193 protein-coding genes, 8 tRNA genes and 1 other RNA gene (2 of these 202 only partly in view) are annotated in these 230,686 nt (G+C 45.0%); 139 read left to right on the plus strand and 63 right to left on the minus strand.

The window, feature by feature from the left end:
* The 5 genes from GWR21_RS23370 to GWR21_RS23390 all read left to right on the plus strand — a co-directional run.
* A protein-coding gene (locus GWR21_RS23370; protein WP_162334063.1) for a TonB-dependent receptor crosses the window boundary here: on the plus strand, window positions 1-2,698 show its 3' portion. Its footprint begins 797 nt before the window's first position; only the last 2,698 of its 3,495 coding nucleotides appear in the window; the start codon falls outside the window, past its left edge; the stop codon is at window positions 2,696-2,698.
* Window positions 2,699-2,723: 25 nt separating this feature from the next.
* Entirely contained in the window at window positions 2,724-4,340 is a 1,617-nt protein-coding gene (locus GWR21_RS23375; RefSeq protein WP_162334064.1) for a RagB/SusD family nutrient uptake outer membrane protein, read from the plus strand.
* Window positions 4,341-4,388: 48 nt separating this feature from the next.
* Window positions 4,389-5,534, plus strand: a complete 1,146-nt coding sequence (locus GWR21_RS23380; RefSeq protein WP_162334065.1) for a SusE domain-containing protein — start codon at window positions 4,389-4,391, stop codon at window positions 5,532-5,534.
* Window positions 5,535-5,579: 45 nt separating this feature from the next.
* Window positions 5,580-6,722, plus strand: coding sequence for a glycoside hydrolase family 76 protein (locus GWR21_RS23385; protein ID WP_162334066.1), 1,143 nt, complete (start codon window positions 5,580-5,582; stop codon window positions 6,720-6,722).
* 201 nt (window positions 6,723-6,923) lie between these two features.
* Window positions 6,924-7,211 (plus strand): GIY-YIG nuclease family protein, encoded by a 288-nt coding sequence (locus GWR21_RS23390; RefSeq protein WP_162334067.1) that lies wholly within the window; start codon window positions 6,924-6,926, stop codon window positions 7,209-7,211.
* 112 nt (window positions 7,212-7,323) lie between these two features.
* On the opposite strand, the gene GWR21_RS23395 is transcribed toward GWR21_RS23390, so the two are convergent.
* The 11 genes from GWR21_RS23395 to GWR21_RS23445 all read right to left on the minus strand — a co-directional run bounded on the left by GWR21_RS23395 (window position 7,324) and on the right by GWR21_RS23445 (window position 15,805).
* Window positions 7,324-7,641, minus strand: a complete 318-nt coding sequence (locus GWR21_RS23395) for an AAA family ATPase (RefSeq protein WP_162334068.1) — start codon at window positions 7,639-7,641, stop codon at window positions 7,324-7,326.
* Between the two features lie 103 nt (window positions 7,642-7,744).
* Window positions 7,745-7,906 carry a phosphatidate cytidylyltransferase gene (locus GWR21_RS23400; protein ID WP_162334069.1) on the minus strand — a complete coding sequence of 54 codons (162 nt, stop codon included), beginning with the start codon at window positions 7,904-7,906 and terminating at the stop codon, window positions 7,745-7,747.
* A 46-nt stretch (window positions 7,907-7,952) separates the two neighbouring features.
* Window positions 7,953-9,167, minus strand: a complete 1,215-nt coding sequence (locus GWR21_RS23405) for a DUF3570 domain-containing protein (protein WP_162334070.1) — start codon at window positions 9,165-9,167, stop codon at window positions 7,953-7,955.
* Window positions 9,168-9,173: 6 nt separating this feature from the next.
* On the minus strand, window positions 9,174-9,410 hold the full coding sequence (locus GWR21_RS23410; protein WP_162334071.1) for a DUF4266 domain-containing protein: 237 nt from the start codon (window positions 9,408-9,410) through the stop codon (window positions 9,174-9,176).
* Window positions 9,397-10,323 carry an FAD:protein FMN transferase gene (locus GWR21_RS23415; RefSeq protein WP_162334072.1) on the minus strand — a complete coding sequence of 309 codons (927 nt, stop codon included), beginning with the start codon at window positions 10,321-10,323 and terminating at the stop codon, window positions 9,397-9,399. The genes GWR21_RS23410 and GWR21_RS23415 overlap by 14 nt, the downstream gene beginning before the upstream one ends.
* 6 nt (window positions 10,324-10,329) lie before the next feature.
* Window positions 10,330-10,758 carry a thioredoxin family protein gene (locus GWR21_RS23420; protein ID WP_162334073.1) on the minus strand — a complete coding sequence of 143 codons (429 nt, stop codon included), beginning with the start codon at window positions 10,756-10,758 and terminating at the stop codon, window positions 10,330-10,332.
* A gap of 61 nt (window positions 10,759-10,819) precedes the next feature.
* A complete protein-coding gene (locus GWR21_RS23425) occupies window positions 10,820-13,384 on the minus strand; it encodes a mechanosensitive ion channel family protein (protein WP_162334074.1) in 2,565 nt (854 codons plus the stop codon).
* A 186-nt stretch (window positions 13,385-13,570) separates the two neighbouring features.
* On the minus strand, window positions 13,571-14,149 hold the full coding sequence (locus GWR21_RS23430) for a nitroreductase family protein (RefSeq protein WP_162334075.1): 579 nt from the start codon (window positions 14,147-14,149) through the stop codon (window positions 13,571-13,573).
* A gap of 45 nt (window positions 14,150-14,194) precedes the next feature.
* Window positions 14,195-14,623, minus strand: a complete 429-nt coding sequence (locus GWR21_RS23435; protein WP_162334076.1) for a thioesterase family protein — start codon at window positions 14,621-14,623, stop codon at window positions 14,195-14,197.
* A gap of 52 nt (window positions 14,624-14,675) precedes the next feature.
* Window positions 14,676-15,272 carry an RdgB/HAM1 family non-canonical purine NTP pyrophosphatase gene (gene rdgB / locus GWR21_RS23440; protein WP_162334077.1) on the minus strand — a complete coding sequence of 199 codons (597 nt, stop codon included), beginning with the start codon at window positions 15,270-15,272 and terminating at the stop codon, window positions 14,676-14,678.
* Window positions 15,273-15,307: 35 nt separating this feature from the next.
* On the minus strand, window positions 15,308-15,805 hold the full coding sequence (locus GWR21_RS23445) for a hypothetical protein (RefSeq protein ID WP_162334078.1): 498 nt from the start codon (window positions 15,803-15,805) through the stop codon (window positions 15,308-15,310).
* A gap of 192 nt (window positions 15,806-15,997) precedes the next feature.
* Here GWR21_RS23445 and GWR21_RS23450 point away from each other — a divergent pair, with 192 nt between their 5' ends.
* The 4 genes from GWR21_RS23450 (at window position 15,998) to rpsG (ending at window position 18,986) form a co-directional block, all read left to right on the plus strand.
* Window positions 15,998-17,110, plus strand: coding sequence for a branched-chain amino acid aminotransferase (locus tag GWR21_RS23450; RefSeq protein ID WP_238429967.1), 1,113 nt, complete (start codon window positions 15,998-16,000; stop codon window positions 17,108-17,110).
* A 572-nt stretch (window positions 17,111-17,682) separates the two neighbouring features.
* Window positions 17,683-17,973, plus strand: a complete 291-nt coding sequence (locus tag GWR21_RS23455) for a hypothetical protein (protein ID WP_162334079.1) — start codon at window positions 17,683-17,685, stop codon at window positions 17,971-17,973.
* A gap of 131 nt (window positions 17,974-18,104) precedes the next feature.
* Complete coding sequence (gene rpsL, locus GWR21_RS23460; RefSeq protein WP_012789278.1) at window positions 18,105-18,485, plus strand: 30S ribosomal protein S12; 381 nt, start codon at window positions 18,105-18,107, stop codon at window positions 18,483-18,485.
* A gap of 33 nt (window positions 18,486-18,518) precedes the next feature.
* On the plus strand, window positions 18,519-18,986 hold the full coding sequence (rpsG, locus tag GWR21_RS23465; RefSeq protein ID WP_162334080.1) for a 30S ribosomal protein S7: 468 nt from the start codon (window positions 18,519-18,521) through the stop codon (window positions 18,984-18,986).
* 472 nt (window positions 18,987-19,458) lie between these two features.
* On the opposite strand, the gene GWR21_RS31725 is transcribed toward rpsG, so the two are convergent.
* From GWR21_RS31725 to GWR21_RS23485, 4 genes are read right to left on the minus strand one after another with little or no spacing between them, the layout of a single operon-like run.
* Complete coding sequence (locus GWR21_RS31725; protein WP_162334081.1) at window positions 19,459-22,674, minus strand: collagen-like domain-containing protein; 3,216 nt, start codon at window positions 22,672-22,674, stop codon at window positions 19,459-19,461.
* Window positions 22,675-22,705: 31 nt separating this feature from the next.
* Complete coding sequence (locus tag GWR21_RS23475; RefSeq protein WP_162334082.1) at window positions 22,706-23,206, minus strand: hypothetical protein; 501 nt, start codon at window positions 23,204-23,206, stop codon at window positions 22,706-22,708.
* A 33-nt stretch (window positions 23,207-23,239) separates the two neighbouring features.
* Window positions 23,240-24,412: a type IX secretion system outer membrane channel protein PorV gene (porV, locus tag GWR21_RS23480; RefSeq protein WP_162334083.1), complete on the minus strand. Its 1,173-nt coding sequence runs from the start codon at window positions 24,410-24,412 to the stop codon at window positions 23,240-23,242.
* A 16-nt stretch (window positions 24,413-24,428) separates the two neighbouring features.
* Window positions 24,429-24,932, minus strand: coding sequence for a T9SS type A sorting domain-containing protein (locus GWR21_RS23485; protein ID WP_162334084.1), 504 nt, complete (start codon window positions 24,930-24,932; stop codon window positions 24,429-24,431).
* A gap of 390 nt (window positions 24,933-25,322) precedes the next feature.
* Here GWR21_RS23485 and fusA point away from each other — a divergent pair, with 390 nt between their 5' ends.
* The 34 genes from fusA to carA all read left to right on the plus strand — a co-directional run bounded on the left by fusA (window position 25,323) and on the right by carA (window position 49,522).
* Window positions 25,323-27,470 carry an elongation factor G gene (gene fusA / locus GWR21_RS23490; protein WP_202928986.1) on the plus strand — a complete coding sequence of 716 codons (2,148 nt, stop codon included), beginning with the start codon at window positions 25,323-25,325 and terminating at the stop codon, window positions 27,468-27,470.
* A 499-nt stretch (window positions 27,471-27,969) separates the two neighbouring features.
* Window positions 27,970-28,569, plus strand: coding sequence for an outer membrane beta-barrel protein (locus tag GWR21_RS23495; protein ID WP_162334085.1), 600 nt, complete (start codon window positions 27,970-27,972; stop codon window positions 28,567-28,569).
* A 1,738-nt stretch (window positions 28,570-30,307) separates the two neighbouring features.
* A complete protein-coding gene (gene rpsJ, locus GWR21_RS23500) occupies window positions 30,308-30,613 on the plus strand; it encodes a 30S ribosomal protein S10 (RefSeq protein WP_012789286.1) in 306 nt (101 codons plus the stop codon).
* 215 nt (window positions 30,614-30,828) lie between these two features.
* Entirely contained in the window at window positions 30,829-31,446 is a 618-nt protein-coding gene (gene rplC / locus GWR21_RS23505) for a 50S ribosomal protein L3 (protein ID WP_162334086.1), read from the plus strand.
* 1 nt (window position 31,447) lies between these two features.
* Window positions 31,448-32,083: a 50S ribosomal protein L4 gene (gene rplD / locus GWR21_RS23510; RefSeq protein WP_162334087.1), complete on the plus strand. Its 636-nt coding sequence runs from the start codon at window positions 31,448-31,450 to the stop codon at window positions 32,081-32,083.
* A gap of 57 nt (window positions 32,084-32,140) precedes the next feature.
* Window positions 32,141-32,440, plus strand: a complete 300-nt coding sequence (rplW, locus tag GWR21_RS23515; protein ID WP_089809394.1) for a 50S ribosomal protein L23 — start codon at window positions 32,141-32,143, stop codon at window positions 32,438-32,440.
* An 83-nt stretch (window positions 32,441-32,523) separates the two neighbouring features.
* Window positions 32,524-33,357, plus strand: coding sequence for a 50S ribosomal protein L2 (gene rplB / locus GWR21_RS23520; protein ID WP_162334088.1), 834 nt, complete (start codon window positions 32,524-32,526; stop codon window positions 33,355-33,357).
* Window positions 33,358-33,440: 83 nt separating this feature from the next.
* The gene (gene rpsS, locus GWR21_RS23525) at window positions 33,441-33,707 is read left to right on the plus strand and encodes a 30S ribosomal protein S19 (protein WP_012789291.1); all 267 of its coding nucleotides are present in this window, start codon (window positions 33,441-33,443) and stop codon (window positions 33,705-33,707) included.
* An 86-nt stretch (window positions 33,708-33,793) separates the two neighbouring features.
* Window positions 33,794-34,153, plus strand: a complete 360-nt coding sequence (gene rplV, locus GWR21_RS23530) for a 50S ribosomal protein L22 (RefSeq protein WP_162334089.1) — start codon at window positions 33,794-33,796, stop codon at window positions 34,151-34,153.
* Window positions 34,154-34,196: 43 nt separating this feature from the next.
* Window positions 34,197-34,997, plus strand: coding sequence for a 30S ribosomal protein S3 (rpsC, locus tag GWR21_RS23535; RefSeq protein ID WP_162334090.1), 801 nt, complete (start codon window positions 34,197-34,199; stop codon window positions 34,995-34,997).
* A 44-nt stretch (window positions 34,998-35,041) separates the two neighbouring features.
* On the plus strand, window positions 35,042-35,461 hold the full coding sequence (gene rplP, locus GWR21_RS23540; protein ID WP_012789294.1) for a 50S ribosomal protein L16: 420 nt from the start codon (window positions 35,042-35,044) through the stop codon (window positions 35,459-35,461).
* A 69-nt stretch (window positions 35,462-35,530) separates the two neighbouring features.
* A complete protein-coding gene (gene rpmC / locus GWR21_RS23545; RefSeq protein WP_162334091.1) occupies window positions 35,531-35,737 on the plus strand; it encodes a 50S ribosomal protein L29 in 207 nt (68 codons plus the stop codon).
* Between the two features lie 61 nt (window positions 35,738-35,798).
* Complete coding sequence (rpsQ, locus tag GWR21_RS23550; protein WP_176842403.1) at window positions 35,799-36,056, plus strand: 30S ribosomal protein S17; 258 nt, start codon at window positions 35,799-35,801, stop codon at window positions 36,054-36,056.
* 72 nt (window positions 36,057-36,128) lie between these two features.
* Window positions 36,129-36,497 carry a 50S ribosomal protein L14 gene (rplN, locus tag GWR21_RS23555; RefSeq protein ID WP_012789297.1) on the plus strand — a complete coding sequence of 123 codons (369 nt, stop codon included), beginning with the start codon at window positions 36,129-36,131 and terminating at the stop codon, window positions 36,495-36,497.
* A 157-nt stretch (window positions 36,498-36,654) separates the two neighbouring features.
* Window positions 36,655-36,993: a 50S ribosomal protein L24 gene (gene rplX, locus GWR21_RS23560; RefSeq protein ID WP_162334092.1), complete on the plus strand. Its 339-nt coding sequence runs from the start codon at window positions 36,655-36,657 to the stop codon at window positions 36,991-36,993.
* On the plus strand, window positions 36,993-37,568 hold the full coding sequence (rplE, locus tag GWR21_RS23565; protein ID WP_162334093.1) for a 50S ribosomal protein L5: 576 nt from the start codon (window positions 36,993-36,995) through the stop codon (window positions 37,566-37,568). The genes rplX and rplE overlap by 1 nt, the downstream gene beginning before the upstream one ends.
* A 70-nt stretch (window positions 37,569-37,638) precedes the next feature.
* Window positions 37,639-37,908: a 30S ribosomal protein S14 gene (gene rpsN / locus GWR21_RS23570; RefSeq protein WP_012789300.1), complete on the plus strand. Its 270-nt coding sequence runs from the start codon at window positions 37,639-37,641 to the stop codon at window positions 37,906-37,908.
* A 123-nt stretch (window positions 37,909-38,031) separates the two neighbouring features.
* On the plus strand, window positions 38,032-38,430 hold the full coding sequence (rpsH, locus tag GWR21_RS23575) for a 30S ribosomal protein S8 (protein WP_162334094.1): 399 nt from the start codon (window positions 38,032-38,034) through the stop codon (window positions 38,428-38,430).
* Window positions 38,431-38,583: 153 nt separating this feature from the next.
* Complete coding sequence (gene rplF / locus GWR21_RS23580) at window positions 38,584-39,138, plus strand: 50S ribosomal protein L6 (protein WP_162334095.1); 555 nt, start codon at window positions 38,584-38,586, stop codon at window positions 39,136-39,138.
* Between the two features lie 86 nt (window positions 39,139-39,224).
* Window positions 39,225-39,578 carry a 50S ribosomal protein L18 gene (rplR, locus tag GWR21_RS23585; RefSeq protein ID WP_162334096.1) on the plus strand — a complete coding sequence of 118 codons (354 nt, stop codon included), beginning with the start codon at window positions 39,225-39,227 and terminating at the stop codon, window positions 39,576-39,578.
* A 37-nt stretch (window positions 39,579-39,615) separates the two neighbouring features.
* Window positions 39,616-40,134, plus strand: coding sequence for a 30S ribosomal protein S5 (rpsE, locus tag GWR21_RS23590; protein WP_072360615.1), 519 nt, complete (start codon window positions 39,616-39,618; stop codon window positions 40,132-40,134).
* A 69-nt stretch (window positions 40,135-40,203) separates the two neighbouring features.
* Window positions 40,204-40,380 (plus strand): 50S ribosomal protein L30, encoded by a 177-nt coding sequence (gene rpmD / locus GWR21_RS23595; protein ID WP_162334097.1) that lies wholly within the window; start codon window positions 40,204-40,206, stop codon window positions 40,378-40,380.
* A 120-nt stretch (window positions 40,381-40,500) separates the two neighbouring features.
* Window positions 40,501-40,947 (plus strand): 50S ribosomal protein L15, encoded by a 447-nt coding sequence (rplO, locus tag GWR21_RS23600; RefSeq protein WP_162334098.1) that lies wholly within the window; start codon window positions 40,501-40,503, stop codon window positions 40,945-40,947.
* Between the two features lie 174 nt (window positions 40,948-41,121).
* On the plus strand, window positions 41,122-42,465 hold the full coding sequence (secY, locus tag GWR21_RS23605; RefSeq protein ID WP_162334099.1) for a preprotein translocase subunit SecY: 1,344 nt from the start codon (window positions 41,122-41,124) through the stop codon (window positions 42,463-42,465).
* 221 nt (window positions 42,466-42,686) lie between these two features.
* Window positions 42,687-43,487 (plus strand): type I methionyl aminopeptidase, encoded by an 801-nt coding sequence (gene map, locus GWR21_RS23610; protein ID WP_162334100.1) that lies wholly within the window; start codon window positions 42,687-42,689, stop codon window positions 43,485-43,487.
* 115 nt (window positions 43,488-43,602) lie between these two features.
* Window positions 43,603-43,821 (plus strand): translation initiation factor IF-1, encoded by a 219-nt coding sequence (gene infA / locus GWR21_RS23615; protein WP_012789309.1) that lies wholly within the window; start codon window positions 43,603-43,605, stop codon window positions 43,819-43,821.
* 26 nt (window positions 43,822-43,847) lie between these two features.
* The gene (gene rpmJ / locus GWR21_RS23620) at window positions 43,848-43,964 is read left to right on the plus strand and encodes a 50S ribosomal protein L36 (RefSeq protein WP_012789310.1); all 117 of its coding nucleotides are present in this window, start codon (window positions 43,848-43,850) and stop codon (window positions 43,962-43,964) included.
* A 35-nt stretch (window positions 43,965-43,999) separates the two neighbouring features.
* A complete protein-coding gene (gene rpsM, locus GWR21_RS23625; protein ID WP_162334101.1) occupies window positions 44,000-44,380 on the plus strand; it encodes a 30S ribosomal protein S13 in 381 nt (126 codons plus the stop codon).
* Between the two features lie 92 nt (window positions 44,381-44,472).
* On the plus strand, window positions 44,473-44,874 hold the full coding sequence (rpsK, locus tag GWR21_RS23630; protein WP_012789312.1) for a 30S ribosomal protein S11: 402 nt from the start codon (window positions 44,473-44,475) through the stop codon (window positions 44,872-44,874).
* 161 nt (window positions 44,875-45,035) lie between these two features.
* Window positions 45,036-45,641, plus strand: coding sequence for a 30S ribosomal protein S4 (gene rpsD / locus GWR21_RS23635; RefSeq protein ID WP_089809379.1), 606 nt, complete (start codon window positions 45,036-45,038; stop codon window positions 45,639-45,641).
* 126 nt (window positions 45,642-45,767) lie between these two features.
* Window positions 45,768-46,763 carry a DNA-directed RNA polymerase subunit alpha gene (locus GWR21_RS23640; protein ID WP_089835240.1) on the plus strand — a complete coding sequence of 332 codons (996 nt, stop codon included), beginning with the start codon at window positions 45,768-45,770 and terminating at the stop codon, window positions 46,761-46,763.
* 70 nt (window positions 46,764-46,833) lie between these two features.
* Window positions 46,834-47,316: a 50S ribosomal protein L17 gene (gene rplQ, locus GWR21_RS23645; RefSeq protein WP_162334102.1), complete on the plus strand. Its 483-nt coding sequence runs from the start codon at window positions 46,834-46,836 to the stop codon at window positions 47,314-47,316.
* A 173-nt stretch (window positions 47,317-47,489) separates the two neighbouring features.
* Window positions 47,490-48,317 carry a hypothetical protein gene (locus GWR21_RS23650; RefSeq protein ID WP_162334103.1) on the plus strand — a complete coding sequence of 276 codons (828 nt, stop codon included), beginning with the start codon at window positions 47,490-47,492 and terminating at the stop codon, window positions 48,315-48,317.
* Between the two features lie 95 nt (window positions 48,318-48,412).
* Entirely contained in the window at window positions 48,413-49,522 is a 1,110-nt protein-coding gene (gene carA, locus GWR21_RS23655) for a glutamine-hydrolyzing carbamoyl-phosphate synthase small subunit (protein WP_162334104.1), read from the plus strand.
* Window positions 49,523-50,137: 615 nt separating this feature from the next.
* Here the strand turns inward: carA and GWR21_RS23660 are convergent.
* Together GWR21_RS23660 and GWR21_RS23665 are read right to left on the minus strand one after the other, a co-directional pair.
* Window positions 50,138-51,364 (minus strand): pyridoxal phosphate-dependent aminotransferase, encoded by a 1,227-nt coding sequence (locus GWR21_RS23660; protein ID WP_162334105.1) that lies wholly within the window; start codon window positions 51,362-51,364, stop codon window positions 50,138-50,140.
* A gap of 159 nt (window positions 51,365-51,523) precedes the next feature.
* Complete coding sequence (locus tag GWR21_RS23665; protein ID WP_162334106.1) at window positions 51,524-51,913, minus strand: DUF1573 domain-containing protein; 390 nt, start codon at window positions 51,911-51,913, stop codon at window positions 51,524-51,526.
* A gap of 207 nt (window positions 51,914-52,120) precedes the next feature.
* Here GWR21_RS23665 and GWR21_RS23670 point away from each other — a divergent pair, with 207 nt between their 5' ends.
* The gene (locus GWR21_RS23670; protein ID WP_162334107.1) at window positions 52,121-54,520 is read left to right on the plus strand and encodes an alpha-ketoacid dehydrogenase subunit alpha/beta; all 2,400 of its coding nucleotides are present in this window, start codon (window positions 52,121-52,123) and stop codon (window positions 54,518-54,520) included.
* Window positions 54,521-54,941: 421 nt separating this feature from the next.
* Window positions 54,942-55,652 carry a response regulator transcription factor gene (locus GWR21_RS23675; RefSeq protein WP_162334108.1) on the plus strand — a complete coding sequence of 237 codons (711 nt, stop codon included), beginning with the start codon at window positions 54,942-54,944 and terminating at the stop codon, window positions 55,650-55,652.
* Window positions 55,653-55,735: 83 nt separating this feature from the next.
* Here GWR21_RS23675 and GWR21_RS23680 read toward each other — a convergent pair whose 3' ends face one another.
* A complete protein-coding gene (locus GWR21_RS23680; RefSeq protein ID WP_162334109.1) occupies window positions 55,736-56,446 on the minus strand; it encodes a YebC/PmpR family DNA-binding transcriptional regulator in 711 nt (236 codons plus the stop codon).
* 158 nt (window positions 56,447-56,604) lie between these two features.
* A complete protein-coding gene (locus tag GWR21_RS23685) occupies window positions 56,605-58,104 on the minus strand; it encodes an amino acid permease (RefSeq protein WP_162334110.1) in 1,500 nt (499 codons plus the stop codon).
* A gap of 199 nt (window positions 58,105-58,303) precedes the next feature.
* On the opposite strand from GWR21_RS23685, the gene GWR21_RS23690 reads away from it, so the two are divergent.
* The 3 genes from GWR21_RS23690 to GWR21_RS23700 all read left to right on the plus strand — a co-directional run bounded on the left by GWR21_RS23690 (window position 58,304) and on the right by GWR21_RS23700 (window position 61,718).
* Window positions 58,304-59,665, plus strand: coding sequence for a dicarboxylate/amino acid:cation symporter (locus tag GWR21_RS23690; RefSeq protein WP_162334111.1), 1,362 nt, complete (start codon window positions 58,304-58,306; stop codon window positions 59,663-59,665).
* 131 nt (window positions 59,666-59,796) lie between these two features.
* Window positions 59,797-60,441, plus strand: a complete 645-nt coding sequence (locus GWR21_RS23695; RefSeq protein ID WP_162334112.1) for a DedA family protein — start codon at window positions 59,797-59,799, stop codon at window positions 60,439-60,441.
* Between the two features lie 38 nt (window positions 60,442-60,479).
* Window positions 60,480-61,718, plus strand: a complete 1,239-nt coding sequence (locus GWR21_RS23700) for an MFS transporter (protein WP_162334113.1) — start codon at window positions 60,480-60,482, stop codon at window positions 61,716-61,718.
* A gap of 55 nt (window positions 61,719-61,773) precedes the next feature.
* Here the strand turns inward: GWR21_RS23700 and GWR21_RS23705 are convergent, their stop codons facing one another.
* The 3 genes from GWR21_RS23705 to GWR21_RS23715 all read right to left on the minus strand — a co-directional run bounded on the left by GWR21_RS23705 (window position 61,774) and on the right by GWR21_RS23715 (window position 64,021).
* Window positions 61,774-62,235: a MarR family winged helix-turn-helix transcriptional regulator gene (locus GWR21_RS23705; RefSeq protein WP_162334114.1), complete on the minus strand. Its 462-nt coding sequence runs from the start codon at window positions 62,233-62,235 to the stop codon at window positions 61,774-61,776.
* 252 nt (window positions 62,236-62,487) lie between these two features.
* Window positions 62,488-63,429, minus strand: coding sequence for a malate dehydrogenase (gene mdh / locus GWR21_RS23710; RefSeq protein WP_162334115.1), 942 nt, complete (start codon window positions 63,427-63,429; stop codon window positions 62,488-62,490).
* An 82-nt stretch (window positions 63,430-63,511) separates the two neighbouring features.
* Window positions 63,512-64,021 carry a peroxiredoxin family protein gene (locus GWR21_RS23715; protein WP_162334116.1) on the minus strand — a complete coding sequence of 170 codons (510 nt, stop codon included), beginning with the start codon at window positions 64,019-64,021 and terminating at the stop codon, window positions 63,512-63,514.
* A 364-nt stretch (window positions 64,022-64,385) separates the two neighbouring features.
* On the opposite strand from GWR21_RS23715, the gene efp reads away from it, so the two are divergent.
* From efp to accC, 3 genes are all read left to right on the plus strand, one after another.
* Window positions 64,386-64,952 carry an elongation factor P gene (efp, locus tag GWR21_RS23720; protein WP_162334117.1) on the plus strand — a complete coding sequence of 189 codons (567 nt, stop codon included), beginning with the start codon at window positions 64,386-64,388 and terminating at the stop codon, window positions 64,950-64,952.
* A 54-nt stretch (window positions 64,953-65,006) separates the two neighbouring features.
* A complete protein-coding gene (gene accB / locus GWR21_RS23725; RefSeq protein WP_162334118.1) occupies window positions 65,007-65,486 on the plus strand; it encodes an acetyl-CoA carboxylase biotin carboxyl carrier protein in 480 nt (159 codons plus the stop codon).
* A gap of 110 nt (window positions 65,487-65,596) precedes the next feature.
* A complete protein-coding gene (accC, locus tag GWR21_RS23730) occupies window positions 65,597-66,934 on the plus strand; it encodes an acetyl-CoA carboxylase biotin carboxylase subunit (protein WP_162334119.1) in 1,338 nt (445 codons plus the stop codon).
* A 74-nt stretch (window positions 66,935-67,008) separates the two neighbouring features.
* Here the strand turns inward: accC and GWR21_RS23735 are convergent, their stop codons facing one another.
* Window positions 67,009-67,824, minus strand: a complete 816-nt coding sequence (locus GWR21_RS23735; protein WP_162334120.1) for a hypothetical protein — start codon at window positions 67,822-67,824, stop codon at window positions 67,009-67,011.
* A 175-nt stretch (window positions 67,825-67,999) separates the two neighbouring features.
* Window positions 68,000-70,198, minus strand: a complete 2,199-nt coding sequence (locus GWR21_RS23740; protein WP_162334121.1) for a glutamine synthetase III family protein — start codon at window positions 70,196-70,198, stop codon at window positions 68,000-68,002.
* 362 nt (window positions 70,199-70,560) lie between these two features.
* Here GWR21_RS23740 and purL point away from each other — a divergent pair, with 362 nt between their 5' ends.
* A complete protein-coding gene (gene purL / locus GWR21_RS23745; RefSeq protein ID WP_162334122.1) occupies window positions 70,561-72,813 on the plus strand; it encodes a phosphoribosylformylglycinamidine synthase subunit PurL in 2,253 nt (750 codons plus the stop codon).
* 1,364 nt (window positions 72,814-74,177) lie between these two features.
* On the opposite strand, the gene GWR21_RS23750 is transcribed toward purL, so the two are convergent.
* On the minus strand, window positions 74,178-75,419 hold the full coding sequence (locus GWR21_RS23750; RefSeq protein ID WP_162334123.1) for an aminotransferase class I/II-fold pyridoxal phosphate-dependent enzyme: 1,242 nt from the start codon (window positions 75,417-75,419) through the stop codon (window positions 74,178-74,180).
* 120 nt (window positions 75,420-75,539) lie between these two features.
* On the opposite strand from GWR21_RS23750, the gene pafA reads away from it, so the two are divergent.
* From pafA to GWR21_RS23765, 3 genes are all read left to right on the plus strand, one after another.
* Window positions 75,540-77,231 carry an alkaline phosphatase PafA gene (gene pafA, locus GWR21_RS23755; protein WP_238429970.1) on the plus strand — a complete coding sequence of 564 codons (1,692 nt, stop codon included), beginning with the start codon at window positions 75,540-75,542 and terminating at the stop codon, window positions 77,229-77,231.
* 96 nt (window positions 77,232-77,327) lie between these two features.
* The gene (locus GWR21_RS23760; protein WP_162334125.1) at window positions 77,328-78,107 is read left to right on the plus strand and encodes an enoyl-CoA hydratase/isomerase family protein; all 780 of its coding nucleotides are present in this window, start codon (window positions 77,328-77,330) and stop codon (window positions 78,105-78,107) included.
* A gap of 111 nt (window positions 78,108-78,218) precedes the next feature.
* Window positions 78,219-78,881, plus strand: a complete 663-nt coding sequence (locus GWR21_RS23765; RefSeq protein ID WP_162334126.1) for a hypothetical protein — start codon at window positions 78,219-78,221, stop codon at window positions 78,879-78,881.
* Between the two features lie 91 nt (window positions 78,882-78,972).
* On the opposite strand, the gene GWR21_RS23770 is transcribed toward GWR21_RS23765, so the two are convergent.
* Entirely contained in the window at window positions 78,973-79,356 is a 384-nt protein-coding gene (locus GWR21_RS23770) for a hypothetical protein (protein WP_162334127.1), read from the minus strand.
* 152 nt (window positions 79,357-79,508) lie between these two features.
* Here GWR21_RS23770 and GWR21_RS23775 point away from each other — a divergent pair, with 152 nt between their 5' ends.
* The 3 genes from GWR21_RS23775 (at window position 79,509) to GWR21_RS23785 (ending at window position 82,728) form a co-directional block, all read left to right on the plus strand.
* Window positions 79,509-80,939, plus strand: a complete 1,431-nt coding sequence (locus GWR21_RS23775) for a tetratricopeptide repeat protein (RefSeq protein ID WP_162334128.1) — start codon at window positions 79,509-79,511, stop codon at window positions 80,937-80,939.
* Between the two features lie 279 nt (window positions 80,940-81,218).
* Window positions 81,219-81,983: a phosphosulfolactate synthase gene (locus GWR21_RS23780; protein WP_162334129.1), complete on the plus strand. Its 765-nt coding sequence runs from the start codon at window positions 81,219-81,221 to the stop codon at window positions 81,981-81,983.
* A gap of 10 nt (window positions 81,984-81,993) precedes the next feature.
* A complete protein-coding gene (locus GWR21_RS23785) occupies window positions 81,994-82,728 on the plus strand; it encodes a shikimate dehydrogenase family protein (protein ID WP_162334130.1) in 735 nt (244 codons plus the stop codon).
* A 334-nt stretch (window positions 82,729-83,062) separates the two neighbouring features.
* Here GWR21_RS23785 and GWR21_RS23790 read toward each other — a convergent pair whose 3' ends face one another.
* Window positions 83,063-83,860 carry a class I SAM-dependent methyltransferase gene (locus GWR21_RS23790; protein ID WP_162334131.1) on the minus strand — a complete coding sequence of 266 codons (798 nt, stop codon included), beginning with the start codon at window positions 83,858-83,860 and terminating at the stop codon, window positions 83,063-83,065.
* A gap of 102 nt (window positions 83,861-83,962) precedes the next feature.
* Here GWR21_RS23790 and truB point away from each other — a divergent pair, with 102 nt between their 5' ends.
* Complete coding sequence (gene truB / locus GWR21_RS23795) at window positions 83,963-84,664, plus strand: tRNA pseudouridine(55) synthase TruB (protein WP_162334132.1); 702 nt, start codon at window positions 83,963-83,965, stop codon at window positions 84,662-84,664.
* Window positions 84,665-84,748: 84 nt separating this feature from the next.
* On the opposite strand, the gene tamL is transcribed toward truB, so the two are convergent.
* Window positions 84,749-87,181, minus strand: a complete 2,433-nt coding sequence (tamL, locus tag GWR21_RS23800; protein WP_162334133.1) for a translocation and assembly module lipoprotein TamL — start codon at window positions 87,179-87,181, stop codon at window positions 84,749-84,751.
* Window positions 87,182-87,289: 108 nt separating this feature from the next.
* On the opposite strand from tamL, the gene GWR21_RS23805 reads away from it, so the two are divergent.
* Window positions 87,290-88,036, plus strand: coding sequence for a TrmH family RNA methyltransferase (locus GWR21_RS23805; protein ID WP_394367219.1), 747 nt, complete (start codon window positions 87,290-87,292; stop codon window positions 88,034-88,036).
* 127 nt (window positions 88,037-88,163) lie between these two features.
* Here GWR21_RS23805 and GWR21_RS23810 read toward each other — a convergent pair whose 3' ends face one another.
* On the minus strand, window positions 88,164-89,396 hold the full coding sequence (locus tag GWR21_RS23810) for an ABC transporter permease (RefSeq protein ID WP_162334135.1): 1,233 nt from the start codon (window positions 89,394-89,396) through the stop codon (window positions 88,164-88,166).
* A 148-nt stretch (window positions 89,397-89,544) separates the two neighbouring features.
* On the opposite strand from GWR21_RS23810, the gene GWR21_RS23815 reads away from it, so the two are divergent.
* The gene (locus tag GWR21_RS23815) at window positions 89,545-90,837 is read left to right on the plus strand and encodes a type IX secretion system plug protein (protein WP_162334136.1); all 1,293 of its coding nucleotides are present in this window, start codon (window positions 89,545-89,547) and stop codon (window positions 90,835-90,837) included.
* A gap of 162 nt (window positions 90,838-90,999) precedes the next feature.
* On the opposite strand, the gene GWR21_RS23820 is transcribed toward GWR21_RS23815, so the two are convergent.
* The 3 genes from GWR21_RS23820 to ffs all read right to left on the minus strand — a co-directional run bounded on the left by GWR21_RS23820 (window position 91,000) and on the right by ffs (window position 93,554).
* A complete protein-coding gene (locus GWR21_RS23820; protein ID WP_162334137.1) occupies window positions 91,000-92,316 on the minus strand; it encodes an NAD(P)/FAD-dependent oxidoreductase in 1,317 nt (438 codons plus the stop codon).
* Between the two features lie 248 nt (window positions 92,317-92,564).
* Window positions 92,565-93,215: a fructose-6-phosphate aldolase gene (fsa, locus tag GWR21_RS23825; protein ID WP_162334138.1), complete on the minus strand. Its 651-nt coding sequence runs from the start codon at window positions 93,213-93,215 to the stop codon at window positions 92,565-92,567.
* Window positions 93,216-93,454: 239 nt separating this feature from the next.
* An RNA gene (gene ffs, locus GWR21_RS23830) (signal recognition particle sRNA small type) lies at window positions 93,455-93,554 on the minus strand.
* Between the two features lie 249 nt (window positions 93,555-93,803).
* On the opposite strand from ffs, the gene GWR21_RS23835 reads away from it, so the two are divergent.
* On the plus strand, window positions 93,804-94,259 hold the full coding sequence (locus GWR21_RS23835) for a DUF5684 domain-containing protein (protein ID WP_162334139.1): 456 nt from the start codon (window positions 93,804-93,806) through the stop codon (window positions 94,257-94,259).
* A gap of 97 nt (window positions 94,260-94,356) precedes the next feature.
* Entirely contained in the window at window positions 94,357-94,830 is a 474-nt protein-coding gene (locus GWR21_RS23840) for an RDD family protein (protein WP_162334140.1), read from the plus strand.
* Here the strand turns inward: GWR21_RS23840 and GWR21_RS23845 are convergent, their stop codons facing one another.
* On the minus strand, window positions 94,831-95,556 hold the full coding sequence (locus GWR21_RS23845; protein WP_162334141.1) for an RDD family protein: 726 nt from the start codon (window positions 95,554-95,556) through the stop codon (window positions 94,831-94,833).
* A gap of 240 nt (window positions 95,557-95,796) precedes the next feature.
* Here GWR21_RS23845 and GWR21_RS23850 point away from each other — a divergent pair, with 240 nt between their 5' ends.
* The 5 genes from GWR21_RS23850 to GWR21_RS23870 are packed head-to-tail and all read left to right on the plus strand — an operon-like array spanning window position 95,797 to window position 101,213.
* Entirely contained in the window at window positions 95,797-96,780 is a 984-nt protein-coding gene (locus GWR21_RS23850; protein WP_162334142.1) for a stage II sporulation protein M, read from the plus strand.
* A 5-nt stretch (window positions 96,781-96,785) separates the two neighbouring features.
* Complete coding sequence (locus tag GWR21_RS23855; protein ID WP_162334143.1) at window positions 96,786-97,646, plus strand: hypothetical protein; 861 nt, start codon at window positions 96,786-96,788, stop codon at window positions 97,644-97,646.
* Window positions 97,643-98,881: a DUF4350 domain-containing protein gene (locus tag GWR21_RS23860; protein WP_162334144.1), complete on the plus strand. Its 1,239-nt coding sequence runs from the start codon at window positions 97,643-97,645 to the stop codon at window positions 98,879-98,881. Before GWR21_RS23855 ends, GWR21_RS23860 begins: the two co-directional genes overlap by 4 nt.
* The gene (locus GWR21_RS23865) at window positions 98,881-99,861 is read left to right on the plus strand and encodes an AAA family ATPase (protein ID WP_162334145.1); all 981 of its coding nucleotides are present in this window, start codon (window positions 98,881-98,883) and stop codon (window positions 99,859-99,861) included. The genes GWR21_RS23860 and GWR21_RS23865 overlap by 1 nt, the downstream gene beginning before the upstream one ends.
* An 11-nt stretch (window positions 99,862-99,872) precedes the next feature.
* Complete coding sequence (locus GWR21_RS23870; protein ID WP_162334146.1) at window positions 99,873-101,213, plus strand: DUF58 domain-containing protein; 1,341 nt, start codon at window positions 99,873-99,875, stop codon at window positions 101,211-101,213.
* Here GWR21_RS23870 and GWR21_RS23875 read toward each other — a convergent pair.
* Window positions 101,202-101,837, minus strand: coding sequence for a hypothetical protein (locus GWR21_RS23875; RefSeq protein WP_162334147.1), 636 nt, complete (start codon window positions 101,835-101,837; stop codon window positions 101,202-101,204). The genes GWR21_RS23870 and GWR21_RS23875 overlap by 12 nt on opposite strands.
* Window positions 101,838-102,141: 304 nt before the next feature.
* Between GWR21_RS23875 and GWR21_RS23880 the strand changes: the two genes are divergently transcribed.
* The gene (locus GWR21_RS23880) at window positions 102,142-102,558 is read left to right on the plus strand and encodes a hypothetical protein (RefSeq protein ID WP_162334148.1); all 417 of its coding nucleotides are present in this window, start codon (window positions 102,142-102,144) and stop codon (window positions 102,556-102,558) included.
* Window positions 102,559-102,598: 40 nt separating this feature from the next.
* On the opposite strand, the gene GWR21_RS23885 is transcribed toward GWR21_RS23880, so the two are convergent.
* Window positions 102,599-102,994: a winged helix-turn-helix transcriptional regulator gene (locus GWR21_RS23885; protein ID WP_162334149.1), complete on the minus strand. Its 396-nt coding sequence runs from the start codon at window positions 102,992-102,994 to the stop codon at window positions 102,599-102,601.
* Between the two features lie 115 nt (window positions 102,995-103,109).
* Between GWR21_RS23885 and GWR21_RS23890 the strand changes: the two genes are divergently transcribed.
* Together GWR21_RS23890 and GWR21_RS23895 are read left to right on the plus strand one after the other, a co-directional pair.
* On the plus strand, window positions 103,110-103,472 hold the full coding sequence (locus GWR21_RS23890) for a DoxX family protein (RefSeq protein ID WP_162334150.1): 363 nt from the start codon (window positions 103,110-103,112) through the stop codon (window positions 103,470-103,472).
* 9 nt (window positions 103,473-103,481) lie between these two features.
* Complete coding sequence (locus GWR21_RS23895; protein ID WP_162334151.1) at window positions 103,482-104,087, plus strand: FMN-dependent NADH-azoreductase; 606 nt, start codon at window positions 103,482-103,484, stop codon at window positions 104,085-104,087.
* 170 nt (window positions 104,088-104,257) lie between these two features.
* Here the strand turns inward: GWR21_RS23895 and GWR21_RS23900 are convergent, their stop codons facing one another.
* From GWR21_RS23900 to GWR21_RS23910, 3 genes are all read right to left on the minus strand, one after another.
* A complete protein-coding gene (locus GWR21_RS23900) occupies window positions 104,258-104,752 on the minus strand; it encodes a DinB family protein (protein ID WP_162334152.1) in 495 nt (164 codons plus the stop codon).
* Window positions 104,753-105,008: 256 nt separating this feature from the next.
* Entirely contained in the window at window positions 105,009-106,010 is a 1,002-nt protein-coding gene (locus GWR21_RS23905; protein WP_162334153.1) for an NAD(P)H-dependent flavin oxidoreductase, read from the minus strand.
* A gap of 15 nt (window positions 106,011-106,025) precedes the next feature.
* Window positions 106,026-106,616: a riboflavin synthase gene (locus GWR21_RS23910; protein WP_162334154.1), complete on the minus strand. Its 591-nt coding sequence runs from the start codon at window positions 106,614-106,616 to the stop codon at window positions 106,026-106,028.
* Window positions 106,617-106,692: 76 nt separating this feature from the next.
* On the opposite strand from GWR21_RS23910, the gene rpsU reads away from it, so the two are divergent.
* The 12 genes from rpsU (at window position 106,693) to nusG (ending at window position 111,667) form a co-directional block, all read left to right on the plus strand.
* Window positions 106,693-106,932, plus strand: coding sequence for a 30S ribosomal protein S21 (gene rpsU / locus GWR21_RS23915; protein ID WP_238429972.1), 240 nt, complete (start codon window positions 106,693-106,695; stop codon window positions 106,930-106,932).
* A gap of 82 nt (window positions 106,933-107,014) precedes the next feature.
* Window positions 107,015-107,959: a tyrosine-type recombinase/integrase gene (locus GWR21_RS23920; RefSeq protein ID WP_162334155.1), complete on the plus strand. Its 945-nt coding sequence runs from the start codon at window positions 107,015-107,017 to the stop codon at window positions 107,957-107,959.
* Window positions 107,960-108,145: 186 nt separating this feature from the next.
* Window positions 108,146-108,445 (plus strand): HPF/RaiA family ribosome-associated protein, encoded by a 300-nt coding sequence (locus GWR21_RS23925; protein ID WP_162334156.1) that lies wholly within the window; start codon window positions 108,146-108,148, stop codon window positions 108,443-108,445.
* A gap of 251 nt (window positions 108,446-108,696) precedes the next feature.
* Window positions 108,697-108,770: transfer RNA gene (locus GWR21_RS23930), tRNA-Thr, on the plus strand.
* Between the two features lie 68 nt (window positions 108,771-108,838).
* Window positions 108,839-108,920, plus strand: a tRNA-Tyr gene (locus tag GWR21_RS23935).
* A 128-nt stretch (window positions 108,921-109,048) separates the two neighbouring features.
* Window positions 109,049-109,124, plus strand: a tRNA-Gly gene (locus GWR21_RS23940).
* A 65-nt stretch (window positions 109,125-109,189) separates the two neighbouring features.
* Window positions 109,190-109,261: transfer RNA gene (locus GWR21_RS23945), tRNA-Thr, on the plus strand.
* A gap of 29 nt (window positions 109,262-109,290) precedes the next feature.
* Window positions 109,291-109,365 (plus strand) — tRNA-OTHER (locus tag GWR21_RS23950).
* 71 nt (window positions 109,366-109,436) lie between these two features.
* A complete protein-coding gene (tuf, locus tag GWR21_RS23955) occupies window positions 109,437-110,624 on the plus strand; it encodes an elongation factor Tu (protein ID WP_162334157.1) in 1,188 nt (395 codons plus the stop codon).
* 118 nt (window positions 110,625-110,742) lie between these two features.
* Window positions 110,743-110,813: transfer RNA gene (locus tag GWR21_RS23960), tRNA-Trp, on the plus strand.
* Window positions 110,814-110,879: 66 nt separating this feature from the next.
* Entirely contained in the window at window positions 110,880-111,074 is a 195-nt protein-coding gene (gene secE / locus GWR21_RS23965) for a preprotein translocase subunit SecE (protein WP_162334158.1), read from the plus strand.
* On the plus strand, window positions 111,074-111,667 hold the full coding sequence (gene nusG / locus GWR21_RS23970; RefSeq protein ID WP_089835184.1) for a transcription termination/antitermination protein NusG: 594 nt from the start codon (window positions 111,074-111,076) through the stop codon (window positions 111,665-111,667). Before secE ends, nusG begins: the two co-directional genes overlap by 1 nt.
* A 56-nt stretch (window positions 111,668-111,723) precedes the next feature.
* Here the strand turns inward: nusG and GWR21_RS23975 are convergent, their stop codons facing one another.
* Entirely contained in the window at window positions 111,724-112,296 is a 573-nt protein-coding gene (locus GWR21_RS23975; RefSeq protein ID WP_162334159.1) for a DUF1579 domain-containing protein, read from the minus strand.
* 107 nt (window positions 112,297-112,403) lie between these two features.
* Between GWR21_RS23975 and GWR21_RS23980 the strand changes: the two genes are divergently transcribed.
* The 14 genes from GWR21_RS23980 (at window position 112,404) to GWR21_RS24045 (ending at window position 134,947) form a co-directional block, all read left to right on the plus strand.
* Window positions 112,404-113,612, plus strand: coding sequence for a transglutaminase domain-containing protein (locus GWR21_RS23980; RefSeq protein WP_162334160.1), 1,209 nt, complete (start codon window positions 112,404-112,406; stop codon window positions 113,610-113,612).
* 268 nt (window positions 113,613-113,880) lie between these two features.
* The gene (gene rplK / locus GWR21_RS23985) at window positions 113,881-114,324 is read left to right on the plus strand and encodes a 50S ribosomal protein L11 (protein WP_162334161.1); all 444 of its coding nucleotides are present in this window, start codon (window positions 113,881-113,883) and stop codon (window positions 114,322-114,324) included.
* Window positions 114,325-114,371: 47 nt separating this feature from the next.
* Window positions 114,372-115,061 carry a 50S ribosomal protein L1 gene (gene rplA, locus GWR21_RS23990; protein ID WP_162334162.1) on the plus strand — a complete coding sequence of 230 codons (690 nt, stop codon included), beginning with the start codon at window positions 114,372-114,374 and terminating at the stop codon, window positions 115,059-115,061.
* 39 nt (window positions 115,062-115,100) lie between these two features.
* Window positions 115,101-115,634, plus strand: coding sequence for a 50S ribosomal protein L10 (rplJ, locus tag GWR21_RS23995; RefSeq protein ID WP_162334163.1), 534 nt, complete (start codon window positions 115,101-115,103; stop codon window positions 115,632-115,634).
* Window positions 115,635-115,727: 93 nt separating this feature from the next.
* Window positions 115,728-116,099, plus strand: a complete 372-nt coding sequence (gene rplL / locus GWR21_RS24000; protein WP_162334164.1) for a 50S ribosomal protein L7/L12 — start codon at window positions 115,728-115,730, stop codon at window positions 116,097-116,099.
* 243 nt (window positions 116,100-116,342) lie between these two features.
* Window positions 116,343-120,152 (plus strand): DNA-directed RNA polymerase subunit beta, encoded by a 3,810-nt coding sequence (gene rpoB / locus GWR21_RS24005; protein ID WP_162334165.1) that lies wholly within the window; start codon window positions 116,343-116,345, stop codon window positions 120,150-120,152.
* A 144-nt stretch (window positions 120,153-120,296) separates the two neighbouring features.
* On the plus strand, window positions 120,297-124,592 hold the full coding sequence (gene rpoC / locus GWR21_RS24010; protein WP_162334166.1) for a DNA-directed RNA polymerase subunit beta': 4,296 nt from the start codon (window positions 120,297-120,299) through the stop codon (window positions 124,590-124,592).
* A gap of 99 nt (window positions 124,593-124,691) precedes the next feature.
* Window positions 124,692-125,408 (plus strand): DUF4397 domain-containing protein, encoded by a 717-nt coding sequence (locus GWR21_RS24015; RefSeq protein WP_162334167.1) that lies wholly within the window; start codon window positions 124,692-124,694, stop codon window positions 125,406-125,408.
* A gap of 144 nt (window positions 125,409-125,552) precedes the next feature.
* Window positions 125,553-126,176 (plus strand): OmpH family outer membrane protein, encoded by a 624-nt coding sequence (locus tag GWR21_RS24020; RefSeq protein ID WP_162334168.1) that lies wholly within the window; start codon window positions 125,553-125,555, stop codon window positions 126,174-126,176.
* A 90-nt stretch (window positions 126,177-126,266) separates the two neighbouring features.
* Complete coding sequence (locus tag GWR21_RS24025) at window positions 126,267-127,706, plus strand: APC family permease (protein ID WP_162334169.1); 1,440 nt, start codon at window positions 126,267-126,269, stop codon at window positions 127,704-127,706.
* A 729-nt stretch (window positions 127,707-128,435) separates the two neighbouring features.
* Window positions 128,436-129,392, plus strand: coding sequence for a FecR family protein (locus GWR21_RS24030; RefSeq protein ID WP_162334170.1), 957 nt, complete (start codon window positions 128,436-128,438; stop codon window positions 129,390-129,392).
* A gap of 115 nt (window positions 129,393-129,507) precedes the next feature.
* Entirely contained in the window at window positions 129,508-132,660 is a 3,153-nt protein-coding gene (locus GWR21_RS24035) for a TonB-dependent receptor domain-containing protein (protein WP_162334171.1), read from the plus strand.
* Between the two features lie 93 nt (window positions 132,661-132,753).
* Window positions 132,754-134,124 carry a hypothetical protein gene (locus GWR21_RS24040; protein WP_162334172.1) on the plus strand — a complete coding sequence of 457 codons (1,371 nt, stop codon included), beginning with the start codon at window positions 132,754-132,756 and terminating at the stop codon, window positions 134,122-134,124.
* 67 nt (window positions 134,125-134,191) lie between these two features.
* On the plus strand, window positions 134,192-134,947 hold the full coding sequence (locus GWR21_RS24045) for a hypothetical protein (protein ID WP_162334173.1): 756 nt from the start codon (window positions 134,192-134,194) through the stop codon (window positions 134,945-134,947).
* Between the two features lie 166 nt (window positions 134,948-135,113).
* On the opposite strand, the gene GWR21_RS24050 is transcribed toward GWR21_RS24045, so the two are convergent.
* Window positions 135,114-136,496 carry a S41 family peptidase gene (locus GWR21_RS24050; RefSeq protein WP_162334174.1) on the minus strand — a complete coding sequence of 461 codons (1,383 nt, stop codon included), beginning with the start codon at window positions 136,494-136,496 and terminating at the stop codon, window positions 135,114-135,116.
* Between the two features lie 24 nt (window positions 136,497-136,520).
* On the minus strand, window positions 136,521-137,039 hold the full coding sequence (locus tag GWR21_RS24055) for an RNA polymerase sigma factor (RefSeq protein WP_162334175.1): 519 nt from the start codon (window positions 137,037-137,039) through the stop codon (window positions 136,521-136,523).
* Window positions 137,040-137,194: 155 nt separating this feature from the next.
* On the opposite strand from GWR21_RS24055, the gene GWR21_RS24060 reads away from it, so the two are divergent.
* The 6 genes from GWR21_RS24060 to GWR21_RS24085 all read left to right on the plus strand — a co-directional run bounded on the left by GWR21_RS24060 (window position 137,195) and on the right by GWR21_RS24085 (window position 140,763).
* Window positions 137,195-137,797 carry a DUF4254 domain-containing protein gene (locus tag GWR21_RS24060; protein WP_162334176.1) on the plus strand — a complete coding sequence of 201 codons (603 nt, stop codon included), beginning with the start codon at window positions 137,195-137,197 and terminating at the stop codon, window positions 137,795-137,797.
* Window positions 137,798-137,800: 3 nt separating this feature from the next.
* A complete protein-coding gene (locus tag GWR21_RS24065) occupies window positions 137,801-138,847 on the plus strand; it encodes a glycosyltransferase family 9 protein (RefSeq protein WP_162334177.1) in 1,047 nt (348 codons plus the stop codon).
* Window positions 138,848-138,997: 150 nt separating this feature from the next.
* Window positions 138,998-139,068 (plus strand) — tRNA-Gln (locus tag GWR21_RS24070).
* A gap of 114 nt (window positions 139,069-139,182) precedes the next feature.
* Complete coding sequence (locus GWR21_RS24075) at window positions 139,183-139,527, plus strand: dihydrofolate reductase family protein (RefSeq protein WP_162334178.1); 345 nt, start codon at window positions 139,183-139,185, stop codon at window positions 139,525-139,527.
* A 79-nt stretch (window positions 139,528-139,606) separates the two neighbouring features.
* Window positions 139,607-140,002, plus strand: coding sequence for an acyl-CoA thioesterase (locus GWR21_RS24080; protein ID WP_162334179.1), 396 nt, complete (start codon window positions 139,607-139,609; stop codon window positions 140,000-140,002).
* A 35-nt stretch (window positions 140,003-140,037) separates the two neighbouring features.
* Entirely contained in the window at window positions 140,038-140,763 is a 726-nt protein-coding gene (locus tag GWR21_RS24085) for a hypothetical protein (protein ID WP_162334180.1), read from the plus strand.
* 57 nt (window positions 140,764-140,820) lie between these two features.
* Here GWR21_RS24085 and GWR21_RS24090 read toward each other — a convergent pair whose 3' ends face one another.
* From GWR21_RS24090 to GWR21_RS24105, 4 genes are all read right to left on the minus strand, one after another.
* Window positions 140,821-141,831, minus strand: a complete 1,011-nt coding sequence (locus GWR21_RS24090; protein ID WP_162334181.1) for an acyltransferase family protein — start codon at window positions 141,829-141,831, stop codon at window positions 140,821-140,823.
* Between the two features lie 103 nt (window positions 141,832-141,934).
* A complete protein-coding gene (locus GWR21_RS24095) occupies window positions 141,935-142,600 on the minus strand; it encodes a class I SAM-dependent methyltransferase (protein WP_162334182.1) in 666 nt (221 codons plus the stop codon).
* A gap of 175 nt (window positions 142,601-142,775) precedes the next feature.
* The gene (locus GWR21_RS24100) at window positions 142,776-143,585 is read right to left on the minus strand and encodes a TerC family protein (RefSeq protein WP_162334183.1); all 810 of its coding nucleotides are present in this window, start codon (window positions 143,583-143,585) and stop codon (window positions 142,776-142,778) included.
* Between the two features lie 32 nt (window positions 143,586-143,617).
* Complete coding sequence (locus GWR21_RS24105) at window positions 143,618-145,075, minus strand: SDR family oxidoreductase (protein WP_162334184.1); 1,458 nt, start codon at window positions 145,073-145,075, stop codon at window positions 143,618-143,620.
* Window positions 145,076-145,210: 135 nt separating this feature from the next.
* Between GWR21_RS24105 and GWR21_RS24110 the strand changes: the two genes are divergently transcribed.
* From GWR21_RS24110 to GWR21_RS24120, 3 genes are all read left to right on the plus strand, one after another.
* The gene (locus GWR21_RS24110) at window positions 145,211-145,909 is read left to right on the plus strand and encodes an HAD family hydrolase (RefSeq protein WP_162334185.1); all 699 of its coding nucleotides are present in this window, start codon (window positions 145,211-145,213) and stop codon (window positions 145,907-145,909) included.
* A gap of 156 nt (window positions 145,910-146,065) precedes the next feature.
* Window positions 146,066-148,108, plus strand: a complete 2,043-nt coding sequence (locus GWR21_RS24115) for a beta-L-arabinofuranosidase domain-containing protein (protein WP_238429976.1) — start codon at window positions 146,066-146,068, stop codon at window positions 148,106-148,108.
* A 16-nt stretch (window positions 148,109-148,124) separates the two neighbouring features.
* Entirely contained in the window at window positions 148,125-150,449 is a 2,325-nt protein-coding gene (locus tag GWR21_RS24120; protein WP_162334186.1) for a family 78 glycoside hydrolase catalytic domain, read from the plus strand.
* A gap of 249 nt (window positions 150,450-150,698) precedes the next feature.
* Here GWR21_RS24120 and GWR21_RS24125 read toward each other — a convergent pair whose 3' ends face one another.
* From GWR21_RS24125 to GWR21_RS24140, 4 genes are all read right to left on the minus strand, one after another.
* A complete protein-coding gene (locus GWR21_RS24125) occupies window positions 150,699-151,034 on the minus strand; it encodes a S24 family peptidase (RefSeq protein ID WP_162334187.1) in 336 nt (111 codons plus the stop codon).
* A gap of 1,122 nt (window positions 151,035-152,156) precedes the next feature.
* Window positions 152,157-153,089, minus strand: coding sequence for a hypothetical protein (locus GWR21_RS24130; protein WP_162334188.1), 933 nt, complete (start codon window positions 153,087-153,089; stop codon window positions 152,157-152,159).
* Window positions 153,090-153,126: 37 nt separating this feature from the next.
* Window positions 153,127-153,762: a response regulator gene (locus tag GWR21_RS24135; protein WP_162334189.1), complete on the minus strand. Its 636-nt coding sequence runs from the start codon at window positions 153,760-153,762 to the stop codon at window positions 153,127-153,129.
* Window positions 153,737-155,803, minus strand: a complete 2,067-nt coding sequence (locus tag GWR21_RS24140; RefSeq protein WP_238429979.1) for a sensor histidine kinase — start codon at window positions 155,801-155,803, stop codon at window positions 153,737-153,739. Before GWR21_RS24140 ends, GWR21_RS24135 begins: the two co-directional genes overlap by 26 nt.
* A gap of 437 nt (window positions 155,804-156,240) precedes the next feature.
* On the opposite strand from GWR21_RS24140, the gene GWR21_RS24145 reads away from it, so the two are divergent.
* The 11 genes from GWR21_RS24145 (at window position 156,241) to GWR21_RS24195 (ending at window position 183,372) form a co-directional block, all read left to right on the plus strand.
* The gene (locus GWR21_RS24145) at window positions 156,241-159,651 is read left to right on the plus strand and encodes a SusC/RagA family TonB-linked outer membrane protein (RefSeq protein WP_162334190.1); all 3,411 of its coding nucleotides are present in this window, start codon (window positions 156,241-156,243) and stop codon (window positions 159,649-159,651) included.
* Window positions 159,652-159,662: 11 nt separating this feature from the next.
* On the plus strand, window positions 159,663-161,111 hold the full coding sequence (locus tag GWR21_RS24150) for a RagB/SusD family nutrient uptake outer membrane protein (protein ID WP_162334191.1): 1,449 nt from the start codon (window positions 159,663-159,665) through the stop codon (window positions 161,109-161,111).
* A gap of 30 nt (window positions 161,112-161,141) precedes the next feature.
* Window positions 161,142-162,053 carry a zinc-binding metallopeptidase gene (locus GWR21_RS24155; protein ID WP_162334192.1) on the plus strand — a complete coding sequence of 304 codons (912 nt, stop codon included), beginning with the start codon at window positions 161,142-161,144 and terminating at the stop codon, window positions 162,051-162,053.
* A gap of 47 nt (window positions 162,054-162,100) precedes the next feature.
* The gene (locus tag GWR21_RS24160) at window positions 162,101-163,405 is read left to right on the plus strand and encodes a DUF4302 domain-containing protein (protein WP_162334193.1); all 1,305 of its coding nucleotides are present in this window, start codon (window positions 162,101-162,103) and stop codon (window positions 163,403-163,405) included.
* 24 nt (window positions 163,406-163,429) lie between these two features.
* Window positions 163,430-172,351: an Ig-like domain-containing protein gene (locus GWR21_RS24165; RefSeq protein ID WP_162334194.1), complete on the plus strand. Its 8,922-nt coding sequence runs from the start codon at window positions 163,430-163,432 to the stop codon at window positions 172,349-172,351.
* Between the two features lie 2 nt (window positions 172,352-172,353).
* On the plus strand, window positions 172,354-176,481 hold the full coding sequence (locus GWR21_RS24170) for a PKD domain-containing protein (protein WP_162334195.1): 4,128 nt from the start codon (window positions 172,354-172,356) through the stop codon (window positions 176,479-176,481).
* A gap of 49 nt (window positions 176,482-176,530) precedes the next feature.
* Window positions 176,531-177,538 (plus strand): PorP/SprF family type IX secretion system membrane protein, encoded by a 1,008-nt coding sequence (locus GWR21_RS24175; protein WP_162334196.1) that lies wholly within the window; start codon window positions 176,531-176,533, stop codon window positions 177,536-177,538.
* A gap of 18 nt (window positions 177,539-177,556) precedes the next feature.
* Entirely contained in the window at window positions 177,557-179,314 is a 1,758-nt protein-coding gene (locus GWR21_RS24180) for an OmpA family protein (RefSeq protein ID WP_162334197.1), read from the plus strand.
* 3 nt (window positions 179,315-179,317) lie between these two features.
* On the plus strand, window positions 179,318-180,355 hold the full coding sequence (locus tag GWR21_RS24185; protein WP_162334198.1) for a PorP/SprF family type IX secretion system membrane protein: 1,038 nt from the start codon (window positions 179,318-179,320) through the stop codon (window positions 180,353-180,355).
* 101 nt (window positions 180,356-180,456) lie between these two features.
* Window positions 180,457-181,035: a collagen-like triple helix repeat-containing protein gene (locus GWR21_RS24190; RefSeq protein ID WP_162334199.1), complete on the plus strand. Its 579-nt coding sequence runs from the start codon at window positions 180,457-180,459 to the stop codon at window positions 181,033-181,035.
* A 93-nt stretch (window positions 181,036-181,128) separates the two neighbouring features.
* On the plus strand, window positions 181,129-183,372 hold the full coding sequence (locus GWR21_RS24195) for a GH92 family glycosyl hydrolase (RefSeq protein WP_162334200.1): 2,244 nt from the start codon (window positions 181,129-181,131) through the stop codon (window positions 183,370-183,372).
* A 126-nt stretch (window positions 183,373-183,498) separates the two neighbouring features.
* Here the strand turns inward: GWR21_RS24195 and GWR21_RS24200 are convergent, their stop codons facing one another.
* A complete protein-coding gene (locus GWR21_RS24200) occupies window positions 183,499-183,801 on the minus strand; it encodes an ArsR/SmtB family transcription factor (protein ID WP_162334201.1) in 303 nt (100 codons plus the stop codon).
* A 103-nt stretch (window positions 183,802-183,904) separates the two neighbouring features.
* On the opposite strand from GWR21_RS24200, the gene lysA reads away from it, so the two are divergent.
* From lysA to GWR21_RS24220, 4 genes are all read left to right on the plus strand, one after another.
* Complete coding sequence (gene lysA / locus GWR21_RS24205; RefSeq protein ID WP_162334202.1) at window positions 183,905-185,212, plus strand: diaminopimelate decarboxylase; 1,308 nt, start codon at window positions 183,905-183,907, stop codon at window positions 185,210-185,212.
* Window positions 185,213-185,224: 12 nt separating this feature from the next.
* Complete coding sequence (locus tag GWR21_RS24210) at window positions 185,225-185,881, plus strand: suppressor of fused domain protein (RefSeq protein ID WP_162334203.1); 657 nt, start codon at window positions 185,225-185,227, stop codon at window positions 185,879-185,881.
* Between the two features lie 213 nt (window positions 185,882-186,094).
* A complete protein-coding gene (locus GWR21_RS24215; protein ID WP_202928987.1) occupies window positions 186,095-186,835 on the plus strand; it encodes a DUF4846 domain-containing protein in 741 nt (246 codons plus the stop codon).
* 225 nt (window positions 186,836-187,060) lie between these two features.
* Window positions 187,061-187,603, plus strand: coding sequence for a DUF1349 domain-containing protein (locus tag GWR21_RS24220; protein ID WP_162334205.1), 543 nt, complete (start codon window positions 187,061-187,063; stop codon window positions 187,601-187,603).
* A gap of 145 nt (window positions 187,604-187,748) precedes the next feature.
* Here GWR21_RS24220 and GWR21_RS24225 read toward each other — a convergent pair whose 3' ends face one another.
* Together GWR21_RS24225 and GWR21_RS24230 are read right to left on the minus strand one after the other, a co-directional pair.
* Window positions 187,749-190,148, minus strand: coding sequence for a glycoside hydrolase family 2 protein (locus GWR21_RS24225; protein WP_162334206.1), 2,400 nt, complete (start codon window positions 190,146-190,148; stop codon window positions 187,749-187,751).
* A 434-nt stretch (window positions 190,149-190,582) separates the two neighbouring features.
* The gene (locus GWR21_RS24230; RefSeq protein ID WP_162334207.1) at window positions 190,583-191,452 is read right to left on the minus strand and encodes a TIGR02452 family protein; all 870 of its coding nucleotides are present in this window, start codon (window positions 191,450-191,452) and stop codon (window positions 190,583-190,585) included.
* Between the two features lie 675 nt (window positions 191,453-192,127).
* Here GWR21_RS24230 and GWR21_RS24235 point away from each other — a divergent pair.
* Together GWR21_RS24235 and GWR21_RS24240 are read left to right on the plus strand one after the other, a co-directional pair.
* Window positions 192,128-193,846, plus strand: coding sequence for an alpha-keto acid decarboxylase family protein (locus tag GWR21_RS24235; RefSeq protein ID WP_162334208.1), 1,719 nt, complete (start codon window positions 192,128-192,130; stop codon window positions 193,844-193,846).
* 39 nt (window positions 193,847-193,885) lie between these two features.
* Complete coding sequence (locus tag GWR21_RS24240) at window positions 193,886-195,895, plus strand: flavin monoamine oxidase family protein (protein WP_162334209.1); 2,010 nt, start codon at window positions 193,886-193,888, stop codon at window positions 195,893-195,895.
* Between the two features lie 65 nt (window positions 195,896-195,960).
* Here the strand turns inward: GWR21_RS24240 and GWR21_RS24245 are convergent, their stop codons facing one another.
* The 3 genes from GWR21_RS24245 to GWR21_RS24255 all read right to left on the minus strand — a co-directional run bounded on the left by GWR21_RS24245 (window position 195,961) and on the right by GWR21_RS24255 (window position 199,327).
* Window positions 195,961-196,560, minus strand: coding sequence for a hypothetical protein (locus GWR21_RS24245; RefSeq protein WP_162334210.1), 600 nt, complete (start codon window positions 196,558-196,560; stop codon window positions 195,961-195,963).
* Window positions 196,561-196,694: 134 nt separating this feature from the next.
* Window positions 196,695-198,047, minus strand: a complete 1,353-nt coding sequence (locus GWR21_RS24250) for a cytochrome c family protein (RefSeq protein WP_162334211.1) — start codon at window positions 198,045-198,047, stop codon at window positions 196,695-196,697.
* Between the two features lie 749 nt (window positions 198,048-198,796).
* The gene (locus GWR21_RS24255; protein ID WP_162334212.1) at window positions 198,797-199,327 is read right to left on the minus strand and encodes a DinB family protein; all 531 of its coding nucleotides are present in this window, start codon (window positions 199,325-199,327) and stop codon (window positions 198,797-198,799) included.
* A gap of 206 nt (window positions 199,328-199,533) precedes the next feature.
* On the opposite strand from GWR21_RS24255, the gene GWR21_RS24260 reads away from it, so the two are divergent.
* Window positions 199,534-200,196, plus strand: a complete 663-nt coding sequence (locus tag GWR21_RS24260; RefSeq protein WP_162334213.1) for a hypothetical protein — start codon at window positions 199,534-199,536, stop codon at window positions 200,194-200,196.
* 93 nt (window positions 200,197-200,289) lie between these two features.
* Window positions 200,290-200,643, plus strand: coding sequence for a hypothetical protein (locus GWR21_RS24265; protein WP_162334214.1), 354 nt, complete (start codon window positions 200,290-200,292; stop codon window positions 200,641-200,643).
* 86 nt (window positions 200,644-200,729) lie between these two features.
* Here the strand turns inward: GWR21_RS24265 and GWR21_RS24270 are convergent, their stop codons facing one another.
* The 4 genes from GWR21_RS24270 to GWR21_RS24285 all read right to left on the minus strand — a co-directional run bounded on the left by GWR21_RS24270 (window position 200,730) and on the right by GWR21_RS24285 (window position 203,516).
* A complete protein-coding gene (locus GWR21_RS24270; protein WP_162334215.1) occupies window positions 200,730-201,326 on the minus strand; it encodes a hypothetical protein in 597 nt (198 codons plus the stop codon).
* Window positions 201,316-201,786 carry an RNA polymerase sigma factor gene (locus tag GWR21_RS24275; RefSeq protein ID WP_162334216.1) on the minus strand — a complete coding sequence of 157 codons (471 nt, stop codon included), beginning with the start codon at window positions 201,784-201,786 and terminating at the stop codon, window positions 201,316-201,318. Before GWR21_RS24275 ends, GWR21_RS24270 begins: the two co-directional genes overlap by 11 nt.
* The gene (locus GWR21_RS24280; RefSeq protein WP_162334217.1) at window positions 201,786-202,637 is read right to left on the minus strand and encodes an alpha/beta fold hydrolase; all 852 of its coding nucleotides are present in this window, start codon (window positions 202,635-202,637) and stop codon (window positions 201,786-201,788) included. Before GWR21_RS24280 ends, GWR21_RS24275 begins: the two co-directional genes overlap by 1 nt.
* A 276-nt stretch (window positions 202,638-202,913) precedes the next feature.
* On the minus strand, window positions 202,914-203,516 hold the full coding sequence (locus GWR21_RS24285) for a class I SAM-dependent DNA methyltransferase (protein WP_162334218.1): 603 nt from the start codon (window positions 203,514-203,516) through the stop codon (window positions 202,914-202,916).
* 554 nt (window positions 203,517-204,070) lie between these two features.
* On the opposite strand from GWR21_RS24285, the gene GWR21_RS24290 reads away from it, so the two are divergent.
* The 3 genes from GWR21_RS24290 to GWR21_RS24300 all read left to right on the plus strand — a co-directional run bounded on the left by GWR21_RS24290 (window position 204,071) and on the right by GWR21_RS24300 (window position 207,486).
* A complete protein-coding gene (locus GWR21_RS24290; protein ID WP_162334219.1) occupies window positions 204,071-204,976 on the plus strand; it encodes an NmrA family NAD(P)-binding protein in 906 nt (301 codons plus the stop codon).
* Window positions 204,977-205,070: 94 nt separating this feature from the next.
* Window positions 205,071-205,997 (plus strand): helix-turn-helix domain-containing protein, encoded by a 927-nt coding sequence (locus GWR21_RS24295; protein ID WP_162334220.1) that lies wholly within the window; start codon window positions 205,071-205,073, stop codon window positions 205,995-205,997.
* Window positions 205,998-206,445: 448 nt separating this feature from the next.
* A complete protein-coding gene (locus tag GWR21_RS24300) occupies window positions 206,446-207,486 on the plus strand; it encodes an alpha/beta fold hydrolase (protein WP_202928988.1) in 1,041 nt (346 codons plus the stop codon).
* A 116-nt stretch (window positions 207,487-207,602) separates the two neighbouring features.
* Here the strand turns inward: GWR21_RS24300 and GWR21_RS24305 are convergent.
* From GWR21_RS24305 to GWR21_RS24315, 3 genes are all read right to left on the minus strand, one after another.
* Window positions 207,603-207,673: transfer RNA gene (locus tag GWR21_RS24305), tRNA-Gln, on the minus strand.
* A gap of 166 nt (window positions 207,674-207,839) precedes the next feature.
* Complete coding sequence (locus tag GWR21_RS24310; RefSeq protein WP_162334221.1) at window positions 207,840-209,408, minus strand: S8 family peptidase; 1,569 nt, start codon at window positions 209,406-209,408, stop codon at window positions 207,840-207,842.
* 288 nt (window positions 209,409-209,696) lie between these two features.
* Complete coding sequence (locus tag GWR21_RS24315) at window positions 209,697-210,515, minus strand: AraC family transcriptional regulator (protein WP_238429980.1); 819 nt, start codon at window positions 210,513-210,515, stop codon at window positions 209,697-209,699.
* Window positions 210,516-210,636: 121 nt separating this feature from the next.
* Here GWR21_RS24315 and GWR21_RS24320 point away from each other — a divergent pair, with 121 nt between their 5' ends.
* From GWR21_RS24320 to GWR21_RS24330, 3 genes are read left to right on the plus strand one after another with little or no spacing between them, the layout of a single operon-like run.
* A complete protein-coding gene (locus GWR21_RS24320) occupies window positions 210,637-211,920 on the plus strand; it encodes a TolC family protein (protein WP_262888506.1) in 1,284 nt (427 codons plus the stop codon).
* 5 nt (window positions 211,921-211,925) lie between these two features.
* A complete protein-coding gene (locus GWR21_RS24325) occupies window positions 211,926-212,993 on the plus strand; it encodes an HlyD family secretion protein (RefSeq protein WP_162334222.1) in 1,068 nt (355 codons plus the stop codon).
* Entirely contained in the window at window positions 212,986-214,581 is a 1,596-nt protein-coding gene (locus GWR21_RS24330; protein ID WP_162334223.1) for an MFS transporter, read from the plus strand. The genes GWR21_RS24325 and GWR21_RS24330 overlap by 8 nt, the downstream gene beginning before the upstream one ends.
* A 144-nt stretch (window positions 214,582-214,725) precedes the next feature.
* On the opposite strand, the gene GWR21_RS24335 is transcribed toward GWR21_RS24330, so the two are convergent.
* Window positions 214,726-216,243: a hypothetical protein gene (locus tag GWR21_RS24335; RefSeq protein WP_162334224.1), complete on the minus strand. Its 1,518-nt coding sequence runs from the start codon at window positions 216,241-216,243 to the stop codon at window positions 214,726-214,728.
* A gap of 848 nt (window positions 216,244-217,091) precedes the next feature.
* On the opposite strand from GWR21_RS24335, the gene GWR21_RS24340 reads away from it, so the two are divergent.
* The 8 genes in view from GWR21_RS24340 to GWR21_RS24375 are tightly spaced (at most 34 nt apart) and all read left to right on the plus strand, a layout consistent with a single transcriptional unit that may run on beyond the window.
* On the plus strand, window positions 217,092-219,995 hold the full coding sequence (locus GWR21_RS24340; protein WP_162334225.1) for a SusC/RagA family TonB-linked outer membrane protein: 2,904 nt from the start codon (window positions 217,092-217,094) through the stop codon (window positions 219,993-219,995).
* A complete protein-coding gene (locus tag GWR21_RS24345; protein WP_162334226.1) occupies window positions 219,995-221,506 on the plus strand; it encodes a RagB/SusD family nutrient uptake outer membrane protein in 1,512 nt (503 codons plus the stop codon). Before GWR21_RS24340 ends, GWR21_RS24345 begins: the two co-directional genes overlap by 1 nt.
* Entirely contained in the window at window positions 221,503-223,104 is a 1,602-nt protein-coding gene (locus tag GWR21_RS24350; RefSeq protein ID WP_162334227.1) for a carbohydrate-binding protein, read from the plus strand. Before GWR21_RS24345 ends, GWR21_RS24350 begins: the two co-directional genes overlap by 4 nt.
* Before the next feature lie 12 nt (window positions 223,105-223,116).
* Window positions 223,117-224,157, plus strand: a complete 1,041-nt coding sequence (locus GWR21_RS24355) for a DUF5007 domain-containing protein (RefSeq protein ID WP_162334228.1) — start codon at window positions 223,117-223,119, stop codon at window positions 224,155-224,157.
* 34 nt (window positions 224,158-224,191) lie between these two features.
* Window positions 224,192-227,314, plus strand: a complete 3,123-nt coding sequence (locus GWR21_RS24360) for a SusC/RagA family TonB-linked outer membrane protein (protein ID WP_202928989.1) — start codon at window positions 224,192-224,194, stop codon at window positions 227,312-227,314.
* Between the two features lie 18 nt (window positions 227,315-227,332).
* Window positions 227,333-228,859, plus strand: coding sequence for a RagB/SusD family nutrient uptake outer membrane protein (locus GWR21_RS24365; RefSeq protein WP_162334229.1), 1,527 nt, complete (start codon window positions 227,333-227,335; stop codon window positions 228,857-228,859).
* A gap of 10 nt (window positions 228,860-228,869) precedes the next feature.
* Window positions 228,870-229,571: a hypothetical protein gene (locus GWR21_RS24370; RefSeq protein WP_162334230.1), complete on the plus strand. Its 702-nt coding sequence runs from the start codon at window positions 228,870-228,872 to the stop codon at window positions 229,569-229,571.
* Between the two features lie 17 nt (window positions 229,572-229,588).
* On the plus strand, window positions 229,589-230,686 hold the 5' portion of the coding sequence (locus tag GWR21_RS24375; RefSeq protein WP_162334231.1) for a DUF5008 domain-containing protein. The gene runs 474 nt beyond the window's last position; 1,098 of the gene's 1,572 nt are visible here — the first part of the coding sequence; its start codon is at window positions 229,589-229,591; the stop codon falls past the right edge of the window.

Here is a 230,686-nt window from a genome sequence, read left to right on the forward strand (position 1 = left end):
GTTCCAGGCACTCCAGGGTACCGCGCCCAACCTGATCCTGCAGCAGAACAATGCTGAGCCAGGTGCACAGATGAACCTCAATATCCGTGGTGTAGGTAGTCTTACCGGTAATGCACCACTGATCATCATTGATGGTGTACAGGCTGGAAGAGACGGTTTACAGAACCTGAACCCTTATGATGTGGAGAGCATCTCCGTATTGAAAGATGCCGCATCCTCCGCGATCTATGGTTCCCAGGCGGCAAATGGTGTCATCTACATTACCACTAAAAGAGGTAAGAAAGATGAAAAACCAAGTGTCAGCTATAACGGTATGTATGGCTTCCAGACGCCTACCACGCTGCCTCGTAACGTGGAAGCATGGGAATACATGACGCTGAAAAATGAGGCACTGGTTAACTCTGGTAAAACACCTCAGTACTCTCCGGAAGATATCAGCTTCTGGCATACCCGTGGTTCAGAACCTGCCTATCTGAAGGAAATGCTGCGCAGCAGTACGCCCATGCAGAACCACAGTCTGAGTATGACTGGTGGCGGCAAAAGCAGCAGCTACCTCGTTTCACTGGGTTATGTTGATCAGGGTAACATGCTGCAGAACTCTTACGTTACTGAAGACTTCTACTACAAGCGTTACAACGCCAGGGCTAACCTCGCTGTGGATGTAAGTAAGTATGTAAAGGTAAATGTGAACCTCGCCTATACGAAAGGTATCAAACGTAGACAGCAGGCTGATATCGGTTTCCTGATCCGTGATGCGATCCGTACACCACGTATCTATCCGGTACAGGATTCTCTGGGTAACTTTGTGGTGCCTTCTCTGAATAGTAACAACGTACTGGCTCAGCTGAAATATGGTGGTTTCGATAAAGAAGAGAAAGACAACCTCCTGGGTGGTCTGGACATTACCATTACGCCGGTAAATCACTTTAAACTGAACTTCAACGCTTCAGGTACGTACACGATCACCAACCAGCAGAACCGCCAGAATAAATATTCCTACGCACCTTATTATACGACAGCCAATCCGCCACTGTTTAACAGAATGTATGAGTATGAATTCAAAGATCTCGCTTCCAACGTATACGCTACTGCGGAGTATGAGAACACATTCAATAAACATTATGTAAAGGCACAGGTAGGCGGACGTAGCGATGCGATCAATGAAGAGTATGGCGTGAAAGCTACCCGTTATGGTACAACCAACCTGGATGACGACTGGACGATCGGTGGTGGATACATTCCTAAACCGGACGGTACTTTCGATTATGCAAACATTGGTACCTACAACGACATTATCAATCCGAACCTATATGCGCTGAACTCTCTGTTCGGAAGAGTGAACTACGTATTCAACGATAAATATCTTGCAGAATTTACCTGGAGATATGACGGTTCCTCAAAACTCGCTCCTGGTCACCAATGGCAGTTCTTCCCGGCTTTCTCTCTGGGCTGGAGGATCACTGACGAAGAATTCTTTGGTGATTTTAAGAGACGCTTTGGTAATGTGAAATTCCGTTATTCCTGGGGACAGGTGGGTAACTCTAACATAGGTGGCTTCAACTACCTGGCAAGGGTAACACTGAACAGTGGTAAGTATCCTTTCAACAACACACCTAATGCCGGCGCCGATTTCTCTGCCTACAATGAAACATTGCAGTGGGAGATCTCTACCATGAGCAACTATGGTGTGGATGTAGACCTGTTCAATAACAAGATCTCCGCTTCCTTCGACTACTTCAATAAAAACACAGATGGCATCTACCTGTTCCAGGTAGTACCAGGCACGGCCGGTATAGGTTCCTCCCTGCAGAACGTTGGTAAAGTGCAGAACAAAGGCTGGGAGTTAACAGTTTCTTATCATGCAAAAACAGGTGCTGTAAATCATACGATTTCCGCTAACCTGTCCGACAACCTCAACAAAGTGGTGAAATATGGAGAGCAGTCCGTACAGGGGTCTGACTTCTCCTTTATCATCAAGGAAGGGTTCCCGATCGCTTCCTACTTCGGCTACAGATCCAATGGTCTGTACCAGAACCTGGATGATATCAAGAACGCACCAAGAGTACCTTTTGCCTACAATCAGCAGGTAATGCCCGGTGATGTACGCTACATTGACCGTAATGGCGATGGCGTGATCGATGCGGATGACCGTTATGTATTTGGTAATCCGTTCCCACGTTACACCTTCGGATTCACCTATGCGGCTAACTGGAAAAACTGGGATTTCTCTATGTTCTGGCAGGGTGTAGGTAAAAGAAGCCAGTTCCTGCGTGGTGACATTGTGGAAGCTTTCCACAACAATGAAGACCATGCATTCGAACAGCATCTTGATCGCTGGACGCCTACCAATCCGGATGCATCTTATCCGCGTCTGACCATTGGTAATGCTGATGCAAACAACTTTGCATACTCCGACTACTGGTTGTTCGACACCAAATACCTGCGTCTAAAGAACCTGCAGTTTGGTTATACACTGCCACGTGGTGTAGCACAGACATTGCATATCCAGAGCGCAAGAGTGTATTTCACCGGACAGAACATCCTGACATTCACTCCCCGTCGTTTCCGCGAACTGGGTGTTGATCCGGAGTTCACACAGTTTGACGACAAGCTGTCCTTTACCAATTACAACGCTATTGCAGGACGTAGCTATCCAAATGCGGCTACCTTCTCATTTGGCCTGGACCTGAAATTCTGATGATAGTGTTTTAATGCTCAACCGTATGAAGAAATTAATATTACCCATACTCTGCGCTACCCTGCTGTTTTCCTGCCGCAAGCTGGATCAGCCTATCACGCGCGACTATACAGATGCTGCCTACTGGCGTACCGCAGATGATGCGCTCGCGGCACTGGCAAGCTGTTACGAGAACCTGTCCGACGACGTCTATTATTTTGGTAATGAAGCGCTCAGTGACAACGGTTATGTAAGTGGTACCGGCTTCAGGGCTGTCTCCCTTATCGCATCCGGATCTTATGATCCTTCCAATGCACGTCTTACAGAGGAATGGAAATACCGCTACACCTGCATCCGTAAGTGTAACATCGTAACCACCAATATTGACAGAGTACCCGGACTGGATTCCACGCTGAAACGCCGTATTCTGGGGGAAGCGAGGTTCATCCGTGCGTATTCCTACTTCCAGCTGGCCAGCTGGTTTGGTGATGTGCCTTTCTACACTAATCTGATCACTATTGAAGAAGCCCGTGCCATTACCCGTACCAAACGGGATCAGGTGCTTGACTTTGTGGAATCAGAACTGACAGATATCCGTAGTGCACTGCCGGTGAATAACTATACGGGCAATGGATACTCGGAAAAAGATAAAGGCCGTATCACCCGTGGTGCCGCCATTGCGCTGGCTGCACGTGTGCATATGTTCAGAAGTGAGTGGCAGAAAGCGATCGATGACTGCGAACTGCTGATCAACAATGCTACTAACGGTAACTATGCATTACAGAACAACTATACGAATATCTTCACTGCTGCGAATGAATTTAATAACGAGGTGATCTTCGATATTCAGTATGGTGGTGGTCGTACCCACTCTGCACAACGTAGTTTCCTGCCACAGACAGTCGCTTTGCTGAGAAGCACGCTGGTACCTACGCAGGACCTGGTAGATGATTATATCATGCTCAACGGTAAAGGCATCAGAGATGCCAGTTCAGGTTATAATGAGAATGATCCTTATACCAACAGAGATCCCCGTCTGAACGCTACCATTTTACATGATGGTTCTACGGTTACTGATTTCGATGGTAAGGTACAGACCATTCTCACAAAGCCAGGTTCTGTTCCTGCTACCAATAGTGTAGATGATCAGGGTGCTTCTCCGACCGGATATTATTTCTATAAATATTATGATCGTACTGCGACCAATTATAACTCTGGCCTGAACCTGATCGTCTTAAGATATGCCGATGTATTGCTGATGTATGCTGAAGCTAAGAATGAACTGGGCCAGCTGGATGCAGGTGTATGGAACCAGACCATCCGTGCATTACGTGTACGTGCCGGATTTAATGATGCGGGCGCTACAGAGTTCCCTGGTGCCGGGCAGGATGCACTGCGTACCATTGTACGCCGCGAAAGAAGAGCTGAGCTGGCCTTTGAAGGCGTACGTGCATTAGATATCCGTCGCTGGAAAATTGCAGATCAGGTAATGAACAGGCCTGTAAGAGGTATTAAAGTAGCTGGTGGTGCTTTCAGAAGAGATGCCAATGGTTACATCATTGTGGAAGATAGGGTATTTACGAATCCTAAACACTACCTGTGGCCTGTCCCTACCTTCGAACGCGACCAGAACACAAACCTTGGCCAGAACCAGGACTGGTAATCAATTAGGAATACGAATTACGAATTAGAATTCTTTCAAACTGACGATATGAAAAAATTGCTCAAAAATATAATGCTCGCATTACCGGTTGCACTGGGTGTTATCCTGACTGGTTGCGGCAAAGATGATAACGAACTGAATGTAAATATTCAACCGGTAAGCAGACTGAATGCACCGGTGAATGACAAATACATCAAACTGCAACCCACTACCAGCGCAAGCGTGGTCTTTGAATGGGACCAGGCACGTGCGGAAGATGGCTCTCTCGTGGTATACGAAGTAGTGATCGATAAAGAGAGCGGTGATTTTTCTGACCCTGTTGCCAAACTTACTTCAGATGGTGGCGGTGTACAGAACAAACTGACCCTTTCTCACAAAGACCTGAACAGTATAGCAGGTAAAGCAGGTATTGCCTCACTCGCTACCGGTAAGCTGAAATGGACAGTTAACGCTTCTAAAGGCTATAATACACAGCCAGCTACTGAGTCCCGGACAATAGAAGTAGAAAGGCCGAACGGATTCGCAGAGATCCCTGTGGATGTATTCCTGACGGGTGATGCTACTGAAAAAGGAGCAGAGCTGGCACAGGCGGTAAAACTGAAATCTACAGCCCCGGGTGTATTTGAAATTTATACCTCCCTGAAAGATGGTAAGTACAAATTTGTAGACAGAAATTCCGGTACGCCTGCTACTTATTCAATTGATGGTGGCGCGCTGAAGGAAGGTGGAGAATCCACTCAGTCAGGTGGTACAAAGGTATACCGTCTGCGTCTTGACTTCAACAATGCTGCTGCAACTATTACTGAGATCACTGCTATCGGACTGTGGTTTGCTCCGGAGAACAGTATCATGTATGACCTGAGCTACACCACCAATGGCGTATGGAGCTTTGAAAATAAACTGATCAACTTCCACCAGGAATCATGGGGTCGTGATGAACGTTATAAATTCCGCGTAAGCGTAAAAGCTGCTGACGGTACGGCAGGTACCGAATGGTATGGTAGTTCCAATGCGGACAACAACCGTCCTACTTCCACTACGCCGCTTTCCTTCTGGGAACTGCGTGCTATTGCCAACAGCGATCAGTATAACTATTGCTACAAATTCGCTTCTGAAGTAGATACTAAAAACTGCGATGTGAAACTGTATTTCTCTCCCGACAAGACTTATACACACGAAGTGATCGTGCGTTAATCCGGGACTGATATCTACATCATGCAAACGATCAATTAAATGCTTATGCGTCGAATCTTTCTGCTATTTGCAATAACAGCGGCTATGGCCACCACCTTCACCTCATGCCTGAAAGAGCCTGTGGATGATGGCCCCGGACCTGGAGCCGGTAAAACGACCTATAAATACAACTGGCCGGCAATTGCTGACTCTTCTGCCTCATCACTGATCAGCAGTTTCTACAATCAGAGCGGCAAGTATTTCAATAAGAACAATGCCGGTGATCAGACTTTCAACTATTGGCCCAATGCGCATGCACTGGATGTACTGGTAGATATTTATCTCCGTACTGGTAATGAAAATACCAAAGCCCGTATGGATGAATTACTGGATGGTATGAAAGTGAAGAATGGTAATACCTACCTTAACCATTTCTATGATGACATGGAATGGATGACACTGGCCTGCCTTCGTGCCTATGAAGCTACCAGCGATACCCGTTATAAGACCACAGCTGAATTGCTATGGAATGATATCAAAGGTGGATGGGATGAAACATGGGGTGGAGGTATCTACTGGACTAAAGACCGTCAGAATAAGAATACACCTGCCAATGCGCCTGCAGGCATCATTGCAGCCCGTATGTATCAGCTGAACAGGAACGGTGAAGATCTGGCCTGGGCAAAGAAGATCTATGACTGGCAGAAAGCCAACCTCGTCGATCCGGTAACAGGCCTGGTATGGGATGGTCTGGATGCTACCGGAACCAATAAGGCATGGAAGTTCACCTACAACCAGGGTGTATTCATTGGCGCTGGCGTGGAACTTTATAAGATCACCGGTGAGCAGGTATATCTCAGTGACGCACTTAGAACAGCCAACAACTCCCTGACTGGCGATTTCAGCAGTGGTAACATCATGAAAGATGAAGGCGGCGGAGATGGTGGATTATTCAAGGGTATCCTTGTTCGCTATATGATGTTACTGATTACCGATGGTAGCATCAGCAGCACTGACGCTTCTAAATTCATCAACTTCCTGCAGCTGAATGCACAAACAATGTGGTTGCAGGGTACTGCCCGTCCGCAGGTATTGTTTAACACCAGCTGGACAAAGACAGCTACGACCACAGACCTGACCACACAACTGAGCGGCGCCATGCTGATCGAAGCTGCGGCAAGGCTGAAAGCGCTGGAACTGATAGACTAACTCCTTTCGCCATAAAGGAAAACAGGGATCAGGCATTTGCACGGTTGAACCTACACTGAACGGACCTGTCTGTGTGGGTGACACTGGTACAGATGCCCGATTCCTGTTTTTTATGAGTATATTCGTTTACCTATGAATCAAGGCTATGTAAAGGCTACCTCGATGGGGTAGCCTTTACTTGTTAAAGGAATAACTCTGTTTATGTATACCGTCTACGTCCTATTTTCCCGTCAGTTCGAGAAAGTTTATACTGGCCATACCTCCGATCTGGTTAAGCGTTTTCACTTTCATAATAAACATGGCCGTCAGAAAGGAACATTACCATACCGTCCCTGGGAGGTAGTGTATACTGAGTGTTTTGACGATAAGCAACAGGCGCTGAGGCGTGAATGGCTGCTCAAGTCAGGAAAAGGCCGCGCCTGGATATGGGGGCGGATAAAGGAAGAGTATTACCGGGATGGGTATATTAGCGGGGAGCTGCCCGCATAACATTATCCCCGCATTATAGATGTTTTAGTATTTCTTCAACAAGATGAGAGACGCTCTGTTAGCTCGGGCAATGGTATTGTTAAGGAGGGTGGTTTGCTGCGCTGTCTTTTAGCTAATGGTATTTCTCATTGTGTGGTCTGCCTGATGCAGTGCCTTCATGTAGTTGTGTTTTTTCGTCTCCTTTCTGGCTATCCGTTGAAGAACGCATGACAAATGTCTTCATAAAGTTGAGGGCATTGACAAATGTGCTTTTACCTTTTGCATTCGCACCATCGATAACCGCTCCCTTTAAAATTCTTATGCCGAATGCTGGAAGCGGGATTACACTTTCAGACCCGCGGGTATCCTTATCGCAATTGGAAGCGACAAGACCGATAGTAGCCTTCTCCTTAAAAGTCTTAAAATTAGACGCCGAAAACTGGATTATCATAATAATAAAACCGTTTTTTGTGGTATTTGTACAAAAAATCGGTTTTATTATTCAAAAAATGGAACAATAGTGTTCTTATTCGAAGAATTATCAGCTTGAGAATCTATCTCCTACCTCTCCCTATCAGCCACAAAATAATCCCCACCACAAACGCAACCGCCAGCACTCCTACCCATACACCCGCTTTAAATATTCCTCCCACCACTTCACAGCTGCTCAGTAACATAACGGCAAAGGCCAGCAGGCCCAGTTGTAAGTTTCTCATATACTCTTTTTGAGAAAGTATATCATACTCTATGCCAATGACCGGTCTAAGCCTTACTATGCTTAAAGTCCAGGAACAATGAGATCGTATGCGCCGACAACCTGTCCGAACGCTTGTAATAAGCGTACCGCATACCTATTTCCCGGAAGGAATAATGCCGGAACATCGGCTGGAACAACGCATATCGCGCAGTGATACCGGCTTTGTAACTGTTGAAGCGGCTGAGGTCATAGTCCGAGGTGTAGTATAGTTCCTGCAGACTATGCTCCTTGTAAGGCTTAAAGTACTTCGCGCCTGTTTGTGTATAAAAGCGGAAGAGCGGTGCGATCGTCAGTTGTGGATCCGCTTTGACCGGCACTTCCAGCTGGAAGGTGTGTCCTGTAATACCGAAATTGTCGTGGTAGAAACGATAGTAGGAACGGATAATCATATTCCTGCCTGCAAATAGGTTTAATTGCAGCCCAATGGGGAACTTCCACCGCTCGCGGGGCAGGTTTTCCACTCTTGGGGACTTTTGCGTTGTAAAGTAGACCCGGTGAAATGGCGTAGAGAGTAGCCCCTTCTGATAGACGACTTCCGGGAATACAGCAAACTGTATGCGTTGGTTAACAACCTGGTACAGTGCCATATTCACATTGTAGGATTGTCGCCGGTAGATGTCGAACCAGGCAGTATCCCGCAGTTCAGAAGGGTAGACCAGTGTTTCCGGATGGTAATAGTCCGGGTCAAAACGGCCCCATCGCAGGTCATCAAAGTAACATTGCAGACCAACAGACCATTGCCGGGTATGATCAGCATTGTCATGCTCCGCGGAAACACCCAATGGTACAGATAGATAGTCTGATTCCAGTGAGATACCACTGTTAATGCGTACACGGATATCCGGTTTGTTCAGCTGACGACTATACCCTCCATTAAGATGAAAACGGTTGTCCTCACGGGATGCGGAAGAGCGTACGAAGTCAATATTATCAGTAGAAGCCGATGTGATCATGTCTATTCCGGCACCCACGGTAAAGGTGTTCCGGGCGTCACGCTGATGGGTGATAGAGACGTCGGTAGCAAATACCTGCAGGTTTTCCGTACCAGTACCACCAGTGACAGCCGAGTGATTGCCATCCTGTGTATAAAAGGAGAATAATACCTGTATGTCCGTCTGTGATACCTGTTGTTTCTTATATGCCGAGCTGTCGGTGCCTTGTTGCGCGGACGCTGTAAACCATGCTGTCAGTAATCCCGCCGCAATAAATAATCTTTTCATGCCTGATCAGTTACAACCACATCCACCGCTGCTTTTCCCACTACCACCTCCACTGCTTCCTTCACGGTAGGTATGTACGTTTTCATCAAATTTGTCTATCTGTGTTTTGCCCAGTTGCATTGCTTCATCATTCAGGTACACACGCTGATAAGGCTTTACCGCTACACATGATTGCAGCAGCAGTACAGTCAGTATACCAGCCGCACCGAATAAGAAGAGGCTCCCGCTATTACGCTTTCGCATGTATTTGAATATTATCCGATTGTAAAACTTTATTCTTGCCGTCTATAATGATACAATGTACATCTGGTAACTGATTGACCAGATGGATGCCCACCGCCGGACCCATAACTGTGATCGCGGTGGCTAGTGCATCAGATAACTCCGCACCGGGACTAACAACTGTTACGCTTTTGATGAAAGGCACCGGCCATCCCTTCCTCGGGTCTATGTTATGAGAATACCTGACCCCATTTCGTTCTACATACTGTTCGTAATTGCCGGAAGTAGCAACTGATGCATTATTCACCGGTAACCAGAAGCGTATTTGTGTTGGTGCATCCGGATCAGCAATACCTATTTTCCACGGACTTCCATCCGGTTGATGCCCCCAGGCCGTGAGGTCACCACTGGCATTGATCACGCCACTGGTAGCACCGGCTGCCAGCCAAAGGGCTTTTACCCTGTCAGCCGCATACCCTTTACCAATAGCGCCAAAGTCAATCCGCATACCTGCTCGTTTCAGCTGCACCTGGTGATTGTCCAGTAATGCAATATGTTCAAAACTGGTCGCGAGCATTGCCTGGTCAATGGCTGCTTTTTCCGGCCATGTAAAATGATCGTATTTGAAATTGAACAGCTTTTTCAGCACGCCTGCTGTAATATCAAAAGCCCCCTGTGTGATCATACTGATCTTATTACAACGAAGTAGTAGCTGGTAAACTTCCGCGGGTACGGTAACAGGAGGTCCTCCTGCCTGCGCATTGAGTTGCGCAATAACGGATGTCTCGTTAAATACCGTTAGTAAAGACTCGATCCGTTTGATCTCAGCCACTCCCTGTTCCAGTCTTCCGGCAGTAATAACTTCATCTGCGCCGGTGGCAATCAGTTCAAAGTCTGAACCCATCAGCCGCGTATGTAGCTTACTGCTTAGCATATCATTTTACTGGAGCAGCTGTTTAAGTGTGGTGATGAAACCGTCCGGTGTTTCCGCTTTACAGGGGACGTAGGCAAGCAGTTTTTTTTGCGGACTTAACAGCACTATCTGTGGAAAAGTGCCTTGTGGATTAAACGCCGCAGCCAGTGAATCATATTGTAAACGAAGCGGCGCCGCGATCTTTTTTCTCTGTGGGAAATCAGCCTCCAGTAATACCAGCTTATCTCCTGCATACCGCAGGAACGTACTGTCTGAAAGGATCTGTTTATTAAAACGGATGCAGGGGATGCACCAATCGGAACCTGAAAATACCAGCAGTACCTTTTTTCCCGATGCCAGTGCCAACGCAAAGGCTTTATCAGGAGATTGCTGAACCTGTGCGCTCACAGATCCGCTAAAGGCTACAATCAGAAACAGGAATAAGATACAACGCATATTGCGGTGGTTTATGCTGGCATGGTTACCTGTTACAAAGGTAGGGGAAATTTATATGTGTTTATTCCGCCGGCGGAGCAGTTGACTGCCCTTCACGCGGTGCGTCAGGTGCTGCCGGTGTAGGCGTTACCGCGGCTATCGGGTCAGCAGGTGCTGCTGGTGTGGGCGCAGTGGGTTGTTTCCAGTCTCCCGGTTCCATATTGATCTGCAATTGTTGCGGTCTCGGATGGGCAATACTGATACCTGCTTCCTGTAATTTAACATAAATATCAGTTAGCACCTCACTCTTCATGACCCCTGCCTTACCCAGGTCACTGATCCAGAACATCACCTGTATATCAATCCCGGTATCCCGGAAATTCTGTAAGAGTACTACTGGTTCCGGTGACTTAAGAATATCTTCCAGGTTGATCAGGTAGTCCTTAATAAGGGTCAGTGCTTTCTTCAGGTCGGTACCGTAGGTTACACTTACGATAATGTCTACACGGCGTGTCCTGCTGGTTAATGTCCAGTTGACCAGTTGCTGCGCTATCAGGTCTCCGTTAGGAACGATCACTTCTGAACCATCGCCTGCGGAGATCTTACTAGAGCGAATGCCGATTTCTTTCACCACGCCCGACCTGGTACCCAGTTCTATGACGTCGCCTACTTCAATGGGCTTTTCAAAAGCAAGGATGACACCTGACACGAGGTTGTTCACAATATTCTGTAAGCCGAAACCAATACCCACACCTAACGCGCCTATTACAATCGCCAGCTTGTCCATAGGTATACCCGATGCCGCAAATGCCAGCAGGGTGCCTGCACCCAGGATCGCGAGGCGTATCAACAGCATGGCTGAACCCAGTTTTTTCTGTGGTTGTGATGACTGTCCGGTATAGCCCAGCAGGTAGGAAATGATCTGTGTAACGACACTGGACAGCCAGATTATCAGTAGAAATATAATTACACTGCTGAAGGTAAAAGTAAAGTTGCCGATCTTTCTTTCCGCTACCAGCATATTACTGATGATCTCGTATAGTCCGTCATACATATAGAGATTGCGCGCCAGCAATGCCAGCCAGCCTATGGATGCAGCGATATAGAAGATCGTTTTCAAACGTGACTTGATGTTCTGATAGTCGATCATGGAAATGAACGTGCTGGAGTCCTTCTTGGCTTCTACCTGTATGTAGATAGCTTCCATCAGTATTTCCACCATCAGAACAATGCCCAGTGCCATTGTAATACTGACCACACTGGCTGCACCCATGATCTTCGCTGCAGCGACACGCGCCATTGCTACCAGTAACACGGAAAGACCGCTCAGGATGATGAATATCCAGATAGCCGAACGGGAATATTTGGGCAGCGGGAGTGTGGTTTCCCGAAGGGTGCGTAGTAAATACAATCCCAGTATGATGGATAAAATACCGCCTATAAAGATACCCCATTGTTCAAAGAACGTCACCTGTATCAATAGGTTATTTACGCAGTATAACAATAACAGCAGAACAAGTAACAGCCATCTTTTTAACAGGTTAGGAGGTATATTGTTCCGTATGATGATGGTCGTGGTCACAGCTGTAATGATCCAGCAGATACCTGAATAGAATATAGGATATTGAATGGAGATCAGGAACGAGACCGTAGCCGCCAGTAGTATAGCACTGGCGACAGGGTAACGATACAGGTAACGGGCGTGTTGTAAGATCGTTTCGGCCTCCCTTTCTTCATGTTTCCGTTTGATCTTTTTGGCATTGAACTTCACCCACCATAGAAAGAGTCCTGCGCCCATTAAAAACAGGAGATATATCGGTCCATCCACCGCAAAAAAGACCCTGAGTATCCGGATGTTCTTACGCATGGAACGGTCAAATACCTCAATAAAACTGGGACCCTTTTTACCGGGTAGCGGCGGTTCCCAGAGGTAACTAAAGTCTTTATTGAACATCCGCTGACTGAAACGGGTCAGCTGGTAGTCCATATCTTCCAGCAGATTGGTCACATCTATATATCGTTTGGCTACTTTGTTCTGTAATAATCCGAGGTGTAGCAGATTAACCTTATTGGCACTGTCTACCTGCCGCCATTTCTGAATAAGAGCCGCCATTTGTCCGACATAGATATCCCGCAGCTCGTCTTCTGCCGGAATGTTACGCATGGAAGTATCTTTTCTGAGTAACTGAAGGGTATCAGTCACATTTACCAGCCTGTCATGGAATTTGAATAACACGTCCTGCCAGCTGTCCAGCTTTCTTTCCAGCTGTACAAGCAGTACGCGGTTGGTATAAAGGTCGTGTACGTTATTGGTGCTGCCGATGGCGGTCATGTCTTGTTTTACGACTCTCATAGCAGAATCGATCAGCGGAATACTTTCACTGATCTCTACGGTGTCGAGTCCGCGGCGTAGTGTACTCATCACCTGATTCAGCATGAGTGTATAAGTTTCCAGCCTGGTGATGATGATCGCAACAGAGGTGTCAGAGAGTCTGATGGTTGATTTGCCGGAAGTGTCTTTGACCTGTTGGGATATGATCTTGCTGAGTGTTGCGCTGTCAATTGGCTTGGGTGGAGCCGTCTGGTGCTGTGCAAAAAGATGTGTGCAGCAGAGGAAGGAGAGGAGAAGGAGTGAGATATGGCGCATAATAGACAATTGGGAATTAGGAAATTAGGAATTAGGAATCGGGTATGAAGAGACAGTCTTGTTTCTTCAGTCAGCAATATTATAAGCGCTATTGATATAGAACGACATAAAATCAGATCTTATGTTTTTCACGTAAATGGCACTCACCAATTCCTGATTCCTGATTTCCTGATTCCTAATTCAATACTACATCCATTTGAATTTTTCTTCAGCTGGTTTCAGCCTTCTTCCTTCAGGGATCTGTTCATCGGTATAACCGAGATAAAAGAAGCCGAGAACTTTATCAGCTTCACCCAAGGACAGATATTCCTTCATCGCAGGATGGAAGGTCATTCCACCTGAACCCCAGTAACCAGCGAAACCTTTTTCAGTGGCACCCAGCCAGAGGTTCTGCGTAGCGCAGGCTACAGACACAATTTCTTCCACTTCAGGAATGGCCGGTTTGTTGCCTCTCTTCATACAGATAGCGATCACATGTGACGCCAGGTCTCCCTGCTGTTGCAGTTTTTCGTAGGTGCCTGGTGCGAATTTCTCCGCAGGGGTATTCGCCTTATAAATGTCTGCGTGTGCCTGACAGAAGGTCTTTACACCTTCTCCGCTGAATACAACGAAATACCATGGTTCAGTGTAGCCGTGGGTGGGAGCCCAGTCAGCCAGTTCCAGTAATTCACGTACCTGTTCATCAGGAATTCTCTTCCCGTTCATGCTCGCCGGTTTAATGTTGCGGCGCTGTTTAATAATACTAGTCAGATTTCCGTTTCCCATGCTTATGCTTGATTGTTTATATACGGGAGATAAACTCTCCGGATGTTATGCAGATAATTTTTCTTTCCAGTCTTCCGGAAGTCTGGCCACTTTACGATTGATGTAGTCAAAGAAGATCATACCTGATTTTGCTTCTGCAATGATGATCGTCTTACTGTCACGTACGGTGGTGATCCGGTAATAGATGTCGAAACCGAACGGCGAGATGTCGGCCGCACCAATAGCGATGTCGAAGATGTCGCCTTTAAAACCTTCGCCCTTATAGACGAGCGCAGCGTCGGCCATGATAAGTCCTGTTTCTGGACCACGTTCTTCAAACCCCAGGAACTCCAGGTAGTTAACCCTTGCCTGATGAATGATGGATAGGAGTGAGTCGTTGCCGACATGTCCGCCGTAATTGATGTCTGTTATCCTTACCGGTATCTGCGTGGTGAAGCCCAGCTTTTCCGGCATGTCTATTTTAACTCTTGCCATTCTTTATATGCATATTATCGGTGACTGATGACAGTACCTGTGTTCATATTGTTTAGAGACTAAGGCTTTGTTTACCTTCTTCCTTCAGGAAGGTGATCAGCTGTTGGAGGGCTTTGCTGCGATGACTGAATTTGTTTTTATCTGCCATACTCATTTCTGCGAATGCGAGATGTGAGCCATCAGGCATAAAGATGGGATCATACCCGAATCCTTTACCACCACGGGTGGAGGTGAGGATGGTACCTGGGCATACGCCGGTGAACTGAAATTCCTTTCCGCCCATAATAAGGGAGATGACAGTCCGGAAATGGGCTTTACGGTTTGTTTTGCCTTCCATTTCCTGCAGCACTTTGGCGATGTTATCTTCGGAAAGTTTCTGTTCGCCGGCATAGCGGGCAGACAGTACGCCAGGAGCACCGTCGAGTGCGTCTATTTCAAGACCAGTATCTTCGGAGAAGCAGTCTTTGCCGGTCATTTCATAAATGACAGATGATTTCTCCCTGGCGTTATCTTCCAGTGTATCGTGTGGTTCGGGAATATCTATATCGATACCGGCTTCTTTAAGTGTAATGATAGAAAAACTATCACCCAGCATAGAGCGGATTTCCTTTACCTTGTTTTCGTTATTGGTAGCAAATACAAGTGTCATCAGAAAAGAGGTATTAAGTGTCGTAAAGTAAATATCTATATACCCAGTAATTGTTTCAGGGCCATCCACAGTTTACCTTTCAGCATCTTATCCTGTGCGATGATCTGCAGATCGTCTGAACAAAGCAGCTGGCAACCATTGACTTGTAGTAGCTGGTAATTGGAGATAGCTTCCAGTCCCATAGAGGCAGGAGAGATACCAAAAAGAACGGCCTGCTTTATAGGGACGGCAGCCTGCCAGGTTGTAAAGGGCAGATCGCCGTACTGGGCAGTATTGATCAATGCAATATCGTGCATACCCAGTTTACAGGCATTTAATATATTAGTTAACAGGTTAAATAATTCTTCATTTAAGTATGCTTCGCCCGCATTTTGTATGAATAGCGCGATGTTTTTTTGATTTTCACCTAAAAATTTGACTTTAGGAGGCGCCTCCGTTACGACTGCAACAGGTTCCTTTTTCCCTGGAATGATAGGCTGGGAGTATATCCTGGCCAATATGTAAGGATCAAGCTGCAATTTATCCAAAGACATGTTTATATGTATTTAACGTAATATATCGTTCCCCTTTGGGGAAAAAATCAGTTTATTTGCATCTGACAGTGAGCAAATGTAAGAGTATTCAATTTTAGATTCAGGATTTCCGACTTTAGATTTTAAACGGGAACAGGGCCAGGAATTGAAATTCAGACACCAAAACATCTATAACATTTTTTAAAGGTCCTTATGATGGTAGACAATCCAACGACAAACGCTGTACTAGAAGAGGCAGTTAGGAAAATTAAGGTGACCCGGACGGCTCAGAGCCGGATCAATGAGATTGACTTTAACAACCTGGTATTTGGTAAAAAGTATGCCGACCACATGCTGGTGGCAGATTTTGATGGCAAAGAATGGTCAAATGCAGAGATCTTACCGTTTCAGCATATTTCTGTGAGCCCTTCCAATGCCGCCTGGCACTATGGTCAGGCCATCTTCGAAGGAATCAAGGCGTACAAGGATCAGGATGGTAATCCTATGATCTTCCGTCCGTATGACAACTATGCCCGCTTTAACACGTCCGCGGAAAGAATGGGCATGCCCGATGTTCCGGAATGGTTATTCATTGGTGGTATGGAGATGCTGATCGACCTGGACCGTAACTGGGTTCCTGCGAATGAAGGTTGCTCACTGTACCTGCGTCCATTTATGATCGCAGCAGATGAGTTTATTGGTGTAAGACCTTCTGACACCTATAAGTTCGTGATCATTAATTCTCCTTCCGGTCCATATTTTAATAAGCCTATTAAACTGCTGGTACAGGATAAATATATACGTGCTTTTCCTGGTGGTGTAGGGTATGCGAAGGCTGCCGGTAACTACGGTGGTGCTATGTATCCGACTATGCAGGCCCGTAAACAGGGTTTTGACCAGATCCTCTGGGTAGACGGTGCGGAGCATAAATACCTGCAGGAATGCGGTACGATGAACGTATTTGCTATTATTGGTAACAAAGCGATCACGCCGGACCTGACGCAGGGTACTATCCTGGCAGGGGTGACCAGGGCCAGCGTGATGGACGTACTTACTGACATGGGACTGACCGTGGAAGAACGTCCGGTATCTATAGATGAGGTGGTAGCAGCCTGGAAAGACGGTTCGCTGCGTGAAATCTTTGGTACAGGTACTGCTTCCAGCGTAGCTTATGTGGAGGAACTGCAATATAAAGAACACCAGATCCGGCTGGATACTACCAGGTATGCAGTAGGGGCTGAGTTACTGGAACGTCTGGATGCGATCCGCACAGGAAAGGCAGCCGATGTCCGTAACTGGAACTATAAAGTATCAAAACATTTATAAAGACAGTCTTAGTTGTGTTAGTTAGGGGCCATTTGCGGAAGCAGATGGCCCCTTCGCTTTTTGGTGTGTTCATAGTGGCAGGTATTCTTGTTTTTATTGCTGTCTGATCTTCATACTAACAGGGTACTTAAAGGTCACCTCAAGGGCACCAAAAGGGCACTTCAATATCCCCGGGATATTGAAGTGCCCTTTTGGTGCCCTTGAGGTGACCTTAAGAATAGCCGATCTGACACTATTTTAAAGCATAAAAAGACGACCTTTTACAGGGTAGTTTGAAAGTGTTTCATGGACAAACAGGAAATCCCAAAGCAGGTGAACCCATATAACGCTTCCAGGCATAGCTGAAGCTGGCAGCTTTACAGTATATGCTCAGCGTCCCACTTTATCATATAAGAAATGTAGATATTTACATATATGTCAGGGGAGTAAGTATATTTGTGAGCAGCCATATTTGATTGTTTCACCAGATGAAGTGCTGGAAATCAGTAGGGCACCGGCTCTGCCGACAAGTGTCAGATAGTTTCTCTGCCTAAACATTATGCATTACCACTGAAAAAGTGCATCTTTGCAGGATGACACTTTCTGCTTTTCTGGATTCCCTCAGCCAGGCAACGCCTCCCGCAGGCACTTCCCCCTACCTGGCCTCCCTGTGGTGGGATGGCAAAGGAAACTGGCAAAAGGCTCATGATATTATAGAAAACCTGGAAAGCGACACCGCTGCCTGGGTACATGCTTATCTGCACAGAAAGGAAGGCGACCGCGGCAATGCCCGTTATTGGTATTCACGCGCAGGCCGGACTATGCCGGAGGTGTCACTGGAACAGGAATGGAAAGACATCGTGACCGATCTGTCAAGTCACTAGCAGGGCAATTCCAAAAAAATGTTGAAAACATTTTGTTATTAATAGGGATAAATGTACCTTTGCCCTCCCAAATTCCCATTCTGGGTGATTTGGATGTCATTGTAAACCGACAGAAAAAAAACTTAGGTAGAATGCCTACTATACAACAATTAGTAAGAAAAGGAAGAGAAATTATCCGGGCTAAATCCAAGTCCAGGGCTTTAGATAGCTGTCCACAGCGTCGTGGTGTATGTACCCGTGTGTACACAACCACTCCTAAAAAGCCTAACTCTGCGCTGCGCAAGGTTGCTAAGGTGCGTTTGACAAACAAAGTAGAGGTGATCGCTTATATCCCAGGTGAAGGTCACAACCTTCAGGAGCACTCCATCGTGCTGATCCGTGGTGGTAGGGTGAAAGATCTGCCAGGTGTTCGTTACCACATCGTTCGTGGTTCTCTGGATACTGCAGGTGTGAAAGATAGAAAGCAGAGCCGTTCCAAGTATGGTACCAAAAAGGAAAAGGCTAAGAAATAATACATTTACAAATAGTTGAAATTTTTCAAATAAATGAGAAAGCAAGCTGCAAAGAAGATGCCTCTGGCTCCGGATCCGCGCTTTAACGACAAACAGGTTACCCGGTTTGTAAACAACGTGATGGAACAGGGCAAAAAGAGCATTGCCTTTAAAATATTCTATGACTCTATCGACAGAGTTAGCCAGATAACTGGTGAAAACGGTTACGATGTTTGGAAAAAAGCACTGGTAAACGTTACTCCTGCTGTAGAAGTTAGAAGCCGTCGTATTGGTGGTGCTACCTTCCAGATTCCTTCTGAGGTTCGTCCTGACAGAAAGATTTCTCTGTGCATGAAATGGTTGATCCGTTACGCTACTGAGAGAAATGGTAAGAGCATGGCTGAGAAACTGGCGAACGAAATCGTAGCAGCAAGTAAAGGTGAAGGTGGAGCTTTCAAAAAGAAAGAAGATACTCACCGTATGGCTGAAGCGAACAAGGCATTCTCCCACTTCAGAATCTAAATCTACTGCCGCAAGGTAGATGGTTTATAAAGATATAGGAGAAACATCCTCCGGGCTATACCGGGGGATGTTCTCTTTTTTTGTGCCCGCAACGCACCGATACCTGTTGTCGTATGCCTGCCGGACACAGATAGCCTGCTGTTCAATGTCGTTTGAACGGATAGAACAAACCATACCGGGTGTACGCTTCCATGTGTAGCCTGCCGTTGTTGAATATACCACGCTGTAAAACCTGTCTGGTGTCATCCCATCTGGTCAGTTGTGCTGGTATTTGTTCTTTTACAGATCGCTTTTACGGCGGCTGTTTCCCAATATGATGATATAGGACTTTAGTGTGTATTCGCCTGTGTACAACATTGGCGAACAGAATATCTCATGCCTGCTGATCGAAATAACTAATTCAACTCTAATAAAAAACGGCCGGACAACATGACGTCATCCAGCCGTATACGGGTGTTAGTATTACCGATGTTTATCTCACATTTACCAGTACTCTGATCGTACCGGTACCATTTCCATCAAAAGTCTCTAATGCTTTACCAATAACCTGGCCAGGTTTCACCTTGTCCAGGTCAGCTTTCATGGCATGACCAGCCTTACTGGACGTTACCAGCAGATCTCCTCTTCGAATAGCGCCGCCTTCTCCACATACCTTTGTAGGGATCACCCCGATAACGCCCATTGGCACTTTATCTGCCAGATCACTGTCGACATCTTCTTCCGTTAACAGTACACCTGGTTTGGTCGCATATACGCCTGCGACCAGGGTAGAGTAAGGTTTGGAAGACAGCTCAACAGTTCTGTCGGCATTCTCAGCGATCACCAGTACATCCCCCGGGGCGTAATGACTCACATTCCCTGTTACATCAAAAGCTTCCGCCACGTCAGCACCGCTGCTCTGTGTACCGCCGTTGAAGAATCCGCGACCAGCTTTATTGATGCGGGCTACGTTGGAGCTGCCACTCTGGAAAACAGCCACATTGCCGGAAGGGCCCTGATGGTTGATCAACATGCCGTTGCCAGTACCATTGGTGGTAATGTGTACCACCGGTTGGGCGTTAGCACTGTTAAAATTAGCGAAGCGTCCCGCTTTACCTGTACCAAAGTTGGGAACAAAGCCGGAAACCGCATTACCAGTTCCGTCACAACTGGCTTCTATACCATCGCCACTACCACCGGCGTTCGCAGTGATACCGTTACCGTTACCATCGGCCAGTGCGAGAACAGCCGGGCCATTGCCAGCAGGATTGGATGCGTAGAACAGGCCCGCATAACCACCAGTACCGGATGATTGTCCGAAAATACCAGCGGTACCGAAGTTGGCGAACTGGGAGTTTACTTCGCCTTTTACTGCGGGAGATGTACCTGTCGTCCTGTCTACAATGAAATTACCTGCAGTACCGTTACCTACTGTTTTCACTGTAATAACCGGATTTTCATTATCCTCATTAAAAATCTCAAACCGGCCTGCACGACCCTCACTGAAAGTGGGTACCCAGGCATATAATGCGGTACCTGCACCATCAATATTCGTTTCTACGCCATTACCATTTTTACCTGCATTGGCAGTGATCGCGTTACCGTTACCATCGGTCAGGGCAATCAGGGAAGCACCGTTACCGGAAGGGTTTGACGCATAGAACAGACCTGCACGACCTCCTGTACCGGAAGAGATACCGAATACACCAGCTGCACCGAAGTTGCCAAAAATGGTATTTACTTCTGCTCTCACAGCAGCACCTACGCTGTTATTGTTATCCAGCAGGAAGGAGGAGGCATTACCCAGTGTATTATCAGGAATGTTGCCATTACTGTTGCTGACAACCTCCAGGATATTCGCTTCCGTATTGTTCTGGTTGAAGTTTTCAAATTTACCAGCCATACCCGTGCTGTTATTAATACCCACCTGTCCATACACGCCTACACCTGTATTGGAGGTACTGGTAGCAATAAAACCTCTCACACCATAACCGCCACCATCATTACGGCCAACCACAGCACCAGCAATGTCGGAAGTGGTACGACCAACGATCGCTTCACCAGCGCCATTGTTATCACCAACTATGCCTGCAGAAGTCTGCTGACTTGTAATACCATGTACACCAAAGCCAGCAACCGTACTACTCAAAACACCAGTACCATTCCCGGTTGTGCTGACATTGACCACAGTACCCTGTCCTACAGTATTGACGGTCAATACATTGTTATTATTTGAATTATTATTGATAGCGATGTTGGCGGCAACACCGTTGTTAGAGGTGGCATTCAGTCCCGTACCAGTGTTACTATTGGCGTATACACCGTAGCCATTGGCACTGGCGTTACCATATACGCCCAGACCATTCGGAGTAGAGCCATACACCCCCCATCCGGAGCCGGCCTGTGAACCCCAAACGCCGATACCTAATCCACCTGAACCATTGTTGATACCGCGTACGGCACTTGAGAATCCACCAGGTGCAGTACTGTTTACAATACCACGTACGGCAGCAATGTTGGAGGTAGTGGTGTTATTGATACCTTCTACGGAAGTACCGTCGCCGTCATTGGTGATGGAAAACAGTGTAGCAGCATTGTTTTCTACAGTAGTGAAAGGCAATGTAAACCCGCCACCAGCTGCGGATGGGGCCCAGTTGGTACCATCAAACCGGAGTATCTGACCTGCCAGTGGCGCCGTATTGGAAACGCCGGTGTTCTGCAGCTTCACTACGTTGGGATTAGGATATGTACCACCCAGGTCTCCGCCTGCTGCCACACCATTGATGTCGCCAGCTGGTCCTACCGGTCCTTGCGGTCCTGCAGGTCCTACCGGGCCAATTGGTCCGATTGGCCCTACGGGCCCAGCGGGGCCTGCTACACCGGGGTCACCCTGTACACCTTGTGGGCCCACAGCACCAGCGGGACCCACCGGCCCAACAGGACCAGCGGGACCTGCTACACCGGGATCACCCTGTGCGCCCTGTGGCCCTACGGGCCCAGCGGGACCCACCGGCCCAACAGGACCAGCAGGACCAGGATCGCCTTGTGCGCCTGCAGGGCCTACGGGTCCCATTGGACCTACCGGACCAACAGCACCCTGTGGGCCTGGTGCACCTGGATCACCCTTTGCACCAGCAGGGCCAACTGGTCCTACGGGACCTGCCACACCCTGTGGGCCTGGTACACCTGCATCTCCTTTAGCACCCGCAGGTCCTGTAGCTCCAGCAGGGCCAGCAGCGCCCTGTGGGCCTTGTGCACCTGCAGGGCCGGCCGGACCTTGCGGACCAGCGGGACCCTGTGGTCCTGCGTTACCATTCGCAGCATATAAAGCATATGGTACACTGAGTAATTCGGTCGTACCGAGAGAGACGAAGCCGCTGCCTGTATTGACTTCTACTTTTACATACTGATTAGCATTCGCCCAGGGAACACCTGCAAATGTGCCGGTATTGGCGTTCCCCTTACCGATCTGTAAATTGAACAGGCCGAGAGCGCTGGTCCTTACTTCATGGGTCTCTTCGTATTGTACCGGGCCAGCAGCAGAGCCACCGAGAATGGAGATACGAACGGAGATGTCTTTATTGGCGATGACAGTGCCATTTGTGTTGCGGACAACCGCCTGGTAATTGGTACCTGCCAGCCCGTTCTGAGCGAAGGTACCTGCACAGGTAGTGACCAGCAGTATGATGAGGATATATAATTTCTTCATGATGGATGTGTTTTGTATGCTGTGACAGGGGTTATTGTTTTACAGACCTGGGTTTAACAACAGGAGCTGTATTAACAGGAGCCGTGTTAACGGGTTTGGTTTGTTTGATACTGGCAGGTGATCCGGAGAGAGCGCTGGACTTAACGGGCACGTTGATATTTTCCGATGCAGCGCCCTGAGTGGGTACAGCGATGGGAGCCGGTAGTGCAGGCTGATTGGCCCGGATATTTTTTGTTGCTTCAGTACTGCTGACCTCAGACGGATTTTTGCCTGTCACCCGGTTGGTCTTTAAAGCCTTGCCGGTGCGGGTGGTGGTATTTTGCGGACGGTAATCAGTAAACAGTTGTTCCTTCGTGGAGCGGGTTGCACGGGCCTGAGGAGCAGCTGTTGTTTTAACGTCCTTGTTCTTTTCCTGCATTCTGGCAACGTCTTCTTTAAAATGGGGGAAAAGCTTGTCACGGGTACGTTCCTGGGCCATGGTCATAGCAAGACCGGAAAAGAATAACGCAATTAGTAGCGCGTACGGTTTCATATGTCGGAATTATGTGTGATTAAGGATGGTTGATTATCGGGCGCCACCACCTACGTGATATGCGAGGGTGAACTTCAGGGTTTTCCGCTGGTACAGACTATTAGCGGTCGGCATGATATAAGCCATATCAAGGGATACCCCTTTAATACGTGTACCTATACCCGCAGCGAAGTGCTGGCGATAGCCCTTTTGCGGATGCTCGTAGAAATAACCTGTGCGGATAAACAGCTGGTGTTGGTAAGTGTATTCCAGTCCACCGGCTACGGTAAACTCTCTGATCTCTTCCTGAAAGCCACCGGGAGCATCCCAGAAGGAGGTAAAGATGGCTTCGGGCATGCTGCGGTTCGGATCTTTACCGTCGAGTATCTGGCCGGTTGGTTGCCCGTCGGCATCCAGTTCATATACAGGCGGTGAGGGAATGAGCAGTTTATTAACATCAGCGAGTATGGTGAACTGATGGTCTACAGTGTTCACGAAGGAGTAGCCGCCGCCTATACGGAGATTGGCAGGCAGGAATGCTCTACGGTCGTTGTCGTCTGTATAATTCAGTTTGGAGCCGATATTGGTGAAGGCGATACCCCAGGAGTAGCGGTTACCAGCAGGATCGCTTTTACCATAGTTCTGTGAATAGAAGCCGATATCACCGGCTACAGCGCTGGCTGGCTTTTGCTGGAGGCCATTAAAGCTGCCTTGTCCTAGGTCACTGCGGATGTAACGTAGCGTAATGGCGAGTGAATACCGCGTACCGAGTTTACGGGCGTACGAGGCGTCAATGGCGTACTCGCGTGGTTTGTAGCGTTGTAGTTCTGTACCGTTATTGTCTCGGAAGATGATGGTACCGTTAGAGAAATAGCGCATGGAGAGGCCGATACCTTCGCTATTGTCCTTGAAGTTTTTGAAGGCGGAGATATAACCCATGTTCGTGCGCTGATCACTGTTATTCAGGTCCCACATCCAGGGTGCGTAGGAGGCACTGACACCCCAGTCATCGGCAAAGACGATTTTGGCGGCATTCCCGAACAGGGAGTTCGCGTCGGGTTCCAGGCCAGTCATTGCATCACCGGTACCACTGCTGCGGGCGTCTGGGTTGACGAGCAGGAAGGCTGCACCGGTGTTGATGGTTTTAATGCCTTTCACCTGGGCCTGCAGCATGCCTGGGGCAAGCAGGCTGGCTGCGCAAAGCCAGATGGTAAAATTCTTTCTCATGATCTTTTTTTTGAGGTTATTGGATCACCAGTTTCTCTTCATACATATGTCCACCGGCTTTGAGGACCACGGTGTAGATGCCGGCGGCAAATTTGGTAACCGGTAGTGTGATCAGCACTTTACCGGCGGCGAAGGTTCTGCTTTCCTGGTGAACGACCTGTCCGCTGCTATTGACAATAAAGAACATAACAGGATTGTTGGACAGCATGTCAAACTGGAGTTTCAGTACGGACGAAGCGGGGTTAGGGTAAATGATCATGTTTACGACCACTTCGATACCCGGGGCTACGGGTGGGAGTTCTTCCGGCTGATGGAATCCCTGCGTGAGGAGCAGGGACGATTTCTGCAGGGAACTGACGGTAATTTCGCCGATTGTGTACTGGAAGAGATAGTCACCTGCGGGACCGCCACCTCCTGTACTGGCATTCACCTGCCTGTTGAGTATCAGTTGCGCCCTGGCGGCCGGGGCAGCGGCAGCGGACAGACACAACAGCAGGAGCTGTTTGTAAATAATCTTCATTTAAAGATATGTTAGGGGTGATAAATGACACGGGATAAAGCATGCCCTGAGACACACGATATACATTAAATGGGTATGGGGGTCAGGACATTAACAAGCACATATACAAATATGTTTTAAAGAAGAAAAAAATGCAATAGCAAGTTCCTGGCTGGCGGTATTAGGAGGAAAACCGGTGGGGGAAAATGGACAATTGGTTTCCAGGCAGATAAGGATGGTGGTAACGTGGTAAAATTGGTTTACCTTTGCGCCGTGAAGAGCGGGGGCTAAGCCCGTTCTGTAAAGGAATTCTTAAATATTGTTTTGGTAAATCGACCTGTTTTATTTATTGGTAAAAATCCTTTACCTTTGCCCCCCAAATTGCATTAGTAATACAGTCATTTTAATATTATGGCAGACTTAAAATTTCAAAGAAACTTTGGTATTGCGGCGCACATCGATGCCGGTAAAACCACTACCACAGAGCGTATCCTGTACTACACAGGTAAATCCCACAAAATAGGGGAAGTGCACGAAGGTGCTGCCACCATGGACTGGATGGCACAGGAGCAGGAGAGAGGTATTACCATCACATCTGCTGCTACTACCTGTTTCTGGAAATTCCCAACTACACAGGGAAAGCTCCAGCCAGATACGAAAGAATACAAATTCAACATCATTGACACTCCGGGTCACGTGGACTTTACTGTAGAGGTAGAGCGTTCCCTGCGTGTACTGGATGGTCTGGTAGCATTGTTCTGCGCTGTATCTGGTGTAGAACCACAGTCTGAGACCGTTTGGCGCCAGGCTAACCGTTACCGCGTACCACGTATCGGTTTCGTTAACAAAATGGACCGTGCTGGTGCAGACTTCCTGAACGTGGTAAAACAGGTGAAGGAAATGCTGGGTGCTAACCCTGTTCCATTGATGCTGCCTATCGGTGCAGAAGATACTTTCAAAGGCGTGGTTGACCTGATCACCATGAAAGGTATCATCTGGGACGAAGAAGGTAAAGGTGCTACTTACCAGGAGATCGAAATTCCTGCTGACATGAAAGATGAGGCAGAAGAGTGGAGAGCTAAACTGGTAGAAGCAGTTGCTGAGTACGACGACACCCTGATGGAGAAATTCTTCGAAGATCCAAATTCAATCTCTGAAGCTGAGATCCACGAAGCTATCCGTAAGGCTACTATCGATATCGCTATCATCCCGATGCTGTGTGGTTCTTCCTTCAAGAACAAAGGTGTTCAGAAGATGCTGGATGCGGTTTGCCGTTACCTGCCTTCTCCACTGGACATCGAAGCAGTAAAAGGTACTAACCCTGACACAGGTGCTGAGATCGAGCGTAAACCAGATGCGAAAGAACCATTCTCTGCACTGGCGTTCAAGATCATGACCGATCCATTCGTAGGTCGTCTGGCGTTCTTCAGGGCTTACTCTGGTCACCTGGATGCGGGTTCTTACGTACTGAACACCCGTACCGGTAAAAACGAGCGTATCAGCCGTATCATGCAGATGCACGCTAACAAGCAGAACCCTATCGATTTCATCGAAGCTGGTGACATCGGAGCTGCTGTTGGTTTTAAAGATATCAAAACAGGTGATACCCTGTGTAACGAAGACCATCCGATCGTTCTGGAGTCTATGACATTCCCAGAGCCGGTGATCCACATCGCTATCGAGCCTAAAACTCAGGCGGACATGGATAAAATGGGTCTTGCGATTGCGAAACTGGTAGAAGAAGATCCTACCCTGAAAGCAAAAACTGATGAGGAAACCGGCCAGACCGTATTGAGCGGTATGGGTGAGCTTCACCTGGAGATCATCGTAGACCGTATGCGTCGCGAGTTCAAGGTAGAAGTTAACCAGGGTGCACCTCAGGTTGCGTTCAAAGAAGCGTTCACTGGCGTAGTAACTCACCGTGAAGTGTACAAGAAACAGACTGGTGGTCGTGGTAAATTCGCTGACATCCAGGTTGAGATTGGTCCTGCTGATCCAGAATGGCTGAAAGAGAACGACGGTAAGACATTCCAGTTCGTTAACGATATCTTCGGTGGTTCCATTCCAAAAGAGTTCGTTCCTCCGGTACAGAAAGGTTTCGAGTCTGCAATGAACCAGGGTGTACTGGCTGGCTATCCGCTGGACAACCTGAAAGTTCGTCTGTTTGATGGTTCCTTCCACCAGGTTGACTCTGATGCAGTATCATTCGAGCTTTGTGCAAGAGCAGCTTTCCGTGAGGCTGGCCGTAAGGCTAAACCAGTTCTGCTGGAGCCGATCATGAAGGTTGAAGTACAGACTCCTGACCAGTACATGGGTGACGTAACGGGTGACCTGAACCGTCGTCGTGGTATGCTGGAAGGTATGGAAATGAGAAATGGTGTACAGGTGATCAAGGCTAAAGTTCCGTTGAAAGAAATGTTCGGATACGTAACTCAGCTGCGTTCAATGTCATCAGGTCGTGCGACTTCCATCATGGAGTTCTCTCACTACTCTGCAGCTCCAAACAGCATCGCTGAAGAGGAAATTGCAAAAACAAAAGGTAAAGTGAACGCTGACTGATTTCAGTAACACTTATCAGACTTATAGCAAAAAGGGATGCCGTTTGGCGTCCCTTTTTGCGTTTGTATCAGGATTGTGCAGGGAAGGATGATGCCTCGCCTGATAAGGGGAGATCAGGGCTGTATGGGGCTTTATTGTAGCACGTAGAGGGGCGTTGGCAGCCAGGCACTAAGTGAAGGACATGAATAAACATTGTTTGTAGGAGATCAACCCCGGTTTATTGGCTGGCGGGGAAGGGAATGGCGAGGTAGTGGGTATTTTATTCACGGTGGATGGAGGTTGCCAGTGGCCTGTGTTTCTAGGTTGTTTGTTGATGTGTTTTGTTCATTTTCAATAGGTTTTATTGCACGAATGTGTCAGATGGCATCAAATTTGGTTGCATATGTTAACCCACTTTAACATATTAAGAGTCATAGTGTAATGTTTTCCGGCAGCTCCTTGTAGCGGGTAATGATAATCTTAGATGGCAAGTATTTTATACAATTAAACTTCACAGAACATGAAAAAAATTCGTCTCTTAACCCTGGCGCTGGCAGCGGCATCCTTTGGCAGCACCGCAACAGCGCAGACGCAGAAAGGAAACCTGATGGTAGGTTCGGACATTACTAATTTTGGATTTAATTTTCAGAAAGAGAGCACTATTTTTCATTTTGACCTGAATCCCAAGCTGGCTTATTTTATCAAAGACGATCTGGCATTAGGAGCGTATGTAAGGTTTGGCCTTGAAACGACGGGCGGTAACGGTACGAATGTTAATTATGGAGTAGGTGCACTGGCGCGGTATTACGTGCATGATGAGAATGTGCGTAAGCTGGAGTTCTCTAAGCGTGTACGTTTCTTTGGAGAGGCGAATGCTGGTTTTGGGGGAAGTAATCCGGCGAACGGGGCGTCTACAAATGGGGTAGAACTGGGAGTTGGCCCAGGTTTATCGTATTTTATCACACCGAATGTGGCGTTGGATGCGTTATTAAAATATAATGTGATCATTGGTGGAGGTAATTCCACCACGTCGCACAACCTGGGTTTCGGGTTAGGTTTCCAGATTTTCCTGCCTACGGCGAAGGCGCGTGCTATCATGCGTGAGGAGACAGGAAAGTAAGGGCGTACGATGAGGGAATGGGCTACAATACGTTTGAACATGCTGAATGAACTGCTTGATAATGAATAGTAATGAACAGCAGTTGAATGATGATCGCAGTTTATCTTTAGTGGGTTAGCAGGGAAGGATATTCGCTGTAAACTGGGATTTGCCGAAAACCAATAAAAGAGTAGGCTCGACACCATTAACAAAGCGTATTGTTATGACATCCTCAATTCTCACCGCACTTATTGGATTTTTAAGAACAGTATTAAGGAGTTTGTAATTCCACCGACATTGTCAAAGCGTTAGGCCCCGGCGAATTGCCGGGGCTTTTTCATTACGGTACGGGAGTGAATGAGTTGTTCATTTTACGGCAGACCCTGATTTGAACAAAATGGTATAAATGACTGAAAGTGAATGAAAGTGAATATGGTGTTTAACAGCAAGCCAGTTAATTTTATGGCAGGATTAGATGATCATCTCCATTGGGATTACCGAAAACCAAGAAAAGAGTAGGTACAAACCACCAAAAAATCTAAAGTAATGGATCTGTTAAATCAATTACTGGCAACGCTCATCGCGCTGTTGAATTCTCTGCTGGGAGGTCTCTAATGATATGTCCCCAAGTTCCCGAAGGATAAGTTAACCTGCCACGAGGTTAGCTGTTCCAAATTATTGAAGAGCCTCTTTGAGTCGGGGGCTCTTCGCTTTTGTATAACCCTGTGAAATCGGCCAACGGAGTACCTGCACGATAATCAGCAGAATAGATCTGCCGGAATTTACAAAAGTTATCACTGCTATTGATCTGTTTGGATCAGTTTGTTTCAAAGCGCATCCTGGTGCTATAGTACTTAGCAATTAGGTGAGCAGGCCGGACTGGTTCCAGGTATCTGCCGTCAGGGAGTGGAGGCATTCCCTGACACCTTATATCTATGCTTTCCTCCCTGTTGGGTGCAACTGGTTTTTACCTCAGCCGTTCATTTTGAAACTCTCTGTTCATTTTTATTCACTCCATTTATTCGCCCGAACCTATTGGTAATGAATGAAATGAATGGCATGAAATTCCGGACTTGCTGGTAACTTAGAGCATGCACCTGTAAGCAGGTTGTATTTGGGATTGCCGAAAACCAAGCAACAGAGTAGGCTTAACCTTATGGAAAACCTCAACAACTATGGATTTATTGAACCAGTTATTGGCTTTAGTTCTGAACTTGCTGAATTCCTTATTGGGAAATTTGCCCATCTGAGTTTTGACAGGTTGAGAAATATTGCTTATTGCATTCCCAGACAGGACAGGCCACCGGTTCCCCGGAGGCCTGTTTCATTTTAGGGAAGTGAAATGGTGGGATAATTATCCGGCAGGAGGGGCAGGTAGGTAGCAGGTGGGGTAACACATAGCTTAACTGTTCCCGCTGCTGTATTTACCGGGGAAAAGGGCAAAACGCGGGGGCGGATGATGGCAGTCTGTACCATGAGAAACCAGTTGGTGCGGGTAGGAGGAGTTGTTAATATCTTATTCAGACCCTTTGTGGGTGTGGGGATGACAATGTGGACAAAGCATTTTTGGTATTTTATTGAAAAACAGTATTTTGCCAGCCCTCATTATAAAACTTCTTTGTGTACGATGGCGGTCTCCCAGGCTGCGCACGCACTATTCCTTATTATTTTTCCACAAAATTATTTGTGAAGTAAAAAAAACGGGTTACCTTTGCCCTCCCAAATTGTAAGGGTAAAAACAAGAAGAAGTTCATTGCATATGTCTCAGAGAATTAGAATCAAGCTGAAGTCCTACGATCACAATCTGGTAGATAAATCTGCTGAGAAGATCGTTAAAACCGTGCGTAACACGGGTGCCGTGGTAACAGGTCCAATTCCTTTACCAACTGAAAAGAAAATTTTTACGGTGCTGCGTTCACCGCACGTTAACAAGAAGGCTCGTGAGCAGTTCCAGCTTTGCACGCACAAGCGTTTGCTGGACATTTACACTTCTTCTTCCAGAACAGTAGATGCGTTGAGCAAGCTCGACCTGCCATCTGGTGTTGAAGTTGAAATCAAAGCGTAGGACATCGGCCAGGTGGGCAAAAGGTCTGCCTGATTTGATTTAATATGTCTGGTTGTTTCCTGGTATGGGTACTGTATCACCTTACCGGGGTAGAAGACAACATTTTAACAAATATAGGTCACGCCTTCTGGGTGGCCGCCCAATAAAGCATTTAAACCGCCCATCCTGGGGATAGCTAGATCCACCCCCAGGCGCTGGGTAAAATATATATAATAATGAAAGGTATTATTGGTAAAAAGATCGGCATGACCAGCATCTTCGACCAAAGTGGTAAGCAGATTGCTGTGACCATCATCGAAGCCGGTCCTTGCGTTGTAACTCAGGTAAAGACAGTAGACACTGATGGGTACAACGCTATTCAAGTTTCATTTGGTGAGAAGAAAGAAAAGAACACTCCCAAAGCTGAACTTAATCACTTCGCGAAAGCAAGCACCTCCCCTAAAAGATTTGTAAAAGAGTTCCGCAACCCGGATGTACAAAAAGCTCTTGGTGAGACCATTACCACCGAAATATTTGCAGAAGGAGAAAAAATCGAGATCGTCGGTACCTCTAAAGGTAAAGGTTTCCAGGGTGTTGTTAAACGCCATGGATTCTCTGGTGTAGGTGAAGCTACACACGGCCAGCACGATAGAAGCAGAGCACCTGGTTCTGTGGGTGGATCATCTTATCCTTCCCGCGTTTTCAAGGGCATGCGTATGGCTGGTCAGACCGGTAACGAGCAAGTGAAAGTTAAAGGTCTGAAGATCGTTAAGATTTTCCCTGAGAAAAATTATATCCTGGTAAGTGGTTCAGTTCCTGGCCACAATGGTTCAATCGTTTTAATCCAGAAGTAACATGCAAGTTGATATTTTAAATAAAGAAGGTAAGAAAACCGGAAGGACCATTGAGCTTCCTGAAGAGATTTTCGGTGTGGAACCTAACAACCACGTTATTTACCTGGCTGTAAAACAGTATCTGGCCGCTCAGCGTCAGGGTACCCATAAGGTAAAGACCAGAGCTGAAGTGAAAGGTGCTTCCCGCAAACTGCACAAACAAAAAGGTACAGGTGGTTCCCGTAAAGGTAACATCCGTAACCCGCTGTATAAAGGTGGTGGTACCATCTTCGGTCCAAAACCACACAAATATGACATTAAGCTGAACAGAAAAGTGAAAGATCTGGCGAAGATCTCTGCACTGTCTACTAAAGCGAAAGAGAACAGCATCATCGTAGTTGAAGATCTGAACTTCGATGCGCCAAAGACTAAAACCTTTGCTGGCATCCTGAACAGTCTGAACGTAAATGTTGGCCGTAAGACTTTGTTCGTACTGCCTGAGTACAACGATAATGTTTACCTGTCTCTGAGAAACATTCCAACTGTGGATAGCGTAATGCTGAGCGACATCAACACTTACGAGATCATGAACAGCAATGTTCTGGTATTCACAGAGAGTGCAGCTAAGATCCTTACCGAGGTTCCGGCAGAAGCTTAATTGTCAATATTACAAAAACACAGCTTGCGGTTAGTCCGCAACTCAAAGCTATAAAAGATGAGACTTTCAGACGTTTTAATCAAACCGGTGGTTAGTGAAAAAGTGAACAAAGCCACTGATAAATTCAACCGCTACTACTTCATCGTGGATAAAAAATCCAACAAACTGGAGATCAAAAAAGCAGTGGAAGAATTCTACGGTGTAACTGTAGCTGAAGTGAATACTGCCGTAATGCCAGGTAAGGCTAAACAGCGCTTTACTAAAGCAGGCTTCATCGCTGGTAAAAAACCTTCTTACAAAAAGGCGGTTGTTACACTGGCACAAGGAGAAACTATAGATCTGTATGCTAACATATAGTGCTCATTCCTGTTAACGCAGGATGATGGATGTATATGCAGATCACTTTTATAAACAGAACCTAGTTAAACGAACACTAGATCATGGCACTGAAGAAATACAAACCGATGACAGCCGGTACCCGTTGGAAAATAGGCAACGCGTTCGCTGAGCTGACCACGGATACCCCTGAAAAAAGCCTGCTGGAGCCTATCAAGAAATCCGGCGGTAGAAACGTACAGGGTAGAAGATCTATGCGCTACATTGGTGGCGGTCACAAACAACACTACCGTATCATAGATTTCAAACGTGATAAATACGATATTCCAGCTACTGTTAAGACTATCGAATATGATCCGAACCGTAGCGCATTCATCGCACTGCTGAACTATGCAGATGGTGAAAAACGTTACATCCTGGCTCCTCAGGGTCTGCAGGTTGGTGCTACCGTGTTAAGCGGTCCTAACGCTGCTCCTGAAGTTGGTAATGCGCTGGTGCTGAAAAACATGCCGCTGGGTACTGTTGTTCACAACATCGAATTACAGCCTGGTAGAGGTGGTGCTATCGCAAGAAGCGCTGGTACTTACGCTCAGCTGTCCAACAAGGAAGAAAAATATGCCGTACTGAAAATGCCTTCTGGCGAGCTGCGTAAAGTGTTGATCACTTGTGCTGCTACTGTAGGTACAGTTTCTAACTCTGATCACGCGCTGCAGTCAATCGGTAAAGCAGGTGCTAACCGTTGGAGAGGTATCAAGCCTCGCAACCGTGGTGTGGCGATGAACCCAGTGGATCACCCGATGGGTGGTGGTGAAGGTAAATCTTCAGGTGGTCACCCAAGATCCAGAACAGGTAAATATGCGAAAGGTCTGAAAACCAGAAAATCGCATAAGAGCTCTGATAAACTGATCATCAGCAGGAAAAACGGTAAGAAATTATAACACTTAACGCCTTAACAGTTCCGCTGATGCAGCAACGCAAAAGCGGGACTGTATAAAGCGATCTGGAATAAAAACAACAAGACATGGGTCGTTCCATAAAAAAAGGTCCTTACGTTGACCAGAAATTAGAGCAGAAAGTTGTGAAAATGAATGAAGGCACCAAGCGTACTGTAATCAAGACCTGGAGCCGTCGTTCTACAATCACGCCTGATTTTGTAGGCCACACATTTGCGGTACACAATGGTAACAAATTCATCCCTGTTTACGTGACTGAGTTCATGGTAGGTCACAAACTGGGTGAATTCGCGCCAACCCGCAACTTTAAAGGACACGCTAACAAGAAAATGTAGTAAATCGTTTGAAGTTTAAAGTTTGAGGTTTTGACTTACCTCAAAATCCCAAACTTCGAACCTCAAATATCAAATTATAATAGAAAATGGAAGCAGTAGCTAAGCTTAATAATAATCCGACATCTACCCGCAAAATGCGTTTGCTGGCGGACCTGATCCGTGGTCTGGATGTGGAAAAAGCTCTGAATATTTTGAAGTTCCATCCAAAGCATCCCAGCGTTCCGTTGGAGAAACTGCTGTTGTCTGCTATCGCTAACTGGAAAGTGAAGAACGAAGGCGCAAGAGTAGAAGATGCTAACCTGCAGGTAAAAACCATCTTCGTTGATGGCGGCCGTATCCTGAAAAGAATGCGTCCTGCACCACAGGGTAGAGGTTATCGCGTTCGTAAAAGAAGCAACCATGTAACCATCGTTGTTGATAGCCGTCCTGTAGTGGAAGCAAAATAAAAGAAACTAAAACTATTTATCTAATAGACAAATAAACCAGAACATGGGTCAGAAAACAAATCCTATTGGTAACAGGTTAGGTATCATCAGAGGATGGGACTCCAATTGGTATGGTGGCAAGAAAGATTACGCTACCAAACTGATCGAGGATAACAAGATCAGAACTTACCTGAATGCCCGTATCAACAAAGGTGGCATTTCCAGGATAGTGATTGAAAGAACTTTAGGTAAACTGATCATCACCATTCATACATCTAAACCTGGTATCATCATAGGTAAAGGTGGTGGAGAGGTTGACCGCATCAAGGAAGAGCTGAAGAAACTGACAGATAAAGATGACGTACAGATCAACATTCTGGAAATCCGTCGTCCTGAGATTGATGCGAACATCGTAGCTGAAACCATCGCTAAGCAGATCGAAAGCCGTATCAACTATAAACGTGCGATCAAAATGGCTATCGCTACTGCACTGAGAATGGGAGCTGAAGGTATTAAGATAAAAGTAGGTGGTCGTCTGGGTGGTGCTGAGATCGCTCGTTCAGAAGAAATGAAACAGGGCCGTGTTCCTTTGCATACTTACCGTATGGATATCGACTACGCTTCTCTGTTTGCGCTGACAGTATATGGTAAAATCGGTATCAAGGTATGGATCTGTAAAGGTGAAGTACTGGGTGAACGTGATCTGAACCCTAACGCAATTTCTGCGAAAGATGGTGAAGGTGCTGGACGCTCAGGTGGTGGCGACAGAAGAGGCGGTGACAACCGTGGCGGCGACAGAAGAGGTGGTGACAGAAGAGGCGGTGATAACCGTGGTGGCGAGAGAAGAGGTGGTGACCGCAGATAAGAGCTTACTTAACAATTAACATTAACAATTAACAACATACCAAGATGTTACAGCCAAAGAGAACGAAACACAGGAAGATGCATAAAGGCCGCATCAAAGGTAACGCTAAGCGTGGCGCGGCAATCTCCTTTGGTAGTTTCGGTCTGAAAGCATTAGAACCTAAGTGGATCACCGACAGGCAGATTGAAGCTGCCCGTGTTGCTCTGACCAGGCATATGAAACGTGAAGGTAACGTGTGGATCCGTATATTCCCTGATAAATCAATTACTGCCAAACCACTGGAAGTGAGGATGGGTAAAGGTAAAGGTGCTCCTGACCATTGGGCTGCTGTAGTGAAACCAGGCCGTATCTTATTTGAAGCGGATGGTGTTCCTTTACAGGTAGCAAAAGAGGCAATGGAACTGGCTGCACAGAAACTGCCTATTAAAGTGAAATTTGTAGTGCGTCCCGATTACGTTGCATAATGCTGCAACAGCAGGAATGCAAACGCAAAGTGATAAACTATAAACGATAAACCAGAAATTTTATAAACAATGGCAAAAGATAAGCTGGATCTTAAAGGCTTAAGCGACCAGGAACTGAAAGAGAAAATCTCTGAAGAGCAATTACGCCTGAAGAAAGTAACCTTCAGTCACGCAATCACGCCAATTGAGAATCCAATGAGCATCCGCTCTCTCAGGCGTCAGATCGCACAGCTGAAAACCGAGCTGCGTAAAAGAGAACTGGGCGCACAAGCCTAAAATAATAAAATTCATTAGCGCTCCGGGATACGGCAGTGTTAAAGAGTAAATACTTTCAACAATGATCGAAAGAAAATTAAGAAAAACCAGAACTGGCGTGGTATCCAGCAATAAGATGGATAAAACTATCACCGTAAGCGTTGAGCGTAAGGTGAAGCACCCTATCTATGGTAAGTTCGTTAAGAAAACTACTAAGTTCATGGCGCACGACGAGAAAAACGAGTGCAGCATTGGTGACACCGTAAGAATTATGGAAGTTCGCCCTCTGAGCAAAAACAAATGCTGGAGACTGGTAGAAGTTATCGAAAAGGTAAAATAATTATCTGTTTCAAGCTCCATCCGGCATTCCCGGTTGTAGCCGCTGATTAAACAACTTTACAAATCTCATAAGATGATACAACAAGAATCAAGGCTGAATGTAGCTGATAACAGTGGTGCCAAAGAGGTGCTGTGTATTAGAGTATTAGGCAACTCCGGCCAGGATTACGCTAAAGTGGGCGATAAAATCGTAGTAACTGTGAAGGATGCAATCCCAGGCGGTGGCGTAAAGAAAGGTATGGTAACCAAAGCTGTTATCGTTAGAACTAAAAACAAGCTGCGCCGTAAAGACGGATCTTATATCCGTTTTGACGATAATGCCGTTGTATTGCTGAACAACTCTGACGAGCCACGCGGTACCCGTATTTTCGGTCCGGTTGCCCGTGAGCTGCGCGATAAGGGATACATGAAGATTATCTCTCTGGCTCCCGAGGTGCTGTAAATCACAGCTTTATAAAGCTGAAAGCATAAAGCCAAAAGTTAAAAAACTTTAGGCTTTGTGCTTTCAGCTTGAATGCATATCTTTGCAGCCCGTTTCAAAAACGAAATTTTAATCAAGCGAAACTAGTGTTTCGCTTGGCGTTTTAAATAAACAAATAATGAAAACGAGATTCAAGCCTAAGTTCAACATTAAGAAAGGCGACACGGTAGTGGTGATTGCCGGTGATGACAAGGACAGGACCAAGCCACGTAAGGTATTGGAAGTGATCCCTGACAAGGCACGCGTTCTGGTTGAGGGTGTGAACATCATCACCAAACATACCAAACCAACTGCACAGAACACCAAAGGTGGTATTGTTAAGCAGGAGGCTCCAATCGCTATTTCCAACATAATGTTGTGGGATGCTAAGGCTGGTAAACCTACCAAAGTTAACAGGCAGCGCGAAAATGGTAAATTAGTTCGTATAGCTAAAAAATCAGGGGAGGTAATTAAATAATGGCAAACACTACATATACACCCAGACTGCAGACTAAATACCGCGAAGAAGTAGTTAGCACACTGCATAAGAAATTTAATTACAAGAGCGTAATGCAGGTACCAAGACTGGTGAAGATCTGTCTGAACCAGGGTATCAACGGCGCTGTTGGAGATAAAAAACTGGTAGATATTGCTGTTGATGAGATGACCCGTATTTCTGGTCAGAAAGCGATCGCTACTTTATCTAAAAAAGATATCTCTAACTTCAAACTGAGAAAGCACATGCCTATCGGTGCTCGCGTTACACTGCGTGGTACTAATATGTATGACTTCCTGGATCGTCTGATCGCAGTATCCCTGCCTCGTGTACGTGACTTCAAAGGTGTAAATGATAAAGCTTTCGATGGCCGTGGTAACTATACCCTGGGTATCACCGAGCAGATCATCTTCCCTGAGATCGATATCGATAAAGTAACTAAGATCTCCGGTATGGACATCACTTTCGTTACTACCGCGCAGACCAACGAAGAAGCTTACGAGCTCCTGAAGGAACTGGGTATGCCGTTCAAGAATATCAAGAAGGATAATCAATAATCTGATATCAAATTCCAAACCCTTCCCGGATTTGGAATTTGGAATTTATAACTGGAATTATTAACTCATCATGGCAAGAGAATCCGTAAAAGCTCGCGAAAGAAAGAGACAAGCACTGGTAGCTAAGTTCGCAGAAAAGCGTGCCGCTCTGAAAGCAGAAGGTAACTACGCTGAACTGGACCAGCTCCCAAGAAATGCTTCTCCTGTTCGCCTGCACAACAGATGTCAGCTTTCCGGTCGTCCAAAAGGTTACATGCGTCACTTCGGTATGTGTCGTAACATGTTCCGCGACCTGGCACTCGCAGGTAAAATACCTGGCGTTAGAAAAGCTAGCTGGTAAGCCGATACCATACTGTACCGCCTGCTTCGCAGTCCGTCAGTTTAAACAGGCATAGTTATTTGATTTTCCTATCTATTACTGATTGGATATCGCATTGTAAATAGTTTTTAAATTTTAAGAACAATGGTTACTGATCCAATAGCAGACTTCCTGACCAGAATCCGGAACGCGCAAATGGCCAACCACAGGATTGTGGAAATTCCTGCCTCAAAACTGAAAAAACGTATCACTGAGATACTGTACGACAAAGGTTATATCCTGAAGTACAAATTCGAAGAAGATAACAAACAAGGTGTTATCAAGATAGCGCTGAAGTATGATCTGCAGACTAAAGTACCTGCTATCACTGATATGCAGCGTATCAGCCGTCCTGGTTTACGCCAGTACGCTAAGCCTGCTGACTTCAAACGTGTGAAGAACGGTCTGGGTATCGCTATCGTTTCTACTTCTAAAGGTGTAATGACCGATAAAGAAGCTAAAGCTCAAAATGTAGGCGGCGAGCTCGTTTGCTACGTCTATTAATATATATGGTCCGTTACTGCTCCTGACAGGTATCACTTGTGCAGTTATCAGTAACAGGCCTTTCTACCGAAAAGATCTTTTGATAATTAAGCTTTCTATACGGCGCTGAACACTGAAGATCTGGTAATCAACATAACAGTAAAAACTGCAATTATGTCTCGTATAGGTAAAAGTCCTATCAAATTAGCAAGCGGTGTTACAGCTACTGTATCTGCTGCTAATGAACTGACTGTAAAAGGCCCTAAAGGTGAACTGAAAAGGACCATCGACAGGGATATCAAAATAGAAGTGAAGGATGGCGTGCTTACAGTAGTTCGTCCGACCGATCAGATCCGTCACCGCGCACTGCACGGTCTGTACCGTGCGCTGATCAACAACATGGTGATCGGTGTAACTGAAGGTTTCAAGAAACAGCTTGAACTGGTGGGTGTGGGTTACAAAGCCGCTAACCAGGGTCAGTTACTGGACCTGGCTTTAGGCTACTCTCACAACATCGTGATCGAGATTCCTTCAGAGCTGAAAGTAACTACACTGACTGAAAAGGGTGCTAACCCTAAAATCATGCTGGAAGGTATTGACAACCAGCTGTTAGGTCAGGTAGCTGCGAAAATCCGTAGCCTGCGTAAACCAGAGCCGTACAAAGGTAAAGGTGTTCGCTACAGTGATGAAGTGGTTCGTAAGAAAGCAGGTAAGTCTGCAGGTAAATAATTTTAATTAGCTAATCGGCGGTTCCGCTGGTTAGCTAATTTCAACAACATTCCGGCAGTATCGGGGTGATAAAAATAAAATCAGAAATGAGCACAAAAGTTAATAGGAGACAGAAGATCCGCTACCGCATTCGTAAAAAGGCTGTAGGTAGTGCACAGAAGCCTAGATTATCTGTATTTCGCAGCAATAGCGATATTTACGTGCAATTGATAGATGATGCTTCCGGTGTTACTCTGGCTGCTGCTTCTTCCCGCGATAAGGATATCAAAGCACAGAAAGGTACCAAATCCGAGAAATCTAAACTCGTAGGTGCTGCACTGGCTACAAAGGCAAAAAACCTTGGTATTACTACCTGCATTTTTGACCGCGGTGGTTATCTGTATCATGGTCGCGTAAAGAGCGTGGCAGATGGCGCCAGAGAAGCTGGTCTGCAATTCTAATATCAAATTGATTAAATCGTAATTCGCAAATAACAAAATGGCAAAGAATACATTTAATAAAGTAAAGGCCGGTGACCTGGAGCTGAAAGAGAAGGTAGTGGCTATCAACCGTGTTACTAAAACCACCAAAGGCGGACGTACTTTCAGTTTTTCTGCCCTGGTAGTAGTAGGTAACGAACACGGTGTAGTAGGACATGGTCTTGGTAAGGCTAAAGAGGTGCAGGAAGCTATCACCAAAGGAATCGACGATGCTAAGAAAAATCTTATCAAGGTTCCTGTGATGCATGGTACTATTCCTCACGATCAGTTAGCTAAAGAAGGTGCTGCGAAGGTGCTGATAAAACCAGCTGCTCATGGTACTGGTGTTATCGCGGGAGGTTCTATGCGTGCCGTACTGGAGAGCGCAGGTATCACCGACGTTCTGGCTAAATCACTGGGTTCTGCTAATCCTCACAACGTGGTTAAGGCTACATTCAAAGCTTTAGGTCTGCTGCGTGAACCAATTCAGATAGCAAAAACCAGAAGCGTATCACTGAAGAAAGTATTTAACGGATAATAACACTATCCAGTTAACGGGGTGGATAGGTCCTTTCCCGGCAATTGTAAAGTGCTAATACAAATAACAATGGCAAAGATCAAGATCACCCAGGTTAAAAGTGGTATCGACCGTCCAGAGCGTCAGAAGCTTACGCTGAAGGCACTGGGACTGAAGAAACTGAACGCCACTGTAGAAGTGGAAGCTACCCCCCAGATCCTGGGTATGGTACGTAAAGTAAATCATCTGGTAAAAGTAGAGGCATAGTCTGAAGGCTAATAAATTTTATTAGCCGGAAAATTATCCTACATTTATATCGGATATTTACGAATAAATGGTATATTTTAGAGCGAGCGGTCAATTTCCGCGTAAGTAAAAAAAATTAAAATGAATCTGAATACGTTACAACCTGCGAAAGGTTCCGTACATAAAGAGAAGCGCCTTGGTCGTGGTGAAGCATCCGGTAAAGGTGGTACTTCCACAAAAGGTAACAAAGGTGGTCAGTCTCGTGCTGGTTATCAGAGCAAAAGAGGTCACGAAGGTGGTCAGATGCCAATCCAGCGTCGTATGCCAAAACGTGGTTTCAAGAGCTTAAACCCAACTGATTATCAGGTGTTCAACATCGGTCAGATCGACCACCTGGTTGAAAAATATGGTCTCCAGGAATTCTCTCTGGAAAACCTGTACATCAACGGGCTGATCAACAGGACCGCGAAAGTGAAGATCCTGGGTCAGGGAGAACTGAAGGCTAAAGTAACCGCAAAAGTGAATGCGATCAGCGAAAAAGCCAAGCAGCTGATAGAAGCAGCGGGTGGAACGGTAGAGCTGGTATAAAGATTTCACGACTGAGGAGACGCCTACGCAGTAGTGCGTCTTTTCACATTTTATCAAGCCAGAGAAAACAACACAAATCCCGGCCAGAGTTACTGGATAGCAGCTAATGCAGGTTCGGAATTTGGTCCCGCTTAAACCGGGATGAAATTTTGAATATTAAACATTCATCTTCCTGTGAAGAAATTTATCGAAACGATTAAGAATATCTGGAGCATCGAGGATTTGCGTAGCCGAATTCTCACTACATTGCTTCTTGTCCTCATCTATCGTGTAGGATCCTATATCGCGTTACCCGGTATCGATGCCAACAGTTTGGGATTGGGAGAGTTTGCCAACAAGTCTGAAAAAGGTATCCTTGGACTGTTTAACATGTTCGCAGGTGGTTCCTTCTCCAGGGCTTCTATATTTGCTCTCGGCATTATGCCCTATATCTCTGCGTCTATAGCCATACAACTGCTTACAATTGCCGTGCCTTATTTTCAGAAACTCCAGAAAGAAGGTGAAAGCGGTAGAAAAAAGATTAATCAGTATACCCGTATACTGACAGTGATCGTGACTGGTTTCCAGGCAAGCGCGTATGTTGCGTTCCTGAAACAGCAGTCAGCAGGTTCCATTATCCCCGAGTATGGCGCAGCCTTCTTCTGGCTGACTACTACTATCGTACTTACAGCAGGTACCCTGTTTGTAATGTGGCTGGGTGAAAAGATCACAGACAAAGGTATTGGTAACGGTACTTCTATCATCATCATGGTGGGCATCCTTGCCCGTCTGCCACAGGCGATCATTCAGGAGTTCTCCTCCAGGAATGCGCAGAGCAATGGTGGTGCAATGCTGTTCCTGATCGAACTGGCTGTATTTGTGCTGATCACTATCGGTCTGATCCTGCTGGTACAAGGTACCCGTAAGATCCCGGTAAACTATGCAAAACGTATTGTTGGTAACAAACAGTTCGGCGGTGTACGTCAGTTCATTCCACTGAAGGTGAACGCTGCTGGTGTAATGCCAATCATCTTTGCACAGGCGATCATGTTTATCCCGGCAACAGCTATCGGTTTTGCTACAGACAGCAACTCTGGTTTTATCCGTATTTTCAGTGATCATACAAATGGCTGGTACAACGTGATCTATGCGGTACTGGTTATTGTATTCACTTATTTCTATACCGCGTTGATATTCAATCCGACCCAAATGGCGGATGAAATGAAACGTAACAACGGTTTTGTACCTGGTGTTAAACCTGGTCAGGCTACCGCTGATTACATTGGTGCTGTAATGGATCGTATCACCCTGCCTGGTGCATTCTTCCTGGCAATGGTTGGTATCCTTCCTGGTATTGCAGCAGCTGTGAATATCAATAGCAACTTTGCTACCTTCTTTGGAGGTACATCCCTGCTGATCATGGTGGGCGTTATCCTGGATACGCTCCAGCAAATAGAAAGCCAGCTGCTGATGCGCCACTACGATGGTCTCATGAGCACAGGTCGGATTAAAGGAAGAACAGCTCCGGCTAACGTCTAAGCTTAATCCCGGCTACCTGGTATAAAAGGCCACAGAAGCATAAAACCAACAGTGAGTTCGCTTATCTGCCGGTTTTATGCTTGCGTGGCTTAATAATTTAAGTAAAGAGCAATTTAGAATCTACGGCAAGTACAGCCCGGTCTTTTATGTCATTACGATCATTACTGACACAATGTGCTACCGCACTTTCAAAACTGAACTTTCCGAACCCGTTTTTTAGTATGGTGCATTATAAAACTAAAGAAGAAATTGAGCTAATGCGCAAGAGCGCATTATTTGTGAGTGCTACATTGGAAGAAGTGGCTAAGCATCTGAAACCAGGTATGTCTACCCTCGATATCGATGCGATCGTAGAGAAGTTTATTGTGGATAATGGTGCAGTACCTTCTTTTAAAAACTACAAAGGATTTCCTAAAAGCTGTTGTATTTCTGTAAACGCAGAGGTCGTGCACGGTATACCGAACGCATATGTTTTGCAGGATGGTGATATTGTGAGCGTAGACGTTGGAGTACTGTTGAACGGATATCACGGTGATAGCGCTTATACGTTCGCTATCGGGAATGTGAAGCCGGAAGTACTGGCGTTGATGAAAACAACCAAGGAGGCCCTTTATAGAGGCATAGAGAAGGCAGTGGCAGGAAACCGTATTGGTGATATCGCTCATGCCATACAGGATTATACCGAAAAACGGCGTGGTTACGGCGTTGTACGTGAGCTGGTAGGACATGGCCTTGGAAAGAACCTCCATGAGGATCCACAGGTCCCTAACTATGGTAAACGTGGCAGCGGTCCGATCATGAAGGAAGGTTTGGTCATTGCAATTGAACCGATGGTAAACCTGGGTGTCAAAGAAGTGGAGTATATGGAGGATGGCTGGACCGTTATTACACGGGATGAGAAACCTTCCGTCCATTTTGAACACAACGTGGCAGTAATGAAGGGAAAACCGGATATACTATCTTCTTTTGAAGGCATCGAAAGAGCGGAAAAAAACAACCCTGCTCTCAACTCAAACTATTGATTATTAATGAGTAACGCTGAATTTCAGGAGTTGGTAACAATTTATTGTTCGCGTTTATTTTATTAATTTTTCTTTTTCTTACAATTTCACTATCTTTGCAGTCCTAAAAATTTTTATGGCAAAACAGGCACTCATTAAACAGGATGGAATAATACTAGAAGCCTTGTCTAACGCTATGTTTAGAGTTAAGTTAGAGAATGGGCATGAGATTTTAGCGACCATTTCTGGTAAGATGAGAATGCACTATATCCGCATCCTGCCTGGTGACAAAGTGGGGGTGGAAATGAGTCCATACGATTTGAGCAGAGGCAGAATCATATTCAGATATAAATAACAATACAGACTTATAATTTATAACTTATGAGGGTAAGAGCTTCCATAAAAAAAAGAAGCGCAGATTGTAAAATCGTGCGCAGGAAGGGTAAATTGTTGGTGATCAACAAAAAGAATCCCCGTTTTAAACAACGTCAGGGATAATCTATTATAATAACAAAGTAAACTAAAATACAAATATGGCACGTATAGCCGGTATCGATCTTCCTAAAAATAAAAGAGGAGAAATTGGCCTGACCTACATTTTTGGTATTGGTCGTTCTACCGCTCAATACATTCTGGAGAAGTCTGGTATTGACTTAAACAAGAAAGTTAAAGACTGGAACGATGATGAGCAGGCTGCTATCCGTAACATCATTAACGGTGAGTTTAAGGTAGAAGGTCAGCTGCGTTCAGAAGTGCAGATGAACATCAAACGTCTGCTGGATATAGCTTGCTATCGTGGTCTTCGTCATAGAAAGGGCTTACCTTTAAGAGGGCAGCGTACACGTACCAATAGCCGTACCCGTAAAGGTAAGCGTAAGACGGTTGCAGGTAAGAAGAAAGCGCCTAAGAAATAAACTTGATAATACAAATAACAAGTTCCGGTTTCCAGTAGTCGTATATATGGCAAGGGGAATCTGGAACCTGGAACCTGGAATTTTTTATAATTATGGCAAAAGCACAAAATACAAAAACTGCTGCTAACAAAAAGAGAGTAGTTAAAGTTGACAATTACGGTGATGTACACATCTCTGCTAGTTTCAACAATATCATCATCAGCATTACCAACAAACAGGGACAGGTGATTTCCTGGTCTACTGCAGGTAAAATGGGCTTCAAAGGTTCTAAAAAGAACACTCCATATGCAGCTCAGCTGGCTGCTTCTGACGCTGCAAAAACAGCAATGGAAGCAGGTCTGAAAAGAGCAGATGTTTTTGTAAAAGGCCCAGGTGCTGGTCGTGAGAGCGCAATCCGTGCTATCGCGAACTCCGGTATCGAGGTTAACATGATCAAAGACGTTACTCCTTTACCTCACAACGGTTGTCGTCCTCCTAAGAAGAGAAGGGTTTAGGATTCAAGATATTCTGCGGTATTTCGAAAGTGGAAGGCTAGAATATATTCGGGCTTCCTGCTTTCGAGTTTCCGTTTGAGACTTTATTAACAAATGGGTATATGATCAGGTTTAAGATTTTTTAAAGATCATATGCCGGAACTAAAAAATCTATAACAGAAATGGCAAGGTATACAGGACCAAAGACCAAGATCTCCAGAATTTTCGGAGAACCAATTTTAGGAAACGGTAAGTACTTAGGTAAGAATAGTAACCCTCCGGGTCAGCACGGTGTAAGCCGCAAACGTAAACAGCTGGGCGAATACGCACTGCAGCTGCGTGAAAAACAGAAAGCGAAATACACTTATGGTGTACTGGAGCGTCAGTTCGCTAACCTGTTCGTTGAAGCTAACCGTCGTAAAGGTGTTACCGGTGAAGTATTGATTAAACTGCTGGAAGCTCGTCTGGATAACGCAGTATTCCGTCTGGGTATTGCTCCTTCCCGTCCTGCTGCACGTCAGCTGGTTTCTCACAAACATATCACTGTTAACGGCCAGGTAATGAACGTGCCTTCTTACCAGCTGAAACCAGGCGATATCATCGGTCTGAAGCCATCTGCAGCAAGCAACACAGCTATTACCAGCAACATTCGTGGTAAAAACCCTAAGTTCAGCTGGTTGGATTGGAATGAAAAAGAACAAAAAGGTACTTTCATTGCATATCCTGAGAGGGAGAGCGTTCCTGAGAACATTAAGGAGCAGCTGATAGTAGAATTGTACTCTAAATAATAATATGTCTTTAGCCGTTAAGCATGGGTCATTAGTTGCCCGCGTACTCAATATACGCGGGTTGCTAAGGACTGCATGTTAATGGCTAAAGTCAGTTTTACATAAACAATTAAACTTAACATATCAATGGCAATTCTGAATTTCCAAAAGCCTGATAAAATCGTTTTGCAGAAGTCAACTGACTTTGAAGCTCAATTCGAATTCCGGCCGTTAGAACCGGGTTACGGTGTGACTGTGGGTAACGCGCTGCGTCGTGTGCTGCTGTCATCTCTGGAGGGGTATGCCATTGTGGGAATAAAGATTGAAGGTGCAGATCACGAGTTTGCTACTTTAAAAGGAATCACTGAAGACGTTACTGAAATCATCCTGAATCTGAAACAGGTACGTTTCAAACGCATCGTTGAGAACGAAGTTAGCAACGAGAAAATTCAGATTTCTATTAAAGGTAAAACTGAGTTCCGTGCTGACATGATCGAAAAAGCAACCAGTGCTTTCCAGATCATGAATCCTGAATTGCTTATCTGTACGCTGGATCCATCTGCAAAGCTGGATATCGAACTGACTATCGGTAAAGGCCGTGGTTATGTGCCAGCTGAAGAGAATAAACCAAAAGATGCCGTTTTCGGTTACATCGCTATCGACTCTATCTTTACGCCAATCAAAAACGTAAAATATAGCATCGAGAACACCCGTGTGGAACAAAAGACTGACTATGAGAAGCTGATCATGGAAGTGATCACCGATGGTACCATCCACCCGGAAGAAGCTGTAAAACAAGCATCCCGTATATTGATCCAGCACTTAATGATCATCACTGATGAAAACATCAGCTTTGATACTAAGGACACTGAAAAAGAAGATGTTGTTGACGAACAGACACTGCAGTTGCGTAAGATCCTGAAGACGCCGCTGGAGGATCTGGATCTGAGTGTACGTGCATTCAACTGCCTGAAAGCTGCTAAGATCAATTCCCTGAGCGAACTGGTGCAGTACGAACAGGAAGAACTGATGAAGTTCAGAAACTTTGGTCAGAAATCTCTCAGTGAAATTGAGCAGGTGCTGAACGAAAGAGGTCTGCATTTCGGTATGGACTTGTCCAAGCTGAAATTAGACGAAGAATAATCAAATCATACTTTAAATAAGTACCCTGTAATTCCTGACACGGTATAGGGGAATCTAAAAACAAAGCGTCATGCGTCACGGAGTAAAATTAAATCCACTCGGCAGAACTGCCTCACATCGTAAGAGCCTGTTATCTAACCTGGCAATTGAACTGATCAAGCACAAGCGTATTACTACCACCTTAGCAAAGGCTAAGTCATTGCGTGTTTACGTTGAGCCTTTGCTGACAAGAGCAAAGAACGATTCTACCCACAACCGTAGAATTGTGTTCAGTTATCTGCAGGATAAAGAAACTATCAAGGAACTGTTCGGTGCAATCAGTGAGAAAATCGCTAACCGCCCAGGTGGTTATACCCGTATCATCAAATTAGGTAAACGTTTTGGTGATAACGCAGAAACTGCGCTGATCGAGCTGGTAGACTTTAACGAAATCTATGGCGGTAAAGTTGAGAAAGAAGCAGCTCCTGCTAAGAAAACTCGTCGTGCTGGTGGTAGCAAGAAAAAGGCTACTGAAGAAGGTACTACATCAACTGAAGAAAAAGCAGCTGAGTAATTATTTAGCACTCGCTTCAATTCATAAAAAGGTCCCGGAGGTTACTCCGGGATTTTTTTTGCCCATAATCAGGATTCTGTGTAAGCTGATACGTATTAATTACTTTTTTTTGTAATATCGTATTTTGAATGACAATCAGACGGGAGGATCCGTCATAAACGCCTCTATATCTTATGACTTACCTGAAATGTAAAAGTTGTGGGCATTACAACGAACTGAAATCGGAGTTTCTCACCTTTTGCGCCGAATGCGGCAAAAAATTGCCCGTTACCTACGCTGAATGGAAGCTTAAAAATCCCGAAAGGAGCTTCGAACAATACCAACAGGAAATAGGAGTAAAACCTAAAAAACCGAGAACCAACCATATCGGTCTGTTGCAACAGAAATATCTCGCCTGGGCCGGCAGACGTGGGGTTATCATCACGATCATACTGGTGATCGGATTAGCAGCCGTTGCAGGTGGTTATATAGGTAAACGGGTTGTATTCAATATCATATACCCAAAGATCAATAAAGCGTGGTTGTATTCGTCCTGGGAGACGGTGAGAATTGGCAGGCAGACTATAGAGATAAGTACACCCATGCATTTGGGTGTCAACGACAAGCCGCTAATGCCGGAAATAGCTCAGTTCGTAGAATATGCGAAAAGTTATAAGAACAGGGTAGAGGAAGGCATGCAGGTAGAGGTAAATATGTATAGCTACCGCCCAAATGTTTCCAATGATCTCGAGGTCGCAGGTGCCGCATCTGCAGCTGAAATGAAAAAGAATAGGGAAATCTCTGATCTGAAATACGATACAGATACTTTAACGCAGAATGGAATGCCTGCGCTCTTACAGGAAGGTACATTTAATTATAAAAGCGGTATCCGTCTGGCTTTTTCTAATCTGCTAATGGTGAGTGGACAGCACCGGTGGGAAGTGGTAATCCGTTACCGGGAGGACGATACAACGGCACAGGCAGCAGCTAATCGTATTATAAAATCGATTCATGTCAAATAAATGAGTAGAAGATTAACAATTAATCGGGTGGAAATCTTAATTGTTAACCATTTATTCAATAACTTTGCACGATTTTTTAAAACGAAAAAATAAGCATGCCTCAGACTAGATCGATCCAGCCGGCCGTACTGTTATTAGATGACGGAACGGTATATCACGGAAAAGCTTTTGGTAAAATAGGCACCGCCGCCGGTGAATTGTGTTTTAACACTGGAATGACAGGATACCAGGAAGTATTTACGGATCCTTCATATAAAGGGCAGGTACTGATCATGAACAACTGTTACGTGGGTAACTATGGCGTTAAAAAAGACGACGTAGAAAGCGACAGCGTTAAGATCAGTGGATTGATATGTAAGAACATTTCTTACAACTATTCTCGTCAGATGGCTGACGGTTCCCTGGAGAAGTTCCTGGATGAGAATAATCTGGTTGCTATTCATGATGTGGATACCAGAGCGCTTGTAGCTCATATCCGCAGTAAAGGAGCAATGAACTGTATTATCTCTTCAGAAATACTGGATGTAGAGCAACTGAAAGGTAAACTGAAACAGGTTCCTTCTATGGAAGGCCTTGCATTATGTGCCGAAGTATCTACTAAAGAAGCGTATAACGTGGGAAATCCGGATGCTGAAATCCGTATTGCGGTATTGGACAATGGCGTTAAGCGTAACATGCTGAAATGCCTTTCCGAAAAAGGCGCTTATCTGCAGGTATTCCCCACAGATACTCCTTTTGAAGAGTGCGAGAAATTCAAACCACACGCATATTTTGTCTCCAACGGACCCGGTGACCCGGCTCCATTGAAATATGCTGTTGATACTGTTAAGCAGATCCTGAACGCAAACAAACCTATGTTCGGTATATGTCTGGGACATCAGTTGCTGGCTCTTGCCAATGACATTCCTACATATAAAATGCACCATGGCCATCGCGGTCTGAACCATCCGGTGAAGAACCTGGCGACTGGCCGTTGTGAGATTACTACCCAGAACCATGGATTTGCAGTAGATCCGAAGGCAATTGCAGCCAGCGAGACAGTAGAAGTTACGCACGTGAACCTAAATGATGCTTCTATCGAGGGTATCCGTATTAAAAACAAACCGGCATTTTCAGTACAATACCACCCGGAGTCTACTCCTGGTCCATACGATAGCCGTTATTTGTTCGATGACTTCTTCAACATGATTAAAGCGAACATGTAAGTTTTGCACGATAAAGAACAAAAGAGGCGATCCTTAGGAAGGATCGCCTCTTTTGTTTGGTGATATTATGTCTCAGAGAACGCTTGCTCTGTTAGTCTTCTTATAATGTATTGATTATCAATTTATTTTCAGGAAATAGAGCAAAAAAATACGGCTCCGTGATCGGAGCCGTTTGCCTTTATAAATTCCACGTTATGAAAAACTGATACAAAAATACGGTATTTAGCTAAAACGTTTTAGTTTCTTTCCAACTTTTTTACAGAATTTTGATAAATCATACTTCCGTGTTATTCTCAACCTCCTCTCTCAGAATTCTGAATCAAAGTTCAGCATTCTAAAACGCTTCCTGAAATTCTTAAGGTTAAATTTATGCTAAACCAGTATCGTCTACTTTGCCTACTACCTCAGTTCACTCGTTTAGTGTGCCTTTTGCAATTCAAATATACGAAGAATATTGAAGTAAAAAATATTTAACGGAATAAAATTGGACTTTGTTTAAAAATATACTACATATAATTTTTAATAATGTAAAAAAAGGGCCTTTTTGGCCCTTTTTTTTTTCTAGTCTATATAATGCTATTATATAGAATTATATTTAATGTATTGTGGGGGTTTCTAGTTCTCAGCAACCGAAGCTCCTTCTTTTATCTCAATACGACCAGGATAACTTTCCAGTGCCTTGCCAAGGCAGATCATCGCTTTTCTAATATCTTCCTTATTCAGTACATAGGCCAACCTTACTTCATTTGTACCTAATCCCTTTGTAGCATAGAATCCCGTAGCAGGAGAAAGCATGACTGTTTGCTGCTCATAGGAGAAAGATTCCAGCAGCCACTGACAGAATCTATCGGCATTATCAATTGGCAGTCTGGCAATGGCATAAAATGCGCCACCAGGATTAGGACAGAAAACACCTGGTATATCATTCAGCATACTTACCAGCACATCACGACGGCTTTGATATTCTGCTTTTATTTCGTCAAAATAATCCAGTGGGAGGTCCACAGCTGCTTCTCCTGCTATCTGTGCAAAGGAAGGCGGGCTGAGGCGGGCTTGGGCAAACTTCATCACTGCATCCAGTACTGTCTGGTTTTTAGTTACCAACGCTCCGATTCTTCCGCCACAGGCGCTGTAACGCTTGGAGATCGTATCCATCAGGATAACGTTGTCCTCCAGGCCATCCAGGTTCATTGCAGAAAAATGTTCACCAGTGTAGCAAAACTCACGATAGGCTTCGTCAGAGAAAAGGTAGAGGTTATGGCGCAGACATAGTTCTGTTAATACTGAAAGTTCTTCTTTGCTATATAAATAACCAGTAGGGTTATTTGGATTACAGATCATGATTGCTTTGGTGCGGGGCGTGATCGCTTTTTCAAAAGCCTCCATGGCTGGCAATGCGAAGCCGTTTTCGATGCTCGCCGTAATGGTGCGTACATTGATGCCTGCTTCAATAGCAAAGCCGTTATAGTTAGCATAAAATGGCTCTGGCACCAATACTTCATCTCCTGCATCCAGGCAGGCCATAAAGGCAAAGAGAATTGCTTCAGAGCCACCAGTGGTGACGATTATCTGCTGAGGTGTCAGGTTGATACCGAATCTTTCATAATAGGTAACCAGCTTACGACGATAGCTTTCATTACCTGCACTGTGACTGTATTCAAGTACTTTGAAATCTGAATGCCTAACCGCATCCAGTACTGGTTTTGGTGTTTCAATATCTGGTTGGCCGATATTGAGATGATATACTTTGGTCCCGTTTTTCTTAGCGTTTTCTGCATAAGGAACCAGCTTCCTGATAGGAGAAGGTGGCATCAGCTCGCCTCTCTTACTAATGGTAGGCATAAATTGTTTTGATTTTTGAGTATACAAAGTTAGTGGATAATGAGGGGATATATGGATAAGTTAACGGGTAACGTGGCAGAAACTCATTTTAATAAAGAACGCCTTACAGTGATTCTGTAAGGCGTTCTTTACGTTTTATAAGGTAGTCTGTATTCTCAATTATTCTACTGTACCAGTCAGATGCAGTTCTTTGTCCTGATCGATACCTTTTAACCTTACCCAAACAGTTTTGTTCTGCGCACCCATGCTGTTTGCACTGTAGCTGGCAGTAATTTTACCTTTTTTACCTGGCAGAACTGGTTCTTTAGTCCAGGTAGGAGTGGTACAACCACAACTTGCACGAGCAGTTTCGATAATTACCGGCTCTTTGGTAGTGTTAGTGAATTCGAAATCAACTGAAACTGGTTTGTTCAGTTTGGTTTTGCCGAAATCGATAGTTTCCTGTTTGAATTTTACTTTAGCATCAACAGGGTTTCCGGTCTGTGTCTGTGCCCAGAGCGCTGTAGTTAACAGCATGCTCGCAAATAGGGATAAGATGAATTTTTTCATGTATAATGTGGTTTTAAAACGACTGGTTAAAAAAAAGATCATCGTTTACTTACTAACAAATTTACAGCCAAAAATAATGTCTAAGCGAAGAATTTATTAAAATCTTATTAAAAAAAATCAAATTATTTTACGCATTACATTTTCAGACGTTTCGCAACTGTATAATTAACTATAATAAAACTTACTTTTGTACTTTAACAAAGAGGCATGATAGAAAACAATGAACTGACTATGAATACGGAAAGCCGGTTGTCATTCAATGAATTTCGGAAGGAAGTACTGGATGATTACCGCCTGGCTTGCGAAAGCAGGGAAGTTAGTCTGCTGGCCCGTAAGGAAGTACTTACCGGTAAGGCCAAGTTCGGTATTTTCGGAGATGGTAAGGAAGTGGCACAAATTGCCATGGCCAAATATTTCCAGCCTGGAGATTTTCGCTCAGGTTATTATCGTGATCAGACCTTCGCGTTTGCCACTGGTATTGCCACGCCAGAACAATTCTTTTCACAGATGTATGCCGATCCTGATCTGGCCAACGAGCCATTTTCAGGAGGCCGTCAGATGAATTCCCATTTTGCCACACCAAATCTTGGAAAGGATGGTAATTGGTTAGACCTTACAAGTATTAAGAACACCGCTACCGATATGTCACCAACAGCCGCGCAGATGCCGCGTGCATTGGGACTTGCTTTCGCGTCTAAGTTATTCAGAGACGTAGAAGTGCTGAAAGAGTTCTCAAAACTGTCTAACAACGGTAACGAAGTCTGTTTCGCTACTATTGGTGATGCATCTACATCAGAAGGGCATTTCTGGGAGACTATGAACGCTGCTGGTGTGCTACAGGTACCATTGGCCGTTTTTGTATGGGATGATGGTTATGGTATTTCTGTACAGCGTAAGCATCAGACTACTAAAGATTCAATTAGTGCCGCATTGGAAGGATTCCGTAAAACGGAAGATTCTAACGGATTTGATATCTATACAGTCAAGGGCTGGGATTATGCAGCAATGTGTGAAACCTTTGAGGCCGGTATCCGGAAAATGAGGGAGACGCATATACCTGCGTTATTCCATGTTGAAGAAATGACTCAGCCGCAAGGGCATTCAACCAGCGGATCGCATGAGCGCTATAAAAGTAAAGAGCGTCTGGCGTGGGAGAAAGAGTTCGACTGTAATCACCAGATGAGGCAGTGGATCCTTGAAAATGCACTAGCTGATGAGTCTACATTGCTGGCGATAGAAGCTGAAGCCAAAACGGTGGCCCAGGATGCACGTAAAAATGCATGGGAGAAATACATCAATCCTATCCGTCAGCAGGTACAACAGATGCTCAGCCATGGCGAAGCGGTAGTAGGGCTGCCAGATGTTAAAAGTACGCTGGTGACTGACTTACTGCAGCAACTCAGAACTAACCGGGAGCCACTGAGAAGAGATATTCTAAAAACGGCCGCCACAATACTATTTGCACACAGGCGGGTGAAAGCACCGGCCATGGTTGCATTGAAGGAATATTACGAGAATCTGCTGGCTTACGAAAAAAGCAATTATAATTCACTCCTGCATGCGGAAGGTGTTAACTCAGTATCGAATGTTCCGGTAATTCCTGCTGTATATGCCGAAGATGCTGTTAGTATAAACGGTTTTGAAGTATTGAATAAATACTTTGATCAATTGATTGAAAATAATCCGAAGGTGTTCGCATTTGGAGAAGATGTGGGTAAAATCGGAGATGTGAATCAGGGATTTGCCGGATTGCAGCAGAAACATGGGGCGGAAAGAATATTTGATACAGGTATTCGTGAGCTAACGATCATGGGGCAGGGTATAGGTATGGCGCTGCGTGGACTTCGTCCGATAGCCGAAATACAATACCTCGATTATCTGATTTACGGTCTTCAGCCACTTAGTGATGATGTAGCCAGTTTGCAATATCGTACGAAGGGTATTCAATACTGTCCAATTATAGTACGTACGAGAGGTCATCGTCTCGAGGGGATCTGGCATTCCGGTTCTCCAATGAGCATGATCCTGGGATCCTTAAGAGGTATGAATGTATGTGTTCCGCGCAACATGGTACAGGCTGCTGGTATGTACAATACTCTATTGGCCGCTAATGAGCCGGCACTTGTGATCGAATCGCTGAATGGGTACCGTCTGAAAGAGAAATTGCCGCAAAACCTGGGTAGTTTCACTGTTCCGCTTGGCACACCTGAGGTGGTTCGTGAGGGTACTGATATTACCATCGTTTCATATGGTTCAACGTTGCGTATAATAGAAGAGGCAAGTCAGTCACTTGAGAAACTTGGTATATCCTGCGAAGTGGTAGACGTACAGACCTTATTACCATTTGATATTAATCATAAGATCCTGGAATCTCTGAAAAAGACCAACCGTATCTTGTTTGTGGATGAGGATGTGCCAGGTGGTGGTACTGCGTATATGTTCCAGCAGGTAATGGAACTGCAGGGCGGATATAAATGGTTAGATGCCGCGCCTAGAACTCTTAGTGCACAGGCGCACCGTCCGGCTTATGGTTCTGACGGAGATTATTTCTCTAAGCCAAATGTCGAAGATGTGATGCGGACAGTGATAGAAATAGTGGAAGAATAATACATGAAATAAAGAGAACGCAAGGCTAAAGCCTTGCGTTTTTAATTTGTAGCCTAGGGTATAGGTTTATGATGATGTTAACGGGATGTTACAGACATTAAAAAATACTTTTATAGTAAAGGCATTAAGGAATAGTTGAATAGTTATCCGACATACAGCAGTCTCCATTGTTGCGGTCATGATTAATGAAATGTTATTTCCTGTTATGGATGATAATTAATATCTTAGACATGCTTATTTTTCGTTAGGTTGCGAATGAACGAAATGAATAGTAGATATTGAACGTTGTGCCGCCATAATTTAAGAGAATAAAACTAAATTGGATAAACATTTAGTCCACGTTAAGAGTTAATAAATCGTCATTTTGTAACATTTTTTGTCAGGAATGACTTCTAAATTAACCATCAACCCAAATCGAGTTATGAAAGCAGGAGTTCTGTTAGTAGAAGACGATCATTTTTTTGCTAAAGTTATCAAAAGCCATCTTGAAAAAGCCGGTTACCTGGTAGTGCATTGCTCCGATGGAGAGGAGGGCTGGAATACTTTTCAGGAACGGCCATTTGATATATGTCTGCTGGATGTAGTCATGCCGGGAATGGATGGATTTGCGCTGGCCCGGGAGATTAGGGATCGAAATGAAAATATACCTATTATATTCACTACCTCAAGGTATATGGAGCAGGATAAGCTTAATGGCTTTGAATGTGGTGGCGATGATTATCTGGTAAAGCCTTTCAATATGGAAGAATTACTTTGCCGTATGGATGTATTTATGAAAAGGAGTCGCCTTCTGCAAAATGATAAGCAGATCATATTCAGACTTGGCTCACTTATATTCAATTACAGCGAATTTAAAATTTATCATCCTCCTACCTCCCAGGCAATTAATCTTCCTCCAAAGGAAGCCGAACTGCTGAAATTTCTCTGTGATAATCCCAATAAGCGCTTAAAACGTGAGGGCATTTTGTTAAGTGTCTGGGGTAATGATGACTTCTTTACGGGGCGTAGTATGGATGTTTACCTGACTCGCATCCGAAAACATTTCAAACTAGATAATACGATTAAACTGGAAACCATTCATGGCAAGGGATTACGCCTTGTTATCGAAAGCGAAGTTTGCCGTGTTCTTTAACATTCGTCTCTGGTCAACTGATTATAAAAATGAAGGCCCCGTCAATTGACGGGGCCTTCATTTTTATAATTTTTCGTCAGAAATTAACGGAGGTTGTGGAAAACCTGCTGTACGTCATCATCCTGTTCCAGGCGATCGATCAGTGCTAACACTTCTTTAGCCTGCTCTTCATTCAGTTCAACAGTTGTGGTAGGAATACGCTGTAACTCTGCACTGATAGGATCTATATTCTTTTCTTCGAGTGCTTTTGACATATTCCCAAACTCTGTGAAAGCAACGTGCAATACGATATTACCTTCACTATCTTCACCAATTTCTTCCAGACCGGCATCAATCAGCTCCAGCTCCAGTTCTTCCAGGTTCTGGCCTTCGTTTTTGATCTTGAATACACCAGTACGGTTGAACAGGAAACCAACGGAACCACTGTTTCCTAGGCTGCCGTCCATTTTATTAAAGTGCATACGCACATTTGCAACTGTACGGGTAGTGTTATCTGTAGCAGTTTCAACCATGACAGCTACACCATGCGGAGCATAGCCTTCATATACAACTTCTTCATAATCAGTCTTGTCTTTGCCCATTGCCCTTTTGATAGCCGCTTCTACACGGTCTTTAGGCATATTGACACCTTTAGCGTTCGCAATACATCTGCGGAGTGCGGGGTTATTGTCAGGATCAGGGCCACCTTGCTTCACTGCTATTGCTATTTCCTTGCCTATCCTGGTAAACTGTTTGGCCATTCTGTCCCATCTGGCGAACATGGTGGCCTTTCTTACTTCAAATATTCTTCCCATAGTGGGTATAATTAATTTTTAAGAAAATCGAGATGCAAAAATAGTCACTTTTATAGTAATAATAAGCGTTTCGACAGTCTTCAAACAACAAGGCCGGAAAATCATATGCTGTTTTAGCCCTGATTTTCCGACCCTGAGATCTGTATTATGATACTAAATTATTTCTGATCAAGTTTTCTGGCTTTGCTGTGCTTAACACTGTATCCAAAATAGATAGCGAAACCAAGCAGCAACCATACAATCAGACGAGCCCAGTTCTCAACACCCAGGCTGACGATCATGGTCAGACAGAAGAGAGCTCCCAGTACCGGAATGAACGGCACCGCAGGTGTTTTGAAAGCACGTGGTAAGTCAGGATTAGTTTTTCTCATTACGATCACACCAAGGCAAACCAGTACAAACGCAAACAGGGTACCAATGCTGGTCATATCACCCACTACGCTGTCAGGAACAAAAGCTGCGAACAGAGATACGAATACAAAGAACAGCATCTGAGATCTGTACGGAGTACGGAATTTAGGATGCAGATTTGAGAATACTTTTGGAACCAGACCATCGTTGGACATAGAGTAGAATACTCTTGTCTGGCCTAACAACATTACCAGGATCACAGAGGAGAAACCCGCAAGGATCGCAATAGTAACAAATGTAGATAGCCACTGATAGCCATGCATATAGGTATCGATCGCATAGGCCACAGATGCCTCACCACCCTCTCTCAGGAAGTCTTTATAAGGAGCAATACCTGTCAGTACAAAAGAGAACAGGATATATAATATCGTACATATAGCCAGTGACGCTAGTATACCAATTGGCATGTTCCTCTTAGGATTTTTGGTCTCCTGCGCAGCGGTAGATACTGCATCAAAGCCAATGAATGCAAAGAATACCACGCCTGCACCTCTCAATACCCCTGGCCATCCATGGAACCAGAAGTCACTGTAGTTGATCACTTTACCATTGTGCATGGTAACAGAACCAGCATCAGCGGGGATAGTGAATGGCGTATGGTTTGCCGGATTGATGAACTGCCATCCTAAGATGATCAGTAAAATAACGATTGCCACTTTTGTAATAACAATGATGTTATTAACAATAGCAGAACCCTCAATGCCACGGATCAGCAACAGCGTCAGCAGCAATAATATGAATACCGCAGGTAAGTTCATGATACCGTGAACGCCTGCATCAGAAGTTTCAAACGGACTGTGTGACCACTGATAGGGTATCGTAAACCCGAAGACCGAACCAAGTAGTTTATTCAGATACTGTGACCAGCCGATAGCTACTGTTGCTGCACCAAGTGCATATTCCAGTACCAGGTCCCACCCGATGATCCAGGCTACAAATTCACCCATAGTAGCATAAGAATAGGTGTAAGCACTTCCGGCAATAGGGATCATTGAGGCAAACTCAGCATAACAAAGACCTGCCAGGGCACAACCTACAGCAGCAATAATGAAAGAGATCGTAACAGCCGGACCCGCATGTTGTCCCGCAGCGGCCGCTGTTCTTACAAAAAGCCCGGCACCGATAATAGCGCCTATACCCAGAGCTATAAGTGATCCTGCACCTAACGTACGTTTAAGACCTTTTTCAGATTCGGATGCTTCAGCTAATAACAGGGAGATTGGCTTTTTTACAAAAAGTTTGCCCATACTAATTGAGATATTGTGGTTGACGTTTAAGTGGTTTAGTTTGTTGTTTCGTTTTATTACAGATCGTCAAATATAAATATCAAAAATCAAACGCTCAGCTTTTATTTTATAAATGAACCTCCAACTTTACAGTACTAACCTTATTTTTGGGGAATTTTAGCGTTTAGCATAAATATTAATTGTAATTAAAAGGCAAGGAATGAAGAAATCCAATCGGCTTACCTTATTTATATTCATAGCCATGGTATTGGGTATCCTGACAGGATACATTGTGAACGTGAGCTACTCCGAAACATATGGTGGTGGCACTCAGCAGATGATAACCGATAACAGTACCCATGGCGGACTGACCGGATATATCGCCGGACTGAATACAGGTAGAGGAAAGACAGGGGATGCAACAATTCAGAAATTCGCCGATAATATTTCGATTCTCACGGATATATTTTTACGACTTGTAAAAATGATCATCGCTCCACTGGTGTTTTCCACATTGGTAGTGGGTGTGGCTAAACTGGGGGATATTAAGGCGGTAGGTCGTATAGGCGGAAAAACTATGTTATGGTTTATTTCAGCTACTTTCATTTCCCTGTTCCTCGGACTTATACTTGTTAATATTATGCAGCCAGGTCACTCCCTGAACCTGCCATTGCCCGATTCTCACGCCAGTAGTGGGGTTACCGCAGCCAGTATGACCCTGAAAGGATTCTTTCAGCACGTATTCCCTGACAGCGTTGTAAGCGCTATGGCACATAACGAAATATTACAGATCGTGGTTTTCGCATTATTTTTTGGGGTGGCCACCGCCGCTATTGGTAGTGCTGGTGATGTCGTAGTTAAGTTCATGGACAGCGTAGCACACATCATGCTCAAAGTGACCGGCTACGTAATGAACTTCGCTCCGTTTGCTGTATTCGGTGCTATGGCGGCCATTATCTCCCAGAAAGGACTAGGCATACTCCTGACCTATGGCAAATTCATCGGACAGTTCTATGTTGGTCTGGCTGCTTTATGGATCGTACTCGCTCTGGCCGGATTTATTGTCTTAGGATCAAGGGTATTCACACTACTGGGACTTGTTAAAGATCCACTTTTGCTCGCATTCAGTACCGCAAGTAGTGAGGCTGCCTATCCACGCACGATGGAGGAACTGGAAAAGTTCGGTTGTGACAAACGTATCGTAAGTTTCGTGTTGCCATTAGGGTATTCTTTTAATTTGGATGGCTCCATGATGTATATGACCTTCGCCAGTTTGTTTATTGCCCAGGCTTATAATATGCATCTTGGTATTGAACAACAGATCTCTATGCTACTTGTCCTGATGATCACCAGTAAAGGGATCGCGGGAGTGCCTAGAGCTTCACTCGTTGTAATCGCCGGTACCTTGTCTATGTTTGATATTCCGGAAGCCGGTTTATTACTGTTGCTTGGAGTAGACCACCTGTTAGATATGGGACGCTCCGCTACCAATGTAATTGGCAATGCAATGGCTACTGCGGTGGTTTCAAAATGGGAAAATTCACTGACCCCTGTACCGGAAGCACAGTTAAAGGAAGTATAACAAATCTGTAACAGTTTTATGCTTATTTTGCCATAATCTGCTGTGTACGATGCTGAAATATATATCGTATGCGACGGAGAGGCAGTAGAAGCACCTATATTAGTACCTGATTTTGAGATTATAAAGAACATATGGACCAGTTTATAGAGTTATTCAAGCACCTTATTAACCCCCAGTGGATCATTGATCATGGAGGATTATATTTATTATTACTGATCATTTTTGCTGAAACCGGACTCTTTGTAGGCTTCTTTCTTCCTGGAGATTCCCTGCTGTTTATAGCCGGTATATATGTAGAAGCATTGAGCAAAAGCTTTTATAATATCCCTTTTGTTGTGATCATGGTGATGATCGCACTTGCCGGAGTATTAGGAAACTATGTAGGTTTTTGGTTTGGACGAAAATCAGGTCCTTTACTTTTTAATAAGAAAGATACCTTCTTCTTTAAACAGAAACATCTCTATCAGGCAAGAGATTTTTATGAGAAATATGGCGGTGGCGCTATCTTCCTGGCCCGCTTCCTGCCTATTATCCGTACGTTCGCTCCAATCATAGCGGGTGTGGTACAGATGGAGAGGAAACGTTTCATGTTCTTTAATATTGTCAGCTCTTTCTGCTGGGTATTCTCTATGATGCTGGCAGGGCACTATCTCGATAAAGCCTTCCCGACCTTAAAAGAACATCTGGAGCTTATCGTTATTATATTAATAGTTATTACTACATTACCTGTCCTGATTAAATTATTCTTTGGAAAAAGAAAACCATCCACATCCTGACACATTGATGTGAATGTATAAATAATGATTTCACTGTTATGAAACCGGGTAAAAGCACCTCAACGATTTTCAATGTCGCTGTATTAGTAGCCTCATTGGGGTATTTCGTGGATATCTATGATCTTTTATTGTTTACAATCGTCCGGGTGCCTAGTTTGAAGGACCTTGGCGTGCCTCAGAATGAAATAGATTCAGGGGTAGGCATGTTACTGATAAATGTTCAGATGCTGGGATTATTGGCAGGCGGCATTTTCTGGGGGATCATAGGTGACAAGAAAGGTCGGCTGAAAGTACTGTTCGGTTCTATTCTGATCTATTCTGTTGCTAACATTGCAAACGGTTTTGTGACAGGGACCAACGGCTACCTGTTCTGGCGCTTTGTGGCCGGACTTGGATTAGCAGGAGAGCTGGGGGCAGGTATTACCTTGGTAGCAGAGATCCTTCCTAAAGAAAAAAGGGGATGGGGTACCATGATTGTTGCTACTGTTGGTGTATCCGGAGCGGTGGCTGCCAATCTGATAGCCAAACTGGTGCCGGACTGGCGCTACTGTTACTTTATTGGGGGTGGACTGGGGTTGTTACTGTTATTTCTCCGGATTAGTGTGGCTGAGTCACATATGTTTAACCAAACGGCGGAAAAGGGCACAGCTGGAAGAGGAGAGTTTCTTGCCTTATTTAATAATAAAGAACGATTCCTCAGATACCTCAAGTGTGTATTGCTAGGTACTCCAACCTGGTTTGTTGTGGGAATACTGGTCGCATTTTCCAATAAGTTTGCGGTTGAAATGGGCGTAAGATCACCCATTAACCCTGGTGATGCAGTCGCATTTTGCTATGCTGGACTGGTCTTGGGTGACTTTACCAGCGGTTTTCTCAGTCAGATATTAAAAAGCCGCAGAAAGGTAATGATGATTTTCCTGCTGCTAACCGCATTATGTGTGGCGCTTTACCTGAATCTTTATGGTGCTGAGAAATGGTTTTTCTACACTGTCTGTACAATACTTGGATTTAGTGTTGGTTTCTGGGCAATCTTTGTGACAATCGCTGCCGAAAGCTTTGGCACTAATCTGCGTGCAACGGTTGCTATCACAGTACCAAACTTTGCAAGAGGAATGTTACCGTTAATTACTATGCTTTTTTCGGGTCTTCAGCATTATTTAAGTTACCTGCAAAGTGGGGCTGTAGTGGGCATAATATGTATAGTGGTAGCAATAATTGCATCCTATACGGTAGAAGAGACATTTGGGAAAGACCTGAATTATGTCGAAAAACTATAAAAAAAATCGGCCTGAATGAGTATTATTACTCATTCAGGCCGAAAATACACAGCTGTTAATAGCGTGTCAATATCTTATCCAGTAGTAGATTTAGCTGTAGAGCCTCGTCTTCTGTAAGTGATAATTTCAGAGAATCTTCCAAATCTGGAAGCTCTTCGTCCATCACTGCCAACAGTGCCAGGCCTTTCTCTGTGATCTGCACATCAACCGCCCGGCGGTCCACTTCACTGCTTTTTCTTTCTATTAATCCGGCTTTGCGTAACCGCTCAACAAGGCGGGAAACATCACTCATTCTGTCCAGCATCCTTTCTTTTAAAGTATTGATATTGGCCGCCTTCGGATGCTGACCACGCAGAATGCGCAGAATATTATATTGCTGCATGGTGATGTCAAACTTCTTAAAGAATTGTTGATGACGTGACACGATCCAGTTGCCGACGAAGATGAGACCAATTAACCCTTTATTATACTCGCTGGTAAAATTTTTCTGCGAGATCAGTTTTTCTATGTTTGACATAAGTGAGAATGTAGTCGGGTTAAAAATACGAATAATCAATCATGCATTTGGCAAACAAAACAGCAGGTTTTGTATAATAGCCGTTGAAACGAATGTAATAAAACTTTTTAGTCACCAGAAAGTATTTATTCCGGGTTACAGCTGTAGCGTAGAGGAAAGAGAGGGTATATACTCAAAAGGGCATAGTAAAGGCTGACTGATAGCCGTATCATTTTTGGCTACTAGTCAGCCTTTTATATTAGGATAAATATATTACTGGGCGACTGTCTTCATATTGTCCAGTACATCCATTACTTCTTTTACGTGTGTGGCGGAGTTTTCCAGCAATGTTTTTTCGCTGTCGTTCAGCTGTAGTTCGAGGATCTTTTCAATACCGTTTTTGCCCAATACAACCGGAACACCCAGATAAATGTCCTTCAGGCCATATTCACCAGTCAGCCATGCACAACAAGGGAATATTCTCTTTTCATCTTTGAGAATAGCTTCTACCATCTGAGCGGCAGCGGCGCCAGGGGCGTACCATGCAGAAGTGCCCAGCAGGTTTACGATCTCTCCCCCGCCTACTTTGGTGCGTTGAATAATAGCCTCCAGCTTGTCGGAAGCAATAAGTTCTGTGACCGGTATACCAGATACGGTCGTATAACGCGGAAGTGGCACCATTGTATCTCCATGACCACCCATCAGGATGGCCTGGATATCTTTAGGCGAGCAGCCGATCTCCTCTGCCAGGAATGCACGATAGCGGGCCGTGTCAAGAATACCTGCCATGCCAAATACCTTGTTGCTGTCTTTGCCGGCAGTCAGGTAGGCGCAATATGTCATTACATCCAATGGATTACTCACCACAATGATGATCGCGTCCGGAGAATGTTTGCTGATATTTTCAGTAACTGACTTTACAATATTGGCATTGGTAGAGATCAGGTCATCTCTGCTCATCCCTGGTTTACGGGGCAAACCTGAAGTAATAACAACGACGTCGCTGCCGGCAGTTTTCTGATAGTCATTCGTGACGCCGGTCACTTTGGTGCTGTAATAATCAATCGGGGCCTGTTGCCAGGTATCCAACGCTTTTCCTTCTGCTGTACCTTCCTTAATATCCAATAACACAACTTCCTGCAAGAAATCTCTGTGGGCCAGCACATTAGCACAGGTTGCGCCTACATTACCAGCTCCTACGACAGTAACTTTCATCGTTTGTATAAAATTTAAGAGGTGAAGAATATGAGGATAAAACAAATGTAACCCATGGTCACTGAAACAGGCCCGCAATGCATTAATTAAGATGTGACAGTATTTCTTCCAGTTTTACCGTGCCTTCATAGCCCTTCACGAATTTTTGTTTTTTATCGTAAATGAAAAGTCCCGGGAAGTAATGGAGGTTATAGAAATACATGATCTGGCGGGTTGGCTCACTGGCCATTACAATATTTGGGTAATTTTTGATGTTATATTCATTATAATATGCTTTCATCTGTTCCGGCTGAAAAGGAGTTAGCATCAGAATCTTTGTTTTCTTAAACTTGTCAATGTTCTGGAGTACTTCCTGTGTCAGGTGTTTACAGTGATCACAATCTACACTAAAAACGAAGACTATCGCGTTTTCGTTCTTTTTCAGATTATCTTTTGTATTAACAATGCGTCCATCAGGTAATGTAACTTTGTAATTTGGAACCGTTGGAAACTGTAGATAAGCTGGCTGGTCTGTTGGTCCGACTGCTGTTTTTGATTGTGCCTGCAGAAGAAAAGGCAGACAGCAGCATAAAATGGTCAGAAAACGCTTCATGTTTAGTCTAATTTTGTACGCTTGAGTTTTGTATCAGACTAAAGGTATCAAATTTTGCAATGCCCAAATCAAAGCGAAGCCACTCATAATCTTTAATTTGGGTAGATTTTCTACTTAAACAAGGGGTACAGAATGCCGTCTAGGGGCGGCAAGGGACTTACTTTCGATTTTTTTATAAAAAAATTACTAGATTACCCTTCCTTACACTATGTTTGCATTCCTAAAAAAAATAATAGGTAGGGGAAGGGTCTCATATAACACTAAAACAAATTAGGAAGCAATCAGTTCCATGTGGGATTTTGCTAGAATGAGTTACTTTTGCAGTCCTAACGTATTTTTAACATTATAAATTAAGTATCCTTTTATGGCTACCACTGCAGATATCAGAACAGGATTAATTATTAAGCTGGATAACAGTTTATATTCTGTTGTAGAGTTTGGTCAGAACAAAACAGCCCGTGCTGCTGCTAAAGTATGGGCTAAACTGAAAGGTGTTGACAATAGCAGGTCTATTGAACATACCTGGAACTCAGGCGACACGATATTCCCTGTGCGTGTTGAGAAGAAAGCATTCCAGTTTTTATACCAGGATGACAGTGGCTACAATTTCATGGATAACGAAACTTTCGAGCAGATCGCGCTGCCTGAAAACATGATCGATGCACCACAATTCCTGAAAGAAGGTCAGGAAGTGGGTGTTTCTATCAACACCGAAACCGATCAGCCAATGAGCGTAGAGCTGCCTGACAAGATCGTTGTAAAAGTTACTTACTCCGAGCCAGGCCTGAAAGGTGATACCGCTACCCGTACGCTGAAACCAGCGACCGTTGAAACTGGTGCTACTGTCAACGTTCCGCTGTTCGTAAACGAAGGTGAACTGATCAGAGTAAACACCAAAAACGGTGAATACGTTGAAAGAGTAAAAGAATAGTTTTAGTCCATATATTATCTACTTACAAGCATTTCTAAACCAAAAACTGTCTACATGGATTTTAAACAGATTCAGGAGCTGGTAAAAATGGTCAATAAGTCCAATATCAGCGAACTGAGCATAGAGCAGGACAAGTTTAAGATTACAATAAAGCAAAAAGATAACGAACAGCCAGTTTATACTGTTCCCGCAGTAGCGGCTCCGGTTTATCAGCCAATCCCACAGGCTGCTCCTGCCACCCAGGCTGCTCCGGCAGCTGCTGCAGAAGCTCCTAAAGCAGAAGCAAAAGCTGATAACCTGGTAACCATCAAATCTCCAATGATCGGTACTTTCTATCGTAGCCCTGGTCCAGACAAACCATCTTTCGTAAATGTTGGCGATGATGTTACTTCTGGTAAAGTGGTTTGTATCATTGAAGCAATGAAACTGTTCAACGAGATCGAAAGTGAAGTGAGCGGTAAAATAGTAAAGGTACTGGTAGACGATGCTTCCCCTGTGGAATACGATCAGCCTTTGTTTTTGGTAGAACCATAATTTAATTCTTTAAAAGGTTGGAATATTATGAGAAGGAAAAGGGAACTTGCCTGCCTCATAGTTTTCCAACCTTTTAGGTTTATTACTTTTCTTTAACCTATTGAAAAAACATGTTTAAGAAAATATTGATTGCCAACCGTGGAGAGATCGCCTTGCGTATCATTCGCACCTGTAAGGAAATGGGCATCAAAACGGTGGCTGTTTACTCTACCGCAGATAAAGATAGTCTGCACGTAAAGTTTGCAGATGAAGCGGTGTGTATTGGTAAACCACAGAGCAGCGAATCCTATCTGAATATACCTCACCTGATGGCAGCAGCAGAAATCACTAATGCTGATGCGATCCATCCAGGTTATGGCTTCCTTGCAGAAAACGCACGTTTTGCGGAGATCTGTGGCGAGCACGGTATTAAATTCATCGGCCCTACTCCGGAAATGATCCGTAAAATGGGTGATAAGATGACCGCAAAAGAGACGATGATCGCTGCAGGTGTACCTGTCATTCCAGGTTCCGGTGGTTTATTACAAAGTCTCGAAGAAGCGAAGACGCTGTCTAAAGAAATGGGCCTGCCTATCATCCTGAAAGCAACTGCTGGTGGTGGTGGTAAAGGTATGCGTGTGGTTTGGAAAGACGAAGAGCTGGAGAACGCATACAACATGGCTAAAAATGAAGCCCGTGCCGCTTTCAATAACGATGGTATCTACATGGAGAAATTCGTGGAAGAGCCTCGCCACATTGAAATCCAGGTTGCAGGTGACCAATATGGTAAAGTATGTCACCTCAGTGAGCGTGACTGCTCTATCCAGCGCCGTCACCAGAAACTGGTTGAAGAATCTCCTTCTCCTTTCATGACGCCGGAACTGCGTGAGAAGATGGGCGAAGCCGCTATCAAAGCTGCTTCTGCTATCAATTACGAAAGTGTTGGTACCATTGAGTTCCTGGTTGATAAACACCGTAACTTCTACTTCATGGAAATGAATACCCGTATCCAGGTAGAACACGGTGTTACTGAAGAGGTTATCAACTTCGACCTGATCAAGGAACAGATCAAGATCGCTGCTGGCATTCCTATCTCAGGTAAGAACTACACACCGGAAATGCACGTAATCGAATGTCGTATCAACGCTGAAGATCCGTACAATGATTTCCGTCCATCTCCAGGTAAGATCACTACCCTGCATATTCCAGGTGGCCATGGTGTACGTGTGGATTCCCACATCTATGCCGGTTATGTAATTCCTCCGTACTACGATTCAATGGTGGCTAAACTGATCACTATTGCACAGACACGTGAGGAAGCTATTAACACAATGGAGCGTGCGTTGAGCGAATTTGTAATAGAAGGTGTTAAAACCACTATTCCGTTCCATCAGCAGCTGATGCGTGATGAAAACTTCCGTAAGGGTAACTTTACGACCAAATTCACAGAAACTTTCAAACTGGTTTAATCTGGTGCGATATAAGAAAGCCGGCTTGTCTCAGACAGGCCGGCTTTTCTGTTGTAAAGCAATCTGCTACTCTACTATTTGCATTTATAAGTGATCCTCATATTATTTAGATGATGATCCAGGAAGGAGACAGTCCGACCCTTAGTATTATCGGGGAACTGTAATGGCAGACCATATTTATTATAAGTCACAGCAGTGTGTGTATTATTCTCGCTATAGTTGCGCGTCAATAACTGCCATACCTTATTAGTACGCAGGAAATTGACCTTGTTATCGTACGGTCCATAATAAATCGTATCAGGAGATCCGCCCCCATAGGCCTCAATTAGTCTTGTGAGGTTCCTGACGCTATTGTAGATATATTGTTTCTTATACCAACGTTCGCCATACTCAAAAAATGCATTCTCCTCTACTAGCTGACCGGCATTATTATATTCAAAATAAATGAGGATCCGTAATTGAGGGACAAATGGAACCGGAACGGGATGATCCCCTATGATACCATTGTTATACATACTGTCCAGGTACGGACGATCTTCATTATTATGATATTTATACCGGTGCCATTCCCGGAAAGTAGTACCATAACTGCCATCCTCATAATGCAGGATCTGATCCGTCAGTCGTTGTTGCTGATCATATCTGTAAGTTTCATTTTCGTTGCCGGTCGCTACATCTGAGCGGGTGCGCAATATCGGATTACCGGTACTGTTGTAGGTAAGCATGTTAACCACATGTCCCGACCATTCATCATTTCCTTCAAGTGTCTGTATCTGGCAAAAGGGAGCGCCACAGCCGGGCGTGATATCTGTTTTGCCGCAGGAGGCTAGTAAGCATAAGGTGGCAGCTGCGACCATCGCATGCATAGTAGCATTGAGACTTGTTCTCATTGGGGAGTTTTTAGGGGTAATTAAAAATGTGTCTCTGAAAACGGAGCAGATTGCTTAAGACAGTACAGGAGGGGTATCGGATTAACAGCAGATTGAAGGTAAGCAATAGTTATAAAAGCACAAAGCCCCGGGTAAATACCCGGGGCTAATCATACACCAAAACAATCTTACGGTTTTATCGCAAGAAAAGCAGCTCTCTGTACTTAGGCAGTGCCCATTGTTTGTCATCTACAAGGAACTCCAGTTTATCCGCGTGATAACGGATAATGTCAAAGTACGGCTTAATTTTATCACAATAATCTATAGCTTTCTGTCGGCTGTCAGTAACTTTATTAGCTACTTTACGCGCTTCGATCATAGCCTGTACATTCTCACTGATGACATTAATATGTTCAGCTATTTTAGAGGCGATCTGTGTTTGCGCTTTAACGGCGCTGTCACCGAGACCAATACCTTTCAGACCATTGATGTTGGTAATCAGGCTGTTGAGGTAGGTAATGGCAGAAGGCAGGATCGTGTTTGTAGCCAGATCACCGATCACACGGGCTTCGATCTGTACTTTCTTCACATAGTCCTCGAGCAGGATCTCATGACGTGCATGTAATTCTTTCTCGTTGTAAATGCCTACTTCAGTGAACAGTTTAGTTGATTTTTCGGTAACGTAAGCATCCAGTGCTTTAGGAGTGGTTTTTACGTTAGGAAGACCTCTCTTTTCAGCTTCTTTCTCCCATTCTTCGCTATAACCGTCACCTTCAAATAAAATTTTCTCCGAATCTACAATATATTTCCGAAGAGTTTGCATAATAGCAATCTCTTTTTTCTCGCCTTTGTCGATCAGCGCATCTACTTCTATCTTGAAGTTTGCCAGTGTTTTTGCCATGATAGTATTCATTACTGTCATCGCAGAAGCACAGTTTGCAGAAGAACCTACCGCGCGGAATTCAAACTTGTTACCAGTGAAGGCAAAAGGAGAAGTACGGTTACGGTCAGTGTTGTCCAGCATCAGCTCTGGAATATGACGGTGCAGGTCCAGTTTCAGGATCGCTTCGTCCTGCTCGTCAAATTTGTTGCTCACACGGGTTTTAACTTCCTGCAGCACATCGTACAGGTATTTACCTGAGAACACAGAGATGATAGCCGGAGGCGCTTCGTTCGCACCCAGACGGAAGTCATTGCTTGGGGAAGCAATGGAAGCTCTCATCAGGTCAGCATAATCATGAACCGCTTTGATCGTATTTACAAAGAAGGTCAGGAACATCAGGTTGGTCTTCGGCGTTTTACCCGGAGCCAGCAGGTTTACACCAGTATCTGTAGCAAGGCTCCAGTTGTTGTGTTTACCTGAACCGTTCACACCTGCGAATGGTTTCTCGTGCAGTAATACTCTCAGTTTATGACGTTTTGCCACTTTGGTCATCACGTCCATCAGCAGGGAGTTGTGGTCAACTGCGATGTTCACTTCTTCGAAGATTGGTGCACACTCGAACTGGGAAGGAGCCACCTCATTGTGACGTGTTCTTAAAGGAATACCCAGTTTATAGGATTCTACTTCGAAATCGCGCATGAATGCATATGCACGCTCAGGAATAGAACCGAAGTAGTGGTCTTCCAGCTGCTGACCTTTGGAAGGAGCATGACCAACTACAGTGCGGCCACACATTACCAGGTCAGGACGGGCATTAGCCAGACTTTCGTCTACCAGGAAGTATTCCTGTTCCCAACCCAGGGTAGCTGTAACCTTGGTTACATTTTTATCGAAATAGTTACATACGTCTACAGCCGCTTTATCGATAGCAGAAAGTGCTTTCAGCAAAGGTGCTTTGTAGTCCAGTGATTCACCGGTGTAAGCAACGAATATAGTAGGAATGCAAAGTGTCTTACCTTGTCCCTGCTCCAGGATAAAAGGAGGAGAGGATGGATCCCAGGCTGTGTAACCACGTGCTTCGAAAGTCGCACGCAGACCACCATTCGGGAAGCTGGATGCATCTGGTTCCTGTTGTACCAGGGCATCACCATCAAAAGTTTCCAGGGCAGAACCATCACCTTTCAGTGTGAAGAATGAGTCATGTTTTTCAGCAGTTGTACCGGTTAATGGCTGGAACCAGTGGGTGTAGTGAGTTACACCTTTTTTCATCGCCCATTGTTTTAAACCGGAAGCGATTTGCTCGGACATCTTACGATCGATCTTGGTGCCGGATTTAATAGAGTTCATTAAGCTCTTATAAGCCTCATCACTCAGATTCTCACGCACTACTTTTCCTGCGAATACATTGCTGCCGAACACCTCGGTAATCTTTGTACCGTTAAGTTGCTCAGGCTTGATTTTTAAATCAACACCAGAAAGGTTTTCCAGTGCGGTGAAGCGTAACGATTGCATGCTGTAAATAATTTTACACAAAAGAACGCTCTTGTGTTAACATAAGCAAGAAATTCGTGGATTTTAACTAAAAAATTACATTTATTAGAGAAAAACGATAATTTTTCTAATTTTTGACTAAAAAAGCAATACCTCATCCTGTTTAAACTGATATATTTATAAAAATATAATTTGTTTCTCCTGCGTGATGGTATCATTGTATACTTTATACATCAGATTAACCCTGTTAATTAATGAGAGAAAACTGGCATAATTCTTTTAGTATCAAAAGCCTGTAAATTGGTAATAACCTTTGTCAGTTGAAGGAAAAACCAGTACGTTTGTATCTATATTTCATCTATCGCACTTATACATTTAGTTCCATGCAAACTAACGTTGAAACTACAGATAAGTTCTCCCAAACCAATGTCGAAACTGCCGAACAACTTGGTCTGACTGCAGACGAATTCGAACGCATAAAAGGCATTCTGGGCCGCGCCCCAAATTTCACCGAATTAAGTATGTTTTCCGTGATGTGGAGTGAGCATTGCAGCTACAAAAACTCAATTGTATGGCTGAAATCCCTCCCCCGTGAAGGCGATCGCCTGCTCGTAAAGGCAGGAGAAGAAAATGCTGGCCTTGTCGATATCGGTGACGGCTATGCCTGTGTATTCAAGATCGAATCCCACAACCACCCTTCCGCAATTGAGCCCTTCCAGGGCGCTGCCACTGGGGTAGGAGGGATCCATCGCGACATCTTCACAATGGGAGCACGGCCCATCGCAGCGTTGAACTCCCTTCGCTTCGGAAACATCAATGATAAGAAAACACAGCACCTTGTAAGAGGTGTCGTAAGAGGTATCGGGCACTATGGTAATAGCTTCGGTGTGCCAACCGTCGGTGGGGAAGCGTATTTCGAAGACTGTTATAATACCAACCCGCTGGTGAATGCCATGAGCGTTGGTGTGGTAAAAGTTGGTCAGACTGTTTCCGCTACGTCGCACGGTGCGGGCAACCCAGTTTTCATCGTAGGTTCCGCTACTGGTAAAGACGGTATCGGAGGCGCCTCTTTCGCAAGCGCTGATATTACTGAAGATAGTGTGGAGGACCTGCCTTCCGTACAGGTAGGCGACCCTTTCCAGGAAAAGAAACTGCTGGAAGCCTGTCTTGAAATCATTCCTACAGGCGCACTGGTCGGTATGCAGGATATGGGTGCTGCTGGTATCACCTGCTCTACTGCCGAAATGAGCGCCAAAGGAGGACACGGTATGACCATCAACCTGGATAAAGTACCTACCCGTCAGGAAAACATGAAAGCCTGGGAAATACTGCTCAGTGAAAGCCAGGAAAGAATGCTGCTGGTGGTACATAAAGGCAAGGAAGCAGATGTACTGCGCATATTCGAAAAATGGGATCTGCACTGTGTACAGATCGGAGAGGTGACGACCGATAAACACCTGAAGTTCTACCTGCACGGTCATCTGGAAGCAGATATCCCTGCCGATAGTCTCGTGCTGGGTGGAGGTGCTCCTCAGTACCACCGCGCCTACACTGAACCTACCTACTTTGAAAAAGTAAAGGCCTTCGATATTCATAAAATACCTGATACCCTGGATCCCCGTTTTGCTGCGGAACGACTGGTAAAACTACCTAACATCGCATCTAAACGCTGGATCTATACCCAGTACGACAGCATGGTAGGTACGGCTAACGCCAGCACAAATGCACCAAGTGATGCAGCTATCGTAACGGTAAAGGGTTCTAAGAAAATTCTGGCATTAACGACCGACTGCAACAGCCGCTATGTATATGCTGATCCGCATCTGGGTGGTCAGATCGCTGTCGCAGAAGCTGCCCGTAATATCGTGTGTAGCGGAGGTGAACCTGTTGCTATTACAAACTGCCTGAACTTCGGTAACCCTTATGATCCGGAAGTATACTATCAGTTCGTATATGCGATCAAAGGTATGGGGGAAGCCTGCCGTAAATTCAATACACCAGTTACCGGTGGTAACGTGAGCTTCTATAACCAGTCTCCCGATGGTGCTGTATATCCTACGCCTACGATCGGTATGCTGGGCCTCCTGGACAATATCAATGATCGTATAACCCTTGACTTTAAAGAGTCAGGTCACCTGATCTACATGCTGGGTCGCAGCCGTAATGATATCAGCAGCTCTGAATACCTCCATAAACTGATAGGCATCGAATTCAGCCCTGCGCCGCATTTCCACCTGGAAGAAGAACACCGTCTACATCAGACAATCGCCAAGCTCAATAAAGCCGGTATTGTCCAGTCAGCACACGATGTGAGTGAAGGCGGTTTGTTTATCACCCTGCTGGAAAGTGCTATGGCAGCTGGTTTGGGCTTCGATATCCATACGAACCCTAACTTCCGTAAAGATGCGTTCCTGTTTGGTGAAAGCCAGAGCCGCGCAATAGTGACCATCAGACCAGAAGACAAAGAGAAATTCGAAGCTGTGCTCCACACCGTCGTTGATGCCACTGAGCACTCTGTGAAGTTTGAAAAGATCGGCATCGTGAAAGGTGAGCACATCATTATCGATGGTGAAGACTGGGGGACAGTCGCCAGCTGGAAACAGCCTTATGATATATCAATCGAGTCTCACTTATAGTAAAAAAGATATACATTGGAATTTAAGAGGTACAACGTATATGCCACATGGGTATTATGTTGTATCTCTTAGTATTTTAGTACTGTCCGTCATACACTTATAACAAATATGTCTACCTAAAATGTGCGACTGATAAGGCTTTTCCAGAGCTAACGATGTTATTGTAAGGTTAAATCCTTTTAACAACTCATTAACAAAATCACACCTTTGTGTGAATTTATATCCCTGACCTTAGACTACTTTTGATAAAGAGAAATGCGAATACACCGGGTCTGATAATAAAGACCAAGTCCAAATATATTTTATCCCTGGAATCATGAAAGTGGTTCCTGTCCTATGAATACCGATGCCAATTTTTTATCCCCGGAATTAACGGTTCCGGACCTATGAAATGCAAAAGAATCATTTTACCTACGGAATCTAAAGGGTTCCGATCCTATGAAAGCCAATTAGTCAATTTACCGGGATTAAAAGAATTCCGGCCTATGAAAGCCAATTTAAACAGAACAATTACTATTTATCTCTGGATCTTCGGATCCGGCCTATGAAAGCCAGTTTATTTATCCCAGAAACCTTAGGGTTTCTAATACTATGAAGACCAATTGTTCTGCCATGTCCTAATGAAAGCTAAGTGAAACTTACACCTAGTGAGAAAGAACGATTTGTTGTGAAGCCCCTCGTCTAAACGAGGGGTTTACTTTTTTATATACGTTACAGATAAACGCAAATGTTGTGCCATTCGTATAACTAGCCTCTAAAAATTAATAATTGGCAATTAATCAGTAGAAAATCTCCCCGCAACTATACCTTCTGCTACGTCTACACGATATATTTCACTTCATAACCGTGCATTATACGGAACAAAATGTGAGTGTAGGTGACAGTCTGCCTCACTAAAACGAGTAGTGGAACTAACAATTACCCCCTAGCAGACCTTCAACAACGATACAGTCAATGATCATTATCAATTCAAAGAAATCAAGATGCCTGGTCTGAACAAATGATGAATTACTTCAGGGTTTATGTCGTCTTTCATACCGGGTATCCCGTAGTGGTCTTATGACACTTATTCATAGTCACGGTCTCATTTTTCAAGACTAACAAAGAAATTCCTGCCATCACTACTGCAGCGTATAACCGGAGGTCTCTCGTGTTATAGGGGCTGCCTTTAGTTGTGATTGACAATACAATATTAGCCGGTATTTTAACCCTGTTTTAAACAAAGTACACGAACTGTCGGTTTCGGGTCACGAAAGGTCGAATTGGGATCATAAGCCGTTCAGCTGACAAGGTTAAGGTAGTATAGGTATAAAAAGAAAAAGCCCGGATCAACTGATCCAGGCCTTCTTTTATCTTTTAACCTATTATACCATTGGTATTTCAGCTACTTCATATACTTTCTTATCCAGCTTTTCTTTGGTCTCGCTGAATGCTTTCAGTGTCAGCTCGATATCCTCGTCAGAATGTGCTGCTGTCGGGATCAGACGGTAGATGATCTGTCCTTTAGGAATAACCGGATATACTACGATCGAACAGAAGATATTGTAGTTCTCACGCAGGTCCAGACACATAGCTGTTGCTTCAGGAATATCACCCTGCAGATAGATTGGCGTAACCGGAGAATTCGTTCTGCCGATATTGAAGCCACGATCACGAAGTCCCTGCTGCAGTTTATTAACATTAGACCACAGTTTCGCCTTCATTTCCGGATTCTTACGCATCAGCTCTACGCGTTTCAGGTGTCCGATCACCAGTGGTAAAGGAATTGATTTTGCGAAGATCTGAGAACGCATGTTATAGCGCAGATAATTGATGATCGCTTTATCACCGCTCATGAATGCACCGATGGATGCACCTGACTTTGCGAAGGTATTGAACAGCAGGTCGATCTGATCCTGAACGCCCTGTTCTTCACCTGTACCAGCACCGGTTTTACCCATTGTACCAAATCCATGGGCATCATCTACCAAGATGCGGAACTGATATCTTTCTTTCAGCGCAACGAGCTCTTTCAGTTTACCCTGATCTCCCGCCATACCAAACACACCTTCAGTCACCACCAGGATACCACCGGGTGTACCTTTGATCAGTTGCTCTGCACGTTGTAACTGCTTTTCACAGTCAGCTATATCATTGTGTTTGAATACATAACGTTTTCCCGGATGCAAACGCAAACCATCGAGGATGCTCGCATGGCACTCAGCATCGTACACAATCACGTCGTGACGGCTGCAAATGGCATCAATAGCACTCATAATGCCCTGATAACCATAGTTCAACAGGGTAGTGTCCTCTTTACCCATGTATTCGGATAATTCTTTCTCCAGCTTTTCATGGAAATTAGTGTTTCCACTCATCATACGGGCGCCCATTGGAGTGGCCAGACCGTAATCCGCTGCTGCTTTGGCGTCAGTAGCACGTACCTCGGGGTGGTTAGCCAATCCCAGGTAGTTATTCAGGCTCCATACAATTTTCTCTTTACCCCTGAAATTCATACGGGGACCAATTTCACCTTCCAGTTTAGGGAACGCGAAGTAGCCATGAGCTCTGTCAGAGTGCTCGCCTATAGGGCCCATGTGCTTAAGCAGTTTCTCAAAAATATCCATATGTTAAATAATAATTAAGAGTGATCATTCGAAAACCCACGCAAAGGTATTAAAATATTAGTTTTTGTAAACTTGGGTTACCTTTGAAAATGTGAATAATAAATAATGTATTTAAGAATTATGAATTGTAAGTTCTTGTCGTGTGTTTGTATTACGGCAACCCTGTTGGTTACACAAACGCTTCATGCCCAGAAGGCTACCTCACCAAAACCAGGTCAGGCGACCGCATGGAGCAGACCCGCTGTTCAGAAGAATATTAACCGTCCCAAACTGGTGGTGGGCATCGTAGTAGATCAGATGCGCTGGGACTATCTATATCGCTATGCTAACCGCTATACTGATGGTGGTTTTAAGCGGTTATTAAAAGATGGATTCTCCTGCGAAAATACGCTAATTAATTATACCCCCACCATTACCGCCTGTGGTCATACCTGCATATACACCGGTTCGGTGCCTGCTGTGCACGGTATCGTAGGCAATGATTGGTATAACAGAGAGTTGAGCAGAGATGTATATTGCGCAGAAGACTCTACCGTAAATACGGTGGGTAGTACGTCCAATGCCGGTAAAATGAGTCCCCGTAATATGCAGGTCACCACTATTGGTGATGAACTGCGCCTCTCGAATAACTTCCAGAGTAAGGTTGTAGGTGTCGCTATCAAGGACCGTGGCGCTATCCTGCCTGCCGGTCACAGCGCTACCGCTGCCTATTGGTATGACGGCACCACGGGTAACTGGGTAACCAGCACTTATTACATGACTCAGCTGCCTGACTGGGCTACGGATTTCAACAGCATGAAATGGCCCGCCCGCTACCTCAGCCAGCCATGGACGCCCCTGTATCCGATAGAAACATATACCTTAAGTACTGCTGATAACAAGCCCTATGAGGGTCCGTTTAAGCCAGCCGTGAACCCTACCTTTCCGCATAACCTGGGTGGGGATAAAGGCACGCCTTTCAAATCCATCTCCTCTACGCCTTTTGGTAACACCATGACCCTGGAATTTGCCAAAAAAGCACTGGAGGCATATGGGTTGGGTAAAGGCAGCGTAACCGATATGCTGGCTATCAGCCTGTCTTCTACTGACTATGTAGGTCACCAGTTCGGGCCTAACTCTGTTGAAGTAGAAGATACTTACCTGCGCCTCGACAAAGACCTGGCTGCATTCTTCAAATACCTGGACGAAAAAGTAGGCAAAGGACAATACCTGTTCTTTATTACTGCTGATCATGGTGTAGCACACGTACCTGGTTTTATGCAGGAGAACAAACTGCCGGGTGCCAGCTGGTCAGAAGGAAAAGCAGTCAGTGACCTGAACAAACTGGCCAAAGAACAGTTTGGAGTAGAAAAGGCGATTGAAGGTGCCGGCAACTATCAGTTATACCTGAATTACGATGCGATCAGCCAGGCAGGGAAATCAGCAACTGATGTCCGTGATTTCCTCATTAACACATTGCTGAAAGATCCTGCTATCAGCAATGCCTTCCCTTTACAAAACCTGATGACCACTACACTGCCTGAACCCATGCGCACAATGATGGCAAACGGCTTTAACAGAAAACGTAGTGGTGATATACAGTTCGTACTGCAACCCGGATATATCGATGGCGGTAAAACTGGAACAACACATGGTTTATGGTATGCCTATGATGCACACATCCCGTTGGTATTCATGGGCTGGGGTGTTCATGCAGGTAAGAGTAACCGTACGATGGGTATGACAGATATCACTCCTACCATTGCTGCTATGCTACACATTCAGATGCCTAGCGGTAATGTCGGACATGTCATAGAAGAAGTTGCACGATAATAACAGCAATTCGGATAACAGCTCATTTCAGATCGCGGAATTTAACAAGTTCTTGTTATATTCATTCCGCGATCTGAAATCGCTAATCCGATAACAATGGTTTTCGAACATATCCTGTATAATGTCACCACGCGTGTAGCCACGATCACGCTGAATCGTCCGGAAAAACGCAATGCGCTTAATGGCGCTATAGTAGGAGAACTGCGTAAGGCTTTCAGTGAAGCCGAGTCAGATCCCGAAGTAAAAGTTATCATCCTGAAGGGCGCCGGTGAAGCCTTTTGTGCCGGCGCAGACCTCGAATATCTTCAGCAACTCCAACGCAATACAAGAGAAGAAAATCTCGCCGATTCTAAAGAACTGATGCAGCTCATGCAGCAGATCTATTATCACAATAAGATAGTGATCGCCCAGGTAGAAGGACATGCCATTGCCGGTGGTTGCGGACTGGTTACGCTCTGCGATCTTAGCTACGCCGTGCCGGAAGCAAAGCTCGGGTATACCGAAGTGAAAATTGGTTTTATTCCCGCACTGGTGTCTGTATTCCTGGTTAGGAAAATAGGAGAGGGGCGCGCCCGTGAACTGCTGTTGACAGGCCGGTTAATTACTGCCGCCAAAGCGGAAACCTATGGTTTGCTGAATGAAGTGGTGCCGGCTGATGAAATAGCGGACCATGTTGCCAAAGTAGCAGCAGAACTGTGTACAGGCGCTTCCGCCAATTCATTGAAAGTAACTAAAAGACTGATTACGGCCGTATTCGATCAACCTATAGAAAACGCCCTTGAACAGGCCGCGCAACTAAACGCAGAAACAAGGGAACATACTGATTGTCAAAGGGGTATAAATGCCTTTCTGGCAAAGGAAAAGATGGTTTGGTAATCCGGTATGATTTTTTCATTTATACCTGTAAAAGCCACAGCATAATCCATACCTATACAGCAGGAAGCGTTATGCAAGGTGACATCCGGCCTTCACTTTAAAACAATGCGGATGAAATACATTACTGTCATGCAAAAAGCTCTTTTAACACTCGTATGTTGTTTGCTGGTCTCCGGTAGCCTGCTCGCGCAGCGACTGGTGTCAGACGCAAAAATTGTTTACAGAATCGAAACGCCTGCGCAGGCGGATCCTTCTTTTGAGGGTGGTACACTGACCCAATACATGAAAGGACATCTCAGCAGGGTAGATATCGATTTTAAAATGGTACACTACAGCTATCTAATTAATAGCAAAGACGAATCTGTAGTCACACTTATCGATAACCACGGCGATAAATACCTTATCAGGGCCGGTAAGGAAGAATATGCCAAGGAGCTGAAAGAATATGCCCAGGTGCAGTTCAAAGATGCCACCGACACCAAACAGATTGCGGGATATACTTGTAAGAAAGCCATTGGTAAAATGGCGGATGGGCAGACTTTCGAGGTGTATTACACGACTGACCTGGTGCCGGAAAACAAACAGTATAATCGCCGGTTTATCAATCTGAAAGGGCTTCCCCTGCAGTTCGAGATCATTAACAAAAATGGCTCCCGTATGAACGTTGTCGCTACTAAAGTTGATCTTTATGCTATACCCGGTTCCTATTTTGATGCACCGAAGACGGGTTATAAGGAGATCAGCCGTGAAGAATTGCTGAAAATGGGTAGCTGATAACAGCATTATCCAAAAGATATAAAAGAGAAAGGTCCTGTGTGATACAGGACCTTTCTCTTTTATGCTAAAATGCAAAGTAAATGAATGATTAGTTCTTCCGGAGTGGCAGTGAAATGTGCAACTGATGGAAATTCATGTTAACTGGCGGCTGGATCTGCGTGGCATATGGTAATACATATGTCACATTCCCTTTTTTAATCGTCATTACTGACTTAAAATTATAGGAATTATTGTCCGACAGTTTAAAATTTGAGCTCATCGCGCCATTAAAACGAAATCCTGCATCCAGGCTCAGGTTAGTCTTACCTGACATATTTGCCAGGGCAAGTTTTGTTTCGTTCTTCTTTATCTTGTCTTTATTATCGGAGGTTATGTTATCATTCGCAGTAGCAGTGAGCCCTGTGATTACCAGAAGTCCCGCCAATAAGAAAGACAATGAAAAGGTATGCAATATGTTAGTTCTCTGTTTCATTGTATCACAAATGTACAAACTTTTCTATATATTATATAACAAATCCTTAACGAAGATACGTAAAATTCCTAAAGTAATGTTAAATATTTTTAACTATTCTCCTTGGTGCGGCTAATAATGCCCCGAATCGAAAAATACTTATATTTACATTAATGAATCAAGACTTTCCATTTTTAAACGACGATTTTGAGGAGATAAAAGACTTGTTGCAGCAGTTTGAAAACCTGAAAGCTGGGCAATCTCACTCCTTTCTCGACGAGGATTCTTTCGAACTGATCATAGATTACTATGATGAGCATGACGAGCTTCCTAATGCCATGCAGGCTGCTGAACTAGCTATAGAACAGTTTCCTTATTCGTCCACTCTCTTACTGAAAAAAGCTAATCTACTAATAGAATCAAAGAAATATCAGGATGCAATGGACCTGCTTGAAAAAGCAGCCATACTGGATAGCACAGATATTAATCTCTATATCCTCCAGACTGATGTATATCTTGCTATGAACCAGCACGATAAGGCCGCTGCACTGCTGGAAGAACAGATAGCTGTATTCGAAGGGGACGATAAGACTGAACTCCTGCTGGAACTGTCCGATGTGTATGATGACTGCGAAGAGTTTGAAAAGGTTTTCGACTGTCTCCGCCTGACACTTGAACACGCTCCCAACAATGAAGAAGCGCTGCATAAGATCTGCTTCTGGACGGAATTTACAGGCCGGAACGAAGAAAGCATCCGTCTTCATACCAATATTATTAACGAACACCCCTACAACCAGCTCGCCTGGTTCAATCTGGGTACTGCCTATCAGGGACTTAAACTCTACGAAAAGGCGATCGATGCTTATCAGTACGCTATCGTGATCGATGAGAAATTCGACTACGCCTACCGTAATATGGGTGACGCCTACATCCGCCTGCGCAAGTATGCGGATGCAATAGATGTGCTCAAAAAGCACCTCGAAATTGCTAAACCTGAGGATGTTATTTATGAAGCGATCGGGCACTGCTACGAACGCCAGCGTAAATACACCCAGGCCCGCTATTATTATCGTAAAGCGTCCCACCTAAGTCCAAGCGACGATAAGCTCTATTATAAGATCGCGGTAGCCTACATGACGGAATCTAACTGGGAAAATGCCATCAAATCCATCATGAGCGCTATCAAGATCAATAAGAACAGCGCCGAATACCTGATCGCTTTAGGTCAGTGTTATATCGAAATGGACAAGAACAAGGAAGGCCTGATCCACCTGCTGGCCGCTGTACGTCTGAGACCCTCCAGTATCACTACCTGGCAGGAATTCATCCGCGGGCTCTATATCTCCGGTTTCTTCGAAGAAGCCCTGATACAGTTGAATGCCGCTGTCCAGAAAGTAGGACACAAACCCGTATTGCAGTATTACCTGTCGGCTATTATGTTTGCCACCGGTAAGTCCAAAGAGGGAATGCTCCAGCTGGAAACGGCTCTGCAGATGAATCCGAAACACGTGAAAAAGCTTATAGAGCTCGATCCGACATTGCTCCAGCATCCGGGTATTGTCGAACTTGTTACCCGGTACAAACGAAGCAAAAAAACGAAGTAAACGAACGATAATCAGGAGCTCAGGTTCCTTAAATGCGTAATATATGTGCTGTAATGTAGCACCATATATTACGCATTTTTCGTTTTAAGATATTGATATGTACTGTTTTATGGAGCATGAAATTTTATTTCTGATAAAAACCTTTATTTGAGACTCTTTAACCGGAATGTGTTAATTTTGCGCCGGTTTAAATAAAGATGGGCAGTTCCCTATTCCGGAAAACCAGTGAAGTATAGTTGTTTGGTTTCCAAACAATCAAGACGATAAAAAAACGTTCAAATGAATTTTAATCTGACACAAATTCCCGATCGGACAAAGAAACCTCGTACCCATGGTTTAACTATGGTGATGGATAAAGGGCTAAGTTTGGAAGAAGCCAAGAATTTTTTATCGGTAGCGTCTCCTCACGTTGATATCCTGAAACTGGGTTTCGGAACGTCGTTCGTTACTCCTAACCTGCGCCAGAAAATAGAATTATATCAAGCCGCCAACATACCTGTCTATTTCGGTGGTACCTTATTTGAAGCATTCCTGATCCGCAACCAGTTTGACGATTTCGTTAATGTGATCAAGGATTATGGTATCAAACATATTGAAGTTTCCGACGGCTCTATTACCATCCCGCACGCGGAGAAATGCGGCTACATTGAGAAGCTGTCCAAAATAGCACTCGTATTAAGCGAAGTAGGGTCCAAAGATGCAGAACACATCATTCCTCCCTACAAATGGATCGAACTGATGAACGCAGAATTGAATGCTGGCGCCACCTATGTAATTGCAGAAGCACGTGAAAGCGGTAACGTAGGTATCTATCGCGGTACCGGTGAAGTAAGAGAAGGGCTGGTGCAGGAGATCCTGACCAAGATCCCATCTGAAAAAATTATCTGGGAAGCTCCGCAGAAAGCACAGCAGTTATATTTCCTGGAACTGATCGGTTGTAATGTGAACCTGGGTAACCTGGCTCCTCACGAAGTGATCTCCCTGGAAGCTATGCGCGTGGGTCTGAGAGGAGATACTTTCCACCTGTTCCTCGATCAAGCATAATCTGGTCTTTATGAAGGTATATGGTCTGATAGGATATCCGCTGAGTCACTCTTTCTCCAAAGGCTTTTTTGCGGAAAAGTTTAGCAGGGAGGGCATTCAGGAATGCATCTATGACAGTTTTCCAATTCCTGCTATTGATGAATTACCTGCATTGCTGGCCCAACAGCCAGAGTTACAGGGATTGAACGTGACCATCCCCTATAAGGAAGTTGTAATACCATATCTGGATGAATTAAGTCCTGCCGCCACGCAAATGAAGGCAGTCAACTGCATTCACTTTAAAGATGGCCGTAAAATAGGTTACAACACAGACGCCATCGGTTTCAGAAGGTCGCTCGAACCTTTACTCAAACCACATCACAACAAAGCATTGATACTCGGTACCGGCGGTGCTGCCAAAGCCGTACAATTTGTACTGGAAAGCCTGCACATCCCCTATAAGCTAGTCAGCCGTCAGGCTTCAGCCGATACTATCAGTTACGAACAGCTGGACACTGACACAATGGCCTCCCATACGTTGATTATCAATACAACGCCACTGGGCATGTATCCTAATGTGACAGCAGCTCCCGCGATACCATATGATCAGCTGACTGACCGTCACCTGCTGTATGATCTCATCTACAATCCTGCTGTTACCACCTTCCTGCAAAAAGGGGCGGACAGGGGAGCTACCATAAAAAATGGGCACGAGATGCTGATCCTACAGGCAGAAGCCAGTTGGGAGATATGGAACCAACAGTGATCAAGGGTATCCTTATACCAGGTTAAAAGAATTATTCAATAAGAAGCCGGGCGTATCAAGTAGCACTGATACGCCTTTTTTATGCCCTTTTCTCCGGCATGAATTGAGGGCTCTTTTTCTACACTAAACCGTCACCAAGAGGTCACTTTAAGGTCACCTCAAGGGCACTTCAATATCCCCGGGATATTGAAGTGCCCTTGAGGTGACCTTAAAGTGACCTCTTGGTGGCCTTAAAGCAACGGCGAAGGAAGCTTTTCAGGGCATAAAAAAGAGGAAGGGGTATCAAATCTACTTTGATACCCCTTCCTCTTTTATTTTAATAGAAACCGGGAGGCTAATTATTCTTGATCATATAGTACACACACGTTGTAAGGAAGTTCCTTATAAACGGTATCGATGCTATAGGCGCAAATTGTAGTCTCGGTTTCAGTCCGAATTTGTATTTATAAATAGGATTGATCAGATAGAACTGCTTTTTTGTAATATGATACCCCTGTTGCTTCACGATCTTTTCAAACCGCTCAATGGAGATGCCTGTTTCCTTGATCTCCATCAGTTCGGTAACGATATTATCCGGTTCACCAAAGGCACGTAATACTCCTTTATAAAGCGGATTAGGCAGCAGGTGGATATAAGGCAGCATGCTCACCACCTTATTAACACAGGTTTGCTGATGACCGCCGTGTGGCATATACCAGGGTGGAAATCCGAAGTATACCTGGCCGCGGGGAGTCAGCAGGTTCTTAAGGTAACCGATAATTTTCGCCTGGTCAGGAATATGCTCTATCGCATCTTTTAAAATGATAAGATCAAAGGAGTTTCTGAATTCACCCAGAAAATCCACATCGTAGATATTTTTGTTAATGAGCTGCAGGTTGCCGGCATCTACATACTTTTTCAGGTACTCATGTGCCAGTGCGATCTTGTCATCCGACAGATCCACACCCACACAATGACAACCTTTTTCCAGAAAAGGTATCAATACGCCTCCTTCACCACAGCCTATTTCCATTATCCGGAGGTCGGGAGTTACCGGCATGGCTGCATCTATAAAAGGCAGCACATAGTTGATGGAGTTATCCACCTGTTGCTGGTATCTGACATTCGCGTTGCTGTGTTGTACTAAAGACATATTATGAAAATTGTGTGAAAATAATGAAAAAGCACATATTTTCTACGGTATCCTCTCTTCATCCGGTGAATGCGGCGTCCCTGTTTCTATTATCTTTGCGGGATGAATCAGACTGCTGAAAAAAATATCTACGAAGAGGGACAGGTGATACTGATCAATAAGCCTTTGACATGGACGTCTTTCGATGTTGTAAGAAAGATAAGGAACACCACAAAAGCTAAGACCGGTCACGCCGGGACCCTTGATCCGCTGGCAACGGGATTACTGATCTGCTGCACTGGTAAAATGACCAAAAAGATCAATGAATACCAGGCACAGGAAAAGGAATATACTGGCACTTTTACCATCGGTGCAGTGACACCTACCTATGATCTGGAATCGGAACCGACCGATTTCAAATCAATAGACGGCATTACGGAACAGATGATACACGAGGTGACCAAACAGTTCCTCGGTGAACAGCAGCAGTTGCCACCTATTCACTCCGCCATCAAACAGAATGGTAAACCTATTTATGAACTGGCCAGGAAAGGAGTGGAAGTAAAAGTAGAACCGCGCACCGTTTTCATAAAAGAGTTTGAAATTACAGCGATTGAAATGCCCGTAATACATTTCCGTGTTGTATGCAGCACGGGTACCTACATCCGGTCCTTATCCAACGACTTTGGTGCAGCACTCGGGGTAGGTGGATATATGAGTAGCCTTTGCAGAACAAGGATAGGCGATTTTAAACTGGAAAATGCCTGGGAGATGGACAAGTTCATCGAAGAGGTAGGCAAGGGAAAAGTGAAAGAGCAGCAATAAACAGCACGTAAGTTATTCAACAATAAAAACGCCTGATCGTATGGTCAGGCGTTTTCTATTATACAACAGTCAAATAAAAACTGATTAGAACGGATAACCAATTGCGACGTTCCAGATAATATTATCCCGGCGCCACCCTGCGTTACCCAGTTGCCACTGACTCAGGTACCATCCGCTCTTGTTGCCCGTAAAATAAGGCACTTTCACCGGAATTCCCCAGTCTATCCTGATCAGGAAGAACGAGAAATCCAGTCGTAAGCCGGCACCGGTGCCTACTGCCAGATCGCGGTACAGATTACCGAGTTTAAATTCCCCACCCGGGCGTGTAGTATCTTTTCTCAGCATCCAGATATTACCGAAGTCCAGGAATGTTGCCCCTTTCAGGTTAACACTGCCATCAAACAAACGCAGCAGGTCGAAACGGTATTCTACGTTACCCTCCAGTTTCATATCGCCTGTCTGGTCAGGGAAGGTGCTGGCAGTAGGCGAACTATCTTTGAATCTACCTGGTCCCAGTGTACGGAGTCGCCAGGCGCGGAGACTGTTAGGGCCACCAGCTGTAAACTGACGGATATAAGGCATTACATCCGATTTGCCATAGGGAATACCTACGCCGGCATAACTCCTGGTAGCCAGTACGGTATGACTGGTCAGTGTCCAGTAATGCCGGTAATCGGCCTCCAGCTTCACAAAGTTGGCGATCGGCATATTGGTCATAGACTCCAGGTCTTTACCATTGCTGGCAATAGTTCCCCACAGACTATTGATACCATTCAGCCATGCACCTGATTCTTCTACATTCGCACGGAAGTAGGAGTAATGATTCTTATGTAATACATCGTTGTTACTGTAGATGTAGGTGACATTCTCCCCCCCGATAAATGCTGGTTCAAAACTTCTTTTCAGGTAAGGATTCTCATTTACAACGGTCTCTTTGAACACAGGGTTCAGGTTCACACCCACATAGTTCAGTGAGATCGGTTTTACGATCCACCGTTTATATAATGACGCATTCCATTCATAACCGAAAGATGCGTTTATATTGGAAATATAAAATTTAGAGGAACGGGTGAGATAATCCACCCCTGCTGTCAGCCTTGTTTTTACCGCTGAACGGGTGCCCTGTGCAATATTAAAAGGAGTGATGAAGCGGGGGAATATCAGGCTGACCTGTCCACCGATCTCCTGTGACTGTAACATCCATTTTCCCTGTGAGCGGATCAGTTCAACACCTGTATTCAGGCTTACACTCAGCTGAGTAGCCGAACGGGCTATATTCAGGTGCTTGTAGTTCAGGCTGACACCACTACCAATCAGGTAGTCGGAACTGGTACTGATCTCAAAGTTAGCACCTATTTCCTGACGGCGTTTAGGTGTCAGGAAAATGTAGGTGCTCAATGTGTTGGGCGTATCTGTCCGCTCACGGTATTGCAATGTCACAAACTGCCATGCGCCAAGATCATACAGGCGATTGATCGCATCATTCGTACGCTGCTGGGAAAATATTTCACCTTTCTTCAGTATTACCGACCGGCTCAGTACGGATGGTTTCAGGATGTTCTGTCTGTACCGGATGGTCAGCTCGTTCTGCTGATTTGTTTTGAACATAGAATCCGCATTATTACCATACACCGGGTAATCCGGGTAGGCAATAACACTGTCAATCACATATTTCTGATAACGGATGGAGGAATCTTCCGGATGCCAGATACGGACACTGATATCCATTTTAGGTCTGTCCATCCCTTTCCGCTCATTATACACGTTCACAATGCCTTCAAATGGGTTCATCAGGTTGCGAAACAGGGTTTTATGCAGTGTGTCGATCTCAAATTCGATAGCATCACGGTCAAATTTATAATAACCGGCATTGCGGACCAGGCGTAGCAGCCTTTCGCGCTCACTGCCCAGCAACTCCTGTTTATAGGCCATTCCTGTTTTGATAACGGAAAGGTTCTCACCTTCTTTGACCACTTTCTGGAGATTGGTATCTGGTATTTCGTAGTAGATCTTATTGATCACAAAGTTCTTACCGGTATTCACATTGTAGGTGACCGTCGCCTTCTGTCTTTTGATCGATTCCTTATAATTGACCGTTGCATAGAAATAGCCCTGATTATTCAGATAGCTCAGCATGCGTTTAACCGATTCTTTTGTTTGCAGGGAATCGTAGATAACCGGTTTCTCCAGATTACGCTCTGACAGCATCAGGTTCCAGAACCAGTTTGATTTTTTCTTATTCTCTTTCTGGTTATTGAGCCATACCTTGAAACGGGTGCCTACAAATAAGGTGTTGGGTTGCTGCAACATCAGTTGCTTGGAGGTCAGTGAACTGCGGATATCCTGCTTATCTACGGAAGAAGCTTCCCCTTTAACCTCCACATCAGCATCGATGTATAATGCCTGATTTTTTTGCAGGTATTTGGTATTGGAACAAGCAGCCAGTGCCAGAGATATGATCAGGAAGATCGAATAGTTCAGATAAATAAAAAGGGAACTATGTGGCCGCTGCTGCATCAGAGTCAATACAATTATTAATAGTTAGAGTCTTGTTTCAGTTTATTTCCATAGAAACCAGTTCCGGGTGGCTTTGCCGATTAAAAGAATTCATGTAGGTTTGGCTCTATGTTGTCGAAGGCGCAAATTAAGTATATTCAATCATTACAGCATAAAAAATACCGTCAAAAATCCAGCCAGTTCATGGCAGAGGGTGATAAGATCGTGCCAGAGCTGTTACAGGAGGGCGTTCCCGTTAAAGAGGTATATGCAACTGCTGCATGGATCAGTACTCACAGAACATTGCTGGATCGTACACCCGGTGTAAGGGTAACTGAAGTAGATGAGCATGTGCTCAAACAATTGTCAGCGCTGACCACGCCTAACCAGGCGCTGGCTTTGCTGGATATTCCTGCCGCAACTGATATCACACCCGGATCACTCAAGGGGACGGTATCATTGGCACTCGAAACAATCCAGGACCCGGGAAACCTGGGTACGATCATTCGTATAGCCGACTGGTTCGGTATCCGGCAGATCATCTGCTCGCCTGATTGTGTTGATGCCTATAATCCTAAAACTATACAGGCCACTATGGGCAGCATCGCCCGTGTAAGGATACTGGAAAGTGAGATCTTGCCTTTTCTGCAACAGGCAGGTGTACCTTCCTATGCAGCAACATTACATGGTAATGACATCACTCAGTTTTCAAAGCTGGAGGAAGGGATTATCCTGATAGGAAATGAGTCCCGCGGACTCAGTGATGCGGTGATCGGGGCAAGCACACATAAGATCACGATCCCCCGGCTGGGAGGTGCAGAATCGCTGAATGCAGGTGTAGCGGCAGGAATAATCTGTGGCAGACTACTAATATAATAGTAACTATATATAAGAAAAAGGCGCCTGATCTGCTTGGGATCGGGCGCCTTTTTTATTATCTGTTTGTACAGTAGCTGTCAATGAATGCGCCGGTCGGCCTTCTAAAGCAAGCCCTGAGCACATGCTATTTGAATTGAATGGCTTTTACCGGCGTAATCTTTCTGATCACCCTGGATGGGACCAGCAGCACTAGCAGGCAAACCAGCATGGTGCCAACATTGATAAGTGCCACTTCCCACCAGTGAAGGGAAATAGCGGCTACTGACATATAATACGATTCCTCGGGTAATTTGAAGAACCCGGTGGCCTTTTGCAATAGCGCAATCCCGATACCGAGTATATCGCCCAGTATAAGACCGGCAAGTACAATATATCCCGCCTGATATATAAAGATCTTCTGTATGTCAAAGTTTCGCATCCCCAATGCCTTGATAATACCCACCATATTCGTACGTTCCAGGATGAGGATCAGAATAGCCGTGATCATGTTGATAACCGCTACTATGGTCATGATGACCAGGATGATGATCTCATTTTTATTCTGCAGTCGTAACCAGGCGAAGATGTTCGGATAGATCTCTTCTATGGAGCGCAGGAATAGCTTTTCAGGGACCACTTCATAGGCAGCCTGTCCTATTTCCCGCATATGTTTGTAATTGTCAGTAAAGATCTCATAGCCACCGATAGTACCCGGTTCCCAGTCATTCAGTTTGCGGATCAGTTCAAGGTCGCCCAGGATATAGGTTTTATCGTATTCCTCAATCCCTGTTTTATAGATACCTCCTACTGTCAGTTTACGGGCACGCGGTGGCAATCCTGGTCCCTGTATAAAATATACGATCAGCGGGTCATGGAGTTTGAGTTGTAATTCCTTGGCCAGACTGACGGAAATAACTACTTCAGGGGCATAGGAGCTGTCTTTATAATGGATTGGCTCACCTTCCTGCAGGAACTGTTTGATATTACCCCAGTTGTACTGGCGGTCCACCCCTTTGAAGATGATACCTTCCAGGTCTTTCTCCGCTTTTATGATCGCCGATTTGGTAGCATATGCATTGACGGTGGTGATACCCGGGATCATTTTCAGTTTACGGACCATATTACTGTCGGCTATGAATGGCAGTTGTTCTGTCAACGGTCCGGCATTTGGTTGGTACTGGGTTACATGGATGTGGCCCCAGAAGCTGAATATCTTTTGCTGGATCACCTGCTGGAAGCCATTGACGAGGGCCACTGACAGTATCATTACGGCTACGCTGATAGCGGTAGCCACAATGGCTATATTGATGATGAACCTCGAAAAAGAAGAGGACCGGTTAAATGCGATCCGTCTTGCGACAAGTAGAGATAAACGCATGTGACAAATGTATTGAATATAATCTTAAACAGTTCAATCGCTGGTATCAGCGGTCTGACCGTCAATACTGCTATAATACCAAAGAAACAGGGCACAGCGTTATACAAGTTGAAAAAATAGTACCTTAATGTTTACTTGAAATGTAATTATGAAGTTCAGAACCCTCTTCTGTATGCCGCTGATGTGCTTACTGGTATACGTTCTACCCGTAGCAGCACAAGAAAATGTAGTTAGTCCTGACCACGTATACTATAGTAATATCCAGTCAGTGAAACTGAACCAGGCCGGCGATCAGTTAAGCTTTCCCATGATCACTTTGAATGGCAGCGAAAGACTGGAGCTGAGCTTTGATGACCTGGACAATGATGTGAAGAACTACTTTTATACATATGTATTGTGTAATGCTGACTGGACACCAGCACAGATCACACAGGTTGAATATCTGAGAGGATTCTCAGAGAACAGGATAACAGATTATCGTTTTTCCAGTATCGCACTACAGAAATATACACACTACACAGTACAGTTACCTAATTCGAATTGTTATCCTACACGTTCCGGCAACTATCTGCTGAAAGTATATCTTGACAGTGATACAAGTCAGCTGGTATTTACGCGTCGTATGCTGGTGGTGGGGAATAAAGCCGGTGTAAGTGGATTTATCCAGCAGCCGGTAACGCCGAAGATCTTCCGTTCACATCAGAAGATCAACTTTTCAGTAAATACAGCGGGACTGAATATCATCAATCCTTTTGATCAGACAAAAGTGATGATCCTGCAGAACTACCGTTGGGATAATGCCATTAAGTTTCCCCGTCCGTTGTTCGTAAAAGGGAATGTGCTCGAATATAACTGGGAAGTAGATTGTGTGATGCCGGCCAATAAGGAATGGCGCTGGATAGACCTGCGTAGTTTTCGCTTACAGACGGAACGTGTAAGGCATACGGATTATGCAAAGGACCATACTGATATTTATGCATTGCCTGACTATGAAAGAGGAGGGAAGATGTACCAGTATATCAAGGATATTAATGGATTGTATTATCTCGCCACACTGGACGATTACAATCCTTTCTTTGAAGGAGATTATGCCACGGTACATTTTTCATTCCCGGTACCAGAGCCTTACGCAGGATACGATATGTTTATACTGGGAGAGCTGACCAATTACGAATGTAATGACAACAGCAGGATGATATTTAATCCTGCGACCAAGGCCTATGAAGGATCATTATTCCTGAAGCAGGGTTTTTACAATTACGAATACACGTTAGTGGATAACACGGTAGCAGGCAGCAAGCCAAGTACCGAACTGACAGAAGGGGACTGGTGGGAGACGGAGAATAATTATACCATACTGGTCTATTACCGTGCACTGGGCGGTCGTGCGGATGAACTGGTAGCGACGACGACGCTGAACTCGATGCTGAGCAGAAAGTAGGTTAGAATGGAGAAATGATACCTGCATAATTTTACGGCATATAAGATATATGCAGCAATATAAATGACAAGGGCGCTTTCAATAATAGAAAGCGCCCTTGTTATTTGTAAGAAGGCAATTAGAGTTCAATTGCTAATTCCTGATTTCCCATTCCTAATTGAATCAGTTTACTGTTTGCCGTAACTTAACAATATTCGCAGCGCCACGTTTTATGATAATACGTGTACCACGGTCAAATGTGAAGTAGCGATAGAACCAGTTACTAAATACAACCAGTTTATTTCTGAAACCGAGAAGGCTCATAAGGTGTACGGCCATCCATACCATCCATGCTACGAATCCGCTTAGTTTCATGCCAGCAAATTCAGCTACAGCGTGGTTACGGCCGATAGTAGCCATACTACCGAGGTCATTATATTTAAATGCTTTCAGGCCCTGTCCTGCAGATCTTATGATCTTTACGAGGTTAGCAGCGAGGTTAGCACCTTGCTGAATGGCTACCTGTGCCACCATTGGATAACCTCTTGGGAACTTAGGATCATTCACCATCTGAGCGATGTCTCCGATTGCGTAAATGTTCTGAGTGCCATTCACCAGGTTAAATTCATTGACCTGAATACGGCCGTTCGGCAGTATAACATCAGCTGGGATACCAGCTACAGGTACACCTTTTACACCGGCAGCCCACAGTAGGGACTGTGTATTGATCGTTTCACCGTTGCTCAGGAGGAGTGTTTTACCATCATATTCTTTTACGACAGCATTGCATAATACTTTAACACCGAGTTTTTCCAGGCTTTCCAGTGATTTTTTAGAAGAGTTCTCACTCATACCGTTCAGGATACGGTTACTACCTTCAATAAGATAGATACTCATGAGAGATACCGGCAGTTCCGGATAATCTTTCGGCATGATATATTTGCGTAATTCGGCGAAAGCACCTGCCAGTTCAACACCAGTAGGCCCGCCACCCACCATGACGAAATTGAGTTTTGCTTTGATCTGCTCTTCGTCTTTCAGCAGCAGACTTTCTTCAAACTGTTTGATCACATAGTTACGGATCTGTACCGCTTCGATGAGCGACTTCATACCGATGGCATGTTCTTCAATGATCTTATTGCCGAAGAAGTTGGTGTTACTACCTGTTGCGAATACGAGGTAATCGTATTTGAGTTCGCCAATACCAGTTTCCAGCATGTTTTCAGCTGGGCGTACACCGGTCACTTCAGCCATTCTGAAATAGAAGTTTTTCTGGTTTTTAAATATGCCGCGTAGTGGAAAAGCGATACTATCGGTTTCAAGACCAGCAGTAGATACCTGGTATAAGAGAGGTTGAAAGAGATGATAGTTATTTCTGTCCAGCATTACAATCTGTACAGGTGCATTCTTCAGTTTCTTAGCGAGGTTTATACCACCAAAACCACCACCAACGATGACTACGCGAGGTTGCCCGGTTTCCGGAATGTTCGGTTGAATCATAATACAATCATTTAGCAGTCAGAGAGTAAAATCAAAAAATGATCGTGTTGTTCTCTAGCAACACTATGTATTCAAACGCCGGAAGTTTATAAATGCACACCAAAATTACAATACTTTCAGAAATAAATGAAAGTTTATTATCAGGTCAATAAAGAATGTGTAAATGTAGGAAGGAAAAGGGGAATCGTGTGTAAAAAAAATCCCCGATGCATGGCGTGCATCGGGGAGTATACCATCTAAAAATAAGATTACATCTTCTTTGCGTCTTCCAGGAATTTGGCCAGACCGATGTCAGTCAGTGGGTGTTTCAGCAGACCGAGGATAGAATCCAGCGGGCAGGTACAAACATCAGCACCAACTTCAGCACATTTAATGATGTGTAATGGGGTACGGATAGAAGCAGCCAGGATCTCAGTTTTGAAGCCCTGTACGCTATAGATCTGAGCGATCTGAGCGATCAGGTCAACACCGTCCCAATTTGAATCATCGATACGACCGATGAAAGGAGATACAAAGGAAGCACCTGCTTTAGCAGCCAGGATGGCCTGACCGGCAGAGAACACCAGTGTGCAGTTAGTTTTGATACCGTTGTCAGTGAACCATTTCAGTGCTTTTACACCGTCTCTGATCATTGGCACTTTCACCACGATGTTTGGGTGGATAGCCGCCAGTTTCTTACCTTCTTCAATGATTGAATTGAAGTCAGTAGACAGTACTTCTGCACTGATAGGGCCATCTACCATCTCGCAAATTGTTTCATAATGCTTGAGGATGTTTGCTTCGCCTTTGATGCCTTCTTTAGCCATCAGGGAAGGGTTTGTGGTAACACCATCAAGAACGCCCAGGTCGTTTGCTTCTTTTATCTGTGCAAGGTTTGCAGTATCTATGAAGAATTTCATTGTGAAATGATTTAGTCCTTTTTAAATAGTTATTGCCAGTACAATAGTACGCAACAAAAAATATATTATCAACAGTATTCAGTCATTCATTTGCTATGAATACAGAAACCGGAGAATCACGCTAATAAACAGTTGAAAACGCATTGGTAGCATACCTCAGGTCATCTTATTTAAAGGTGAGTAATGGTGTCTGATTTATTGTTAGACGCCTTTGATGACCTGGAAAAAAAAGAGAAAAAAAAAGGCAAGTTACTTATATCGCACCGCTTCAACCACCTACCCTTGCTACATTCCTGTCCTGGGGGAGTTCAGCAGGAGCTGGTCGTATAAGACTTGCCGGTTGCAAAGGTAATACAATTGGAATATAAAACAAGTATAATTTTAGAAAATTTAAAAAAAAGCCAGAAAAAGTATGATAATCGTGATGAATTACGTAATTTTTCATGTTATAAAAGCTGTATAAGTATATCTTAGTGACTGAATGGACCCTGAACAGCTCCAAGTACTGTAAAAGCAATCTGTTATTAGTTTATTATGGGACAATATTGTCAATTATATACCACAAATCCTAACACCTAAACCTTAATTATGCAAGACGTTTCTTCTTATGAATCAGCTGATGCTGGCGCTGTGCTGGCAGGACTGGGTTTCACCTTCTTCCTGTTTTTCATCGGCATAATGGTATTCTACACCATTTGCAACTGGAAGATATTCACAAAAGCGGGCAAACCAGGATGGGCTTGTCTCGTTCCTATCTATGGCACCATCGTAATGCTTGAGATTGTAGGCAAACCATGGTGGTATATTTTTATGTTTATGATTCCTATTTATGGATGGTTTGTTTTGCCAATCCAGTTGACGCACCATCTGAGTAAGAGCTTTGGTAAAGATGTCGGATTTACCCTGGGACTCCTGTTCCTGGGCTTTATCTTTGTACCACTTCTTGCCTTCAGCAGCGACATACAATATGTTGGTCCTTATGGTAATCCGGGTGGACAATCCCTGGACAACCAGATCGGAAGCATTGGCAACCCGGCTGTTTAACTGATTTTTTTTGCCATAATTATGACGCTGCCGGTTGTGCTCAGAAGCAACCGGCAGTCTTTTTACCAACAGTATTATTAATTTTTAAATATTATTTATGCAAAATCAATTTGGAGACAATACGCAGTCAAAGGGATTGCTTGACGATCTGCATGACATTCCTACCTATACAAGAAAGGCGAGTAAGTCTGACCGTTTCGTTAATTATTTTATTGATTCTCTTGCCTGCAATGGTATTTCCGGAATGTTCATGTTTAGTATGGTAGTAACGAAAATGTCATCCGACGCCGGTGATGTTGATGCAGCATTCTCTGGTATGGGTTTTAGCTGGCTAATCTATTATGGTATCTCAGTCGTCTACTATACCTTGTTTGAATTTGGTAATGGCGGACGGACACTTGGCAAGCTGGTTACACGGACGCATGCAGTACGTGAAGATGTATCACCACTGACGTTACAGGATGCGTTCCTCAGGTCCCTGTGCCGGCTTATACCGTTTGAAGTCTTCTCCGGCTTTGGTGATAGGCCATGGCACGACACGATCACCAAAACGATTGTCATCAAAAAATAACTATCTCGTAGTGTAATAGTTATAGTCGTTCAGGATCGTTTCGAGAAATTCAGCTGGCAGCATGTCTGTTTGTATCTCAAGCACATCTTTTACCCGATATGCAACACGTGCTGTCAGTTCAGGGTTATTAGACTTTACTGCCTGATCCATCAGGTTCTTGATCTTATTCATATCCCTGTCTGACAATTTCAATATCTGTGGGAAATGTGGCGTATAATCTATCGCTGACATATCTCTAAAGATCGTTTCACTCAGGCTGGCCTTGGTTTTTGTACTTACCACGATCGTTCCTGCCACCACATCACCCAGTCGCTGATCATACGGCGACCTCACCATTGATACGATCGGAATGATACCGTTCCAGAAAAAATAAGGAGCTTCCAGCATACGGAACAGCCATCTGATCAGATGCTGACTCGTACTGGGCTGCCCACCCTGCATATTTCTCACTTTAATGCTCAGCATATACTTACCAGGCGTATATCCATTCATAATGATCTCTAATACAAGGAAATAGAAAGCAAATGGTAATGCTCCCAGGAAAAGATACACCACATAACTGGCCACTTCTTCCAGTTGAAGGTTCCTGACTGTATAACTTAGGATAATAATATACACCACTCTGATGAGTGTATCAATCAGCCAGGCTCCGAAACGCTGAAACATGTTAGCCGTCTCAAATTCAAGCTCTATATTAAAAGAAGTAGGTATTTTTATATTAGCCATGTATAAATGTAGTGATTAATCTATATGTTTGTAAGCAGTCTGTGCACACAGATTACCGACTAATCTAGCGACATTTCCTTAATATAAAATGTTATCGGAGTAATTTTTTGTATATTCTGAACGAATATCCGCTGAATGAGCAAGTTATAGCTCACACAGTTTCCGGTCACAGGTATAGACAATGTTTGCAATTGCCGGTATTTAAAAACCTGGAATGACGGACTAATAGACAGATAGCCCATGCGTGAATCAACCTTCATAAAAAAGAACCTCGAGCGCTGGAAAAAATATCAGGAGCAGCCTACGGAAGATCCTGATGAGATGGCGGAACGCTTTACCAGCATACTGGATGACCTGGCATATGCCAAGACCTTCTATAGCTTCAGCAAAGTCACCAGTTATATCAATAGCCTGGCTGCCAATGTTTATCATAATATCTATGCTAATCATAAAGAGCATGACCGGCGGTTCAGCGACTTTTTTGTATATGAACTGCCCCTGCTGTTTCGTAAATACCACCGTCTGTTCCTGTTCACTTTTCTGTTCTTCCTGCTCTTCTGCATTATCAGCGCCTTTTCGGCTGCACATGATGAGACCTTCGTACGCGGTGTACTGGGTGATGAGTATGTGAGTATGACTGAGGAGAACATTAATAACGGGGATCCTTTTGGCGTATACAAACAGGGGAATGAATGGAAAATGTTTCTGGAGATCGCTGTGAATAATATCAGAGTCGCATTAATGACATTCGTAAGTGGCATCCTGCTGGGAGTAGGTACGCTGTGGATGATGATGAAGAATGCGGTGATGCTGGGGGCTTTCCAGTATTACTTTTTTGCAAAAGGACTGGGTATTAAGTCAGTACTGGTTATCTGGATCCATGGTACGCTGGAGATCTCAGCAATTGTGATAGCTGGCTGTGCCGGACTGGTGATGATCAGTGGACTACTGTTCCCGGGTACACGAAAAAGGCTGGACGCCATGAAAAAAACGGCCAGGGATGGCGTAAAAATCGTTATTACGTTGGTACCTGTATTTATAGTGGCGGCTTTCCTGGAAGGATTCGTCACCCGTCATACAGCTATGCCATTGGCAGTAAGCATCAGTATTCTGCTGGTGTCGCTATTATTTATTATAGGCTATTTCGTTGTCTATCCGATTCACCTGCATCGGCAAGGATATAAGCTTGGCCCTAAAGCAACTATTATAAAGCCGGTGAAATGAGGAAAATGCGCTTTTATTATATCCTGATCATACTCATCCTGCCCTTATACACAATGGCGCAGCAGTCTGTACCGACTGAGAAATGGGACTCTATGGTTGCTGCGGATGCGATATCTACTGTGGAACAAAAAGAAGCAGCGGAAGTAGCAGAAGATGCAGAGGACGCGGCAGCAGCTGCGGACGAAGAGGAACCTGTACAGGAACATTTTCTGTGGGACCAGACATCACCCGCTATGGCCGATACAATGGAATCTTATGCAGATTATCCATTGGTGGTGCGTGGTGTATCTGATACCATTATGAACGTATTGAAGAAAGATAAAGACCTTCAGTATGTTATAAAAAAGAAAAAAGAGACCATCCACAATAATTCTATGGAGAAGTTCCTGCGGGGACTGGGTAATTTACTGCGATTGTTTCCCCATTTCATCATCTTCGTTGTGATAATGCTGTTTGGATGGTTGCTATTCCGCTATCTGAAACAGAACGGATATCTGTTCAGGTCAACGAAAGAAGATACGGTAAAAGTGGTGATGGAAGAGGAAGAAGTACAAACAGTGGACGCTTATCAGCAGCAGATTGAACAGGCGGTCAGGGACGGAAGGTTCAGAGTGGCTGTCAGGTTACTTTACCTGCAAACATTACAGTTGCTGATGGACAAGGAGGTACTGACCTACAGCAGGGAAAAAACAAACGCTGCTTATCTGCGCAGCATGATGTCAACACCATGGTATAAGAAATTTGCCGCGCTGACATTGAATTACGAATACATCTGGTACGGAGAAGTACCTGTGAATAATGCACAGTTCAATACTATTCACAGTGAGTTCCGTCAATTTATGAACGAATTAGGCTATACCCGGTGAAATCAAAATACTTATATATCATCATCATTGCTGCCATCATCCTGATAATCTTTTGGATAGCGGCAGTGCAGTTTGTGAAACCAGCGAACAGGGAAATAGAAGAACAGGAACTGTTAAAGCAGACCTTTTCCTACAAAGATAAAACGCCAGGTGGTTGTTATGCGATGTTTAAAGCGATGTCGGGTCTCTTTTATTATGAGATGAAGCCACAGGTCGTCACCAAGCCTTTCACACGCACCTTTACGAAAGATGCGACGTTATCTGCTACGAATTATAACCTGTATATGCTGGTAGCTGACAAGCTGTATACATCTGAAGAAGATGCAAAGAACATGATCAAATTTGCATCAGCCGGTAATCAGCTGTTTATAGCCACTAACCATCCGGACAGCTTTCTGACGAACCTGCTGCATATAGATGTGGATAATGAGGGCTTCTTTCAGTTTGCAGTTAATGCAGAACAGCATTTTGTAAATAAGAACCTCGCACCGGATACTGCATTTATGCGTGCCGGCATCAAAGGCGGTAGCTATCTTACACGTATGGATACCAGCCGTACTACGATATTGGGTACGGATGCATTTAACCGTCCAAACTTTATCAGAGTTACAGTGGACGAAGGAGCCGTATTCCTGTTACTACAGCCATCTGTACTGACCAATTATTTTCTGATGAAAGAACGGAATATGGTAGCATTGGAAAGATTGCTCTCATATACCAATCTTTATACGGATCATGTATACTGGGATGAGTTCTATAAATATCAGCATTACAGGCAATCATCCGATTTCAGCGAATGGCAGGTACTGATGCGCTATCCGGCAATGCGCTGGGCATTGTTCCTGGCAGTACTGCTTCTATTGATCTATATACTGTTTGAAAGCAAACGCAGACAACGTGTCATCCCGGAAAAAAATATACTTGTGAATAACTCACTGGAGTTTGTGGATGCACTGGGGCAGTTATATTATCAACAACACAATAACAAGAACCTGGCATACAAGATCATCTTACAATGGCAGGAATTTATACGCTCAAAGTATTACCTGAATACAAATGTGATGGATGCCGCTTTTGCAAATGCATTATCACGTAAGGCCGTGATGCCGCTGGAGCATGTGAACAGTATACTGGGTGATATACAGGCAATCCAACTGTCGGATATGAATTTGTCTGACGAGGATTTACAGATATTCTATAAGAAAATACAGGCGTTTTATATAAATACGAAATAATGGAGGAAACTACATTTCAGCCCCGTACCGATTTTACTGTACTGCATGAAGCAGTAGCTGCTATACGGGAGCAGATAGGAAAAGTAATCGTTGGTCAGCATGAAATGATTGACCTTTTAATAGCTGGTCTGCTTACGCAGGGGCACGTACTGATAGAAGGTGTACCGGGTGTAGCCAAAACCCTTACTGCTAAACTACTGGCACGTTGTATTGATGCAGATTTTTCCAGACTGCAGTTTACACCGGATATTATGCCGGCGGATGTGGTAGGTACATCTGTGTTTAATCCGGAGAAGAGGGAGTTTGAATATAAACGCGGACCTGTATTTGCTAATCTGGTACTGATCGATGAAATTAACCGTGCTCCGGCAAAAACACAGGCGGCGTTGTTTGAAGTAATGGAGGAACGCCAGGTAACCAATGATGGCGTTACACATCCGTTGCCGGGTCCTTTTATGGTCGTTGCGACACAGAACCCGATAGAGCAGGAGGGAACTTACCGTTTACCGGAAGCCCAACTCGACCGTTTCCTGTTCAAGATAGAAGTGAAGTACCCTTCACTGGCGGAAGAAATTTCGCTGTTACAGGCAATGCACCAGCACAATGGTTTAACTGATGTGACGAAACTTGTACAAAGGGTCGTGACGGCTACGCAGATCCTGGAATACCAGGCGCTGGTAAGGAGGGTGCATATTGAAGATAAGCTGTTGCATTTTATTGCTGCACTGATACATGAGACGCGTAATAACGCATCTTTATATCTTGGTGCATCGCCACGTGCATCACTGGCTGTGATGAACTGCGCGAAGGCTATCGCAGCCATGAACAGTCGTGACTTTGTAACACCGGATGATATTGTTACGATGCTCCCGCATGTATTGCGTCATCGTATTGTATTAACACCGGAACGTGAAATGGAAGGTATTACGACGGATGAAGTGATCGCTCAGATCGTGAAGTCAGTCGAAGTACCAAGGTAAATACTCCTGTTATGCTGAAGAGATTTTATCAGTCACTTTTCTTTACAACCCGCTTTTATGCAGCGTTGGGAGGCATTGCCATCTTCTTTGTGGTAACGTTCTTTTTCCCTTCATTGTTTATAGTGGCACAACTGTTGGCAATCGCATTATTCCTGCTGTTGTTACTGGATCTTTTCTTCCTCTTTCGTGCCGGGGATGAGCCTTTCAGGGTAACGCGCAGTATGTCGAATCGCTTCAGTAATGGAGATGAGAATCCGATCGCGTTGCAGTTGAAAAGTAATTATCGTTTCCCCGTTACTGTTATACTGCTGGAAGAGGTGCCTATGCAATTTCAGATGCGTGATTTTCGCCAGCGGATAAATATGAAAGCAGGAGAAGAAACGACTATCAGTTATTCATTGCGTCCGGTAGAAAGAGGTGAATATCAGTTTGGAAAAACCAACGCTTTTATACGTAGTTTGCTGGGCCTGGCACAGCGGCATATCGCTCCTTCGAATGAGAGTACGATAAAGGTATATCCATCTTTTATGCAGCTGCGCAACTATGAATTTTTTTCATTCAACGACAGGTTACTGGAGATGGGCGTGCATAAGAAACGTGTGATTGGTCATAGTATGGAGTTTGACCACATCAAAGAGTATACCCGGGGGGATGATGTGCGCACATTGAACTGGAAAGCCACAGCGAGAAGAGGTACGTTGATGGTGAATAACTTTGTAGAAGAGAAATCGCAGCAGGTATATTGTGTGATTGATAAAGGGCGTAATATGAAGATGCCTTTTAACGGTCTTTCGCTGCTGGATTATGCGATTAACTCTGCGCTTGTCTTCAGTAATATTGCTTTGCAGAAAGGTGATAAGACCGGACTGGTAACACTGGCGGCACAGCAGGTGGATGTATTGCCGTCTTCCAGCAAAAGAACGCAGATGAATCTTATCCTGGAGAGATTGTATGCACAGGATACGCAATGGGAGGAAAGCGATTATGAAAAGCTGAGCATATCATTACGTAGTATGTTCTCTCAGCGTTCCCTGCTGATATTGTATACCAACTTCGAATCAATGACAGGTCTGCAAAGACAGTTACCTTATCTCCGCAGACTTGCCAAATATCATTTATTGCTGGTTGTTTTCTTTGAAAATACGGAGTTGAAGAAATTCGCCAAAGATGATGTTGGCTCAGTGGAGGAAATTTATCTTCAGGTGATCGCCCAGAAGTTTGCCTATGAGAAAAAACTCATGGTAAGGGAATTGTCCCGCTATGGTATTTTATCATTGCTTACTACCCCTGAGCAACTAACATTGAATGTTGTGAATAAGTATCTTGAACTGAAGTCAAGGTCACTGATCTAGTAATCGTTTCACAGGTATTGTACTTGAGATAGACATTGTTGAATCTCTTTTATTGACAGCTGTAACAGTAATGGCGCGCGTAGTAGCATCATTACTGTTTAACAGCAGGTCCTGCCCCAATAGAGTCCCCGCGCTTGACACAAATTTTACTGCAGACGTATCCAGTGGATATATTTTTCCGCTGGTGAAAGTTCCCTCTACATTCAGATAGTATCGGATACCTTTTTTCAGGCTATCAGCATAATGATTAAAGCGGATACTTTCCAGGTGTGGAAGGGTCAGCTTTGTTGTAACCGGTGATGGCGCATCGGGTAACGTGATGGTCAGTTCAACGGTGTAATGCTGATTAGCCAGTTGTGACCGGTTGATTAAAAGATACCCATTCTGTACACTACCATTTGAACTGTTTATTTTAATATTTCTCCACCGGTATGATCCCCGCAGATATCCTTCTGTTTTGTGTACCTGTCCATTTTCATATCTGAATTCAAGTCCAAGCGGGATGCGGTCATATAACTCAGCAATAGCATCCGGATCGTAGCTTGCTTTAACAGTGACATTGTTTTGCTGCGCCTGTGTATGAAGAAAAAAGAGGAGTGACGCAAGGAATAGAAAAGCTCTCAATTTGTTTTTTAGGTGAAAGCTGAAAAAATCATTCCACATTTGCAAGTTTATGGTTGCTTTTATACCTCTTAACAATGATTAACAATACCCGGGGAATAATATATGATGTAGTGTCAGGTGCAGTGATGCCCTTCAGTCGCCTTTGCCGGCTTACAGGAACCAGATAATGATATGTTTTCTATAAATAGGACTAACAAATCTGCAAAAAAATTGTTAAATTAGGATACTGTTGGTTGTAATGAAATTAATCCCCATGATATCGTTTTTACAATATTTAAAAGGTAGTCCTGTATACGTTTCCCGCATGTTATATATAGCAGGATTTTTTTTGTGCACAACTTTACTGGCGGCTCCTTATGTTAGACTGGTTGCTGCCGCATTTGGCAGAGGTATTTATGTGGACAATTTTGGTGACAGTCCTGCACTGACTGTTTTATTGATGCTGGTATTTTCTTCAGTCTTTTGCTGGGTGAACAGGAAAATATTCAAAGCCATCCGGAGAGAGTCCAATCGCATGTGGGCACTACATCTGCCTATTGATATCCTGTTGTTTGCTGTGAGCGTGCTGCTGGTTATTTTTATGAATGCTTTCTGGCACAATGCTAATGTACCGATGCGCAGCCTGCTGGATCCGGTAATGATGCTGTTGTTGCTTTCAGCGAAATATACTTTTATGCAGGTATGGTATACCAGCAGGGATAATAAATATGCGTCGAGATAATTCCAGTTGTTTTTTACTAACCGGTTTTACTTATCTGACTTTACTTATCTGACTGTGCAGCAGCTTGCATTTCACTGCGGATCTTTGAGCGGTGCATTGTCCCCCAGCTGTTCAGGGCGTGCAGTACCTCGCTCAGCGTGTCACTGTATTCTGTCAGCTCATATTCTACTATTACCGGCCGGCCGTCAAATACCTTTCTTCTTACGAACCCGTTCAGTTCCAGTTCCCGTAATTCATTAGATAGCACCCTGGCAGAAATGCCACTCACCAGCCGCTGCAATTCATTGAATCTTTTGCTTCCTTCCTCACGTAATACGATAATGATCTTCAGCTTCCATTTCCCGCCTATAACATAGATAGCGTCATGAATGGCGGAGAGTCTCGCTGCACATTCCTTACTTGATGCATGTCGTTTTTCAGCAACCTGTGTTTCCATATCCCGAAGGTAAACAGAAGATGGCTAACTATCCGATAGGTTACTACTAACCTTTAGTATACTACTAACCTTTTGCTAGCAATTGTAGATAGTTTTGCTACATCAAATTTTTCAGATGAAAGCTATCAGAATTACTTATTGGGTAACTACCGCCATCATTGCGCTGATGATGACTTACTCCGCCTATGCTTATTTAACAAAAACAGAAATGGACCAGGCGTTCCAGCATATCGGCTATCCTGCTTATTTCCGCATCGAACTGGCTATCGCAAAACTGGTTGGAGTTGTGTTGCTACTCCTGCCGATGGTGGGCAGCCGTTTGAAGGAGTGGACGTATGCAGGATTTGCTTTCACATTTGTGTCAGCAGCTATTGCACACGCGGCCGCAGGTGATCCCATGCCACATCCTGTTGTACCTATCGTCTTCCTGGGCATCCTCGCTGCCTCTTATTTTACTTATCACAAATTGAAAAAATAAACTAATCATATGAAGAAAATACTGAAGATCGTATCCAGCGTAAACGGAACTGCTTCGAAAAGTACAAAACTGGCTGACAGTATTATCGAACAGCTGCAGGCAACATTTCCGGGTAGCACAGTGACGACGAAAGATCTCGCGAAAGAAGAATATGCACATTTTAACACCGCACACCTGAAAGCATTCCGTGGAGTAGGTGATGCATCTGAAGCAGCATCTGAGAACGCAGACAGACAGTCTGATGAAGCTATTAAAGCAGTAGAAGCAGCAGATGTTATTGTGATAGGTGTACCTATTTACAACTTCCATATCCCGTCTACGCTCAAATCATGGCTGGACCATGTGGTGCGGAACGGAAGAACTTTTTCATACGCTACTGGCAAACCTGAAGGATTATTGAAGGATAAAAAAGTATACATCGCTATGACATCAGGTGGTGTTTACTCCGAAGGACCTGCAAAGCAGATGGACTTTGCGCCATCTTACCTGCGTTCTTTATTAGGTTTTCTGGGACTGACAGATGTACAGATCGTAAGAGCTGAGGGGTGCGACGTGCCAGGACTGAGTGAAACAGCGCTGGAAAAGGGATTACAGACACTGGTGATCAATAATTAATAATTGATCAATGCTGATCGCTGGCATAAAATGAGTTTCTGCATAAGGCTCCGTAGGGAGCCTTTGCTACGCAGGAATTAGAATGGCACGAAAAGAAATAGTCCCGGATTTTTCCGGGACTATGCTTATAAATATCTGAAGGGTAACACTTATTAGTTACGAACTGCCTGTCACATATACTTCATCGCCTCGTACCCCAGTAGTCTCCTCCAAAGTGCCAGCTGTCCTATACAATTCGCCTCCCGGTATATCTGAAAGGAGATCAGTTCAAATAGCGTCATTTTCATACCTGGCATTTCAAATGGTTCATCCAGCTTCTCATCATCCGCATCCAGCAGCGCCTTCCTTAGCAAAGGGGAAATGATTTTCCAATCCTGTTCAAAGGTGCGAAGGGTAGGATATTGTACACCTTCCTGTATGCCTTTGTGGTCTTTAAACAGTTCCTGCGCCTGCTGGTTTTTGTAAATACCGAAGGATCTGGCGAGTTCGAATCTTTCCTGTACCAGGCTGCCAGCCAGCCATGCCATGTGATTGGCTTTTGTGTGCAGGCGTTCATTGGCGTCTTTATCGGAGATATCTACAAGGACTTTGGGGAAGAAATCGGTGTGCATGTCATACAATATCATGAAGCCATAAGTCCTGCTGCTAACTGTTTGTACTTCCATAATGAATAGTATTGGTGTAGTCTAAGGTAGCTTATTCACAGGCATTTGCAGGTCGGTGAAGCAGCCAATTACAGGGGGTATTTGTGACAAATGGCGGAAATCAGTATTCGAGAATTCAGCTTGTTTACAGAGAGAGCAAAGAGTGTGATCCGGATAGCAAAGGGAATAAAGTAAAAATAAAAGCGGTTGTCTGTCGACGGACAACCGCTTTTCATATCTTATAATGGAGATCGCTGTTATGAACAGCTATCTGTGGTTATCTGGTCAGTAACCGGGCGGCGTATTCCAGGCTTTCTTCCAGTTCTAGCATGAGCCGGCTGACGATATCAGGAATAGGGCGGATGTCATCTACCATTTCCACGCTCTGTCCGGCAGTCCATAGTTGCTGGTAGTTACCCGGTTTAACGGCCTGTTCCAGTTTTTTCATTCCACGGACCTGTACCAGCATTTTAAAATACTTGCGGGTACGGCTATTAGTGCTCATTAGTTTTTCCAGCCAGTTTTGTTTGTAGCCGATCTTTTGTGCGGCTGGGGTATTGATGACATTGCAGGGCGTACCGGAAAGGCGCTCTGTCAATACAATATCTTCCATACCATACTCGATGATGGCATTTTTATAGGCATCGCTGACGCTGGCTTCTTCACTTGCAATAAACCTTGTGCCAATGGATGCACCATGTGCGCCAAGAACCATTGCGCTGGCCAGTTGCTGACCAGTGGCAATACCGCCTGCTGCTACCAGCAGTTTATCGGGAAATGCCTTTTGCAGGGCAGGTACGAGGATATGCATGGGGTAGGGGCCGGCGTGGCCACCAGCGCCTACGCAAACAGCGATGAATCCGTCACAGCCCGCCTGAGCAGCTTTTTCCGCATGCTGAATATTGGTAACATCACATAATACCTTCGCACCGTAGCTATGGGCGGCAGCGATCACCTCTTTAGGACTGCCGAGGGAGGTGATATAGAAAGGTACCTGTGCGGCGACACAGTCTTCCAGATGTTTGACATACAGCGGATTCGTTTTTTGAACGATCAGGTTGACGCCATAGGTACCTTGTCCGGGCGCCAATTGGGCCCGGTGCTGATTGAGCTGGTCCAGCACCTGCTTCAGTTCCCCATCTTTCCGGTAGTTGAGAGAGGGGAATGTGCCGGCGATCCCACTATCCATGGCCGCTTTGACCATTTTTTCGTTACTGACGAGGAACATGGGCGCCATGATAACCGGATGGCGGATGGCAAGGGCTGAGGTTAATTGCATAAGTGGAAGTTTGAGCTATGATCTGACAGCAAGCTGCCTGGCCACGAACTTGCCCAGAATGTCAAATTCCAGGTTGATCGTATGCCCGGGTTGAACAGCAGAAATGTTTGTGTGTTCGAATGTATATGGAATCACCGCGATGGTGAACTCCGTATTGGTTACATTATATATGGTCAGACTGATCCCGTTGAGGCAGATAGAGCCTTTTTCTACGATCAGGCCGGCGAACTGTTCGGGATAGCGGAAGCGGAACTCCCAGCTACCATTTTGCGGGGTCACTGACACACATTCTCCGGTGCTGTCTACGTGTCCCTGTACGAGGTGTCCATCGATCCTTCCATTAAATATCATGGCTCTTTCGAGGTTTACTTTCTGACCGGGGGTAAGTTGTCCGATATTGCTTTTGATCAGTGTTTCGGCCACGGCAACGATGTCATAGGACTCATTGTCTACGCGGGTGACGGTAAGGCAAACGCCGTTGTGGGCTACGCTCTGATCGATTTTAAGTTCGGGGGCGAGTGAAGAGCGGATGGTGATGACCATATTGCTGCCTTCCTGCCTGGTAGCTATTACTTCTCCTAGTGATTCTATTATTCCTGTAAACATGGGGCTAATTTAAGTATAAATAGGCAGACAGATATGGAGGGGGAGATGGTTGACATTTTTTTGGTAATTAAAAAGAATGTCTTACTTTTGCCTTCCTGAAAAAAAAGGAGTATTAATTATGTTGATCATCGATTCAAAAGATTGCGAAAACATTGACAAGGCGCTCAAAAAATACAAAAAGAAATTTGAGAAAGCCCGTATTCTGTTGCAACTCAGAACGCGTCAATCTTTCACAAAACCTTCCGTTAAGCGTCGTACTCAGGTGCTGAAAGCCGTTTACAAACAGCAATTAGCTAGTGGTAAATTAGACAATTGATTCTATCGGGGGTAATACCCTGCGCAAAATATCTGATGATTGTAAGGTTTATCATAACTTTACAATCATCAATCTTTTTATTTTGAGTGAAGTTTTACACCCGGTAGCCAATCAATTTCTCGCGTATATTCAGCTTGAAAAGCGCTACTCTGCGCATACGTTCACTGCTTATCAGCAGGATCTTACCCAGTTTTTTATTTTTGTTAAGTCCCAATATGGCGATGTGTCCCTTCCGGATGTGTCGCATTCTCATGTCCGTACCTGGCTGTCTACGCTGATGGAGGAGGGCATGATCGCGAAAAGCATTAACCGCAAGGTTTCCTCGTTAAAATCGTTTTTCAAATATGCCATGCGTCATGGGGCGGTGGAAACATCGCCGATGGCGAAGGTTACAGCGCCTAAGATAGGGTCGCGGCTGCCAGGTTTTATTGATGAGAAGGGAATGAAAGCGATAGAGGAGAACAAGAGTATGCGCAGGGGAGTAGAGGGCGAGATTATTTTTAAGGATGATCTGCCGGGGAAGACGCACCGGCTGATCTTTGAATTATTTTACAATACAGGCATCCGTTTATCGGAGCTGATCAATTTGAAGGCACAGCACGTGGATGGTATCAGGTTGACCATTAAGGTGCTTGGGAAGGGCAGTAAGGAACGTTTGATACCGATCAGTAATGTGTTACTACAGCAGATATTGGAGTATAGGGCTTTGTGCCGGAAAGAGCTGTTATATCCGGATGGAGAGTTATTGATAGTGAATCCGCACACTGGCAGAAAATTATATTCGCGTTATGTATATCAGGTGGTGAGGAGTTATCTGACCTACCACGAGTTAACCACCATTAGCCGCAGGAGTCCCCACGTATTGCGGCACACATTTGCTACACATCTTACGAACAACGGAGCGGACCTGAATGCAGTGAAGGCGTTGCTTGGGCATGCTAGTCTGGCTTCTACGCAGGTCTATACACATAATAGCATTGAGAAGCTGAAGGAGGCATATAAGAAGGCACATCCGAAGGGGGAGTAGTACAACGGATACTTTAACAAAATATTACTAAATGGTTATGTAAAAGAGTTGAAAGTTCATTAAATTAGTAATGAGTTCTTTGTATACGTTTTTCATTAGTCGATATCCATGACCATTACACAATGAAAGCCTATGGACGTAATGTTACGAGCATGTACAAGATTGTTAAAACTAAAAATTAGTGCTATGAACGTTCAAATTCAAACAGTACACTTTGATGCTGATTCTAAATTGATTGATCATGTAAGTAAGAAACTTCAAAAACTCAATACATTTTATGACCGGATTATTAGCGTAGAGGTATTTTTAAAACTGGATGGTATTGCCCACCAGGTGAAAGACAAAATAGCAGAAATAAAAGTCCACATCCCGCGCCAAGACTTATTTGTGAAGCACGAATCCAAATCTTTCGAGGAGTCATTTGATCTCGCTTTTGACTCTGTTGTTAACCAGATAAAGAGGACGAAAGAGAAAAAATTGCAATAAAATCTTAAAAATATTTTGGAATTAAATATCTGATTACTACCTTTGCCATCCCGATCGAAAAAAAGGGATCGGCAAAGGTAGTTAAGTTCTTTACTGTAGGGTATTTTAGCCGATTAATACAAGTCTTAAAATTTGTATCCCGGGTGCTGAAAAAAAAGATTTTCAAAAAAAGATTTGGAAGTTAAAATAAAACTACTATCTTTGCACCCTCTTATAACGGATAACACTTATAAGAATCTAGTATAAAGTAAGCCAGCATAGCTCAGTTGGCCAGAGCTACTGATTTGTAATCAGTGGGTCGGGGGTTCGAATCCCTCTGCTGGCTCCGGATAAATTCCGAAGCAAAAAAAGGTCCGGACGGACAAGATTTTGGAAAGGAGTTTAAAGGAAAATGGGCAGGTTCCAGAGCGGCCAAATGGGGCGGACTGTAAATCCGCTGTCTACGACTTCAGAGGTTCGAATCCTCTCCTGCCCACGTAGCGCAAATGTTCCGCCTTTGCCCCTAAGCAAAGGCGGAACTTGTCTGTTAAGTGCAGGTTCTCTATAATAGGAGACAGTTGAGTAGGGGAAAAGTTCTTTTTAAGATGTACCATTAATTATTATGCGGGAGTAGCTCAGTTGGTAGAGCGACAGCCTTCCAAGCTGTAGGTCGCGGGTTCGAGCCTCGTCTCCCGCTCCATTATAATAGGGGATCAGTGATGATCTTTTATTATAGGAGTGAAAGTTCTTTAAAAGATTTTCAACGCTGTTGTAGCTCAGGGGTAGAGCACTTCCTTGGTAAGGAAGAGGTCGTGAGTTCAATTCTCATCAACAGCTCAACGGATTTCCAAACATCCGGGATCCGGATTCGTTGTAGCTCAGTGGCAGAGCGCACCGGTGTATACTGGGAAAGGTCGTGAGTTCAATTCTCATCAGCGATACAAGTTTGTAAAAGCCGTTTTTTTAAAACAACTATCAATACAATCTTTACAAACCATCTAAAAAAAATACAATGGCAAAAGAAACCTTTAAGCGGGATAAACCCCACGTAAACATTGGTACCATCGGCCACGTTGACCACGGTAAGACTACTTTAACTGCTGCCATTACCAACATTCTGGCAAGCAAGGGTCTGGCAGAGAAGAAAGGTTATGATGAGATCGATGCTGCTCCTGAAGAAAAAGAAAGAGGTATTACCATCAATACAGCACACGTTGAGTATCAGACAGCTAGCCGCCACTACGCGCACGTTGACTGTCCTGGTCACGCTGACTATGTGAAGAACATGATCACTGGTGCTGCGCAGATGGACGGTGCGATCCTGGTGGTTGCCGCTACAGATGGTCCGATGCCGCAAACTAAAGAACACATCCTCCTGGCTCGTCAGGTAGGCGTTCCTCGTATCGTAGTGTTCATGAACAAAGTAGACCTCGTTGATGATCCTGAACTGCTGGAACTGGTAGAACTGGAAATCCGCGAACTGCTGAGCAAATATAGCTATGATGGTGATAACACACCAATCATTAAAGGTTCTGCAACCGGCGCTCTGGCTGGCGAAGAAAAATGGGTAGCTGCAGTTGACGAACTGATGGCTGCAGTAGATGAATACATCCCACTGCCTCCACGTCCAGTTGATCTGCCGTTCCTGATGTCTGTAGAAGACGTATTCTCTATCACCGGTCGTGGTACTGTTGCTACAGGTCGTATCGAACGTGGTAAGATTAAAGTTGGTGAACCAGTTGAAATCGTTGGTCTGATCGAAAAACCACTGACTTCTACATGTACTGGTGTTGAGATGTTCAAAAAATTACTGGATGAAGGTGAAGCTGGTGACAACGCTGGTCTGCTGCTCCGTGGTATTGAAAAATCTCAGATCCGTCGTGGTATGGTTATCGTTAAACCAGGATCTATCACTCCGCACACTGAATTCAAAGGTGAAGTATACGTACTGAGCAAAGAAGAAGGTGGCCGTCACACTCCGTTCTTCAACAAATACCGTCCGCAGTTCTACTTCCGTACAACTGACGTAACTGGTGAAGTTGAATTACCAGCAGGTGTTGAAATGGTTATGCCAGGTGATAACGTTTCTCTGAACGTTAAACTGATCGCTCCAATCGCTATGGAAAAAGGTCTGAAATTCGCTATCCGCGAAGGTGGACGTACCGTAGGTGCTGGTCAGGTTACTGAAATCGTTAAGTAATCACTTTCGATATAATTAAAGGCCATTAGCAATTAGCAAATAGCCACCGGTAATAGATTTAATTTTTGTAAATTTGTTTTCCGGATAGCCTTTAGGCTGAAAGCTAATGGTCTTATACACGGGCATAGTTCAATGGTAGAATAGAGGTCTCCAAAACCTTTGATCTGGGTTCGAATCCTAGTGCCCGTGCTAAAATTGGTGAAAAGTGAACACTTTTCACCTTTCATGTTTTCAAACGGTTAATTTCTTAGACCCATGAACAAGATCAGAGCATACTTCCGGGAGTCTTATCACGAGCTGGTGCATAAAGTATCCTGGCCTACATGGCAGGAGCTGCAGTCTTCTACAATGATCGTATTAATCGCTACTGTTGTTATCACTGCGATTGTGTGGGGTATGGACGCCCTGTCACATTTGGCGATGACTCAATACTATAAAATTATAGGCTAATGATAGATGCATCCAATAATAACCCTGCGGAAGAAACTAACATTCCCACCCAGGACACCAAATGGTATGTTCTGCGCGTAGTGAGTGGTAAAGAGAAGAAGGTAAAGGAATACCTGGACATCGAAGTACGCCGCTCCGATTGGGGTAACGTAATCACCCAGATATTTTTACCCGTAGAGAAAGTCTACAAAGTGCAGGCAGGTAAAAAGGTGATGCGTGAAAAGAACTTCTACCCTGGTTATGTAATGATCGAAGCGATCGATGGTAAAATGACTGATGAAGTGATCCAGTCCATCCGCAACGTTTCAGGTGTAATCCACTTCCTGGGTAAAGATAAGCCGATCGCCCTGCGCAAGGCTGAAGTGAACAAGATGTTAGGTAAAGTAGATGAAATGTCTGATAACGGACTGACCATGAGCGAACCTTTCATCGTTGGCGAAACAATCAAGATCATCGACGGTCCTTTCAACGACTTCAATGGTATTATCGAAGAGGTAATCGAAGACAAGAAGAAACTGAAAGTAACTGTAAAGATCTTCGGTCGTGCTACTCCTGTAGAACTGAACTTTATGCAGGTAGAGAAAATCAGCTAACTATTTCAGTAATCATATTAAAAACGCCTCGTTTCAAGCGAGGCGTTTTTTTTTTGCTATTTTTTCCGTGTAAACTTGATTTCCATTGTTTTGAATTCCTTTCCATCATTGACCATGTACATCTCCATATGATGATGGTCATCATCTATCATCTTGAAGATCTCCTTCACGCCCATATCTTTACCACTCATCGGATCGAGTGTCTTGCCAGTTAAGGTGATGGATTTAGTCGCATCATCCCAGGTACCTTCCATATTCATAATGCCTGTTCCCATATTATCGATCCAGGAACTCTGGAATATTTTCTTGGCATTATCATACGCCATGATGCCATGACCCTCGAAAGGCATACCCATCATATTACTTTTGTGAACAGATTCCTGGTAACGGCCGCCCAGGATCATTTTATTGACAGTAGTACCATTGGACTGTGTCGGGGGCTGATTGGGGTCCATCCACATGCTCATATCAAAGCTCCATTCGCCGTCTGACTTGGCTATCATCTGATGAACTTCGCCCGGGGTCATATATTCCATCCAGGCTTTTTCTTCGGCAGATTGTGCCCGTGCACCAGTTTGGAATAAAAAAAGGATAGCCATAGTGGTGGCTGATAACAATAGACGTTTCATAATTGGTGGAGTTTTATTAATTAACGTTTAAAACACAGAGAAGGTTGGGCCTTATATCCTGCAAATCAGTGAGATTCGCTACCTTTATGACTACTTTTGTTATATATATGAGATCTGTATACCTATTGTTATCTGTAATTATATCATTCTCCTTTTCCGTTGATGCACAGCCCAGAGAAAGAGTCAGTACCGAACGTCCGGTACCTGCTGCATTGATCATTCCAGAGGCCGATTCGCGTACACCCGCAGCACTGAGTCAATACCTGAGCGCCCATACTACTTCGAAGCGTGAATTTGTAAGACAGCTGTATAGCTGGATCGTATGGAATATCAGTTACGATGTGAACAATATGTACAATCCGGATTACTACAAGGATACACTGGACGCCGCAATAAAGACGCTTTCTACAAGAGCAGGAGTCTGCCAGGGATACGCAAATTTATATTACCTGACCTGTAAGGAAGCGGGTATTCCGGTGCAGCTCATCGGAGGATATACGAAAACATTGGGAAAGATTGATAATGCCAGTCACGCATGGGTAGCCGTGAAAGTAGATACCGCATGGTACATGACTGATCCGACCTGGGGAGCAGGGGTTGTGAATAACAATAGGTTTGTTCGGAAGCCGGTGGATAGTTATTTTCTGGTGGCACCAGCCGCTTTTATAAGGACACATATGCCGTTTGATCCGTTGTGGCAGTTGCTTGATCATCCGGTGCGTAATGAGGAGTTCCGGGACAATAACTGGACGGCGGCAGCAGGACGGAGTGTATATAAGTATCAGGATTCTCTGGCTGTATATAATATGATGAAGGATGACCTGTTAAAATACCAACTGGTCATAGACAGGATAGAAGGAGCAGGGATCACAAATCAGATGATCAGCCATGAGCTGTTGTATTATAAGAACCTGGTCAGGTTCATTGCAGACAACCGGAAGGTGGTTGCCCAAAACAGGGCCATTGATGATTTCAACAGCAGTAGTAACAAGTATAACAGAGCAGTTAACCTGTTCAATGAATATGTGCAATATAAGAATAATCAGTTCAGGCCGGCTAAAGCAGATGCTGAAATAAAAGAGATGGTGGCAGCAATTAATAAAAAGCTGATGGAAAGCAGGAAAGGACTGGGCGCGCTGGACAGGAATGAGGCGGTGTTAAAACATAATATAGAGGAGCTGGAAGAATCGTTGTCTGTGCTGGAGAAAAGGGTAGTGGAAGAAGAAGCATTTGTGGACAAGTATATCAAGACGGGCAAGCTGTTCAGAAAATCTTTATTTTATAAGACGACATGGATGGGAATTCCATTAAATTAAATTAGATTTGTCACTGACCATAGAGACAATGTGCCCCCATCAGTTTTTACTGAAAGTGGGTTAAGATAATATAGTTTTGTAATTGAATTGTAAAATTTACACCCCTAACTGACTATAATAGCAAAAAGAATGCCCGAAAGCAAATTCTTTTTGAGATTTAATGTATTATTATATACCTTTGCATCCCCTTTAAAAGGTATTTTTCTTCCTTTTAGTTTTGGGAGTTTCGTCAGAAACGAGACGTTTTAACCAAATTAAATATCATAACATGGCAAAAGAGATCGCTACGTACGTGAAATTGCAGGTTAAAGGCGGCGCTGCCAACCCTGCTCCTCCGATTGGTCCCGCGCTGGGTTCCAAAGGTGTGAACATCATGGAGTTCTGCAAGCAGTTCAATGCCCGTACCCAGGATAAAGCTGGTAAGGTATTGCCTGTATTGCTGACAGTTTACACGGACAAATCATTTGACTTCGTAATTAAGACGCCTCCTGCTGCTGTACAGCTGCTGGAAGCTGCCAAATTGCAGAGTGGTTCCAAAGAACCTAACCGTAATAAGGTAGGTAAAGTTACCTGGGCACAGGTAGAAGCAATAGCTCAGGACAAAATGGCTGACCTGAACTGCTTTACTAAAGAAAGCGCTATGAAAATGGTGGCTGGTACTGCTCGTTCAATGGGTATTACTGTTGAAGGTAACGCTCCTTGGAGCAACTAATTGTGTCATCCTGTTGAGAAGCAGGTAAACTTTTAAAACATTTTGCAATGGCAACTAAGAAAAGAAAAGCAGCCGATACAAAGGTGGACAAAAACAAGGTGTATAGCCTGAAAGAAGCTTCCGCACTTGTAAAAGATATTAACTGCACCAAATTCGACAGCTCTGTCGATATACATATCCGTCTGGGCGTAGATCCCAAGAAAGCAGACCAGGCTATCCGTGGTTCCGTAACGCTTCCCCACGGTACTGGTAAAACTAAACGTGTACTGGTTCTTTGCACACCTGATAAAGAAGCTGCTGCAAAAGAAGCTGGTGCTGATCATGTTGGTCTGGATGAGTATATCCAGAAGATCGAAGCTGGTTGGACTGATATCGACGTAATCGTAGCTACTCCAGCTGTGATGCCGAAGATCGGTAAACTGGGTAAGATCCTGGGTCCTCGTAACCTGATGCCTAACCCTAAGACAGGTACTGTTACTAACGACGTAGCAGCTGCTGTTAACGAGGTTAAAGGTGGTAAGATCACCTTCAAAGTGGATAAGGCTGGTATCATTCACGCTTCAATTGGCCGTGTTTCCTTCGCTGCTGATAAAATTGAACAGAACTCTCAGGAGCTGATCAACGCTATCATCAAGCTGAAACCAGCTACAGCGAAAGGTACTTACCTGAAAGGACTGGCAATGGCGAGCACAATGAGCCCGAGCATTACAGTTGACACAAAATCAGTTCAAAACTAATGATTGGCCGGTTGGCAGATCAACAAACTGACAAAAGCTATGAACAAAGATCAAAAAAATGAAGCGATTGAGCTGCTGAAAGGTAAGTTCTCTCAATATAACAACTTCTACATCACCAACACCGAGTCTCTGACCGTTGAACAGGTGAACAACCTGAGAAGGGTTTGTTTCGACAAGAACGTGGAAATGAAGGTTGCTAAAAACACCCTGATCCGCAAAGCCCTGGAATCTCTGGATGCTGAGAAATACACTGGTATTTACGATGCACTGAACGGCGTAACTGCCCTGATGTTCTCTGACAGCCCGAAAGAGCCAGCTCTGATCATCTCTGCATTCCGTAAAGAGAACAAGAAAACCGAGAAACCAGAACTGAAAGCTGCTTTCGTAGGTGACGAAATCTATACTGGCGACGCTCAACTGGCTAACCTGGTGAAAATCAAAACCAAAAACGAACTCATCGGAGACGTTATTGGTCTGTTGCAATCTCCTGCTAAACGTGTCCTGTCTGGCTTACTTGAAAAAGCTAAGAAAGAAGGTGCTGGCGCAGAAGTTGAAGCACCAGCAGCTGAGTAGTCAGCTAAAAGCCTTCACAGGCTTATATAACAATGGCTTCCAAGTCACAATATAAATCATTACAATACTTAAAATTCTTAAAAACACTATACAATGGCAGACGTTAAAGCATTAGCCGAACAATTAGTAGGTTTAACTGTTAAGGAAGTTCAGGAACTGGCAGATTTTCTGAAAAGCGAATACGGAATCGAACCAGCTGCTGCTGCAGTTGTAGTTGCTGCAGGTGGTGGCGATGCTGCTGTAGCTGAAGAAAAAACTGCTTTCAATGTTATCCTGAAAAATGCAGGTGCTAGCAAACTGAACGTAGTTAAGATCGTTAAAGACCTGACTGGTCTTGGTCTGAAAGAAGCTAAAGAACTCGTTGACGGTGCACCAAAATCACTGAAAGAAGGCGTTTCTAAAGCTGAAGCAGAAGATCTGAAAGCTAAGCTGGCTGAAGCTGGCGCTGAAGTTGAAATTCAGTAGTCTTTGCTTAAAGATACCTCTTTATAAAGGTCAAAAGTGCTTCTGGCACTTTTGGCCTTCTTCCCTTTGGGAAAGTGTCTTTTTGGAGCGTCAAAAAGGGGGAATCACCAAGCTCGGTGGATTTGACACAACAAGCGAAGACGGAAATTTGAGGGTATTTGACAAAGATGTCTTAATTTCCCCGTTCATGTTGTGATTTTCTTCACAATATTATATAAGTTAATATAACTGCTAACTTCGAATATGTCTCTAAAAAAAGCCCAAGCAAACGAAAGAGTAAATTTTGGAAAGATCAAACAAGTTACTGAGACACCGGATCTGTTGGCTATCCAAATCCAATCTTTCAAGGATTTCTTCCAGTTAGAAACCACACCAGACAAACGTAACAATGAAGGCCTTTTTAAAGTATTCAAGGAGAACTTCCCGATTACAGATACCCGCAATATCTTCAATCTGGAGTTTCTGGACTACTTTGTAGACCCTCCGCGATATACGATAGAGGAATGTATTGAACGTGGGCTGACCTATTCTGTACCGCTGAAGGCGAAATTACGCCTGAGCTGTAACGATGAGGAGCACGTTGACTTCCAGACTATTGTGCAGGACGTATTCCTCGGGAATATACCCTACATGACACCTAGAGGTACATTCGTGATCAATGGTGCTGAGCGCGTGGTAGTATCGCAACTCCACCGTTCTCCTGGTGTATTCTTCGGACAGTCCATACATCCAAACGGAACGAAAATCTACTCTGCAAGGGTGATTCCGTTCAAAGGGGCGTGGATGGAGTTTGCTACTGATATTAACAACGTAATGTATGCTTACATCGACCGTAAGAAGAAGTTCCCTGTAACTACCCTTCTGCGTGCGATCGGCTACGAGACAGATAAAGATATCCTCCAGCTCTTTGGTATGGCTGACGAGGTGAAAGCAGACAAGAAGAGCCTGGATAAATATGCCGGTAAGAAACTGGGTGCACGTGTACTCAGAAGCTGGGTAGAAGACTTCGTAGATGAAGATACCGGTGAGGTGGTGAGCATTGAGCGTAATGAGATAGTGCTCGAACGTGACAGCATCCTCGATGAAGCGAATATCGAAACCATCGTGGATATGGGCGTGAAGAGCGTGTTCGTGCAGAAAGAAGAGGTAAGTGGCGACTTCTCAATTATCTACAATACTTTAAATAAAGATACATCTAACTCCGAGCTGGAAGCCGTTCAGCACATCTACCGCCAGCTGCGCGGTGCCGATGCGCCGGATGATGAAACAGCAAGGGGTATCATCGATAAATTGTTCTTCTCAGACAAACGTTATGACCTCGGTGATGTTGGTCGTTATAAGATCAACAGAAAACTTGGTCTGCCTACGCCACTCAACATGAAAGTGTTGACAAAAGAAGACATCATTGCGATCATTAAATACCTGGTACAGCTGACCAACAGTAAAGCTGAGATCGATGATATCGATCACCTGAGTAACCGTAGGGTGCGTACCGTGGGCGAACAGTTATATGCGCAGTTTGGTGTTGGTCTGGCCCGTATGGCCCGTACCATCCGTGAGAGAATGAACGTTCGTGACAATGAGGTATTTACTCCGGTAGACCTGATCAATGCAAGGACCCTTTCTTCTGTAATCAACTCCTTCTTCGGTACCAGCCAGCTGAGCCAGTTCCTGGATCAGACTAACCCGCTGTCAGAGATCACGCACAAACGTCGTATCTCCGCACTCGGACCCGGTGGTCTTAGCCGTGAAAGAGCAGGTTTCGAGGTGCGTGACGTACACTATAGCCACTACGGCCGTCTCTGTACCATCGAAACACCGGAAGGTCCGAACATCGGTCTGATCTCCACCCTCTGTGTGCACGCAAAAGTGAACGATATGGGCTTTATCGAAACACCTTACCGCAGGGTGAATGAAGGTAAAGTTGATATGGATAACGTGAAGTTCCTGAGTGCTGAAGAAGAAGATACCGTGAAGATCGCACAGGCGAATGCACCACTCGATGAAGAAGGTAACTTTGTCAACGATAAGGTGAAATCCCGTGAAACAGGTGACTTCCCTATTCTCGACAGAGGAGAGGTAGAATACATGGACGTTGCGCCAAACCAGATCGTTGGTCTGAGTGCTTCCCTGATTCCGTTCCTCGAGCATGATGACGCCAACCGTGCGTTGATGGGATCAAACATGCAACGTCAGGCGGTTCCGCTGATCAACCCACAGGTGCCGATCGTAGGTACTGGTCTGGAAGGAAAGGCTGCCCGCGATTCCCGTCTGCAGATTACCTCAGAAGGTAAAGGTGTTGTAGAATTCGTTGATGCAAACGAGATCCATGTTCGTTACGAGCGTGATGAAATGCAGAAACTGGTTTCCTTTGAGGATGACCTGAAAATATACCAGCTGACCAAATTCGTTAAAACCAACCAAAGTACCTGTATCAACCTGCGTCCTGCAGTGAAGAAAGGTCAGGTACTCGCATTCGGCGACTTCCTGACGGAAGGTTACGCTACCCGTGGTGGTGAACTGGCACTGGGCCGTAACATGAAAGTGGCGTTCATGCCATGGAAAGGTTACAACTTCGAGGATGCGATCGTAATCTCTGAGCGTGTAGGACGTGAAGACCTCTTCACTTCTATCCATATCGATGAATACGAACTGGAAGTACGTGATACTAAACTGGGTGAAGAAGAACTGACTCCGGATATTCCAAACGTAAGTGAGGAAGCTACAAAAGATCTGGACCAGAACGGCATCATCCGCGTTGGTGCGCACATTAAAGAGGGCGACATCCTGATCGGTAAGATCACTCCTCGTGGTGAATCTGATCCTTCTCCTGAAGAAAAACTGCTCCGTGCGATCTTCGGTGACAAGGCTTCTGATGCGAAAGATGCTTCCCTGAAGGCACCTCCAAGCACAGAAGGTGTGGTGATCGACAAGAAATTGTTCAGCCGCGCTAAGAAAGATAAGAACTCCAAGACCCGCGAAAAAGCGGCACTGGAGAAACTTGAAAAAGTACACCAGAAGAATGAAGAAGACCTGCTGGAAGTACTCATGGGTAAATTGCTGACACTCCTGAAGGATAAAACTTCCCAGGGTATCACCAACACTTACGGTGAAGTACTGATTTCAAAAGGCTCTAAGTTCTCTTCCAAGAACCTGGCAAACATCGACTTCCAGAATGTGAATCCGCTTGGCTGGACTACCGACGAGGTAACCAACGATCAGATCAACACATTGCTGCATAACTATAACATCAAATACAATGAAGAACTGGGACGTTACAAACGCGAGAAGTTCAACATCTCTATTGGTGATGAGTTACCAGCGGGCGTACTGAAACTGGCGAAGGTATACCTGGCCAGCAAACGTAAGCTGAAAGTAGGTGATAAGATGGCGGGTCGTCACGGTAACAAGGGTATCGTTGCCAAGATCGTTCGTGATGAAGACATGCCATTCCTGGAAGACGGTACTCCGGTAGATATCGTACTGAACCCATTGGGCGTACCTTCCCGTATGAACCTTGGTCAGATCTACGAAACTGTACTGGGTTGGGCCGGTCTGAAACTGGGTGTAAGATTTGCAACACCAATCTTCGACGGTGCTACTACCGAAGAGATAGCAGAATATATAAACGAAGCAGGTTTACCAAGCTTTGGCCATACTTACCTGTATGATGGCGAAACCGGTGAGCGTTTCCACCAGAAAGCTACCGTGGGCGTTATCTACATGTTGAAACTGAGCCACATGGTTGATGACAAGATGCACGCCCGTTCTATCGGACCATACAGTCTCATCACACAGCAGCCGTTGGGTGGTAAGGCGCAGTTCGGTGGTCAGCGTTTCGGTGAGATGGAGGTGTGGGCACTGGAAGCATACGGTGCATCCAATATCCTGCAGGAACTGTTAACCATTAAGTCGGATGACATTGTAGGCCGTGCCAAAGCATATGAGTCTATCGTTAAAGGCGATAACATACCAAAAGCAGGCGTACCGGAGTCCTTCAATGTATTGATACATGAGCTTCGTGGTCTGGGTCTGGATTTGAAATTTGATTAATATTTGTCCATAAGTGATGGTCCATAGTCCCTGGCAACCGCCTGGGACTATGGGCCTTAGGCTTTAGATAGTCAGACACGGTAATTGGACTAGTCTATGACCCGCGCACTGAATTACATGTGAATTTTCTTTAAACAACATACAATGGCCATCAAGAAAGAAAATCGTCCTAAATCAAACTTTAGCAGCATTACCATCAGTCTGGCTTCTCCGGATTCAATCCTGGAGCGCTCATACGGGGAAGTGCTGAAGCCGGAAACTATCAACTACCGTACTTACAAGCCGGAGCGTGATGGTTTATTCTGTGAAAGGATCTTCGGCCCCGTAAAGGACTATGAGTGCTATTGCGGAAAATACAAACGTATCCGTTACAAGGGTATTGTGTGCGACCGTTGCGGTGTGGAAGTAACTGAGAAAAAAGTACGTCGTGAAAGAATGGGTCACATCCGCCTGGTTGTACCTGTAGTGCACATCTGGTACTTTAAATCATTACCAAATAAGATCGGTTATCTGCTGGGTATGAGTTCTAAAAAACTCGAAACCATCGTTTACTACGAAAGATACGTGATCATACAGGCAGGTGCCAAACAGGAGAAAGGCCTGAACTATGGCGATCTGTTAACTGAAGAAGAATATCTTGATATACTGGATACCCTGCCGAAAGACAACCAGCTGTTGCCTGACGAGGATCCAAACAAGTTCATCGCTAAAATGGGTGCGGAAGCAGTAGAAATGATGCTGGCCAGAATCGATCTGGATGGCCTTTCTTACCAGCTGCGTAACCAGGCGGCAACTGAAACCAGCCAGCAACGTAAGGCGGAAGCGCTGAAACGTCTGAGCGTGGTGGAAGCTTTCCGTGAAGCAAATGGTCGTGTTGAAAACCGTCCCGAATGGATGGTAATGCAATACATCCCTGTTGTACCACCAGAACTGCGTCCGTTAGTTCCATTGGATGGTGGCCGTTTCGCGTCTTCTGACCTGAACGACCTGTACCGCAGGGTGATCATCCGTAACAACCGTCTGAAACGTCTGATCGAGATCAAGGCGCCAGAGGTGATCTTACGTAACGAAAAACGTATGCTGCAGGAAGCAGTTGACTCCCTCTTCGATAACTCCCGTAAGTCAAATGCGGTGAAAGCGGAAGGTGGTCGTGCACTGAAATCCCTGTCTGACGTACTGAAAGGTAAACAAGGTCGTTTCCGTCAGAACCTGTTAGGTAAGCGTGTGGACTACTCCGGTCGTTCCGTTATCGTGGTAGGTCCTGAACTGAAACTGCACGAGTGTGGTCTGCCGAAAGATATGGCTGCTGAACTGTTCAAACCGTTCATCATCCGTAAACTGATCGAAAGAGGTATCGTGAAAACGGTGAAATCGGCGAAAAAGCTGGTTGACAGAAAAGAAGCAGTAGTTTGGGATATCCTGGAAAACGTTCTGAAAGGACACCCGGTAATGCTGAACCGTGCTCCGACCCTGCACCGTCTCTCCATTCAGGCATTCCAGCCTAAACTGGTAGAAGGTAAAGCGATCCAGCTCCACCCACTGGTGTGTTCTGCGTTCAACGCCGACTTTGACGGTGACCAGATGGCTGTGCACGTACCGCTGAGCAATGCTGCGATACTGGAAGCACAGTTACTGATGCTGTCTTCACATAACATTCTTAACCCGCAGAACGGTACGCCAATCACCCTGCCTTCTCAGGACATGGTATTGGGTCTGTACTACATCACCAAAGGCAAGAAATCTACCCCTACTGAAAAAGTAGAGGGAGAAGGTAAAGCTTTCTATTCTGCGGAAGAAGTAATCATCGCTTACAACGAGCAGAGAGTAAATCTGCATGCGAACATCCGCGTAAAAGCAAATGTTCGTGACGAGAAAGGTGAGCTGGTGAACAAGCTGATCGAAACAACCGTAGGTCGTGTGATCTTTAACCAGCACGTTCCAAAAGAAGCTGGTTATGTGAACGCACTGCTGACAAAGAAATCACTGCGTGAGATCATTGGTGACATCATCAAGTACACTGATATCCCTAAAACTGCGAAGTTCCTGGATGATATCAAACAGCTTGGTTTCCGTACCGCATTCCGTGGTGGTCTGTCCTTCAACATCAATGACCTGATCATCCCAGAGGTGAAACAGCACATGATCGATGGTGCTGCCAGCGAAGTTGACGAAGTATGGGATAACTATAACATGGGTCTGATCACGAATAACGAACGTTATAACCAGATCATCGATATCTGGTCTCGTGTGGATACCAAGGTAACTGAAACGCTGATCCGTGAGCTGGCAAATGACAAACAGGGCTTCAACTCTGTGTACATGATGCTTGACTCAGGTGCGCGTGGTTCCAAACAGCAGATTAAACAGCTCGCTGGTTTGAGAGGTCTGATGGCTAAACCACGTAAGAGTGGTTCTACCGGTTCAGAGATCATCGAAAACCCGATCCTGTCCAACTTTAAAGATGGTCTGAACGTATTGGAATACTTCATCTCTACGCACGGTGCCCGTAAGGGTCTTGCGGATACGGCACTGAAAACGGCGGATGCAGGTTACCTGACCCGTCGTCTGGTAGACGTTGCTCAGGATGTTGTAATCAATGAAGAAGATTGTGGTACACTGCGTGGTATCGCTACTTCCGCACTGAAAGATAATGAAGAGGTGGTTGAACCACTGTATGACCGTATCCTCGGCCGTACTTCTCTGCACGATGTATTCGATCCTCATACAGAGGAACTGATCGTTGAAGCAGGTGCTCAGATCACTGAAGATATCGCTCACCGTATTGAAAACAGCGCTATCGATATCGTAGAGATCCGCTCCGTACTGACCTGCGAAAGCCGCAGAGGTGTGTGTGTGAAATGTTACGGTAAGAACCTCGCTACGGGTTACATTACCCAGCGTGGTGACGCTGTTGGTATCATCGCAGCACAGTCCATCGGTGAACCTGGTACTCAGCTGACCCTCCGTACCTTCCACGTGGGTGGTGTGGCTGGTTCTACATCTGTTGAAACCGGCTTACAGGCTAAATTCGATGGTACCGTTCAGTTTGACGGTCTGCGTACCACTACATATGAAAATGGCGAAGGTGAAAAAGTACAGGTAGTAATTGGCCGTACAGGTGAATTACGTATCGTAGACGTGAAAAATGACAGATTACTGATCACTAACAACATTCCGTACGGTTCTACACTGCTGGTGAAAGACGGACAGAAAGTTGCAAAAGGTGACATGATCTGTACATGGGACCCGTACAACGCCGTTATCGTATCCGAAATCGCTGGTTCCATCCGTTTCGACAGCATCATCGAAGGTATCACCTTCCGTGAAGAGGCTGACGAACAGACTGGTCACCGTGAGAAAGTGGTTATCGAAACCAAAGACAAGAATAAGATCCCGTCTATTTATGTAGATGGTAATAAAGAGGTGAAATCTTACAACTTACCAGTAGGTTCTCACATCGTTATTGAAGAAGGTGAAGCGGTAAGAGCTGGTCAGGTGATCGTGAAGATCCCTCGTATCCTCGGTAAACTCCGAGATATCACGGGTGGTCTGCCACGTGTAACTGAACTGTTCGAAGCACGTAACCCAAGCAACCCGGCTATCGTATCTGAGATCGATGGTGTGGTAGCATTCGGTAACATCAAGCGTGGTAACCGTGAGATCATCATTGAAAGCCGTGAAGGTCACATCAAGAAATACCTGGTACCTCTGACACGTCACATCCTGGTACAGGACGGTGACTTCGTGAAAGCGGGTACTGCACTGTCTGATGGTTCTATCACTCCTGCTGACATCCTGTCTATTAAAGGACCGTTTGCTGTTCAGGAATACCTGGTAAATGAGATCCAGGAGGTATACCGCTTACAGGGTGTGAAGATCAACGACAAGCACATCGAGGTGATCGTACGTCAGATGATGCGTAAGGTGAACATCGAGGATCCGGGCGATACCCGCTTCCTGGAAGGTGACACTACCGATAAATTCGAATTCTTTGAGGAAAACGATAATATCTTCGACAAGAAGGTTGTTACCGAAGCTGGTGACTCCGGCTTACTGAAAGCAGGTCAGATCGTTACCCTGCGTCAGGTTAGGGAAGAGAACTCCCTGCTGCGCCGCGCAGATAAGAAACTGGTGGAATTCCGTGATGCAAAACCGGCTACTTCCAGCCCGCTGTTACAGGGTATCACGAAAGCGTCCCTGGGTACTCACAGCTGGATCTCTGCCGCATCCTTCCAGGAAACAACCAAAGTACTGTCTTCTGCTGCCATCAACGGTAAGATAGATGACATGCTTGGCCTGAAAGAGAACGTGATCACCGGTCACCTGATCCCTGCAGGTACTGGTCTGCGTGAGTTCGAAAACATGATCGTAGGTTCTAAAGAAGAATACGACATCCTGGCCTCTTCTAAAGAAGTGTTCCAGTTTGACGAAGAAGAATAGTACAGATACATTCATGTATAAAAAAAATGTCCCGGCAACTACGTCGGGACATTTTTTTTACGTGTAACTTTCGGTCAATTAAACTACCGGATGATTGTTATGAAGCATTGGCGTTATTTTATATTAATTCTCATTACTGCAGGGATTTTTGCATGTAATAAAGACAGTGATGACTCTATACCGGTTACCACTTCTAATATTAATATTTTCCAGGCAGTGCCGGGCACCGAGTTTAACGTGTTCATAGATACTACCACGTTGACAACAGGGCTGGCTTACGCGCAAAGTTCAGGTTATCACGCTTATGAGGCGAAGCGTTATACGCTTTTGGTAAGCCCCGTTGGCTACCCGGACTCCGTTTTCGCCGGAGGACAGATCAGTCTGCGGAACGGCTTTTATTATACCCTCTTTTTATCATTGACCAATGCAGGAGCACCCCAGGTATTGCTGACTGAGGATAATCTCCGTAGTACCAGGTCCGGATATGGGAGAATGCGTTATATCAATCTGAGTGATACTTATTTAAATCGTACTACCAGATTAACAGTAGATGTAAATGTGCATACAACATCAACAGATGCAGGAACAGACACCGTGCGATACTTCCGTCGTCTGAGCTACCTGGCGGCCACCGATTTCGGAGATGTACAGGTAGGACCACATTCGTTATTCGTGACTTATCCTGATTCTACACTGGCCTTCAATGGTACCACCGGTATGTCCTTTGAAGTGCAGGACCAGAGACAATATACCTTTATCGGCTATGGGAATGCCTTGAAACCGGACTCTTTTAAGATCGCTACTTTTGTCCAGTAAGTCAGCCAGATATTCCTCCGGATTATCCTGATATGTGAAAGTGTTGTTAAGTTAGGGAGGGACTAAGTATAATCATCTAAAAACCTTATTTTAGCCGTTCAAAATTTAAAATGTATTTAAGGATTAAAAAATCCACCTAACAACATGCGTACTACAAAACAATTTGTGAAAAGCGGACTATTAGCGGTATTAACAGCCGGAACATTTATGGCTTGCCAGCAGAGTAACAAACAAGCTAACAGTGGTGAGGCAGCTGCCGCAAAAGATGGCGGTGCTGTGTCTAATAGCAGCTTTATCATTGCTTATGTGGATATCGACACCGTTGAAGCTCACTACGACTATTTTAAAGAGAAGAAAGCCGAACTGGAAAAGAAACAACAGGCGATTGACAACGAACTGAATGCTAACGTACGTGCATTACAGAATGAGGCCGCTGATTTCCAGCGTCGTGCACAATCAAGCTCAATGACGCAGGCAGAAGGAGAAGCTACGCAGCGTGCCCTTTATAATAAACAGCAGCAGCTGGAAGGAAAAGCACAGAATATGCGTTCTCAATATGCTGAGCAGGAAAACAAATTCAATGAAGAGCTGCAGAAAAGGCTGAACGATTTCCTGGAGAAATTCAATGCTGATAAACGTTATGCCTTCATCCTGTCTTATCGTACCGGTGCAAGTAACGTACTGTACAAAGACCCTAAGTATGATATTACTAATGAGGTGATTAAAGGTTTAAATGAAGCTAACAAAACAGCAACTGAGAAAAAATAATAGTTGCTATAGCAAAAACATTTAAAAAATAATATATCTTAGAATCCCGTCTCCGCTAAAGAGACGGGATTTTTTGTAATCCTACAACATATGGACAACCAAAACACAGCTTTCCGTCCCAGTCTCAGCTTACTGGACGCAACCATGATCGTTGCCGGTTCTATGATCGGTTCAGGCGTTTTCCTAGTATCTGCTGAAATAGCCCGTAACGTTGGTTCCGCTGGCTGGCTGACATTGATGTGGGTGTTAGGTGGTATTGTGACCATCATCGCTGCTGTCAGTTACGGAGAGTTATCTGGTATGTATCCAAAAGCAGGAGGACAATATGTTTACCTGCGTGAAGCCTATAATCCCCTTGTAGCATTTTTGTTTGGTTGGACCCAGTTCAGTGTTATCCAGACGGGTACGATTGCCGCTGTAGCAGTCGCCTTCGCTAAATTTTCCGCTTACATGATCCCGGCTTTCAGTGATGAGAATTATTTGCTGGACCTGGGTTTCCTTAAAATATCAGCGGCACAGATCATCGCCATCATCTCTATCGTATTACTCACGTGGATCAATACACGTGGTATCAAAAATGGTAAGATCATTCAGACAGTGTTCACACTGGCGAAGCTATTGTCGCTGTTTGGTCTCATTATCTTCGGATTTCTGCTGGGTGCAAAACAGGAGATCTGGGATGCCAACTGGACAAATGCCTGGCACGCAGTGAAGCTGACACAGGATGGCGGACAGATCACCACTACACTATTGTCAGGACTGGCATTATGTGGCGCCATTGCCATTTCTATGAAAGGATCATTATTTAGCAGTGATGCCTGGAATAATATCACGTTTATCGCAGCAGAAATTAAAAATCCACAGAAGAATATTGGCAGGGCATTGTTCCTTGGTACCTTGCTCGTAACGATCGTGTATGTCAGTGCAAACCTGATGTATCTCGCGGTGGTGCCTATGCATGATATCGCTTTTGCAGCAAAGGACCGTGTAGCAGTCGTAGCTGCACAACAGATCTTTGGTAACAGCGGTTCGTATGTGATCGCTGTAATGATCATGGTATCAACATTTGGATGTAATAATGGCCTGGTGCTTGCCGGTGCCCGTATTTATTACACAATGGCGCAGGACGGGCTCTTCTTCAAAAAATCGGCGGAGCTGAATGCGCATAATGTACCTGCAAACGGTCTGTGGATACAATGTCTCTGGGCATCTTTACTTTGTTTGACTGGTAAGTACAATGACCTGCTGGCAATGGTCATATTTGGTGTGCTTGTATTTTATGTTATCACAATTGCTGGTATCTTTGTGTTACGCAGTAAACGTCCGGATATTGCCCGTCCTTACAAGGCATTCGGTTATCCGGTACTGCCAATGATCTATATAGTAATTGCGTCTGCACTGGCCTTATTACTGCTGATGTTCGAAAGTTTTTACGCTTTACTGGGATTATTGATCATTGTAACCGGTTTTCCGTTGTATTATCTGGCTATGAGGAAACAAAAAGGTGTACCAGGGGTGACGGAAAACTAAAATGGATAAAAAATAAGCCCTACTTACACAAAAGTTGTATGCAAAATGGTTGAAAATTTATTTTACTGCTGTGGAACTTTCAGTGAATTGATGTAATTTGCATGAAGACTTCCGGATTAGAGGATTGGTTTTGTGTGTAACCCTTGACGCAACGACACGTATGAATAGAAAACCCTTTGTCAACTAAGAGCACTGCTTTACCAAGGAGCAGTGAAATAAAAGGGAGGGAACCTATCATATATCACTACAGGAAGCCCGTTAAGCATAAGGAGTAGTTAGGAGGAATACATGTTCAAACATCCATTCATATTAATGTGCATGTGTGAATAACGGCTCATCAACATTGTTTGAAGATAGGTATCGCGTACAGAAAAACGAAGGTTAACATTAGAAGACTATATGCCGACAAACGACATCAATAAAGACATTTATCTTAAATTATTATAAAGGCAATTATTGCTCATTGGGTGAGGTGGAAAAGGTTTGAAAAGATCTTTCTACTTCGTAATGACAATTAAAAGCCTATACGATTTGCATTCTCGAACATTCACATGACAATCTTAACAACAAGCGTATGGTATCTACCATACGCTTTTTTTATGCCCTTCCTGCCCCCTTTGATCGCCTAATGTTAAGGAATTATGAAGTCCGGTTTTACCATTGGTACATCCCCATTCTTGCGGCGTTCTCTTTTTGTAGATTGAATAATCATTACTACGATCACCGGAAATGAAAATAGATAAGCAAATACTGGAAAGATATTTCAAGGGCAACTGTACAGCTGAAGAGGCTGAAATCGTTGCAGCTTATCTTGATCAGTCAGAGACGCCGGTAGCTGATGAGTGGTTTGACCAGATGTATGAAGAAGTACTGGAAGAAGAACGACAATCGATAAGTCTGCCGGAAAAGGAAACAAAACCCCCTGTTATATATAGCAGATGGTATAGCATCGCTGCAGCCGTTGTGGTGTTATTGGGCGTATGCACCTGGCTGTTACAGATGAGACAGCGTAATGGTGTAAAAATGACCCTGGCACTTACCTGGGATACCCTTGCCAACAATGATAATAACATCAAGCTGATGACGATGATCGACGGATCGCGTATATGGCTGGCGCCTCACTCCAGTGTTATTTATCCTGATAATTATAATGACACCAGCAGGGAAGTGTGGTTACAGGGTGAAGCGTATTTCGAAGTAGCACAACATGCTAATAAATCTTTCAGTGTTCATACCTATCACCTGAAAACAATTGCATTAGGTACCGCATTCAATGTATCAACCAGTAACTATGCTGATGGTAGTATCCAGGTGAGCCTGACCGAAGGAAAAGTAGCCGTTACCAGCAATTCCTACTCGCTCATATTAAGGCCAGGAGAGATGGTGCGTTGCAGTGGAGATAGTTATTCCCGCCCCGCTGAGTTCAGTGTCAGGGAGGTGATGGACTGGAGGAATGGCAAACTGGTATTTGAAAAAACCTCATTGGGAGATGTATTTGCAAAATTACAATCACGCTATGGATGTAAAATTATAGTTGATAAAAATGTAGCAAGATCGCAGAAAGTATCTGGTGTGTTCCATGCTGGGGCATCAGTAGAAAATATTCTGGAAGCAATACAATATGTACACGGTTTCCAGGTGGTTAAAAGAGATGATAACACGTATGAGATAACTACGGGAAAATAATTAGAAGTCACAACAAAATTCATTAGGGGATCACCTAGCCTGTATTTATTTACTATCAAATAGCAATTTCTAAAGTATGCAAAAATCTACAAAAGGGTTTTGTAATGGGAGAGTTATGCACAGTTGGAAGGCTTTCCTGTTATGTTTTCTTGCAGCAGGATCTCCTGCTGTGTTAATGGGGCAATCTTATCAGACGCTGGGGGATAAAGTGTCTATGAATCTGCAACACACCAATGCTGCAGCCGTTGTAAAATCACTTGAACAACAAACAGCTTATACATTCGCTTACGATCCGGACTATCTGGCACACTGCACATTTGAAGCAGTAAATTTCAATGGGCAGACGCTGGCACAGGTATTAAACTACCTGGATGTTTATGCACCAATCGATATTGTCTATTCAAATAATACTGTAGCTCTCAAACAGGGCAAACAGGAGAAGTCATCCGTGAAAGAGAAAGGACGTGTTAAAGGGAAGATCGTTGACAATAAAAATGAGCCTTTACCTGGTGTGACGGTACAGTCAGAAGGCGGCCTCGGTGTAGTCTCCAGCGTAGATGGCAGCTACGAACTGAATCTGACTCCAGGCACCTACACGCTTACTTTTAGCTACGTATCTTATGATACGCGTAAAGTAACGGAAGTAATAGTAAAAGAAGGTGGTGTAACGCCGCTGGACATTATTATGAAAAGCAGCAGTTCCCGTCTGAAAGAAGTAACTATAACCGGAAATTATAAACGTGCATCTGTAGAAGGTCTGTACGCACTACAGAAAAACAATGCCGCCATTACTGATGGTATCAGCTCTGAACAAATAGCGCGGACGCCCGATAAAAATATTGGTGAGGTATTGAAACGTGTGAGTGGGCTGGCGACAGTTGATAACAAATATGTTGTTGTACGTGGTCTCAGCGAACGTTATAACCAGGCCGTGCTGAATGGTCAGGTCATGCCCAGCACAGAGCTGAACCGAAAGAACTTCAGCTTCGATATCGTTCCTGCTAATATCGTGGAAAACGTAACAGTGGTAAAGACTTTAACACCTGACCGTAGTGCGGAATTTGGTGGTGGTCTGGTGGAAGTAAATACACTTGACATGCCCGCGCAGGACTTTCTAAATATCGGCATCGGAAGTAGTTTAAACAGTCTCACAACTGGTGAGAATTTCCGCACATTAAAACTGGAAGGAAAAGAATACTGGGGTAAAGCGGCAGATCATCGTAATCTGCTGGGGCAGACAAAATGGAACAACTCTGCAGATGTTATCGCAAAGTATGAGTCAAATAATAAAGATCTCAAACAGTTCAGTAACAACTGGGGTGTGTATGAAATGAAAGCACCCGTTTCTCAGAACTATCAGATATCCGCAGGTAAAGTAATGCCTCTCGGTGGCAAAAGACAACTTGGTATTGTCGCTTCTGCTAACTACAGAAACACTTTCCAGACCCAGGATATCGAAATGACAAGAGATGGTTTTGACGCAGGATTCACTGGCAAGCGCTATGGATTTACAACAAACCTGGGCGGGCTGTTAGGAATAGGTTATAAAAGTGAACGTACAAGATTAAGCCTTCAGAGCATATATATCCGCACACTTGACCAGCAGTTGCTGTTAGGTGAAGGGGAACATACAGATCCCAGTGGTCATCTCTTAGGCTACTATGATCTGACTACGCAGACTTCTCTCTGGCAAACGCAGTTAAAAGGTGAACAGTCACTGGGTAAACGTGGCGTTAAACTGAAATGGTTAGGTAGCTATGTATTGCTGGATAAACAAAAACCAGACAACCATCAGTTCCTGGCGTACACACTGGAGGATAGTAAACTCCCTTCCAATGAGTTTAACATCAGCGGACCATTCAGTGGCGGTATCAGTGATGGTGCGTTACGTTGGTGGAGCCGTGCCTATGAAAAAGATTACAACTGGGATGTTGCATTGTCTGTACCATTTAAATTAGGCGAGGGTTCCTTCCGCTCAGATAATACCTTTAAAGCAGGTTATTCAGGATGGAGTAAAAACAGGTTGTTCTATGTATTGAACACTGGTTCGAAAGGATTTAACACGCAGGATTATCCGGCATTATCACAAACATTTATTCCTGAAAGAGGAGGAGAGATCTACCTGAGCCGCTTTACAGATGATTTTAACAGAACAGCTGCATTACATGGCATGTATGCGATGCTTGATAACAAAATAAATGAAAAGTGGAGACTGGTATGGGGAGTAAGGGCAGAGTATTTCAATCTGAATAACATCAATAGTGTCCTCGACTCAGTGTTCAGAGCAATCAATGCCGGAAGGAACTGGCCGCTCGACTATAGTGCATTGGAAAACAGAGAACCCAACTGGCATCTGTTTCCCTCTGCTAACCTCACCTACAGCGTGACGCCAGCAATGAACCTGCGTTTGTCCTATGCCAAGAGTATTATCCGTCCTGACCTGAGAGAGTTGTCTTTCTTCCGCGAATATGACTTTGAATTAGGTGGCGCTTATGAGAGTGCACTGGTAAAATCAACAACTGTTCAACACTTTGATTTCCGTTACGAATGGTATCCCGGACCTGGGGAGATTATCTCTGCATCACTCTTCTACAAGAATTTCAGAGATCCTATGGAGATCTACAAACAGGGCGATATCAGATTATTCCACCTGAAGAACAATAAAACGGCGAAGAACTATGGACTGGAAATAGAGGTGAGAAAGTCACTCGCATTCACAGAGGTACCTGTGCTCAGAGATATCACCCTGTATGGAAATATGACTATTCTTGATTCCCGTGTAACGCCCGTCGATATTGACTTTAACAGATTAGACCCGAAAGATTCCACTAAGGTATTGCCAACAGAATCAATTAGAAAAGAAGAGAAAAGACCACAGACAGGCGCAAGCAACTATATGGTGAATGCTGGTATCTACTACGATAAAAAGCCGGTATCACTGAGCCTTGTGTACAACTGGGTGAGTAACAGGATGTTCCGTCCGGCTCAGTACTATAGCGAATCTCTGTTTGAACGCCCCGTTACAGCACTGGATGCACAGCTGGGTGTAAGACTACTGAAAGAAAAGCTGCAGCTCCGGCTGAACGTCTCAAACCTATTAAATAGTTATTCAATCATTTATCGCAATTTCTATACAGACCCCGCTATCAGTAACTATCAGAAAGACCCAAGTGTAAAGGATTTGCTGTACAAGAAAGGAGAGGACCGGATTGACTATCAGGCGAAACCAGGAAGGACTTTTAGCGCAACACTTACCTATAATTTCTAATTTTTTGTATACGCGTAAACCCGAGATAAAACCCTGATCAGGTAATACTCTAGACACACAAACCAAAAACAAACAAACTCAAAACGAGAACCCATGAGAAAACACTCTCTGATTCTTTCTGTAGCAGCAGCGCTGTTTGCATTGAGCACTGCCTGTAAGAAAGAAAATGCCATCGTAAACGATCGCTCATTGACTGCTGGCCCTATTCACTCTTGCGGTGACAGTACTATCTCAGGCGTAATTACGTCCAACTTATTCCTGGATAGCTGTAAAGTGTACAAATTAAGTGGTATTGTGTACGTAAGCAACAACGCTACACTGACAATCTCTAAAGGTGCCCTGGTACAAGGTATCAAAGGTGCTCCGGGTGGTACGCTGGTGATCACCCGCGGTGCTAAACTGGTAGCTGCTGGTACTCAGTATAGCCCAATCCTGTTCACTTCTGATCAGGCAACTCCTGCTTCAGGTGACTGGGGTGGTATCGTTCTGCTGGGTAAAGCAAACATCAACCAGGGAGATTCTGCTCTCGTAGAAGGTATCGGTGGTACACCTCCAGCTAGCGCTTACTATGGTGGTACCGTTACGAATGACAACTCTGGTGTACTGACTTATGTAAGAATTGAGTACGCTGGTTACGAACTGTCAACTGACAACGAACTGAACGGTCTGACACTGGCTGGTGTTGGTTCCGGTACTACGCTCAACCACGTTGAAGTGTACAAATCTAAAGACGATGCATTCGAATTCTTCGGCGGTAGTGTAAATGCTACTCACCTGATCGCTATCGATCCACTGGACGATATGTTCGATTTCGATAATGGCTTCAGCGGTTCTATCGATTATGCTTTGGGTGTTTCCGATCCTAATCGTGCTGACAAGAGCCAGTCTAACGGTATCGAAAGTGATAACCTGGCTTCAGGTGATTCAACTAAATCACCTTTCACTAAAGCTGTGCTGAACCACTTCACTATCATCGGTCAGCCTAGTCTTGCTGCTGCCAGCATCACTAATGGTCAGCCTTCTGGTACTGGTAGATATGGTCGCGCTGCTCATTTCCGCAGAAGCAGCCGTTTCGATGTTAGAAACTCAATTTTCATGGGCTTCCTGACAGGTATTTCCCTGGACGGTGCTTTAGGTAACACACCATGTGCATATTTCCGTGGTCTGTCAGCACTGGCTGATACCAACCTGGTACATGCATACAATACACCAACTGGTCCATTCACTATCGAAGGTACAAGTGCTTGTCTGACTTCATCTACTTTCTATAGCCGGGCTACTGCACAGAACTTTGGTTACACTTTCACAGCTCCGAACACAGGTATTAACCTGGTTAGTCCGTTCGGAAGAACTGCGGCTGGTTATTTCCCTGCAGCTTCCTCTTTTGCCCGCACTTATGCTGCTGGTGCATTCACTTATGGAGGTGCTGACTGGACTGCCGGTTTCGGTCGCTTCGACTTATAAGATCTGAGATCACTACAATAGGTGTGGAGAGCACGTCTCTCCACACTTCTTTAAAACAAATACAAACATGCTGAGGTTTTCAAAGGTTATTTTACTTGCTGCATTAGTATTACTGGCAGCATGCAGAAAGGGAGATCCTGTAAGCGAATTTAGCTTCGCTTCTTTTACAGCTGAATTACTGGCATTACCAGGGACAGCTGATCTTGACATCTATGTAGGTGAAACAAAAGTCGATTCACTAACTGCCGGAAGAACTGCAGGTCTTCCTACTCCGTTGATGATGGCAGCAGGACAGTCAACTACTATTTCATTCAGAAAGGCGGGAACAGATAGCCTCGTATTGGATACTGTCGTAAATGCAATTGCCGGTGACAGACTGGATTTAAAACTTGCATACAGCCCGGCGCTGGGTGTAACAAGTTTTATGACTGCCAGCGAAGGAAACATACCTGCTGATTCAGCTGTATTTTTCCTATTCAATCAGTTGCCGGTAGAAATACAGGCAGATGATGCACATGTAGATGCTTATCTATTCAAGTTTGATGGGGTGGATTTTGTGGAGTCAGGTATTTCCTGGACTAATCTTGAAAGAAATAAACTACACACTAATCAGATAACTCTGGCGGTAAACGGAGAAAACGGATTGCCGCTCCAATATATTATCAGACTGAAAAACAGCGTGACTGGTGAATATCTCTCAGATGGATTTGGTATGACTGATATTCCGCTGAACTTTATACCAGGACAGCGACAGATCGCATCAGTAAAAGCAATGGAGTTTTTCGGAATGTGGTTGTATTACGCAGAAAATACAATCTACTAAATCATTCCAGTTGTTAAGCGGATTCATGATTATACTATACGATAACCCTCTGATAAGATATGATGTTTGCATAGCATAACATCACCTAGAATGTTTCAGTAAATGGTATGTTGTATCCACAGCATACCTTTTTTTGTCCCTATCTGGCAATTTTCTGAATGGATAATTATCTTAACGCCGCCGGTAGTTTCACCATATTCCTGTCTGCCATCTCCGCCTGTGCATCATAATATCGCAACACCGTTTTCTCTGGATATGCCTGTTGTCTTCCTCCTCCTGATATGATCGCCATTGCTTTTGCTATCAGCGGATCTTTCTCATTGCCAACAGGCGCTAATGGTAATTTCCCCATTTCATCAATAATATAATCTGGTATGATACCATTGGTATATCCCCCTTCTCCTTTTGCATTTGCTAGATTGTAGGTGATTGGCAATAACGTATAGGGAATACGCTGTGGGGAGCGCATATCGCTGATGATAACGGCGGCTTTGTCTTTCCCAAGTGTATGCTGGCCGATCTGCACGACCTGCATGTAGGGTTTCAGTGTATTGATAGTCAGTTCAGCTGCGGAAGCTGTTTGCAGACCAGTCAGTATAAAGACCCGTTGTAGTGAAAGTCTGCCTGGAGCTAAGTTAGCAAAGGCAATAGGAGCACCACTCTCAGGTACAGACAGTGCTGACTTGTAGGATACAGCACGTTGCCCCATGTTGTTGTTGCCTGCATATTTTGCAAAAATGCTGTTCTCATCAATGTTCGGGGCGATCAATGCATTCAGCATGGCTGCTCCTGTAACAGATCCTCCTGGGTTATACCGCAGGTCCAGGACCAGTTCAGTAGCGCCGGACGTTTTGAACTGTTTGAATGCATTAAATAATCCCTGGTTATAACGATCATCAAACGCGTTGTAGAAGAGATAAGCGACCGTCTTCCCGTGTACGGTTTGTACGCTCTGCTGATATATTGGTTGTTCCCGGAAGTGCTGGGCGTTCAGGATTATGTCTCCTCCCTTTGTGATCGTATTGTTGCTGATGGTTGCCAGCGTAAGCACCGCGCTACCACCAGAGAGCATCTCCTGACCGATAGCTGCCGCGTTCGAAGTGGTCAGTGTCGTACCATTGATAGCTGTGAAATAACTGCCTCTTGCCAGTCCCAGCGCTGCAGCAGGCGATCCCGGGATGACCAGTCCTATGACACCAATAACGCCACCTGGCGCCTGTGGATAACCGACAATGTTATAACTGATCCCGAAAGTTGTCAGCATGTATTTGGGGAAACTGGTTGCATCATCCTGCCTGTAGATGACGGAGAACCGGTCCGCCTTGTTCTTTAATCCCGTAAAGAAGGCGGTGGCCGACGGCTGACTGTCTGCTATGCTGGGCAGTGAATTATTCCACAGATAGAACATCCGCATACTGTCAAGTATCCAGTTATTTACTTCCTGTCTGGTGACGGGACCGGTGGGAACTACGGGCTGGACGACATCATCTTTTTTGCAGGAAACGATCAGCAAAGAAGTGGTAAGGGCTAGAATGGATTTCCGGTACATACCTGTCTGGGTTAAAGCAGTTTTTTACATATCGTAATGGGCCATCATTTCCCTCCTGATGTACTGGAGGGCAAGATTAAGGTGATTCCTCACCGTCGTGGGGGAAAGACTTAACTGATCAGCGATCTCTTTGTTGCTTTTTCCTTTGTCACGGCTGAGCAGGTAAATGTTGCGCCGTTGTTCCGGCATCTGTTCAATCAGCTTATGGACCTGCTGACTAAACTCCTTGCGCATGAGCGTGTCTTCATCCCCATCATCTGTGGATACGGGACCTGATGATAATTGCGACAGTGATTTTCTTTCACGGTATAGTTTCCTTGTTTCATCGATGACAATATGTTTTACGAACACGAACAGGAGGGGAAATACATCCTGGTCTTTATTCACCTTGTGGATGTTTTCCCAGAGTTTGATGAAACACTGCTGCGTTACTTCCTCCGCCCGTTGCCGGTCGCTGGTAAGTTTGAATGCTAACCGGTACACCTTTTCCCTGTTGGCTTCAAATAGTTGACCAAAGAGTATCCTGGATGGGTTATCAGACATATAGTTTGATATGTGGTTGCTATAATGGAAAATAAATGTAAGCAGTAGATGTTACTTGAATGTTAAGCCTGAGCAGTAGCGAATTTCAGCCGATGCAAACGTGCGTTTGGGAGTGGTAGGATGAACTATTTCATCAATTTATATACATTTGCTCCATGTATACAGAACAGTATAATCAAATATTTGATCAGTGTATTGCTGATTACCATGTACACAATAGTGTGCACCAGCCTATCCATAATCCTTATGAAAAAACAGCTTTTGAGCACCTGCTGTATCTGAAAAACTGGATCGATACCGTTCAGTGGCATCTGGAAGACATCATCCGTGATCCATTGATCGATCCTGTGAAAGCGCTGGAGATCAAGCGCTGGATCGACCGTTCCAACCAGGAACGTACCGATGTAGTGGAATACATCGACGGCTATTTCCTTGATAAACATAAAGATACGGTAACCACTGCCGACGCGGCAATTAATACGGAGAGTCCGGCGTGGGCAATTGACCGTCTTTCCATTCTTGCACTGAAGATCTATCATATGCGGGAGGAAGCGACCCGTGTGGATGCTACGCCTGAACACCGGGAAGCCTGTCAGCGTAAGCTGGACATCCTGCTGGAGCAGCGTCAGGACCTGGGAACGGCTATTACCCAGTTACTGGAGGATATCGCAGCCGGCCGTAAGTACATGAAAGTGTACAAACAGATGAAGATGTACAATGATCCTGCCTTAAATCCGGTGCTTTACAAGGGGAAATAATTTATGTCTGAAAAACTCAGGACCATACTGGCCATCCGGTTTTCTGCCATGGGAGATGTGGCAATGACCATTCCGGTGATGCAGCAGGTATTGGAACAAAATCCCGGTATACAGATCGTTTTTGTGTCAAATAAGAACTGGGGTGCCCTTTGTGCTGGTATTCCACGTTTGACATTCTTTCCTGCCGATCTGAAAGGTGCGCATAACGGATTTAAAGGCTTGTTCCGTCTTTTCAGGGAAGTAAGGAAGGCCTACCAGATTGATGCCGTCGCCGATATGCATCATGTACTGCGTTCACAGATCGTACGTGCATTTTTCAGACTAACTGGTAGATCGGTAGCAGCTATTGATAAAGGCAGGGCGGAAAAGAAAGCACTGGCCCGTCCGGAGGAAAAGGTATTGAAACCATTAACCAGCACTATAGAGCGATATGCGGCCGTTTTCCGCGAACTGGGACTGTCTGTCACTATTGACCCAAAACAACCCGTTTTTGCCCGACAGGAGCTTACAGCAGCCATGCTGGAAGTAACAGGTGCCAGGAACGGAGATAAATGGATTGGCCTCGCGCCATTTGCCACTTATAAGGAGAAAACTTATCCGCTGGACAAAATGGAAGCCATACTGGCGGCATTGGTAGACAGGAAAAATACAAAGGTACTGTTGATGGGAGGTGGTGCCTCTGAGGTCGCGCAACTGACTTCGCTGGCTATAAAATATCCTGCGGCAGTTGTTGTAGCCGGCAGGTTCCGTTTGCCCGAGGAAATGGCAATTATCAGTAACTTTGATGTGATGATCAGTATGGACTCTGCCAATATGCACCTGGCATCTCTTTTTGGTGTGCCGGTCGTATCCATCTGGGGAGCCACCCATCCATTCGCAGGATTCATGGGATTCGGTCAGCGGGAAGAGAATGCTGTACAGCTGGAAAACCTTTCCTGCAGGCCTTGTTCTATCTTCGGGAACAAGCCATGTTTCCGCGGAGATCATGCCTGTATGGAGTGGATTGAGCCGGTTGCAGTCGAAGAAAAAGTGATAAATTTGATCGGATAGAGAAAATTTTTAAAACTTTTTTTTGTGGATTAATAAAAAATGCTAATTTCGCCATCCCAAATCACAGTGATGCGGTTGCAGAATAGCAGTAGGATGAGAGCCACACGGGATTTGTAATAGAAGAGATAGAAAGTATCGCAAGTTATAGTTTGTCCTATAGTATAATGGTAGTACAACTGATTTTGGTTCAGTTTGTCTAGGTTCGAATCCTGGTAGGACAACAAAAAATTAAACCGCTCTAGTAGCGGTTTTTTTATTTCTGCTTCCTGTAAGGACCCAAATTTGTAAAAAATACCCCATGACAAAAATAGTCCTCTACATGGCCATCAGCCTCGATGGCTATATCGCCCGCAGAGACAATGGCATTAATGGCTGGCCAGCTATCCGGAAAAGGAGAGGACCAGCCGAACATACGTTTCGTCCACACTGATATCCCAACTTTCATTAACGATCTGAAGCAGCCGGAAGGAAAGGATATCTGGCTGATCAGAGGTGTTAAACTGAACGCCCTGTTCCTGGAACAGCAATGGATCGACGAGATGATCATGCTTGTCATGCATGTCGCCCTGGGAGAAGGCATTCCCTTATTTGAAGGAGGGATTTTTCAAACACAGTTCACACTGGAGGCCGTTACAAAGTATACCAATAGCGTAGCAGGCTTACGCTATCGTAAGCAGTAATTCCTGAATTGATGCACAAATTGTCCGGTTGTATTATAATTTTGTGCTCAACATCCGGGAACGGTCAAATTACAGCACAATGAATTTTTATACACGTAAATGGGTAAAACCAGAGGACCTGAATGCACATGGGACATTATTCGGCGGCAGCCTGCTGCGCTGGATAGATGAAGAGGCAGCTATTTATTCCATTATACAGCTGGGTACGAACAGATGTGTGACGAAATATATGTCTGAGATCAACTTTGTCAGCTCTGCCAAACAGGGTGATATTGTTGAACTGGGGATAAAAGCAGTTCACTTTGGACGAACGTCCCTGACACTGACCTGTCAGGTAAGAAATAAGATTACACAGAAAGTGATCCTGACTGTGGATAAAATGGTATTTGTAAGTCTGGACGAACATGGCACGCCTGTACCTCACGGACGTACAAAGATCACGTATACCGATGAGCGTCTGCGTGAAGAAGAGTAGTACATTCCTATGCTAACGATAACACCCTATACCCTATGAATTTTGACTTCTACGAAGAGTTTCAGAACTTTTCCAATACTGAACTACTGAAGATTATCCGTCAACCGGAACAATACGATCCGCAGGCTGTAATAGCCGCCAACAAGCTCATTGCTGAAAGAGATGTGACAGAAGAAGAAAAGGATGTAGTAGATGATCATATTAACCAGCAGGTAGCTAAACACGAGAAGAAACAGCTGGCGAATAAACAATTGCAGACATTTTTCCAGTCTTTTGTACAACCGGATCCCGGCAGTTATGAAGTATATCTCAATGGTATGCTTTTGTTGCTGGTGATAAGCAGTTTCTATCAGCTATTCCTTATTTATGGTCCAGGAGGAACATTCTATCTATGCACTGATTGTAGTGACAGGGTATTGATCATGGGATTTGTACTGCCTGCAGGTATGCTACTGATCGCCTATTTGCTGTTTTCCCGCCAGCGCTGGGGATGGCTCCTGTCATTTGGATGGTTTATCACCGTTGTTGCATTTTATGTCATATGCTATATCCTTAATGCCACTTCCTTCATGAGGTTTTTCGTGCCCTGGCTGGAATTTGTAATAGGGACAACATTATATTCAGGTGCCATCTATGTGTTGAATAAACCCCAGATGAAAGAAGCTTTTGGTATTACATCTGCAATGATTTTAAAAACCGCCATCGCAGGCTTGGTCATAGCCATCGTCTGCGTTGTACTGGTCAATTTCTTCTGGACATAAAAACAGAAAAGGGACTGAAATCATCATTTCAGTCCCTTTTCTATAATATCCTGATCCCTAAGCCGCTGCCGCTACTTCAACAGAAACTGTCTTACGTGGTCCGTACTTGATCTTATTAGATCTTTCTGAGAACGGACGTTCCACATATTTCCAGAAAACATAACCTACGCCCAGGCAAAACAATACGGCAAATGTGAATAACAGTATGTCATATTGTGGCTTGACGTACCTGCTGGCCAGATTGATCAGTTTCACCCCAACCGGGAAGTGTAACAGATATACGGAGTAAGAGATCTCTCCCAGAAAATCAAACGCCTGGTGCACCTTGCCCGTATACAGCATGATCACCAGGATAGTAGCTACTGCTGCTATGGTTGGTGCTGCACCATAGAACAGGTAGGTAAATACCGCTATTGCAGTGATATAGCCTACTTCCAGCCAGTTCTTACCACCTTTCATATACATAACGTATCCTATCATGCCGATCATGAAGTACAGCAGGTGACTGAACAGGTCAATATATTCTACAACAGCTGTCTGACTGATCACCATAAACAAAGGGATACTTGCAGCCAGCGTCGCCTTCGGATACTTCTGCAGTAATAAAAAGAACAGCCCGATAAAGAGATAATATTCCGCCTCTACCTTCAATGTCCAGAACACAGGATTGGAATCCGGATGATGCAGATAGAAAAGGCTTAGAAAGATACTCGACGGTGTCTCCGGAAACGCAATATGTTTTACGACGGTAGAGGATACAAGAATGACCAGTGTGATAGCCAACGCGATCAGATAAGGGGGGTGTAACCTGATCAGCCGTTTTAACAGGAATTTCCCATAATGCTTCAGCTCATACCGTCCTTTATCCAGACTCAACGGAATAACAAATCCTGAAATGACGAAAAAGACCTGCACACCATACTTTCCATATTCATGAAAGATGTCAAACATGCCTGCTAATACATTACCGTCCTGGCTAAATGGCTGTCCGAAGTGGCAAAAACATACCATCAATACAGCAAGCGCCCTTAAAAAGCTGAGACTCTCTACTTTTCTTTTAGTGTCCATGGAGATGAGGTTTTTTCAGAAGATTGGTAAGACAAATATACTGTCTCACCATTATATATTATCCTTTGAACTGATGTATTTTTATCCCTGAAATAAGTAGTTTTCAGGTGGGGTTGTTCACCAGTATGGAGCCTTTTAATATATCCATTTTTACGAAAGAGGCCGTCTCCCTGAAGCCGGCATCGAGCCAGAGTTGTTTACATTGTGGATTGGCATATAATACTTTCAGGGGGCGATGCTTCCTTCGCAGGCTCTCTTTAACCCTGTGGATAAACCCCTCCATGATCACATCGTCAAACGGATTGAACAGGAATATGACGCCTACTGACTCAGGCACCGTATATTGACGGGCATCCTCACAGCATATCGTGATCCTGATATGCTGATAACGGTTATACAAGAGCTGCTGCATTTCGGTGGCAGATGCACAAAGTCGTGGAGAAAGATCGATCCCTGCCAGCGTTCTGAACCCATACGCTGCTCCCATTGCCAGTACCCGGCCCTTGCCACAACCAACATCCAGCAGCGTTGTATGCAGATCCGTAGACTGCAGATGATCGAATAACCAGGTAGCAGTATAGTAGTTCACCGGTTCATACATGGCCACATGCTCTCTGTCCTCCTCCGATACTTCCCTGGCCAGATTGTCCGTGCCTATTGTCCGGATACCATACTTTCTCTCTCCGCGGATCTCATGCCTGATGATAAAAAATGCCAGATTAAGGCCCCAATGCCATCCTAAATAAATAAAGTATAACAGGTATCTCATAACACTTATCGGGATGCTGGCTCAATAGCCGGGGTAAATATTTCCAGGTTGGGGGGATTCGAACGGTTGCCTTCATGGAACAACCGTTCATTAATCATTTCCTGGACGCGGTTCGTGGAATCAGACCGTTGCCGCAGTCTGGTAGCTGTATGTAATATATGAAATAATCTGTATTTTATTTATTATCGCTGTCGTTGAGTCTTGGCTGGTGTAACTGTACCGGCTTTGACGCTTTAGACTTCATTTTCAGGTTCAGCATCTCAATAAACACAGAGAATGCCATGGCGAAGTAGATATACCCCTTCGGAATATGCTGATCAAAGCTCTCCGCAATAAGTGATACCCCTATCAGTAACAGGAAGGAAAGTGCCAGCATCTTCACTGTTGGGTGCTTATTCACAAAATTGCTGATCCCTTCAGCTGCTAATACCATCACACCTACGGCAATGATCACTGCAACGATCATGATCTGGATATGATCAGCCATACCCACCGCTGTGATCACCGAGTCAAGTGAGAATACTATGTCCAGCAGTAGGATCTGGATAATGGTCCGTGCAAAGCTGGCCGGCCTGACATTACCGGTTTCATGTTCTCCTCCTTCCAGTTTTTCATGTATTTCTGCCGTACTTTTGTAGATCAGGAATAAACCTCCCAGTAAGAGGATCAGATCACGCCCTGAGATAGCGGTCGCGCTTAACCATTTCCCTGACTGTATACCTACCCAATCCCCGACGTTAAACAATGGCGCAGTAAGCGACATGATCCAGCTGATAGACAGCAGCAACAGGATACGGATGAACATTGCCAGGGTAAGTCCCAGACGCCGTGCCTTCTTCTGTTTTTCAGCAGGTAGCTTTCCCGCCAGGATAGATATAAAAACAATGTTGTCAATTCCTAATACGATCTCAAGTACACTTAAAGTCAGAAGACTGATCAGTGAGTCGACTGTAAACAGGCCTTCGGCGGAGAAAATACCTTCCATGATAAATTTGCATTATAGGTTTGATGGCAATCTTACTGAATTTTAGTCTGCCGGGAAATTCCATTTGATAGCCGGCGGATCATTCCTCCGAAAATAAAAAAGTGGAAAGGCAGCATGGCATACCAGTACAACCTTCCCCATAAGCCACGGGGGCGAAAGGTAGCCGTCTGTTTCAATACCTGTTGACTATCCTTCTCTACTATCTGAAATTCCAGCCAGGCTTCTCCGGGTAATTTCATTTCTGCGAATAACAGCAACCTCCGCTGCTGCCTGTCTGCCACCAGTACCCGCCAGAAGTCCAGGGCATCTCCTGCATGTATTTCCTGCGGATCGCGGCGTCCCCTGCGTAATCCTACTCCACCTACCATTTTATCAAGAAAGCCCCGAATACGCCATAAGGTATTGGCATAATACCACCCGTTATTTCCGCCGATCCGCCATACATTATTCAACACAGCCTCCCGGTCTGTGTCTGTACTTAGCGTGATGCTTTTCTCATCTTTCAGGCAACCGAACGTGGGTACTTCAATATTGTCCATCCATGTTTGGGGTGTATTAGCAGAAGAGAAAGAATCTTTCCAGCTACTGGTGACCAGGTTCTGCTCTATCTTTCCAAATGCCAGCTCTACGGCTTTTCTATAAGGCAGCAGTGCTATACCCAGTTCGGCTGCCAGCTCGTTGGGCCTTGCCGTCACATCAATTTTCATACTATCTACCAGATTAACTGCCAGCGGGTAGGAAGTGGATGTAATAAAATAAAGCCAGTAGGAAGAGAGGCGGGGTGTCATCACAGGCAGGGTGAGGATATACCTGTTCAGTTTCCTTACCTCCGCATATTGTAGCAACATCTGCTTGTAGGTAAGTATACCAGGGCCGGCAATATCGTAGTTCTTATGATAAGTGTGTTCTTTACCCAGTACGCCACATAGAAAAAAGATCACATCCCTGATAGCTATCGGCTGACAACGGGTGTTCAGCCAGCGTGGCGTGATCATAATGGGTAACTTTTCCACCAGGTCGCGTATGATCTCAAACGAAGCACTGCCAGAACCAACAATAATACCTGCCCGTAATGCCGTTAATGGTACCGAACCCTCTTTTAGTATATTTTCTACCTGCAGCCTGGAGCCAAGGTGCCTGGAAAGCTCCTGCTGGTTGACTATCCCCGTAAGATAAATGATCTGCTTACAGTTAGTGCTGCTGATAAGCTGAATGAAATTCCTGGCAGAAACGGCCTCCTTCTCCTCAAATTTGCCCGCGCTACTCATCGAGTGCACCAGGTAGTAGGCCACATCAATATCAGCAGGAAAGCCGGTCGAATGCTCCTGCTGAAGAAAGTCAACTTCTATGACTTCTACCGGATAATCATGCTGTTTGTTGAACCGGTCCTTGTCCCGTACACAACAGATAATATTATGTCCCTGTTCCAGCAGAACGGGAATTAATCTTTGTCCGATATAGCCGTTAGCGCCTGTCAGCAGTATCTTCAAAATGAAAGTGATTGATAGTTACCTAAGATAGTACAAAATCTGCACCAGTACAGCAGTGAACATCAGCGAGTAAAAAAGCGGGAAAACCCATAGTTATTGGATACTTTTGTTACATTAACCCTTGTTTGACGATATATGAGTATAAAAGTTATTGCCTTTGATGCGGATGATACATTGTGGATCAATGAACCCTATTTCCGCGAAACAGAAGCGGAGTTCTGCCAACTGATGGAAAATTACTTACCGCAGCACACTGTGGCACGTGAACTACTGCAGACAGAAATAAAAAATCTGTCCCTCTATGGTTATGGTATTAAAGGTTTCATGCTCTCGATGATAGAGACGGCCCTGACAATATCCAACAAGACCATTGATATCTCTGCTGTAGAAAAGATTATTGAGTATGGTAAGGCGCTGCTTGCACGTCCGATAGAAGTACTGGACGGTGTACCTGATGTACTCTCCGCCCTGAGAGATAACTACCGTCTTGTGGTGGCAACAAAGGGAGATCTGCTGGACCAGGAGCGTAAGCTGCGCAATTCCGGTATCCTCCATTATTTCCATCATGTAGAGGTCATGTCTGACAAACAGGAAGCTGATTATCGCAAGCTGCTCAAACACCTCGACATTGTGCCTGAACAGTTTCTCATGATCGGTAATTCTTTGAAGTCGGACGTGTTGCCGGTGCTCGGTATTGGCGGAAGTGCTATTCACATTCCCTATCACATCACCTGGGAACATGAGCACGTAGACGTACATATAGATAATCCCAATTTCCGGCAGGTAGAGCATATCTCAGAAGTGCTGCCGCTGTTGTATGCACCATCAATGTAGCCCCGTAACCAGTAAAATTTACTGCGTATCTGTCCTATACTGTCCCAGCAGTAGCGGGACTTCCTGTTGCTTTTTAATGTGCAATTATTAAGCAGGATTTACTATTTTGTAACCCACGTTAGAATTCCATTTTACTCAACTACTCAAGTCAAAAGAATGAAAATTAAATGGATGGTGTGTTGTGCACTTCCAGTGGTTTTCATGTTACCACTGGGGGCACAAGCCGGCATTAAACAGGTCTCACCCGGCGCCTACACTCCTCCGGCTTATGAAGCGTTGCCATTGGGCCGTGTTAAGCCTGCCGGCTGGCTGAAACGACAGCTGCAGCTCATGCGTCGGGGCTCATCCGGCCACCTGGATGAATATTATCCCAAAATTAAAGTCGACAATGGCTGGCTCGGCGGCCGTGGTGATGGATGGGAAGAAACACCCTACTGGCTGGACGGCGCCTTACCACTTGCATATCTGCTGGATGACCGGGAACTCAAAATCAAGGTACTGCGTTATGTGAACTGGACACTGGATCATCAGCGTCCAAGCGGTTATTTTGGTCCGTTGACCCATGGAGAGATCACAGGAGATGTGACTATCGATGCTGCTCATGCGAATGAAGGTGAGGACTGGTGGCCGAAAATGGTCATGCTGAAAGTATTGCAGCAATACTACTCCGCTACGGAAGACAAGCGGGTGATCAAGTTTATGTCAAAGTATTTCCGTTACCAGATGGAAGCCCTGAAAAAAGCACCCATCGGCAAATGGACCGAATGGGCACAATCCCGTGGCGCGGAAAACGTCATGATAGCACAATGGCTGTATGGTATCACCAAAGATGATTACCTGCTGCAACTCGCTGCACTGATCGACCAGCAATCTTTTCCCTGGACCACCTGGTTTGGTAACCGCGATTGGGTGATCAACACCGCTACCTACCGGAACAATACCCAGTGGATGAACCGGCATGCCGTAAACGTGGCAATGGGCCTCAAAGCACCAGCTGTCAACTATCAGCGTACCGGTGAGCAGCAATACCTGCAGAACCTGCGTACCGGCTGGCAGGATATGATGACCATCCATGGTTTACCGATGGGAATTTTCTCTGGTGATGAAGACCTGAATGGTAATGATCCTACACAGGGCGTAGAACTCTGTGCTATTGTAGAGGCTATGTACTCACTGGAGAATATCAGCGCCATCACCGGAGATGTGTTTTATATGGATGCTTTGGAAAAGATGACGTTCAATGCGCTGCCGGCACAAACTACGGACGACTACAATGAGAAGCAGTATTTCCAGATGGCGAATCAGCTGCAGATCAGTAAAGGGGTCTTCAATTTCTCACTTCCTTTCGACCGTGAAATGTGTAACGTATTAGGTGCACGCAGCGGCTATACCTGTTGCCTGGCTAATATGCACCAGGGCTGGACAAAATACACGGCACATCTCTGGTATCAGGCACCTGATGACGGACTGGCAGCATTAGAATACGGCCCCTGCACAGTGACGGCCGAAGTAGGAAGGAAACATAGAGAGGTCACGATCACTGAAGTAACAGATTATCCTTTCAGCGACCAGATAAAGTTTCAGTTCAGCATTAATAAAGAAACAACATTTCCATTACAGCTACGCATTCCTGCCTGGTGTGATGAAGCAGTTATGCTGCTGAATGGTCAGCCACTCAGAAAAGATAAAGGTGGACAAATGATCACCATACAGCGGGAATGGAATGACAAGGATGAACTGGTCCTGCAATTACCGATGCGGATCAGAACAGGCACCTGGGGACGCAATTCCAGTGCTGTAGAAAGAGGGCCGCTGGTATATGCCCTGAAACTACAGGAACGCTGGGAGAAGGGTACGGATGCAGCAGAAGGTGCATATTTCAGTGTATATACGCCCGACGACTGGAACTATGCGTTACGCAGACAGGACGTGCGCCACGCAGCTGATAGTATGAAGGTGACCATGGAACGTCCACTGGACTCGCTGTTTACCTGGAATATTAAACATGCGCCGATAGAGATCACTGCAAAGGCCAGAAAGATCCCTTCCTGGAAGATATTGAACGGAGTCGCCTATCAGCCACCGACCGACAGGGAAGGGCTCTATAAAGGCCCCGTAGAAACCACCGTGCACAATATTACTTTAATTCCTTACGGATGTACAAAACTCAGGGTAGTTGCTTTCCCTGTAGTCCGATAAACTAAACTTATACAAATTGAAAAATATTCTCACTATTGCCTTTTTGCTGATCGCCGGATTTGTACAGGCACAGTATACTTCCTGGAAAGGGAACTGGATCACAAATACCGAAGATACTACTGCAACAAAGGCACCCTATTTCAGGAAGACATTCCGGCTGGACAGGAAAATTACAAATGCTACCGCTTATGTGGCAGGCGTAGGTTACCATATCGTATTTGTAAATGGTAAACCTGTTACTGATGCGGTACTGGAGCAAGCCTACACCCGCTATGACAAGCGGTTACTCTACAAGGTATACGACGTGACTTCGCTGTTGCCAAAGCAGGGCTTACAGAGCATCGCCGCGGAGCTGGGCAACGGATGGTATAATATCCAGTCGCACGCTGTGTGGGGCTTCCAGAATGCACCATGGCGCAATACCCCCAGGCTGTTATTAAACCTGGTGGTTCGTTATGAAGATGGTACTACCGAAACGATTGCTACAGATGATAGCTGGAAGTGCGCAACAGGACCCAGTCAGTTTAACTGTCTGTATTCCGGCGAGATCTATGACGCACGTCAGGAAGTACCAGGGTGGAACCAGACAGCTTTCAATGATGCTGCCTGGCAACAAGCATTGAAGACCTCCTCTCCTGGCGGCGCCTTACATGAGCAGATCATGCCTTCTATTAAGGTGATACGTCGCATCAAACCTGTATCCATGAAAAAGCTGGGTAATGGTAAATACCTGTTTGATATGGGACAGAACTTTGCCGGAGTGGCAACGCTGAAAGTAAAAGGAAAAGCCGGTACAAAGGTAACCATGTACTACGGAGAGGTGCTGAAGGACGGAGCACTGGACATGGTACACAATACAGAGCATATGCGTAGTATGCCCGGCGAACTGCGCTTCCAGACAGATGTCTATTATCTTAAAGGAGGCAGCCGGGAAGAGTTCACGCCGAGATTTGTCTACCATGGATTTCAATACGTACAGGTAGAAGCTGACAATGATCTCGCATTAGATGCAAAATCACTCGAAGGTCTTTTTTATAGTACGGGTTTTGAAGAGGCAGGACATTTTACCAGTTCTGATCCGATGATCAATAAATTGTATGAGGCAGCCCGCCAGTCTTATCGTAGCAACTTCCTGAGCATTCCGACGGATTGTCCGCAACGTGAAAAGAACGGGTGGACGGCAGATGCTCATATCTCTGCAGAAATTGGTCTCTGGAACTATAAAACGGCGGAAGGATATCGTAAATGGTTAAATGATGTACGTGATGCACAATTGCCTAGTGGGAGTATGCCCGGCATCGCACCATCCAATGGCTGGGGATACGATCGTGCAGGCAGTGAGGAATTCACTTTCGGACCAGCCTGGGGAAGCGCTTTAGGATTTGTTACCTGGTATATGTATCTCTATCATGGCGATACCGCATTGGTACGTGAACACTATGACGCATTCAAAAAGTATACAGATGTCGTGGCGAAAGGAGCAGAAGGCTATCTGTTCAGACATGGTCTTGATGACTGGATGTCACTCGTGAAAACACCTGTAACGTTCACCTCTACAGCGTACTTTTATACAGATGCCGTACTGGTCGCCAAGATGGCAAAAGTATTAGGTAATACAGCGGATGAGAAGGCCTATACTACACTGGCTGATAGCATCCGCTCCGCATTTAACCGGGCTTACTTTGATAAGGCTACCGGTCATTATAAAGATAGCACTATGACGGCGTTGAGTGCTGCCGTATTCCATGAACTGGCAGCGCCGGAGGCAGTGACTAAAGCCGCTGCACAACTGGCGGCCAAAGTACAGCGTAGTAACTATCATGCTGATTTTGGTGTCATGGGAACGAAGTACGTATTGCCAACATTAAGTGAACATGGTTATGCAGATATTGCTTTCAGTATGCTCACCGATACCGGTTATGCTGGTTGGGCACACTGGATCGCCAATGGCGCCACGACCCTGTTTGAAGACTGGCCGGGAGAGCTCTCTCACAATCACATCTTCTTCGGCGACTATTGTGCCTGGTTTTATAAAACACTGGCAGGCATCCGTCCTGATGAAAATGCACCAGGGTTCAAACACTTTTTTATTCAGCCGGCATTTGTTAAAGCGCTGAACTTTGTAAAGGCCGATTACGAGAGCAGGTACGGCATGATCAAAGTAGAATGGAAACGGGTCGATAAAGGTATTAAGCTGTCGGTTGAAGTGCCATCTGCAGCTACACTACGTCTACCTGTAGGTGTATTAAAAGGAAAACAAACAAAACTGGTGACAGTTGGGGACCAGCAGTATGATGAACTGTCATTACAACAGGGTAAATATACATTCGATCTGCAATAACCATCAATATCTCATTAGAAAGCGCCTGGCGGTAACGCCGGGCTTTTTTCGTTTGATAATAAACGCTATATAAAACAATACTATCCGTTTACGGATAAATATTGATTGGTGCTTTTAAGATGATGAAATAAGTGCAGATCTGATAAGAGAAGAAGGCCGTTCGTGGTAGCGGACAATATTCACTGTAATAAAGACGTCCGTAATCATTTTGAGGGAAGGCACTTCCGGTGAAGACCGGTGCCGTGAAGTTTACTTCTTTTCTGAAGCGGCTCTGTAGATAACCTGGTTTTGATATTCACCTACGACTACTTTGCCGAAAATCGTCCTGGTCCATCCATTTTCAAACCCATGGTTGTTAGCGATCAGGTAACCTTTGTGCGCATCCATTTTGATGATCTTATGCGCGTCAATGTAATGTCCTTTTACTTTACAGAATACAATATCGCCGATCTTGTACTCACTGGCTTTTTCAAAAGTCAGGGCGGTGCCACTTTTAAGAATTGGTAACATTGAGCTGCCAAATGCCTTCATCCTGCCTTTGCCGGTAGCTTCCAGCTCGCTTTTTAATCTTTCGTACTTGTTCATATATGATGGTTTTCATTCTCTCTGGTTTTAGCTACAAATTACGGATACATGTGTGCACCCTATTTGCGCAGTAACAAAATAAATTTCCTGCCTGTCACCGCGGCCTGGTATAACAGGAGTCCTATTTCTCTCCTGTTACAGATGCTGCGCCTTTGGCTGCGCTCAACAATAGGAAGCGTTAGCGGCAGCAGCATTAAACACAAAAACTGATACTATTTTAATATTAATAATTGTTATTATGTGATTAGTTGTGAGAATTAATTATCTGATTTATAGTGTGTTGTATTTTTTGATGACTTAGTCATCAATATACCAAGGGACGAACAAGCAACGAACTAGCGGAGAACTAGCGACGGCCAAGCGTCGAACCTGTGTCAAAATTGTATCAGTCCAAATGATAGAAGCGTTGTCAGAAGCGGTTCGAAAGACGTTCGGTTGACGTTCGTTTGAGGCGTCTTTGAGGTAGCTTTATCTTACGTTCATCCTAAGTTCAAAGACGGAAGAGGAACGTAAGATAAAGCCGCCTCAAAGACGACTCAAGTATAGGTCAAAGCCTGCTATACCCAATATCTCAACTAATGGAAATTTTTTGCTATTTTTCCAGCGTTAATCTAACAAACCTATGCTGGTCAACACACTAAAAGTACTCTCATATATCGGCGGTAAGTTGCTCGAATTTGCATGATTTGTCCTGAATATCATTGTCGAACTGGTAGTAGACGTAATATGGGAAACAATATGCAGCATATTCCTGGGCTAAAGGAAACACCCACTCCCTCACCTCACAAAGAAAAACAATATTCACAACGGAAAGACCGTACGCAGCAACGGTGCAGAAGTGAACAACTGCCCTTAGTTGTTTGAAGTATGCCGAACCTTTGCACCAGGGGTTTCATCCAACCCTCTACACTCACCCTATCCCCAACACCTAATCGCCCGGAACTTCAAAGAACTACAGCCAGTTGTCACTCCTGCAGCCGTTGCCAGAAGATCAATACAATATTTATTGTAAGACTAACTATATCCTCAACAGGACAATGACAACTACAGCCAGTTGTCACTCCTGCAACCGTTGCCAGAAGATCGACGCAATATTCACTGTAAGCCCAACCATTGCCTACACTAAAATCTATGAAGATAAAAATTCAACGCAGGATGCTTCCCCTCACTAATCGTCACATACCCCGAATTATCCGGCATTAACGCAATCCCTTCTCCCTGCTGCTCCGGCACATAAGGCAATACCGTCGCCGGCCTCGCCATCGCCGCTTCCACACTTTCTCCCGACTGCCGCGTCCAGTAATACACCCTGCTTTTATCCTTGATCACAATATGCCTCCCATCCTGTGAAATATCCCCCGCAGTGATCCATGTATAAGGTACCGTCCCTACTTTCTGCCACGTTACATTTTGCCCGTCTTTAAAATTCAACGGCGTTTTATAGATCCCTACCGCCTTCTCACGTTTGCTCAACACATACAGAAACCCGCCCAGTGGATCCACCATCAGTGTCTCTGCATCTCTCGGTCCATCCGGAAAAGTAAGGTTCAGCACTTCAGGCCTCATCGCCACCTTACTACCAGGCAACTGTGCCGGCACAGCAAACCTGTAAATATGCGTATGCAGGTCCAGCCGGATATTGTTACCAATATCGCCAACATACACATATTGCTTGTGTGGAATTGGACCGGCTCCCTCCGCTATGTCTTCCCAGTCGCGGTTTTTAGTGCCCTCCAGTTGTATGGTGCTGATCAGTTGTCCCTTATTGTCCAGAAGATATACCTCTGGTTTATTGCCACTGTCATTGTGTGTCCAGAAATGTCCTGGCAGTGTTTTACTCGCTGCAAGTCCGGATGCCTCCGCAATAGCAGGTGATTGTACAATCCCGAGTACCTGCGGCTTCTCGGCCTCATTCAGCGCAGCCTTTTTCTTCGTGTCCGACTGTTCCTGTTTATCTTTCTTCTTATGATCTTTCTTCTTTTTCTGTGCAGTTGCTGTAATTGTAATGGATAATGAAATGAACAGCAGACTGTTAAAGATTGTCAGTTTACTCATTATACGATACTACGAAATAATGAGGATATAACCCGTTCTAAACCAGGCCTGTCTGTAAAGCGACCTTTACCAAGCCCGCTGTGTTTTTTACCTCAAGTTTGTGTAGCAGGCTGATACGATGGTTTTCTACTGTATGCAGACTGAGGAAAAGTTTGTCGGCAATTTCCTGGTTGGTGTGTTCATCAATGATCAGTTCCAGCACTTCTTTCTCCCGTCTTGTCAGTGCCGTATTCTTCTTCTCTGATTTCTTGTTGCGGAACATATCATCTATGAGCATCTGATTAAGGGCCGGAGAAAGGTACTGACCGCCTTTCTGTACTGTTTCGATTGCCTGGATAATGGTGGTGTCGTCAGAATCTTTTAACAGGTAGCCCATACATCCCAGTTTCAGCATTTTTTTCACCAGGAAAAGAATGTCTGTACTACTCAATACCAGTATACGTACCTGAGGATAGCTCTTGATGATGCTGGCAGCCAGTTCAGGGCCGCTCAGGTCGGGCAGGTGCATGTCGAGCAACAGTACGTCCGGCTGGCGTTCTTTAAGGCCTTTTAAAAGCGCATTGCCATTAGGATAGATATCTGTTACTTCTACATGGGCAGCATCACGTAAGATATTACAGATGCCGTTGGCAACAATGGGGTGATCATCAGCAATCGCTAGTTTGATAGGCATGTCTCGAAGTATTATTTTGTTTAATTCCAATTTCGATATGTACGCTGGTTCCCTCGCCAGGTACACTGTCTATATGTAAAAACCCGCTTAGCGAATTTACGCGTTCCCGGATGGTTTTCAATCCTATACCGTCCGATTGTGCATTGGTTAACATGCCATTGCCGTCATCTTCTACAGTCACTGCCAGCTGTGTTTCATAACAGGCGATCTGTACGATGGCATGTTTTGCATTGGCATGTTTAAGAATATTATGGATAAGTTCCTGTATAACACGGTAGATGGTGAGTTCAGCCTCCGCTGACAGGCCGGTACAGATTCCCAGGGACTGAAAATTGACTTCCAGTGTATGCCCTTTGTTGACCCGCTCACAGAACAGGGCAGTGGCCTTGATAAGACCTTCCTGTAGGAGTATTTCCGGCATCAGGTTATGTGCTGTTTTGCGTAATTCAATAGAAGCCTCTTCCAGCAGCTGCAATACCTCCCGGAAGTCTTCCGTTACATCGGTGGTAGTATGCCTGCGGAAGATAGCACTAAGACGCGTGCGGATCGTCCCGAGGGTACCGCCCATTCCGTCGTGCAGGTCACGGGCAATACGGCTACGCTCTTTTTCTTCACCGGCTATCATCGCCTGCAGATTACTGATCTGTAGTTCCTGGCGCAGGTTACGGATCTTCTCCAGCTGTAACTTCTGTTTATGCAGGTTGTTACGGTATATCAGCAAACTAACAAGCAGAATAAGCAATAGGCCGGAAGATACCGCAATGATTAGCATGTTTTTGGTCTTGATCCTGCTCTCATTACGGGTAATAGCCAGCTGTTTTTCTGCCAGTTCTTTGTTCTTGTCAGCGATCCGGTATTTCATCTCCAGGTTGTACACGAGCTCCAGTTTTTCCACTTTCATCATGCTGTCCCTGACAATATTATATGCCTTTCTGTACGCTGCTGCTTTTTTATATTGTCCCAACGCCTCGTAGGCATCTGCCAGTACCTGGTTACCTCTGCCTATCAGCAGATGTATCATATGGCGGTCTTCGGCATCTTTCAGTGCCGGTAAGGTAATGGCAACTGCTTTGCTGTATTGCTGCTGCATCAGATAGCCCTGCCCGATACAGATGTCTGCAAAGATCTGATGCCTGTTGCGGATATGATTGTTAGGGGGGAAAAGCGCTTTTGCTTTCTCCAGGTAACGGATGGCTGGCGCTGGATTTTTATCGTCCAGGTAGGTCAGTCCGGTATTGATCAGCAGACCGGCTTCCATGCTGGCGGACATTTTTTTGGTCTTACCCATCTGGATGGCAGCAGCACAATACGCACGGGCGGAATCATTCTGCAGGATGTTATTAAAGTATCCAGCCTTATAAAAGTAAAGGAGGACCAAACCCATCGTGTCTTTTTTTACTTTAGCACTGTCCACCAGGTTATTCACATGCCCCATTACCTGCTGGATATGCATGTCGTTCTGGATGTTTTCGTTGATGTTCAGCCAGAAATCGAGCAGACTACAGTATACACGGGTCTGCATCTTGGTATCTTTTATATTATGGGCTTCCAGTACATCGAGGGCAGTATACCTGTAAAAGGCAGAGGAATCGTATTTTCCTTTATAATAAAATGTCTGTGACATGAACAGGTAGACGTTCAGCTGCATCTCCAGCCCCTCCGGATTGTCTTCACAATAATGTAACGCCATTCGTTCACATGACAGGGCTTTATCCTTTTCATTGTTATTGTTATAACACATGGCAAGCCCCGCCAGTGCATGGGCAACACCGTTATTGTACTTCAACATCCGTGCGTCTTCCATGCCGAGATAAAACAGCCGCATGGCATCAGCGGTGGCAGTATCCTTTTTAGTATTGGCCAGTTTCAGCAGACTATCCACATGTTTTTTACTTGTTGTCGCATGTGTGACATTTTGTGACAGTTGGTCTTTTACCACCTGGGCAGTAAGGGTCTGACTGTTACCGGCCAGTAATAACAGCATGAAAAGCAGCGTCCATCGGATAGTTCCGTGGAGCAGGTTACTAAGGTTACCCATCATTAGAAGTCATTTCATTCTCTTTGTGGCATCATTGGCAATTATTCCTGTAAAATTGACAGTTATTACAGGAGACGAAAATAGATTCTGGTTGCAACAAAGGATTTTCCTATAAAATAGCGTCGTTACGAATATAAAGTTTGGTTGATTCCTGTGCACCAAGATAAGAATTAAATAGTGGTTTACCGCTATTTTCTATAAAAGGGGTTTACCCTGATGCAATAACCTGTCCACTTGAATAATTTTAGCTTTTGAAAAAAGGAACATAGAGCACAACGGACTAAAGGGGGTTTGAGAATTGAGCGTTAATTCGTTACAGCTAAATCTAATGCTTGGACCTGTAGGAAACAGTTGATAGTACGTCACACTATCAGCGCTAGGATCAACCAGAAGAAGATATTTTTTACAACCAGGATCATTTCAGTAAATCAGCTATACATATGACATTACCTATGCATGGTAATCAAATGCCGGTGCCCTTCAAAAAGCACCGGAGGGGAATTATTACGGTTACAATACTGCTACTATTATCTGCCGGCGCACATGCAGCCGGAGAAAATCATACGGCCGGCAGCCGTATCGTAAAAGACTCGATTCCGGTGGGCACAGTGAAAGGACGTGTGACAGGTGCTGAAGAGAAAGTGGCGTTGCCTAACGTTTCTGTCGTAAACCTTTCTTCCAAAAAAGGTACAGTGACTACAGTGGATGGTGATTTTATGCTGGGTGCCCGCTCAGGTGACAGTCTGCGTTTTTCCTATATCGGAAAGAAATCCAAAGTGATACTCTACAGCGGCCAGGCAGTACTGAACGTAGTACTGAGTGGCACCGAGGGCAATCTGTCCGAAGTTGTCGTAACTGGTTATCAGAATGTTGATAAAAAGAAATTTGCCGGTTCTGCTGTATCTGTAAAAGCTGAAGATGTAAAAATAAACGGGGTGGCCGATGTAAGCCGTATGCTGGAAGGCCGCGTGGCGGGCGTCTCTATTCAGAACGTATCCGGTACTTTTGGTACCGCTCCCAAGATCCGTATCCGTGGTGCCTCTTCTATTAACGGTGATAACAAGCCCTTGTGGGTAGTAGACGGTGTAGTACTGGAAGATGTTGCAAACATCTCCAACGATCAACTCTCCAGTGGTGACCCTACCACACTGCTCGGCTCTGCGGTAGCCGGCCTGAACTCCAACGATATTGAGAGCTTTGATATCCTGAAGGATGCTGCTGCAACGGCACTGTACGGTGCCCGTGCGATGAATGGCGTGGTCGTGATCACTACCAAGAAAGGTCGTGCCGGTAAGACCGCTGTAGCATATAGCGGCAACTTCAGTACACAGCTTAAACCTACCTATGGAGACTTTAATATTATGAACTCCGCCCGCCAGATGTCTGTCCTGGGAGAACTGGAACGTAAAGGTATTCTTACTTCCGATATTCTTTCCCGTGGTGATGTTGGTGTGTACGGAAAGATGTATGAAATGATACAGACCGATGAGAATGGTCACTTCCAGCTGGAGAATACACCGGAAGCGCGTAAAGCCTTCCTCATGCAGTATGGCAGAGCAAACACGGACTGGTTTGACATCCTGTTCCGTAATAACTTTGTACAGGAACATTCTATCAGTGTATCATCCGGTACCGACCGTTCCCAGTCTTACTTCTCTACCAGTTACTATGGCGATAATGGCTGGACTTTAGCAGATAAGGTACACCGCTATACACTGAACTTCCGCAATAACTATAAACTCTCTGACAGATTTTCTGCAGGGTTTTCCACACTCGGATCAGTACGTCAGCAGAAAGCACCAGGCTCACTGACCAGGAATAGTAACCCTGTTGAAGGACAGTACGACCGCGATTTTGATATCAATCCTTTCAGTTATGCACTCAATACCAGCCGTACACTGAGAGCATACGACGATAAAGGTAACCTGGAATATTTCAGACGTAACTATACTGACTTTAATATTCTCAACGAGCTGCGCAACAACTACCTTTCTCTCAATGTAATGGACCTACGTTTGCAGGGAGATCTCGGCTGGAACATCACTAAGAAGCTAAAATGGGAATTCGTAGGTGCGCTGCGTTATGTAAAATCTTCCCGTGAACACCAGATCACAGAAGATGCGAACATGGCAAATGCCTACAGAGCTGCGGATAATGCAACCATTGCCGCAAATAATAAATTCCTGTACCGTGATCCGGAGAATCCGGATGCACCACCGGTGATCGTGCTGCCAGCAGGCGGTTTCTACAACCGCACAGAAGATCAGCTGGTGAATTATGACTTCCGTAATACGCTCAGCTATAAAACTACTTTCGGTAGTAATCACTCCCTGAATATCCTGGCTGGCCAGCAGGTGAAATACGCTGACAGACAAAATGCCTCCAATACAGGTTACGGTTATCAGTACAATAACGGTGGTGTACCTTACATAGACTACCGCATCCTGAAGCAGACCATTGAGGGTAACTTCCCTTATTATGGTATGGCCCGCGACTACGACCGCTTCGCTGCTTTCTATGGTACCGCTGATTACTCCTATGGGGATAAATACAGCTTCAGTGCAAATGCCCGTTATGATGGTTCTAACCGTCTGGGTGCTTCTACCAGTGCCCGCTGGCTGCCTACCTGGAGCGTTGCTGGTCGCTGGAACCTCGACAGGGAAAGCTTTATGCAGGATTTCTCTAACCTGGATTATCTCTCCCTGCGCGGAAGTTATGGTCTGACCGCCAGCATGGGACCTGCTACAAACTCTAATATCGTATACCAGACAGTTAACAGCCGTCGTGCACACCTGAATGAGGTGGAATCAGTTATTCAGCTGGCACATCTGAAGAATACAGAATTAACCTGGGAAAAACTATATACTTCTAATCTTGGCCTGGAAGCCGGTCTCTTTGACAGACGTGTAAATGTGACTGTTGATGTGTACAGCCGTAAGAGCTTTGACCTGATCAGCATTATCAAAACAGCTGGTATCGGTGGTGAACTGTACAAAGCCGCCAACTATGCGGATATGACTTCCAAAGGTATTGAGTTAATGATCGGTGGTGAAGTTATACGCAGGAAGGTGTGGGGATGGAGAACGAACCTGACATTCAGCTACAATACCAATAAGATCACCAATGCGAAAAACTCTCCATTGATTTTTGACCTGGTAGCTGCGGAAGGTGGTAACAAAGAAGGTTATCCGGTTCGTAGCCTGTTCTCACTGGATTATAAAGGGCTTGACCCACGCACCGGCGTGCCCACTTTCGTGACCTCTGATGGTAAAACCAGCTCTAACATTGACCTGCAGGACGACGCAACAGATAAGCTGGTATACCAGGGTCCGGTAGATCCTCCTGTTACAGGTGGATGGAACAACACCTTCCGTTACAAAGCACTGTCATTAAACGTATTTATGACCTATCAGTGGGGTAACACGATCCGTCTGTACCCGGCGTTCAAAACATCTTACTCTGACCTGGATGCCATGCCCAATGAATTCTACGATCGTTGGGTAATGCCGAATGACGAAACAAAGACCAACGTGCCTTCTATCCTGGATGCATATGAGCAGACATTGCTGGGTGGCGCATATCCTTATAATAATTACAACTATTCCACAGAGCGCGTGGCCAAAGGAGATTTTATTCGTCTGAAAACTGTCTCGCTGACTTACCAGTTACCTAACAGCTTTATTAAAAGAACAGGCCTCAGCAGTCTGGTAGTAACAGGTGCTGCCAATAACATGTGGCTGATCTATTCAGATAAAAAGCTGAAAGGACAGGACCCTGAGTTCTTCAACGCGGGTGGTGTAGCACAGCCTATACAGAAGCAGTTCACATTATCTCTCAAAGTTGGTATCTAAAAAAAGACAGTATGCAAAGAAAAGCGCTATATATACTCTTAGCTATTCTCCCGTCTGTAACGGGTTGTAAAAAATACCTGGATCAGCAGCCAGACAGTACCTGGACACAACTGGATACACCTGAGAAGGTGAGCCAGTTACTGGGCACAGCCTATCCGCAGGCTAACTATATGGCTTTCACAGAAGCCTCTTCAGATAATGTGGCAGATAAAGGAACGGGTGTGGATCTGCGTACCAACAGGGATCCATTCTATTTCGAAGATGTACAGAACGTAAATCAGGACTCACCTGAATATTACTGGGCCGCTGCCTATACCGCTATCGCGGCTGCAAACAATGCACTGCTCGCCTGCGAAAAGGCAACAGATACTGCTGCTTACAGCCGTCAGAAAGGAGAGGCGCTGGTAGCACGTGCCTATGCACATTTTATGCTGGTGAACATTTTCTCTAAAACCTATGATTCGGTTACTTCAAAGACAGATATGGGTATTCCATATGTTACGGAGCCCGAAGATGTGGTGTTCAAACAGTATGACAGAAAGACGGTATCCTATGTATATGATCAGATTGAAAAAGACCTGCTGGCTGGTTTACCACTGATCCGTGATGATAAGTATAAAGTTCCCAAATACCACTTTAATCAGAAGGCGGCGTATGCATTCGCAGCAAGATTCTACCTATACAAACGGGATTATAAAAAAGTGGTAACCTACGCTGATTTGTCCGTTCCTTCCAGTGATGCGCTGACTTATTTGCGCCCATGGAATACTTCCTATATGTATAAAACTCCTTTGGAGTTGTTTAACGTATACTCCAACTCCAGCGAAAATGCCAATCTGTTGCTGGTAGAGACCAATTCAATGTATGGACGTTACCTTGGGCAATATCGTTTTGGTATGAACTTTCCAATGTATAGAAATATACTGGGTTCAAATGCGACAGGTGGCGAATGGTGCTATCCTGCTTATACCTATAGTACAGCGGACTACTTTGTACCTAAGCTGAGTGAATATTTTGTAAAGGAATCAGTTAATGCGACCATCGGTTTCATTTATACGATGGTGCCGTTGTTCACTGCTGAGGAAGTGTTGTTCAACAGGGCAGAAGCTAATGCATACCTGGGTAATACAGCAGCAGTACTGGACGATCTGAACAAGTATGCCAGCACACGTATCACCAATTATGATGCTACCGACCATGCCGTTACAGTGGCGAAGTCCAAAACTTACTATGGTGTTTCTGATAACCGTGATGCCCTGCTTGCCACTGTGCTTGATTTCAAAAGAGGAGAGTTTGTACAGGAAGGTATGCGCTGGTTTGACCTGATGCGTTACAAAGCCGCGATCACGCATGTGACCAGTCAGGGAGAAACATTGATACTCGGATCGGATGATCCACGCAGGGTGTTTCAGTTACCTGTTACAGCCAAGACTTCCGGTTTACCTATGAACCCACGCTAATCACCTACTCAAGATCTATACGCAAAGCGCATGAAAAATATAAAGACATTATTACTATTACTTACTGCGGTTTTCTTTGCCGCCTGTAGTAACGACGACGATCTCAGTGATCTGAAAGATATTCCCGGACTGGGAGGAGACACCTGGGATAAGACAGCCCTGGACAAATGGTTATACGACACACTGGTTGTGCCTTATAACATTGAGGCAAGATACAAATGGGACCAGTTTGAATTTGACCTGAACAAGACACTGGTACCACCGCAGGAAGCCATGGTGAAGCCTGCATTACAGTCTATCAAAAAAGTATGGATAGATACTTATGTAGCAGAAGCAGGTCTTGAGTTCTTCCGTAAGAACAGTCCGAAGTTCCTGATCCTTTGTGGTAGTGCCAGCTGGAATGTGGATAACGGAACCATTACATTGGGTACAGCAGAAGGTGGTCGTAAAGTGGTGATCTATTCCATCAACTCTTTCCGTATCAAAGGTATGCCTAATTATAAACCTTCTGACTCGGCTACGTTAAAGCAGATCTTTCACGTAATAGAACACGAATTCGGGCATATTCTGCATCAGACAATACTTTATCCGCCTGCATTTAAAAATATCTCTGCCGGCCGTTATTCTGCCAACTGGACAAATATCAGTGATGATGAGGCGCATGCCAATGGTTTCATCACGCCTTATGCCATGTCAGGATATGATGATGACTTTGTGGAAATGATCTCCCTGATGCTGACTGATGGTCGTGCAGGATTTGAAAAGCTGATCGCCAGCATCCCGGAAGGTACTTCTACCAGCGGTGTAACACAGGCACAGGCTATCTCTGCGCTGCGCCAGAAAGAATCTATGGTCGTTGCTTACTTCAAAACTGCGTGGAATATTGATTTCTACAGTTTACAGACCAGGAAAAGAAAAGCAGTAGAAGCACTGATCTACTAAGCATTACCACAGCATCATTTGAAAACTACGAAAAGACTAAAGATATTATGTTAAAACGCTTACTCCTGATATGCTTCTCCCTTTCCGTACTGGCAGCTTGTCAGAAATCGGATGAGGACGTGTTCAGTGCTCCGCCTGATACCCGCCTGAATGATACACTGAAAAAATATGGTGATATACTGGCTACCGCTCCTTACGGATGGAAAGGTCTGGTATATCCTTCCGGTCTTGAACATGGCGTATTCTCTTTCTACTTTGAGTTTAACGATTCTAACAGGGTGAAAATGTATGCAGATTTTGATTCTGCATCTGCAATAACGGTAGCAGAAAGCAGCTATCGCCTGAAAGCGCTGCAACAGCCATGCCTGTTGTTTGATACCTATTCTTACCTGCACGTGTTGAGCGATCCGGATGCGTCCGTAAATGGTGGTGTGTATGGTGAGGGATTGTATTCCGACTTCGAATTTGCGATAGAAGGCATGCGTGGTGATACCATCCTTCTGAAAGGAAGATATCATGAAAGTAAAGCGGTACTTATAAAAGCAACCGCTGAGGAGCAGGCTGCATATAAAGGTGAAAAGTCTAATCGCCTGATCGATAAAATAGGTACCTACCTAACTTATTTCAAACGTCTGACATTAAATGGCAAATCCTATGATGTCGCGTTTGATGAGGCCAGCAGAACAACTACCATCAGCTGGGTAGATGAAAGCGGTGCTAACCAGACCGTGACGACAGGATATTATTATACACCAAATGGTGTTGCTTTTGCGCCTGCGGTAAATGTAAACGGTGAAACAATTGCTTCGCTGGATAACCTTACCTGGAGCGCTACATCTACTACACTGAGTTTCACTGCTAATGGTAACACCGGTACTATCAAAGAAACGGCTAAACCATTAGTGATAGATAAAGATGCTGCTAAGGCATGGTGGAACGAGAAGCAACAGACTGGTAGTTACTGGATCACTGTTGAAGGTTTCCATGTAGATGGTAAAGATGATGCTTATGGCATTCAGCAATTGCCTAACTATTCTTTTACTATATACAACCCTCAGTTCGAACTGAGCGACGGTTCCCAATATGAGTTACTAGGCATTATTACCAATAGTGGTAATGGCGCCGAGCTTAGCTATGGACCTGCATTTACTACGCCGCCGACTTTCAGAACAGATGGCCGTATCGTGTTCTCTTACGTAGGCGTACTTGGAGAACTTCCTGAAGGGGAGACCGCTGTGTCCAACACAACTACCAAGATGTCGGAAACCCAGGGTTTCTATCTGGTAAAAACAAGCAGCGGTTACGACATGGTGAACGCTAAAGACGGCAAATCCTGGATATCCTGGTTTTAACAATCCTAAAAGAAAGTTATTCACATGAGACGGTACTTTACTAATTCTTTTTACAGGAGCTTGTTGTTCATAGCAGTAGGACTGCTGGGTATACTGCCTGTTAAAGCCCAGGTTGATATTAAACTTGGCAACAGTACATCCGGCAGCGAGATCAGCTGGTATCCCTGTCCCCTGCAGGATTATGAGCGGGGCGCCCGTGCACAGTATCTTTATCTGGCTTCAGACCTGCAGGCTGCGGGTATGGGCGCAGGTTCAATTAGTGCGCTGGGTTTTAATGTGCTTAACCTGCGTGGAATGGGCCTCGTAGAAAATTATGTAATAAAGGTAGGTTTCGTGACATTGAATAACCTGGATGAGACCAGGTGGGAAACTGTAACCACACAGGTATATGGTCCTACCCATTATCAACCGGTAGCTGGTTATAATAAATTTCAGTTTAATGCCCCGCTTACCTGGAACGGATCTGATAATATCATTGTAGAGGTTTGTAATGGAGATCCGAATGGTGGTACCAGTAACGAAAACCCTGAAGTGGCTTTTACGACGATGATGCCTTATAAGGCTGCTCACACCTATAGAGGCGATGATGGCACTGAGTGTGGTACAACGGCTGTTTCTAATACCGGTGAACTGACCACCCGTCCTGATATCCTTTTTACGTGGACTGCGGCAGCTGCCTGTACAGGCACACCGACAACTGGTACAGTGGTAGCTAATGCAGGTGAACTTTGTTCAACCGGTAAAGTGTATCTGTCTCTGAATGGTACAACACTTGCTTCTGGTCTTACTTTCCAATGGCAGTCTTCAGCTAACAATAATAGCTGGACAAATATCAGCGGTGGTTCTTTACCAAGTATCACGGTGTCTCAGACAGCGAGTACCTGGTACCGTTGTATAGTAACCTGTGCTTCTGGGAATGCGGCTACTTCAGCCAGTTTACAGGTGGCGACACCAGCTGCGGTGAGTGGCACATTTACCATTGACAGCAGACTGGCAACCGGTGGTACTAATTTCCACTCTTTCGCTGATGCGATCAACTTTATCAGATGTGGTATTAATGGTAATGTAGTATTCAATGTAGCTGCCGGTTCAGGTCCTTACACCGAGCAGGTACAGATACCGGCTATCACCGGTGCATCCGCTACCAGCACGATCACTATTAATGGTAATGCTGAGATACTGCAATACCAGTCTTCCAATGTTAAAAAACAGTACACACTTGAGCTGAATGATGCAGATTATGTAACTATCAATAACCTGCATGTTAAAGCCGAATCAGTGGACTGGTCTAAATATGGTATTCCTGTTCATCTAACCAATGATGCAGATAACAACACGATCAGCAACTGTGTCATTGACAACACTCTCACTACTTCAAATGATCAGTATGGAGGTGCTGGTATAGCATTAACCGGAGGTCCTGCATTAACAGATGATGATGCCAAGTGTGATAACAATACACTTATTAATAACACTATCACCGGAGGTTTCTATGGTATCTCCCTGTTGGGCGGACAGTTTACTTCTGTAGCCGGCAATAAGGTGATCAATAATAAAATATACGATGTACACAATGCAGGTATAAAACTGCAGGGTACATTCAATACATTGGTAGATGGTAATGAGGTTAGTAACCCGACCAGAACGACCCAGTGGTCATTCTTTGGTATTGAGCTGAGAGCACTGAATACAAAAGCTGTTGTTAACGGTAACCGTTTACATAGTCCTTATAGCGCCATGCCAGGTTTTGAAAAACCTGCTGTTGGTATACAGGTAGATATGGTGGTGGCACTTACAACCCTGGAAAATAAAATTACCAATAACCTGATCTACGATATGAACAGCGGTGCAAATGTTACCGGTATTAACTGTTCCTATTCTAATAACATCTGGTTCTATCATAACACGATCGTCCTGGATGGTGCTACTAAACCAGGTACGTATGAGACGAAAGGTTTCACGGCTGATAATGGCGCTGGTGGGCTGGAGTTTAAAAATAACCTGATCTACATCTCCAGGGCTGGCAACTTTAAAAAGTATGCCATGTATACAGATGGTGCTGGTGCTGGTCTCGTGTCCGACAGAAACGCATTCTTTATTTCTCCTACCACTACAAACGCCTTCATCGGTTATGACGGCCAGGACGCTGCCACACTTGCACAATGGCAGAGTATATCAGGTCGCGAACAGGGATCAGTATTTGGTGATCCGTTGTTCGCAGATACTGCAACTGGTAATTTCAAACCACAGAACAGTGCGATCAATGATAAAGGTCTGTACGCAGACGTAGCCGTGGATATCACAGGTGCTACACGTAGTACTACAGCCCCTGATGCCGGTGCATATGAGTTCACTCCACCGGTATGTACTGCACCTCCGACGCCTGGTACGGCTACCGTATCAAAAGCGATCGTGTGTCAGAATACATCGGTAATGCTGGGGGCGAGCGGAAATTCTATTGGCATCGGTCAGACCTATCAGTGGCAGACTGCCGTTGCTCCTGCTGGTCCTTTCACTTCCATTGGTAATGTCCTGAGCAGCCCTGATACAACTATCACTGCTACTGCGACATTGTACTATCGCGTGGCTGTGACCTGTAGTGGTAACACCACCTACGCTACTCCGGTATTACTGACTGTCAATCCGGCAATGGCCCCTAATACATATACTATTAATAAGAACGCCGCTGCTTCTGCGACTAACTTTACCAGCTTCACAGCTGCGGCAGATGCATTGTCCTGTGGTATCACCGGCCCGATAGTATTTAACGTAGTACCTGGTTCCGGTCCGTATAATGAACAATTGATTCTTGATACGATTAAAGGTTCTTCTGCGGTAAATACGGTCACTTTTAACGGTAATGGTAATACGATTGCTTATAGCTCTGATTTAACGACGGAGAGAGCCGTGGTTAAATTGCGTCATTCCGATCACGTAATTATCGATAGTCTGAATATCGACGCCAGCGGCCCTGGTGAATTTGGTTATGGCCTGCATATCATGGATCATGCAGACAGTAACATTGTACGTAGATGTACCATCCAGTTAAGCACCAATGAAAGCTGGGGTAAAACAACTGTAGTGATCAATGGTAGTGGCATGGAAGATGGCTCCAGTTACAATGCTTCTTATTGTGATGGTAATCTTATCGAGCAGAATAACATTATTGGTGGATATGTCGGTGTGACTTTATTTGGTAAGGAAGAATATCCGGTTGTCAATAACCGTATTGTAAATAATAATATAACTGACTTTGCGGAGAGTGCAATTTTCACACAAGGTACACTCAATACAGTTATCTCTGGTAACAAGATCAGCCGTCCTACGCGTGACAACAACTTCAATGACTTCTACGGTATAAGGGTTGGATTCAGCGACGGAATACTGATCGAGAATAACCGTATCTCTAATCCGTATGGTGGTAACAAAACTGTTTATGGTGGCTTTACCGGTATCTCTGTAGAACAAACCAGAGGTAAAGGCTGGAGCATTGTAAGTAACAATATCATTCATGCTACCGATGGTAGTGGTTCAAATGTAATAGGTGTCTATGGTGGATTTGCCAGCAAGACAGGTATCTATCATAACACCATTGAAATTGAAAGTTCTCCGGAATCAGATGTCTATGGTTTCTCACTGGATGCAGGTTCAGATAGCGTTGCATTTAATAATAATATCGTTAGCATAAGAAGTGCAGGCAGCACCAGATTTGACAGGATCGGTGTGAGAGTGAGCGATATAAGCAATTCAGTACTGAGCACCCGCAATAACAATATCTATCTGGCAGCAACAGGCAGAGCCTATATTGCGAAGCTTGAACAGGCTACGGTAGCAAATATTGCTGATTGGCAGGCTAGTCCATTCGGTGCCGGTTCTATTAGCGTAGCGCCGATCTATGTAGATGCTACCAATGGTAATTATGCACCGGTGATCTCTCCATTTGATAATGCGGGTATACCAGTGGGTATAGCTAAAGATATTATCGGCACTAACAGAAGTACTACTACTCCTGACCTGGGTGCATATGAGATCAATATTCCTGCATGTACTGCGCCTCCTACACCTGGTACTGCAACTGCTACGCCTAACAGTGGTCTCTGTCTGGGTGATACAGTGAAACTCAACCTGACAGGTAACTCTCAGGGTGGTACCCAGACCTACCACTGGCAACATGCAAAAGCTGCTGCCGGTCCTTGGACCAGCTTCGGTGAATGGCAGTTTGTGCCAGATATGGTGACGCCAATGACATTTGAAAACTATTTCCGCTGTATAGTAGTATGTGGAACAGATACCACTTACTCTGCAGCCGTACAGGTGAATATGAACGCAGCATTCGCTGCTGGCCTTTATACGATCAATCCTGCTAAACCTGCCGGTGTGACTAACTTCCAGTCTTTCACCAAAGCTGTAGAAGCCCTGGAATGTGGTATCGATGGTCCGGTTGTATTTGACGTAGCACCAGCTACTTATAATGAACATATCAGAATGCATGAAGTAGCGGGCGCAGGTCCTGACAGCAGGATTACCTTCCGCAGTGAGAATGGAAATGTAGCAGGTGTGGTGTTGACTTATAAATCTCCTTATGACAGTAACTATATCGTTGCACTGGATAGTGCCAGCTATGTGACTTTCCAGGGTATTACCATGAAGTCAACTGATAACAACTACGGTAAAGTGATCGTGTTGTCAGGTACAACTTCTTATGATAGCATCCTCAATTGTAAACTCAGTGCGCCACGTCAGATCAACAGCAGCACAGATGTCGCTGTGATCATCGGTGAAAGCTACCTGGGTAAGAACATGGTGATCAAGGGTAACACGATTGAAAATGGTTCTGCAGGTGTATACCTCTATGGTATCGGTGATCAGAGCCAGTCTCTTGACCACGTGATCGATAGTAATATCATCAATAACAGCTTCAAATGGGGTATCTATTCTCAGTATACCAGCCGTTTGCAGATGACCCGCAACATTATCAACCTGGACGGTGATATGAGCAGCACGGGTTATGGTATGTATGTGTTTGAGTCTGATACCGCATGGCAGATCAATCATAATACCATTAATATCCTGAATTCATTGTCTGGCGACAGGATCTATGGTATACAAGCAAGATGGGGTAATACAACTACCTACGCGCCGTTTGAGATCATCGGTAACAAGATCATTGCACTGACCAATAACAAAGCATCTATTTACGGTTTACACACCGGAGATAACAGCAACTCAAACGTTATCAATAACGTGATAAGTGTGGTGACTGCTCATAAAACTGTATACGCACTGTATGTAGATGGTGATAAGTCAGCTACTTACTATAACAATACAATCTATAACGGCTCTCCTGATCTGTCAGGTAAAACAACCAACATCACCGCCAGATTCAGAGATGATGAAGGTAGCAGTGTGGTCGTGAGGAACAATATCTTCAGTCATGGTGCCGCAGGTATCGCGCTGGATATGGGCAGTGTAACAGGAGAAAACACGGATTATAATCTGATCCACTCTTCAGGCGCTGTACTGGCATCCAGCAATTTGTATAAAGATGCTACCCTGGCTTCATGGGTAGGTCATACCGGACTGGATGTGCACTCTATTTTCTATAAACCAGCTATCAACCTGAATGACGGTAGCCCGATTGTGAATAGTAGTGACGTATGGGCCCTGAATGGTCGTGGTGTACAGATGCCATGGAATAATCTGGATATCAATGATCAGGCAAGGTCTGTGACGCTACAGGATGGTGTGCCGGATCTGGGGGCATATGAATTTGTACCTACATCGACACCTGCACTCCTGACCGCTGTACCAGCCACACCAGCCGCAGGCACTACTCAGCACTTCATGATGGGTTCTGACAGCGTAATGTCTATCTCATGGGCCGCAGGTGCACCAGTGCCGGCTACTGTGAATATCAGAAGATATACAGGAACAACGCCACCAAATGTATCTGCATCCGTGGAAAAAATGTACTTCTATAATGATGTGGAAACAACAGGTTCCGGTACATATGACTTCTCCGTGAAGACATTCTACATGGACCCTTGGCAGGGCTTTGTGAGGTCACAGTCTCAGCTGGGATTAGGAAGAACTGACGCAGCGGATAAATGGCTGGTAGGCGATAGCAGCAAAGTAGATGAGTTCAATAATTATATCACAGAACCTAAGTTGAGCTTCCTGGATAAATTCACAGGTCTGGTGGATAGTGCAAGGGCCGTAGTGCCGGTTGTGATCCCGCCAGCAGATAGCTCAAACAGAGGAACGCGTTTCTGGGTGGCATACGGTCACCATGAGTTCTTCCCGGGTGATAATGATCAGGACATGGTATTGTACCTGAGTGCACAGGAGGCTGCGGATGTAACTGTTAAAGTGAATGGTACAAACTGGATCAAACATTATCATCTGGATGCAAATACTACATTATCTACAGACAGAATACCAAAGAATGGACTGGAAGATGCCCGTCTCGTAGCAGAAGGTCTGTTTGACAGAGGTATCAGTATCGAGAGTGATAAACCGATCGTAGCCTATGCGCATATCTATGGTGAACAGTCTTCCGGTGCAACCATGTTATTGCCGGTAGGTACCTACGGATATGAATATTATGCACTGGGTTACAACCAGGTGTATGGTGCCGGTGACTACTCATGGGCTTATGTGATCGCAGATCAACCGAATACAGTCGTAGAAATCACGCCTTCCGTGCCTACTGCTACTGGTCATCCCGCTAACGTACCATTTACAGTAACATTGAATAAAGGTGACGTATACCAGGTGTTAGGTGCAAGAGTAGACGACAGAACCGGATACGATATAACCGGAACAAGGTTCAAAGCAGTATCTAACTCCATCGGAAAATGTTATCCGATCGCTGTATTCTCAGGTAGTAGCCGTACAAGTGTAAGTTGTGATCCGTCTGGTAGTGGTGGAAACGGAGACAACATCATACAACAGTGTTTCCCTTCACAGGCATGGGGTAAACGTTACCTGACCGCTCCGACATCTACAGACGAGGACCCTTCAAAGATGATGGGTAACGTATACAGGATTATGGTAAAAGATCCGGCAACGGTTGTGAAAGTGGATGGTACCGTACTGACAGGGCTTAATAAAGGACGTTTCTATCAGTATGTAAGTGAAGCACCTACTTACATCGAGGCAGATCAGCCAGTGATGGTTGCCCAGTATATGGCATCATGGGGCAGATGTTTTAATACCGGTGGCTATGGTGATCCTGAGATGATCTATCTCAGCCCGATCGAACAGGGTATTAACAAACTCGGTTTCTATCGTAATACGGAGGAAGGCATCCAGACAAACTATCTGACACTGATCATTCCAACAAATGGTGTGAGTAGTCTGAAGATCGATAACAGCACACTGGTAGACTATAAATATCCTCACCCTTCTTTACCGGGCTATACTGTGGTAGTAAAACGTTGGGATGCTACTCAGGCACAGACCTATGTAGAAAGTGACTCTGCCTTTACAGCGATCACTTACGGTCTGGGTGAAGATGAAAGCTACGGTTACAACGCCGGTACGCTGGTAAGAAACCTGAACACACGTACATCTATCTCCAATGTGAATAATGGTACAGGTGCTTCGAATGATTACACCTGTGTGAACACGCCTTTCCGTTTCACATTTATCTCTACAACTACACCAGCTACATTACAATGGAACATCAGTAAAGTAAGCAACATTACGCCTGCAGCTGACGTGATCCAGAATGCACCGGTACCGGTTGATTCCTTTATCGCTAACGGTAAGAAATACTACCGCTTCGCGATCGATGCAGACTACTCCTTCTCTCAGGCAGGTACTTATTATGTACCAGTTGTCATGCAGGATCCAACATTTGAAGGTTGTGATAATAAGATAGAAACTTATCTGCCGGTAACAGTTATCGCGGCACCAAAGGTAGACTATACCACAGCTTTCAATGGTTGTGTAAGTGACTCAGTGCACTTCACAGGTGAGGGTAGCACGATCAATAGTACTACCATCAGCAAATGGAAATGGGAATTTGGTAACAGCGCTATCGACAGCATACAGTCTCCTGTATACCTGTATAGCACGGGCGGTACCTACACCGTAAAACTGAGCCTGGTAGCAGCAGATGGTTGTATCGCTGATACAGCGAAAGACCTGGAAGTGAAAGGACCAGCAGAAGGTATACTGGTGAATGATTCTCTCACCGTATGTAGCGGTAGCAATATCAGTTTTGAAGTACAGAGCCCTGCGGCGGATGTAGTCTACAACTGGTACGATGCACCAACAGGTGGTAATTTAATCACTACCAACAGTACACTGAGTGTTACCAATGTTACCGCTAACGCGAAGTACTACCTGGAAACAAATAAAGATGGTTGCGCTGCACCTGTTCGTACAGAAGCAGAGGTGATCGTACTGCCACAGCTGACAGCACCAGTTGTTAAGCTGGACTCTACTGGTGTAAATGCCCTGCGCTTTACCTGGGATGCAGTCGCTAATGCCACAGGATACCAGGTGTCGACAGATGGTCTGAACTGGATCACGCCTTCTTCCGGCAGCCAGGGACTGTCTCATACCATCACCGGTTTACAACCAGTACAGGAAGTGAAACTGTGGGTAAGAGCACTGGGTTGTGCGCCAATGGATGCGGGTCCGGTAACGGGTACTACATTGCTGGATGGCATCTATATCCCGAATGCTTTCACACCTAACGGAGATGCGGTGAATGATGACCTGAGAGTGTATGGTAGCATCGTGAAAGATCTGCACCTGATGATCTTCAACCAGTGGGGAGAGAAACTGTTCGAATCCGACGACCAGAACAGAGGATGGGATGGTAGCTACAAAGGCAAACCGCAGCCATCAGGTGTGTATATGTATGTATGCAGAATGAACCTCACAGATGGCACAACGGTAGAAAAGAAAGGAATCATCAACCTGATCAGATAACCATGACGACATTCGTAACCAACATTTTCAACAACACGCAGGCAGCAATCCGTAAGGTCGCTGCTGCCTGCTTACTCACACTGTGCACCGTTAGCGTTATGGCGCAGGGACTGTCCAACAGAGGTAAGGAATTCTGGGTTGGTTATGGACACCATCAGTTTATGGAACCTGGTTTTACGAACAACCAGAACATGGTACTGTACCTCAGTGCGGAAGACGCAGCAACGGTAACAGTAAGTATTGATGGAACATCATGGACAAGAACATATAATATTCCTGCGAATAAGGTCATCGTCAGTGACCTTATTCCTAAAGCAGGATCAATAGACGCACGTTTATACTCTGTACCTCCCTCATACGGCGGTACCGGTGGCGAAGGCGTCTTCAGTAATAAAGGTATTCATATCGTAAGTGATGTGCCAATCGTTGCTTACGCACATATTTATGGAAGTGTATCATCAGGAGCTACTATGCTGATGCCGGTAGCTACCTGGGGATACTCCTACATCTCATTAAATAGCCAGCAGAGCTTTGCAAATGACTGTTTTTCCTGGATGTATATCATCGCAAAGGAAGACAATACGATGGTTGAGGTTAACCCCTCTGAGTCGAGCCGTAACGGACGTCCTGCGAATGTTCCGTTTACGGTGACACTCAACAAAGGCGATATCTACCAGCTGGTAGGCGCCCCTCTTGGCGGTGGAAAAGGAAAGGAACTGACAGGTACGACTGTCCGCTCTATCGCCAATGCATCCGGTAAGTGTTTCCCCATAGCTGTATTTTCCGGCAGTAGCCGTACCAGTATTAATTGCCCGGGTAATACCGCGGGTACCAGCGGAGATAATAATATGCAACAGGTATTTCCCTATCAGGCATGGGGAAAGCGTTACCTGACAGCGCCCATCTCCGGCAGAGCAGCAGCCAGTTTTCAGACCAACCCCTATAAGATAGTTGTGAAAGATCCTACCACTGTTGTAAAACGTAACGGTGTTGTGCTGACAGGTCTTTCAAAATCATGTTATGAATTTACCAGCAATACGGCTGACTATATAGAAGCGGATAAACCTGTGCTGTTAGCACAATTCATGGCCTCTCAGGGAGGTTGCCCCAATACCACCGGTATCGGAGACCCTGAGATGATCTATCTCAGTCCGATCGAGCAGGCCACTAAGAATGTGGCTTTCTACAGGAACAATGTGGAAAGGATAGAGGTCAACGGACTGTTACTCGTTATACCGGATAACGGTATCCCTTCCCTGAAAATAGATGGCGATAATACGTTTGATCTGACTTATCCACATCCGAATCTGCCCGGTTATACAGTGATCATCAAACGTTGGCCAGCCGCGGCTGCACAGTGTACGGTAAAGAGTGATTCGGCTTTTAACGCCACCACTTATGGTTTAGGTGATTTTGAAAGCTATGGGTATAATGCCGGTACATTTATCAACAACCTGAATGCCATCGGACAGATACATAATGAAGCAGATACCTCCAAACCGATGCATGCTTTCACCTGTGTGAACACGCCATTGGAATTGTCTGTACTGCTGACTTATCAGCCTACCAAACTGGAATGGCAGCTAAGCAAGCTGGGAGCTAATATTACGCCTTCCGCAGATGTAATACAGAACGCGCCCGTTCCTGCTAAAACACTGCTTATTGAAAAGGTACAGTATTATCAGTTCAACTTGCCCAATACCTATAAATTCCCGAATGCAGGTTACTATGATGTAACTGTATTATCATCTGCACCGCATATAGACAACTGTAATAATACAGAAGAAGTCAACTTCACCATCACCGTAAAAGGTAAACCTGATGCAATACCGGCCTACACATTCCCTACAGCCTGTGTACTGGATACGGCTTATTTCGCTGGTAAGGATAGCAGTAACGGCTATAAACTGAATCAGTGGACATGGACATTACCAGGCGGTATTGTTGCTACAGCGCAGCAGACGGCACAACGACTACCTGTTGGTACGCCTACGGTCGGGTATGCAGTGACGACTGAAGATGGCTGTGTGGCAGATACGAGCTTTAACCTGACAGTATATAACAAGCCAGTAGCAGATTTCGCCGTGACACCTGCGGCAGTCTGCGCTGGAAGTACCGTCACCTTTAGTGACAGTGCCACCTATGCAGGGCCTGTGTCTGTAAATGAATGGTACTGGGACTTTGGCAATGGAGCAACTACTACCAATGGTACGAACGCTGCCACATCGGCCAGCTATCCTGAACCTAAAACTTATACAGCAAAACATGTTGTAAAAGTCAGTGACCTGTGTGTGAGCGATACCCTAGACCAGAACATCACTGTATATGCTGCGCCGGTAGCTTCTTTTACGTTCCCGAACGACTGCATCGCGCAGGGGGAAGCTGTCGCCTTTACCAGTACAGCAACCACTCCCGACGGACAGGCTATTGCCTCCTACACATGGGACTTCGGAGATGCTAATGCAACACCTGGTAATCCAAATACATCGACATTAAACAATCCTGTGCATACCTATACCTACTATGGTTCCTATAAAATCCGGCACAGTGTGACGACCGTAAACGGTTGTGTGAAAGACACGTTAGTAACGGCCATATTCAATGTGAAGCCAGCATTAACGTACTCAAGTATCCCAGCTGTTTGCGAAAGCGTAAAGGGGACTATCTCCATTGCGCTTGCCGGGGTTACGAATGGCGTGACCGGGGCCGGTATCTACCGGAGCCCGTATATTGATACCGCCGGCAATTTTAGTCCGTCGGCCGCCGGAGCAGGAACCCATACGATCACGTATGTCTTTACCGCTGACAATGGATGTAAAGATTCTATCAGCACGACAGTGACCGTATTACCCGCACCCGTACCTGATTTCGCTGTAACAGCGGATGTGTGTCTGGGTACACCGGTAACTATCACAGACCAGTCAACGGTAGCCACTGGTACTATTACTACCTGGAACTGGCAGCTGGGAGATGGTACTACCGTTGTACACAACAACAGCAATGCATTTGATCAGCTGTATGCAAACGCTGGAACTTATGCACTGAAATTATCTGTGGTGAGTGACAATGGTTGTGTAAGCGATACGGTAGTAAAGAACACGGTGATACATACGGCGCCGGTGGCAGATTTTCGTTTGCCGGTAGCGATCTGTATGCCGGAAGGGAGTGCCGTATTCCAAAACCAGTCAGCCGCTACCGATGGTGCAGCCCTGACTTATGCATGGAACTTTGGAGATGGCAGTACTATTGCAACAGCGCAGCATCCATCACATACTTATGCAACAGGCGGTACTTATGCTATTACCTTATCGGTAGTAAGCGCGTATGGTTGTGCACACGATACTACTAAACAACTGAGTGCCTTCTTCAATAAACCAGTCGCTTCTTTCACGGCTTCTCCTGATACTTTATGTCAGGGTACAGATAACATCTTCGCCGATAAGAGCACTGTTGACAATGGAACAATCACTTCCTGGGCCTGGGAATTCGGTGATGGTAGTTCCGATAATGTAGCGGAGCCCGTTAAAAGATATGCAGCGCCTGGAGACTATACCGTATCACTGACGGTGACCAGTAACCGTGGTTGTATCTCTGATCCTTTCACGGCGCCTGTGACCGTATACCTGCAACCTGTTGTAGATGCGGGTCCTTCCTTCGTCGTGACAGAGGGTACGATCGTACAGTTTGCCCCTGTGGTGAATGGCGAAAATGAACTCTCTTTCAGATGGTCACCTGCAATGGGGCTTTCCAATCCGGAGATCCTGAGACCTACACTGACAGTAAAAGAAGATGGAGTATATACACTGACAGCAACAGGTCTGGGTGGTTGCACAGCGAGTGATGAACTGTCAGTGAAAGTGTTTAAAGAAGTGAAAGTACCGAATGCATTTTCTCCGAATGGCGATAATATCAACGATACCTGGGTGATCGGTAACCTGGCAGACTATCCGGGATGTACGATCGAAGTATTTAACCGTTATGGACAGCGGGTATTCCAGTCTACCGGTTATGATACGCCGTGGGACGGCACATTGAATGGACGTCCTTTACCATTGGCCACTTACTATTATGTTATAAAGATTAAGAATGGATATGCACCGCTGACGGGTTATGTAGTGTTGGTGAGATAAAGTATAAACAACTATTCAAAAAACATTGATCAAATAAAAAGCTGACATCATGAGAACTTTTACCAAAGCATTGTTGATGCTGTGCTTAGTGGGCCTTACCGGTAAAAAGCTGCAGGCGCAGTCCGACCCGCATTTCTCCGGCTACTATGTATATCCGGCCTGGCTGAATCCGGCACTGACAGGGATATTTGATGGCGATTATCGTGTATCTGCCATTTATCGTTCTCAATGGGGAAGTGTGAGCAGTCCGTTTAAAACGTACGGTATTGCGGGAGAGGTGAAGACAAACAATAACATCAACTTCGGCGCCAGTGTATTAAATCAGAAGGCAGGCGATGGTGGGTTTAATTATACTACAGCTTACGGTAGTGCTTCCTATACCGGTGTACGCTTTGGTGCTTTTGAGCAGCACAGGGTTGTCTTCGGCATGCAGATGGGACTCATTCAGCGCAGGTTTGACCCGGCGAAATTACACTTTGGTGATCAGTGGAACCCTATCACTGGTTACAATCCGGGACAGGCAACCAATGATATGTTCAACAGGACATCTTCCGCTGCATTTGATGCAGGTGCTGGTGTATTGTACTATGATGCGCAGCCAGGTAAGAAATATAATCTGTATGGCGGCTTCTCTGTCATGCACCTGAATAAACCTACTGATCAGTTCAGCGCTACAGGCGATGCCCGTATACCTATGCGTACTACTGCACATGCAGGTGTCAGGGTAATAATCTCTGAACTGTTCTCACTTACACCAAATGTACTGTATATGAAACAGGGTGCGGCATCAGAAAAGATGCTGGGTGCTTATGGTCAGTATACAGCTGCAGCAGAAACAGATGTCATGCTGGGTGCCAACTACCGTTTCAAAGATGCTTTCTCTGCGTATGCGGGAGTGAGCTACAAAAGCTTTATGCTCGGGTTAAGCTATGATGTGAACTCCTCCGATCTGGGTAAGATCACCAGAGGTGCCAACAGTTTCGAACTCTCTTTATCATTCATAGGCAGGAAGTCAGTGAAAACGCCGGCCGGTGATTTCGTTTGTCCAAGGTTATAAAGAAAAAATTATTGCATCATGAAGAAAGTATTTCTGACAGTTATAGGTCTGGCGGCCATTCAGCTGGCTTCGGCGCAAAATAAAGCAGGTTATCTGCGGGCAGCGGGCACTTACTACAAGCAGGCGGATTATTATTCAGCGTCTATGTATTATGAAAAATATCTGGCGGTGAATGGAAAGACAGGTGCCAAAGAATCATATAGTCCTTATGCGGCGCCGGGTGGATCAGTGAAACCAGCTCCATCCGCAGATGAAGTACTGGCAGCTTACCAGCTGGCAGACAGCTATCGTCACCTGCACGATCATGTAAAAGCAGCACCACTGTTTGGAAAAGTCGTAGCAGCAGACAGCACCCGTTTTCCGCTGGCAGCCTACTATCATGGAGAAAGCCTTCGGGCACTGGCACAATACGAAGTCGCAGAACAGGCATTTAAGACGTTTCTGGCGCATTACGATAAGAATGATAGTTACAGTGCTGCAGCTGAGCAGGAGCTGCGTAATCTCCCTTTTATTCGCGAACAGTTACATAAATCAGCGCAGTCCGATTATCATATAAGAAAAGCGTCCGCCACGCTAAATGCCGGCGGCGCTTCTTATGCACCTGTATGGGCCGGCGATCAGCTGTTGTTCACTTCTACCAAAGAATCTAATTATACGAACCGTATCTATCTCGCAAAAGATACGGTTGCTGCAAACAGGGCAGGCATTCCCCAGTCTTCCAAAACACATCAGGGTGCAGCTAGTCTTTCCACAGATAGAAATGTGCTATATCTCACGCAATGGACTGTTGCCGATGGCAGGAAATCTGCCGCTATTTATACCAGCCGTAAGGAAGGAGATAAATGGAGCGAGCCGGTGAAATTGGATGCTGTTGTCAATGTAGCAGGCGCTAACACGCAGCAGCCTTTTATCATGGCTGATGGCCGCCACCTGTTATTTGCCAGTGACAGGGCTGGTGGTACCGGTGGATACGACCTGTGGAGTGCTGAACTCGATGCAGCCGGTAAACCATTGTCTGTACAAAATCTTGGACCAGCCATTAATACTTCTTCAGATGAAGAAGCTCCCTTCTACCATCCTGCTTCCGGCACACTGGTATTTGCCAGCAATGGCCGGACGGGTATGGGAGGGTTTGACCTTTACTATGCAAAAGGTAATCTGGGGAAATGGGAGACACCGGTGAACTTCGGTTATCCCGTGAATGATGTGAAGGATGATATATATTTCTTCAGCCGCAGCAAATCCGCGTATATCCTGGAAGATGCCTGGTTCTCTTCTGATCGTTCTGCGGAATGTTGCCTGGAGTTATTCAGCGTGCACCTTGCTCCGCCACCACCACCAGTGAAAGAGGAGCCGGTTGTAGCCGTTAAACCTGCACCAACCCTGGCTGATACCATCCTGAATACACCGGTGAACACCGCGATCACTATCCAGGAGATCTACTATGAGCTAAATGAATTTATCCTGACACCTGCATCACATCCTGCGCTGGATAAGCTGGTGGATATGCTAAAGGCACATCCGCAGATGGAGATAGAGATCAGTGCGCATACGGATAACACGGGTAGTGCTGCTTACAACCAGCAACTGTCAGAAAAACGTGCACTGAACTGTGTGGCTTACCTGGAAGGAAAAGGTATTGACAGGAAACGCCTCCAGTACAAAGGATATGGCGCTACCAAACCGGTTGCACCTAACACACATCCTGATGGCACTGATAATCCAGCGGGAAGAAAACTTAACAGACGTATCGAACTGAGGATCTTAAAACAGTAGCGTATGCAGCTGAAGGGCATCATCATAGCGATAATACCTATACTGGCCTGGCCTTTACGGGTATTATCGCAACAGCAACCACATTACACACAGTATGTACTGAACACCTATATCATCAATCCGGCAGTAGCTGGTATCGAGAACTACTGGGACATCAAGGCGAGTCATCGTCACCAGTGGGCAGGAGTGAATGGTAGTCCGGTTACAACATATCTGACTGTACAGGGACCGCTGAGCAAGACTGACTATCCGCAGGCATCAGCTACCGGGTTTAATCCGGAAGGTGGTAACCCGAGAGGAAAGGCTTACTGGGAGTCTTATACAGCACCGCCATCACATGCAGGCGCAGGCGTCACCATCCTGAATGATAAGACAGGGCCGCTGAGCCGGTTTTCCATTGCGGGAACCTATGCGCATCATATCGGTATTGCACCAGGTACCAGTCTGAGTGCCGGTATCTCTGTGGGTGCACAACGTATTACGCTGGATGCAACGGCCCTGGAATTTCAGAATCCTTCTGATCCTGCTATTGCCGGCAGCACCGTATTAGGCCGTTGGAGACCTGATGTAAGCGTAGGCCTGTATCTCTATTCAGCGCAGTATTTCGCTGGCCTCTCTGCGCAGAATATTGTGCCTTCAGGTATCGGCTTTGATAATGGCAATGTGAAAGGGGACAGTGTGTATAGAGGAAAACTGGTGCCGCATCTGTTTGGAACAGCAGGATATAGATTGTGGCTGAATGAAGATATGACCCTGTTGCCTTCAGTCATGATCAAATACATCACGGCATTGCCCGTGAGCGTGGATATGAATGCTAAACTACAGTACCGTGACCGCATATGGATAGGGGCCTCTTACCGCCATAAGGATGGTATTGCAGCCATGCTTGGCATCAATGTCAATGCTGCTTTTAATGTTGGTTACGCTTACGACTATACAACTTCCGGACTCAATATAGCCAGCCATGGTTCTCATGAGATTGTAATAGGTTTTATGATAGGCAACCGGTTTGCGGACCTGTGTCCGCGTAACCTCTGGTAACGCTATCAGCATCTTAGTAATCCTGGAATGCTGCTTTAACTGAAACTTTTGATCGACACAATTCAATCACTTTAACTAATAATTTAAACCTAAATCGAAACATGAGAAAGATGTCTTTGTATGCATTAATGTTATGTGGTGTTATTTTCTTCGGCGCATGTGGTAAAGACGGTGAAGCCGGCCCTGCTGGTGCAAAAGGTGATACTGGTGCTACTGGTCCTGCTGGTACACCGGGTAAAGATGGTACTTCTGGTATTATCTACTCTGACTGGCTGGATGTAACCTATACTGCTGTAAGAGAAACAAGTGATGGTAACGGAAATGGCGTGCTGGATACTGTATTCTATGGTGCAGAGATCGAAGCAGCTAAGATCACCGAAGATATCCTGTCTACCGGTGATGTAAGAGTGTTTATCAACACTTATTCCGATAGCGAGAAAGACGTGGCGCCGCTGCCTTTCGTATCTCCTATCTCCGGCGCCACTATCAGCCCTTCTTTCTCTTTAGGATTGATCACCCTGATCGCAAATGGTGCGTTTAATACAGTTGAAGAAGAAGGTACAAAATATCAGCAGTACAGATATGTGATCATTCCCGGTGGTGCGGAAGCGCGTAAAGCGACCGGTATTGACTGGAATGACTACAAACAGGTGAAAGCATACCTGCACCTGAAAGACTAATAACCAGTAAAAGGTGATAAAAAAGAGGCTCCGGTTTTGGAGTCTCTTTTTTCATTTGTACTTTACCTGTTCTATCATGCAAAAAGGAGTCTTATGAAGAGAAACAGGTACTTGATAAGTACAATCACGTTATTTTTAGGAATAGCCACGACAGGAGTGGCGCAGATGAAGCGTTTGGACAACGTCAAAACGAATGTTGACTACGTCGATCCTACTATTGGGAGTGTAGGATTGATATTGGAACCTACCCGTCCGGCGATGTATCTGCCTAACAGTATGGTGAGAGTGTTCCCGTTACGAAAAGATCAGCTGGATGACCAGATCACTGGTTTCCCCCTGACAATAGCCTCACACCGGCAGCAAAGCCTGTTCTGTTTTATACCAGTATCCGGTCAGCTGACAGATGAAAACTGGCAGCGCGGTCTTACTTATGACCAGGAACAAACCAAACCTTACAGTTACAGTGTATACCTGGAAGATGCAGATACACTGGATTTTTCTCCGGCTGCGCATAGCGGTTATTTCAGTGTCGGATTTTCGGGTAACACCACCCATTACCTGCGTCTGAGCCTGCTGAATGGAGGAGGTGAACTGACAACTGAAGGTAAGCGGGCACTAAGTGGGAAAGAAGATTTTAATGGCATGAGTGCCTATTTCTACGCAGAGCTGAATACAGATATTACCGGTACGGAATACAAAGGCGACAATAAACAGCACCTGTTTGTGTCCCTGGGAAACAAGGCACAGCGTGTGGATGTGCGTTACGGTGTGTCATTTATCAGTGTGGAGCAGGCAAAAGCTAATCTGAAAGCGGAAATTCCTGCATTTGGCATTAAAGCTGTCAGGCAGCAAGCCCTGGCCGCCTGGAATAAAGTACTTGATAAGATTACAGTCAAAGGAGGTACTGAAGCCCAGAAGCGTGTTTTCTATACCTCTCTTTACAGGTCATATGAAAGGATGGTCGATATCAACGAACACGGTAAGTATTACAGCGCCTATGATCATAAGGTGCATATCTCCAGCCAGCCTTTCTATGTGGATAACTGGTTATGGGATACCTACATTGCACTGGAGCCATTACAAACACTGTTAAACCCTGCTACGCAGGTACATAAGATCAACTCTTACATCGCTATGTATGAACAGAGCGGATGGATGCCTTCTTTCGCCGTAGCACATGGTGATATGCCCTGTATGACTGGCAACCATGCAGCTGCCTGGATGGCTGACGCCTGGTTCAAAGGTGTAAGGGGCTTCGATATTGCGAAAGCATACGAGGGGCTGAAAAAGAATTCCTTACAGGCCACCCTGCTGCCATGGAGAAACGGTCCGGCAACTTCGCTGGATACCTTCTATTCAACACATGGCTATATGCCTTCTCTGAAACCGGGAGAAAAGGAAACAGTGAAAGAAGTACATGGATTTGAACGTCGTCAGGCAGTAGCGGTAACGCTGGAAAACAGTTATGATGACTGGTGTATCGCGCAGCTGTCAAAGGCCGCAGGTCATCCGGAAGATGAACCCCTGTTCCTGAAACGTGCCGCAAATTATAAAAATGTCTATCGTGCTGACAAAGGCTTTGTATGGCCAAAAGATGCAGATGGTAACTGGATAGAGCCTTTTGATCCTAAGTTCTCCGGCGGACAGGGAGGTCGTGATTATTTCACTGAGAATAATGCCTACACCTACAACTGGGATGTAAAACATGACCTGCAGGGTTTGTTCGAACTGATGGGAGGAAAGGACAAAGCAGCCGAAAAACTGGACAACCTCTTCCGTGAAAGTCTCGGTCGCAGCAAGTATGACCTGTGGTATACCTTCCCGGATGCAACCGGCATGGTAGGTCAATTTGTGATGGGCAATGAGCCGAGCTTCCATATACCATACCTATACAACTATACAGGATCACCGTGGAAGACGCAGAAGCGCATCCGCATGCTGCTGGACACCTGGTACACAGATAACCTGTTTGGTATCCCGGGTGATGAAGATGGTGGTGGCATGACAGCCTTTGTGGTATTCTCTATGATGGGTTTTTGTCCTGTAACCCCAGGTATTCCGGTGTATAATATAGGTAGTCCGGTATTCGAAGAAGTAAAGATCAGACTGGAAAATGGCAAAACCTTTACCGTATCAGCGCCGGGTAGCTCTGCAAAGAACAAATACATTCAAAGCGCTGCGCTGAATGGTCAGCCGCTCAACGTTCCCTGGTTCACACATGATGCGCTGTTAAAAGGCGGCACATTGAAACTGGTGATGGGAGAGATGCCAAATAAGAAATGGGGCACGGGAGAAGGGGCGATGCCACCGTCGTCATTGGAATGGAAAAATAATTAGGAATTTTTGCCTAAACACGCTTACGCCATATACATGTATGGTCTACTAATAACAGGGGCGCTTTCAATTACTGAAAGCGCCCCTGTTATTTATAATGTGGAAATTGGTATTCAATTCCCAGTTAAATTATAGTTCTCCTTCTATCATCTTCCCCAACTGCTTAATCGCCTCCTCATTCCGCTTGTAATGCGTCCATTGCCCCAGTCGGGTAGCTATCAGCAGATTGGCCCGCTGTAACATAGACAGGTATTCCGATACGGTAGATTGTGTAAGTCCTGATTTCTGCTGAATATGACCTACACACACGCCGGTTTCCGCAAATTGCCCGCATTCCTGCTTTGGGAAATGCTTCTCAGGTTCCTTCAGCCAGGCTAATATTTCCAGCCTTTTTTTATTGGATAAGGCCTTAAAAATGTCTACTTGGTCCATAGATACAAAGATATCGGAATTACTCGATTTTTGAAGTTAGCGTTTTTATAATGTTTTCATAACAGGAATTTCTGTTATCTTACTGGTATATAGAGAATTTTTTATGGATCTGTTTCAATATAAGAATGGCGTACTGTATTGTGAGGAGCTGCCGGTAGATAGCCTGCCGGAGAAAGGGCTGCCTACTCCTTTTTACCTGTACTCAGTGAATACCCTCAGACAGCATTATAAGAAGATTTATGGCGCCTTTGCAAAGCTGGACCCTACAATCTGTTTTTCAGTGAAGTCCTGTAACAACGTGCACCTGCTCAATGAACTGGCTGCCATGGGGTCTGGTATGGACATTGTGAGCGGAGGAGAGTTGTTTGTTGTGAAGCAGAGCAATGCGGACCTGTCAAAGGTAGTATTTGCCGGGGTCGGTAAGTCAGATGAGGAGATCACAGATGCTATCATTAGTGAAGTTGGCTATATCAACATCGAATCGGAGCAGGAACTGGCACGTGTACAGGAGTTGGCCGGCCACCTCAAGAGAGAGGTTAGTGTGCTGATCCGTGTGCTGCCTGATATTACTGATCAGAAGACCAATGAAAAGACCCGTACGGGTTATAAGGGAGCGAAATTCGGGATTGATTATGCAGCTGTGGAAGCGCTCATAGAAGAAAATGCGGATCATCCCTTTGTGAAGATCAGAGGATTGCATTGCCATATCGGTTCGCCGATATCTTCCTATACTTTTTATCAGGAAAGCATTCAGAAGATGGTTGCGCTGACAGCGTCGCTGAAACGTAAGAACATCATCCTGAAAGTACTGAATATCGGTGGCGGCTTTCCTGCTAATTATGTTGATAATGACAATTTTTCCTGGGAGAGCTTTGCGGAACCTATCATAGCGTTACTCGAACCTTATGTGAGGAATGAAGGATTTAAGATCATACTGGAACCCGGAAGGTCTATTTCTGCGAATACGGCCATCCTTGTGACCAAAGTATTGTACATCAAACAGTCCGGCGACAAGCATATTGCTATCCTGGATGCTGGCATGACAGAACTCATACGTCCTGCGATGTATAACGCATTTCACTTTATCTGGCCGGTAAAACCGGAACCACAGCATGTGCTCGCAAACAGGAATTATCCGGTAGAGCAGGAGGGATTGACCAATTATGACGTTGTCGGACCTATCTGTGAATCTTCAGATTACCTGGCGAAAGAACGTCCTTTACCGCCATTGCAGCAGGGGGATTATGTGGCTGTATTTACAACAGGCGCGTATGGCATGGTCATGTCAAGCAATTATAACCTCCATGTAAGACCGGCAGAGATCATGGTAGATAAAGACAAGGCGTTTGTCATCAGAGAGCGTGAAACACAGCAGGACCTGGTGAGAAAAATGATCAGACACGAATTGTAAATGTTAACACCTATGACCAAAGAGGAGTACAAAAAGCTATACAGCGAGGATGACGCTGTCGGCTGGTTATCAATAGATAAACAACTAGAAGGCTTATACGCTGGCGTGGAGCCCAGGCATTATGCACCTCCTTTACATTATGCCGTGGGAGGAGAAGACCCTATTGATGGCACCAGTATTTACGATAGCCATCATCAGCGCACACACTATCACCTGATCAGCTATGGTATGTCGCAGTTGTACTATGATGAAGAACAGGCGGGTGGTGAGTTCAGTAAATGGGGCTTTGAATTCACTTTCAGGCTGAAACCTTTTGGTGAAGATGCCGGCGATCCGCTATGGGCTATCCAGGTGATGAATAATCTGGCCCGTTATGTCTATAAGAGTCAGCGGTGGTTTGAACCGTATCATTTTGTGCCTGCTAATGGCCCTATCCGGCTGGATACGGCAACGGATATAGTAGGACTGGCCTTCGTGCCTGACCCGGAGTTAGGCGTGATCCGGACACCACATGGTGAAGTAACCTTTCTGCAGATGGTCGGACTGACGAAAAAAGAAGTTGACCGGTTGCTGGAGAAACCACAAACAGGTGAGGTCGAACGGCTGATCGATGAGATGCGGGAACAAAATCCGTTACTCATAACAGACCTCGACAGAACAGATAATTAGTATATAAAGAGCTCGCAATCAGCGGGCTCTCTTGTTTTTTTTAAAAAAGTAGAAGTTTTTTAGCCTCCCTTTATGGAATCTTTTTCTTTATTGCATCCTTAGAGAAACGTTTTCCATTTGAAGCATTTTTCATGGTTTGCAATAGTCCTGTTTGTTACCGTGGTGTCTGTACTGTGCTGGCAATATATGAAAGCCCACAGCACACCTGTGAGCATGGCTGTCCACTATAGAACAGTGGGCCAGTTGCCATTGCCTGACGGGTATAGGAGGGTATCGGCAGCGCCAGGATCGTTTGGTGCATGGCTCAGGACAATACCGCTGAAAGCAAGCAATACTGTATATCTGTACAATGGAGAACGGAAGCCCAATCAGACCGCACAGTTTGCCGTACTGGATATTTCTGTGGGGAGGAAAGACCTGCAGCAATGTGCAGATGCCGTAATACGCCTGTACGCAGAATATTTATATGCCTCCCATCAGTATTCGAAGATCGCTTTTCATGCAACTGATGGTACATTGATGGATTACAGCAGCTGGATGAAAGGCTATCGTTTTCCTTTAAGGCATGGAAAACTGCAGAAACAACTGACTAACAAACCATGTCAGGGAGAGACTTGTTTTCATGACTATCTGCAGACGGTCTTTTCCTATGCAGGTACACTGTCACTAAGCAAGGAACTGAAGACAGTATCAGATCCTGCGGCTATTACCGCTGGTGATGTATTTATTAGGGGCGGCTCTCCGGGACATGCCGTGATCGTGATGGACGTTGCCGTGAATGCTGCAGGACAAAAAACCTTTACGCTGGCACAGAGTTATATGCCTGCGCAGGATATTCACATATTAAAAAATACGGCAGGGACGAACACTCCCTGGTACCAATATAACCGTGAAAAGTTGCTCAATACACCAGAATGGATTTTTGAGTGGAACCAATTAATGAGGTTCCGGTAAGATTGTCATTTCCCTATACCATGTGATGCCGGCCTGGCTACCGATCCACACCATCGGTATGCCCGCCGGCTTTTTTGTGCACGTTCCCCTTTTGTGACCCAGGCAAATCTGAATAGTTTGCCCATGTATTCCCGATTTTGTCATTAAATTACTGGTCAGGTAATGTACTGTATACCTGGTGATGAACACCCGGAACAAACATTTTCAGACACTCAAAATGATCAGATGAAATGGAATAATGAACCCAATAATTGGTCAGGCGATGCGCAGCGACTGACCTGTACCATTGAACCCGGAACAGATTACTGGCGCGTGACCCACTATGGTTTTATCCGCGATAACGGACCGTTTTACTATCGGGAAATTTCGGGTGATTTTACCGCCACGGTAAAGGTCATCGGTCAATACCGTGAACTGTATCATCAGGCGGGTCTGATGATACGTATAGACGAAAAGAACTGGATCAAAACAGGCATTGAATATGTGGATGGTGTCCAGCATGTCAGTGCAGTTGTAACGAGGGAAGTATCTGACTGGTCGGTAGTACCACGGCATGATAGTCCGCCGGCAGTCTGGCTGAAACTCCTGAGAAAAGGGGATTATGTAGAGATCAGTTATTCCTTTGACAGTGTGAAATATGAGATGTTACGGCTGGCTTATTTCCCACCTGATGTAGCTGTAGGGATCGGGATGGTGGCGGCTGCGCCGGGTGAAGCGTCCTTTACCGTGGTATTTGAGGATTTTAAGGTAATTGGTCAAGGAGTTTGAAGCTTTGTAAGCTGCATAAGAAGGGCGTATCAATGAACTTTGATACGCCCTTTCTCGTTGTGCGTTTTAACGGTTAACTCAGGTGGTCTGCCCGTTTGCAGAGGTGAACGGACAGCTATACATGGTGACTGATGTCTTGTAGAGGTTACTGGTTTTTGCTGTTGTCAATAGCCTGACGGAACATGGTCCTTTCCTGTTCAGGAATGTTCTGACCATATTTTTCCAGATAGGTATTAGCTACAGAAGCATAGTTAGACCAGTCCTGTTTATTGAATGTGTAGACCGTTTTAGCTCTGAGATAGATCTCTTCGCCTGGCTCGCCGTAAGGTTTGATGCTGTTCGCGATTGCGCTCCAGTCAGGATCAGTGGTTTTCTGTAGAACAGGATCGATTACGTCTTTAAACACGATGTTCATCAGTTTCACAGTTACGGGCCTTTTTTCCAGTCTGGAATCGCTGGCTTTCAGCTGGTCCTGCAATACAGCGAAACCTTTGTCTTTGGTGCTGTTAGTGAACTGCAGAATGAGATCCAGCTGTTCCGGAGTATAAGGGCTTTGCAGGGAAGCGATATAGGCACTACCTGCGATATTGGAGCCGGCCTTATCACCTGCCTGTTTCGCCATCATAGCGAGCTTAAAGAGGAACTCTGTATCACGGCGGCCATCCACAAACTCCTGCAGCATTTTGCTGTAAGCCACGGAAGGATCAGTGATATCGGCGTTCATGGCGGTTACGACAGGCAGTGTACCCAGGTCAGGGTTGAGAGGGGCGTGTATTTTACGCATCTCCTCAAACGGTATCTTCACTACTTCACGGTCGTAGGTTAATAAGCCGTTTTGTTCACCTTCCACATCGAAAGGCTGGGTATAAATGGAACCGGACAGACCGTCAGCTTCCAGCAGTTTAAGATGCTGGTTCATGATGGTATACTTGGCTGCCAGTGCCGCCGGTTTTTCCTGAATGTAACCCCAGGCGCTGCTGGTGTTCCACTGGTGTTCGGGAATGAATACACCGATACCACCAAATTCGCCCAGTACCCGGGCCTTGCCTGGTTCAGCAGGTGCGTTCATTGGATCAGGATAGGAGTGTACATCTGTCATATCAGCACTTACCCAGGCATTGGGAGAAGGGCTCCGCAGCTGTTCGTTGACATACAGCATTTCGCCGGAGTGACCATTCACGATACGGGAAGGATCGGCAGTTTTGATCCATTCGGTAATACGTTGCTGATCGTAAGCCCCCCACTTTTCGTTGAAGATCACCCAGGTGGTGATAGATGGGTTATTATGCAGTTGTTCCAGTGTTTCTTTCGTTTCTTTTTCATACTCCGCTTTGGAACCTTCAGGTAAGCCCTGGTTAGGGTTTACGAAATCCTGCCACACCAGCATACCTAGTTTATCGGCGTGATAGTACCAGCGGGCAGGTTCTACTTTAATGTGCTTACGGATGGTATTGAAGCCCATTGCTTTGATTGCCTCAATGTCAAATTTAAGGGCGTTGTCAGTGGGGGCGGTATACAATCCGTCAGGCCAGAAGCCCTGATCGAGTGTACCGAGATTGAAGTATGGTTTGTTATTCAGGAAGATGCGGTCTACGCCTTTAGCGTCTTTCTGGATAGCGATCTTACGCATACCGAAGTAGCTTTTTACCTCGTCTACAGTTTTACCGCCTTTGGTCAGTTTAACGGTTAGGTCGTAAAGGAAAGGATTAGCCGGAGACCAGTATTTAGCGTTCTTCACAGGCAGTTTTAGCAGGGCGCCTGCTTTACCTTTTGTTTTGCTTATTTCGGTGCCATTATCAGTAGCGATCAGTTCCACACTGGTGCCAGCGGGCGCATTTACTCTTACCTGCAAGATGTTCTTATCGATATCAGGAGTAAGGGTTACACCAGAGATATAGTCAGCAGGAACAGTTTCCATCCATACGGTTTGCCATATACCGGAGGTAGGGGTGTAATAGATATTGGCGGGGTTCAGTACCTGTTTACCATGAGGGCCAACGCCTTCACTGGTCGGGTCAAATACTTTTACCACTATCTCATTTTCGCCGTCTTTAAGGGCGGCGGTGATATCCTGTGAGAATGACTGATAACCACCGGAGTGAGAACCGGTTTCCTTGCCATTCACGTATACCGTAGCCTGCCAGTCGACAGCTCCAAAATGTAATAGTACATGTTCTCCGGCTTTTAGTTCAGGTTTGGTGAAGGTGCGCTGATACCAGAGATTTTCCGAAGGCTGTAATGGCTTTTTTACGCCGGAAAGTGCTGATTCCAGTGGGAAGGGGACCAGGATCTGTCCCTGGTAACCGGTAGGAGTGGCAGCATCTTTAGGGGTGATGGCATACTTCCATAGGCCATTCAGGTTTTGCCAGTTCTCACGTACCATCTGCGGACGGGGATACTCTGGTAAGGCATTGGTGGGAGAAACATCTTTCGCCCAGCGTGTTTTGATCGTTGCCGGCTGCATCTGCCAACCGGTCTGCGCCATCACGCTTTGACCCAGCGCGACACTCAGGAAACATACACTAGCAGTCTTAAACAGATTCATTGCTGTAAATGATTGGTTATTAATTGATTTAGTTGTAGTGGAATCATTTAATGCCTCGAGGTAATCGATTACGTAACGTTTAATAAAAGATAAGCGTTGAGGTATCACATACTATAAGTATTTATTGGTGGTTTGGTAACGTACGTATCGTCGTCCTGTCGTTGGAAGAGATTGTTTTGGTTTTAACTTTTCTGGTCTCTCTGCGGATAAAGATAGGGAAAATGATTGATAATCATGCGATTTTAAAAGTCCGGTTCTTTTTGCCACGGTCATTCTCACGGATGGGTTCGTAGAAGAAAGTTGTGTTGCCAGTATTGCCTTCTTATCCCGGCGTCGATCCTGCAGCATGTATGCAGCATAAACGTCGGATAAGGAAGAACAGGCAATATGAGTTACCTCTCTATATCATATGGGAGGTAAGGGAGGGCATGGGGTCAAACAGTGGGGATGAAATGGCCGAACTCTTTTACGAATGCATCTTTTGTTGTCTGCTTCTTTGATGGATCATAGATGGCAAATACAACATGTTTGAATGCATGTCTGAATGTCTCATTTTTTTTGAGATGATAAGCAAACCATGCTGCCACATCTTCCGTTCTGTTCCTGAACACACCACATCCCCAGGCACCTAGGATGAGGGTCGTCTGTTTGTTGATCACAGCAAGTGATAACAGCTTCTCGATCCTGCCCAGCATGACTGGTTCGATCATTGGTTCTTCTTCCGGATCATTGTTGAGCAATGCACCACGGTTCACCGCAGGCGTGGTGATGATGGATACCTGGTAAGGGGTGTCGATCAGCCGATCCGCATCGTCTCTGAAAACAGGTACAGCAGGAGAGTAGATCATGTGATCGGAGTACAGCATACTGCGGTTTGCCCGATTGATCTCATACATGTCCATATGCGGTTGCAGACAGGCATATAATCCGCTTCCCCTGGCAAGGCTTTCTTCCTGTGCCTGCGCACCACCGAGAAAACCACCACCTGGATTCTTCGCAGAAGCAAAGTTGAGGCAGCATACATTTTCCTCGCCTTCCGTTACAACCAGTCTTCTGGCAGCACCGAAGGTACTTTCGGTGGTCACTTCAAATGTGCAGGTAGCTGCAACGGGTTCCTGCAACAGTGCATCTCTTTTGATGAACACTGACTCAAAATCGTCAGGTGTGTAATGAATGGTATTGTCAACAGCGTACCGTAGGTCAGCGCCGATGTTGACGGTTTCATGCTTTGGGTTAGTGTACCTGCCTGCGCTCATAATGTCCAGCGTTTCATAGGCAATGGCCACCCTGGCGTTCTTATTCATAGGGTTAATTATTGTTTGTGTTATTGTGACACAAAGAGAGTACTTTTTTCTTAAACCGGCAAATTATTTTTAATGGTAATGATATCTATGATGGTATCGAAGGGTATGTGTTCACCACGAATAAACCGGGAGGATCTGTCAGAGATGGTCTGCGTCCACTCTATCAGTATTATACGCTACACACAGTCTGCATTTCTACACCACTAACATTAATGAGTTAGGTCCTAATGGTACTGCTCCTTATGTATTCCAGAAAATAGCCTGCTATATTTTTTAACAGCATTGACTTTACTAATGCCGCCTCAGTCAGTAACGCTGACTGGGGCTTTTTGCTTTCATGCAGATCAGTCATCCTCATTCATCAGACAGGCAAATGAGCTGTACCAATGTTTTTTGTTTTTAAACAAATTTCCCATAATTTCAGTGTGTGGCATCTATCGTTACAAACGACTCAAAATAATCTATACATTAGTAAGACTCAACCTCAGGGACTTTTCATTAACATTTGAAGCCAGACATTAAAGACGATCTGCTATGTGGCCTACCTGCCTGTTGTCAAAGTCAACATAACCGGTAAGCGTTAATACGCATCGTTTCATTTAACCCGGGACCGTATGTCCCCAAGGGTTTGCCATGCCCCAAAGTATCCTCGAATGATCATATAAACCACAATTCATGCAAAACAAAACATTCACTGTTGCCGATTATCTATTAACCCGTTTGAAACAACTCAATGTTACTGAAGTCTTTCAGATACCTGGTGATTATGTAAAACACTTCACACAAACACTGGAACACTTTGATGGCGTGTCCGCTGTTGGAGCGATCAATGAACTGGATGCTGCCTATGCCGCAGATGCCTACGGTCGTACCAGAGGACTGGGGGCCGTTTCCCTGCAATATGGTGTAAGTACTTTTATCGCTTTAAATGCGATTGGCGGTGCCTATGTGGAACGTAGTCCTGTCATCGTCATCTCGGCCACGCCCGGAGCTGATGCCAGACAGATCACCAGAATGTATGATGTACTATATCATCACTCTACCGGTAACCTGGACGCTGACCAGGAGGTGTATGACCAGGTCACTGTTGCTTCGGAAACACTCAGCACGTCAGCAGGCGCAGGAGAAAAGATCGACCGGCTGATCATTGCTGCACTTACCTATAAAAGACCTGTATTTATCGAATGTTACAAGGAAGTATGGGGGGAGCCTTGCATGCCTCCTTCAGGTAAGCCTTTAAAACCCATCATCATCAAAAGTGAACCACTCGCACTTGTGAATGCCGTGGATACTGCCTGGGCCCAACTCACCGCTGCCCAGCAACCAATGATCTTTGCTGGCGTGGAACTGTTACGACACGGCCTCTCAGGACTATTACAGGAACTGATCGATGTAAGCGGATTCCTCTATACGACTACCAGTCTGGGTAAAACCGTGCTGGACGAAGGCGGAGACAAGTTTATAGGCACCTATTCCGATCAGGCATCTATTGAAAGTGTCCGTAACCTGGTTGCTTCGTCAGATTGCTTCCTGACACTGGGCACCATCATTACTGACGACTACCTCTGGTTCATCGAAAACAAATACGCCGATATGGTGCTGGCCACTACAGAGCTGGTAAGAGTTGGTTATTTCATTTATGAGAATGTGACCATGGAAGACTTCATGAAGGCATTGATTGACCGGTTTAAGACGCATGGCAAGCCTTATCCGCTGGATGTCACTGCACCCCCTCAGCCAACCTATCCGGAGCCCTGGCTGTCTAATTCAGACCCCGTGTTTGCTGACCAGCCGCATATCCTTACCTATAACCGTTTTTTCCAGCATACAATGAAGTTCCTCACAGATAAGAACATGCTGAAAGACATCGTATGGACATTCGGTATCAGCTCCGCTATGTACGTGGCAACCAACGCCTATGGTTTACCGCAGAACAGTTTCCTGTCTTCTGCTGCCTGGCAGATCATTGGATATGAAACCGGTGCTACTACCGGCGCGCAACTGGGTAGTGGAAAACGTGCCTGGGCCGTGGCTGGAGACGGAGGCTTTATGACGGTATGCCAGTCGTTATCCACATTGGCCCGTAACAAGCTCAATGCAGTGGTCTTTGTCATGAGTAACCAGGTATATGCCATAGAGCAGGTATACGTGAATATGGATGCGTTTAAACCGGGTCCTGAGCATCAGTTTGACACCTTTGACCTGCTGCCCAAATGGGATTATCTCGCGCTGGCAAAGGCATATGGTGCAGAAGGATTCCGCGTTACGACGATCACAGAGCTGCAGGATTTACTGTTCGTACTCGCCGATATTAAAGACAAACCAGCATTGGTAGAAGTCGTGATCCCACAAAAAGACCTGCCTGGACAGATGCGTCGTCTGGGTAATGAATAACTACTATACATCACATCAACCTCAAATCTCTTATAAGCAATGGCAACTAAGACCTATTCTATTTTTGGAGCCGGTGCAGCCGGACTATATACTGCCTGGCGCTTACTGAATGGTAAAGCGAAGAATGAAGTGGCGCAGGCAAAGCAGCTGACGAAAGGTGATACCCTGGAGTTATTTGACTGGGGACGCTATGCATTTACTGACAATGATGGTGGTACCCGTGAACCCGGTGCACGTGTCTGTACCTGGCACTATAAGGACGACCCCAATAATTCTTACCTGGAAGTAGGAGGAATGCGTTATTCCTATTGGGGAGGAGAAGACTTGGGACCGAAGAGTGGTGGTCACCGGTTAGTCACTACCGTTATTAATAAGTTAGGACTGGATCAGTATTCTGTACCATTTAATGAATCGACGAATCCGCTGTATTACCTGCGCACGAAGAATATGTACCTGAATCAGATCACTTCCAACAACCCCGCTCCCTATAATGTAGATCATTATGGTGCTTCAGACTCTCCGGATACTGGTTTCAATACAGTTGAAAGACTGGCAGTGACTGCCGGTTCCGGTCCCAAGACGCGTGCAGAATGGTGCGACTTTTATTCTAACGGCGTCATTAAGGTGGACATGCCGGATACTTCTGCTTTTAAAAAAGGTGATAAGCTGAGCGATATCGGTTACTGGAACCTGATGTATGATCAGCTGGGGCCTGAAGGTTTCAGTTATACTGCAGACGGAAACGGTTATACTTCCAATGTGATCAACTGGAACTCCGCAGTCGCATTTCAGGCAAACAATGAGTTTACACCAGGTACAGAGTACCGCACGCTGACTAAAGGCTATTCCTACATGTTTACAGCGCTCTTTAAAGCGATTGTTGATCTGGCAGCTGAGAAGGGCATTAAGTTCAATTATCAGCCCAATACCCGTTTGCACTCCATTCTGAAGGTAGGAGATAAAGTTCGTTATACTACCGCTACGCGTGATAATCCGAATAAGAAGAATGGCACCTTCTTCACAGATGCCGCCTGGATGGCTATGTCCCGTTATCCGGTTGAACTGGTAGCACAGGCTACCCGTTATGAAGATGTGGAGGGCGTGGATGTGTTGAATACCTCAAAGGTACAGCTGTACCTGGAGGCTGCGGTGCTGCAACCGTCCTATAAAGTAGGCATGTTCTTTCATGAGCCCTGGTGGGCCGATAACTCGACAAATCCACCTCCCTATCCGGCACAGATAAATAGTTATGAAGTGACGAAAGATGTGATCACGGCATTGGGAAAAGAAGGTTTTCCACAGGCTTATCTTACAATAATGGAAAATGATACCAGCATTATGGAAGTGCCGTTTGCATCAACGGTAGCTTTTATCAAGGCGGTTGAATCCAGTATTAAACACCGGTTGACGGTAACGGAAGAACAGCAGTTATTAGGTGCTGCGGAGCGTAATACGATCGGACCGAGTGTAACAGATACACCTATCCGGCAGGTAGTGTATTTCGGTAATAATGCATTGGTACAGGGCGAAAAGAAGATATATGGACTCTTAGCTGCTTATGATGATGAGATGTATACCACATTCTGGCGGGAGCTGGAATTGGGTTCGGATAAGACAAGGCGGGTGCCTACAGCAGAAGATTATCAGACATTACAAGGGCCACGTGAGCCTTCTGAAGCGATGATTAAAATGCTGCGGGCACAGTTGGCCGCGGTACATTTTGGGCCGGCGTCCGATTACACCATGGTCCCTAAGCCGCTTGAGACGAGGTATATGGACTGGTCACTGCCACCATTTGCAGCAGGCTATCACGCCTGGGCAGCGCATTATGATGTATGTGATGTGCAGCAGAAGATCAGGAAGCCGTCGTCACTAAATCCGGGGCAGGATGCGAATATCTTTATTGTAGGAGAGGCGTATTCCAATGACCAGGCATGGGTAGAAGGGGCTTATTGTACAGCGGAGTCGGTACTGAACGACTTCTTCGGCATTGAGCCGCTGATCAGTCCTGTGAATTATCCATTTATATGTCCCTGTTCAAAGGCATAGCACAGTGAATAAATACAAAGCCCGCTGTACATGTACGGCGGGCTTTGTTATCGTTATATAGTTTATCAATGTGGTAATGCCACGCTTTTCGCGTCGGCTACTTTCAGTGATAAGCGGGTGATAGAGTCGTTCAGAACCACATATTTTTCTTTCAGTAACTCTTTCCTTTTACGGTCCAGGTTTCCCATGGTGAGGGAATCGGTGATATTGGAAAGGTTTTCCTTATACCTGTTGAAACGCTCACGCTGTACAGGGTTATGTTCGCCATCTATATATTTCTGTAAGGTATCCAGATAGCTGTTCTGTCTCGATCTGGCATCTGTCAGCATCGGATTATCCAGATTACGGGAAAGGCTGTCTGACAATAGTCTGCTTTTCTGTGTCGTAGCCAGTATATTGAGAACGGTATCTTTACTCTTGATCAGGGCAGCCTGGTCTGAGATCACGTTGTTTTTATAGGAAGTGCTCATGAATGTGAAAACGCCAACGGTCACTGTCATGATAAAACAAACCAGCATATACCGGTTGATCATCTTGATGATATTGGGGTTTACCTTGGGCAGTGTCACCAGACTGCTAATGAGTTTATAGGCCAGGAACATCAATAAAAAGCCAAATCCGGACAGACCGGTACCCAATATCTGTACGATATCTATATTATCCATGGTATAGGTTTGAATGTCAATTTGGAGTCAAATATAGATTATTTTAAATGTATTATTCAATAGGTGCAGCGAGGGCTATAAAAAGAAACAGCCCGAAAACGGGCCGTAACTTGTTCTTCTCATTTATTACCGTCCTATTTTTTATCAACTGCTTTTTTATGCTGTACGTCCTTTGGATATTTTGCATTGAACATGGAGAATGTATAGTCTGCGGCAAACCTTGGATTGGTATCTGTCGGAATAGGTGCTATCTGCGTGAACTTGTGACAGTTGGTGCAGGTAGTGTTCTGGATATACGTTTCCATCGTAGTGTTTGCTACAGGCTGCGTTTTTGCATCAGGAAGCATACCTTCCGGGTGTAGCGGCTGGATCTGCGGTTGCTTAGGCAGCGCAGGGTGCTTGAATGACCAGAGCACATTAACGAGGTTATAGTGTTCCCAGATAGAACCCGGATATTTCTTCGCAATGTATGCATGCAGTTTGGCGTTGGCCGCCTGCGCCGCTGAGTCGATTGGGAATTGCCTTTTCACCTGGATCGGAACAGGGCCCAGTCCTGAACAGAGATAGTATGGAGGGGCCTGATTCGGTATATTAGCGATGGTATATGTACCAGGGGTGTTATTACAGGCGGCAGATACAGTGACTGTTTGTGGTTTGTAAGCAGGGTTATAGAAATTATAACTGCGGGAGGTGGTATCTGTCTGATTCATATCCGGGGCGTTGTCTTCATGCTCGAAGGTAGTCCACACCCATTGTGGCTGTGAGGTTGTTTTCTGCAGGATGTGAAGGCCTACCAGTGCGACAATGGAAAAGCGGAACTTACCAGTTTTAAAATCCTGTACCACTGCTTTAGACAGCTTATAGGTATTCCATTTCGGATTGTCTGGATCCAGTACTTCCAGCCAGGCAGATTTGATCTCTATAGCGCCCTGTGCCCCCTGATACTGCCCCTGCGGGAATACGATAGGCTTACCTTCTTTTACGAATGTATGCTGGTTGTAAGCATTGTAAAATTGATTTTGTACGATGTAATTATACTCGTCCTGATTAAAGTGGATGGCATACCATACGTTGGTACCGTTCGTGGCACCCAGCCAGGCGGGACTGAACTGTGGTTGTGCCTCTTCTGTGTTCAGACTGTCGAGGAACATCGGCAGGCCATCAAATTTGCTGGTCATTCCCAGCAGGAGGGTGGCTTCAGAAATGCGTTTGTCCTCCCTCAGTACTTCTTCCGGTAGATTAACAGTAGGTTTGGCCTGTTTCCATGCACGGGGTGCAGCACCATCTGGCAGATATACTTCCTGCGAAGTAATAAATGTTTCCCATTGCACAGGTGCGGTGCTGTTGGGTTGGCCGAAGAAGTCACCGTCGGTAGGCCAGTTAAGGGTCACAAACTCCCACCAGCCAAAACAATTTGCATTGGTCTGACTGCTAAATTGCCCATTGGCAAGGTCTCCCGGAATGTCAGGCCCGAACGGGATGCTCACGCTGTCATTGCATTGACAGGAGGTGGAGTCGGTATCACCGGTCTGCCCAGTTTTTTTGTTGCCGTTTGTACATGACAGATAGACAATAGCCGAAACGAAAATGGCGACTAACCATAGTTTTTTTTAAAGAATGTGTTTCATTTTTCAAATGGAGATTTGACGTGATGAGGTGAAACATACCGGCAATAGCTTCACAGGCAGGCCATCACTCCTGCGTATGATATTATGGTGAACAAGCATTATAATGCACTGTACTATTGCCGTACAGTTTTTGGATAAGGTCTAATTCAAAATGTTATGGATTCCAAGTTTGATCGGTTGATGTAATCGTTATGGTTTTTGAGTCGCGGTTTGAGGTCAGTCCGTAAATCCAATATACAGCTATTTTCAGATATAGAAGAGATAAATGTTTTAAAATGAGAACGTTAGTATTATAAGGAATTTTAAATTGTTAGGAAGATGGTATATGTAATTAGGCGTTTCTGCCTGAATACTTTTATGCTATATGAAATGCATATCCAATCATAAAAGACAGGGCGCTTTCAATAATTGAAAGCGCCCTTGCCGTGCTAAAGTCTAGTTTTTTCTTACTAAGGACAACGGATATACCCATATACACCAGGTACAATGCACCCAGGTATTTAGGTTTGAAAATGCGAGGGCGGATTGTGCAAATATCATCGACAGACCAAAGGCAGCAACATCGTATGCTTATACAGGTAACGATTATTGCCCTGATAGCTGCTTTATTAACAGGTAAATAGCTGATTGTCAATTCTTTTCTTCTGCCGGAAATGGTGCCTCATATGCATTTCCATGAACTGAAGCCATTCCAGGGCTGTGAAGAAAAGCAGTCCCGGATGCAGGGATTTTCCTTTTGCGGCGGATAAGTCATACGTTTGGTGCAGGTTATTCACTTCATCTTTGATCTGGATAAGCGCCTCTAGCAGCACTTCCTTACTATCGGGTTGCGGGATGATTGTACCGGTGGCTGGCCCCTCTATCCGGATGTCGGGAAATGCGTGCCGCCGGAACATTTCTCTGGCGTTGGAATGCATATCTTCTTCATAATACCTGTCCTGTAGCAGCGCATCTTTCATCTGCTGAAGCTGGTATTTTGTGTCGTCGATGAGATGAACGTATACCTGCCCAAGTGACCAGCCACCTTGTTGTGGCAGGACATGCAGCATGGCAATAGTGTAGTCGTTCAGGTAATTGATCCATTGGGAGATCGTTTCATTGAATTGCTGTACAATATCGGATGTGTTCGTTGATTCCATGGATGAATATTGATGTGGAAAAGTATGTGAGCAAAGTTACAAGCCTTCTGGAATATGTGGATAATAGTTGTTTTCAGGGTTTTAAATGGCTAAAACTCAATGAAGTTTTCACAAATGTGGTATAAATGGGTTTGAGTTTATATATTTACCTCCCATTGCAGACAATTATTGAAGACCTCATTTTAGAACGCTAATTAGTACTTTTTATGGGATTAGACTGGCGCCCGTTAGGTAAACCTAAACCGGGGTATAAGGATCGATTTGATCAGTTGCTTCGTATCCTTCAAGGCATTGACCCAATACCTGTAAAACCTGATAGTAAAAAGCGATTTACCAGAGAAGAGCTGAAGCAGGAGTGGTTCGATATCCAGCTTCCTTCCTATGAGACGATTCACGCGCCTATGGTAGGACGGGACCCGGAAGCGGATGCCTGGGTGAAAGCACAATATGAGGAAAGTGATAAGTCGGACTCACTGGACTACTGGTACCGGCATTACCAGGGCTACTATGTAATAGAACTGGCGAAAGAAACAGACGGAGTACCCGTATATATATCAGAGGCGCAGGATGAAAATGTGTTCAGGGGGAAGTTCTTAACAACCTTCTGTGAAGAACTCATAGGTAAAGAACTATACGAAAAGGCCTGGAAAACGCTTACCGCAGATGAAACCCTGCGGTACGGAGAGGAATTGCTGGAAGTGGCCGAACAGTTAGCCACCAGGCATAACCTGACGCACCTGAAAGATCAGCATATGCCGCCCGATGCAGAGGTAGGCACCATGCCCAGTAAAGTACATATTTTATATTCCGCAGCCCGCTGGCTGATCTTTTACGGAAAGAACGGACATGGCTTTGAGGCAGATGCCTGATGAAATAGCAGATCGCAGTCAGCAGTTCTGCATATTGTTTGGGGATTCGCAGCAAGCATGTTAGCTTTGCCGGCCTTAATTATACCGGATAACATGGTAAGACGTAATGCTATAATAGGATTGGCCATCATAATGTTTGCGCTGATCGGTTACTATTACTACAACTACTCGTATGTAGAGATGGAGCCTTTGGTAAAGAATACTTTCAGCGGTAAAGCTGAAAAGATACAGGTAGATACAGCGTTCTATCAGCGACTGGCGTTCATCCTGGAAAAGGAAGGACAAGCTTTCCAGCTGGATGATGCTGGTAGCGTAATGTTGCTGCGCGTGGATGCCAGAGACGAGGCGTTTGTACTGAAGTATACAGACAGTGCCAAAGATAGTACCCGGATCAAAGTGTTACAACAACAGGAAAAAACAGATAATGAAAAGGGGAACGGCAAGTAACAGCAGGAACGATATTATTCCGATGAGGAGATCACAGAAAAAGCTGGCGTATGACAACGCCAGCTTTTTTATTTACATGAGGCAATTTATAAGGGGCCCTTCAGTTGACCAGCCACATGGCGGAACTGATCGATCAGTTCATTTAACCGGGATTGCTGTTTTTTAACTGTCTTAGGCTTAATATAAAGCCAGTTGAAGGCGATCCATGCAAGTGTCAGTCCGTAGGCGAAAATTGCGCCATACAGGCTCATTTTAGCGGCATATTCATACATGTATAAACAGATGCCAGCAGAAAGCATTAGAAAGTAACTGTTGATCATGGTTGTTTGCAGGAACAGCTGTTTGCTTTTCAGAGTGATCAGGTGCTCAAGGTATTCACTGTTCGATAATGAGTTGTCCATTTTCCTGAGCAGGATAAACAACTGATTGTTGGGGAACAGGAAGACCAGCATAGCAGCAATGACCAGTACAATCCCGATCTTTGTCGTCAGCAGCTGTGGCTGGAAACGATACCAGATGCACAGAATAAATATTGTTGTAAGCAATAACAGCACGTTCATTTTTATCAGGCTGCGTATGCGTGATTGTTTGAACCGTTTTAGTGAAGAGAACAGTTCTTCTATGCCAGGTTGTTTTCCCGACTGCTGTTTCCACAAATCCTTAAAGTCTGTATTACTGTTCATGTGCTCTGAATTTTTGAGTCAGTTTTTCTTTGATTCTGTGAATTTTCACTCTGATATTGGCTTCCGAGAGCCCTACGATACTGGCTATCTCCGCCTGCTTTACATCTTCCAGTTCCAGTGAAATAATGATACGGTCTGTTTCGGGTAAGTCCGAAATAAACTGATACAGTAACTGAATGTCTGGTTCTATGGAGTGTTGTTCTTCTTCCCGGATGTTCGCAGGTATTTCTCCTTTAGGAAGCCGTCGCTCTTTTTCAATATTACGCAGACAGTTGTTGGAAGCAATCCGGTAGATCCATGTGCCGATGTCAGCCTCTTTCCTGAATTTCGGTAGATGTTGCCATACAGCGATAAATGTTTCCTGTGTAAGGTCCTGTGCCATTGCGTGATCATTGGTATAACCCATACAGAGACGAAAGATGCGTTGCCAGTAATCGTTGTATATAGTTTCAAACTGCATTACCTGGCGGTTAAGAATTGATTCAATTGTTTAAGGTACCAATCAGTGTCATCATACATGATAAAATGGAGGCCTTTATTGGCATATTGCAGATTGCTGCCAGGCAGGTTTTTATACTGGGCTTCAATATTTGGTTTCATATAGGCAAAATAACTTTCCAGGAGTATCAGGTTCGGACATTTGATATGACTGATCTTTTCCCGCAGGTCGGTATTCGAAAAGTCACAATACATGGCCGCAAATGTTTTTCTGTCTGACAGCATACTCCAGTTCACGACAGTCTGCCTTTTGGCAGTATCTGCCAGCAGGCGGGAAATAGCGCCTTGCTGCATTTCCATAAACTTATCGGCTGGCATGGCTGTCATCTGTTCGATGGCGGCACTGCAATCTACATTTTCTTTCGACTGGAAGGAGGGTGTCATCATAGCAGCCAGGCAAGGCAGCGCATCTACGACGACAATTTTAGCTGGCAGGTCCGGATATTCAGCTGCAATGGCCATTGTCAATACACCACCCATACTGTGGCCGACGAGTATAGGTTTCTCAATACGATTGTCTTTGATATAGGCAGCAATGCCCTCCATCCATTTTTTAAACGTCGGATCGTCTTGTGGAGGAATACCGGCAAAGCCTGCCATTGTCAGTGTATAACAGGTATAATCTTTCTCAAATTTCGTTCTGGTCTCATCCCACACATCACCGGAAGAGGCAAAGCCAGGTATGAAAATGATGGCCTGTTTCCCTTTGCCGGATTTTTTAACGGCAAAAGGGTAGGAGGTGGTCTGGCCGAAGACATTCAGGCACAATGCAATGAACAAAAATAGGATAGCGGGTATTGCGTACTTTTTCATGGTATCTGAAAGTTTAATTTGACCTTTAGATACGGGGATAGGTGAAATGTTACAGTGCGGGGAGATAATTTTTAGGAGGACGGAACAGTGATGGCTATAAAAGGTAATAGAACTGAGAAAAGAAGAAATATGAGTAAATATTTGCAGTTTATAACTGAGGTAGGCGAATACTGTTATCGTGAGGCACACATATTTTCTAAAGCACTGTAAAGAATAGCTACAGCACTTTAATATCAAACATAGTTGATTTTTCTATTTGTTTAACCGGCGCTGCATTTATGATGGCGTTTGATGTAACTGTGCCATCCATACCGTCGCTTCCCCACATTCAGGATCATCTATAATATGCTCTAAAACGTGGAAATGATGTTCTTCCAGCAATGATTCATACTGATTCGGGTCCAGTGATGCGTGGAATAACAGCTCTCCGCCATTTTCTCCCCATGATACACCATGGGCAGTGCCTGAAGTAAATATCAGTACACCATGATCTTCTAAATGATCTTCAAAGATCTGGAACATGGAAGGCTGATCTTCAGCAGGAAGGTGAAAGAAGCTATGCCAGGCTACAATGGCATCGAATTTTCTGTCAAGTGAAAGTGAGCGCATGTCAGACTGTATGAACTCAGCGGAAGGACGGTGTTTCTTGGCGATTTCCAGCATCCGGTAGCTGGCATCGACACCGGTGACATGCATTCCCTGATTAGTCAGGTAGTCCATTATCGGCATGCCCGTACCGCAGCCCAGATCTAATATAGCTGCGTTCTTACCAACGTGTTTAATCAGCTTGTCCAGGTAACCTTTTTCAATGAGTCCCTGGTATCTGTGGGCTGCAAACCAGTCAGCGATGAGGTTATACTTTTCGAAAACATTTTTCATGTCTTCCCATTTCTTATAAAGGTAAGGAATACTCAATGATGTATTACTTCCATCCGGAAACTAATAATCCTCTCGCTGTTTTTACCGCATTTCTGGTAGCGAATATGCTTCCGGGCACATCCAACCGGTGGTCCATACCCTGACCATTACCAATACCGGCAGGTACAGCAATGATTCCCTGCTATTTATTATTGCGCAGGGCTAAAGACGTGGACGTATTAACAGGAGGTGTCGAAAGCATGTGGTGGTGCCGTGGAAAGATATATTGGTTTGTGTAAAGCGTCATGGGTTTAAGAGGAACCGGGACGGCAACAGGTAAATAGCAGGATGCAGAGTAGTAACTTATGCGAGATAAATCCTTCATCTTTAATTTTAATATGGATTTTAATCAGCGCTCCTGCCCTAAAAGAGCCGTTGGCTGTCAATAAAGCTATCAATCTGGTAAATAGTGTCCGCATGAGAGCACTTTATTCTTTTAGACTACAACAAAGGGTGGTTAGACTACAGGAGTTGACAGGGTAATGTTGAGCTTTGCAGTAACAAATAACATTATCATGAATATTGTACTAACAGGTTCTCTCGGGAACATTGGAAAACCACTCACACAGCTATTGATAGGAGCAGGCCATGCTGTGAAGGTCATCAGTAGCAAGGTGGCAAGAGCAGAAGACATTCAGGCACTGGGTGCGACAGCTGCCATCGGCAGTATGTTTGATGTTGATTTTTTGACAGGGACATTTAAAGGAGCTGATATCGTTTATCTGATGGAGACAATGGAAGCGGCCGGAGACATCTTTGATAAGACAGTCGATTTTGTAGAGACCATCTGTCAGATCGGGCGGAACTATAAGCGGGCGATTGAACAGGCAGGTGTGAACAAGGTGATACATCTGAGCAGTGTCGGCGCTCATATGAATAGCGGAAACGGGATACTGGTTTTCCATCAGAAAGTCGAAGGTATTTTGAATCAGTTACCGGCAGATGTAGCCATTAAATTTATGCGTCCTACGGGCTTCTACATAAACATGTTCTCATTCATTGATACTATTAAAAACACCGGGACAATCATTTCTAATTACGGAGGAGATAACAAGGAACCATGGGTATCACCAGTGGATATTGCAGATGTGATTGCTGCTGAAATGGAAACGCCATTCGAAGGAAGGAAAATTCGCTACATTGCCAGCGATGAGGTATCACCGAACGAGATAGCGAAGGCGCTAGGTGAGGCTATTGGACGACCGGACCTTCAATGGAAGGTGATAACTGATGAGCAGTTACTGGAGAAATGGTTATCAATCGGTTTTAATGAACAGGTAGCACGTGGTTTTATTGAAGTGCAGGCCAATCAGGGAAATGGGCTGATGTATGAAGACTACTATCGCCATAAGCCGGTATTGGGAAAAGTAAAACTGGCTGATTTTGCGAAAGATTTCGCAGTAGCTTATCACCAGGAATAAGTCAGCATTGTCCGCATGACGCAATAGTCGTGCATGTATTCATACAAGGTGTTAGTTACTATATCTATAAATCGATCTGATTGAAATAAAGCGTATGGCAAATACAAAAACGCATAGAATAAAAACGATCAGTGAATTTCACCAGCTACGGGGATTGCCGAAGCCGGAACACCCTTTGATCAGTATAGTGGACTTCAGCGCGATAAAGCGGCCTACTGATATATCAGAAACGAACTGGGTGCTTGATTTTTATCAGATAGCACTCAAGCGGGGGATCAATGCCAAAGTAAAATACGGACAGCAGGAGTATGACTTTGATGAAGGGGTGATGTTTTTTATTTCTCCTAATCAGGTGTTCAGAATTGAGGTAGACGCCAACTCAGCTGAAAAGCGGTCAGGCTGGATGTTGCTGGTGCATCCCGACTTTTTATGGAATACCGCGCTGGCTGCGGCAATTAAGCAATATGAGTTCTTTGAGTATTCGGTGAATGAGGCATTGTTTCTGTCAGATAAGGAAGAGAAAACCATGCATGGCATTGTACAGCATATTCGTAATGAATATCATGCTAACATAGATAAATTTACACAGGGCATAATTATCTCACATATTGCTACGCTGCTGAGCTATTCTGAACGCTTTTACAATCGTCAGTTTATAACGCGGAAAGTAGGCCATCACCATATATTGGGTCGCATGGAAAATTTGCTCAGAGCTTATTTTAATCAGGATGACCTGGTAATAAGAGGATTGCCAACAGTGCAATATGTAGCAGATTCGTTGAATGTGTCGCCTAAATACCTGAGTGGTCTGTTGAAAGTACTGACGGGTTTAACGACTCAGCAGCACATACATGAGCAGCTGATCGAAAAAGCGAAGGAGAAATTATCCACATCAGATCTATCTGTCAGTGAGATAGCGTATGAACTGGGGTTTGAGCATTCGCAGTCATTTAGTAAGTTTTTTAAGACGAAAACGCAGTTGACGCCATTACAGTTCAGGGAGTCGTTTAGTGCGGGGTAAGGGGGCTGAGGTGATCAATAAACGTCTCTTTGGACAGGAAGTCCGTCATATAGTTATCTTTTAAGCAAATGGTTCATCGATATTCTTACTGAGCCATTTTGCATAAGCTATTCTTTATGAAAGCAAATGGAATAATACTTTAGTGTGCCATATACTTTATAACCGAAAGCCTCGTGGCCTGGACGATGTCAGCGCATTCCGGAACTATATCATTAACAAGGTACTGTAAGTTCGACGCATTGCCAAAATGGATACAGACGCTTCATTCACCGATATCAAGGAATTCATTTTCAGGAGTAGGAGGTGTTTTATTTACACTCCTGTGTAGCCTGTTACTGGTTTTTTGTACCCACTTTTGATGAAGATACCTATTGCGCCGCCTGGATTATTCAGTACCTGCATTGGGCACAGAACAGGGGTGTATCCAATTAACCTAATTAAATTAATCATGAAAAGACAGCGCCTTTTTATGCTATGGCTAGTACCTGTGTTTTGCTTAGCATATGCCCCGATATGTGAAAGCGATAGTGAAAATATAAAAGCAGGTTCCAAACCTGCTGATAATGATGTTGCGACACTGGGAGCGTCTGTAACAGGCTTACGCATAGTGGCAATCGACACGTTATTAACGCCGGAAATTGGCGGAATAAAGCAGGCAGTTGAAATCAAAACAGAGGATGTTAATAAACCAATATTGCTTTTTTTATCGGGTGGCCCTGGCAGCTCTATGATGAACAATGCAGATCGCTTTACGGGCATCTTAAAAAGCAGGTTCACAATCGTACAGTGGGATCAGCGGGATGCCGGAAAGACGTTGAAGTTAAACCCTTCTCCAGTCCAGCCGACAGTTGATCAAATGGCGGAGGATACCTATCAGGTGATAAATTTTGTGTTAAAGCAGCTGAATCAAAAAAAGGTATATCTGCTGGGTAGTTCCTGGGGCAATGCTTTGGGCTTTTATATTGTGAGGAATCATCCGGAGCTGATACATGCTTATTATGCGGTCAATCCTGTTATTAGCCAACTGGCAAGTGAGAAAGAGTTGCTCAGTGTGCTGAAAGTTCACTTTAAGGATAATGAAATTGCGAGCAGGGAATTAGCGACTGTACATATCCCTTTTCAGATGGATGGCGATTTGTTTTATTTGAGAAAATGGCTTTTTTATAAAGATGGGAAGGAATTTGTGACGAGTGATAATTTTAAGAACAACTTTCTGCAATGGTCAAAGGCCTGGTCGCCTGCCTGGAATGAGGTAATGCACATTGATTTACCAAAGACTTTAAAAAAGGTGGACTGTCCGGTGTATTTTTTTGTTGGTAGAAATGATATTCAGACGTCGACTAAAATTACAGAGCGGTATTTTAAGGCAGTGAAAGCGCCAAAGAAAGACTTGTTTTATTTTGATCACTCAGGTCATCAGATCCATCAGGATGAGCCTGAAAAGCTGCAAAATATGATTCTTAAAACATTGGGAGGGCTGCCGTCTTAAAAAGTAATGCCTAGTGCGGTGCATGTCAGTGAACAAAGAAAGGCCCCCGGAGGCTATACCGCTAAAGATAGATATAAATGAAAAAAGCTATAATCTAGAGATTATAGCTTTTTTTGTTGCCGAACCTGGATTCGAACCAAGACAAACAGAGTCAGAGTCTGTCGTACTACCGTTATACTATTCGGCAAGGTAGTTTTTGTTTCCCTTTGGCTTTGTGCGTTTGGGATGGCAAAATTACATTTTTATATATAACTTCCAAAAAAAAGTTGAAATATTTTATAAATCATTGAAAATGAAAAAGTAGTTCCGCATGTGCGAAACTACTTTCTATTGGAAATTGGATATTGATTGTCTTATTTATAGGTAGCTGCCAGTTCCAGTGCTTTATAGGCATTCACCACACCACCTGTACGGCACAGGTCAGTCATCTGAACAGTTTTAGGTTCATCATTTTCCATGATACTTACAGGATGGTCTATTTTAACCACAGATTTAAGGATAATCTCTTTTACCTGCGTAGCCTTCAGCTTTGGATAATATGAGCGTATGAGGGCTGCCAGGCCGGTTACAACAGGAGCTGCCATACTGGTACCGTCATGGTATTCATATTTGGAACCTGGTGTAGAGGAGTAGATCCCAACGCCCGGCGCAAATACGTCCACATTTACCTTACCGTAGTTAGAAAAGGAAGCTGCCAGTGTCTCGTCATTATCAGGACCGGAAGCACCTACTTCTATCCATGCAGAAGCAGTATCTCCGTTCTGGTATACGCGGCTCGGGTAGTTAGGAGCGATATCGATGTTTTTCGCATCGTTACCAGCAGCGTGCACCAGTAGTACATCTTTGGATATAGCATATTTAACCGCGTCATCCACTACATTTTTGTTAGGAGAATAGTCCTTGCCAAAGCTCATGTTGATCACTTTAGCACCATTATCTACTGCATAACGGATGGCATTAGCCACGTCCTTATCTCTTTCGTCACCATTCGGGATAGCCCTTACCGACATAATGCGTACATCATTCGCAATACCCTGGATCCCCAGCGTATTCTTTCTGTCGGCACCAATGATACCCGCAACGTGGGTGCCGTGGTCTGCATCCGGACCGGTAGCGTCACCGGAGCCGTAATATCTTTCTGTCGGATTGTTATAGTCATCACCTACGATATCACGTGGATCGAAGTCCAGGTTAAGCTGATAGTCCACCTGCTCTTTAAAGTGAGTCACGGCAGCATCCAGTTCAGTTGTTCTGAAGGCTTTGAAATCAGGATAACGTTCCAGCTGCTGGGCGATCATCTGTTTGATCTGTGATTCAGCCGGATTCTGAGGTGTATATGCCTGTAAATCAGCGGCTGTTGGGTTCGTGTTCCCCATCTTGTTCAGCATGGTATCCAGCATACCCACGAAGCGGGTGATACCCACGAGGGTCTGCTGTGCTTCGGATAATTTAAGGTCGTATTTGCCTTTCAGTACCTCGTACTGATACAGTCCGGCTGTGTCTTTGGAAACGTTGTTCAGACTACCGAAATGCTTCTGTTGCTGGCGGATGAGGCGGGTAAGCTCCAGGTTGTCATAGCCCACATTACCCTTCTGGGAACCAATAAAGTTCCATCCATAGATATCATCGGCATAATGGTTTTTGTCGTCATCTTTACCGTTGCCTCTTTTCTCCTTGCTATTGATCCAGAGAACACTTTGCAGGTCTTCATGCGTTGTGTCTATACCACTGTCGATTACGGCAACGAGTACTGTTTTGGATTTTTTGTCTTTGAGCAGCTCTGTGTAGGCTTTCTCAACGCTGATACCGAATACGGAATCTTTTTGCAGGTCCATGCTTTGCCAGTTATGTTTCTGTGCACTTGCTACGAGTCCTGACAGTAATAAGGCGGCAACGATGGCCGTTGGCTTACAAATATTCATGCGATAAATTTCATTGATCAGCTGAAGTCCTGTTCTGTGTATGACTAGCTGGGGTTGGTTTATTGAATTGAGTTTTAAATACTATGCTATCTGTTACGTCCGGTCCTGAAATGCTCTGACCCATGCTCGTGACGGAAATACTGTGTCGCAAGGTAAATTATTAATAGTATTGAAATTGTTAAAAAATGGCCAGCGGTGATAGATTTATTCAATTGGATTAACTAGAAAAGCCGGAAGTAACGTGTTATGAAGTTAATTTCCTATTAAAAAACCGAATTTCACTCGTCTTTAATGAACAGCCTGTTGAAAACTGGAAGGCCGTTTGTTTGTCAGCTGATAGAATACCTTACTAAAAGCAGCAATACTACTGTATCCTGTCTGATAAGCGATCTCACTCAGCGTCTGATTCGTTTGCAGGATCATTTCTATTCCTTTTACGACCCTCACCATCTGCAGATATTGTACAAAAGACATGTCCAGTATGTTGGTAAATAATCTGGATAATGTGCGGGGACTCAGGTCAAACTGATGACTAACTATCTCCAGTGTCAGTTGCTGATCAAAATTTTGTCCGATATACTGCAGGACAGGCTGTAAACGCTCATGCTGCGTTGTGGGTAAGATCACAGGCAGGGCCGTCGTACTGATGTCCGGGAGGATGTCTTTTATAGCACTCAGGAACCTGAAGCCCGGATCTCCCGGTAATATATGCCGTTGCCAGCGGGCAGAATAATTGATCATTTCCAGTAACAACTCGTTGACCGGATAAATACCCAGCCGGGTATAAAACGGTGTCTCATGATCATGCTGACTATAGAAATACAGATTCCTCGTTGTAGTAGATTTGGAGTGTTTGATCTGCATGTAATGTTCCTGATATTTAGGTATCCATATATAATGGCGTGCAGGAATGACATAAGACCTGTCAGGCATGTTGCAATAAGCAATACCCCCTTCGACATATGTCAGCTGTCCCTTCTCATGAGAATGCATAGAGAACTTACGCTCTACCTTTTCATGCATAACATATACTGAATCAGCATGTACATCTATTTCATTCAGATAGTCGGCCAATACCTGCATAATACGAATGGCTTGAATGGACAAATAATTGGCAATTTAGATAAAAGCGTTCATATCTGCTCATAGTACCTTTGTAAGCAGAATAAAGATTATGTGTACTGATATAAGAAAGGTGGTGTTGATGCTACCTTTTATGTTTTTGACAATGTGCGTAGCGGCACAACAACCTCACGACACTTCGAAACCGTTACATTTAACTATCGAGCAAATCTGGGAACAGGCGGAACTAAATAACAAAAGGATAGCTATGTCCCGCTTAAGCGTGGAAAGTAGTGAAGAAGTATGGAAAGATGCAAAGGCAGAACGTTTGCCTGAGATCAATACTACTGGTACTTATGCGCGTGTGACCAATATGCCTGTTTACACAGACGGTTACTTTCATACGCCTGAACAGTTTCCGGTGCTACATAACTTCTACAAGGTAGGTGGTGAAGCCTATTTTAATGTTTATAATGGTAATAAGACGAATCTGGAGATAAAGAAGGGAGCAACAGAACATGCGATAGCAGAAGAACAGAAGAACCTGACCGTATCAGAAGTAAAGTTCAATGCGGCAGTGTGTTACCTGGACCTGGCGCGTAGTTGTCAGTTTAAAGAACTAATAGCGAAGGATATAGCAGATCAGGAAAGACAACTCGCCCATATCCAGGAACTACAGAAAAATGGCGTTGTACTGAAAAGTGATGTGCTCAGAGCGACCCTGAAATTGTCCCGTCAGAAGATGGGAATGGTGCAGATCGATAACGACATCGCTATCGCCAGTCAGAAACTGGCCCTGATGATCGGAACCGATGAGCACCAGTTGATACTACCAGACACAGTCTTTTCAGCAGCATTGCTGCCGCCGGTTACTTATGATGAGTATCTTGCTGTGGCAGAAAAGAATGCGCATGAGTATAAGATCTCAGCAGGAGAAACTGAGTTACGGATGCTGGCCCTGAAACAGGTGAAAGCAACTGTATCGCCTAAAGTGGGCATCTTTGCTGACTACGCTTTTTCTTATCCGCAGATACAGTTTTACCCTTATGAAGGAGCCGCTTATGGCCTGGGTATGTATGGTGTAAAAGCCGCTTTCCCGATCTCTTCTTTTTATCACAATAAACATAAGGAGAAAGCCGCTAAGCTGCAACTGGAAAGACAGGAAGTAGAGCATAGGGAAACAGGAGATGAAGTAAGGCAACAGGTGAATGAAGCTTACCTGCGTTATAAGGAATCTCTCACCCGTATTGACGTAGCTCAGACAAATATCACTCAGGCAACAGAGAATCTCCGGATAGTAAACAACACCTATTTCAACCAACTCTCTCTGGTGACCGATCTGCTGGATGCAGATACACAAATGCTGCAAACAAGATTTGACCTCGTATCAGCCAACATCGCTGCCCGCGTCAGGTATTACCAGTTACAAAAAGCTATAGGAAATTTATAATAAGTATGACAGCTAAGAAGAACAGCCATGCCCGTACGGACAGGTTAATTACCACTATTACCGGATGGTTAGCAGGTATTATCCTCGTCGCACTCACAATATGGGGACTAAGCACCTTTTTTGAACTGCGCAAATATGAAGAAACAAACGATGCGCAGGTAGAAGAATATATTAACCCGATCACCGCTAGAGTGACAGGTTACATCAGCAGGATCAACTATGAAGAGAACCAGAATGTGAAGAAAGGAGACACCCTGCTGATCATTGATGATAGTGAATATCAGTTGCAACAGCAGGAAGCAAATGCCGCACTGCTGAATGCGCAGGCTCAGATGCAGGTACTGGAAAGTAATGTCTCCACGACCGCTAAAACCGCCGAGGCTTCACGATCGCAGATCGCTGCCGCAAAGGCAAAACTCTGGAAGCAACAGCAGGAATACGATCGATACAGAAAACTGTATGATGCAGAATCTGCTACAAAACAACAACTGGAAAACGTTGAAACGGCACTGAACGTAGCCAGAGCGGACTATGAAACGATCGTTGATAACTATGACGCAGCCGCCTCTAAAGTAAACGATATTAAGTCGCAGAAGGCAGTAATAATGGCGGAAATAGAACGTCGCCAGGCATTGCTGGGCCGTAACAAACTGGATGTCTCCTATACGGTGATACGTGCACCGTATGATGGTAAAATGGGACGGCGCACCATACAGGAGGGGCAGTTGATACAGGCCGGACAAACGCTCGCATTCATCGTAAATCAGGCTACCGGTAAATGGGTGATCGCCAATTTCAAAGAGACGCAGGTGAGCAACATGCACATCGGTCAGTCCGCTGATATCGAAATAGATGCCTTCCCCGGAAAGACTTTCAGCGGAACAATAGAATCCCTTTCACCCGCTACAGGTTCCAGGTTTTCCCTGTTACCTCCTGATAACTCATCAGGTAACTTTGTGAAGATCGTACAGCGTATACCCGTACGTATAAAACTGACTAACAACACAGCCGAAACTGCTGTACTACGTGCCGGTATGAACGCCACTGTGGCAATCAGTAAGAGACATGGCTAATCGTACTCCCATATTCAAACCATGGGCCTCCGAATGGCTGATCAGGATAGTGATATTCCTGAACCTGCTGCCATCCATGCTGATGTTTGGGATCTCTACCGCCAGCGGACCCAATGCCGCAGGCTATTATGGTATAGAACCAGCGGATGTACAGTACTCCATGGTCTTATTTTACGCCTCACTGGCTGGATTCTTTGCGCTTGAAAGAAGGTTCTTCGATTTCATTGCCAGCAAAGAATACCTGGTTATCGGTGTGATCATACAGATCGTCACTTCTTACGGATGTTACGTAACACGCGACCTGTACGTTTTACTACCACTGCGGTTTATTCAGGGAATGGCCAACTGTGTGACTACGAGCGTGTGTATCACGCTTGTCTTCAGCCGGTTGAAGAACAACCGTTCCCGTGAGATAGGATATTCACTATTTTACGGTGTATTGCTTGGTATTACTGCATTTACTACACTTGTTACCGCACCTATCATTGATGCGTTTGACTTCAACGTGCTCTACAAGTGGATGATCTTCATGTACATTCCCGGAGCGATACTGCTGGTCATCATTATGAACAGGATACGGCTTGTCAGGAAGTTTCCACTGTATCAGCTCGATTGGGCCAGTTATATAGTATATACTACCATGCTGTGTTTGCTGGGATACATATTATTGTACGGACAGCAGTATTACTGGTTTAGTGATGACCGTATACTGATGGCAGGTATCGCAGTTATATCACTGGCGGTTATCCACATCGTCAGACAACGTTCACTGAAGCGGCCCTATCTCAGTCTGGAGGTATTTAAGTACCGTAATTATGTGATAGGTGTCAGTCTTATCCTGATATTATACATCTGCAGGGGTGCCTTTAATGTTACGACCAATTACTTTACAACAGTGCTGGGCATGGATCCGAGGCATCTTTCTTATATCCTGCTGGCTAATGTAGGAGGTATTATTTTCGGGGTGATCTATTCTTCCCGCTGGATATTGCTGAAGCGTTCCATGCGCTGGTTATGGATGGGTGGATTTTCTCTGTTGCTGATATTTCACCTGTGGATGCATGCGCTTTTCGCCACACAGGCAGATACGCCAACGTTTATTGTGCCATTAATTTTACAGGGTATAGGTGTAGGGCTGTTAATGGCCCCTATGATCATCTATGCCATTTCATCAGTGCCGCCACATCTCGGAGGCACTGCATCCGCAACAGGGGTGCTGTTCCGCTTTACAGGATTTTGCATCAGTATTGCGTTGATCAATTACTTTCAACTGTTATCCAGAAAGGTGCACTACAACCGTTTCCTGGACCTGGTTACATCGCTGGACCCTTTGGTGACGGCTAAACTGGTCAACTACAAAACAGCTGTTGCCGCGAAAGGGGTCCCTGCGGACCAGGCAGCCAAAATTGCCAACGGACTGTTATACCGGTCCGCTGACCTGCAGGCGCAGATACGGTATGCAATGGATTACTATTATATTATCAGTTGTGGATTGGTAGTGATTATATTATTGATCGCCTTTGCACCTTATCTGAACAGAACCGTGATCAATCTGAGGAATAATCAGCCGGCACCGGCATCGTATTAATCAGGAGCCAGGACTAAGAGCTGTAATACGGTGAATATTAGTGAGTATTAATTTGGTTAGCTGTCAACTTGAATAAATAGAGGGAAAATGGAAGCGCTTCAGTTATTGAAGCGCTTCTTGTTTATTGGAAGGATTTTGTAATTCTTAATTCCTAATTCCTAATTTTTCCTGTAATACTACTCCCAGTGGTTTCTTTTTCAGCTTTGCCTCTATCCATGCACTGAAATCAAATAACTTCAGTTGTTGTCTCTCATACTTGTCAGCTCTTATCTTATCAAAGCTGGCATTGATCTTTTTCCATAATGTAGTACGATAGGCTGTCACAGATGGCACTTCTCCTCCGCCCAGGAATTTAATCACGGTTCTTTCCAGCATATATGAACGTCTTGCATCTGGCTGGAGATGCCGACGGAAGGCCCTTGTTTCATACCGGATATATTCATAATTGCCCAGCTCATACTGTATCAGCAGATGTACCAGTCTGCACGTACGGTAAATGGGTAGTGTACTGTAAAGGTTGCTTTGCAGAACCTGCTCCAGTGCGTTATGTGCGTTATTGATATCTTCGTTTCCCAGATAGATCAGAGCCATATAAAGATATATTTCGGCCTGTTTACTAATATCCATCAGCAGGATATTCTTTTTGATAACAGGTGCATAATGATGTAATAACATCAACGCGAAAGCAAAATTGCCACTGTCAATGTAGGCACCTGATTCGTATATAAACAACAGCCGTTGTTGCATGATATAAAAATAGATACTATCGCCTTTCAGCCGTTTTACTTTATCAATGAATGAGAGCAGTTCTTCATAATGTTTTCCTGCACGGAGGCTATCCAGTATACCTTCAATAATAAGAAGATGGTCGGCAGGTGTGTCTTCAAAGAGTGCAGGATGTGTTTCCAGCAACTGATTCAGCTGATGAAATATTTGTAGTGCCGCCGGATGGTCGCTGGTTGCCAGATGGTAGTGTGCCTGGAACAATAGCTGTACTTTCAGGCTGGTAGCAGAAGACGGGACGGGAGTGGGCATGGCTGCCTGTAATACATCTACTGACTCCTGCTGCCTTATAGTACGGGCACTGCCTCTGTATAGCAGTGTATGGCGCAATGTTTCGTATAATGATGTCTGTTGACGTATCTGTTGCATGGTATTCAGTGTATGCTCAATAGCCTGCTGCCGGTTAGATAATTCTTCTTCCGTGATACCTGGAAAGTTGAGTTGCTGCAATAGTTGTATCTCCTGCTGCTGGGCCCAGAGTGTTAAGAGTTGCTTCTCATGCTGAGTAGCGGCTGTCTGTATTTTTTGTAGTTGCTTTAACGCATCTTCATGCAGAGAACGTTCAAAGAGTATATCGCATTTTAGTATACCGGCGGTCAGCATAGCAGTGGACTGCTTCTGTAGCCTCAGATGTAGCAGGCAGTCCAGTAGTACTTTATAGAGATACTTGCTACATACATCGTAACTACATCCCGGATACTGTTCGTGAAAGGAAAGCTTCAGTTCCGCTGTGCTTCTGAATGAATGATGCTCCATCAGATCAAAAAGATTTACATAGTCTTTGCTGCCTTGCTGAAGTGCAGTGTACATCCGGAAATATCTTTTTTCAGCCTTCGTGAGGGTATTTATTAGTCTGCTAAGCATGTCAGCTTTAGCCATAGTCCTGCTGATTTAAGTTTATAGGCATCCCAAACTTTCCATTGTTACCGATAACAAGATCTTGGTTGATGTGTGACAAAATAATTCAAATAACGAATAGTTTGTAGTTCATCTTCAGATGCCGTCAATCTGCTTTCGGATTATCCAAAATGTATCTAAATATTGCGCTATTTGTTTAGATTGTATTTTATTATATTGTTGATTTATAGATAATTGTGATTTTACCAGTTAATATAATATTAATAAAATTTTTGAATTGGGAATGTCTATTCTTTATAAAAAAAGGTTAAAAAGTTATCAGAGGGCTCATTATATTTGAATCGTAATGAAGGCACAAATGCGATAGCATCAACCTGGATTTTATTAATTCCCGTTAGCGAGCCCTGATGAAAAGAAGTAGTTTAGTTAATCGTTGCATTCAACCTAATATCACCGTAGAAAATTGTAGCAGGATCTAAAAAACAGAAATAACAGGAGTTTAAGTAACCAGCAATTCGCTTCATAAAGCATCAACAGCCAAAATCATTTTATCACTAAAACCTAAACACGACTATCTTGATGAAAAGTATTAGCTAAAACGTTTTTATACAGTAGTAATGAGATACTAATTCCAATGCAGAGAGGGCTGCATGAGTCAATCTATTTCACGTTATAATTTCCACGGGTCTGGTAAGTGTTGTTTACCCAGTAATTAGTATAAATACCTCTTTTAGCGAAGTGCTTTGGGAAGGCATCATGACATTGATGTTGCTTCTCCTATTCTTTCAGTTTTATAACATATGATGTAATCGATTACTCAGCGCGTATACGTTGACGTGATCAACTCTGCCTGTCTAAAAATATTTATTATGCGTGTACTTGTACGAATCTTCTTTTCGTGCCTGGCAGTGTATTGCCCACATCTTCTGTCAGGGCAGGATACAACGAAGTTACAGCGACATCTGGTCCCTGTGACGAAGGCCGATTCTATTTCATTGGAACGAGAAAATGCTTATCCTTATTCTTCCTTACATCAGTTGCTCAAGGGGAATGCAGCCGGTGTGTACATCCAGGAACCAAGTGGTGAACAAGGCGCTTTCAGCAGCATAGCGTTAAGAGGAAGCGCTATCCCTTTTATTAGTAGTAGAGATATTTATGAATCACAGCCTACAATCATACTGGATGGTATTCCATTAATAATGGACCATCCTTTTACTTTCGATATACAGCTGTTTGGTTATAATCACCTGGGCCCCGCTACCAACCTGCTTTCTGCTATTGATCTGAACAATATAGAAAAGATTGAAGTAGTGAAAGACTTCGGCAGAGCTGCCATGTATGGACCACGTGCTGTCAACGGAGGTGTGATCCTCCTGACCACAAAAGCTCCTGTGATAGGCCGCCGCAGAATAAGTTTCAACACTTATTTCGGTATGGTGCAACGTCCCCATATCTTCACTACGAACGCTAAGTTTGAAAACGATTTCAGACAACAATTCTATGATAAGTATGCGACTACGGAACAACTACAGACTTATCCACTCTACCTGCGTGATTCTACCAATAATGCCTATTACGGGCCTTCCAACTGGACAGACCTCTATTTTAAGAACAGACCCGTATATGGCGTGAACGCCAGTCTTTCCAGTGGTACTGACCGTGCGAACTTTATGTTTGCTGCCGGTAACCAACGTTCCGCCAATACTGCGGATAACAGCAGGATGGATCGTTATAATGCCATGTTTGAGATCAACATGGTGCCACTACGTGGATTAACCATATCATCCATGATCAGTGCTACGAGACTCGAACGTACCCGTAGTTCCTGGCTGCGCGACCGCTTTGCTGAAATGCAATACCTACCCGATCTGAGCAGCCCGCTGCCACCCAATAAATCATTCTATAGTCAGTATCTGCATGAGTTTACCAAGTCCTTTGATGATAACAAAACAAATGAAGTCAATGGTTATTTTAAAGTGAACGTGAAACTTGGTGATAGCTGGCAGATCAACTCCATGTTTGGGTTTGACTATAATGAAGGACTCAGAGACCTGTTTTACCCAAGCACACTGCTGGAAAAAGTGAACTACCTTTCCAACTATTTCGGCTACAATCAACGGGTATTTTTGAACAATAACATCAGTTATAATCATACCTGGAACCAGAAACACCGCGTAAGTGTGGAAGCCGGTGAAGGCTTTCAGGCAGATTATCATCGCTATAACTATGCATATGCCTATAAAGGCCCGAATGACCTGATCCGTATTAACCTGCTACATTCAGATAATACGAAATCAGAGTATCTGTCACCGAAATCATTTAATCATGCATTGATCTTCTCTTTCCTGGATAAACAACGTGCGCGCTTACTGTCCTTCTACGGCCGTGCTGCTTATTCATACAATGATCAGCTGGATTTCTCTGTGTTAGTACGTGCCGATGGCTCTTCCAGCGCACAGCCGGATAACTGGTGGTTTTACTCACCCACTTTCACCGGTGGTGTTAATATTAAGAATATCTGGCTGAAAGACCATGATCAGATTGATGCGTTAAAACTACAGGCCAGCTGGGGTAGAATAGGAAGACTGATGCCGGATGACCGCTTTGGTGAAGGCCCTCAGTATACATCCGACATGTCATTCAGTAATAACCCGGTACGCTTCTCCTATAATGGTTTTCCTGGTATCAGCAGGGCTTATTCTTCCGGCTACATTGGTTATGGTGTTACCTGGCCTTATGCCGAACAGCTGAATATTAATGTCAGCACGGCCTTGCTGAAGAACAAGCTGCAATTATCTCTGGACCTCTATAACAAGGTGGACCATAACATGCTGCTAGGTGTGCCATTCGGCGCTGAATACGGCTATAATTTCGCCTATAAGAATGGTATGTCTGTCCGCAACCGTGGCGTTGATCTTGGTGTCAGAGCCACCGTGTTACCTGCTTCAAGCCCGTTACAGTGGATACCCGGTATCACCATGAACTACAATAAGAACACGTTACTCGCGCTTCCGGGTGGACTGGATGAACTGGTAGTCGCCAATGGTTCCAAACTACTTCGTGTAGGACATGCTATCGATCAGTTCTGGGTGCTGGAAAACGACGGTATCTATAACCGTGATACAGATATACCTGTTAACCAGACGGATGGTAAACGCCTGAATTACAAAGGTATCCCGCTGCTGGCAGGAGATCCCCGCTGGAAAGATAAGAACGGCGATTATGTTATCGATGATAAGGATAAGGTCCTGAAAGGTCATGTGCTGCCGGTGTTCTCAGGTGGGTTTAACAGTGACTTCTACTGGCGCGGTTTTACACTCGGGTTCTCTTTCTATTACACACTCGGCCGTAAGGTAATGAATGCACAGGTGGCTGACCGATTTGACTTTATCAACAGAGAAGGAAAAATAGACATGAGTGCCGTGAAAGAGATCACCTTCTGGAGTAAGGTAGGTAACTACGAAAAGTACCCGGTATACAATCCCTGGAGCACTGTAGATGCCTATCGTACAGATCAGGACCTGTTCCTGGAGAATGGCTCCTTCCTGAAACTAAGGAACCTTTCCCTGCAGTATGATCTGACAACTGCGAAATGGTGGAACAAGAAAGGTAAGATCAACGGCCTTTCCCTATACGCCACCGCTACTAACTTGTTTACGGTTACGCCTTATACCGGTGGTGATCCTGAACTGGCAGACTTCAATGGTTTTGATACCGGCTACTCGCTGCCACTTTCCAAGACATATACCATAGGATTAAAAATGGATCTCTGATGAAACGCTTATTACTTATAATCATCTGTTGCTGTACTGTGCTGGCAGGATGTAACAAGTTGCTCGATATTGATTCTTCTCATGCTGTCTCTGAAGAGAATTTCTGGAACTCGCATGAAGATACCCGTACGGCACTTGTTGGTGTTTACGGTTTATTACGCGCTGCTATGGCTGATAATAATGCCTGGTGGATGTATGGAGAGTTCAGGAAGGGTGACTTCTACGCTATCCAGCGTCAGGATATGAAGGCCATTATCCGGAATGACCTGCGTGCAGCCTACCCTTTACTGCAACAGCTTTCCAACTGGCGCAGGTTCTATGCGGTTATCAACGCTGCCAATATGTTCCTGGAACACGTGGGTGAAGTGAAAGCCCGCGATCCGAAATACTCAGAGGAAAACATGCGTGTGGACATTGCGCAGATGCGCTGTATCCGTGCTTATGTGTATTTTTTCCTGGTATCTGTATGGGGAGATGTACCCCTGCTTACCGCTTCTCATGATGGAGAGTTTGCTAATAAACCAAGAGAGAAAAAAGAGACAGTACTGGCTTTTGTAGAAAAAGAACTGGTGCAGTCTGCCGCTGATCTGCCTTACAGATACAGCGCTAATGATCCGCAACAATCTGGTAGCTACTACAATGAAACAGATACCCGCTGGTCAGGTGTACTCGCCCGTAAGCATACTGCCTACGCTATCCTTGCCCATGTGGCGGCGTGGCAGGGCAAGTACGTAGATGCCTCAGTCTATGCGCAGTTTGTACTCGATAACTACTCTAAAGGTGGTAGTTATTACATCAGTACAGATGATCTGACAAATAGCAACGGCTTTTTCAAATGGAAGAAAGACAATCATATCCTGGCCTTTAACTTCGACTGGGGCCATGTAGATGCTTCTTTCTCCGGACATCTCGAAGAGATGACCCTGGCTTCACCAGTGGTGAATAAAGCCCTGCCGGATATCTACATTCCGAAAGAGACGATCCTCTCTGTATTTGATCAGCCGGTAGACGAGCGTTTCAGCCTCGATACCCTCAGTGGTACGCCTACCTCGCAGCGCTACTTTACAAACTTCAACAGCCAGATACCCATTTTCAGCAAAGTAAAAGTTATCCAGGATGGCAATACTGCCGACCCCTCTTTCAGGATGTACTCAAGCACAATTATTATCACCCGTCTTGAGAATATCACCCTGTTACAGGCGGAGGCACTGGCTGTGATTGGTCAGCAACAGAGAGCGATCGACCTGTTGAATACGATCAGAGACCTCCGCAGGATCAAACGTTACGATAGTGCAAGAGAAGGCGACCTTATAGATGCCATCTTCAAAGAGCGTAGAAAGGAGCTCATGGGAGAGGGCTGGCGATGGTTTGACCTGATCCGGTACAACAAGATCAAACAGAATGATCCTGCTTTTATGGAGATGATCAACAACGGCGGCATCTTCTGGCCAGTTGCGGAAGAAGTTATTAAACAGAACCCATTGATCACCCAGAATCCTTATTGGCAATGATGAAAAAGATAACATACCTGGTTAATATAAAAAGTCTGCTGGCACTATGTATCGGTACTGTGTTACTCTATGGTGGTTGTAAGAAAGACAGCGGATTCTACGGATACGAAAATGAACAGAAAGAGTTTGATGGCACTATATACGATTTCCTGAAGAATGAACATCAGTATGATTCATTTTTACTGGCTATAGAAAGAGTGCATCTGACAGATACATTGAAGTCGGGCCTTTACACCGTATTCGCGCCTACTGATGCCAGTTTTAAGCAGGCCATTGATAATATGAATACCCTGCGTACGATACAGGGCAGGGCACATATGTTCATCAGCACACTGCCCTATGAACAACTGGATTCGCTGTTATGCCGGTACATTGTGAAAGATACTTTTTCTTCCCGCGTCATGGTATTGCAGGATGGCCTGGCACTGAAGTCTATCCGATATAACTATCCCATGCATGGCAAGTTCAATCGTACCGATGCGGAAGGCCATGTTGGCGGTGGCCCCGGCGTGATCACCTACAGTGATACAAAAGGTGTGATCTATACGAACCGGTGGAGCAAGTCAACTACCGTTGCGATTGATATTGTTACTAAAAACGGATTGGTCAACGTACTCGAGAAAGATCATATGTTCGGCTTTGACGAGTTTATTCCACGAATGAATCCTACAGTATCCTCTCCCTGGAATGATTATCCTTTTTATATCCCAGGAGTCATCGGACTGGAACAATACAATCGTGGTGGTAACAAAGTGGCTTACCTGGATTTTTCTTTGAATAATCAGGGTGGACAATATCGTCCTGCTGATCAGGTGGATATCGCTACCGCCGGTGAAGCCGGCCTGAAAGTAGGATGGACGGAGACTGGCGAATGGATGGACTACACTGTAGAGATCACTGAAACAGGTGAATATGATATGACATTACGTTATGGCAGTGGTGGTGACGATGGCCGTATTCATCTTGAAGTAGATGGACGTCCGGTGGTAGGAAGTGCCCTGGTCATGCCTGGCACCGGTGGATATGATTCCTTCCGGGATATTACTACTACCGTGCAGCTGACTGCCGGCCGGCATCTTATGAAGGTCTATTACGACTTTGCCAACTTCGATCTGCGTTTTCTCAAGTTTGTACGTAAGAATGCGCCAATGCCTATTCCGGGTGTGATCAACCTCGAAGACTTCGATCCGGGAGGTGAAGGTGTAGGTTATCATGATAACAATGAAAGAAATGAAGGTGGCAAATTCCGTCCTTCTGAAGGAGTGGATATCGACTTTTCCAAGAATGAAGGTGGTGGCTACCAGGTTGGATGGACCGGTACAGGTGAGTGGATGAACTACTCCGTCAATGTGAAAGAGACCGGCACCTACAATACCTACATATCGGTGGGTTCTGAAGGCACCAATGGCATATTCCACCTCGAGTTTGACGGCACAGATGTTACAGGCCAGTTAAAAGTACCCAATACTACCGGGTATCATAAGCGACAGAATGTTGTTACAAGCGTATTCCTTACCAAAGGTCCCCACGTGATGCGCTTCTTTGTAGACCACGACGGATTTGACGTGAAGTCTGTCACTTTCCGGCCATTAAACTAAATATTCATCACCATGCGAAAGATTATAGTCACTTTATCGCTGGTCCTGCTGCTTTTTGCCTGCCGGAAATGGGCGGCGGAAGACCTGGATTTTCTCAGCGGACGGGCAGTATACAACCAGAAAGTATTTTCTCCCATACTAGGAAGAACTGTCCTGTATTCCCAGATCTTTAACACAGATGCTTCCACTACGCCTATCAAATTCCGCATACTTAATGTGCGCTACAAGCGGGATGGCAAGCCTGCCAGTGATTTTGACCAACAGGTAGATGTACTGACGTGGAAGACAACTTATACAGGTGAAGAGAAATCACTAGCTGAGATCGAGGCAAAGCGGGTAATAGAAAAGCATCCTGTTTTTGAGGTAAGGCCAACTTCCGGTGATTTTGTACTGTGGGCAGAAGCCATAGGTACCAATATGCGTCAGCAGCCGGACTCCGGATACCTGTTTGATGTAGAGGCGTCTAATTCCGGTGGTACCAATATGTACAAAGACCTGTCATTGATGCCATTGAGAGAACAGGCATATGCACCCTATGAATATGATGCGATAACCGGCAGACGCAGGGCTAATTACCCGAACCCTGCAGACTCCTCTATGTTTGAGCTTATCTATAATCATCCGGGTGTATATAGCATGATAGACGATGATACCAACCTTGATCTGAAAGGAGATAGTGTAAGGGTGTTCTTTAATAAAAAAGGCAATGGAAACTCGCTCACCTTCAAATTTATGAATAAGGACTCTCTGCCTATTAACCCTGCCAGTTTTAACCTCACGCCCTGGGATTCACTGTTACACGGATTTAATAAACAGATGACTGAAACACAGGTTACCTACGATGTAGCCTATCCTATACCGGCCATGCGCTTCAAAACAAGATATACGAACGGAGATGGTTCGCAGGCTTATGTTAAGTTCAGTTTCAGCCGTGTAGGATTTGGTAATATCCGGCAGATAGGTGTACTGGACCTGAACTTCAATATCTATCAGAAGGGTGACTGGGAGATCATTTTTTATTTCCGTAACAATCCCCGGTTCAGGGATGAATGAGTTATCAACCTAAAAATCTATCGCTATGCAATGTATGCGTAAGTATAAATTTCCTCTCCTGCTGCTGTTGTTGCTGCCTATGTTATTGCACGCGCAGGATAAAGTACAGATCAAAGGTATCGTCAGGGATGCACAGACTAATGAACCTCTGGTCGGTGTAAGTATTATGGCAGGTACGCCTCCGAAGGCGGTAGGTGTTACCAATGCAGATGGTTCCTTTTCAGTAGCTGTTGCGCCGGATGCGCCACTCTTGTTCCGTTATATCGGCTTCTCTGATTATAAGCTGAGAATAAAGGATAAAAAAGATGTGGTCGTACGTCTTGTGGTGAATGAGAATAAACTGAATGAGGCAATTGTGATCGGTTATCAGAAAAAGACCAGAGAGGTAACAACCGGTTCTGCTGTGATCGTGAGTGGTAAGGAATTACAGGATATTCCTGTGTCAAATGTGGAGCAGTTACTCCAGGGACGTGTAGCAGGTCTCAACATTCAGAATAATACGGGTACACCAGGCGGCCGCGGTTTTATACAGATCAGGGGTTTGTCCAACATCAGTGTATCAGGAAGCGGGAACGACGCGTTTCTGTCGCCTACCTCTCCGCTGTACGTGATCGATGGCGTACCCGTGGAAGCAGATGCCAACTTCGAGTATGGATATCAGTCTGCCGGTCCGGGTGTAAGTCCTTTATCGCTCATTCCTCCGGAAGATATTGAGAGCATGGAGATCCTGAAAGACTCTCAGGCTACAGCACTGTATGGATCCAGAGGTGCTTATGGCGTAATCCTGATCACTACCCGCCGTGGTAGTTCTCCTATCCCGCTGGTAAGATATACGGGTAACTTCTTTGTAAATAATCCCCCGAAGTTGCGTCCGACCATAGGTGGTAAGGAAGAGAGAAGAATACGCCTGGGTATGATCAATGGTGGTAATAATATCGAAGACATCTATCAGATCTCTACCAAGCCATTTCTGTCGGATAGTCTCAACCCATATTATAACAACTCTACCAACTGGCAGGATGTCTTCTACAATACTACCTACAACCAGACGCATAATGTGAATATCAGTGGGGGTGATCCCAAGTTCAACTATAAAGTAGACCTGGGTTATTATCATGAGAACGGTGTGATCCGGAATACGGGCTTTGACAGGTATTCTATCAACACGAATATGCTGTACCAGCCTAATCCCAGGTTCAGGGTATTCACCACGTTATCCACACAGGTCGGCAGAAGAAATAAGGGGAATGGTAATGGTCTCACGCAGAGTGGTGTATCATCCAATGCATCTGCCTCTTCGCTATTGCCCGGTCCTTCCTTCTACCAGAGTACTGCAGGGGTATTATCGGCCCTGAATACGCGCAATGATAATAAAACAGGTAACGTGCGTAGTAGCCTTGATGTAAGCTATCAGTTAGTGCAGGGACTGAACCTCGGTTCCAGTGTCAGTTATGAATATGCTTCGAACACGGAGGACAGGTTCACCCCGGCAGAGGCCAATAATGACTTCTCACAGATCTACGCTTACAACGACCGAAAGTTCACATTGTACAACCGTAACACAATTTCTTACAACTATATCCTGAATACAAACCATAACTTCTTCATTTCTGCGTTCAACGAATTTTATAACCGCGGCTTCCAGGCGCAGGCTATCCGGCAGGAAAAAACGCCGAATAACCAATACGAAGGACCGCTCGGTTATGATGGATATGCTTCCCGTGGAGGGGGCCTCCTGGATAACTACAGCAAACAGCACGTGGCCTCCTTCGCAGGAACATTCTCCTACAACTACAAACAGAAGTATGTACTGGATTTCAGTTACCGTATGGACGGCACGTCCAGTTCGGGTTTTGAAGATCCATATTCCAAGAATCCCGCTATTGGTTTCAGATGGAACTTTAACAAGGAGGCTGCTTTAAGCGACAGCAAGTGGCTGACTTATGGTTCACTCCGTGGTAGCTGGGGACAGAACATCGTACCCACTGGTGATATCTTCTCCATCTACGGTACCTACGACCCGAGAGGTACGTATAATGCGAATCCACGCCTGGGTATCAGCTTCAATCAGTTACCAAATACTTATCTGCAACCTACAGCGACTACACAGTATAACGGAGGTTTTGAAGCAGGGTTCTTCGACAGCAGGATAGAAGTGATCTTCGACGCTTATTACAAGACTGTAAAGAACCTGCTTCGTACCAAGTCACTCTCCAACATCACCGGCTTCAATGAGATCACGACCAATGAAACCTCACTGATCAACTATGGATATGAACTGACGCTGACCTTCCGTCCGCTGCCCAAAACCAGTGAAGTACAATGGACCCTGTCTTTAAATGCCGCGCTGAACAAAGACGTGCTGACAAGCCTGCCCAATGGCGCCAGGCAGCTGGTACAATATGACAATTCAACCAGTCAGCATACCCTGTTCAGAGTAGGCCGGAACAGCTTAACCAACTATCTGCTCAAAACAGAAGGTGTGTATGCATCTGATGCTGACGTGCCTGTTGATCCTGCTACCGGTCAGCGCTACCGGACTGCAAATGGTACCTACTTCAAAGCGGGTGATCCTATCTGGAAAGATGTAGATGGTAACTACATCCTCGATGGTAATGACTATGTTGCTGCCGGTAACTCACAGCCGTTGATCACCGGCGGTATTCAGTCGTACGTTAACTGGAAGAACTTCTCTCTGAATATCAGTACGTCCTTTACGCTGATCAGAGACATCCTCAATAATGCATTTGCTGAAAGGATGCAGTTCCTGGGTGATCCTTATGCACAGAAAGCAATGGTCGATTTCAGTGATGTGGATTACTGGAAAGGACCTGGTTCACAGGCACATTATCCTAATCCATTTGACTACAAACGTTATAATGATATCAGGCCCTACCGCTATGATCAGACGCTGATCCAGGAAGATGGTTCCTATTTCAAAGTGAATACAATGACGCTGGCATACCTGGTGAACAGGAAGTTCACCAACCGCTATGGTATCAACTCAGTGCGCATGTACATGTCAGGTAATAACCTGATCACGTTCTCTCCATACAGCGGACCTAACCCTGAAAATGTGTCTGCTTTGGGCCGTGACCAGTCAGGTGGTTATCCGATAGCCCGTAGTTACAACGTGGGACTGAACGTGGAATTTTAATGTTTAAAATGTATTACTATGTTCCGGAGGTTTATTTATATGACTGCCTGTCTGCTGCTGATCAGTCAGTACGGGTGTAAAAAGTTCCTGAATGTGGAGCCGCTGGACCGGCTTTCAGGGAATACTTTCTTCAAGACAGCCAAAGATGTGGAAGATAATGCCTGGGATATCTACGGTCTTTTCAGAGATGCAACTGGTTCCTGTCCGTTATTTGCACTCGCCGGAGAAGCGAGAGGGGGTATGCTGGCAATGTCTCCCAAAAGTGATGGCGCTGACAGGACGTTTGTTGACTTTGTCGCGCAGAATAATCTCATCCCGGTTATTTACAGACCGGCAGGAAAAGAGTTCTGGGATATTTTCGACCTTTACATGCTGGCTGACTGGAAGCCCTTCTATCGCGTTATACAGGCCTGTAATATCCTTATATATGAAGTAGACAGGCGGAGTATCCCCGACCTTAGTGAGGACCGTAAAAAGGCTTATAAAGCCGAGGCTACCTTTATGCGTTGTATGGCCTATTTCATTATGGTCAGATTATGGGGGGATGTAGTGTACTACACTGATGCCTATCACCAGGCTCCAATGGCCAGGGAGAAAATGGTGACGGTGGTTAATAACTGTATCACCGAACTGACCGCTGTACTGCCTGATATGCCCTGGACGTTCTCCGAGCCAGCCTATCAGGGTGCCAGAGCCAGCAGGGGGGCAGCGATGGCCTTACTCATGGAGTTCCATATGTGGAATGCCGGTTTTGATAAAGTGAACGCCTCCCAGCATTACCAGGCAACCGATGACCTGGGCGATCAGCTGATAAAAAGCGGTGCTTATACACTGTTGCCGATAGAAGAATCATTCACCATCTTCAAGGGCCGCTCAAGGGAAAGCCTGTTTGATATCGTGATCAGCTCCAACTACGGAGAAGGACTGGCCGAGAAATGGAATGACCTGTCTGAGTTTGTGGTACATTATCCTTATAAACGTCCCGCCAATGGTCACCAGTACAGCTTCACCTACTTCCGTGCGGAATACCTGCGCAGACTGTATCCTTCCGGTGTACCTGACGCACGCATAGAGATGTGGTTTGACTCCCAGATGTTTGCCAACGACGGTACCTTTATGTTCCTCAAATATAACAGCGTTTACGAACAGGGTAATGCGGACGTGAATGTGGATAACAACCTTATTGTCTTAAGATATGCAGGCGCCATTCTGTTGAGAGCAGAAGCACTGGCAGAACTCGGAAAATATGATCAGGCCACTGAGATGATGAACATGATCCGCCTGAGAGCCAAAACAAGGCTTTACCAGGGAGGTACTCCTGCCGCCCTGAAAGATGCCATCTTCACTGAAAGGGCCAAAGAATTAATGATGGAAGGGCATTATTATTTCGACCTGGTACGTACCGGCCGTGTCACCAGTCAGCAATGGTGTTATTACCCGCTCACGCAGGCACAGTTCGATAACGGTGGATGGACATGGCCTATCAATACTGCTGCGCTGGATAATAACCCTTATATGCAACTGAACAACTATTGGTTAAGATAAAAACAGTTTTATGCGTACAATACTGTATGTAATGACGGCGCTGCTACTGGTGTGCTGCGCCTGTAGTAAAGACAAATACTACCAGGACTCTGGTAAACATGATCCTGCGTTTAAAGGAACTGCCATGGATTACCTGGACGCAGTACCTTTCTACTTTGACTCTGTAGCCACTATTGTAAGACTGGCAGGAATGGAAGAAGTATTTAATAATGATACACTGACGTTTTTCGCACCTACTGACAGAAGTGTACTCAGCCTCGTCCGGTTCTTAAACGGAGAACTGTACAGACAGGGATACGATACACTGAAAACACTGGCTGATGTGCCACAGGCTATCTGGCAGAAGTACCTGCAGATGTATATGTTCCACGGTAGTAATGAACTGAAGGATTATCCACAGATAGATTATAACCTGCTTAACACCTATCCCGGGCAGGGCTACCTCTCCTGGTTCGGTACACCTATGAACATCGGCGTGGTATACAACGATGATAATGGTGTGAAATACGTTGGTTACCGCCAACTGACACTCGCCTGGATACCGAATCCCGCCCGGCCCAAAGAAAACTGGACGATCGAGTATATCGCATCCTGCAACATCACCACCTATAACGGTGTAGTGCATACGATCAATAACAATCACCTCTTTTTTGGTTTCAGCCCTTATCTCTTTTTATCCGACGTTATCACCGCCCAGGAAAACGGAGGTTGACAAAAAGCCTGTATCACATGAGAATAATTACAATAGCCGCGCTGCTGATGCTGGTCATTACAGCCTGCAAGAAAGAAGAGAAGTTTGACGATCCATACGCTGGTGGTCAGGAACCGCTAGGGGTGCAACTGAGTACTGAAACGCCTGCTCCTTCAGAGGCTGCTCCTGGTACCATGATACTCTTCAAAGGAAAGGGACTCGTGAAACATAAAGATGCATTGCGCTTTAATTTCAACGGTGAGTCCGCCGAGATCATGAAAGTGGATTCCGCCAGTATCCAGGTAAAAGTACCGAATACTGCCAGTACCGGTGTGACTTCCGTAACCATAGGTGACCAGATCTTTTTCGGACCGATCTTCAGGGTAAGAGGTAACCTGGATATTGACAACAATTATAAAGTTGTAGTGGGTGCCAGCAGCTGGGTCAACGATGTGTACCGTTACGCTGATGGCAGACTCTTACTGATAGGTGACTTTCTCGACTATGAACGTAAAGGGATCGTACGTCCTATCAGCAGGATCGTAATGACATCACGTGATGGAGAGATGGATCGTAGTCTGCAGTCAGGCAGGGGCGCCGATGGTTCATTGAACAGTATAGCAGCATTGCCGAATGGTAAACTGGTGGTGGCCGGTAGCTTTGCTTCCTACGACATTCACCAGGCAGAGATCCATAATATCACTGTGTTGAACAGTAACGGCTCACTGGACTCAGTCAGTGTCAAGACATTTACAGACAGAGATACGGTTCCCTCTTTCAATGGAGGGACAGACGGCCGCATCTCCAAAGTATTTGTACATAATAACCGTATCACAGCGATAGGTAATTTTAACTATTATCTGCAGTTTGTATATGGTCAGTCGGACTATCTGAAAGAGCGTGATTCGCTGGTGACGGATAGTATCCTGGTGCGTCAGTTAGCCCGTTTTCATCCGGATGGTTCACTGGACTCTTCGTTTAACTATGATCTGGCGCGACACAGAAGTTTTGACGGCCCTAATGGCCCTATTGCAGATGCTTACCAGCAGGCAGATGGCAAGATCATTATAGTCGGACGCTTCACCCGCTATAATGGCCAGCCTGCACCTTACATTGCCCGTATAAATACTGATGGT

The sequence above is a fragment of the Chitinophaga agri genome (assembly GCF_010093065.1).
In the GTDB taxonomy this organism is placed as follows: domain Bacteria; phylum Bacteroidota; class Bacteroidia; order Chitinophagales; family Chitinophagaceae; genus Chitinophaga; species Chitinophaga agri.

Excerpts from the sequence above, each read along its gene's own strand:
- GWR21_RS23785 (WP_162334130.1), top strand. The coding sequence starts at position 81,994 with ATGAAGGTATATGGTCTGATAGGATATCCGCTGAGTCACTCTTTCTCC.
- rplA (WP_162334162.1), top strand. The coding sequence starts at position 114,372 with ATGGCAACTAAGAAAAGAAAAGCAGCCGATACAAAGGTGGACAAAAAC.
- GWR21_RS23715 (WP_162334116.1), bottom strand. The coding sequence starts at position 64,021 with ATGAAGCGTTTTCTGACCATTTTATGCTGCTGTCTGCCTTTTCTTCTG.
- GWR21_RS24165 (WP_162334194.1), top strand. The coding sequence starts at position 163,430 with ATGAGACGGTACTTTACTAATTCTTTTTACAGGAGCTTGTTGTTCATA.
- rpsH (WP_162334094.1), top strand. The coding sequence starts at position 38,032 with ATGGTTACTGATCCAATAGCAGACTTCCTGACCAGAATCCGGAACGCG.
- GWR21_RS23405 (WP_162334070.1), bottom strand. The coding sequence starts at position 9,167 with ATGAAAAGATTATTTATTGCGGCGGGATTACTGACAGCATGGTTTACA.
- GWR21_RS24285 (WP_162334218.1), bottom strand. The coding sequence starts at position 203,516 with ATGAAAAATGTTTTCGAAAAGTATAACCTCATCGCTGACTGGTTTGCA.
- rplW (WP_089809394.1), top strand. The coding sequence starts at position 32,141 with ATGAGACTTTCAGACGTTTTAATCAAACCGGTGGTTAGTGAAAAAGTG.
- GWR21_RS23790 (WP_162334131.1), bottom strand. The coding sequence starts at position 83,860 with ATGTCTTTAGTACAACACAGCAACGCGAATGTCAGATACCAGCAACAG.
- GWR21_RS23735 (WP_162334120.1), bottom strand. The coding sequence starts at position 67,824 with ATGAGAACAAGTCTCAATGCTACTATGCATGCGATGGTCGCAGCTGCC.
- GWR21_RS24340 (WP_162334225.1), top strand. The coding sequence starts at position 217,092 with ATGCGTGTACTTGTACGAATCTTCTTTTCGTGCCTGGCAGTGTATTGC.
- GWR21_RS23445 (WP_162334078.1), bottom strand. The coding sequence starts at position 15,805 with ATGTCTTTGGATAAATTGCAGCTTGATCCTTACATATTGGCCAGGATA.
- GWR21_RS23420 (WP_162334073.1), bottom strand. The coding sequence starts at position 10,758 with ATGCGTTGTATCTTATTCCTGTTTCTGATTGTAGCCTTTAGCGGATCT.
- accC (WP_162334119.1), top strand. The coding sequence starts at position 65,597 with ATGTTTAAGAAAATATTGATTGCCAACCGTGGAGAGATCGCCTTGCGT.
- rpmC (WP_162334091.1), top strand. The coding sequence starts at position 35,531 with ATGGCAAAAGATAAGCTGGATCTTAAAGGCTTAAGCGACCAGGAACTG.
- rplP (WP_012789294.1), top strand. The coding sequence starts at position 35,042 with ATGTTACAGCCAAAGAGAACGAAACACAGGAAGATGCATAAAGGCCGC.
- GWR21_RS24220 (WP_162334205.1), top strand. The coding sequence starts at position 187,061 with ATGAAATGGAATAATGAACCCAATAATTGGTCAGGCGATGCGCAGCGA.
- GWR21_RS23810 (WP_162334135.1), bottom strand. The coding sequence starts at position 89,396 with ATGCGTTTATCTCTACTTGTCGCAAGACGGATCGCATTTAACCGGTCC.
- rplB (WP_162334088.1), top strand. The coding sequence starts at position 32,524 with ATGGCACTGAAGAAATACAAACCGATGACAGCCGGTACCCGTTGGAAA.
- rpsN (WP_012789300.1), top strand. The coding sequence starts at position 37,639 with ATGGCAAGAGAATCCGTAAAAGCTCGCGAAAGAAAGAGACAAGCACTG.
- rpsM (WP_162334101.1), top strand. The coding sequence starts at position 44,000 with ATGGCACGTATAGCCGGTATCGATCTTCCTAAAAATAAAAGAGGAGAA.
- GWR21_RS23375 (WP_162334064.1), top strand. The coding sequence starts at position 2,724 with ATGAAGAAATTAATATTACCCATACTCTGCGCTACCCTGCTGTTTTCC.
- GWR21_RS24045 (WP_162334173.1), top strand. The coding sequence starts at position 134,192 with ATGCTGAGGTTTTCAAAGGTTATTTTACTTGCTGCATTAGTATTACTG.
- GWR21_RS23840 (WP_162334140.1), top strand. The coding sequence starts at position 94,357 with ATGCAAAATCAATTTGGAGACAATACGCAGTCAAAGGGATTGCTTGAC.
- GWR21_RS23415 (WP_162334072.1), bottom strand. The coding sequence starts at position 10,323 with ATGCTAAGCAGTAAGCTACATACGCGGCTGATGGGTTCAGACTTTGAA.
- truB (WP_162334132.1), top strand. The coding sequence starts at position 83,963 with ATGAATCAGACTGCTGAAAAAAATATCTACGAAGAGGGACAGGTGATA.
- GWR21_RS23675 (WP_162334108.1), top strand. The coding sequence starts at position 54,942 with ATGAAAGCAGGAGTTCTGTTAGTAGAAGACGATCATTTTTTTGCTAAA.
- GWR21_RS24300 (WP_202928988.1), top strand. The coding sequence starts at position 206,446 with ATGAAAAGACAGCGCCTTTTTATGCTATGGCTAGTACCTGTGTTTTGC.
- GWR21_RS24175 (WP_162334196.1), top strand. The coding sequence starts at position 176,531 with ATGAGAACTTTTACCAAAGCATTGTTGATGCTGTGCTTAGTGGGCCTT.
- GWR21_RS23435 (WP_162334076.1), bottom strand. The coding sequence starts at position 14,623 with ATGGCAAGAGTTAAAATAGACATGCCGGAAAAGCTGGGCTTCACCACG.
- GWR21_RS23865 (WP_162334145.1), top strand. The coding sequence starts at position 98,881 with ATGGAGGAAACTACATTTCAGCCCCGTACCGATTTTACTGTACTGCAT.
- GWR21_RS24370 (WP_162334230.1), top strand. The coding sequence starts at position 228,870 with ATGCGTACAATACTGTATGTAATGACGGCGCTGCTACTGGTGTGCTGC.
- lysA (WP_162334202.1), top strand. The coding sequence starts at position 183,905 with ATGGATCTGTTTCAATATAAGAATGGCGTACTGTATTGTGAGGAGCTG.
- GWR21_RS24075 (WP_162334178.1), top strand. The coding sequence starts at position 139,183 with ATGGCTATATCGCCCGCAGAGACAATGGCATTAATGGCTGGCCAGCTA.
- fsa (WP_162334138.1), bottom strand. The coding sequence starts at position 93,215 with ATGAAATTCTTCATAGATACTGCAAACCTTGCACAGATAAAAGAAGCA.
- GWR21_RS24210 (WP_162334203.1), top strand. The coding sequence starts at position 185,225 with ATGACCAAAGAGGAGTACAAAAAGCTATACAGCGAGGATGACGCTGTC.
- GWR21_RS23805 (WP_394367219.1), top strand. The coding sequence starts at position 87,290 with ATGTTGTCGAAGGCGCAAATTAAGTATATTCAATCATTACAGCATAAA.
- GWR21_RS24065 (WP_162334177.1), top strand. The coding sequence starts at position 137,801 with ATGTCTGAAAAACTCAGGACCATACTGGCCATCCGGTTTTCTGCCATG.
- rpsE (WP_072360615.1), top strand. The coding sequence starts at position 39,616 with ATGGCAAAGAATACATTTAATAAAGTAAAGGCCGGTGACCTGGAGCTG.
- rpsQ (WP_176842403.1), top strand. The coding sequence starts at position 35,799 with ATGATCGAAAGAAAATTAAGAAAAACCAGAACTGGCGTGGTATCCAGC.
- GWR21_RS23640 (WP_089835240.1), top strand. The coding sequence starts at position 45,768 with ATGGCAATTCTGAATTTCCAAAAGCCTGATAAAATCGTTTTGCAGAAG.
- GWR21_RS24320 (WP_262888506.1), top strand. The coding sequence starts at position 210,637 with ATGTGCGTAGCGGCACAACAACCTCACGACACTTCGAAACCGTTACAT.
- GWR21_RS24355 (WP_162334228.1), top strand. The coding sequence starts at position 223,117 with ATGCGAAAGATTATAGTCACTTTATCGCTGGTCCTGCTGCTTTTTGCC.
- GWR21_RS23760 (WP_162334125.1), top strand. The coding sequence starts at position 77,328 with ATGGTTTTCGAACATATCCTGTATAATGTCACCACGCGTGTAGCCACG.
- rplE (WP_162334093.1), top strand. The coding sequence starts at position 36,993 with ATGGCAAACACTACATATACACCCAGACTGCAGACTAAATACCGCGAA.
- GWR21_RS24020 (WP_162334168.1), top strand. The coding sequence starts at position 125,553 with ATGCGTACTACAAAACAATTTGTGAAAAGCGGACTATTAGCGGTATTA.
- rplV (WP_162334089.1), top strand. The coding sequence starts at position 33,794 with ATGGAAGCAGTAGCTAAGCTTAATAATAATCCGACATCTACCCGCAAA.
- GWR21_RS24130 (WP_162334188.1), bottom strand. The coding sequence starts at position 153,089 with ATGAGTAAACTGACAATCTTTAACAGTCTGCTGTTCATTTCATTATCC.
- secE (WP_162334158.1), top strand. The coding sequence starts at position 110,880 with ATGAACAAGATCAGAGCATACTTCCGGGAGTCTTATCACGAGCTGGTG.
- rplN (WP_012789297.1), top strand. The coding sequence starts at position 36,129 with ATGATACAACAAGAATCAAGGCTGAATGTAGCTGATAACAGTGGTGCC.
- GWR21_RS23835 (WP_162334139.1), top strand. The coding sequence starts at position 93,804 with ATGCAAGACGTTTCTTCTTATGAATCAGCTGATGCTGGCGCTGTGCTG.
- GWR21_RS23890 (WP_162334150.1), top strand. The coding sequence starts at position 103,110 with ATGAAAGCTATCAGAATTACTTATTGGGTAACTACCGCCATCATTGCG.
- GWR21_RS23650 (WP_162334103.1), top strand. The coding sequence starts at position 47,490 with ATGACTTACCTGAAATGTAAAAGTTGTGGGCATTACAACGAACTGAAA.
- GWR21_RS23660 (WP_162334105.1), bottom strand. The coding sequence starts at position 51,364 with ATGCCTACCATTAGTAAGAGAGGCGAGCTGATGCCACCTTCTCCTATC.
- GWR21_RS24035 (WP_162334171.1), top strand. The coding sequence starts at position 129,508 with ATGCACAGTTGGAAGGCTTTCCTGTTATGTTTTCTTGCAGCAGGATCT.
- GWR21_RS24200 (WP_162334201.1), bottom strand. The coding sequence starts at position 183,801 with ATGGACCAAGTAGACATTTTTAAGGCCTTATCCAATAAAAAAAGGCTG.
- GWR21_RS24145 (WP_162334190.1), top strand. The coding sequence starts at position 156,241 with ATGACATTACCTATGCATGGTAATCAAATGCCGGTGCCCTTCAAAAAG.
- GWR21_RS24240 (WP_162334209.1), top strand. The coding sequence starts at position 193,886 with ATGGCAACTAAGACCTATTCTATTTTTGGAGCCGGTGCAGCCGGACTA.
- GWR21_RS23910 (WP_162334154.1), bottom strand. The coding sequence starts at position 106,616 with ATGTTTACAGGAATAATAGAATCACTAGGAGAAGTAATAGCTACCAGG.
- GWR21_RS23450 (WP_238429967.1), top strand. The coding sequence starts at position 15,998 with ATGATGGTAGACAATCCAACGACAAACGCTGTACTAGAAGAGGCAGTT.
- GWR21_RS23775 (WP_162334128.1), top strand. The coding sequence starts at position 79,509 with ATGAATCAAGACTTTCCATTTTTAAACGACGATTTTGAGGAGATAAAA.
- GWR21_RS23695 (WP_162334112.1), top strand. The coding sequence starts at position 59,797 with ATGGACCAGTTTATAGAGTTATTCAAGCACCTTATTAACCCCCAGTGG.
- GWR21_RS24185 (WP_162334198.1), top strand. The coding sequence starts at position 179,318 with ATGCAGCTGAAGGGCATCATCATAGCGATAATACCTATACTGGCCTGG.
- rpsG (WP_162334080.1), top strand. The coding sequence starts at position 18,519 with ATGAGAAAGCAAGCTGCAAAGAAGATGCCTCTGGCTCCGGATCCGCGC.
- GWR21_RS23780 (WP_162334129.1), top strand. The coding sequence starts at position 81,219 with ATGAATTTTAATCTGACACAAATTCCCGATCGGACAAAGAAACCTCGT.
- rpmJ (WP_012789310.1), top strand. The coding sequence starts at position 43,848 with ATGAGGGTAAGAGCTTCCATAAAAAAAAGAAGCGCAGATTGTAAAATC.
- GWR21_RS24230 (WP_162334207.1), bottom strand. The coding sequence starts at position 191,452 with ATGAATAAGAACGCCAGGGTGGCCATTGCCTATGAAACGCTGGACATT.
- GWR21_RS23900 (WP_162334152.1), bottom strand. The coding sequence starts at position 104,752 with ATGGAAGTACAAACAGTTAGCAGCAGGACTTATGGCTTCATGATATTG.
- GWR21_RS23670 (WP_162334107.1), top strand. The coding sequence starts at position 52,121 with ATGATAGAAAACAATGAACTGACTATGAATACGGAAAGCCGGTTGTCA.
- GWR21_RS23765 (WP_162334126.1), top strand. The coding sequence starts at position 78,219 with ATGAAATACATTACTGTCATGCAAAAAGCTCTTTTAACACTCGTATGT.
- GWR21_RS24235 (WP_162334208.1), top strand. The coding sequence starts at position 192,128 with ATGCAAAACAAAACATTCACTGTTGCCGATTATCTATTAACCCGTTTG.
- rpsS (WP_012789291.1), top strand. The coding sequence starts at position 33,441 with ATGGGTCGTTCCATAAAAAAAGGTCCTTACGTTGACCAGAAATTAGAG.
- GWR21_RS24260 (WP_162334213.1), top strand. The coding sequence starts at position 199,534 with ATGGGATTAGACTGGCGCCCGTTAGGTAAACCTAAACCGGGGTATAAG.
- GWR21_RS23905 (WP_162334153.1), bottom strand. The coding sequence starts at position 106,010 with ATGCAATTAACCTCAGCCCTTGCCATCCGCCATCCGGTTATCATGGCG.
- GWR21_RS23815 (WP_162334136.1), top strand. The coding sequence starts at position 89,545 with ATGAAGTTCAGAACCCTCTTCTGTATGCCGCTGATGTGCTTACTGGTA.
- GWR21_RS24170 (WP_162334195.1), top strand. The coding sequence starts at position 172,354 with ATGACGACATTCGTAACCAACATTTTCAACAACACGCAGGCAGCAATC.
- GWR21_RS24345 (WP_162334226.1), top strand. The coding sequence starts at position 219,995 with ATGAAACGCTTATTACTTATAATCATCTGTTGCTGTACTGTGCTGGCA.
- map (WP_162334100.1), top strand. The coding sequence starts at position 42,687 with ATGGTGCATTATAAAACTAAAGAAGAAATTGAGCTAATGCGCAAGAGC.
- GWR21_RS24090 (WP_162334181.1), bottom strand. The coding sequence starts at position 141,831 with ATGGACACTAAAAGAAAAGTAGAGAGTCTCAGCTTTTTAAGGGCGCTT.
- GWR21_RS24310 (WP_162334221.1), bottom strand. The coding sequence starts at position 209,408 with ATGAATATTTGTAAGCCAACGGCCATCGTTGCCGCCTTATTACTGTCA.
- GWR21_RS24115 (WP_238429976.1), top strand. The coding sequence starts at position 146,066 with ATGAAAATTAAATGGATGGTGTGTTGTGCACTTCCAGTGGTTTTCATG.
- GWR21_RS24350 (WP_162334227.1), top strand. The coding sequence starts at position 221,503 with ATGATGAAAAAGATAACATACCTGGTTAATATAAAAAGTCTGCTGGCA.
- GWR21_RS24295 (WP_162334220.1), top strand. The coding sequence starts at position 205,071 with ATGGCAAATACAAAAACGCATAGAATAAAAACGATCAGTGAATTTCAC.
- fusA (WP_202928986.1), top strand. The coding sequence starts at position 25,323 with ATGGCAGACTTAAAATTTCAAAGAAACTTTGGTATTGCGGCGCACATC.
- GWR21_RS23855 (WP_162334143.1), top strand. The coding sequence starts at position 96,786 with ATGCGCTTTTATTATATCCTGATCATACTCATCCTGCCCTTATACACA.
- GWR21_RS24270 (WP_162334215.1), bottom strand. The coding sequence starts at position 201,326 with ATGAACAGTAATACAGACTTTAAGGATTTGTGGAAACAGCAGTCGGGA.
- GWR21_RS23845 (WP_162334141.1), bottom strand. The coding sequence starts at position 95,556 with ATGGCTAATATAAAAATACCTACTTCTTTTAATATAGAGCTTGAATTT.
- rplX (WP_162334092.1), top strand. The coding sequence starts at position 36,655 with ATGAAAACGAGATTCAAGCCTAAGTTCAACATTAAGAAAGGCGACACG.
- GWR21_RS23475 (WP_162334082.1), bottom strand. The coding sequence starts at position 23,206 with ATGAAACCGTACGCGCTACTAATTGCGTTATTCTTTTCCGGTCTTGCT.
- GWR21_RS23880 (WP_162334148.1), top strand. The coding sequence starts at position 102,142 with ATGTTATATATAGCAGGATTTTTTTTGTGCACAACTTTACTGGCGGCT.
- GWR21_RS24335 (WP_162334224.1), bottom strand. The coding sequence starts at position 216,243 with ATGGCTAAAGCTGACATGCTTAGCAGACTAATAAATACCCTCACGAAG.
- GWR21_RS23390 (WP_162334067.1), top strand. The coding sequence starts at position 6,924 with ATGTATACCGTCTACGTCCTATTTTCCCGTCAGTTCGAGAAAGTTTAT.
- GWR21_RS24215 (WP_202928987.1), top strand. The coding sequence starts at position 186,095 with ATGGCTGTCCACTATAGAACAGTGGGCCAGTTGCCATTGCCTGACGGG.
- GWR21_RS23975 (WP_162334159.1), bottom strand. The coding sequence starts at position 112,296 with ATGAAACGTCTATTGTTATCAGCCACCACTATGGCTATCCTTTTTTTA.
- GWR21_RS24100 (WP_162334183.1), bottom strand. The coding sequence starts at position 143,585 with ATGGAAGGTATTTTCTCCGCCGAAGGCCTGTTTACAGTCGACTCACTG.
- rdgB (WP_162334077.1), bottom strand. The coding sequence starts at position 15,272 with ATGACACTTGTATTTGCTACCAATAACGAAAACAAGGTAAAGGAAATC.
- GWR21_RS23455 (WP_162334079.1), top strand. The coding sequence starts at position 17,683 with ATGACACTTTCTGCTTTTCTGGATTCCCTCAGCCAGGCAACGCCTCCC.
- GWR21_RS24110 (WP_162334185.1), top strand. The coding sequence starts at position 145,211 with ATGAGTATAAAAGTTATTGCCTTTGATGCGGATGATACATTGTGGATC.
- nusG (WP_089835184.1), top strand. The coding sequence starts at position 111,074 with ATGATAGATGCATCCAATAATAACCCTGCGGAAGAAACTAACATTCCC.
- GWR21_RS23750 (WP_162334123.1), bottom strand. The coding sequence starts at position 75,419 with ATGGATATTTTTGAGAAACTGCTTAAGCACATGGGCCCTATAGGCGAG.
- GWR21_RS24135 (WP_162334189.1), bottom strand. The coding sequence starts at position 153,762 with ATGCCTATCAAACTAGCGATTGCTGATGATCACCCCATTGTTGCCAAC.
- GWR21_RS23400 (WP_162334069.1), bottom strand. The coding sequence starts at position 7,906 with ATGAGAAACTTACAACTGGGCCTGCTGGCCTTTGCCGTTATGTTACTG.
- rpsJ (WP_012789286.1), top strand. The coding sequence starts at position 30,308 with ATGTCTCAGAGAATTAGAATCAAGCTGAAGTCCTACGATCACAATCTG.
- tamL (WP_162334133.1), bottom strand. The coding sequence starts at position 87,181 with ATGCAGCAGCGGCCACATAGTTCCCTTTTTATTTATCTGAACTATTCG.
- GWR21_RS24265 (WP_162334214.1), top strand. The coding sequence starts at position 200,290 with ATGGTAAGACGTAATGCTATAATAGGATTGGCCATCATAATGTTTGCG.
- GWR21_RS24360 (WP_202928989.1), top strand. The coding sequence starts at position 224,192 with ATGCGTAAGTATAAATTTCCTCTCCTGCTGCTGTTGTTGCTGCCTATG.
- tuf (WP_162334157.1), top strand. The coding sequence starts at position 109,437 with ATGGCAAAAGAAACCTTTAAGCGGGATAAACCCCACGTAAACATTGGT.
- GWR21_RS24160 (WP_162334193.1), top strand. The coding sequence starts at position 162,101 with ATGTTAAAACGCTTACTCCTGATATGCTTCTCCCTTTCCGTACTGGCA.
- GWR21_RS24290 (WP_162334219.1), top strand. The coding sequence starts at position 204,071 with ATGAATATTGTACTAACAGGTTCTCTCGGGAACATTGGAAAACCACTC.
- pafA (WP_238429970.1), top strand. The coding sequence starts at position 75,540 with ATGAATTGTAAGTTCTTGTCGTGTGTTTGTATTACGGCAACCCTGTTG.
- GWR21_RS23685 (WP_162334110.1), bottom strand. The coding sequence starts at position 58,104 with ATGGGCAAACTTTTTGTAAAAAAGCCAATCTCCCTGTTATTAGCTGAA.
- rplR (WP_162334096.1), top strand. The coding sequence starts at position 39,225 with ATGAGCACAAAAGTTAATAGGAGACAGAAGATCCGCTACCGCATTCGT.
- GWR21_RS23380 (WP_162334065.1), top strand. The coding sequence starts at position 4,389 with ATGAAAAAATTGCTCAAAAATATAATGCTCGCATTACCGGTTGCACTG.
- GWR21_RS24150 (WP_162334191.1), top strand. The coding sequence starts at position 159,663 with ATGCAAAGAAAAGCGCTATATATACTCTTAGCTATTCTCCCGTCTGTA.
- rpsD (WP_089809379.1), top strand. The coding sequence starts at position 45,036 with ATGGCAAGGTATACAGGACCAAAGACCAAGATCTCCAGAATTTTCGGA.
- GWR21_RS24015 (WP_162334167.1), top strand. The coding sequence starts at position 124,692 with ATGAAGCATTGGCGTTATTTTATATTAATTCTCATTACTGCAGGGATT.
- rplD (WP_162334087.1), top strand. The coding sequence starts at position 31,448 with ATGCAAGTTGATATTTTAAATAAAGAAGGTAAGAAAACCGGAAGGACC.
- GWR21_RS23395 (WP_162334068.1), bottom strand. The coding sequence starts at position 7,641 with ATGATAATCCAGTTTTCGGCGTCTAATTTTAAGACTTTTAAGGAGAAG.
- GWR21_RS24195 (WP_162334200.1), top strand. The coding sequence starts at position 181,129 with ATGAAGAGAAACAGGTACTTGATAAGTACAATCACGTTATTTTTAGGA.
- rpsU (WP_238429972.1), top strand. The coding sequence starts at position 106,693 with ATGTCTTACTTTTGCCTTCCTGAAAAAAAAGGAGTATTAATTATGTTG.
- GWR21_RS24095 (WP_162334182.1), bottom strand. The coding sequence starts at position 142,600 with ATGAGATACCTGTTATACTTTATTTATTTAGGATGGCATTGGGGCCTT.
- rplQ (WP_162334102.1), top strand. The coding sequence starts at position 46,834 with ATGCGTCACGGAGTAAAATTAAATCCACTCGGCAGAACTGCCTCACAT.
- GWR21_RS31725 (WP_162334081.1), bottom strand. The coding sequence starts at position 22,674 with ATGAAGAAATTATATATCCTCATCATACTGCTGGTCACTACCTGTGCA.
- GWR21_RS24040 (WP_162334172.1), top strand. The coding sequence starts at position 132,754 with ATGAGAAAACACTCTCTGATTCTTTCTGTAGCAGCAGCGCTGTTTGCA.
- GWR21_RS24060 (WP_162334176.1), top strand. The coding sequence starts at position 137,195 with ATGTATACAGAACAGTATAATCAAATATTTGATCAGTGTATTGCTGAT.
- GWR21_RS23820 (WP_162334137.1), bottom strand. The coding sequence starts at position 92,316 with ATGATTCAACCGAACATTCCGGAAACCGGGCAACCTCGCGTAGTCATC.
- purL (WP_162334122.1), top strand. The coding sequence starts at position 70,561 with ATGCAAACTAACGTTGAAACTACAGATAAGTTCTCCCAAACCAATGTC.
- GWR21_RS23665 (WP_162334106.1), bottom strand. The coding sequence starts at position 51,913 with ATGAAAAAATTCATCTTATCCCTATTTGCGAGCATGCTGTTAACTACA.
- efp (WP_162334117.1), top strand. The coding sequence starts at position 64,386 with ATGGCTACCACTGCAGATATCAGAACAGGATTAATTATTAAGCTGGAT.
- accB (WP_162334118.1), top strand. The coding sequence starts at position 65,007 with ATGGATTTTAAACAGATTCAGGAGCTGGTAAAAATGGTCAATAAGTCC.
- GWR21_RS23385 (WP_162334066.1), top strand. The coding sequence starts at position 5,580 with ATGCGTCGAATCTTTCTGCTATTTGCAATAACAGCGGCTATGGCCACC.
- rpoB (WP_162334165.1), top strand. The coding sequence starts at position 116,343 with ATGTCTCTAAAAAAAGCCCAAGCAAACGAAAGAGTAAATTTTGGAAAG.
- GWR21_RS24140 (WP_238429979.1), bottom strand. The coding sequence starts at position 155,803 with ATGATGGGTAACCTTAGTAACCTGCTCCACGGAACTATCCGATGGACG.
- GWR21_RS24365 (WP_162334229.1), top strand. The coding sequence starts at position 227,333 with ATGTTCCGGAGGTTTATTTATATGACTGCCTGTCTGCTGCTGATCAGT.
- GWR21_RS23430 (WP_162334075.1), bottom strand. The coding sequence starts at position 14,149 with ATGGGAAACGGAAATCTGACTAGTATTATTAAACAGCGCCGCAACATT.
- GWR21_RS24225 (WP_162334206.1), bottom strand. The coding sequence starts at position 190,148 with ATGAATCTGTTTAAGACTGCTAGTGTATGTTTCCTGAGTGTCGCGCTG.
- GWR21_RS23770 (WP_162334127.1), bottom strand. The coding sequence starts at position 79,356 with ATGAAACAGAGAACTAACATATTGCATACCTTTTCATTGTCTTTCTTA.
- GWR21_RS24245 (WP_162334210.1), bottom strand. The coding sequence starts at position 196,560 with ATGGATAATATAGATATCGTACAGATATTGGGTACCGGTCTGTCCGGA.
- GWR21_RS24255 (WP_162334212.1), bottom strand. The coding sequence starts at position 199,327 with ATGGAATCAACGAACACATCCGATATTGTACAGCAATTCAATGAAACG.
- GWR21_RS24080 (WP_162334179.1), top strand. The coding sequence starts at position 139,607 with ATGAATTTTTATACACGTAAATGGGTAAAACCAGAGGACCTGAATGCA.
- GWR21_RS24330 (WP_162334223.1), top strand. The coding sequence starts at position 212,986 with ATGGCTAATCGTACTCCCATATTCAAACCATGGGCCTCCGAATGGCTG.
- GWR21_RS24280 (WP_162334217.1), bottom strand. The coding sequence starts at position 202,637 with ATGAAAAAGTACGCAATACCCGCTATCCTATTTTTGTTCATTGCATTG.
- rpoC (WP_162334166.1), top strand. The coding sequence starts at position 120,297 with ATGGCCATCAAGAAAGAAAATCGTCCTAAATCAAACTTTAGCAGCATT.
- porV (WP_162334083.1), bottom strand. The coding sequence starts at position 24,412 with ATGAGAAAGAATTTTACCATCTGGCTTTGCGCAGCCAGCCTGCTTGCC.
- GWR21_RS24055 (WP_162334175.1), bottom strand. The coding sequence starts at position 137,039 with ATGTCTGATAACCCATCCAGGATACTCTTTGGTCAACTATTTGAAGCC.
- rplC (WP_162334086.1), top strand. The coding sequence starts at position 30,829 with ATGAAAGGTATTATTGGTAAAAAGATCGGCATGACCAGCATCTTCGAC.
- GWR21_RS23870 (WP_162334146.1), top strand. The coding sequence starts at position 99,873 with ATGCTGAAGAGATTTTATCAGTCACTTTTCTTTACAACCCGCTTTTAT.
- rplK (WP_162334161.1), top strand. The coding sequence starts at position 113,881 with ATGGCAAAAGAGATCGCTACGTACGTGAAATTGCAGGTTAAAGGCGGC.
- carA (WP_162334104.1), top strand. The coding sequence starts at position 48,413 with ATGCCTCAGACTAGATCGATCCAGCCGGCCGTACTGTTATTAGATGAC.
- rpsK (WP_012789312.1), top strand. The coding sequence starts at position 44,473 with ATGGCAAAAGCACAAAATACAAAAACTGCTGCTAACAAAAAGAGAGTA.
- GWR21_RS23700 (WP_162334113.1), top strand. The coding sequence starts at position 60,480 with ATGAAACCGGGTAAAAGCACCTCAACGATTTTCAATGTCGCTGTATTA.
- GWR21_RS23705 (WP_162334114.1), bottom strand. The coding sequence starts at position 62,235 with ATGTCAAACATAGAAAAACTGATCTCGCAGAAAAATTTTACCAGCGAG.
- rplL (WP_162334164.1), top strand. The coding sequence starts at position 115,728 with ATGGCAGACGTTAAAGCATTAGCCGAACAATTAGTAGGTTTAACTGTT.
- GWR21_RS24030 (WP_162334170.1), top strand. The coding sequence starts at position 128,436 with ATGAAAATAGATAAGCAAATACTGGAAAGATATTTCAAGGGCAACTGT.
- GWR21_RS23885 (WP_162334149.1), bottom strand. The coding sequence starts at position 102,994 with ATGGAAACACAGGTTGCTGAAAAACGACATGCATCAAGTAAGGAATGT.
- GWR21_RS23980 (WP_162334160.1), top strand. The coding sequence starts at position 112,404 with ATGAGATCTGTATACCTATTGTTATCTGTAATTATATCATTCTCCTTT.
- GWR21_RS24125 (WP_162334187.1), bottom strand. The coding sequence starts at position 151,034 with ATGAACAAGTACGAAAGATTAAAAAGCGAGCTGGAAGCTACCGGCAAA.
- rplF (WP_162334095.1), top strand. The coding sequence starts at position 38,584 with ATGTCTCGTATAGGTAAAAGTCCTATCAAATTAGCAAGCGGTGTTACA.
- GWR21_RS24050 (WP_162334174.1), bottom strand. The coding sequence starts at position 136,496 with ATGTACCGGAAATCCATTCTAGCCCTTACCACTTCTTTGCTGATCGTT.
- GWR21_RS23495 (WP_162334085.1), top strand. The coding sequence starts at position 27,970 with ATGAAAAAAATTCGTCTCTTAACCCTGGCGCTGGCAGCGGCATCCTTT.
- GWR21_RS23485 (WP_162334084.1), bottom strand. The coding sequence starts at position 24,932 with ATGAAGATTATTTACAAACAGCTCCTGCTGTTGTGTCTGTCCGCTGCC.
- GWR21_RS23850 (WP_162334142.1), top strand. The coding sequence starts at position 95,797 with ATGCGTGAATCAACCTTCATAAAAAAGAACCTCGAGCGCTGGAAAAAA.
- GWR21_RS24325 (WP_162334222.1), top strand. The coding sequence starts at position 211,926 with ATGACAGCTAAGAAGAACAGCCATGCCCGTACGGACAGGTTAATTACC.
- GWR21_RS23925 (WP_162334156.1), top strand. The coding sequence starts at position 108,146 with ATGAACGTTCAAATTCAAACAGTACACTTTGATGCTGATTCTAAATTG.
- GWR21_RS23425 (WP_162334074.1), bottom strand. The coding sequence starts at position 13,384 with ATGCGCCATATCTCACTCCTTCTCCTCTCCTTCCTCTGCTGCACACAT.
- GWR21_RS24025 (WP_162334169.1), top strand. The coding sequence starts at position 126,267 with ATGGACAACCAAAACACAGCTTTCCGTCCCAGTCTCAGCTTACTGGAC.
- GWR21_RS24155 (WP_162334192.1), top strand. The coding sequence starts at position 161,142 with ATGAAAAATATAAAGACATTATTACTATTACTTACTGCGGTTTTCTTT.
- GWR21_RS24275 (WP_162334216.1), bottom strand. The coding sequence starts at position 201,786 with ATGCAGTTTGAAACTATATACAACGATTACTGGCAACGCATCTTTCGT.
- GWR21_RS23895 (WP_162334151.1), top strand. The coding sequence starts at position 103,482 with ATGAAGAAAATACTGAAGATCGTATCCAGCGTAAACGGAACTGCTTCG.
- rpmD (WP_162334097.1), top strand. The coding sequence starts at position 40,204 with ATGGCAAAGATCAAGATCACCCAGGTTAAAAGTGGTATCGACCGTCCA.
- GWR21_RS24190 (WP_162334199.1), top strand. The coding sequence starts at position 180,457 with ATGAGAAAGATGTCTTTGTATGCATTAATGTTATGTGGTGTTATTTTC.
- GWR21_RS24085 (WP_162334180.1), top strand. The coding sequence starts at position 140,038 with ATGAATTTTGACTTCTACGAAGAGTTTCAGAACTTTTCCAATACTGAA.
- GWR21_RS23410 (WP_162334071.1), bottom strand. The coding sequence starts at position 9,410 with ATGCGAAAGCGTAATAGCGGGAGCCTCTTCTTATTCGGTGCGGCTGGT.
- infA (WP_012789309.1), top strand. The coding sequence starts at position 43,603 with ATGGCAAAACAGGCACTCATTAAACAGGATGGAATAATACTAGAAGCC.
- GWR21_RS23680 (WP_162334109.1), bottom strand. The coding sequence starts at position 56,446 with ATGGGAAGAATATTTGAAGTAAGAAAGGCCACCATGTTCGCCAGATGG.
- GWR21_RS23690 (WP_162334111.1), top strand. The coding sequence starts at position 58,304 with ATGAAGAAATCCAATCGGCTTACCTTATTTATATTCATAGCCATGGTA.
- GWR21_RS23740 (WP_162334121.1), bottom strand. The coding sequence starts at position 70,198 with ATGCAATCGTTACGCTTCACCGCACTGGAAAACCTTTCTGGTGTTGAT.
- rpsL (WP_012789278.1), top strand. The coding sequence starts at position 18,105 with ATGCCTACTATACAACAATTAGTAAGAAAAGGAAGAGAAATTATCCGG.
- rplO (WP_162334098.1), top strand. The coding sequence starts at position 40,501 with ATGAATCTGAATACGTTACAACCTGCGAAAGGTTCCGTACATAAAGAG.
- rpsC (WP_162334090.1), top strand. The coding sequence starts at position 34,197 with ATGGGTCAGAAAACAAATCCTATTGGTAACAGGTTAGGTATCATCAGA.
- rplJ (WP_162334163.1), top strand. The coding sequence starts at position 115,101 with ATGAACAAAGATCAAAAAAATGAAGCGATTGAGCTGCTGAAAGGTAAG.
- mdh (WP_162334115.1), bottom strand. The coding sequence starts at position 63,429 with ATGAAAGTTACTGTCGTAGGAGCTGGTAATGTAGGCGCAACCTGTGCT.
- GWR21_RS24180 (WP_162334197.1), top strand. The coding sequence starts at position 177,557 with ATGAAGAAAGTATTTCTGACAGTTATAGGTCTGGCGGCCATTCAGCTG.